Raw genomic sequence first — 230,686 nt, forward strand, 5'->3', positions numbered from 1 at the left:
TGGCATTCACCGGCAGCGAGCGCATCGGCGAAATGCGCGTGGAGGAAGGCGACACCGTCAAGGCCGGGCAGGTGCTGGCTACCCTCGATAGCCGTGCGTTGAAGCTGCAGATCGACCAGGCCAACGCCCAGGTCGCCGTCCAGCAGGCCAACGTCCTGCGCCTGCGCAATGGCAGCCGACCCGAGGACATCGACCGCGCCAGTGCCCAGGCAGCAGCCAGCAAGGCCCAGGTCGACCTCGCCGCCACCCAGTTGCGCCGCTTGCAAACCATCCGCGCCAACAGCAGCGGCGGACGGGCCGTGAGCCAACAGGACCTGGACAATGCCGCCGCGCAACTGAAGGTGCGCCAGGCCCAGTGGGAGGACAGCCAGAAGGCCCTGCGTCTGGCCAGGATTGGCCCCCGGGCCGAAGACATCGCCCAGGCCGAGGCCCAGCTGCAAAGCGCCCGCGCGCAACTGGCACTGCTGCAGCACAACCTCGACGAAACCGAACTGCGTGCACCGCAGGATGCCACCGTCCGCTCGCGCATGCTCGAACCAGGCGACATGGCCTCGCCGCAACGGGCGGTGTATGCCCTGGCCATTACCACGCCAAAGTGGGTACGGGCCTATATCAATGAGTCGCAACTGGGCCACATCCGACCGGGCCTGCCCGCCAGGGTCACGACCGACAGCCACCCGGACGCTCCCGTGCAGGGGCAGGTCGGGTTCATTTCCGACGTTGCCGAATTCACGCCCAAGGCCGTGCAAACCGCCGAGCTACGCACCGCGCTGGTGTACGAGGTGCGCATCATCGTCGACGATAAGGACAACCGCCTGCGCCTGGGAATGCCGGCAACCGTTCGATTTGCCCAGGCGGACCTGGTGAACGACGGGAAGGCCCGGTAATGGAGTTGGTCATCGAGGCCAAGGCTGTTGCCAGGCGGTTCCTGGTCAAGGCATCGGGGCAGGCCGTCCAGGCATTGCACGGCTTGGACCTGACACTGCGCAAAGGCACCCTCACCGCCCTGGTCGGGCCCGATGGCGCCGGTAAAACCACATTCCTGCGCCTGGTCGCGGGGCTGTTGCAAGCCGATAGCGGGGAGTTGAACGTGCTCGGCGTCGACGTCAAGGCGCACCCGCAGAAGGTCCAGGACCTGATCAGCTATATGCCGCAGCGCTTTGGCTTGTATGAAGACCTGAGCGTACAGGAGAACCTCGACCTCTACGCCGACCTCCATGGCGTAGGCGCCAACCTGCGTCGGCAGCGCTTCGAGCGGCTACTGGCGATGACCGACCTGACGCACTTCACTCGCCGGCCAGCAGGCAAGCTGTCTGGTGGCATGAAGCAGAAGCTCGGCCTGGCCTGCACCCTGGTGCGGTCGCCGCAACTGCTGTTGCTGGATGAGCCGACCGTGGGGGTCGACCCGCTGTCACGTCGTGAACTGTGGGAGATCGTCCAGCAACTGGTGCGGGAAGAGAACCTCAGCGTACTGCTCAGCACCTCCTACCTGGACGAAGCCGAGCGCTGCTCGGAAGTGTACATGCTGCACCAGGGTGAACTGCTGGCCCAAGGCATGCCACAGGACATCCGCCGCCACGCCGATGGCCTTTGCTACCTCGCCACACCGCCCGCCGGGCAGCCGGCGCGCACCCTGCAGGCCCGTCTGCTGGGCAACACGCACACCATCATCGATGCGGTGCCGCAATCGGGTGAGGTGCGTTTCATGCGCCAGCCTGATGCCGACCAGCAGACACTCGACACGCTGCTGGGCGGCGCTCCGGTACGCCCGGTGGAGGCCAGGCTGGAAGATGGCTTCATGTTCCTGCTGCGTGCACGCAGCGATGCCGAGCACGTCGACATGGAAACACTCAAGACCAGTGCCCCGAGCGACCCACACAGCAGCGAACCGGCCATCGAAGTGAAGGACCTGGTGCGCACGTTCGGCGACTTCACCGCCGTGGCCAGCACCAGTTTCAGTGTGCGCCGGGGTGAGATCTTCGGCCTGCTGGGGCCCAATGGCGCTGGCAAGACCACCACCTTCCGCATGCTCTGCGGCCTGCTGCCCGCCTCGTCGGGCAGCCTGCAGGTGGCCGGCGTCAATCTGCGCCATGCACGGGCGAAGGCTCGCCGCCGGGTGGGCTATGTGTCGCAGAAATTCTCCCTGTACGGCAACCTCTCGGTCCGCGAGAACCTTGAGTTCTTCGGCGGCGCCTATGGGTTGCCCGGCAAGCAGTTGCAGCGGCGCATGGACGAAGTCGCCCAGCAATTCGACTTGTCCGGACACGAGAGCGACCCCAGCGGCCAACTGCCCGGCGGCTTCAAGCAACGCCTGGCCATGGCCGTGGGCCTGCTCCACGAGCCGGAAATCCTCTTTCTCGACGAGCCCACCAGCGGCGCCGACCCCCTCGCCCGCCGAGGTTTCTGGCAACGCATCACAGCACTGGCGGCTGCCGGCACCACGATCATCATCACCACCCACTTCATGGAAGAGGCGGAGTACTGCGACCGCATCGTCATCCAGGACGCTGGCAAGCTGATCGCCATGGGCACGCCGCAGGAAGTCCGCGAGCAGGCCGCAGGTAAGGGCAGCACGCTGAACATGGAACAGGCCTTCATCGCCATCGTCGAGCAGGAGCGCCAGCAACAGCAGGTGACGCCGGCATGAGCACCGCGACGCTCGGTGCCTTCTGCCGCCGACTGGTGTCACTGACCCGCAAGGAAGTGCGGCAGATGCTGCGTGACAAAAGCAATCTGTTGATCGGCATTGGCTTGCCCATCGTGCTGATTCTCATCTTCGGCTACGGACTGTCGCTGGACGTGCGTCACAGCGTGGTCGCGGTGGTGCAGGATGACCCTGCGCCGCAAGCCCACGACCTGCTGGCCAGCATCAGCCATTCGGCCTACCTGGAACCGCGGCCTGTGAAGTCCTTCGAGCAAGGCAGGCAATGGCTGGCTTCGCGTGAAGTCGATGCCCTGGTGTACCTGCCGGGCGATTTCAGCCGTCGCCTGCAGGCGGGCGACGCCCAGGTACTGGTGCTGGTACAAGGCTCAGACGCGACGCGTGCTTCGGGGGTCAGCAACTACCTGAACCAGGCCCTGGCCTTGTGGGGCCAGAAGCAGAGTTCGCGCAACGGCGGCTTGCAGGCTGGTGGAGTGCAGATCGAGCAACGCATGTGGTTCAATGCCGCCAACACCAGTACCTGGTACCTCGTGCCGGGGTTGATCGTATTGATCATGACGCTGGTGGGGGCTTTTCTCACCGCGCTGGTGATGGCCCGCGAATGGGAGCGCGGCACCCTGGAAGCGTTGTTCGTGACGCCCGTGCGGGCTGCGGAGATTCTCCTGGCCAAGGTCATTCCCTGCTTCGTCGTCGGCCTGATCGGACTGGGGTTGTGCCTGCTGGCAGCGCGTTTTCTATTCGATGTGCCGATGTATGGTTCGCTGTGGGCGCTGGTGATCTGCTCGATGCTGTACCTGCTCGTGGCACTGGGGATCGGCCTGCTGATTTCGGCGGTCACCAAGAACCAGTTCCTGGCCAGCCAGATTTCCCTGCTCGTCAGCTTCCTGCCGGCGATGATGCTTTCAGGCTTCATCTTCGACCTGCGCAACGTACCCACCGCCGTGCAGGTAGTCGGAAACCTGCTGCCCGCCACCTACTTCATGCAAGTGGTGAAGTCGCTGTTCCTGGCCGGCGACTTCTGGCCATTGATCCTGCGCAACAGCTTGATTCTCACCGGTTACGCCGTGGCCTTGCTGGGGCTGGCGCGCCTGGCCACGCGCAAGAGGCTCGATTGACATGGCCACGTTCCTGGAACTGCTGCGTCGCCTGGTCAACCTGTGGCGCAAGGAACTACTGGTGATTTTCAAAGACCCGGCAAACCGCATCGTACTGATCGCACCGGTGCTCATGCAGAGCCTGCTGTTCGGCTATGCCGTGACCTTCGATCTCAACGACGTGCCCTACGCACTGCTCGACCATAGCCACAGCGAGTCGTCCCAGCGCCTGGCCAGCCGCCTGGACGGCAGCGGCATCTTCCACCGCGTGCAGACCCTCAACTCCAGCCGCGACATCGCCGAGGTGATCGATGCGCAAGAGGCATTGCTGGTGGTGCACATCCCACCTGATTTCGAGGCCCGCCTTACCCGAGGAGAAACCGCACCGCTGCAGGTGATACTCGACGGCCGTAACTCGACCACCGCAGGCTCCGCCGCAGCGGGCCTTGCCAGCATCGTGAACGACTTCAACCGAGAACGCGGTCTGGCGCAAGCACCGATCAACGTGGTTACCCGCGCCTGGTACAACCCCAACCTGGAAACCCGTTGGCCGCTCATTCCGGCGTTGATTGCTTCGCTGAGCATGCTGCAGACACTGGTGCTCACCGCCTTGTCGGTGGCGCGCGAACGTGAGCAGGGCACGTTCGACCAATTGCTGGTCACCCCCTACTCGCCGATGGAGATCATGATCGGCAAAGCCATACCGCCCATTCTCATCGGCCTGGTGCAAGCCTCGTTGGTGCTATTGATGGCGCTGTTCTGGTTCCGCATTCCCATGGCCGGCTCCCTGCTCGACCTGTACGGAGGCCTGCTGGTGTTCATGATCTCCAGCGTCGGCCTGGGCATGTCGATTTCGGCCATATCGCTGAACATGCAGCAGGCCATGCTCTATACCTTCGTGCTGATCATGCCGATCATGCTGCTGTCGGGCCTGGCCACGCCGGTGCGCAACATGCCCGACGCCATGCAACTGGCCACCTGGATCAATCCCCTGCGCTTTGCCATCGACCTGATTCAACGCATTTATCTCGAAGGCGTCAGCCTGTTCGACGTGGCACACGACCTGGTCCCCATGCTCGCCGTAGCCGCCGTCACTCTGCCGCTGTCTGCCTGGCTGTTCCGCAATCGACTCGCTTAACCGGAGGCTGCAATGTCGTCGCCGCTCAACGCCTTTTGCCTCACGCCGTTGCTACTGGCCCTGATGGCCTGCAGCGCGGTCGGGCCTGACTACCAAGCGCCGCAGCCGGTTACCCCAAGCGACTGGCACGCGGCCCATAGCGGTGACCCCACGCTCCTGAACACGCGCTCGGCCAACCAGGCCATTGCGACGCAATGGTGGACCCAGTTTGCCGACCCGACGCTGAACTACCTGCAGCGGCGCGCCATTGCCGCCAGTCCGGACCTGACCAACGCCGCCCTGCGCTTTGCACAAGCGCGCATGCAACGGCAGATGGTCGCGGCGCAGCGTGGCGTGAACGTCGACGGCAGGGCCGACATCCAGCGCCAGCGTCAGAGTGAGCGCGGTGCCAGCGCGAAGATGATCGACAGCTTCGCACCGGGCAACAGCGACGAGCTGACCAAGGCCCTGGCGCAACCATTCACCCTTTATGAAGCAGGCTTCGACGCATCCTGGGAGGTCGATTTCTGGGGCCGGGTACGCCGCTCCGTCGAGGCCGCGGACGCCCGTGTCGAGCAGCAGCGCGCTTTGCTTGAGCAGGCACGGCTGGTGGTGGCCAGCGAAGTGGCGCGCGGGTATTTCGAATTGCGTAGGGTGCAACAGTTGATCGGCGTCACCGAGCAAGACCTGCGAGCCACCGAGGAGTCGCTCGAACTGGTGAAAGCCCGCGCCGACGGCGGCCTGGTCGACGATTTCGACCTGGTCCGTCAACGCGCTCAACTCGAACAACTGAGTGCCACCCTGCCCTCACTGCAGGCGGCGCAGACCCAGGCCATCAACCAACTGGGCGTGCTGGTCGGCGCGCAACCGGGCGAACTGCAGGCTCAGTTGCTGCTACCTACAGCCACGCCTCCCACCCTACCCGACCTGAGCCCTGGGCTGCCCTCGGACGTGGCGCGCAAACGCCCGGATATCCGCGCCGCCGAAGCCCAGCTTCACGCGGCAACGGCCAACATAGGGGTGGCGGTCGCCGAGTTGTATCCAAGCATCCGCCTGGGTGCCAGCTTTGGGTATTCCTCGTTCGAAAGCGGCAAGTTTTCTGACTGGGGCAGCCGCCAGTGGGCGGTAGGGCCGAGCTTGAGCGTGCCGATTTTCGACAATGGTCGGCGCCGCGCTCAAGTCACTTTGCGCACGCTCGAACAACAGCAGGCAGCGGTCAACTACCAGCAGACGGTACTCAAGGCCTGGCAGGAGGTGGATGATGCGCTGAGCAGTTATGGCGCCGAACGCCAGCGCAACGACCAGCTCAAGGCACGCCTGGGCAGCGCCGGGCAAGCCTATGACATGGCCAAGGCACGCTATGCCGGTGGACTGACTGACTTTCTGGTAGCGCTCGACGCCCAACGCAACTATCTGCAGGCGCGCCGAGATGTGGTGGACAGTGACAACCAGTTACGCCTGGGCCTTGTGGCGTTGTACAAGGCTCTGGGGGGTGGTGCTCCAGTGGGTGCGCGCGAGGTGCAGCAATGATGGACAAGCGCCGCCTGCGCGGCGCATCGCGAGCAAGGCTCGCTCCTACGTCTGATCTGGGTCCGTAAGGTGTGCAGCCGCCGCGAACCGCTGTAGGAGCGAGCCTTGCTCGCGATGCGCCAGCACCCTGGGCTTATCCAGCCGGCGCCACCAACCGATACCCCACCCCCGCCTCGGTAATGATGAACCTCGGCGCCGTCGGGTCATCGCCCAGTTTCTGCCGCAGGTGCCCCACCACGATCCGCAGGTAGTGGGTATCGTCCACATGGGTCGGCCCCCAGATATCCTTGAGCAACTGCTGCTGGGTGATCACCCGCCCAGGATGCCCGGCCAGTTGCGCCAGCAGCGCATATTCCTTGCGGGTCAGCGCCACCTCGACACCGTCCAGGGTCACCTTGCGAAAGGCAAAGTCGACCGTCAACGGCCCGAAGCTCGCCAATGCCTCCCCGCCACTGGCCTGTGGCGCCTGACGCAGCAGGGCGCGGATGCGTGCCAGGAACTCCTGGATACCGAAGGGCTTGGTCACATAGTCGTTGGCACCACCATCGAGCGCATCCACTTTCTGAACTTCACTGGCGCGCACCGACAACACCATTACCGGCACCGAGCTCCACTCACGCAGCTCACGCAGCACGTGCTGGCCGTCCATGTCTGGCAAACCAAGGTCGAGCACCACCAAGTCCGGCTTGGCCAGGGCGGCCTGCGTCAGGCCCTCGGCACCTGTGGCGGCCTCGATCACCTTGTACCCCTGGGATGCCAGGCTGATGCGCAGAAACTTGCGGATCTGCGGTTCGTCGTCGATGACCAGGAGGGTCGCGTGCTGGCTCATGGGGCTTCGCTTTCGGCTTCAGGTTGATCGGGCAGCGGCAAGCATAATGTGATGCAGGTGCCCTGGCCATCGATGCCTTCGCTGACCAGGATTTGCCCGCCGTGGGCGCCGACCATGCCTTGGCAGATGGCCAACCCAAGCCCCGTGCCCTGCCCGCCCCGATCCCCCCGGGCAGCGGTGTAGAACATGTCGAAGATCTTGTCCCGCTCCGCCACCGGAATGCCAGGCCCCTGGTCGCTTACCGCGAAGTGCAGTTGCTGGTCGTGCACGGACACCTCCAGTTCCAGCCGTCCCTGCGCCGGCGAAAAGCGGGCGGCGTTCTCCAGCACATTGACCAGGGCCTGTTCGATCAATGCCGCATGCACGAACAACAAGGGCAACGCGGCCGGCACCTCGGTGTGCACGCGCAACGGCGCCAGCACGGCGCGCAGGCGGTTCAGCGCACTGCCGACGATGTCCGCCGGTGCCACCCAGTCGCGAGCAAGCTTCAGCCCACCATGGCCCAGGCGGGTCATGTCGAGCAGGTTCTGGATGTAACGGTCCAGGCGTTCGGCCTCGTTGCGCGTGCCTTCGAGCAACTCACGCCGATCAGCGGGCGCAATGGCCTCGCCCAATGCCAGCAGGCTGTCGATGCTGCCGCGCATGGCGGTCAGCGGTGTACGCAGGTCATGGGATACCGATGCCAGCAAGGCACTGCGCAACTGCTCGGTTTCGCCATGCAGGCGCGCCGCTTCCAGTTGCTCGGCCAGCCGCGCCCGGGCCAGGGCCTGGGCCAAAGGTTGCCCCAAGGCCATCAGCAGGCGACGGCGCTGGGCGCTGAGCGGCTCGCCGGAGTGCGGCCGCACGCCAAGCAGCGCCAGCGGCTGCTCATCAACCGCCAACGGCCACCACCACCAGCGCCCATGGGGCAAGGTATCGCTGCCATGGCCGGCAGCCTGGCCGTGTTGCCAGGCCCACTCGGCAGCGGCCCGTTCGTTGTCGGTGAGGGCTTGCGCCTCGCCACTGACCCGATGCAACAGGCCCTCTGCATTGCGCTCGAGCAGGCATACCTGCATGTCCTGCAAACCGTTCAAATGCTGGCCCGCTGCATTGAATACCGCCTGACGGTCGGTAGCCACGGTCAACCGTCGAGAAAGGTCGAGCAACTGGCTGGTCTGCGCCTGAGTCTCGCGCAGGGCCTGCAACTGCTGGCGTTGCCGCGCTGCGAGATTGCCGGTCAGGGCGGCCATCAGCAGGAAGAACACCAGCGTCAGCACGTCTTCCTCGCGCTGGATGGTGAAGGAGAAGTTCGGCGGTATGAACAGAAAGTCGTAGGTCAGGAACGACAACGCCGCACAGGCCAGGGCTGGCCCAAGGCTGCTGCGTACGGCCACCAGCAACACCGCGGCCAGGAACACCAAGGAAATATTGGGCAATGCCAACACGCCGGCCACCGCCCAGGACAGACTTGCCGCCAACGCAGTCGCCAGCACGGCCAGCAGATAATGGCGCCACACCCAAACGCGCTTGACCGACATGCTGGGTGTGGCGGGTTGGGCATCGCGGTCGAGCACGTTGACTTCCAACCCATGGCTTTCACGCAGCAACCGAGCCGCCACCCCGGCGCCGAACAAGCGCCGCCGCAGGCGATCACGCGACTGCCCGACCAGCACCAGACTGGCCCTGCGTTCGGCAGCATGCTGGATCAGCGTGCGCGCCACCTCCCTGGCCCGCAACACCACCACTTCGCCTCCCAGCCGCTCGGCAAGCTGCTGCGCAGCCTGCAGGCGATGACGGGCGGTTTCGTCGAGCAACCGGCCATTGTCCACATGCACCAGGCTCCAGGGCAGGTGTCGGCGCTGGGCCACCCGACAGGCATGGCGCACCAGACGCTCGGCCTGATCGTCACCGTCGACCCCGACCAGCAAACGCCCACGCAAGGCCGGTGCCTCCTGGCCACGCTGGCGGTAGCCGTGGGCCAGGTCGGCATCCACCTGCGCAGCCGCCGTCTGCATGGCCAGTTCGCGCAGGGCCGTGAGGTTGGTCTGGGAGAAGTAGGCATCGATGGCCGCCCGCGCCTGCTCGGGCACATACACCTTGCCCTCACGCAGACGGGCGAGCAGGTCGCGGGGCGGCAGGTCGATCAGCACCAGCTCGAAGGCCTCCTGCAGTACCCAGTCGGGCAAGGTCTCGCGCACCTGCACGCCGGTGATGTCACGCACTTTGTCATTCAGGCTTTCCAGGTGCTGGACGTTGACCGTGGTGTAGACGTCGATCCCGGCGGCCAACAGTTCCTGCACATCCTGCCAGCGCTTGGCGTGGCGGCTGCCAGGCGCATTGGTGTGGGCCAGCTCATCGACCAGGGCCAAGGACGGGGATGCCTTGAGCAGTCCGTCGAGGTCCATTTCCTCCAACGTGACGCCACGGTACTCGCTGCGCAGCAAGGGTTGCTGGAGCATGCCGCCGAGCAAGGCTTCGGTCTCGGCCCGGCCATGGGTCTCGACCACCCCGGCCAGCACCTGCACGCCTTGGCGTTGCTGGGCGTGAGCGGCTTGCAGCATGGCGTAGGTCTTGCCCACCCCAGGCGCGGCACCGAGAAACACCTTGAGCCTGCCGCGCCCTTCACGCGGCAGGTTGGCCAACAGCGCGTCTGCGCGGGCGGAATCACTCATGAGTCATCCTTCATCTGCTGTGCAGAAAACACGGGCCGCAAGATCGGCATGGCACGTGCAGGAACGGGTTCACCCGCGAATACGTCGGTGAGCTCACCGCACCCTTCGCGGGCAAACCCGCCCCCACAGGCCTTTGCTGGTAACCGGCCTTGAGTCAGTGACCAATACTGCCAAGCGCCCGGTTCAGGGCCAGCACATTGACCACAGGGGGGCCGATCAGTGGCTGCAGGGTGGCCTCTTCCACCAAGGCTTGCAAGCGCTCGACTGACATCTGCCGGGCTGCCGCCACGCGCGCGATCTGGTAGGCCACGGCCTCAGGCGGCAGGTGCGGGTCCAGGCCGCTGCCCGAGGTGGTCAGCAACGCCTGGGGTACGCCCCCCTGCCCAGGTTGGTAGAGCGCTGCCGCCTCCCCTTTCACCCGTTCGGCCAATGCCGGATTGCTGGGGGAAAGATTGCTCGCACTGCTGGCCACGGTGGCATAGGCACCGGCCGACGGACGCGAGTGAAACCAGCCATCACCCTGGAAGTCCTGGGCGATCAATGCCGAGCCACGCACCTGGCCATGGTCGTCACGCACCAGGCTGCCGTTGGCCTGCTCGGGAAACGCGACCTGGGCTATGCCGGTTACCGCCAAGGGGTACAACGCGCCGGTGACCAGGGTCATCAACAAGGCCAGGCTCAATGCCGGGCGCAGATAGGTGTTCATGTCGGCCTCCTCAGACCAGGTGCAATGCATTGAGCAACATGTCGATCAGCTTGATCCCGGCAAACGGCACGATGATCCCGCCCAGGCCGTAGATCAGCAGGTTGCGTCGCAGCAACTGGGCCGCGCTCGCTGCCTGCACACGCACACCGCGCAAGGCCAAGGGAATCAGCGCGATGATGATCAGCGCGTTGAAGACGATCGCCGACAGAATCGCGCTCTGCGGGCTGGCCAGGTGCATCAGGTTGAGCACGCCCAGCTGCGGGTAGATGGCGGCGAACAGCGCCGGCAGAATGGCGAAGTACTTGGCCACGTCGTTGGCGATGGAGAAGGTGGTGAGCGCCCCGCGCGTGACCAGCAACTCCTTGCCCACCTGGACCACGTCCAGCAGCTTGGTCGGGTCGCTGTCCAGATCGACCATGTTGGCCGCCTCACGCGCCGCCTGGGTACCATCGTTCATGGCCATGCCCACATCTGCCTGGGCCAGCGCCGGTGCATCATTGGCGCCGTCACCGCACATGGCGACCAGACGCCCGTCGTTCTGTTCCTGGCGAATGCGCGCCAGCTTCTTCTCGGGCGTGGCTTCAGCCAGCACATCGTCTACCCCGGCTTCGGCGGCGATGGCAGCAGCGGTCAGCGGGTTGTCGCCGGTGACCATCACCGTGCGGATACCCAGCTTGCGCAGCTCGGCGAAGCGCTCGCGAATGCCGGGCTTGACCACATCCTTGAGGTGGATCACGCCCAGCAAGCGCTTGTCGACACACACCAGCAGGGGCGTACCGCCGCTCTGAGCGATGCGTTCGACTTCACGGGCCAGTGCCGGCGGCATCTCCAGTCGCTGCATGCCGACGAAGGCCAGCACCGCATCGACCGCGCCCTTGCGGTAGTGACGCTGCTGAAAATCGACACCGGAAAGCCGCGTCTCGGCGCTGAAGGCAATGGGTACCAGCTGCTGGGCGCTTGGTTCAATGAACGCGTGCAATTGACGCAGGTACTCGACGATCGACTTGCCCTCGGCAGTATCATCGGCCAACGATGCCAGCAACGCGCCCTCCCCCAACTCCTTGGCCGTGACCCCCGGCGCACTGTGCAGCGCACTGCAACGACGATTGCCGAAGGTGATGGTGCCGGTCTTGTCGAGCATCAGGGTGTGCACATCACCGGCCGCCTCCACGGCGCGGCCCGAGCGAGCGATGACATTGAGCCGCACCAGGCGGTCCATGCCAGCGATGCCGATGGCCGATAGCAGTCCGCCGATAGTGGTGGGGATCAGTGTCACCAACAACGCTGCGAGGAAGATCAGCGGCAGGCTACCGCCTGCGAAGTGGGCGAACGGCTGCAAGGTCACGACCACGATCAGGAAGATCAGGGTCAGGCCGATCAACAGAATATCCAACGCGATCTCGTTGGGCGTCTTCTGCCGCTTGGCACCTTCAACCAGGGCAATCATGCGGTCCAGGGTCGACTCGCCAGGGTTGCTGGTGATGCGGATCAGCAGCCAGTCGGATACCAGGCGGGTGTTGCCGGTGACGGCCGATCGGTCGCCACCGGACTCTCTGATCACCGGGGCCGACTCGCCAGTAATGGCCGCCTCGTTGACCGCTGCAATGCCCTCGAGCACTTCGCCGTCGCCGGGGATCAATTCACCGGCCACCACCTTGACCACATCGTCCTTGCGCAACTGCGAGGCAGGCACGGTCTCGAAGCCGCCTTGGCGGGTGCGGCGCTGCGCGGTAAGGCCCTGGCTGCCGGCCTTGAGGCTGTCGGCGCGGGCCTTGCCGCGCCCTTCGGCCAGGGCTTCGGCAAAGTTGGCGAACAACACGGTGAACCACAGCCACAGGGCAATCTGCACCGCCACGCTGGTGCTCACGCCACTGCCCGGTGCAAAGCACAGCACAGTGGTGAGCACAGCCGTGAGGGCCACGACCAGCATCACCGGTGAACGCTTGAGTTGACGCGGGTCGAGTTTGACGAAGGCCTGCACCATGGCCGGGCGCCAGAGTGCGGCGAAACGGGTCTGGTCCTTGGCGCTGGAGTGGGCTTTCACTTCGGGAATGGGCATGTTCATGGTTCGCTCCTCAGAAGCCCAGGCTCAGGTGTTCGGCGATCGGCCCAAGGGCCAGGGTTGGCAGGAAGGTCAGGCCGCCCACCAGCAGGATGGTCACCACCAGCAAGGTGGCGAACAGTGGCCCGTGGGTCGGGAAGCTGTTCAGCCCTTGCGGCGCGGTTTTCTTCGCAGCCAAGCTGCCTGCCAGGGCCAGCACCGGCAGGATGTAGCCGAAGCGGCCGATCAGCATGGCCAAGCCGATCATCAGGTTGTGGAACACGGTGTTGGCACCGAAACCGGCGAAGGCCGAGCCGTTGTTGGCGGTGCCGGAGGTGTAGGCATACAGCAGCTGGCTGAAGCCATGGGCGCCTGGGTTGCTCACCGCCCCCGCAGGGCCTGGCAGGCTGGCGGCGATGGCGCCGAGCACCAGCACGCCCACCGGCATCACCAACAAGGTCGCCACCAACAACTGCACCTCACGGGCTTGCAGCTTCTTGCCCAAGTATTCCGGCGTGCGCCCAATCATCAGGCCTGCCAGGAACACAGCGATCAGCACAAACAGCAACATGCCGTAGAGCCCGGCACCGACGCCGCCGAAGATCACCTCACCGACCATCATGTTGGCCATGGCCACCATACCCGTCAGCGGGTTGAGGCTGTCGTGCATGGCGTTGACCGAACCGTTGGACGCAGCGGTGGTGGTCACGCTCCAGAGCACCGAACCGGTGGTGCCGAAGCGGCTTTCCTTGCCCTCCATCGGCGCGCTCGACTGTACCTGAACGCTTTCCAATGCCGGATTGGGTTGGTATTCCGCCCACAAGGCGGTACTGCCACCGATCAGGAACAGGGCAAGCATGCAGGCGATGATGGCGCGGCTCTGGCGCAAGTCCTTCACGTAGTGGCCAAAGGTGAACACCAGGGCAGCCGGGATCAGAATGATCGACGCCACCTCGAACAGGTTGCTCCAGGCCGTGGGGTTCTCGAACGGGTGCGCCGAGTTCACGCCGAAGAAACCACCCCCGTTGGTACCCAGTTGCTTGATGGCGATCTGGCTGGCAGCCGGTCCCAGCGGGATGACCTGGTCAACGCCTTGCAGGGTCACAGCATGGGCATAATCGGCGAAGGTCTGGGGCACGCCCTGCCACACCAGCAGCAGCGCCAGCACCAGACACAACGGCAAGAGCCCGTAGAGGGTGCCCCGGGTCATGTCGACCCAGAAGTTGCCCAGCGTTGCCGTAGAGCGCCTGGCAATGCCACGGCAGAGTGCAACCAATACGGCCAGGCCGGTGGCAGCGCTGACGAAGTTCTGCACGGTCAGGCCAAGCATCTGGCTCAGGTAGCTGACCGAGGCTTCGCCGCTGTAGGCCTGCCAGTTGGTGTTGGTGACGAAGCTTACCGCTGTGTTGAATGCCAGCGACCACTCCTGGCCTGGCAAGTGCTGCGGATTGAGCGGCAGATAGCCCTGCAGCAACAGCACGCAGAACAGCAGCACGAACCCGGCCAGGTTGAAGGCCAACAAAGCCAGGGCGTACTGCTTCCAATTCTGCTCCTGCTCGGTGCACACGCCCGCCAGCCGGTAACAGCCCTGCTCCAATGGGCCGAGTACTGGGCTGAGCCAGGTACGCTGGCCTTCCATCACCTTGTAGTAGAAACGCCCCAGCCAGGGTGCAGGCAGCAGCACGATGGCAAAGAAGGCCAACAGCAACGCGTAGTCGTAACTGTGCATGACCGCTCCCTAGCTGCGATCGGCGCGCAGCAGCGCCGTAAGCAGGTAAATCGCCAACGCCACTGCCAGCAGCAGTGACAACCCTTCGAGCACATTCATCGGTGGTTCTCCCCATCCATGCGGCGTTGGCCGCTTTGGGGAAATTGTCCGAGGGTGCGACGTAAAGGGGCGAGATCGAGGGACAGGTCAGCGCATAAAGAATGCGTAAAGATGCAGCCCGTTGCCGGGCCGCGGGTGATATCAGCGTTGCGGCGTCTGCTGCCCTGCGTTGCGGCTCCAGTCCAGCAACAGGCTGTAGCCCACCGCCAGCAGTGTCGGCCCGATGAACAGGCCGATGAAGCCAAACGCGATCAGGCCACCGAACACACCAAGCAGGACGATCACCAGTGGCAGGTTGCCGCCGCGGCTGATCAGGTAGGGCTTGAGCACGTTGTCAACGCCACTGATGACGAAGGTACCCCAGATACCCAGGAACACGGCCATGCCGTACTCACCTTTCCATACCAGCCAACCGGTGGCCGGTATCCAAGCCAGCGGCGGCCCCATGGGAATGAGGCTGAGCATGAAGGTCACCAGGCCGAGGATGATGGCGCCCGGCACACCGGCGATGAGAAAGCCAATCAATGCCAGCAGGCCTTGGGCCGCGGCGGTGCCGATCACGCCGTTGACCACACGTTGCACGGTGCCGGCCACCAGTTCCAGGTAATACTCGGCACGGTCGCCCATCAAACGCTGCAGCAGGCGCAGGACGAACGCCGCCAATCGCGGGCCGTCGCGGTAGAAGAAGAACACGAACACCAGGCTCAGGGTCAGTTCGAGCACACCACTGCCCAATTGCGCACTGCGTGCCAGTAGCCAGTTACCAACCTGACCCAGGTGGGGTCTGACCGAGGCCAGCAGCATCGCGCCCTGTTGGTCCAGCGACTCCCACCAGCTGACCAGGCGCCCGCCGACCAGCGGGACACCGGCCAGCCAGTCCGGGGCGTCAGGTAAACCATCGACCTGTACATCGCGAATGAACGCCGTGGCGTCGCGAATGTGGTCCGCCAGGTTGAACCCAAGCCAGACCAGCGGCAAGGCCACGACCAGAATCCAGACACCGGTCAGCAAACCTGCCGCGAGGGTCTCGCGATCCCCCAGCACGCGGGTCAGCAGGCGCATCAACGGCCAGCTGGCAAAGGCCAGGATGGCCCCCCACAGCAGTGCCGAAATGAACGGCGCCATTACCCACAGCCCCGCGCCCAACAGCGCCAGCAGAAGAATCTGGATCAACAGACGATCATTGTTGGCCATGGTGGCGCTCGATCAACGAATCAGTTCAAGGTGCAGGCCATCGGTAGGGGCGTCCCCGACTTCCAGTCGGCTGCTGCGCACGCCTGCCTTGATCAGCTCTTGGCGCCAGGCTTCGGCCTCGGCTCCACTGAGGCTGGCACGCAGGGTGCTGTCAAGGTTCAGGCTGCGTCCGAGCAGGGTCACCCAGGTGGCTTGCGGTGCGCCCAGGTCAGGGTAGTCCAGCTTTCCGGTGTCGCGCATTTCGCGCAGCACAGTCGCTGGCGTGGGTAGCAGTTCGCCCAGCGGGCTGCCCGCGACGAACTCTTCGACGTGCAAGTACGCGCGGCGGTTGCCACGGGTGACGCTGTACAACGCCACCAAGGTGTCGGCCTCTTCGGCCGAACGGCGCAACAGGATGAATGCCTGCTGCTCGTCGCCGCCATTGAGCCGGGCATTGCCGAACACATCGTTGGCCCACAGGCTGGCTTCGCCGCAGTCACGGCCCTGGCACCAGAACAAGGGGTAACCGCCGTCACGCTGCAATTGTTCGCGGGCGCTGGTGAACGCCTCACGAGCGGTGCGTTCGACGGGCAGTTCGTAAGTGACCGAGCTAACCTGGCCACGGCTCTCGACCTTGTCATCGACCCGCAGGCGACCGCTGATCTTGCGCAGCGGGCCCAGGGGGTAGACGCGTTCCTGTTCTACGGCGGGGCGTTGGTCGACCACCTTGCCATCTTGCGGCACCGGCAGGCTGCCCGCCCAGGAAGCGGCGCTGACCAGCGCGACGCAGGTGACGAAGGTGACGCGGATGAAAACGGATGCGCTCATCGGCCACCCTTGGGGCAGCGGGTGGCGGAGCGAAGGTCTAGGATGTCTGGCATTTGCATGGTTGTCTCCCTGTTCAACCCGCCAAGCCTCGGCACTTGTCCGGTACAAGTCAAGAAAAGCCAAAGAAGCGATTGAAACAGTCTGCGACAAGGATCGCACCCTGCTCATCGTTCAGGTGCAGATGATGCCCACCTGGCAGCACCACTCGCTCAAAGGGTAGCTGCTCCAGCAACTCGGTGTGGCGCACCAGCATGCCATCGGCGGCCACCACCAGACAGCCCGGGCAACCGACCCGGTGCACGTACGCCATGGCCTGGGCCGGGTTCAGGCGCGCCGGCGATGGTAAGGTCAGTCGGCTGTCGCTGCGCCAGCTGAACCCGCCCGGGACCGGCATCAGTCCGCGCTGGGCCAGCAACTGCGCAGCTTCGTGGCTTACCGCGACCATCCCCTTCATGCGAGCCTGCACGCCGTCTTCGACCGAGGCGTAAACCGACTTGCGCTTGCCATCCAGGCGCAACTGCGCCTGCAACGACATGCCCAACCGCTCAGCCGCATCCTGCTCGGCACCGGTAGGCGGGATCACGCCGTCGATCAACGCCAGGTGGCTGACCCTGTCCGGCAAGGCCCCAGCCAACTGCACCGAGATGATGGCGCCCAGCGAGTGACCAAGCAGGGCGAATCGTTGCCAGCCAAGCTGCTCGGCGACCCGCAACACGTCATGGGCGTAATCGGCCAGGGCATAGCCGGCCCCTGGCGGGCGGTGTTCGGAATAGCCATGGCCGGCCAAGTCGAGCGCGACGATACGCAAGCCCTGTAGACGGGGTGCCAGGCGCGCGAAACTGTTGGCGTTGTCCAGCCAGCCATGCAGTGCGATCACCGGCAACCCGTCCGCTGGCCCGAACAGGTGCGCGGCGAGTTCGATATGGCCCAGGCTCAGGCGCACTTCTTCGACGGGCAGGCTCATGCCTGGCTCCAGCGATCGAACAGGCCCTTGATCAGGCTGGCGGTATCAGTGGGGCGCTCCAGCGGGAACATATGGCCACCCGGTACGCTGTGGTACTCACCCGTGGGCATGCCACGCACGGCAAACGCGTGGTGACGACGAATCACCCGGCTACGGTCGCCACGCACCATCGCCAACGGCACCTGCAAATGCCGGGCAGGTGCCGGGCTGGCATGGGGGATGCTGCGATAGATACTGATCTCGGTGGCCGGGTCGAAGCGCAAGCGCAGCCCCTCCTCTGCGGTTTGCAGACCATGTTCCAGATACGCCTCGAGGCACTCGGGGTCGAAATTGCGGAACAAGGTCTTGCTGGCGAAATATGTCCGCGCGCTGTCACGATCGGCGAAGGCCTCGCGCCGCCCTAAGGTGCGGCCTGCAGGCGTGATGCGATCGATGAAACCGAAACGCTTGGCGGTGCGGATCAACCACTGGTCGGCACGGGTCAACACCGGCGAGTCAAGCATTACCACGCCCCGGTACAACTCTGGGCGGCGCAGCGCGGCATGCAGGTGCAGCACACCGCCCAGGGAGTGACCGACGCCCCACACGGGCTGATCCTGCTGAGCCAGATGGTGCAACAGTTCATCGACCAGGTTCCGCCAATTGTCATCGACCGGAAACCTTGGGTCGTGGGCGTGTTGGGCCAAGTGCGTCACCTGGTAGTCCGGCGCGAGCGCGGCGAACAGCTTGCCGTAGGTGGCCGAGGGAAATCCGTTGGCGTGGGCGAAGAAGATCCGTTGCGACATGGCGCCAGGTCCGAACCGGGGATGGTTGCCCATTGTCGGCATCGTGGCGGCGCTCGGCAATGTCCGGAAAGGTCATCGCGCAGGGCAATCAGGACAGGTCGAAACCGAGCAATGAACGGCGCAGGCAGGCTTGCAGGTAGGCCAGCTGGCTTTCGAGCGCCTCGCGAGCCAGGCGCTGATCCTTGTGGTCGAGCTGTAGCCGGCGTAACGCCAGGCAGCTGGTCTGCACCAGGTGGGATACGCGCTGGCAAGCGTCCTGCAGCCTGCGCAGATCTTCCTCTCCTTGTATCCGGGTGGCGAGGTCCGGGCAGCCACGGCCTTGGAGCCTGCCCATCAGGTGATACAGCTTGGCATCAGCGGCCTCACGCAGCAGGCTGTACTCGGCAAAATCCAGCGCCCCGCTGGCCTGCACTTTATCCAACGTTGGCTGCAAATCGGCACAGCGAACCAGATCCAACCTTCGACCACCCATCCCGCACTCCTGATTCTTCCCTGCCTGTACCGCCTCGATGCAACGCTAGCAACGCCCTGCCAGAGGCGGCAACTGACAAAAATGCCAGTTGCCCGGTTTCAGTCGGGTGAATTAATCGCGCGCACGGTCATCAGGCCTGCCAATGGCCAATCCCCTTCCAACTCTGCAAGGCTGGCGGTACTCATGGGGGCTGGTCGCTGGCCATGCCCGTGCTCGAGCCTTCCAACCAATGTGCCCACCAGCGGCTGGTGGCTGACCAGCAGCACATGCTCAAGGCCCAGTCGCTCGATTTCGCCGATGACCTGTTGCACGTCACTGTCGGGGGTCAACCACGGCACTGTGTGCACCGGCTCGGTGAAACCGAGGGTGTCATGCACCAGTGCCGCGGTCTGCTGGGCGCGCACATAGGGGCTGGCCAGGATGGCTTGCAGTGGCTGGCCCAGCAAGCGCGCCGCGCTGTGCAGCACTTGCTCGCGGCCATGGGGCGTCAGGCGCCGCTCGGCGTCGGTATTGGCCCGCGGTTCGGCCTCGCCGTGGCGCAGAACCCAGAGCTTCACAGTTTGGGCTCCTCGTCGCGCACCGGGTGCGCTGCCGGTGCCACGGCGTGAGGCGCCTCGCCTTCCGGCGCCCGCGGGGCCGGCCAGTCGGCGAATGGCCAGGGCTTCTGGTCGCTGTGGAAACTGCCGAAACGACCGATCTGCGCCAGGTACTGACTGAGGCTGTCGCCGAAGTTCATCAGGCTGGCGCTCGGGGCGCCATACACCAGTCGGTAGATGAGCTGCACCAGCACCAGGCCACCCAGCAGCAGCTCGGCCAGTTGCCAGACCACCAGGAACACCAGCATCCACAGCACCCGCAGGATGATCGACTCGCGCTGCGCGCGCTCGGGGGTATCGTTCATGTATTGCTCCTTGCTCTGTTCAGAACCCACGAAGGCTCAGTTGAAACCGCTTGTGGAAATGAAATCGACGTCGGTCTTGGGCTCGGCGCGCATCAGGTGTTCGATGACCTGGTTCAGCGTGCGGCCTTCGAACAGGATCGCGTGCAGGCCCGCCACCAGCGGCATGTACACCTGCACTTCCTGGGCCTTGGCCTTCAGTACCTTGAGGGTATTGACCCCCTCGGCCACTTCGCCCAGGCGGTTGACCGCCTGTTCCAGGCTCAGGCCCTGCCCCAGCGCATGACCCACCTGATAGTTGCGGCTCTTGGGTGAAGAGCAGGTGACGATCAGGTCGCCGACACCGGCCAGCCCCAGGAAGGTCATCGGATTGGCGCCTTGGCTGACGGCGAAACGAGTCATCTCGGCCAGGGCACGGGTAATCAGCATGCTCTTGGTGTTTTCACCCATGCCCAGGGCAACGGCCATGCCAGCCATGATGGCATAGACGTTCTTGAGGGCACCGCCCAGTTCGACACCGAAGCGGTCGGTGCTGGCGTACACCCGGAAGGTGCGCCCGTGTAACACCGCCTGCACGCGTTGGCACAGGTCTTCATCTTCGCTGGCGACCACAGTGGCGGTCAGCGCATGTTCGGCGATCTCGCGGGCCAGGTTCGGGCCCGACAGCACGCCAATACGTGCCTGGGGGGCGATTTCCTCAAGGATCTGGCTCATCAGCTTGAAGCTCTGCGCCTCGATGCCCTTGGTCAAGCTCACCAGTCCCTTGCCGCGCAGCAACTCGGCATGCGGGGCCAGCACGCTGCGCAGGGCGCTAGACGGCAGGGCCACGAAAATCAGCTCGCAAGCCTGCAGCGTCGCCAGCAGGTCGTTGACCGGCTCGACACCGTCGTGCAGGCGGATACCTTTGAGGTAACGCGGATTCTCGCGATTGATGCGCATGGCCTCGGCCTGCTCGGGGTCGCGCATCCATTGGCGCACTGGCACGTTGTTTTCAGCCAGCAGGTTCGCCACGGCGGTGCCAAAGCTTCCGCCTCCCAGAACTGCAACAGGTTGCTGTTCAGTCATATTCAATCCGTTAATGCCAAAATGTGAGTGGCGACCGGACCATTATACGGTGCGGATGCGACAGGGCCAGTGCATGGCTTGCGTGGCGGGTTGGGTTGGCGATCGCGTGGCGCATCGCGAGCAAGGCTCGCTCCTACGTTTTTCGGGCCATGCCAAAGCGGTCGCGCGCAAATCCCACAGGCATAACTGGCCCGAAAAAAGCGTAGGAGCGAGCCTTGCTCGCGATGCGCCGCGCGATCTCGACACCACCCGAAAACCACCGGCAAGCCTTTCCCTCACCCCCCCACCTCGCAAACTCGCGCCCCACCACTGGCAAAAGGTCCAAGGTCAGTTAACATGCCTGTTTCATCTTTGATACAAGGCCGTATCGTGTTCCCAGGCACGCCCCCTTACCCGCGTCTGTTATTGCTGACCGCCCTGCTCGGTGGCCCGGTCATGGCCGATGACCTGTTCATCGACAACACTGACTTGCCGCAGGTTCTGACCGCCACGCGCCTGAAACAATCCCCGGCGGCGGTGCCGGGCAGCATGACCGTGCTCGACAGCGAACTGATCCGTGCCAGCGGTGCCCGCGATATTCCCGAACTGCTGCGCCTGGTGCCAGGCATGATGATCGGCTACGGCGCCGGCAACCAGCCAACCGTCAACTACCACGGCAGCAACGTCAACGAAGCCCGGCGCATGCAAGTGCTGATCGACGGCCGCTCGGTGTATCGGGCCGGCCTTGCCACGGTGGACTGGAGCGATATCCCGGTGGCCCTGGAGGATATCGAGCGCATCGAGGTGTTCCGCGGCCCGAACACCGTCAGCTATGGCGCCAACGCCTTGATGGCGGTGGTCAACATCCTCACCCGCAACCCCGCCGACAGCCATGGCACACGGGTCAAGCTCACCCGTGGCCAGGATGGCATCAACGATTACTATGCCAGTCATGGATTCGGCTGGGACGGCGGTGATCTGCGCCTGTCGGTGTCGGGACAGCAGGACGACGGTTTCGACAGCGACCAGTTCGGCAACGACTACCGCGACAGCCGCCGTCTGAACCGCGTCAACCTCAGCGCCAGCCACAACCTCGCGCCCGACCAGACCCTGGAGTGGCAACTGGCGGCCAAGGAGGGCAGCAACCAGCGGCCGTACACCTACCAACCGGTGTTCGGCAAGTATGCCGCAGGCACCGACGCAGATGTCAACGCTAAGGATTACGCGGGCTCGGTACGCTGGAACATCGATATCAGCCCAGAGCACAGCTTCTACATCCAAGGGTCGGCTCAACACTTCGATCGCCAGCAAGTCTGGCTGGCGTGCGACGCGCTGATGGCGTTCAGTCCGGCGTTGACCCAGTTGTGGCAACTGAACCCAGACTTCGCCGAGAAGGTGGCACGCAACCTGTCGACCGGAAACCTGCCGACAACCACGGACCCGACGCTCAGCGCCCTGCTGACCCAGGCCCAGACGCAATGGAACAACGGCGGCAAAAGCACGGTCTGCGGCGATGTCGATCAAAGTACCCGCGAAACCCGCTACGACCTGGAGATCCAGGACACCCTGAGCCTGACCGACAACCTGCGCCTGCTCAGCGGTATGAACTACCGCTATGATCGCGCCGACTCGCAGACCTACTTCAACGGCAGCATCGACGACCAGACCTGGCGCGCATTCGGCCAGCTGGAATGGCGTGCGGACGAACACTGGATCATCCAGGGCGGTGCGATGTTCGAGGACTCGCGTCTTTCGGGCAGTTCGCTTACCCCGCGCATGGCGGTGAACTACCTGATCACCCCGCGCCACGGTTTGCGAGCGGTGTACTCCGAAGCGGTCCGCTCGCCCGACATGTTCGAGAACAACGTCAACTGGAGCTATACGGTCAAGAACCTGACGCCCAACGACTTCGGGCTGCAGAACGGCGAATATTTCGTCAAGACCCGAGGCCCTGGCAACCTCGATCAAGAACGCATGCGCTCGCGGGAACTGGGCTACAACGGTTACTTCAGCGACATCGACTTGAGCATGGATGTGAAGTTGTTCTATGACGAGATCACCGGAATGATCAGCGAGCCCCTGAGGAACAACCAGTACATCGCCAGCAACGCCAACAAAGCGCGGTTCAGTGGCAGCGAGGCGCAAGCCGACTGGCGCGTGACCCAACGCGACCGCCTGCGCCTGACCTACGCCTATGTCGACGCCTGGGCCAGCAACCCGTTGGACAGCGCCAACACCGCCCGCAACAGTGGCTCGGCCGGCTGGATGCGCGATTGGGGCGACGGCTGGACCAGCGCTCTTTTCTACTACGGCGACGACGCACTCAACCAGTACCGCTACGAGCGTCTGGACCTGCGTGTGGCCAAGCGCTTGCGTATCCAGGGCAGCAACCTGGAGCTGGCCGCGCTGTGGCAGCAGCGCCTGGACGATGAACCGACCACGACGATCCAGAACCGCTACGACAGCCGTCACCGCCTGAGCGTCAGCGCGGAGCTGGAGTTCTGATGGCCCGCCTGCTGCGCCTGCTGCTGATCTTTCTCTGGCCCATGGGATCGCTGTCCGCTAGCGAAATCCTGTTGGTCGGTGGTGAAGATCAACCCGGCATTCGCAGCTTCGTGGCGGCCCTGGAGAGCCGTCGCAGCCACGACGTGGTGCGTTTCCAGACCACCTCGACCCTACCCCGCCCCGGCCAGCTGAATGCCGACCTGCGCCTGATCCTGCTCGATAGCGCTGCCCTGGACTGGCGGCTCGCCGAGCCCGCCGGCCCCCCGGCACTGGCGATGCGTATCAGCCGGGTGCAGGCGCAGCAGCGCCTGGGCAAATCCCGTCCGGCCTACCTGTGCCTGCTGTGGAGCGACCCGCCCCTGGCACGGCAGCTACGCCTGGCACGCTACCTGCTGCCGCAGGCGCAGCGCATCGGCGTGCTGTATGGCGAGCACAGCCACTTCCTGCTCGAAGAGTTGCGCCATGCCGCCCGCCCGTTGGGCCTGGAGATCGTTGCCCAGGACTGGCCCGATCAACGGGACAGCCGACCACTGCAGAACCTGCTGCTCAACAGCGACGTGCTGCTGGGCCTGGACGACCCCGACCTGTACAACTCGAAGACCGCCAAGAACCTGTTGCTCAGCAGCTACGGCCGACAGATGGCGCTGATCGGGCCGAACGCCGGTTTCGTGCGCGCTGGCGCCCTGGCCAGCAGCTACAGCGACCAGGATGATTGGCTGGCGGTTCTCGACCAGTTACTCGACCAACCGCCCTCGCGCTGGCCGCGCAGTCTTTACCCGGCGCGTTTCGGCGTCAGTGGCAACCAGCAAGTCGCCCGTGCACTGGGCCTGGAACCCATCGATCCGAAGGCCGCTGCCCAGGCCCTGGCCGCAGGAGAACCCAACCCATGAGCAAACGCCTGAGCTGGGATATCCACACCCGCACCCAGATGATCAGCCTGGGTCCTGCACTGCTGCTGACCCTGCTGCTGATCAGTTTCTTCACCTTCGTGCGGATCCAGGACTTGCGCCAGGAGCTCAACCACACCGGGCAGTTGATCGCCAACCAACTGGCCCCGGCGTCCGAGTACGGGGTGATCTCCGGCAACAATGAGGTGCTCGAAGGCCTCATGAGGGCCACCCTGAGCATTCCACACGTGCGTTTTTTGGAGGTGCAGGACAGCCGCAACCATATTCTGGTGTACGTCGAGCAGTCCGATGAAAGCAGCAACCGCGCCCAGCGCGTGGAAGTGTTCCAGGCCCCCATACGGCTGCAGCAGATCCGCCTGGACAGCGACTTCCTGCAACAGGGCAAGGCCCCCACCCCCGCCATCGGCGACGATTACCTGGGACGGGTGATCGTCGGTATGTCCGATGATGCGTTCAGCCAACGCCAGCAGGAAATCGTTATCAAGGCTGGCATTCTTGCCTTGTTCGCCCTGTTGTTCACCTTCCTGCTCGCCCGCCGCCTGGCCACCAGCCTGGCCAAGCCGATCAGCGACATGGGCCATGCGGTGAAGGCGATCCAGCAGGGCGAGTACAATGCCCCGTTACCGGTGGTGGACGACAGCGAGCTCGGCCACCTGGCGCGCCATATCAACAACCTGGCCAGCGCCCTGGAGCAGGCCAGCGCCGAACAGAAGCAGGCCATTGCCCAGTTGATCCAGGCCCGTGAGGAGGCCGAGCAAGCCAACCGCGCCAAGTCCGACTTCCTGGCGATGATGAGCCATGAGTTACGCACGCCGATGAACGGTGTGCTGGGCATGCTGCAGTTGCTCGAAACCACCCAGCTGACGCCCGAGCAGGCCGACTATGCGGCGGTCGCCAGCGAATCCACGGGCCACTTGCTCAAGGTCATCAACGATATCCTCGACTTCTCGCGCATCGAACGCACCACGCTGGAACTTGAGCAGATCGACTTCAACCTCGGCGAATTGATCGCCCACAGCGTGCAGTCGTTCCAGCACAGCGCCCAGCAGCGTGGACTCGACCTGCAACTACAGATGCCGGCCGGCATGGAGCAGCTGGAAGTCAGCGGTGATCCGACTCGAATCCGCCAGATCCTGCTGAACTTGATCGGCAACGCGTTGAAGTTCACCGAACGCGGCCAGGTCCAGGTGCATGCGCGCTGGCAGCCCCTGGACCGGCAGCTGATCTGGTTGACCTGCAGTGTGCGCGATACTGGCATCGGCATCGACAGCGAGCGCCTGGAGACCATGTTCGTGGCCTTCCAGCAAGCGGACAGCTCGATTTCCCGGCGCTATGGCGGCACCGGCCTGGGCCTGTCGATCGCCCGCACCCTGGCCGAACGCATGGGTGGCAAGCTGCGCGGGGAAAGCCGCGAAGGGCTGGGCTCGACCTTCACCCTGGAAATTCCCCTGACCCTGGCCAGCATGGCGCCCCCGGCCCTGCCCGGCAGCGTCGCGCAGGGCAGCCTGGGTACCGAGGGCGGGCGAATCCTGCTGGTAGAGGACAATCCGGTCAATCAAAGCGTCATCGAAGCCATGTTGCGCAGCCTTGGGCTGGAGGTGAGCGTGGCGCTGGATGGCCTCCAGGCCGTGGAGCAGGTCAGCCAGCAGCGCTTCGCCGCGGTACTGATGGACTGCCGGCTGCCGCGGCTGGACGGTTACGAAGCCACCCGGCGCATCCGCCAACTGCCCGATCGCGACAGCCTGCCGATCATCGCCTTGACGGCCAATGCGTTGCAGGGCGACCGCGAGCGCTGCATGGCCGCCGGCATGAACGATTACCTGAGCAAACCCTTCCGCCGCACCGAATTGCAACGGGTATTGCAGCGTTGGTTACCCGGCCGGACAGCCGCGACTGGCGATAAATGCTAAAGTGCGGCAGTCTTAAGGACTGGACAGGACCTTCGTCGGACCTGAAAATAGCCGTTTCAGTGCACACCTGTACTTCTTTTTGCCAGGTGCGCTGTGACTTTCACCACAACGCAATAGTCTACCTGTAGGCTGCCGCCCCGGACTCAACACACTCCGGGCCGGCCGGGAAGATTCATCCCCTGCCGCAGGGGGTTATTGAGGAGCTCGCATGACCAAACAACACGCCTTTACTCGGGAAGACCTGCTGCGCTGCAGTCGCGGTGAGCTGTTCGGCCCAGGTAATGCGCAACTGCCCGCGCCGAACATGCTGATGGTCGATCGCATCACCCACATCAGCGAAGAAGGCGGCAAGTATGGCAAAGGTGAATTGGTCGCCGAGCTGGATATCAATCCGGACCTGTGGTTCTTCGCCTGTCACTTCGAAGGCGACCCGGTAATGCCAGGCTGCCTGGGCCTCGACGCCATGTGGCAGCTGGTCGGTTTCTTCCTCGGCTGGCAGGGCCTGCCAGGCCGTGGTCGCGCCCTGGGTTCGGGCGAAGTGAAGTTCTTTGGCCAGGTATTGCCCGAAGCCAAGAAAGTCACCTACAACATTCACATCAAGCGCGTCCTGAAGGGCAAGCTGAACATGGCCATCGCCGATGGCTCGGTCAGCGTCGACGGTCGCGAGATCTACACCGCCGAAGGCCTGCGGGTCGGCGTGTTCACCTCCACTGACAATTTCTAAGGGTTATTCGCATGCGCCGCGTCGTTATCACTGGTCTGGGCATCGTTTCGTGCCTGGGCAATGACAAAGCTACTGTCACCGAAAACCTGCGCAACAGCCGTCCGGGCATTCGTTACAACCCGGAATACAAGGAAATGGGGCTGCGTAGCCAGGTTTCCGGTTCCATCGACCTCAACCTCGAAGAACTGATCGACCGCAAGGTCTACCGCTTCGTCGGCCACGCCGCTGCCTATGCCTACCTGGCGATGCAGGACGCGATCAAGGACTCCGGCCTGACCGAAGAGCAGATTTCCAACCCGCGTACCGGCCTGGTTGCTGGTTCCGGCGGCGCCTCGACCCTGAACCAGATGGAAGCGCTGGACACCCTGCGCGAGAAAGGCGTCAAGCGTGTCGGCCCTTACCGTGTCACCCGCACCATGGGCAGCACCGTATCGGCGTGCCTGGCCACTCCGTTCAAGATCAAGGGTATCAACTACTCGATCTCCTCGGCCTGCGCCACCTCGGCACACTGCATCGGCACCGCCATGGAGCAGATTCAGTGGGGCAAGCAAGACATCGTCTTCGCCGGTGGCGGTGAAGAAGAGCACTGGAGCCAGTCGTTCCTGTTCGATGCCATGGGCGCCCTGTCGACCAAGCGCAACGAAACCCCGGAACTGGCCTCGCGCGCCTACGACGCCGACCGTGACGGCTTCGTCATCGCTGGCGGCGGCGGCATGGTCGTGGTCGAAGAACTGGAACACGCACTGGCCCGCGGCGCGAAGATCTACGCCGAAATCGTCGGCTACGGTGCCACGTCCGACGGCTACGACATGGTCGCACCGAGCGGCGAAGGTGCCATCCGCTGCATGCAGCAGGCGCTGTCCACCGTCGACACCCCGATCGACTACCTGAACACCCACGGCACCTCGACGCCGGTCGGTGACGTTGCAGAAATCAAGGGCGTGCGTGAAGTGTTCGGTGACAAAGCGCCGAAGATCAGCTCGACCAAGAGCCTGTCGGGCCACTCGCTGGGCGCCGCTGGCGTGCACGAGGCGATCTACTGCCTGCTGATGATGGAAAACAACTTCATCGCCGGCTCCGCCAACATCGACGAGCTGGATCCGGAAGTCGCCGACATGCCGATCCTGCGCAAAACCGAAGAGAACGCCAAGATCGACACGGTCATGAGCAACAGCTTCGGCTTCGGCGGCACCAACGCCACCCTGGTGCTCAAGCGCTGGACTGGCAAGTAAGACGCTGATGCGGTAATTGAAAACGCCCCGACTGGTTCGGGGCGTTTTCATGTGTGGCGTGCAACCCTGTGGGATTGGGCGCACTCGGGATGAGGCCAACCCTTCCGAGGCACTACCGCCTGGGCAACACCGCCAGGAAGTTATCCCGCGCTACCTTGTTCGCCACCTCCTCAGGCAAGGCATCGAGAAATGGCCTGAAGCCGTGCAACTGTTCTCCCAGGCCGCCAAATTTGCCCACCACATCCGAGCCCAGCATGAAGCGCTGTGGATGCTTGACGACCACATCGATCCACGCCTTGCGCGGCACGCCTCGCTCATCCAGCAGGTAGGGCGTAAGCACACTCCAGGAAAGATCCACATACAAATTCGGGTAATCCTCCAGCAGCCGCGTCAACACCGGCAACAGGAAGTCCATCTGCGTCTGATGCCGGTGAATTTCCATGCTGGTGCCGGCGTGGGCCCAAATGAAACGGGTATGTGGATGATTGCGCAATGGCTCTTCGATCTCCGCCAGATACAGCGGGTTGCGTTCGCGCTTCGAGGTGATGTTCGAGTGCAACAGCACCGGCAGGTCGCGCTCGGCCGCCAAGTGGTAGATACGCGTCATGGCCTCGTTGTTGGCGCGAGGCGTATCACCACTGGTGAGCGCGGTCAGGTCGTCATGACGGGTGAACACTTCACCGATCCCCTGCCAAAGCCCTGGGTACAGCTCAAGCATGCGCTCGATGTGGCTGACGGCATTCTTGTCCACTGGGTTGAAGCCAGTGAGAAAAGGATGGAACCTGCGTCGCTGCTCGGCAGGCAGCTTTTCGAGAGCTGCCGCCACATACAGGTCGGTGGCGCTGTACCAATAGGCATCAGCATCGTCGCCTGCATAGTAGCGCGGCCGCTTGGGCTCGTCCTCATGCCACTTCTTGGCCACCGGAATGCCGGAAATCATCGAGTGCTCGATGCCTGCCCTGTCCATGGCCTCGATCAATGCAGGCATGCCCTCGGTCTCCTGGAAGAAATCGACGTAGTGCAGGTGGGCGTCGCTGTAAGCGTAATCACGTGCTTGCGCCGCATGGCCTACCCAGGCAGACAATAGTAAGCAACCCAGCACTCTGACCATCATCGCTGTATTCCTTGTCCCGTTACGAACACGGTAGACCGGCAAGCTTGCCCGGCGGTTCAGCAACGCCTGGCGAACCGCTATGCTTGGGGCATTTCCATCCAGCCTGGAGCCCAACATGAGCAGCCCCCTGGTCATCCGCCCGCGCGCCGAATCGGTCGAGGGCCAGCCGATACTGCGCCCCTTGCCATCGGCACAATGCCGAAGCGTCGGCCCCTTCGTCTTCTTCGACCACATGCTGGAGACCGAGTATGCACCCGGCAGCGGCATGGATATCCGCCAACACCCGCACATCGGCCTGTCTACCCTGACCTACCTGTTCGAGGGTGAAATCCTGCACAAGGACAGCCTCGGCTCCGAACAGCGCGTACAGCCCGGCGATGTGAGCTGGATGACCGCTGGCAGCGGCGTTGCGCATGTCGAACGCACCCCAGCCGAGGCCTTCACCGACGGCTCCCGACTGCATGGCCTGCAGGTTTGGCTCGCATCGCCCCGCGAGCTTGAGCAAGGTCCGGCGAGCTATAGCCATCATCCAGCGGCCAGCCTACCAGTGAGCGATAGCATGGGGGTTCGGATCTGCATGATTGCCGGCCAGGGCTTCTGCCTGGAGTCGCCGGTACCAGTGCTCTCCCCTACCCTCTATGCCCATGTGCACATGCAGCCGGCCACAACCTTGCAGGTACCGAACGAGCATGCGCAGCGGGCGCTTTACCTGCTGGAAGGCGAATTGCTGATGGAGGATACAGAAGTCGAGCCGCGCAGCCTGGTGGTGCTACCGGAAGGTGAAGAGGTCACCCTTTACGCCGAGGGTGATTGCCAGCTCGTTTTGATCGGCGGCGCTGCGCTGGATGGGCCGCGGCGGATGAACTGGAATTTCGTGGCAAGCGATCCGCAGTTGATCGAACAGGCAAGGGCCAAATGGGCTGCAGGTGATTGGCCCACGGTGCCGGGGGAGAGTTCGCGAATTGAACTGCCTCGCTGACAGAGGGCCGCCTGACGGCCGATCCCCCTGCTGGAGCGGGTATACCCGCGAGCACGGGCAAAGCCCGTGCCCTCTACCGCATCGAGTTCTTCGCGAGTAAGCCCGCTCCTACAGGCGATCAGCGCGGGAACACTTCGGTCAGCAGATTGTGCATCGCACGGAAAGCCCGCTCGGAGGTCCGCCGATCGTATTGCATCTTGCCCGGCACATTGGCATTGGGGTCAGTGAACGAATGCACCGCCGCGCCATAGCTGACCAATTGCCAGTCGACCTTCGCTGCGTTCATTTCGTCCTCGAAGGCCGGCAGTTGCTCCTTCGGCACCAGCGGGTCGGAAGCACCATGCAGCACCAGCACCGAACCCTTGATGCGCTTGGCATCTTCCGGATTCGGCGTATCGAGCGTGCCATGGAACGACACCGCCGCCTTCAGGTCAGCCCCTGAGCGGGCCAGCTCAAGGGCACAGCAACCGCCGAAGCAGAAGCCGAAGGTGGCCACCTGGCCAGGCTCCAGCAACGCCTTCGACTGGCCCAGCAGTTGGGCCAGCGCCTCCTGCATACGCTTGCGCAGCTCGGCCCGGTCATTCTTCAGGGGCATCATCGCCGCCCCTGCCTCATCGGCATTGGAAGGACGCACCGACTGCCCATACAGGTCGGCAATCAGCACCACGTAGCCCTTCTCGGCCACCTCCTTGGCGATCCGCTCGGCCCCCTCGCCAATACCCATCCAGTTCGGCGCCATGACCAGGCCAGGCTTGGGCAACGAGCCCGGTTCATACACCAGGCGGCTCTCGTACGCCTTGCCGGACAGGTGATAAACCAACGACTCGACGATTACCTTGCTCATCAAATTCCTCCTTGCACCATTAAAAAAGCCCGCCGAAGCGGGCTTTCCTTTGCATCAACTCAAGCAGACAGTTCGACCAACAGCTTGTTCAGGCGACGAACGTAAGCCGCCGGATCCTTCAAGCTGTCACCGGCTGCAAGCGCGGCCTGGTCGAACAGGATATGCGACAGCTCGGCGAAGCGGTCCTCGCTCTGTTCGTTGTCCAGCTTCTCGATTAGCGGGTGGGTCGGGTTGAACTCGAAGATCGGCTTGGACTCAGGCACCTTCTGCCCGCTTGCCTCAAGGATCTGGCGCATCTGCAGACCCAGGTCCTGCTCACCAATGGCCAGGATGGCCGGCGAGTCGGTCAGGCGGTGGGAAACACGCACCTCGGCCACACTGTCACCCAGCGCACCCTTCAGGCGCTCGACCAGACCTTCTTTTTCCTTGGCGACTTCTTCCTGGGCTTTCTTGTCTTCTTCCGAATCCAGCTTGCCAAGGTCCAGGTCGCCACGGGCGATGTCGATGAAGGCTTTGCCATCGAACTCGCTGAGGTAGCTCATCAGCCATTCATCGATGCGATCGGTCAACAGCAGCACTTCGATGCCTTTCTTGCGGAAGACTTCCAGGTGCGGGCTGTTCTTGACCTGCGCGTAGGACTCGCCGGTGAGGTAGTAGATCTTGTCCTGACCTTCCTTGGCGCGCGCCAGGTAGTCGGCCAGGGCAACGGTCTGTTCGCCGCTGTCGTCCTGGGTGGAGGCAAAGCGCAGCAGGCCGGCGATCTTCTCCTTGTTGGCGAAGTCCTCGGCCGGGCCTTCCTTGAGCACCTGGCCGAAGTTTTTCCAGAAGCTCTTGTACTGCTCGGGCTCGTTCTTGGCCAGCTTCTCCAGCATGTCCAGCGCACGCTTGGTCAGCGCCGACTTCATCGAGTCGATGATCGGGTCCTTCTGCAGGATTTCCCGCGAAACGTTAAGCGACAGGTCGTTGGAGTCGACCACGCCCTTGATGAAGCGCAGGTACAACGGCAGGAACGACTCAGCCTGGTCCATGATGAACACGCGCTGCACGTACAGTTTCAGGCCGCGTGGCGCTTCACGCTGGTACAGGTCGAACGGTGCGCGGGCCGGCACGTACAACAGCGAGTTGTACTCCAGCTTGCCTTCGACCTTGTTGTGGCTCCAGGCCAGCGGATTCTCGAAATCGTGGCCGATGTGCTTGTAGAACTCCTGGTATTCCTCGTCCTTGATCTCGGTACGCGGACGGGTCCACAGGGCGCTGGCGCGGTTGACGGTTTCCCACTCGACAGCTGGCTTCTCCTCGCCTTCGGCGCCAGCCTGCTCCTTAGGCAGTTCGATCGGCAAGGCAATGTGGTCGGAGTACTTCTTGACCAGGTTGCGCAGGCGCCAGCCATCGGCGAACTCTTCCTCACCTTTTTTCAGGTGCAGGACAATGCGCGTACCGCGCTCGGCCTTGTCCACGGTAGCGACTTCGAACGAGCCTTCGCCCTTGGAGGACCAATGCACGCCCTCGGAAGCCGGTTGGCCAGCGCGACGGCTGAACACATCGACCTTGTCGGCGACGATGAATGCGGAGTAGAAGCCCACGCCGAACTGACCGATCAGGTGCGAGTCCTTCTTCTGGTCACCACTAAGGTTCTTCATGAAGTCGGCGGTGCCCGACTTGGCAATGGTCCCCAGATGCGCGATGACATCTTCACGGCTCATGCCGATACCGTTGTCTTCCAGGGTAATGGTGTGAGCGTCCTTGTCGAAGCTCAGGCGAATCTTCAGATCGGCGTCACCTTCGAGCAAATCAGGCGTGGCCAGCGCTTCGAAACGCAGCTTGTCGGCGGCATCGGAGGCGTTGGAGATCAGTTCACGGAGGAAGATCTCCTTGTTCGAGTACAGCGAGTGAATCATGAGGTGCAGCAGCTGCTTTACCTCGGTCTGGAAGCCCAGGGTTTCCTTTTGTGTTTCCACAGTCATGGTCTTCAAAACTCCGATCTGATGGCAGTTGGCGCCTGGCAGCCGAATCGGCCTGCATTAACGGCGGATGTCATGCAGATGGGGGCTGCCCGGATGATTTCAAGGGCTTTTCCGGTTCGATCTTGAAATGCGCACGAGCCGTGGCAATCGGCGACTGGCGATCGCCCTGCCAGGCGGTGATGGCGACATTGGTCACGCGACGGCCCTGGCGCCACAACTGACACTGCGCATAGGTATCGCGAAAATGCCCGGCACGCAGGTAGTCGATGGAGAAATCGATGATCTTGGGAATGCTCGCGCTCTCGCTGTAGATCAGCAGGTAAAGTGCCGCGGACAGCTCCATGAAACCTGCGATCACCCCACCATGAATGGCTGGCAGCAAGGGGTTCCCGATGTTGTCCGGATTGGCTGGCAGGCGAAACAGCAGGTCCTCGCCGTCGCGCTGGCATTCGATGCCGATCAGGCCAGCGTAGGGGATCAGGGCCAGCAATGGCCGGTAGTCACCCACGGCATGGGCCTCGTTCAACCGCTGGCGGACATCCCGTGGAATCATGCGTCTTTCTCCCTGAGGCTGTTACCGAAATGAAGCCCGCCTTTTATGTCCTGCCCAAGGCGCATGAAGGTACCCACCACCTGGCAGATAGGTCGGTCGGGATCATCCTGGTAGGCAGTGCCCCGGGTGAAGATCACGTCACGGGTCACGCGGTAGCACTGGGCATGACCATGGATGTCCTTGCCCGCCGCGGCTGGGTGCATGTAGTCGATTCGCAGGTCCAGGGTCGGACAGACTTCGAAGCGCGGAAGGACGCACAGCGTGGCCATGCCGCACGTGGTATCCATCAGGGTGGTCAGCGCGCCACCGTGTACGGCGCCGGTCTGCGGATTGCCGACGATGGCCTTCGACCAGGGTAATACCAAGGTGATGCCGTCGCTGTCGGCATGCGCAACCCGCATCTGTAAAACCTGGCAATGTTTCAACGCCGAAAGAAATCGCTCGGCCATGGCCATCAAGGTTGTATCGCTCATAGGCGCAGTCCATGATCAATGCCGCAGCGGCATAAAATCGGTAAAAAGTCTATATGGAACAAACTTTTATATATCTGTAACCTTTGCGGAACTTATTCCGCACCGTTGAACTCGAAGGAACAAGTCACTTATTCCACCAAGGAGAAACACCCCCATGCGTAAACCTTTTGCTTTTGCTCTGATGCTGGCTGCTGCCATGGGCCTGGCTGCTTGCGATAAAGCGAGCGAAGACAAAGCCCAGGACGCACAGCAACACGCCGAGCAAGCCCAGGAAAAAATGGGCGAAGCTCAGGATAAGATGAACGAGGCTGCCAAGGAAAACGCCGAAGCCGCCAAAGATCAGGCCGAAGCTGAGCAGAAAGCTGCTGAAGAAGCCGCTCCTGCCACCCCGGCTCCAGAAGCTGCGCCTGCTACCCCGGCCGAACCTGCCAAGCAGTAATCGGTCCCAACAAAAAAACCCGACACTGTCGGGTTTTTTTGTATGTATCTTTTATGGATTAAACGTTTCAGGCGCTGGTAGTGGAACTTTCTTTACCCACTTCTACCGGGGCGCTTTCCGTCGGCGTGAATACCATCACTTCCAATACATCGGAATGAAACTCTCGACGGTACAGAATCAACACAACCCCCACACTCATGACCATGAATAACCACGGGCTGATGAACCAGCTGAGCATGGCCATGCCGAAGTAGTAAGAGCGCAGACCAAAGTTGAACTGGTTGGCCGCCAGCGACAGCACGCGTGCGGCACGCGAAGCAAACGCCTTTCGCTCCAACTCGTTGACCAGGCGCTCACCGATCATCGGTGCCGAGCCGACGAGTACGGCGGCAAAGTTGTACTGGCGCATGCACCAACTGAACGTGAAGAATGCATAGACGAACACCATCGCCAGGCATAACAGTTTGATTTCCGACATGCCTTGCGATGTCTGCTGGACCAACGGCAGGTCGGCCAGCAACGACAGCGCCCGATCCGACGCCCCGAGCACCGTAAGGATGCCGGCCAGGATGATCAGCGTACTGGAGGCGAAGAACGAGGCATTGCGCTCAAGATTGCCGATCACACTGGCGTCCGCGATACGGTTGTCACGCAGCAGCATGCGGCGCATCCAGTCCTCGCGATACAAATGCAGGACACTGGCCAGGCACGCCGTATCACGGCCCTTCCAGATGGCGTAACGGGTATAGCCTCCCCAACACAGGGCAAACCAGCCGATGGCCAGCAGGTTGTAGATGTTGCTTTGAATGAAGTTCATGCAGAGTTCCCGAACGCCAGGTGCACAAAGAATAGAGACGGCATTTCGACGCCTGCAAGCCCGGAAAGGCACACCGTCGGGTCAAAATGTTTTTCTGCCGATGCCACTCGATGCAAACAAAAGCCCCGCATCCTCTCGGACACGGGGCTTCAGGTCTGGGCCTCTGGCAACACCCTATGGCTTGTGGCCGGTGCCGCGATCAGGCTTCAACACATCAGGCCAGCGCCTCGCGCGGCTTGCCCAGCATACGGTCGCAGACCACGGCGCCTGCCAGGGTCAGGACCGAAGGCACCAGCCAGGCCATGCCCTCGTCGCTGAACGGCAGGTGAGCCATGAAGTCCGGCAGTACGTGGGCGATGCTGCTGCCTTTGATTGCATCGACGATACCGAACACCAGCGATACCAGCATGACCGGCGCCAGGATGCGAGTCGGCGAATTCCACAGATCCTTCACGAAGCTCAGGCCTACCACCACGATGCACGGTGGGTAGATCGCGGTCAGCACCGGGATCGAGAACATGATCAGCTTGGTCAGGCCAAGGTTGGAGATCAGCAGCGAGAAGCCCGCCAGGATCACCACCAATGCACGGTACGACAACGGCAGAATCTGGCTGAAGTACTCGGCACACGCACAGGTCAGGCCGACCGCGGTCACCAGGCACGCCAAGGCGATCAACACGGCCAGGAAACCGCTGCCCAGCGAGCCGAAGGTGTGCTGCACATAGGCGTGCAGTACCGCCGCACCGTTGGTGGCGCCCGCCGCGATCTCATGACTGCCCGCACCCAGGCGGAACAGGCTGACGTAGACCAACGCCAGGCCGACACCGGCGATAAGGCCCGCAATGATGGCATAGCGAGTGATCAACTTAGGCGACTCGACACCACGCGAGCGAATGGCGTTGACGATCACGATACCGAACACCAACGCACCGAGGGTATCCATGGTCAGGTAGCCATCGGAGAAGCCTTTGGAGAACGCGGCAGCGGCATAGGCGGGCTGCGCCTCACCGATGGTGCCGGCCGGCAGCGCGAACGCGGCGATGCCCAGCACCGCCAGGGCAATGATCTTCAGCGGGGCGAGGAAGCGGCCGACCGTGTCGAGCAACTTGCCAGGGTACATGGACACGGCCAGTACCACCACGAAGTACACCAGGCTGTAGATGAACAGCGCCATGGGGCTTTCACCGGTCAGCGGCGCCACGCCTACTTCGAACGACACGGTCGCGGTGCGCGGGGTGGCGAACAGCGGGCCGACCGACAGGTAGCACACGGCTGCCAGCAAGCCACCGAAGAACTTGCCGATCGGGCTGCTCAGCGCGTCCATGCCACCACCGACCTTGGCCAGGGCAACCACGGTGATCACCGGCAGGCCAACCGCTGTAACCAGGAAGCCCAGGGCCGCCATCCATACATGCGGACCCGACTGCAGGCCGACGATGGGCGGGAAGATGATATTGCCGGCGCCTACGAAAAGCGCAAACGTCATAAAGCCAAGCGCCAGGATATCCTGGCCTTTTAACACTTTCATTTTAAGGAAGTACCACACTGCTGAAATCGGGATTCGAGAGGGGATTTCCCAATGGGTGAGGGAAATGCTGCCCGGCTTGGTAGGCCAGACCCGTTTAGCGTGTCGTTCCCTTTTGGGGTACGGGCACAGAGTGAGCGCGTAGATTAACCGTTTTACCGGGCAAACGCACTGATACAGTGCTGCTTGTCCGATGTGCGTATGTGTTTGTCGTCTGGATATCTGTCTCAGGCGATAATTTATTGCTGAATCGGGCAAATGTCTGGTGGAAAAACCTGATCGAGGCGATCGAATTTTCCGCACCGAGAAAAGACCTCCCCCTCATAACGACAAAGGCCACCCGAAGGTGGCCTCTGTGCGCGTGGGGGGTAAAGCGTATTACTTCTTCATTTCCCAGCCAGTCAGCTCGGCCAGGGCCTTGCCGATGTCAGCCAGGGAACGCACGGTTTTCACACCTGCGTCCTGCAGGGCGGCGAACTTCTCGTCCGCAGTGCCCTTGCCGCCGGAAATGATGGCGCCAGCGTGACCCATGCGCTTGCCCGCAGGAGCGGTAACACCAGCGATGTAGGAAACGACAGGCTTGGTGACGTTGGCCTTGATGTAGGCAGCAGCCTCTTCTTCAGCCGAACCGCCGATCTCACCGATCATGACGATCGCTTCGGTCTGCGGGTCTTCCTGGAACAGCTTCAGGATGTCGATGAAGTTCGAGCCTGGGATCGGGTCGCCGCCGATACCGACGCAGGTCGACTGGCCGAAGCCGGCGTCGGTGGTCTGCTTGACCGCTTCATAGGTCAGGGTGCCGGAACGGGAAACGATACCAACCTTGCCTGGCAGGTGGATGTGGCCTGGCATGATGCCGATCTTGCACTCGCCCGGGGTGATGACACCTGGGCAGTTAGGGCCGATCAGACGTACGCCCAGCTCGTCGCACTTGACCTTGGCGTCCAGCATGTCGAGGGTAGGGATACCCTCGGTGATGCAGACGATCAGCTTGATGCCGGCGAAGGCAGCTTCCAGGATCGAGTCTTTGCAGAACGGAGCCGGAACGTAGATCACCGAGGCTTCGGCGCCAGTGGCTTCGACAGCGTCCTTGACGGTGTTGAACACCGGCAGGCCCAGGTGGGTAGTGCCACCCTTGCCCGGAGTAACGCCGCCAACCATCTTGGTGCCGTAGGCGATGGCTTGTTCGGAGTGGAAAGTACCCTGCGAGCCAGTGAAGCCCTGGCAGATGACTTTGGTGTCTTTATTGATCAGGACGCTCATTACTTGCCCTCCGCAGCTTTGACAACTTGTTGAGCAGCGTCGGTCAGGCTGGTGGCCGCAATGATGTTCAAACCGCTTTCTGCCAGTACTTTAGCGCCCAGTTCGGCGTTGTTGCCTTCGAGGCGAACGACGACCGGAACCTTAACGCCTACTTCTTTCACTGCACCGATGATGCCTTCGGCAATCATGTCGCAGCGAACGATGCCGCCGAAGATGTTGACCAGAACGGCCGCGACATTGCTGTCCGACAGAATGATCTTGAACGCTTCGGTCACGCGCTCTTTGGTGGCGCCGCCGCCAACGTCCAGGAAGTTGGCTGGCTTGCCACCGTGCAGGTTGACGATGTCCATGGTACCCATGGCCAGACCGGCACCGTTGACCATGCAGCCAATGTTGCCTTCCAGGGCTACGTAGTTCAGTTCGAACTTGGCAGCGTGGGCTTCACGGGCGTCGTCTTGCGACGGGTCGTGGAAGGTCTTCAGCTTAGGCTGACGGTACATGGCGTTGGCATCGATGTTGATCTTGGCATCGAGGCAGTGCAGGTCGCCGTCGGCCTTGATGACCAGCGGGTTCACTTCCAGCAGGGCGAGGTCGTGATCCTTGAACAGCTTGGCCAGACCGACGAAGATCTTGGCGAACTGTTGAACTTGCTTGCCTTCCAGACCCAGCTGGAACGCCAGCTCACGACCCTGGAACGGCTGAGCGCCGACCAGCGGATCGATGGTAGCCTTGAGGATCTTCTCAGGAGTTTCGTGAGCGACTTTCTCGATGTCCACGCCACCTTCGGTGGAGGCCATGAACACGATACGACGGCTCGAGCGATCGACGACAGCGCCCAGGTACAGCTCTTTGGCGATGTCAGTGCAGGATTCGACCAGGATCTTGGAAACTGGTTGACCGTTGGCGTCAGTCTGGTAGGTCACCAGATTCTTGCCCAACCACTGCGCAGCGAACGCCTTGGCGTCTTCCTTGCTGCGAACCAGCTTTACGCCGCCCGCTTTACCGCGACCGCCAGCGTGGACCTGGGCTTTGACGACCCACTCCGAACCGCCGATCTTGTCGCAGGCTTCTGCAGCTTCTTCAGGGGTGTCGACAGCGAAACCCTTGGAAACTGGCAGGCCGTATTCAGCGAACAGCTGCTTACCCTGATACTCGTGAAGATTCATGCTTTTTACCGTCTTCGTTAGGTACTGCGCTTCGGCGCTGCGCCATTGCTGGCGCCGCACCACCTGTGACCGTTAACCCCGGGTTATCCCATGTAGTTCGGTCCGGCGGACGTTCCGCGGTGAGTCATGCACGCAAGACTCACGACGGGCAGCCCGCCGTGGTTTCTTATAATTAACGCTTCTTACGGTTGGCCACGTGAATGGCGCCGCCATTCACTGCCAGCGCTGCTTCATGCAGCGCTTCGGACAGGGTCGGATGGCTGAAGACCATCATGCCCAGATCCTCGGCACTGGTGCCGAATTCCATCGCGATTGCGCCCTGCTGTACCAGTTCGGCAGCCGATGGGCCAATCACGTGCACGCCCAGGACGCGGTCGGTCTTGGCATCGGCGATGACCTTGACGAAACCACCGGTGTCGTTGGCTGCCATTGCACGGCCGCTGGCCGCGAACGGGAAGGTGCCTACGTTAACCTCAACACCCTCGGCCTTCAAGGCTTGTTCGGTCTTGCCGACCCAAGCGATTTCCGGGTGGGTGTAGATGACCGATGGAATCAGGTCGTAATTCATCTGGGCTTTGTGGCCCTTGATGCGCTCGACGACCATGATGCCCTCTTCCGAGGCCTTGTGTGCCAGCATCATGCCGCGCACCACGTCACCGATGGCATAGACGCCAGGAACGCTGGTGGCGCAGTAGTCGTCGACGAAGATGTAGCCACGCTCGTCGATGTTCACACCGCAGTCAGCCGACAGCAGGTCGGTGGTCACAGGACGACGGCCGACCGCGACGATCAGCTTGTCGAAGGTGATCTTCTGCTCGCCGTTGGCGTCGGTGTAGGTCACTTCGACTTCGTTGCCGTTGACTTTCGAGCCGGTGACGCGAGCGCCCAGCTTGATGTCCAGGCCTTGCTTGGTCAGGGTCTTCTGGGCTTCTTTCGAGACGGCGGTGTCGGCAGCCATCAGGAAGGTGTCCAGAGCTTCCAGGACGGTGACTTCAGCGCCCAGACGAGCCCAGACCGAACCCAGTTCCAGACCGATGACACCGGCGCCGATCACGCCCAGGCGCTTAGGCACAGCTTGGAATTCCAGGGCGCCGGTGGAGTCGACGATGACGTTCTGGTCGACCGGAGCCGGCGGAATGTCGATCGGACGCGAGCCAGAGGCCAGGATCACGTTTTCGGCTTCGATGACTTCGGTGGTGCCGTCAGCCTTGGTGACTTCGACTTTCTTGCCAGCCAGCAGCTTGCCGTGGCCCTGGATCGAAGTGACGCCATTGGCCTTGAACAGCGTGGCAACGCCACCGGTCAGGTTCTTGACGATGCCAGCCTTGCGGCCAACCATCGCGGCGACGTCCATCTTCACTTCACCCGTGGAGATACCGTGGACGTTGAAGCTCTCTTTGGCTTCCTTGTATTTCCAGGAGCTGTCCAGCAGCGCCTTGGAAGGAATGCAACCTACGTTCAGGCAGGTGCCGCCCAGGGCCAGCTTGCCCTCGGCGTCGGTGTACTTCTCGATACAGGCAGTCTTCAGACCAAGTTGTGCGGCCTTGATGGCAGCCACATAGCCGCCAGGACCTGCACCAATTACCACTACGTCAAATTTCTGGGTCATAAAAGATTCCTTATCAGCTACAAGCTACAAGCCGCGAACCGCGCGGCCCTGCTTCTCTCGAAGCCGGGGCCGAACGGTAAGCAGCCAGAGGGTTAGATGTCCAGCAGCAGGCGAGACGGATCTTCCAGCAGGTTCTTGATGGTCACCAGGAAGGTGACCGCTTCCTTGCCGTCGATCAGGCGGTGATCGTAGGACAGTGCCAGGTACATCATCGGGCGAATGACCACTTGGCCGTTGATGGCCATCGGACGCTGGATGATGTTGTGCATGCCGAGAATCGCGGCCTGCGGCGGGTTGACGATCGGGGTCGACATCATCGAGCCGAAAGTACCACCGTTGGTGATGGTGAAGGTGCCGCCGGTCATCTCTTCGATGGCCAGCTTGCCGTCACGGGCTTTCTTGCCGAAGGTGGCGATGCCGTTCTCGATTTCAGCCAGGCTCATCGACTCGGCGTTACGCAGGACCGGAACCACCAGACCACGGTCGCTGGAGACGGCAACGCCGACGTCAGCATAGCCGTGGTAGACGATGTCGTTGCCGTCGATCGAGGCGTTGACGGCCGGGAAGCGCTTCAGGGCCTCGGTGGCAGCCTTGACGAAGAAGGACATGAAGCCCAGGCGCACGCCGTTGTGGGTCTTCTCGAACAGGTCCTTGTACTTCGAACGCAGGGCCATGACTTCGGTCATGTCGACTTCGTTGAAGGTGGTCAGCATGGCCATGCTCGACTGGGCTTCGACCAGACGCTCGGCGATCTTGGCACGCAGGCGGGTCATCGGTACACGCTTCTCGGTGCGGTCGCCAGCAGCGACGACGACCGGAGCAGCGGCAGCGGCAGCCGGCTTGGCAGCCGGAGCAGCGGCAGGAGCCGACTTCTTGTTGGCAACTGCGGCAACTACGTCTTCCTTGGTGATGCGACCGCCTTTGCCGGTGCCGGCAACGGTAGCCAGGTCGATGCCGTTCTCTTCAGCCAGCTTGCGTGCGGCAGGTGCGGCGACCGGGTCGTCTTCACCCGCATCGGCTGCAGCGGCGGCAGGGGCAGCGGCGGCGGCCGGAGCAGCAGCCGGAGCGGCGGCGGCAGCGCCACCTTCAACGATCGAACCCAGCACTTCGTCGGACAGGACGGTGTCGCCCTCGCCCTTGACGATGGCACCCAGCACGCCGTCGGCGGTGGCCAGGACTTCCAGGACCACCTTGTCGGTTTCGATGTCGACGATCAGCTCGTCACGCTTGACGGCGTCGCCCGGCTGCTTGTGCCAGGTAGCAACGGTGCCGTCGGCGACCGATTCCGGGAAGGTTGGGGCTTTGATCTCGATAGCCATTATCAGTGTTTCCTTAAATTCGGTTTCGTGTGCGCGATGGCGTTAGACAGTGAAGGCGTCTTGCAGCAGTTTTTCCTGCTGTTCGGCGTGCTTCGATGCGTAACCACAAGCGGGTGCGGCGGAAGCGTCGCGACCTGCGTATTCCAGAACCAGTGCCTTGTTGTGGCGGCCCAGGATACGGCGCATGTGGTGCTGGCTGCTGTACCAGGCGCCCTGGTTCATCGGTTCTTCCTGGCACCAGACCGCATGCTTGAGGTTGGTGTACGGCGCCAGGATTTCCACCAGGTCATCCTCAGGGAACGGATACAGCTGCTCGATACGCACGATGGCGATGTCTTCGCGGCCTTCGGCACGGCGTTTTTCCAGCAGGTCGTAGTAAACCTTGCCACCGCACAGAATCAGGCGCTCGACCTTGGCCGGATCGAGGTTGTCGATTTCCGGGATCACGGTCTGGAACGAGCCTTCGGCCAGGTCTTCCAAGGTCGACACGGCCAGCTTGTGGCGCAGCAGCGACTTCGGTGTCAGCACGATCAGCGGCTTGCGCAGCGGACGAATGACCTGACGACGCAGCAGGTGGTAGATCTGGGCTGGAGTGGTCGGTACGCAAACCTGGATGTTGTGCTCGGCGCACAGCTGCAGGTAACGCTCCAGACGCGCGGAGGAGTGCTCCGGGCCCTGCCCTTCATAGCCGTGTGGCAGCAGCATGGTCAGACCGCACAGACGGCCCCACTTGTGCTCGCCACTGGTGATGAACTGGTCGATCACCACTTGCGCACCGTTGGCGAAGTCACCGAACTGGGCTTCCCAGATCACCAACGCGTTCGGCGTGGTGGTCGAGTAGCCGTATTCGAAGGCCAGAACGGCTTCTTCCGAAAGGAAGGAGTCGTACAGCTCGAACTTCGGCTGGCCTGGGAACAGGTTCTTCAGCGGTACGTAGGTGCTGGCGTCCTTCTGGTTGTGCAGCACTGCATGGCGGTGCGAGAAGGTGCCACGGCCGATGTCCTGGCCGGTCATACGGATTGGGTGACCTTCGAACTGCAGGGTGGCGTACGCCATGGTCTCTGCGTAACCCCAGTTGATCGGCAAGCCACCGGCCTGCATCTTCTGGCGATCTTCGTAGATCTTCGCTACCTGACGCTGAACCACGAAGCCTTCCGGCAGCTCCAGCAACTTGGCCGACAGCTCCTGCAGGGTCTTGAGGTCGAAGCGGGTGTCGTGACGCGCGGTCCAGGCGTGGCCCAGGTACGGACGCCAGTCGACGAACAGCTCGCGGTTCGGCTCCTTGACCAGGCTCTTGACCACGTGCAGACCGTTGTCCAGGGCGTTGCGGTACTCGTCGACCTTGGCCTGAGCGCGCTCGGCGTCGATGCGACCAGCCTGAATCAGGGCATCCGCATACAGCTCACGAGTGGTGCGCTGCTTGCTGATCTGCTGATACATCAGCGGCTGGGTACCGTTCGGCTCGTCGGCCTCGTTGTGGCCGCGACGACGGTAGCAGACCAGGTCGATGACCACGTCACGCTTGAACTGCATGCGGTAGTCGATGGCCAGCTGGGTCACGAACAGCACGGCTTCCGGATCGTCACCGTTCACGTGCAGGATCGGCGCCTGGATCATCTTGGCGACGTCGGTGGCGTACTCGGTGGAACGCGAGTCCAGCGGGTTGCTGATGGTGAAACCGACCTGGTTGTTGATCACGATGTGCACGGTACCGCCGGTCTTGAAACCGCGGGTCTGCGACATCTGGAAGGTTTCCATGACCACGCCCTGACCGGCGAACGCAGCGTCGCCGTGGATCGAGATCGGCAGAACCTTGTCGCCCACGGTGTCGTTACGACGGTCCTGACGGGCGCGCACCGAACCTTCCACCACTGGCGAGACGATTTCCAGGTGGGACGGGTTGAACGCCATGGCCAGGTGAACTTCGCCACCGGGGGTCATCACGTTGGAGGAGAAGCCCTGGTGATACTTCACGTCACCGGAGCCCAGCTCGTTCATCTTCTTGCCTTCGAACTCGTCGAACAACTCGCGCGGGTTCTTGCCGAAGGTGTTCACCAGGACGTTCAGACGGCCACGGTGGGCCATGCCGATCACAACTTCCTTGGTGCCGTAGGAGCCGGAACGCTGGATCATTTCGTCCAGCATCGGGATCAGGCTTTCACCACCTTCGAGGCCGAAACGCTTGGTGCCCGGGTACTTGGTGCCCAGGTACTTCTCAAGGCCTTCACCGGCGGTCACGCGCTCGAGCAGGTGAGCCTGCACGTCGGCGGAGAATTCCGGACGACCGCGGACGCTTTCCAGGCGCTGCTGGAACCAGCTGCGCTGCTCGGAATCGACGATGTGGGTGAACTCGGCGCCAATGGTGCGACAATATGTCTTCTGGAGCGCCTCGAAAATTTCACGTAGGCTCGCTTCCTCTTTGCCGATGAACAGGTCGCCGGCACGGAAGGTCGTATCAAGATCGGCATTGGTCAAGCCGTAGTGATTGATCGACAGGTCTACGGGCGCAGGGCGCTGCCACAACCCCAAGGGGTCGAGCTTGGCAGCCTGATGGCCGCGCATACGATAGGCCTGGATCAGTCGCAGAACTTCAACCTGCTTCTTCTCGTGTTCACTGCTCACGCTCCCGGCGGACACCGGTTGGGCGCGGCGCTGGTTCTTTGCCAGCAGTACGAAATGGTCGCGGATTGTCGAGTGCGATACATCAGTAGCGGTGCTGCCGTCGGCGGGCAACTTCTGGAAGTAAGTGCGCCACTCTTCTGGCACAGCGTTAGGGTCGTGCAGGTAGAGCTCATAAAGCTCTTCCACATATGCAGCGTTACCACCTGAAAGGTGGGCGCTTTCCCACATGCGCTGCATCACGCTTTCTTGCATGCTTGGTCACCCTCGGTTAGGGGACTGATCGGCGAGAGCCACAGCAAACCTGGAAAAGTCCGAACACAGCGACTGAACCACGCCACCTGGATCCTGCTGATTTTCCGGGTACCAGCCCGGAAGCCCCTGCTGGTCTCATATCTTCATAGGTAATGAGCGCGGGCTTTTTGAGCCCTTGCTCGGGTTTTACCTCAGTGCGGGCTCACCACCCGCACCTCGGCTTACTGCAGGTACAACGTTTGGATCAGGTGCCGCTTTGCAGCAGCATGTTACGTACGTGACCGATCGCCTTGGTTGGGTTCAGACCCTTCGGGCAAACGTTTACGCAGTTCATGATCCCGCGGCAGCGGAATACGCTGAACGGGTCATCCAGGGACGCCAGGCGCTCCTGAGTCTTGGTGTCACGGCTGTCAGCCAGGAAGCGATAGGCCTGCAGCAAAGCGGCGGGACCCAGGAACTTGTCCGGGTTCCACCAGAACGAAGGACAGGAGGTCGAGCAGCACGCGCACAGGATGCACTCGTACAGACCGTCCAGCTTGTCACGCTCTTCCGGCGACTGCAGACGCTCGATGGCCGGAGCCGGAGTATCGTTCTGCAGGAACGGTTTCACCTTCTCGTACTGCTTGTAGAAGATGCTCATATCGACGACCAGGTCACGGATAACCGGCAGGCCTGGCAGCGGACGCAGAACCAGCTTGTTACCTTTTACGACAGAGGACAGCGGCGTGATGCACGCCAGGCCGTTCTTGCCGTTGATGTTCATGCCGTCGGAACCGCAAACGCCTTCACGGCAGGAGCGACGATAGGAGAAACCTTCGTCCTGCTCCTTGATCAGTGCCAGTACGTCCAGGACCATCAGATCCTTGCCACCGGTGTCGACCTGGAAGGTCTGCATCTTCGGTGCCGAATCGGTGTCCGGGTTGTAACGATAAACTTCAACTTGCAACATGGCGGCCACCCTTAGTAAGTCCGGACTTTTGGTTCGAAGGCCGGTACGGTCTTCGGCGCGAAGTTGACTGCACGCTTGGCAACGCGCTTCTCACCCGGGTAGTACAGGGTGTGGCACAGCCAGTTCTCGTCGTCACGGTCTTCGAAGTCTTCACGGGCGTGAGCGCCGCGGGACTCTTTACGGGCTTCGGCCGCGATGGCGGTAGCTTCAGCAACTTCCAGCAGGTTCTGCAGCTCCAGCGCTTCGATACGCGCGGTGTTGAAGGCCTGGGACTTGTCATTGATCTTGACGTTGGCGATGCGGTCACGCAGACCGGCCAGCTGCTCGATACCCTTCTGCATGTATTCGCCAGTACGGAACACACCGAAGTAGTTCTGCATGCAGCTCTGCAGCTCGCGCTTGAGGCTGGCGACGTCTTCACCGGTGGTGCGCTCGTTCAGCTTGCTCAGGCGGTTCAGTGCAACATCGACGTCGGTGTCGCTGGCATCGCGGTACTCGACACCTTCGGTCAGCGCCTTCTCCAGGTGCAGACCGGCAGCGCGGCCGAATACCACCAGGTCGAGCAGCGAGTTGCCGCCCAGACGGTTGGCACCGTGAACCGATACGCACGCCACTTCACCTACGGCGAACAGACCTGGGATGATCTGGTCGTTGCCTTCGGCATCCATGGTGATGGCCTGGCCGTGGATGTTGGTGGCGATGCCGCCCATCATGTAGTGGCAGGTCGGGATGACCGGTACCGGCGCGACCACAGGGTCGACGTGGGCGAAGGTCTTGGACAGTTCGCAGATACCTGGCAGGCGGCTGTGCAGCACCTCCTCGCCCAGGTGGTCCAGCTTCAGCAGTACGTGGTCCTTGTTCGGGCCCACGCCATTGCCGGCGATGATTTCCTTGACCATGGAACGGGCGACCACGTCGCGGCCAGCCAGGTCTTTGGCGTTCGGCGCATAACGCTCCATGAAGCGTTCGCCGTGGGCGTTGATCAGGTAACCACCCTCACCGCGGCAACCCTCGGTGACCAGTACACCGGCACCGGCGATGCCGGTCGGGTGGAACTGCCACATTTCGATGTCCTGCACCGGCACGCCAGCACGCAGAGCCATGCCCACGCCGTCACCGGTATTGATCAGGGCATTGGTGGTGGAGGCATAGATACGGCCTGCACCGCCAGTGGCCAGTACGGTGGCCTTGGACTTGATGTACAGGGTTTCGCCGGTTTCGATGCAGATCGCGATCACACCCACGAACGCGCCGTCTTGGTTCTTCACCAGGTCAACGGCGTAGTATTCGTTGAGGAAGGTGGTACCGGCTTTCAGGTTGCCCTGGTACAGGGTGTGCAGCAGCGCGTGACCGGTACGGTCGGAAGCGGCGCAGGTACGGGCAGCCTGGCCACCCTTGCCGAAGTCCTTGGACTGGCCACCGAACGGACGCTGGTAGATACGGCCGGTTTCGGTACGCGAGAACGGCAGACCCATGTGGTCCAGCTCGAAGACCGCAGCCGGGCCTTCCTGACACATGTATTCGATAGCGTCCTGGTCACCGATGTAGTCGGAGCCCTTGACGGTATCGTACATGTGCCAGCGCCAGTCGTCGTTCGGGTCGGCCGAAGCGATCGCGCAGGTGATGCCACCCTGGGCGGAAACGGTGTGCGAACGGGTCGGGAACACCTTGGTGACCACGGCAGTCTTGTGACCGCCTTGCGCCAGCTGCAGCGCTGCGCGCATGCCGGCACCGCCGCCACCGATGATGATGGCGTCGAAGGAAATAGTAGGAATGCTAGCCATGGATCAGATACCCCAGAGAATCTGCACACCCCAGACGAAGTAAGCGAACATCGCAACGCCGCATACCGCCTGGAACAGGAAACGAATCGCAGTCGCCGACTTGCCGAACGACATCGGCGTCAGGTAGTCGGTGGCGATGGTCCACATGCCGACCCAGGCGTGAGCGCCCAGGGCAACGAGAGCCAGCAGACTGAAGATCCGCATCGCGTTGTTGGAGAACAGACCGTGCCACTGGGCATAGTCCATGCCTGGGTGAACAACGATGTACCCGATCAGGAACAGGAAGTAAGCCGCGAGAACGACCGCCGAGACGCGCTGCGCCATCCAGTCATAGAGGCCCGAACGCGACAGGTTCGTGACATTGGTTACCATACCCAAACTCCCACCAGAACGATCACCACCACGGAGATGACAATCACGATTTTCGAGCCCAGCTTGCCGCCTTCCAGCGTCTCACCGATGCCCATGTCCATGATCAGGTGGCGTACGCCTGCCACCAGGTGATACAGCAGGGCGGACAGCAGGGCCCAGGTCACCAGTTTGGCCAGCGGGCTGGTCAGACACGCCTTCACCTCGCCGAAGCCTTCCTCCGAACCCAGCGACTTGCCCAATGCATAAAGCATGATGGCAAGGCCCAGGAACAGGATGACGCCGGAGATACGGTGCAGAATGGACGTGTACGCGGTGATTGGGAGCTTGATGGTCCTTAGGTCTAGGTTTACAGGTCGTTGGCTTTTCACGGCTTTTTTCACACTGAAGAGCCCCTAGCGAATCAGGGCAAAGTTGTTGGTAAGTGTACTGGTCAGGTACCCACCACCCAGGGAACGGCGACCCCCAGCAAATCAGGCTTGCAAGCCCTTGGCGGTCGGGTGCCGAGTATAGACAGTTAGGCTGCTTATGACAACGTGACGGGGTAGCCCAAATAGCGCATTGCCTTTAGCGAGCAAAAGGCGTAAATGGGCGAGAATTTCGAGAAAAATCAGGCCTCAGAGCCGCTTTCAACCAGCCTTTAGGCAAATTGACATTCGAATTTATCCCTCTATAGTGGTGCGGGCCCTGCGTGGGGGGTCTGTCTGATGATTTCAAGCATTAATAGGAGGCCACATGGCTGACAAAAAAGCGCAGTTGGTCATCGAGGGCGCTGCCCCCGTCGAGCTGCCCATTTTAACCGGCACCGTTGGTCCTGATGTAATCGACGTCCGCGGGTTGGGGGCCACTGGTCACTTCACCTTCGACCCTGGTTTCATGGCGACTGCCTCGTGCGAGTCGAAGATCACCTACATCGATGGCGACAAGGGCGTGCTGCTGCACCGCGGCTACCCGATCGAACAGCTCGCCGAGAAATCCGACTACCTGGAAACCTGCTACCTGCTGCTCAACGGCGAATTGCCCAACGCCGAGCAGAAGGCCCAGTTCGTCAGCACCGTCAAGAACCACACCATGGTTCACGAGCAGCTGAAGTCCTTCTTCAACGGCTTCCGTCGCGACGCTCACCCGATGGCAGTGATGTGCGGCGTGGTTGGCGCCCTGTCGGCGTTCTATCACGACTCGCTGGACATCAATAACCCGCAACACCGCGAAATTTCCGCGGTGCGCCTGGTCGCCAAGATGCCGACCCTGGCCGCGATGGTTTACAAGTACTCCATGGGCCAGCCCATGATGTACCCACGCAACGACCTGTCGTACGCAGAAAACTTCCTGCACATGATGTTCAACACCCCGTGCGAGATCAAACCGATCAGCCCGGTGCTGGCCAAGGCAATGGACCGGATCTTCATCCTCCACGCCGACCATGAGCAGAACGCTTCCACTTCCACCGTCCGTCTGGCCGGCTCTTCCGGCGCCAACCCGTTCGCCTGTATCGCCGCCGGCATTGCCGCGCTGTGGGGCCCGGCGCACGGCGGTGCCAACGAAGCCGTACTGACCATGCTCGATGAAATTGGCGATGTTTCGAACATCGACAAGTACATCGCCAAGGCCAAGGACAAGAACGATCCGTTCAAGCTGATGGGCTTCGGTCACCGCGTCTACAAGAACCGCGACCCGCGCGCCACCGTGATGAAGCAGACCTGCGACGAAGTGCTGAGCGAACTCGGCATCAAGAACGACCCGCAGCTGGAACTGGCCATGCGCCTGGAAGAGATCGCCCTGACCGATCCGTACTTCATCGAGCGCTCGCTGTACCCGAACGTCGACTTCTACTCGGGTATCATCCTGAAGGCGATCGGCATTCCGACCAGCATGTTCACCGTGATCTTCGCCCTGGCACGTACCGTTGGCTGGATCTCGCACTGGAAGGAAATGCTCTCCAGCCCGTACAAGATCGGCCGTCCGCGCCAGCTGTACACCGGCCACGAGAAGCGCGACATCGTCGACCTGAAAGACCGCAAGTAAGCCCCCTGGCCGAACGCAAAAAGGCTGCCCTCGGGCAGCCTTTTTCATTGCAGATCCTGCGACCACCTCACAGAGGCGGCACCAAAGCCTCAGTGCTTCTCAGCCCGCTCGCGCAAGTTCTTCAGCGTATTGAACGGCGCCTCCACCACGAACTTGTTGGCCACCATTGCAGGCACACTACCACCCGGCTCAGTGTGCACCTGGTAGGTCACTTCTGTGCTGTCTCCCTTGGGCACCAGCTTCCAGAAGCCCTCGACCTTCGCCACCCGCACGAAGCCCTTCTCCTCGGGCACGTAGGTCGGCTCTCCCACCAGTTTGCGCACCACACTGCCATCAGCCTCCTTGGCGGTGGTCACATGCAGCACCGAATCGCGCGGCGTCACCGGCCAGGGAGTATTGAACTGGGTGTAGGTCCAGATCTCGCCACCTTCCTGCTTGAGCAGCTTCTGCAACTTGCACTCATGCACCCAGGCACAGGCGCCTACCACATCTTCCTGCAGCGCCTGCACCTTCGCCAACGGCGCCTTGATCAGGGTCACGCCACGATAGGCCTTGTACTTGGAGCCTGCCACTTCGCTCAGGGACACCTTGATCCCCTCCTCGTCCTTGGCCACCTGCCAGTCTTCAGCCCAGGCAACCGGCGCCAACAGAACACTCACGCCACACAGCAGTGCAATACGCTTCAATGATCTCATCATGCTTATCCTTGTTGTCGAAGATCCCGCTTGTCACGCCGCCGTCATCTGCTCCAGCCAGCCCAGAATCCTGATCGCTTCGTCACGACTCTGCCCACATACCTCGGGTTCTGCCCGGAAGCCACCGCAAACTGCCGGACGCTCGGGCTTGCCGAACAGGTCGCAGAGATTTTCCGTGGTCAGGTGCAGGCAGCGCTCGCCTGCCGGCTTGCCTTCAGGCATGCGCGGCATCGGCGAACTGATGGATGGCGCGATGCAGCAGGCACCGCAACCCTCACGGCAATTCATGGCTATTCACCGACATCAGGACTCCCTGGAACAAAACGGGACGAACGTCCCTGGATAGTAACCGCTCAAACAGACGTTTGAAATTGCTGGCCGGATGAAATCTGCGATGACCCGGCAGTCAGTTACACGAAGCTACTGACGAAACTCGAAGTCGATCGCCGCCCCTTCTACATCGCGGCGGCTGTCGTTGCGCAACTGAAGCTGCATTTCGTTGTTGATCAGCCGACCATTGAGCTGGAAAGGGCTGTCATCGTCCTGGGGCTTCTCGCTGAACATTGCTGGCAGCAAAGGTTTGCGCCTGACCGGCGCCTTGCCGACATCCGGCTCGAGGTTCTTGACCATGTCGGCAGGCAAACTCAAGTCCAGCTTGGTCTCCGGCAGCGGCTGGCGAACCGCTTTGCTGATCGGTTTGTGAGCCGATCTGGCCTTGGACTTGGCCTGCGCTTCGCGCTTGACGGCAGGCTTGGCCGACTTGTTCGCCACCGGCTTGTGACTGACCTTGCCCTTCACCGCCGGCGCCTGACTTGCCGGCTGTGCAGCCTCGACCCCACCGACAGGCAGAAAAAGCGGCAGAACGCACAACGACAGGGCAAAGCAGCGCAACAGTTTCATGGATTCGACAGGCAGGCCGGAAAGGTGCGTATGCTCTCTGTTCCGCGGGCGCCTGACAAGCCTACAAAAGCGCGCTCGTCGTCTCCCTGCACAATTGCTGGGCCAACAACCCGAGCGTGATCACCGCCCGCTCGGCCTCCTTGTTCCAAGGAATGCCGCAATTGAGCCGGATACAGTGGTTGAACTGCTCGGTATTACTGAAGATAAGGCCTGGCGCGATACTGATGCCCTGCTCCAGCGCTCGCACATGCAACTCCTGGGTATTGACCCGCCCCGGCAAGCTCACCCACAGAATGAAGCCGCCTGTCGGACGGGTCATCTGGGTGCCTTCGGGGAAGTGCTGCTGCACCGCCAGTTGGTAGGCACTGAGGTTCTTGCGATACTCCTGGCGGATATAGCGCAGGTGCCTGTCGTACCCGCCGTTTTCGAGGTAGGCCGCCACACCCATCTGGGTCACGCTGCAGGCCGAGTGCGTGGTGAAGGTTTGCAGGCGCTGGATCTCGTCCTGATAACGCCCCGCCACCATCCAGCCAACCCGCACACCCGGCGACAGCGTCTTGGAGAAACTCGAACAGTAGATGACCCGATCAAGCCTATCGAATGCCTTGAGCGCCTTGGTTCGCCCCTGCTCGAACATGAGTTCGCCATAGATGTCATCTTCGACGATCTGGATGTCGAAATCGGATGCCAGGCGCAGGAGCTGTTTCTGCCGCTCCTCGGGCACCGTTCCGCCCAGGGGATTGCTCAAGCGTGCGGTCAGCACCAAGGCCTTGATCGACCATTGGTTGGCCGCCAGTTGCAGCGCCTCGAGGCTGATGCCAGTCGAGGGGTCGCTGGGAATTTCGATGACCTTCAACCCCAGCAGGTCCGCCAGCTGCAACAGACCATAGTAGGTCGGCGACTCGGCCGCGATCAGGTCGCCAGGCCGCGTCAGTACCCGCAGCGACATCTGCAGCGCATCCACGCAACCATGGGTGACGATGATCTCGCGCGGGTCGACCAGCACACCGGCATCACGCATGCGAATGGCGATCTGCCGACGCAGCGGCTCGAACCCTGGGCTGAACATGTAGCTGAACGCCCGGGGACTGTGGAAGCGGGTGACCTTGGCGATCTGCTGATGCAGGGCCCGAACCGGCAGGTAGTCGACATGGGGCACCGCTGCCCCGAAGGGGAACACGCCATCACGACGCGCCTCGGTCAGCACCTGCTGGATGATACTGGCACGGGTAACCAGCCCCGGACGCTCGACCCGTGCAATGTCTGGGGTCTGCGCCGTCAGTGCGGGGGTCTGGTGGACATAGTAGCCCGACTGCGGCCGGGCACGAATCAGGCCCTGGTCTTCGAGATTGGCATAAGCCTGCAGCACCGTGGCGTGACTGACGTTGAGCTGGGCGCTCATCTTGCGCACGGACGGCACGCGCTCACCCGGTTGATAGACACCGCGACGGATGTCATCGGCCAGTTGCTGGGCGATACGCTGATACAGCAGCAGGTTGGTCATGGCGATATCTCGACGCTCGGACGGGCTCGTTGTTCTTATGCTGCAATCTGGCAGCAGAGCATACCGTAACAGTTGCCAAGTGTACTGGGACAGATTGCAGAATAGCCAACATTACTGCGGCGTGACAGTGCCCCTGATCGCCGGCAAGCCGCCCCCACATGAGGGTCGACGTGCCAGCGATCAGATCAAAGGGTCAACGGGCGGGTGCCAACTTGCCTTTGTCATCGGAGAACACGATCTCGACGCGGCGGTTCTGCGCCCTACCCCGCTCCGACGCGTTAGCCTCGATCGGATACTGGTCGCCGTAGCCCAGCACTTCGAGGCGCTTCTCGTCGATGCCCAGATCGACCAGCATGTCGGCCACCGCCTGGGCACGATCGCGTGACAGCTTGAGATTGTCTTCAGGCGCTCCGGTGCTGTCGGTGTAACCTTCGATGCGCACCACGCGCCGCGGGTTCAGCTGCAGGAACTGGACCAGCTTGAGCACCGTGCGGCTGGCGGAGTTCTTCAGGTCGGCACGGCCGGTATCGAACAGCACGTCACCCAACGTCATCACCAGGCCACGGTCGGCCTGCTCGGACGCCATTGCGGCAATCTGCGCCTCGACCCACTTGCCCTGCTGCTGAACGCTGGCGAGTTTGGCTTCGCGCAGGGCCAACTGAAGGCGCTGACGCTCCAGGTCGAGCTTGGCGATGCGCTCCTGGTTCAGTGCAAGCTTGGTGTGCTCGCGGGCGATTTCGCTATAGCGCTGGCTCAGGTAAGCGTAGTGACGCACATCGGCACCGGTGCCGATGTAGCTGGACAGCCGTTCGGCGCGGGCCAACGATTCACCGGCTCGGATCACGTCACGCGGTGCACTGCGCAGCACGTCGGAGTCATCCTTGACCTTCTGGAATGCCGAACTGGCTTCATCCAGCGCAACCTCGCTGCGATGGCTGGCACAACCTTGCAAGCCAGCAGACAACGCCAGCACCATCAGGACGGACACGGGCTTGAGGCGCATCATGGCTGCACCTCCAACTGCCTGCGCAGGCGCTTGACGCGCGACTGCAAGCGTTCGAGTTGCTCATCGCTTTTCTGGTTCAGCACCCGCGCCTCGGCCAAACGCGCATCCAGCTCGGATTGTTCGGCGCGCATGCGTGCATCGCGATAATCCTCGGTCAGCATGTTGGTCTTGGCGCGAGCCAACTTGTCTTCGGCCATCTTGAACTCTGGCACCTGCTCGGTAGCGCCAACGGCCTTGGCCTGCTCCAGCGCTTGCTCGGACAGACGCATCTGCTCATTGGGCGCCGGATCGTTGGCGCAGCCGGCCAAGCCAAGCATGGCCAGGGCAAGGATCAGTGGTTGGGTTCTCACGCAATCTTCCTACTGTTTGGGGGCATCCAGCGGCGCCTGCATCTGTACCTTCCAGCGCTCGACATTACGCTGTAGCACGGCCTCGGACGCACCGGAGATCGGCAATTCTGTCAGTTTTTTCGCTAATTGCCCACGCAGCCACGCGTCATTGCAGGCCGAGTTGTGAGACACGGCCAGATACAGCCCCGGGCGGTCCACCGGCAGCCCGCGTGCGATCAGGTCATTGCTCATGCCCAGGCTCTGGGCCATGGCCATTCCCGCGTAGCGACCCGCCAGCACATAGTCCACCTGCCCCAGCACCAACTTCTGGAATGCCTGGGTCAGGTTCTGCGCGGGCAGCAGCTTCAGTTGCGCCTTGGCGAAGGCTTCGAAGGCCGGCGTAAGCCGCGCCCGCTCCGACAGACCACCCTGGTACTGGGCAAGGTCGGCCGGGCCGTCAAACACCAGGCTGGCATCATGGCGGGTCCAGACCAGGTACTCATTGAGCTGCAAAGGGGGGTGGATGTAGTCGAGCGCTGTCAGCTGGCCGACCTGCATCGGCGTGTCGAGCAACAGGTCCATCCGGCCACTGCGCACCTCCTCCAGAGCCTGGTCGCGCTTGCCGGCATACAGCACCTCGAGTTTCACGCCGAGTTCGCTGGCCACCTGGCGCAACAGGTCGACGTTGGCACCGATCAGGTGTTCAGGGTCCTTTGGGTCCTGCCAGGAATACGGCGGCGCATCAGGGCTGCCGGTCGCCACCAGGCGCTCGCACTTGCCTGCCGCCATCGCCATCGGCGACAGCATCGCAACCATGCATGCCAGTATCGCGCGCGCTCCGCGAAGCCTCATCCTCTCTCCTTGCCTTGTTCTTGAGGGCCCACTTGCCCGCACCACCGGCACGCACCTCCTGCAGGCGCCGGCCGGCGATAAGCCCGCAACGGGCATGAAAAAGCCCGACCCCCTCAACGAGGGCCGGGCTTCTTTATAAGTGAAGCAGCCGGATCAGACCAGCTTTTCCAGCTCTGGTACCGCTTCGAACAGGTCAGCGACCAGGCCGTAGTCGGCCACCTGGAAGATCGGCGCTTCTTCATCCTTGTTGATCGCAACGATCACCTTGGAGTCTTTCATACCGGCCAGGTGCTGGATGGCACCGGAGATACCGACGGCGATGTACAGCTGCGGCGCGACGATCTTGCCGGTCTGGCCGACCTGCATGTCGTTCGGCACGAAGCCTGCGTCGACCGCGGCGCGCGAAGCACCGACAGCGGCGCCAAGCTTGTCGGCCAGGGCGTACAGGTGCTTGAAGTTGTCACCGTTGCCCATGCCACGGCCGCCGGATACGACGATCTTGGCAGCGGTTAGCTCTGGACGATCGGACTTGGCCAGCTCTTCGCCGACGAAGGCCGAGATACCGGCATTGTGAGCAGCCCCCACCGCCTCAACGGCAGCCGAGCCGCCTTCGGCGGCGACGGCGTCGAAGCCGGTGGTACGCACGGTGATGACTTTTACAGCAGCGCTCGATTGCACGGTGGCAATGGCGTTACCGGCGTAGATCGGACGCTTGAAGGTGTCGGCGGACTCGACCGAGATGATCTCGGAGATCTGGTCGACGTCCAGCAGCGCGGCAACGCGCGGCAGGATGTTCTTGCCGTTGGTGGTGGCTGGGGCCAGCACGTGGCTATAGCCTTTGGCCAGCTCGACGATCAGCGGCGCGACGTTCTCCGGCAGGACGTGGGCGTAGGCTGCGTTGTCAGCAACCAGCACCTTGGCCACGCCAGCGATCTTGGCGGCAGACTCGGCAACGCCACCGACATTCTGGCCAGCGACCAGTACGTGGATATCGCCACCGATCTTGGCGGCTGCGGCGACAGTGTTCAGGGTGGCCGGGGCTACGGCACCGTTTTCGTATTCAGCGACAACCAGGATAGTCATTTAGATTACCTTCGCTTCGTTCTTCAGCTTCTCGACCAGTTCGGCCACCGATTTGACCTTGATACCCGCGCTGCGGGCAGCAGGCGCTTCGACCTTCAGGGTCTTGTTGGTGGAGGCGATGGAGACGCCCAGCGCGTCTGGAGTAACGGTCTCCAGCGGCTTCTTCTTGGCCTTCATGATGTTCGGCAGCGACGCGTAACGTGGCTCGTTCAGGCGCAGGTCGGTGGTGACGATCGCCGGCAGGTTCAACGCGACGGTCTGCAGGCCGCCGTCGATTTCGCGGGTGACGTTCAGCTTGTCGCCAGCCACTTCCACCTTGGAGGCGAAGGTGCCCTGCGCGAAACCGGTCAGCGCGGCCAGCATCTGGCCGGTCTGGTTGTTGTCACTGTCGATGGCCTGTTTGCCGAGAATGACCAGCTGTGGCTGCTCTTTGTCGACAACGGCTTTCAGTGCCTTGGCCACGGCCAAGGAGTTCAGTTCGTCAGCTGCTTCGACCAGGATGGCACGGTCGGCACCCAGGGCCAGGGCGGTACGCAGTTGCTCCTGAGCAGTGCTCGGGCCGACGGAGACGACGACGATCTCGCTCGCAACGCCCTTTTCTTTCAGGCGCACGGCTTCTTCCACGGCGATTTCGCAGAAGGGGTTCATGGACATCTTGACGTTTGCAAGGTCGACGCCGGAGTTGTCCGCTTTGACGCGAACCTTGACGTTGTAGTCGACCACTCGTTTGACAGCTACAAGAACCTTCATGGATTCCTCGTTACTCTCCGGTGAATAGAATGTCGCCTGGGGCTTGCCCGGCGATTGCGCGTGGGTACAAGGGCACCTCTAAAAACGTTCCGGCTCGAGCGAACTTCACAGTGACCAATCAGTCCTGTTCAGACTGTTTCGGCAAAACCCGCGGGTCATTTTCTGTCGTGGCGTGTAGACTCCACTACAAAACGGGTTTCGGCCCGAAAACCTTGCTCTACGCCTGGCCTTTAGGGGTGCACCTGCGCCCGACGGTCAGCCTACGGCGAGCGTAAAACCGCTCGTATCTTGACCGTAACACCCAATCCGGTCAATACGGCAAATCGGCCACCCTCAAGCCGCGTTCCTGTGATTTTACTGGCCTGCGGCAAATTCAAACAAACGTTTGTATTGGACCCGCCAAGTGGTGTAGATATAATGCGCGGCCAAGACAAAACGGTGTAGTTCGTCATTCACGCGGCTACAGGGCTACAGACACCTGAACAGCCTCCCGTGACCACCCCCGCACCCAATAAGACAAAGCAACAGCACGAGCCTTGATGAGTAGGAGAGTACCAGTGGAACGCGAATACATGGAATTCGACGTGGTCATCGTCGGCGCCGGCCCGGCGGGCCTGTCCGCCGCCTGCCGCCTGAAGCAGAAGGCCGCCGAAGCCGGTAGCGAGATCAGCGTCTGCGTGGTCGAGAAAGGCTCCGAAGTCGGCGCCCACATCCTCTCCGGCGCGGTCTTCGAACCCCGCGCCCTGAACGAGCTGTTCCCCGACTGGAAAGCACTCGGCGCGCCACTGAACACCGAAGTGAAGCGTGACGATATCTATGTGCTCAAAGATGCCGGCAGCTCGACCAAGGTCCCTGACCTGTTCGTGCCTAAAACCATGCACAACCAGGGCAACTACATCATCTCCCTGGGCAACCTGTGCCGCTGGCTGGCCCAGCAGGCAGAGAACCTGGGCGTGGAAATCTACCCAGGCTTCGCCGCACAGGAAGCGCTGTTCGACGAAAACGGTGTGGTACGCGGCATCATCACTGGCGACCTGGGCGTCGACCGCGAAGGCAACCCCAAGGACGGCCTGTACACCCCAGGCATGGAACTGCGCGCCAAGTACACCCTGTTCGCCGAAGGTTGCCGCGGCCATATCGGCAAGCAGCTGATCAAGCGCTTCGACCTGGACAGCGAGTCCGACGTGCAGCATTACGGCATCGGCTTGAAGGAAATCTGGGAAATCGACCCCGCCAAGCACGAGCAGGGCCTGGTGGTGCACACCGCCGGCTGGCCGCTGGACGTGATGAGCAAGGACAACACCGGCGGCTCGTTCCTCTATCACCTGGAAAACAACCAGGTGGTGGTCGGCCTGATCGTCGACCTGTCCTACGCCAACCCGTACCTCTCGCCGTTCGATGAGTTCCAGCGCCTGAAGCATCACCCGGTGATGAGCCAATATCTCGAAGGCGGCAAACGCATCAGCTACGGCGCCCGCGCCATCTGCAAAGGCGGCTTCAACTCGCTGCCCAAGATGGTGTTCAACGGTGGCGCGCTGATCGGCTGCGACCTGGGCACCCTGAACTTCGCCAAGATCAAGGGCAGCCACACCGCCATGAAGTCGGGCATGCTCGCTGCTGAGGCAGTTGCCGACGCACTGATCGCCGGCAGTGAAGGCGGTGACCAGCTCAACGGTTATGTCAGCGCCTTCAAAGCCAGCTGGCTCTACGAAGAGCTGTTCGCCAGCCGCAACTTCGGCCCGGCCATGCACAAGTTCGGGCCGATCCTGGGCGCGGCGTTCAACTATGTCGATCAGAACTGGTTCGGCGGCAAGCTGCCGTTCACCCTGCACGACACCAAGCCGGACTACGCCTGCCTCAAGCTCGCCGCCGATTCGCAGAAGATCGACTATCCGAAACCCGACGGCAAGCTCAGCTTCGACAAGCTCAGCTCGGTATTCCTCTCCAGCACCAACCATGAAGAGGAGCAACCTTGCCACCTGAAGCTGACCGATCCGAACGTACCGATCGCCAACAACCTGCCACTGTACGACGAACCGGCGCAGCGCTACTGCCCGGCCGGCGTATACGAAGTGGTCACCCAGGAAGACGGCAACAAGCGCTTCCAGATCAACGCGCAGAACTGCGTGCACTGCAAGACCTGCGACATCAAGGACCCGGCCCAGAACATCACTTGGGTCACGCCTGAAGGCGCTGGCGGGCCGAACTACCCGAACATGTAAGCCCTGCCCCCGAGGCAGGAAAAAGCCCCCTGGCCGCGTGGCCCGGGGGCTTTTTCGTTGTGCCCGGAGGCAATCATTCCGCCTGCTTGCCGCTGTGGAACGCGACCGTCGTCCGCGTGGTATCCAGCCCCAATTGGGCAAGTCGCTCGCGCACATGGGCGAGGCATGCACCGCCATCCGGCACATAGTGCCCCGACGCATCGTTGATCATTCCCAGGATATCGTGGACCGCCACGCCCGCCCCCATGCGGACGATCGTCATTTCACCCGCGCATACCACGGGGGCGCCCATACCCAGCTGGCTGTGAGTGATGTAATGAGCCCGAGGCGCCGCCTTGTCCCAGCGCTTTACGATAATGCTCCCCTGTGGCGTGTACACCCAGGTGTAGGAGTCGTTTGCCGTGTTGGGCTCAAGATAAACAGGACGCTGGCCGACCAGCTCGAACCCCAGCACCCTACCGTCCTGCTCACCGATCAACTGGCAAACTCCTTCGATGTTCGAGACGTCGTAGCTGCGCCAGTACAGCCAGTCGCTCAGCAGGGGTCGCCAAGTGACCGGGTACGTACGCCCGGTAAAATCCAGCGGTGTCTCCTTGCCCTTCAAGCGCCAGTCCAACCAGTTCACGACGCCCTTCCAACTCGCCCCTCTCGCCGGCAGCAGCCAAGGGCTTTCGGCAACCAGTAGCCGGTTGGACAGTTCATCGTTGACCACCAGATCCAGAGATTGCATGCGCCACGCAGGCCCGTACCCTTCGCCGCTCACTTGGTACAGCTCGACACTGTGGAGCTCATCGGCAACCAGCTGACGCCCCGCGAACATGCTCGACAGATCGACATCGACCTGAAGCAATGAGCCACGATCGAAGTTGCGTGCCAGCAATTGCCGGTGCGCGCTGCCGTTGACGGAAAAATACACAGCATCACTGGTCCCGGACCTCAAGTCATTGGAGACCTGCACATGAATGGCCAGCGTGCTGATACGCAACGCGCTGCCCCTGTTACGCCTCGTCTGCCCCGGCATTTGCACCTGCCATAGCCCCTCTGGTGACTCTGCCACGTGTGCCTGAAGCCATACATCGCCATTGCCGGGGTCGGCGCACAAAGCGCGTTTCTCTTCGCCATAGAACAACACGCCTCGGGCGGACAAGTGCCAGCGGTCTCCGTCCTGCGCGGCAGGTTTGCAGCGCACGCCCAGGCCCAGTACCTGTTGGGTGGCAACATGGGTCAGCTCGCCATCCTGATACATCCACTGCATCGCCAGCGGATCGGGCAAGGCGGCAACGCGAACCCCTGACTCGTCCGCCATCAGAAAATCGCGCCCATTGCGCAGACAGAAAGGAATGCCAACCGGCATTCCTTCCAGTGAGGTCTCACGGCCTACTCTGCCATCGAGTCCGTCGAGCAGAAGATGCGAGATCTCGACCTTGCGCGCTTTCTCATCGACCAGCACCCAGGCAACACCGCTTGGCGCCGCTTGAATGTCCATGACATGCCGAAAATGAGGCAACGGATGCACGCCGGTCAGTTGCTCCCCGTCACCGTAGACAACCAGCCAGGCAGCGTCGTGATGCTCGTTGTCGTCGAACACGCAGCCAAGGCTGTTGTTGCCCCAGGTGATTACGGGCGTAACGGCTTGCTCGAAGTCGCCATCAGGCCCCGGGGCATCATGGTGCGTTCCTGAAAAGAGCATGGTCGCCGGAATGGGCGGCAGCTGACGGCGCGTCAGCCATTTCACATGAAATCCGTACATGGCGCCTGTTTCCTGAAATGTGGATGCGGGAGCAATCTACATTCATGTACAGTCGCCTTCTGTGCGCCTTGTAGCCTTGATTTGCGTGAACCGTTGGCACCGGCTGTAGGCTGTTGCAGGCCGACTCAGGGTGTCCTTATCTCTTCGAACAATTCTGGGCGACGATCGAGCAGTTTGAATAGCTCGATGAGTGCAACCGGTGGCCGCATCTTGCCATTTTCCCAACGGGAAAATGCGTGCACCCGCCACCCTAGACCGCGTGTGCAGTCATCGCTGAACACATCAGGAATGACCGTGGATTCTGCCTCGATGCCCCTGCTCCTCTAGGCTCATTTGTCAGCGCACATGACCGGCATAGGCTCGACGGCGAACGCCAAGGGCTCGCGACGCCCGAAATACAACGCGGTGAGCAATCCGACGGTGCCCATGATCAGACAAAAGCCGACACACACCCACGGGCTCCACGGCATCAGCGCGATCAATGCCAGCGGCGTGGTACTGGCCCACAGGGCATAGGCGACGTTATAGGTGAAGGAAATACCCGACACGCGGATCTGCGCCGGGAATAATCCGACCATGATCGACGGCACCACCCCCACCACGCCACAGCAAAGCCCTGCCAGCGCATAGGCGGCCCACACCGCGCCCCATTGCCCCACCAGGCTTGCGTACAGCACGCCGACACCCAATGGCAGCAACAGGCTGTAGACCATCAGCGCACGCCAGCCACCCAACCGGTCGACCAACAGCCCCGCCATCACGCAGCCTATATTGAGAAAGACGATGCCCACGCTGCTCAAGGCGAAGGTATGCCCGGCACTCATGCCGAAACGCTGCTGCATCACGGTCGGGGTGATCACCACCAGCACCACCACCGCCGAGGTCAGCACGCAGGTCAGCAATGCCGCCGGGATCAGCGCACGGCTATGCTCTGCCAGCACCCGTCGCAGCGGGAAGGCCACTGGCTGCTCCTGGCGCTCGCGCAGGGCCAGAAACACCGGGGTTTCACTCAGCCAGCGACGCAGCCACACGCCGATCACACCGAACACGCCACCCAGCAGGAACGGATAACGCCAGGCGTAATCGAGGATTTCCTGCGCGGTGAAGACCTGCGCCAGCAAGGTTGCGGTCAAGGCACCCAGCAGGTAGCCAAAGGTCAGCCCGGCCTGCAGGAAGCCCAGTGCATATCCCCGTCGCCCTGGCGGGGCGTGCTCGGCGACGAAAGTCCAGGCACTGGGCACCTCGCCTCCCACCGCGGCCCCCTGCAGGATGCGCAGCGCCAGCAGAATGAGTGGGGCGGCGTAGCCGATGTCGGCGTAGGTCGGCATCACACCGATCAACAGGCACGGCAGGGCCATCATCAGGATGCTCAGGCTGAACACCCGCTTGCGGCCCAGATGGTCGGCAAAATGCGCCATGAGAATCCCACCCAGCGGGCGGGCCAGGTAACCGGTCACGAAGATCCCGAAGCTTTGCAGCAAGCGCAGCCATTGCGGCATTTCCGGTGGGAAGAACAGCTGGCTCAGGGTCAACGCGAAGAACACGAAGATGATGAAATCGTAGATCTCCAGGGCGCCGCCCAGTGCCGCCAGACCCAGGGTCCGGTGGTCGCTGCGGCTGAACCGGGGCGCAGGAGCGGTGTGGTTGGCAGTCATGGCAGGGGTCCGCAAATCGGCAAAGGGCAAGAGGATAGCAAATGCTTACCCTTGGGTACCCCTTCAGGTTCAATGGGTCCGGCTGAATACGGTCGACGGGAAATGCTGGCGAGCGCGCGGAAACGCCAGATGGCTGGCGACGCTCGAAGGCAGGCCAAGCTTGCCGACCAACACTGGCGCATCGATGATCGCCATGAAAGAACCCAGCGCTTCGTCGTCCGGCACCTGGGGCAGGCTGATGCTGACCGCCTGGCGCTCGGCCGGCGGCACGTCTGGAACCGTCACAGACTGTGAGTGATAGAGCAAGGCGTGCTGAATCTGTGCGTTGACCCGGCAAAAGCGCTCAAGGTCGACCCCGCAGTGACTACCCAACTCGATATTGCCGACCAACAGGTTGAAAGGTTGCAGCGCGCACTGCACCAGGCGCTGCAGCTCTTCGAAGCTTTGCACCGGCGCGATCCGGAAATAGCCCAGGCCATTGAGCAGTCGCTCAAGGTGCAAGCGCTGGCTGGGGTGCTCGTCGGCGATAAGGATGCGCATCGTTTTGTTGGGCATCATCGGACCTGGGCAGTTAGCTAGTTAAGGGAAACTCCCTGACCAAACTGCGCCGACGAGGCAACTGCCGAAACCATGAATTCGGCAGGGTCTTCATTGATAGTTGTCGGGAACTTTCCAGAAATCAAGTTGCCGCGTACAGAATTTTCATTCGTGTTTCACCGGCTTTTCACTATTCCCATTGCCGCATGCGCAAGCGGCAATGCTTCATGGCGTTGACGATATGTTTTTCCACCATGCTTCGGGAAACGCCCAGCCGCTCGGCGATCTGCTGGTGTGAAAGGCCCTCGAGCTTGCGCAACAGGAAGCTGTCGCGGCAAGGCTTGCTCAATTCGTCCAGGGCCCTTTGCATCAGTGCCAGGCGCTGATCGAGCTGCATTTCCTGGGACGGTGCCTGAATGTGCCAGCGCTCGTCGCTGTCCAGCACGTCCAAGGGTTCGGCCTGGCGCACACGCTGACGCCGATGACGGTCTACCACTAGGTTGAGCGCGGTCCGGTACAGGAAGGCGCGCGGATGCTCGATCTGCTGCGCGTCGGTGCGCTCCAGTACCCGCAGGTAGGCATCGTGGGCAACGTCCTCCGCCGCCTGGCGACTGCCAAGGCGTGCGGAAAGGAAACTCACCAGTTCACGATAGTAATGTTCCACAGCGGCACCTGGCGTCGCCCTGCCCTGCCACAGGTGTGCGGGGACGCGGGAATATGTGATATCAGCGTGCAATCTTACAAATTATAATTATTCTCAGCAACACACAGCGGTACCCCCAACCTGGGTAAATCCCGCATGCTGATCTTCGTCTAACTGGGACCTCCCTGCGCGCCTCGACTGGCTGCGTGTGGCCATCACCCCTGGCTGGAAGTCCGCATGAGACGCTTACCCAACACTCGCCGCCGCATCCTCCTCGGTGGCCTGGGCCTGCTTGGCCTGGGCAGCCTGCTGGCCTGGAAGACCTTGCCATTCGACAACCAGCCGGCCAGCACGGTAACCGTCACCCGCGCCGATATCGAAAGCAGCGTCACCGCCCTGGGCACCCTGCAACCTCGTCGCTACGTCGATGTCGGCGCCCAGGCCTCGGGGCAGATCCGTCGCCTGCATGTCGAAGCGGGCGACCAGGTTCACCAGGGCCAGTTGCTGGTCGAGATCGACCCGTCAACCCAGCAGGCCAGGCTCGACGCCGGCCGCTACTCGATCGAGAACCTCAAGGCCCAGTTGGCCGAGCAGCGCGCCCAGTACCGCTTGGCCCAGCAACAGCTCAAACGCCAGCGCGACCTGGCCGCTGCTGGTGCCACCCGCGAGGAAGACGTGCAGGCTGCCGATGCCCAGCTCAAGGTCACCCAGGCCCGCATCGACATGTACCAGGCGCAGATCCTTCAGGCCCAGGCCAGCCTGCGCAGCGACCAGGCCGAACTTGGCTACACGCGCATCTACGCGCCCATGGACGGCACCGTGGTTGCCGTGGACGCCCGCGAGGGCCAGACCCTGAATGCCCAGCAACAGACGCCCCTGATCCTGCGCATCGCCAAGCTGTCGCCGATGACCGTCTGGGCCCAGGTCTCCGAGGCCGATATCGGCAAGGTCAAGCCCGGCATGAGCGCTTACTTCACCACCTTGGCCGGTGGCAAGCGCCGCTGGACCAGCACCGTGCGCCAGATACTGCCGATTCCGCCCAAGCCGCTGGAGCAGTCCAGCCAGGGCGGCGGCAGCCCGACCAGCGCCACCTCCGGCACGACCGGCAGCCAAGTCGTGCAGTACACCGTGCTGCTGGACGTGGACAACCCTGACGGGGCACTGATGGCCGAGATGACCACCCAGGTGTTCTTCGTCGCCGGCCAGGCCAGCCAGGTACTGACCGCACCGCTGGCGGCGCTGGACGACAGCGATGGTGACGGCCTGCGCATGGCCCAGGTACTCACCCGCGACGGCAAGGTCGAGCAGCGCCAAGTGCGCACCGGCCTGAGCGACCGGCTGCGGGTACAGATCCTCGACGGTGTCCGCGAAGGCGAACGCCTGCTCATCGGCGCCCCTGCCGCCAGCGGAGGTTGAATGTTCGCCCCCCTGATCGAGCTTCGCGACATCCGCAAAGTCTACGGCGGCCTCGACACACCCAAGGTCGAAGTCCTGCGCGGTATCAGCCTGCGCGTGCACCCTGGCGAATTTGTCGCCATCGTCGGCGCGTCAGGGTCTGGCAAATCGACCCTGATGAACATCCTCGGCTGCCTCGACCGCCCCAGTTCCGGCTGCTATCGCTTCGCCGGCAAGGACGTGGCCGAGCTGGACACCGACAAGCTGGCCTGGCTGCGACGCGAGGCCTTCGGTTTCGTGTTCCAGGGCTACCACCTGATTCCTTCGGGCTCGGCCCAGGAAAACGTCGAAATGCCAGCCATCTATGCCGGCTTACCGGCCAGCGAGCGCCACGCCCGCGCCGCCGCCCTGCTCGAACGCCTGGGCCTGGCCAGCCGCACGGGCAACCGCCCGCACCAGTTGTCCGGCGGTCAGCAACAGCGCGTTTCCATCGCCCGCGCGCTGATGAACGGCGGCCACATCATCCTCGCCGACGAACCCACTGGAGCCCTCGACAGCCACAGCGGCGCCGAAGTCATGGCCCTGCTCGACGAACTGGCCAGCCAGGGGCATGTGATCATCCTTATCACCCACGACCGCGAGGTGGCGGCACGCGCACACCGGGTGATCGAGATTCGCGACGGCTTGGTGATCAGCGATTCGGCCGACGACCAGCCACCGGTCAATCCGCACCGAGGCCTGCAGGCCGAAGACCTGCGCGAACGCCTGGATCGCGGCGCCACTGAGCGTGGCGCCTGGAAGGGCGAGCTGGTCGAAGCCTTGCAGGCAGCCTGGCGGGTCATGTGGATCAATCGCTTTCGCACTGCCCTGACCCTGCTCGGCATCGTCATCGGCGTCGCCTCGGTGGTGGTCATGCTGGCTGTGGGCGAAGGCAGCAAACGCCAGGTCATGGCACAGATGGCCGCCTTCGGCTCGAACATCCTCTACCTCAACGGTCGCCACGCCACCCTGCGTGAGCCCGCCGGCGTGGTGACCCTGGACGATGTTGCGGCGATTGCCGAACTGCCCCAGGTGACGCGGATCATGCCGGTGATCGGGGACGACGTGATGGTGCGCCACGGCAACAACAACCAGAAATTCTACGTCGGCGGCAACAATATCGAGTTCCCCTACATCCTCAATTGGCCGGTGGTCCAGGGCAGCTTCTTCAGCGACAGCGACGAACGCACTGGCGCCGCCGTCGCGGTGATCGGCCAGAAGGTACGCGACACGCTGCTCGAACCTGGCAGCGACCCGATCGGCCAGTACCTGCTGCTCGGCAACGTACCGTTCCAGATCGTCGGCGTGCTGGCCGGAAAAGGCGCCAGCTCCGGCGACCAGAACAGCGACGAACGCATCGTCGTGCCCTACTCGGCAGCGTCCATTCGCCTGTTCGGTACCCAGGACCCGGAATACGTGATCATCGCCGCCCGAGATTCGGCACGAGTGGCCGAGACCGAAGCAGCCATCGATCACCTGATGCGCCAGCGTCACCAAGGTAAGCAAGACTTCGAGCTGACCAACGACGCCGCACTGATCCAGGCCGAAGCCCGCACCCAGAACAGCCTGTCGCTGATGCTGGGGGCGATCGCCGCGATCTCCCTGCTGGTCGGCGGCATCGGGGTGATGAACATCATGCTGATGACCGTGCGCGAACGCACCCGCGAGATCGGTATTCGCATGGCCACCGGCGCCCGCCAGCGCGACATCCTGCGCCAGTTCCTCAGTGAGGCGGTGATGCTGTCGATGGTCGGCGGCCTGACCGGCATCGCACTGGCCTTGGGCATCGGCGCAGGCCTGATGCTTGCCGGGGTCGCCGTGGCCTTCGCCCTACCCGCCATCCTCGGCGCCTTCGCCTGCGCCGTAGTCACCGGCATCGTGTTCGGCTTCATGCCGGCCCGCAAGGCGGCGCGTCTCGATCCGGTCAAAGCCCTTACCAGCGAATAACCCATGACATTGCCAAGCCGCATCAGCCTGCTGACCCTGAGCCTTTGCCTCGCCGCCTGCAGCACACCGCCACCGCCCGAAAGCGGCATCGCACCACCGGATAACTGGCAAGGAGAGACCGGTGCTGCCGGGCTCACCCTGCCACAGACGAAGTGGTGGAAAGCCTTCGCCAGCCCCGAACTGGACCGTCTGGTTGAACGTGCGCGGCGCAACAGCTACGACCTGGCGGCTGCCACCGCACGTGTACGCCAGGCCCAGGCCCGCGCCGTGATCGCCGGCGCGCCACTGCTGCCGGCGTTGAACTTCGGGTTTGAAGGCAGCCGACAGCACCTGCTGCGGGGCGACGGCAGCGACCAGCTCGATGTCAGCAGCAGCGAACGCACCAGCACCTCGTTTGGCACCACGCTCAGCGCGACCTACGAGATCGACTTCTGGGGCGGCCTGCGCGCCGCACGCGACAGCGGCCTGCATGGCCTGGACGCCAGCCGCTTCGACCGCCAGACTGTGGAACTGACCCTGGTCAGTGCCGTTGCCGATAGCTACCTGCAAGGGCTGGCACTGGATGAGCAACTGCGCATCGCCCGCCTGAACCTGCGCAATGCGCGGGATGTGCTGGGCCTGGTCGAGGTGCGGCAGCGCTCTGGCTCGGCCACGCGCCTTGAGTTGGCGCAACAACGTAGCCTGGTGGCCGCCCAGGAGCGCCAACTGCCGCTGCTTGAGCAACGCCAGCAGGACAACCGCGTCACGCTGGCCACCCTGCTCGGCGACCCCGTGCAACATTTGCCCGGCAGCGACGAGCGCATCGACACGGTGCAGTGGCCGGCAATTGGCAGCGGTATGCCCAGCGACCTGCTGACCCGCCGGCCAGACATCGCAGCCGCCGAAGCGCGCCTGGCGGCCGCCAGCGCCAATGTGCAGGTCGCACGGGCCGCCCTGCTACCAAAGCTGACCCTCGGCGCCGAGTTCGGTTCGGGGGCCCGCACCCTGCCCCAGGTCTTCGACAGCCCGTACTACACGCTGACCTCCGGCCTGGTCGCGCCGATCTTCAACAACGGCCGACTGCGGGCCTCGCGTGAATTGGCCGAGGCAGAGCAAGAGGAGTTGCTCGAGGCCTATCGCAGCAGCATCCTGGCCGGCTTCGCCGACGTCGAGAAAGCGCTCAACGCCATCCATGGCGTCGACCGGCAACGGCAATGGCAGGATGAGCAAGTGCAACAGGCCCGCCTGGCCTTCGACCTCGCCCAGCAACGTTACGGTGCCGGAGCCGAAACGCTGCTGACGGTGTTGGAAACCCAGCGCACGCTGTACGAGGCACAGGATCAGCAGGCGCAGTTGCGCTTGGCGCGATTGCAAGCGAGCGTGGCCCTGTACAAGGCACTGGGTGGCGGCTGGCACGTGAAAACAGCCCAGTGAGTACACACGGGGCTGCTGTGCAGCCCTTTCGCGACGCCTGGCCGCTCCCACGAATAGTTCGATGCCACGAAGGTTGGAGATCAATCCAACCCATGGCGCACTCAGGCCAGCAATCCCTTCAATGAAAGATGCCGCGCATACCACGGCCGTTTCGGCACCTGGCGCATGAACCCGGCCAACTTGCCTTCGTCCTCGCCAAAGATGATGCGCAATGCCAGCTTCATGGTCTCGACATCCATCTCCACCGACCTGCCCGGCCTTACCCCAGGCACTGTACTGCAGCCATGGGTATCCGGCCCCAGCCAGGGGTCAGCCACCTCCACCCAGCGCCCCGGCGCAAACCACGGCACGCCGTTGACCTGCATCCGGCTGACTTCGCCCGGGTGAAAACGCTCATGGGCGGCGAACCAGTCCTCCACGCGATCGTCGATCCAACCATGAAACCGCCAGAACACCGGGTGCACATGGGACGAGAACGGGTCGCCCAAAAAGTCGTTTTCCGCTGCATACCAACGCGGCGCAAAGTCATCCAGCTCGCGGGCCAGCGGCACCGGCGCGCCGTTGGAGGGGTCGCGCGGCACCGACGCCCAGCGCATGTGCAGCCAGTCGTGCAGGCCCAGCTCCATCTCCGAGCCCAATTGCCCCAAGGTCATCCGCGACAAGTAACGCGGGTCGCGATACCGAGACTCCCATACCGCGAAGTTGCCATGGAACGTCTCGGCACGCTTGATGCCGTTGACCCACTCGCTGAACGCATCGTCCCCCGGCGCCAGCCAGGTCGGCGGCACCGAGCAGCCGTCGAGGTTATCGAAGTAACGGGCAAAACCCAAGCGGTCGCGTTCAAGCTCCGGCTGCGGCAACGGAAAGCTCGACCACGACGGCAGCGGCTGCAGCGCACGGGCCGCAGCGAGCATGTGCCGGTGCATGAAGAAAAAGTCCTCGCCCGAGCCGTTGCGGTCCTTGAGTTTGCCGCGCGCATCACGCTCGCGCTCACGAGGGCCAGGTTGCCACCCCAGGCCGCGCAGGGCATTGCGCTTTTCCTCCGAGAGGTTGTGCCACTTGTCACGCGAGGCATGCCACAACTGGTGGAACAGTCGGTGCTCGGGGGAAATCAGCCAGTCCAGCAAGGCCGGCTCAAGGCCAATGGTCTGGCGCGCTTCGGGGAAGCGCTGGCCAATGGCGACGAAGCGGTTGTCCTGCAACGGCAGCGCCAGGGACCGGTCCAGCGCGGCAATCTGCCCACTCAGGGTCTCGCTGCCGGCATTGCCGAACTCGCCCCACACCTGATCCAGGGTGATCGCCATTTCATAACCTCGATGGCTCGCATCCGTTGGCATCAGGCGCCAGTAAAGGCGATTGGAATCGGACTCGGCCAGGTCACCGATCAACTGGTAACGCGGCGCCTTTTCGCTGCGCAGCCGTTGTGCCGTGTCAAGGCAACCGCGCACGCCACGTCCTCGCGCGGCAACGTCGATGAACAGTTCAAGCTGCTGAGCCGGCAGACCCGCAAGCCCGGCATCGGCCCCTTCGAAGCGGATAGCCCAGATACCGCGCAGGCGGTTACCCAGGCGTTGGCCGGCGGTGTCGGCAAGCTCCACGCTGGCCTCCCCCGGGGTGACCGGAAACTCATCCCTGGTCAGCTCGCGGTGCGCATAGTGGACCGCCGGCAGGGCCGCGCCCGCCAGGGCCACACCGGTCATGAAACCTCGTCGAGAAATCGTCATTACCCTACCTGTGTCCGCCATGAAGCAGGCGCTGTCCCAGCAAGGACGTATGCTCCCCGGCGAAATTTAGCCAGGTCGTCGCTGCCCCTCGCTAAATTTCCTCCCGCCACGCTCGTCCCTCCCAGACAGCCCAAGCCCCGGCATTCGCGGACCTGAAACGAGATGGCAATGACACAACCTCGCTGGAAGAAAACCTTGTACATCGGTGTGCCCCTGGCCCTGCTGCTCGGTGCCGGTGGCTACCTGGCCTGGAACCAATGGCTGAACCCCGCCCCGCACTACCCGCGCGAGGTGATCAAGCAGGCCGACGAGCTGCAGGATCGGCTGATCTCCTTCGACAGCCACATCACCCTGCCGCTGGACTTCGGTACCCATGGCCAGGAGGCGGACAAGGATGGCGACGGCCAGTTCGACCTGGCCAAGGCCGCCAAAGGACGATTGTCCGGCGCCGCCTTGACCCTCTTCGGCTGGCCGGAAATCTGGAACGGCCCCGATGCACCGCACCGGCCGACCGCAGGGTTTGTCGAGGAGGCCCGTAATCAGCAGGAGGTGCGCTACAAGATCATCTCCGGCCTGGTGCGCGACTTCCCCAACCAGGTCGGTATCGCCTATACCCCCGACGATTTCCGCCGCCTGCACGGCGAAGGCAAGTTCGCCATCTTCATCAGCATGCTCAACGCCTACCCGTTGGGCAACGACTTGAACCTGCTGGACAAGTGGGCCGCACGGGGTATGCGCATGTTCGGCTTCAGCTACATCGGCAACAACGACTGGGCCGACTCCTCGCGCCCGCTGCCGTTCTTCAACGACTCACCCGACGCCCTGGGTGGTCTCTCACCCATCGGCAAGCAGGCCGTGCAAAGGCTCAATGACCTGGGGGTGATCATCGATGTCTCGCAGATGTCCACCCAGGCCTTGGAACAAGTCAGCGCCCTGAGCCGCGCGCCCATCGTCGCCTCGCACTCTGCGCCACGGGCGATGGTCGATATCCCACGCAACCTCAGCGACCGCGAGATGCAACTGATCAAGAACAGCGGCGGCGTGGTGCAGATCGTCGGCTTCTCCGGCTACCTGCGCCCGCTCACGCAAAAGACCCAGGACAAGCTCAACGCCCTGCGCGCCAAGTTCGACCTGCCACCGCTGCCCAACCTGGCCATGGCCCTGATGCCCGGCGACCCGATCATCGCCGCCTGGCCCGAGCAGCGTTTCGGCAGCTACGCCAGCCAGCTGTACGCCATTCTCGACGAAGAACCCAAGGCCAGCCTCAAGGACCTGGGCGATGCCATCGACTACGCCGTGCGCAAGATCGGTATCGACCACGTCGGCATCGCCTCGGACTTCAACGAAGGGGGTGGCGTGCGAGGTTGGGAGGATGTGAGCCAGGTGCGCAACGTCACCGCCGAACTGATCCAGCGTGGCTATAGCGAAGCCGATATCGCCAAGCTGTGGGGCGGCAATTTCCTGCGTGTCTGGGCCCAGGTTGAAAAGGCCGCCAGCCCTTCTCTTTCCTCTACCCGGTAAGCGCAACCATGAGCGACCGCCGTACTTTTCTCAAACAGGCCAGCCTGCTCGCCGTTGCCCTGCCCTTTGGCGGCGGCCTCGGCCAAGCCCTGGCCAATCCAGCAAAACCATCGACCCAGGGTAACCAATGGACGCAGTTGCGTCAGCTGTTCAACCAGGACCCGGACTACCTGCATCTTTCGAACTTCCTGATCACCTCGCACCCTAAACCGGTGCAGGACGCCATCGATCGCTACCGCGCCAGCGTCGATCGCAACCCAGGCCTGGTCATGGACTGGGACCGCCAGGAACCCTGGCAGCACGAGGCCCGGGTTCGCGCGTGGGCGGGCAAGTACCTGCAGGCACGCCCCGGCCAGATCGCCCTGACCGGCAGCACCACCGAAGGCCTGGCGATTATCTACGGTGGCCTGCACGTGCGCCCGGACCAGGAGATCCTGACCACCGTCCACGAGCATTCCGCCGCCGAGGCGGTGCTTGACTTTCGCACCCAGCGTCAAGGTACCCAAGTGCGCCGAATCCGCCTGTTCAAGGACCCGGCCAAGGTCAGCACCGACGAGATCGTCGGCAACATCGACCGCGCCATTCGCTCCAACACACGGGTGCTGGGCATGACCTGGGTACAGTCGGGTAGCGGCGTGAAGCTACCCCTGGCGGAAATCGGCGCGGTGGTCGACCGGCACAACCGCGACCGCGCCGAGGTCGATCGCATCCTCTATGTGGTCGACGGCGTGCATGGTTTTGGCGTGGAAGACCTGAGCTTCCCGCAGATGAACTGCGACTACTTCATCGCCGGCACCCACAAGTGGATGTTCGGCCCGCGTGGTACCGGCATCGTCTGTGCGCGCAGCGAACAACTCAAGGACATCACGCCGCTGATCCCGACCTTTTCCCAGGACACCGATTTCGCCACCAGCCTCACCCCTGGGGGTTACCACGCCTTCGAGCACCGCTGGGCATTGGACGAGGCGTTCAAGCTGCACTTGCAACTGGGCAAGGCCGAGGTCCAGGGCCGTATTCACCAGCTCAACAGCTACCTCAAGCAGCGCCTTGGCGAACACCGCCAGGTCGAACTGGTCACCCCGATGACTGCGCAACATAGCGCAGGCTTCACCTTTTTCCGAGTCAAGGACCGCGACAGCGACAAGGTCGCCGCCGCCTTGCTGCGGCAGAAGGCGATCGTCGATGCGGTGTACCGCGACGTCGGCCCGGTCATCCGCACCGCACCCGGCCTGCTCAACGACGAAGCGCAGATCGACCGTTTCATGACACTGCTCAGCGCCCAGCTGTGACGCCCGAATTCCCTTCGCACGAGACGACTCATGAACCCTGAACCCCACGTACGCCACCGCCGCACCCTACCGGTCCTCGCGCCGCTGGCACTGCTCGCCCTGCTCACCGCCAGCGCCTGGGCTCAGGCGGGCACGCCCAAGCCCGGTACTGTCTTCAAGGACTGCGAGAAAGACTGCCCGGAGATGGTGGTCCTGCCCACCGGCTCGTTCATGATGGGCACCCCCGATGACGAAGTCGGACGCCAGGCCGATGAAGGCCCGCTGCACAAGGTCACCTTCACCAAGCCCTTCGCTATCAGCCGCTTCCCCATTACCTTCGCCGAGTGGGACGCCTTCATCCAGGCCACCGGCTACATGATGCCCAGCGGTGACGAACGCCCTGGCCGCCTGTGTCAGGCCGGCACCGCCACCCAGGGTGGCCGCCCCACCTATGGCGGCAACTACCCGGTGACCAGCCGCCACCCTGCCGTGTGCATGAACCTCAAGGAAGCCCAGGACTACGTCGCCTGGCTGTCGAACAAGACCGGTAAGCCCTACCGCCTGCCCAGCGAGTCGGTCCGCGAGTACGCCGCCCGTGCTGGCAGCACCGGCCCGTTCCCCTTCCCCTTCGACGAAGGCAAGGAGTACAGCATCGCCAAGCACGCCAATACCTACGGGCCGGCCGACGGCTACAGCTACACCGCGCCGGTCGGTAGCTTCCCGGCCAACGCCTTTGGCGTGTACGACATGCACGGCAACATCTATGAGTGGACCGCCGACTGCAAGCACGACAACTATGTTGGCGCGCCGAGCGATGGCAGCCCATGGCAAGAGAAAGACTGCAGGTTCCAGAGCATTCGCGGCAACGACTATGGCGAGGCCCCGGTGTTCTCTCGCTCCGGTAATCGCAACGACCTCTACCCCAACGAACGCGGCGATTGGATCGGCTTTCGTGTAGTACGCGATCTCTGAACGACAAAGGGGCGCAAGGCGCCCCCCAGAGGCGCGCTAAATTCCCCTGCCCACCAGTCGTCCTACAGGGAGCCCACAGCCATTTTCCAAAGCGGAACCCTGCCCCATGACTCAGCCTCCCCGCGGCGCCCTCAGCGAACTGTTCGCCCTGCTCAGACCCTTCTGGCCCATCGTTGCCCTCTCCATCGTCCTGGGGATGGTCGGTGGCCTTAGCGTCACCGCGCTGCTCGCCAGCATCAACAACGCCCTGCATAGCGGCGGCAACATCACCAGCACCGCCATCGCAGCCTTCGCCGGCCTGTGCCTGCTGGCCCTGACCTGTTCGATCAGCGCCGACATCGGCACCAACTACGTCGGCCAGAACATCATCGCCAAGCTGCGCAAGACGCTGGGCGAGAAAACCCTCGCCGCCCCCATCGAGCAGATCGAGCGCTACCGCAGCCATCGCCTGATCCCTGTGCTGACCCACGATGTCGACACCATCAGCGACTTCGCCTTCGCCTTCGCCCCGCTGGCCATCTCGATGACCGTGACGCTCGGTTGCCTGGGCTACCTGGCCATGCTGTCCTGGCCAATGTTCCTGTTGATGGTGGTGGCCATCGCCATCGGCAGCGCCGCCCAGTTCGTCGCCCAGGCCAGCGGCGGTCGTGGCTTCGCCACCGCCCGTGAAGCCGAGGACACCCTGCAGAAGAACTACAGCGCCATCGCCGAAGGCGCCAAGGAACTGCGCATCCACCGTCCTCGCCGCAACCGCATGTTCAGCCAGGGCGTGCAGGCCACCGCCGACTTCATCTGCAAGACCCAGATCAAAGCCATCAACACCTTCGTGGTAGCCAAGACCTTCGGCTCGATGCTGTTCTTCGTGGTCATCGGCATGGCTTTGGTGCTGCAGTCGCTGTGGCCCAGCGACGATAAGACTGTGATGAGCGGCTTCGTGCTGGTGCTGCTGTACATGAAAGGCCCGCTGGAACACCTGATCGGCACCTTGCCCATCGTCAGCCGCGCCAAGGTCGCCTTCGCCCGCGTCGCCCAGCTGTCCGAGCAGTTCTCCTCGCCCGAGCCGCACCTGCTGCTCGACGCCAAGGCCAGCAAGCCCGAGCCGGTGCACAGCCTGGAACTGTTCAACGTAGGCTACGCCTTCCCGCCGGTCGAAGGCAGCGAGCCGTTCCGCCTGGGTCCGGTCAACCTGCGCATCGAGCAAGGCGACATCGTTTTCATCGTCGGCGAGAACGGCTGCGGCAAGACGACCCTGATCAAACTGCTACTGGGCCTATACGCCCCGCACCAGGGCGAGATCCGCCTCAACGGCAAGGCCATAGACCCGAGCAACCGCGACGAATACCGCCAGCTGTTCACCACCATCTTCGCCGACTACTACCTGTTCGACGACGTGGTCGAAGGCGACCTGCACATCCCCGACGACGCCAACCGCTACCTGCAACGCCTGGAGATCGGCCACAAGGTCAGCGTGCGCGACGGCAGCTTCACCACCACCGACCTGTCGACCGGCCAGCGCAAGCGCCTGGCCCTGATCAATGCCTGGCTAGAAGAGCGCCCGGTACTGGTGTTCGACGAGTGGGCGGCAGACCAGGACCCGACCTTCCGCCGCATTTTTTACACCGAGTTGCTGCCCGACCTGAAACGGCTGGGCAAGACCATCATCGTCATCTCTCACGACGACCGCTACTTCGATGTAGCGGACCAGTTGGTGAGGATGCACAGCGGCAAAGTGAGCTCATCCCCCGTACCGGCCTGAGACGACAAGAAAAAACAGCGACAGGTTCTTTCCGGAATTTGTCGCTGAATGCGTCTTCTTATCAACAACCAAAAAAATCTGCCGTTCACTTACATGAGCATTTGAAATGTCGCCCGTCCACAAACCCTTCAGCCTCGCCAGCCTCGTCATGCGCTGCACCCTGCGCTTCAAGCCTCTGCCTCGCTTCGGCCTGCTCCTTGCACTGCCCATTGCCGCCCAGGTCCAGGCCCAGGAAGCCAGCTTCGACATCCCGGCCCAGTCACTGGCCAGCGCCTTGCAAACATTCGGTCGCCAGGCCGACATGCAGATCCTGTTCAACCCCGATGACGTCAGCGGACTCACCAGCCAGGCGGTGAAACAACGCGCAGAACCGGCCCGCGCCCTGGCCCTGTTGCTGGGCGGCACCGGCATGACCTTCACCCTGCAAGGCAACCCGCAGGTGATCCTGCTGCGCAAGGGCAACAGCGCTGACCTGGAACTGGCACCGACCAACATCAGTGGCGCGTCCCTGGGCGAGACCACCGAGGGCACCCACGCCTACGCTACCGGCCGCTCCAGCACCGCCACCAAGCTGCCGATGTCCCTGCGTGAAACGCCGCAGTCCGTGACCGTCGTCACCCGCCAGCGCATGGACGACCAAAACATGCAGAACCTCGACGACGTGATGAAGAACGCCACTGGCATCACCATCGTCAAGAACGGCGGCGAGCGTTCGATCTACCAGGCTCGCGGGCAGTCGGTGGACAACCTGCAGATCGACGGCGTACCGACCAACATCGGCAACGCCTACTCGATGGATGCCCAATCCAAGCCAAACACCGACATCTACGACCGCGTGGAGATCGTGCGCGGCGCCACTGGCCTGATGGAAGGCGCGGGCAACCCCTCGGCCTCCATCAACCTGATCCGCAAGCGCCCGACTGCCGAGCGTCAGGCCCTGATCGAAACCTCGGTCGGTTCCTGGGACAACTACAAGACCATGGTCGATGTGTCCTCGCCACTGAACGAAGCCGGTACCCTGCGTGGCCGCTCGGTGATCTCGTACAACAATGCCAACAGCTACTTGGACACCGCCCAGAAGGAAAACCAGCTGTTCTACGGCATCCTGGAGGCTGACCTGGACGAGTCGACCGTGGCCACCTTCGGCTTCACCTACCAGAAAGAACGCAACTCCGGTTACGACTGGTCGGGCCTGCCGACCAAGGAGAACGGCGAGTTCTACCCAATCTCCCGCTCCACCTCGCTGACCGGCGACTGGAACCACCTGGACAAGCGCAACACCACCCTGTTCGCCGATGTCCAGCACACCTTCGACAACGGCTGGAAAGGCGTGATCGCCGTCAACCAGATGTGGGCCAAGTCGGACTTCCTGGGCAACTACACCTTCCCTGGCGGTGGCACCGACCTGTATACCCTCAACCCTCGCCTGTTTCGTTACGACGACACCCAGACCAGCATCGACGGCTACTTCACCGGTCCGTTCCAGCTGCTTGGTCGCCAGCATGACCTGATCGTCGGCGGTAACTGGAACAAGGACGACTTCGACTACCATGGTGGACGCGATGCCACCTACCGCTACATCGTCGACATGAACAACCTCGGTGCGTTCGACCCGCCAAAGCCGGAAAACCTCAACGTCAACCAGTGGAAGTACAACCGTACCCAGGAACAGAAAGGTATTTATGTCGCCAGCCGCTTCAGCCTGACCGACACCACGAAGTTCATTCTCGGCAGCCGCCTGAGCTGGTACAGCTTCGACACCTTGACCGACACCAATGGCATCCGCGAAGACAGTGACCATGGCCACTTCTCCAAAAGTGGCGAAGTCACGCCATACGCAGGCCTGATTCAGGAGCTGAACGAAAACTGGTCGGCTTACGCCAGCTATACCGAAATCTTCAAGCCGCAAGACAATCAGGCTGCCGACGGCAGCATGCTCAAGCCGATGACTGGCAGCAACTACGAGATCGGCCTGAAGGGCGAATTCTTCGACAAGCGCCTGCAGACTTCCATCGCAATCTTCCAGGCTGACCAGACCGGCCGTGCCGAACTGGTCGCTGAAACCATTTGCCCCGACGGCTGCTACCGCGCCTCCGACAAGGTCCGCAACAAGGGTATCGAGCTTGAGCTCAACGGCGAGATCCTGCCGGACTGGAACCTGTCCGCGGGCTACACCTACACCCAGTCCAAGTACATCGGCGGCGAGCAGAAGGGCGAAGACTTCAACACCGCCTCGCCACGTCACCTGTTCAAGCTGGCCACCGACTACCGCCTGCCAGGCGCGCTCAACCACCTGCGTGTGGGCGGCAGCTTCTATGCGCAGAGCAAGATGACCCAGACCGAGGTCGGCGAGACCTACAAGATCCAGCAGGACGCCTACCACCTGACCAACTTGCACGCGATCTACGAGATCAACAAGAACCTCGAAGTCCAGTACAACCTGGATAACGTATTCGACAAGAAGTACTACCAGACCCTCGGTAACCCGAACTACTGGAACTTCTACGGCGAACCGCGCAACTTCAACCTGGCACTGCGCGCCAAGTTTTGATCAACGCTTGAACCCTTCGGGGCCGCCCTGCGGCCCATCGCAGGCTTGGCCAGCGATGGGCTGCAAAGCAGCCCTCTTGAACCTTAACCGACATGCATCAACCGCCGCTGCAACGCCTCGGCGATCACCTCCAGCGCCTCCTGCGCTTCGTCCACCAATGCATCCATGCGCATGAAGTCATGGGTCATGCCTTCGTACACCCGCTCCTGCACCTCGACTCCCGCTGCGCGCAGGTGCGCGGCATAGGCGCGGCCTTCATCGAACAGCGGGTCGCATTCGGCGAGCAACAGCAACGCCGGCACGCGCAGCCGCTCAGGTGCTTCCAGTAGCGGCGAGAAGCGTGGGTCGAAGCGGTCGTCGGCGCTGCGCTGGTACTGCTGGTAGAACCACTCCAACGTGTCGGCCTCCAGCAAGTGGCCAGTGGCGTAGCGTTGAACCGAAGCGTGCCAGCGGCTGGCATCGGTGACCGGGTAGATCATCACCTGCAGGCATGGCGCCACCGGCGCGTGATTGGCCACCACCGCCGCCAGGCTGCCTCCGACACTGTCACCGGCGATGGCCAGGCGCTCCCCGTCGATGCCGATACTGGCGCCCTGGTCCAGCAACCAGTGCCAGGCATCCAATGCGTCGTGCACCGCGGTTGGAAAACGCCACTGCGGCGCCAGCCGGTAGGCCACCGACAGCACCACGCACCCGGACAGCGCTGCCAGGGTGCGGCACAGGGCATCGTGGGAGTCCAGGCTGCCGACCACGTAGCCACCACCGTGGAAATACAACACTCCAGGCTGCAGGCGCTCACGGTCGATGCCGTGGGCACTGTACAACCGCGCGTGCAGCGGTGTGCCGTCGCGGGCGGGAATCTGCAACGCCTCGATGTGCTCAAGGTCGTCGCCGCCCGTACTCATCAACAATGACGATTGGTCGAACGCTTCGCGGGCTTGTTCAGGGCTGGCAGCGTGCATCGCCAACGTCTTGCCTTCGGCGCGGCCGGCTTCGACCAGCTGCAGGTAGGCAGCGATATCAGGGTTCAGGGACATGGGAATGCTCCAGGCCGGTCGGCGCAAGGCACGACCGGCGGTTGAGAGGAAAAAGGAAAGGGTCAGCAGAGCGTAACGGGCAAGGTCAGGGTATCCAGGGCATCTTCGAGCGCCGTGAGCAAGGCTGCCTCACGGGGGATCTCGAAATGCCCGCACGGCAGCACGTCACCGGCCAACGGCTGACCGATCTGCTGCGCCAGGGCCTGACGCTCGGCATCGCGACCCGGCACCCACCAGCTGACGGGTTCTACCCCCACTTCGCGGCAGCGCGGCAACCGCACCGACAACTGCTTGAGCTTGCGGGCCACCACGAACACATTGACCAGCTCGTCACTGCCCAACGCCGCATAGGCCGACCGGGCCGCCTCACTGCCGTCGCGCTGGACGACCATCTGCGCCATCAGCCGGCGAATGGTCTCCGGGCTTTCTGGCCCGTCCGCGGCCGGTACCGTGACACCTGGCAGCATCACCCCGGCGAAGGACTGCAAGTCCTCCAGCCAGTCGTCGTGCTCGCCGTGGCGGGCAGACGGCACGAAGCTGTCGAGCAAGCCGACGAAGGCCACCTGCTGGCCCTGCGCTTGAAGCTCGGCCGCCATCAACAACGCCAGGGTCCCACCCAGCGACCAACCGGCCAAGTGATAAGGCCCCTGGGGCTGGGCCTGACGCAGGTAAGTGACGTAGTCCCGCGCCATGCTCTCCAGCGAGTCGTCCTGCCACTGCGCATCGAGCAGCATGCGGTTGCTGATGGCGACCAGCGTGCGTTTGCCATTCAGGCGCCGGGCCAGCGGCTCGTAGTCGAACACAGTGCCGAATCCTGCGTGCACGCAGAACAACGGCGGCACCTGCTCGACAGCACTGTTGAGGGTCAGCAGCGGCGACGCCGAGGCACTGTCGCCTGCCCCCGTCAGCTGGCCGATGGTCGGCTTCTGCACCAGGTCGCGCAGCTTCAGGTTCAACCCCAGCGCTTTCAGGCGCCGCGCCTTGGCGATCACCTGCAAACTCAGGATCGAATCACCGCCCAGGTCATAGAAGTTGTCCGTCAGGCCGACTCGCTCGACTTTCAGCACGGCTTGCCAGATCTCGGCCAGGGCCGTTTGCAGTTCAGTCCGTGGCGCGACGAAGTCATCACCCTGGCGCACGGATTCAGGTGCTGGCAGCGCCTTGCGGTCGACCTTGCCGTTGGGGGTCAGTGGCAAGCGCTCAAGCACCACCCATTGGGCAGGCACCATGTAGTCCGGCAGGCTGCGCTGCAGTTGCGCCCGCAGTGTCTCGCCCAGGCCCGTTGCCTGACCGCTGCCCGCCACCACGTAGGCGACCAGTTGCTTGCCGCTCCCCCCCTCGCGGGCCACCACCACGGCATCGGCCACGGTCGGCGCCTGGCGCAGGCACGCCTCGATCTCGCCCAGCTCGATGCGGAAACCGCGAATCTTCACCTGGTTGTCGATACGGCCCAGGTAGTCGTAGACACCGTCGGCGCGCTGGCGCACCAGGTCGCCGGTGCGATACAGACGGTCGCCGGGGCCACCGAACGGGTCGGCGACGAAACGCTCGGCGCTTTGTCCGGCACGGTCCAGGTAACCACGGGCCAGGCCCTCGCCGCCCAGGTAAAGTTCACCGGCAGCGCCGACCGGCAATGGGTTAAGGTCCTGGTCGAGCACATACCCGACCCGCGCCCCGACGCAGCGCCCGATCGGCGCATAGGCCGCGTCGCACGCCTGGCCTTCGGCCGCCTTCCACAGCAGTGGCGTCACCACCGTTTCGGTCGGGCCATAGCCGTTGATGATGTAGCGCGGCTGCAAAGCGCGGCGCGCCTGGTCGTAACTGGACTGTGGCACGGCGTCGCCACCGAAGCAGTAGACCCGCACCGCCGGCGGGTGACCGGCCTGCTCAGCATGATCTGCCAGCTGTTGCAGGTAGGCCGGTGGGAACGCAGCCACGGTGACCCCGTGGCGTTGCATCGCCTGGTAGGTATGCTCCGGCGTCCACAGCGCGTCGTCGCGCAACAACAGGCTGCCGCCATGGGTCAGGGTAGTCAGCCATCGCTCATGGGCACCGTCGAAGGCAAACGACATGAAGTGCAGCTCGCAGTCCTGCGGGCTCATCTCGTACAGCTCGCCGATGGCCCGGCAATGCATGGCCAGCGGGCCATGGCTGACCGCCACGCCTTTGGGCTTGCCGGTAGAGCCGGAGGTATAGATCACATAGGCCAGGCTATGGGCGTGCAGTTCGACCTGCGGCGCCGTGTGCGGCTGTGCGTCCAGTGCCAGGGTATCGAGGCTCAGCACCTGCAGCGTCGCGGGCACCGGCAAACGCGGCAGCAAAGACGACTCGCTCAGCAGCAAGGCGATGCCCGAGTCGTGGATCAGGTACTCCAGGCGCTCACGCGGATAGCTGGCATCCAGCGGCACATACGCCGCGCCAGCCTTGAGCACCGCCAGCAAGGCGATCACCTGCCCGGCGTTGCGCGGCATCGCCACGCCTACGCGGATCTCGGAGCCAACGCCACGGGCAATCAGCGCATGGGCCAGGGCATTGGCACGGCGGTCGAGCTCGGTGAAGTTCAGTACCTGCTCGCCAACTCGCAACGCCGGCTGCTGTCCCTGGCTCAGGGCCAACTGGGCGATACGCTGGTGCACAGGCACGAAGGCCGGCTCGTCCGACGGCGCTGGCATGCGGGTCGCAGCGAGCTGGTCCGTGCCTTCGGGCAGGCCGATCTCGCCAAGCAAGCGATCGGCGTCGCTGGCCAGCCGTGTCAGCAAGCCCTGCATGTTGGCCCGGATCGACGCCACTGCCGCCTCGCTGAAGTGCTCGCGCATGTACATGTATTCGATCACCAGGCCTTCTTCGAGGGTGACCATCAGGTCCATCGGGAAGTGGGTGACACCCGCGCTTTGCAGGTCGCCGAAACGCAGCGATTCGCCGCTCCCTTCGCGCAGGGTGCGATCCACCGGCTGGTTCTCGAACACGATGATGCTGTCGAACAACGACTGGCCCCCACGGCCCGACCAGCGCTGGATGTCGCTCAGCGGCGTGTATTCGAACTCGCGCATCTCCAGGTTGTAGTCCTGCAACGCGCGCAGCCACTGGCCGACCGACTGGCCTGGCGCAATTTCCTGGATCACCGGCAAGGTGTTGATGAACAGGCCAAGGATACGCTCGCTGTGTGCCAGGCTCGCCGGACGACCGGCCATGGTGGCACCGAAGGCCACGGTGCGCTGCCCGCTGTAGCGGCTGAGCAGCAACAGCCAGGCGCCCTGCACCAGGGTGTTGAGGGTGACCTGCTGGGCCTTGGCGAACGCCTTGAGCCGCTCGGTGGCGGGGGCATCCAGGCGGGTGTACAGCGCATGATGGCCCTGCCCTGCTGGTTGCACCGGGAAGCCGTTGACCAGGTAGGTCGGCTCGTCCAGTCGCGCCAACTGATGGCGCCAGAAGCCTTCGGCAGCGTCGGCGTCCTGGGCGCGCAGCCAGGCGATGTAGTTGCCATAGGCGACCACCGGCTCGAGCGACTTCCCAGCGTAGTGGGCCAGCACCTCGCCCATCAGCTGCGAAGTGCTCCAGCCGTCGATGAGGATGTGGTGATAGGTCCAGATCAACTGATGGCTGTCCTCGCCAGTGCGCACCAGTACCAGGCGCTGCAACGGCGGTGACTCGAGGGCGAAGCCACGCTTGCGCTCGGCCTCGGCCAGCGCCTGGACCCGCGTCTCGATGTCGTATTCGCTGCGCCAGTCGTAGCGGGTCAACGGTACCGGCAGCTCGGCCATCACGAACTGTAGCGGCGCTTCCAGGTCCTGCCACAGGAAGCCCGTGCGCAGCACCGCGTGACGCTGGCTGACGGCGGCCCAGGCGGCGGCGAATCGCTCGGCATCCAGACCCTGCACAGGGATGCTCAATTGATTGACGTACAGGTCAGCTTCTGGGGTGTTCAGGCCTAGGAACAGCATGCCCTTCTGCATCGGCGACAGGCTGTAGAGTGCCTCGACTCGCCCATGCTCGATCGGCAACGCCGCCACTTGCGCCTCGCTCAGGTCATGCAGCACCAACGCCGGGGCTTGCGTGTCCGCCAGCGGGTCACGGCAGTCGCAGCACAGCGCCAGTTTCTCGATGGTCTGCTGCTGGAACAGGTCCTTGGCGCTGAAGGCAAGACCCGCCTGACGCGCGCGGCTGACCAACTGGATGGAGATGATCGAGTCGCCGCCCAGGGCAAAGAAATTGTCGGTGACACCGACGTGCTCCAGCCCCAATACGTCCTGCCAGATCTGCACCAGGCTGGCTTCCAGAGCGTTGCGCGGCGCCACCTGGGCAGCAGCGCCTGCGCTGGAATCCGGGCGCGGCAAAGCCTTGCGGTCGAGCTTGCCATTGGGGCTGAGCGGCATGCGCGCCAGCACCAAGGTCTGGGTCGGCACCATGTAGTCCGGCAGGTCACGCGCCAACGCCTGGCTAAGCGTCTCGTGCAACTCCAGCTGTGCCTGCACATCGTTCAGCAGGTTGGCGTCGCTGGGCACCAGGTAGGTGACCAGACGCTTGCTGCCATTGAGGTCGACGGCGAGTACCACGGCCTCGCGAACCTGCGGTTGCTCCAGCAGTCGCGATTCGATCTCGCCCAGTTCGATGCGCAAACCGCGCATTTTCACCTGGTGATCGCTGCGGCCCAGATACTCGATGACCCCATCAGCGCGCTGACGGCACAGGTCGCCCGTGCGATAAAGGCGTGCACCGGACACGAACGGGCTGGCCACGAAACGCTCGGCGGTCAGGGACGGGCGGCGGTGGTAGCCACGGGCAAGCCCAGTACCGGCCAGGTACAGCTCGCCAGTCACACCAACCGGCACCGGTGCCAGTTCACCGTCGAGCACATAGGTGGCCAGGTTGGCGATGGGCTGGCCGATGGGCACGGTGTCGGCACCTTCGTCGCGGCAGCTCCAGTGAGTGACGTCGATGGCCGCCTCGGTCGGACCATAGAGGTTGTACAACCCCACCTGAGGCAGGCGCTCGAATACCCGCTGCTGGGCATCGACCTGCAACGCTTCGCCACTGCACATGATCTGTCGCAGGCTGGCGCAGCCGGACAACTCAGGATGCTGCATGAAGGCCTGGAGCATGGAGGGGACGAAGTGCAAGGTGGTGACCTGCTGCGCCTCGATCAGTGCTACCAGGCGCGCGGGATCACGATGATCGCCAGGCGCCGCCATTACCAGGCGCGCGCCGGTCATCAGCGGCCAGAAGAATTCCCACACCGACACGTCGAAGCTGAACGGGGTCTTTTGCAACACGCAGTCCTGGGACGTCAGTGGGTAGGCTTGCTGCATCCAGTACAGCCGGTTGCCCAGGCCACGGTGGGGGTTACCGGCGCCTTTTGGCTTGCCGGTGGAGCCGGAGGTGTAGATCACATAGGCAAGGTTCTCAGGGCTTAGCACGACTTGGGGGTCGCCGAGCTCGACGCCTTCGTGCAGCTCGGCACACCCTTCCAGCGTCAGCACGCGCAACGCATCGCCAACCGGCAGGGTGGCGAGCAGATGAGCCTGGGTCAGCAGCAGCTCAATGCCGCTGTCCTCGATCATGTAGGCCAGGCGGTGCTGCGGGTACTCGGGGTCGAGCGGCACGTAGGCGCCGCCGGCCTTGAGGATGGCCAGCAGGGCGATGACCATTTCCAGGCTGCGTTCGGCAGCCACGCCGACCAGCACGTCAGGGCCAACGCCGCTGGCGGTAAGGTCCAAGGCCAGCCGGTTGGCACATTGGTTGAGTGCGTGGTAGCTCAGGCTGTGCGCTCCACTGACCACGGCGATCGCCTCGGGCTGCACCTGGGCTTGACGCTCGAACAGCCGGTGCACGGCGAATTCCTCGGGGTAACGCACCTCAGTGGCGTTCCACTGACGGATGACACGCTCGTGCTCATCGGCGTCCAGCACCTGGAATTCGCCCACGGCCCGCCCGGGGTTGCCAGTCATCTGCGAGAGCAGGCGCGCCATTTGACCAAGCAAGCGCTCGACGCTGGCTTCACCGACACAGGCGCGGTCGTAGTTGATGTTGAGCGACAGGGTGTGGCCCAGGTTCACTGCCAGGGTCAGTGGGTAGTTGGTCTGTTCATGAACGTCCACCTCGCCGAAGACCAGGCTTTGCGGCGCCCCTTCCTGCAAGGCTTGCGCCACCGGGTAGTTCTCGAACACCAACAGGTTGTCGAACAGCGACTGTCCTTCCAGGCCGGCCCAGCGCTGCACGTCGAACAGCGCGGTGTGCTCATGCTCACGCAGGGCCAGGTTGTCGTCCTGCAGCGCCTGCAGCCAGGCGCTCAGGGGCATGTCCGGGCGAATCGGGGCAATCACCGGCAAGGTGTTGATGAACAGGCCGATCTGGTGTTCGACGCCCTTGAGCTCTGCCGGGCGGCCCGCCACGGTGGCCCCGAAGACCACGGTGTCGAGGCCAGTGTAGCGCTGCAACAGCAGCAACCAGGCAGCTTGCACCAGGGTGTTGAGGGTCACCCGCTGCTGGCGGGCAAAGTCGGCCAGTTGCTGGGTGCTCGCCAAGTCCAGCAGGCGGGCGCAGTGACCCTGGCCACTCAGCCCAGGCAACTTGCCCCCGGCCATGGCCGGCACCAGCCGGGTTGGCTCGCCTAGGTGGCGCAGTCGCCCCTCCCAGAACGCCTTGCCACGCTCCGCGTCACGCTGCTGCAGCCAGGCGATGTAATCGCGGAAACGCCCCGGCTGATGCTGCGCGGGCTGGCCGGAATAGTCCTGCAGCACCTCGCCCAGCAATTGCGAGTTGCTCCAGCCGTCCATCAGCACGTGGTGGTTGGTGTAGATCACCTGGTAGCTGTCCTCGCCGGTGCGTACCAGCACCAGGCGCAGCAAAGGTGCCTGGGCGACGTCAAAACCGCGTTCACGCTCGCTGGCCAGCAATGCGGCAAGGCGCGCTGGCTGGTCGGCCTCCTGGCGCCAGTCGTGCTCGGCGAATGGCAGTTGCAGGTGCTTGCGCACCACCTGTACCGGCTGCTCGAACAGCCCACCCCAGACAAAGCCCGTGCGCAGAATGTCGTGACGATCGAGCATCGCCTGCCAGGCCTGGACGAAACGCTGCGGATCGAGCCCGCGCACTTCCAGGCACAGTTGATTGATGTAGTGCCCGTCGCCTTGTTCATAAAGGCTGTGGAACAGCATGCCCTGTTGCATCGGCGACAGCGGGTAGATGTCCTCGATCTGCCCGGCCTCCAGGGCCAGGCTGTCCAGCTGCGCCTGGCTCAGGCGGGCCAACGGGAAGTCCGATGGCGTCACGCCCTGGCTACCGGCCTGGCAGCAGTGCTCGACCACCCGCCGCAAGGCCGCGCCATAGGCATCGGCCAGCGCCTGCATGTCCTGCCGTTCGAAGCGCTCACCGCTGAAACACCAGTTAAGGCTCAACTCACCGTCATAGACACGACCATTGACGGTCAGCCAATTGCCCAGCGGCGCCGATGGACTTTGCTCTTCGCCCGCCGACTCAGGCGCTGGAGTGAACAGTGCGCCCTGCTCGGCATCGAAACTGCCGTCGAACTGGCCGAGGTAGTTGAACGTCACCCGCGGCACCGGCAGCGCCTCGATGGCCTGACGCACCTCAGCGTCGGCAAGGTAACGCAGGACGCCAAAGCCCAGCCCCTTGTCGGGCGCGGCGCGCAGTTGCTCCTTGATGCGTTTGATCGAGCTGCCCATGTCGGCGGCCGGGGTCAAGTGCACCGGGAACACACTGGTGAACCAGCCCACGGTGCGGGTCAGGTCGATATCGTCGGCCAGTCCCTCACGACCATGGCCCTCGAGCTGGATCAACGCCGAGGCGTCCCCGCTCCAGTCGCACAGCACCTGAGCCAGGGCGGTCAGCAGCAAGTCGTTGACCTGGGTCCGGTAGGCCGCCGGGGCACGTTGCAGCAGTTGGCGGGTGAGCGGCTTGTCGAGCACGGTATGCACGCTCACCGCGTGGCGTTTTTCCTGACTGGCCGCCGGGTTGCGGCACGGCAGGCCTTCAGGGGCGCCCTGCAGGCGCTGTTGCCAGCCTTCGAGCTCCTGCAGCAACCGTGGGCTGCGGGCATGCGCTTGAAGCTGGGCGGCCCAGGCCTGGTATGCACTGGTCTTGGCCGGCAGGCGCACCGCCTGGCCTTGGACGAGCTGCTGATAGGCGCTTTGCAAATCCTCGAACAGGATACGCCAGGACACCCCATCGACCACCAGGTGATGCACGGCCAACAGCAGTCGCTGACTGCCATCGGGCAACGTCGCCAGCACTGCTCGCACCAGCTCGCTGCTGGCCAGGTCGAGGCTGGCCTGGGCCTGGTTGGCCACGGCGTCGAGCGCTTCCAGCGACTCCGGGCTGACCTGCCACAGCAGTTGCGGGCGCGGGCCCGTCTCGCCATGGCTGGCACTCCACACCCCGTCCCGCTCGACAAAACGCAGGCGCAGGGCATCATGGTGGTCGAGCAGCGCGTCCAACGCCCGGCCCAACGCTACAGCGTCAAGCGGCTGGCGAGGTTGCAGCAGCACGGCCTGGTTCCAGTGGTGACGTTCGGCCATCGGCTCGGCGAAGAACGCCTGCTGTACCGGCAGTAGCGTGAGCGGGCCGGTCACTGGCCCTTGGTCGACCCGGGCACTGCCGTCATCGACCAGAGCCACCGTCGCCAGGCCTTCCACGGTCTGGTGCAGGAACAGGTCCTTGGGCGTGAAGCGAATGCCGATTTGCCGCGCCCGGCTCACCACCTGGATGGAGATGATCGAGTCGCCGCCCAGCTCGAAGAAGTTGTCGCTCAAGCCGACCCGTTCAAGCTTGAGCACCGACTGCCAGATCTCGGCGATGCGCCGCTCAAGCTCGGAGCGCGGCGCCACATAGCTGTGTTGCAACATGCTGGCGTCCGGCTTGGGCAAGGCCTTGCGGTCGAGCTTGCCGTTGGGCGTGACCGGGAAGTGATCAAGGAACAGTATGTGGGCCGGCACCATGTAGTCGGGCAGCAGCGCCTTGAGCTGGCTGCGCAGGCGCTCGTCCAATCCTTCGCGAGCGGTGCCAGGCTGGACGATCGCATAGCCGACCAACTGCTTGCCGGTATTGCCGTCCTGGGCCGCGACCACGGCGTCGGCAACTTCGGCCAAGCCTTGCAGACGCGCCTCGACTTCACCCAACTCGATGCGGAAACCACGGATCTTGACCTGGTTGTCGATCCGGCCGAGGTAGTCGAACACGCCATCCTGGCGCTGGCAGACCAGGTCGCCAGTACGATACAGGCGCCCGCCCTGCCCATCGAACGGGTCGGGTACGAAGCGCTCGGCGGTCAGCGAAGGCCGGTCCAGGTAACCACGGGCCAGCCCTTCCCCGCCCAGGTACAGTTCGCCCTTGGCACCGGGCGGCAGCAGGTTCAGTTCAAGGTTGAGAATGCAGGTGCGCCGGTGGCCAATGCGCGTACCGATCGGCGCATACGCCGCCGCACACACATCGTCGGCGGCAGCCTTCCAGATCAGCGGCGTGACCACGGTTTCGGTGGGGCCGTAACCATTGATGATGTACCGCGGGCGCAGCACCCGCTTGACCAGTTCGAAACTCGCCTGCGGTACTGCATCGCCACCAAAGCAGTAGACCCGCACCGCCGGCGGGTTGCCTTCGCGCTCGGCATGTTCGGCCAACTGCTGCAGGTACACCGGAGGGAACGCTGCCACGGTCACGCCATGTTGGTGCATCCGCCGGTAGGTCTGTTCAGGGGTCCACAGGCTGTCGTCACGCACCAGCAGGCGCGCGCCGTGGGTCAGGGCGGTCAGCCAGCGCTCCTGGGCACCGTCGAAGGCGAACGACATGAACAGCAGCTCGCAATCGTCGGCACCCATCTCGTAGCGCTCACCGATGGCGCGACAGTGCATGGCCAGTGGGCCGTGGCTGACCGCCACGCCTTTGGGCTGGCCGGTGGAACCGGAGGTGTAGATCACATAGGCGAGGTTGCGCGGGTCGACGTCGACCTCGGGTGCCAGGGATGGCATGGCGCTCAGGTCGAGGCAGTCGAGCAGCAGCACGGCGGCCTGCTCGGGCACCGGCAGTCGCGCTTGCAGGCGGCTATCGGTGAGCAGCAGGCCAATGCCGGCGTCGCCCATCAGATAGGCCAGGCGCTCGCGGGGGTACTGGGTATCCAGTGGCACGTAGGCGGCACCGGCCTTGAACACCGCCAGCAGCGCCACGATCATCTGTTCACTGCGCGGCAAGGCTACCGCCACCCGGGTTTCAGGACCGACGCCCCGGGCGATCAGCGCATGTGCCAGGCGGTTGGCCTGTTGATCGAGCTGGGCGAACGAAAGGGTCCGCCCGCCAAACACCACGGCAGGCGCATCCGGGCTCAGCCGCGCGTGTTCGGCGATGCGCTGGTGCACCAGCGGCGCCTGGACGTCGCTGGGTGGCTGGCCATCCAGCAGGAGGGTGCGCTGTTCGTCGTCGCTGAGCAGCGGCAAGGCTCCCAAGGTTTGACCAGGGTTGGCAGCGATGCCATGCAGCAGGTTGAGCCAATGATCCACCAGGCGCTGGGCGGTCGCCGGGCTGAACAGGTCGGTGGCGTAGATCAGCTTGGCCGACAGCCCCTCGGGACCTTCCACGGTGTCCAGCGTAAGGTCCAGGTGGGCACTGCGAATCTCCCACTCCAGGCCCTCCACGCTCAGGCCCGGTAGCCGGCCCAGTGACTGGCCGGCGCCGTTGCCTGCGCTCTGGTGGTTGTACATCACCTGGAACAGCGGGTTGTAGCTGAGGCTGCGCTCAGGCTGCAGGGCTTCGACCAACTGCTCGAATGGCAACTCCTGGTGCTGCTGGGCCTGCAGGGTGGTGGCGCGTACCTGTGCGAGCAGGTCGAGGAAGCTCATCTCGCCCTGCAGTTCGGCCTTGATGACCTGGGTGTTGACGAAAAAGCCGATCAGGTGCTCGGTTTCCACCCGGTTACGGTTGGCCAACGGCACGCCGATACGGATGTCCTGCTGGCCGCTGTAGCGGTACAACAGGGTATGGAACGAAGCCAGCAGCACCATGAACAGGCTGGCGCCCTGCGCCTGCGCCAGGGCCTTGAGCTGGTCGCTGAGTACACGGCTGAAGGGTACCTGCAAGCGTGCGCCCTGCAGGCTCTGCACTGCCGGGCGCGGGTAGTCGGTCGGCAGCTCCAACACCGGTTGGGTCGTACCAAGCTGGTCGCGCCAGTAGCTCAACTGGCGTTCCTGCTCACCGGCTTCCATCCAGTGACGCTGCCAGATGGCGTAGTCGGCATACTGGATCGGCAGCGCCGGCAAGTCGATGCTGCCACCACTGCTGAGCGCGGCGTACACCCGGACCAGCTCGTCTACCATGATCTGCATCGACCAACCATCGGAGACGATGTGGTGCTGGGTCAGTACCAGCACATGATCGTCAGCGGCCAGGCGCAGCAGCTTGACCCGCAGCAAGGGGCCGGTGCCGAGGTCGAACGGCCGCAGGGTTTCCGCTTGCACCGCGGCGCGAATCTGTTGGTCGCGCTGCGCGGGGTCGGCCGAGCACGCCAGCGGCTCGGCGACGATGTTCGGCGCGCTCGGCTCGGCGATCACCTGTATCGCCTGGCCATCGTGTTCGTGGAACGTGCTGCGCAGCGGCTCGTGACGGGCGATCAGGTGGGCGAAGGCACCTTCGAGCGCTGCAAGGTCCAGGGTGCCATGCAGGCGTAGCGCGCGCGCAATGGCGTAGGCGCTGCTGTGCGGTTCCAGCTGCCAGATGAACCACTGGCGCTGCTGGGCGAACGACAGCGGTACATGCTCGAAGTGGCCACGGGTGCGGGGGATGGGCAGGTTGGCCGGGGAAATGCCCTCCTGAGCCATTTTCTGCAAGTAGATCCGGCGTTTTTCCAGCGGTAGCAGGATGAAGCGCTCGGCGATCTTCAGTGCAGCTGCGTTATTGTCCATCATGCTTCATCCACCTCATCCAGCAAACTTTCCAGTCGATTCAAACGGTCCGCATCCAGCACGCCAGCGGGCGGCTCCAGGTGATCGACGAATTCATTGAGTACCGGGAACTGGAACATCAACTGCGGTGCGGCGCTGATGCCCAGCTCCAGTTGCAGGCGCGACAGCACGCCCATGACCAAAAGCGAATGGCCGCCCAGTTCGAAGAAGTTGTCGCCCAGCCCTACCCGCTCGACCTTGAGCACGTCTTGCCAGATCTGCGCGACCTGTTCCTGCAGCGGGGTCTGTGGCGCCAGGTACGCCACGTGGGCGGCGTCCAGATCCGGGGCTGGCAGGGCCTGGCGGTCGAGCTTGCCGTTGGCGGTCAGCGGCAAGGCCGCAAGGTTGACCACATGGGCCGGGATCATGTGTTCGGGCAGGTACCGACGCAGGTAAGCCTGCACGTGCTCGCGCAGCCCGCCGGCCTCTGCCGACGCCACCACGTAGGCCACCAGTTGCTGGCCCTGCTGGGTGTCGCGGGCGACCACGGCGGCATCGAGCAACTGCGCCATCCCGCGCAGGCAGGCGGCGACTTCAGCGGGTTCGACCCGGTAACCGCGGATCTTCAGCTGATCGTCGGTACGGCCAAGGGTATGGATAGCGCCGTGGTGGACACGCACCCGGTCGCCGGTGCGGTAAAGCCGCTCGCCCTGGCGAGCCTGCGGGTCGGGGACGAAGCGTTCGGCGGTCAGCCCAGGCCGCCCCAGGTAACCGCGGGCCAGGCTTGGCCCGCCTACGTACAACTCGCCATGCACCCCTTCGGCCACTGCATTGAGCTCAGCATCCAGCAGTTGCAGGCGCACGTTGAACAGCGGGCGCCCCAACGGCACGGGCTGCTGGTGCGCAGCGGCCGGCAGTTCCATGGCAAGCACACCGATGGTGGTTTCGCTAGGACCGTAGTGGTTGACCACCCGGCACGCTGGCGCCAGTTGCCGAACCTGGGCAATCAACTCGACACTGCTGGCTTCGCCTCCCAGCACCAGGCAGCGACGCGGCAGCACCGTGCCCGGCTCTGCCACCTTGAGCAACGATTGCAGGTGCGAAGGCACCAGCTTGATCAAGTCGATCGCTTCGCGACTCATGTAGTGCGCCATGCCCTGCGGGTCCATGGCCAGTTGCTCGTCGAGCAGGTGCAGGCTGCGGCCGCTGCACAGGGCCGCGAACAAGGTGGTGTAGCCCAGGTCGGCGGCCAGGGTGGAGGCCAGCGCCATGTGCTCCACCTCCTCCAGTGGCAGCACCGCCAGCGCCGAAACCAGGTAGTCGGCCAGCGCCCTCTGACTGACCAGCACACCTTTGGGGCGACCGGTGGAGCCTGAAGTGAAGATCACGTAGGCAGCCATGTCGGCATCACGCGGCACGGCTCTCGGTGAACTGCCCTGGGGCAACTGGGCTATCTGTTCGAAGGCAAGGCTGCGCAGGGCGGGCAAGGTGGCGTGTTCAGCCAACCATGCGGCAGGGCCCAGCAACAGACACGCCTGGCTGTCCTCAAGCATTTGCCCGGTACGCGCAGGTTGTGCCCGCATGTCCAGCGGCAGGAATGCGGCACCGGCCTTGAATGCCGCCAGCAGGCCGACCACGAAGTGCGCCGAGCGCTCGGCGGCAATCGCCACCACGGTTTCCGGGCCGACACCGTTGGCTTGCAGGTACACGGCCAGGTCGCCGGCGCGCTGGTCGAGTTCGCCGTAGCTCAGGCGCTGCGCGCCCCACACCAGCGCGACCCTGGACGGATTGGCCCGTGCCTGCGCTTCGAACCGCTGCACGACCTGAAGCGCCTGGCTGTCTGTGCGCACCTCGCCCTGGCACAGGGTGGCCAGCGAGCGACGCGACGCCTCGCTGCCCAGCTGCACCGCGCCGACCGGCTGGGCAGCGTCGGCCACCATCGCCTGCAACAGGCGGTGCCAATCGTCCAACAGGCGCTCGGCGGTGTCACTGTCGAACTGGTCGGCAGCATATACCAGGGTGGCGATCACGCCTTCAGGGGTTTCGACAGTTTCAAGGTTGAGGTCGAACTTGGCCTCCTGAACGTCGGCGGCCAAGGGTTCGATGTTCAAGCCATCGACCACCGGGACCTGCGCCTGGGTGGCCTGGGCGCGATGGTTGAACAGCACCTGGAACAACGGGGTATGGCTCAGGCTGCGCTCAGGCTGCAGGGCTTCGACCAGTTGCTCGAACGGCAGGTCCTGGTGGTCCTGGGCCTGCAAGGTGGTCTGGCGTACCTGCTCGATCAGTTGCCCGAGAGGCAGGCGGCCTTCGACATGGGCACGCATGACCAAGGTGTTGATGAACACGCCGAGCAGGCCTTCGGTTTCCTGGCGGTTACGGTTGGCCACCGGCACACCGACGCGGATATCGTCCTGGCCGCTGTAGCGGTGCAGCAGCGCCTGGAACCCGGCGAGCAAGACCATGAACACCGTCGCCTGATGGCGCTGGGCAAGCTGGCGCAGGCCTTCGCACAACGGTGCCTCCAGTCGCAGTTCACGCTGGCCGCCACGCAGGCTCGGCTGCGCCGGGCGAGCACGGTCGCCCGGCAGTTGCAGCACGGGTTGGCGCTCACCCAGTTGTGAACGCCAGTACTGCAACTGCCGCTCGCGCTCGCCACCCTCCATGCGGTGGCGCTGCCATAGGGCGTAGTCGACGTACTGGATCGGCAAGGCGGCAAAGCCTGGATCACGGCCTTGGACCTCGGCGGCGTAGCTGCGCACCAATTCATCGACCATCACCTGCATCGACCAGCCATCGGACACGATGTGGTGCTGGGTCAGCACCAGCAGGTGGTCCTGCGCGCCCAGCGGCAACAGCGCCACGCGCAGCAACGGCCCACTGACCAGGTCGAACGGCTGGCGCACCTGCTCGTCGATGAAGCGGCTGATTTGCACACTATCATCGACCTGGGCGCGGGCATGGACCTGAAGCTGCACGGGCAGCGTGGCATGCACCACCTGATGCACGCCGTCGGCGTCATGGGCGAAGGTGGTCCGCAGCGGCTCGTGGCGGGCGACCAGCGTGTCGAAACTGGCACGCAAGGCCGGGATGTTCAATGTACCGCGCAGACGCAGGGCACGCGGTAAGTGGTAGGCGGCACTGTAAGGCTGCATCTGCCAGAGGAACCACAGACGCTCCTGGGCATACGACAACGGCAACGCGCCTTCGCGCGGTGCACGGGTGATTGCGGGGCCGCCCCTGGTCTGCAAGGCGTCGAGCATGGCGGCCTGGGCTTGCAAGGTGCTGGTTTCGAAGACCTGGCGCAGGCTTGCCTCGCGGCCCAGTTCGTCACGGATGCGCGACACCAGCTGCGTGACCAGCAGCGAGTGCCCGCCAAGATCGAAAAAGTTGTCGTGCAGGCCGACCCGCTCGAGCTTGAGCAAGGTTTGCCAGATCACAGCCAACTGCTGCTCCAGCGCGGTACGCGGCGCCACATAGTCCTGTTGCGATTGGCTGGCGTCCGGTTCAGGCAGCGCCTTGCGGTCCAGTTTACCGTTTGGGGTCAGCGGCATGGCCGCCACGAACATCACTTGCGCCGGCACCATGTACGCCGGCAACTGCGCCTTGAGCTGGCCTTTGAGCTGCTCGCGAACGGTGTTTTGGGTGATGCTGTCGGCGTCGACCAATGCGGTATCGTGCACCACGACATAACCCACCAACTGATCGCCGCCGATACCAGGCTGGGCGAGCACCGCTGCCTCGCGCACCGCCTCGCAGGCCAGCAAGGCCGATTCGATCTCGCCCAGTTCGATGCGAAAACCGCGAATTTTCACTTGGTGGTCGGCACGACCGATGTACTCGTACTCACCGGCAGCACTCACCCGCGCCACGTCCCCAGTACGGTACAACCGCTCGCCCTGGTTGGAGAACGGATTGGGCAGGAAGCGCTCGGCCGTGAGCGAGGCGCGATGCAGATAACCACGGGCCAGGCCCTGGCCACCGATCATCAACTCACCCGCCACACCCGCGGGTACCGGGCTGAAGTCGGCACCGACCACGTACAGCTGGGTGTTACCGATCGGCTGACCGAGCAGCGGCCGTGGGTGCTCGGCGTCCAGCCGGTAGCGGGCCGACCAGATGGTGGTCTCGGTCGGTCCATAGAGGTTCCATACCGGGCCGATGGCTTCGAGCATGCGCGCAGCCAACGCTGGCGACAGGGCTTCCCCCCCACACAGGCACTTGCAGCCCTGAAGCGCCTGAGTGTCGCCATGGTCGAGCAACATGCGCCAGGTCGAGGGCGTGGCCTGCAGGGCCGTCACCGACCAGCGCCGGGCAAGCGCCAATGCAGCGGCCGGGTCCTGGGCGATGTCCTGGCCGGCCAGCACCACCTGGGCGCCACGGGTCAACGGCAGGTACAGCTCCAGGCCAAAGATATCGAACGAGAAGGTCGTCAGTGACAGCATCCGGTCACCCGCCTCCAGGCCAGGTTGCTGCGCCATGCTGGCGACGAAGTTGGCCAAGGCCTGGTGACTGACCACCACGCCCTTGGGGTTGCCGGTAGAGCCGGAGGTATAGATCACGTAGGCCGCCGATTCGGCAGGCGGGAGCAGTGGCGGGTCATCCTGTGCCAGCGTTGCCTCGGGCAGTCGGTCCAGGCACAGCAACTGCGGGCCACGGCCCTCGAAGCGGGGGGCCAGGGCCTGGTGGGTCAGTAATAGGCCCATGCCGCTGGCGTCGATCATGTAGTCCAGGCGCGCCTGCGGGTAGGTCGGGTCCAGTGGAATGTAAGCCCCCCCTGCCTTGAGAATCGCCAGCAGGCCCACCACCAGGTCCAAACCGCGCTCAACCGACAGGCCTACCCTCACCTCGGGCCCCACACCCAGCGCGATCAGGCGGTGGGCCAACTGGTTGGCGCGCCGATTGAGTGCTGCATAGCTCAGCAGGTTATCGTCGAACGCCAGCGCCGGTGCATCCGGGGTACGCACCGCCTGCGCCGCGAACAGTTGGTGTACCGTCAGTGGCGGCACGGCCAGGGCGGTAGCGTTGTTGCCATCGATCAACCGTTGCAGGTCGTGGGCATCGAACAGCGGCAAGGCATCGACCCGCGCCGAGGCGTCGGCCAGCAGTCCGTGCAGCAGGTTCTGCCAATGGCGGCCCAGGCGCTCTACCGTGGTGCGGGTGAACAGGTCGCTGGCAAACACCAGCGAGGCACCTAGGCCCTCAGGCGTTTCGACGGTTTCCAGGGTCAGGTCGAACTGGGCGGTCTGCTGGCGGGCCTCGAAGTTGCTCACCTCAAGGCCAGGCAAGCGGGTGACCGATGCCGGGTCGAGGTCCTCGCCGCGGTGGTTGTGCATGACCTGGAACAGCGGGCTGTGGCTCATGCTGCGTTGCGGCTGCAGCAGTTCGACCAGTTGTTCGAACGGCAGGTCCTGGTATTGCTGGGCCTGCTGGGTCGCTTGGCGCACCTGGGCCAGCAGCTCGGTGAACGGCCGGCTGCCATCGACCTGCGCACGCAGCACCTGGGTATTGACGAAAAAGCCGATCAGGCGCTCGACCTCGGGCCGGTTGCGCCCGGCCACCGGCACCCCGACCCGCACGTCCTGCTGGCCACTATAGCGGTACAGCAGGGCCTGGAAGGCAGCCAGCAGCAAGGTATAAAGGGTGACGCCTTCGCGCCGGGCCAGCGCCTTGAGGCCCTGGGTCAGCGCCATGGACAGCCGGAAATCCACGCGGTCGCCGCGATAGCTTAGGGCCTGGGGCCGTGGGAAGTCGGTGGGCAGCTCCAGCACCGGCTGCTGGCCGCCGAGTTGTCGCTGCCAATAGGCCTGCTGGCGGTCGCGTTCGCCGGCATCCATCCAGCTACGCTGCCACAGGGCGTAGTCGGCGTACTGCACCGGCAGAGGCGCTAGTACCGCCGGAGTACCCGTCACCCGGGCGCGGTACAGCGTGATCAGCTCGTCGATCATGATACGCATCGACCAGCCATCGGAAACGATATGGTGTTGGACCAGCGACAGCACATGCTGCTGGTCATCCACGCGCAGCAATTTCACCCGCAGCAGTGGCCCCTGGCGCAGGTCGAAGGGCTGCTGGCCGTGAGCCTCGACCAGTTCGGCCACACCTGCCGGGTCAACCACCGTCTGCTGCTCGACCAGGATGCGGGCGTGGGCATCGACCAACTGCACGGCCTGCCCGTCGACCTCGGTGAACCGGGTGCGCAGCGATTCGTGACGAGCGACCAGTTCGTCGAAGGCAGCCTGCAAGGCATCACCATCCAGCGCACCTTGCAGACGCAGCACCGACGACATGGTGTAGGCGCTGCCCTGCGGGTCCAACTGCCAGAGAAACCACAGACGTTCCTGCGCATAGGACAAAAGCAGTGGCTGGGAGGCATCACGCTTGAAGATCGGCGCTATGCCGAACAGATTGATCCCTTTCTTCCCAAGCATCACGGCGAGGGCTTTCCTCTCGGTCAAGGACAGCCCTTCCACCGACTCGATCAACTTTTGCACGCGCAACCCCCAAACTAGGAAATCAGACTTTCAAGCTCTTGTGCTGATAGACGTTTGAGGGCCTCCAAGGATTTAGCCAACTCGTCTTCGACGGGCTGGACGTCTGTTTGCAACTGCTTCACCTGCTCGGCGAACTGCTCGAGGCTGTCACTCTGGAACAGGACCTTGAGTGGCACGTCGAGCCCCAGCTGCTGGCGGATCTGCATCAACATCTGGGTCGCCAGCAGCGAATGGCCGCCGAGGTCGAAGAAGTTGTCGTGCAGGCCGATCCGTTCGAGCTTGAGCAGGGTCTGCCAGACCTGCGCCAACTGTTCCTGCAAGGGGGTCTGCGGCGCCACATAGGCCTGTTGGCGCAGGCTGCTGTCGGGTGTCGGCAAGGCCTTGCGGTCGAGCTTGCCGTTGGGGCTCAGCGGCAGGCTGGTCAGCAGCACCAGGTACGTGGGCACCATGTAGTCGGGCAGCAGACTGCGCAGACGCGCCTTGAGCTGCTCGCCCAACTGCAGCGAATCTGGCTGGTGCGCCACCACATAGGCGGCCAGCTGCGTGTCAGCACCGCTGCCGACCGCCAGCACCGCCGCTTCGCGGACTTCGTCCTGCTCCAGCAGGCGTGCTTCGATCTCGCCCAGCTCGATCCGCAAACCACGAATCTTCACCTGGTGGTCGATGCGCCCCCTGTACTCGATCACCCCGTCGGCGCGCTGGCGGGCCAGGTCGCCGGTGCGGTACAGGCGCTGGCCGGTGCCGAACGGGCTGGCGACGAAGCGCTCGGCGGTCAGCCCCGGACGGCGGTGGTAGCCTCGCGCCAGGCCTTCGCCACCCAGGTACAGCTCGCCCACCAGCCCCGCTGGCAGCGGCGACAGATCGTCGGCCAGCACGTAGGCGCTGAGGTTGGCGATCGGCTGGCCGATGGGCACGCTGTCCAGGCCTTCGTCGCGGCAGGTCCAGTGGGTCACGTCGATGGCGGCCTCGGTCGGGCCATACAGGTTGTACAGTGCAGCGTTGGGCAGCTTGGCGAACACCTGCTGCTGGGCATCGACCTGCAATGCCTCGCCACTGCACACGATGCGCGACAGGCTGGTGCAGCGCGACACCCCTTCATCCTGCAGGAACACCTGCAGCATCGACGGCACGAAGTGCAGCGTGGTGATGCCCTGCTGCTCGATCAACCGCACCAGGCGCGCCGGCTCGCGGTGATCGCCCGGCGCGGCAACGACCAGGCGGGCGCCGACCATCAGTGGCCAGAAGAACTCCCACACCGACACATCGAAACTGAACGGGGTTTTCTGCAGCACGGCATCCGTGGCATCCAGGCCATAGGCCTGCTGCATCCAGCACAGGCGGTTGCTCAGGGCCTTGTGACGGTTGCCGGCCCCCTTGGGTTTGCCGGTGGAGCCGGAGGTGTAGATCACGTAGGCCAGGTTTTCTGGCTGCGGCTGTACGCCGGTAGCCTCGGTGGAGCACGCAAGGTAGTCCTGCTCATCCACATTCAGGACACGCATCGAGGTCGGCACCGGCAGTTGAGCGCGCAGGTGCGATTGAGTCAGCAGCAATGCGATACCGCTGTCCTCGACCATATAGGCCAGGCGCTCGCGCGGGTATTCAGGGTCCAGCGGCACATAGGCGCCACCGGCCTTGAGCACCGCCAGCAGGCTCACCACCATCTCGACACTGCGCTCCATGCAAATACCGACGAGCACATCGGGGCCGACGCCATGCTCGATCAGTCGGTGCGCCAACTGGTTGGCCTGCTGGTCCAGCTCGCGGTAGCTCAACTGGCGGTCGCCGAACACCAACGCAACCGCATCCGGGGTGTTCTGCGCCTGAGCTTCGATCAAGTTGTGGACGCAGGTATCCGACGGGTAATCGACGAAGGTGGCGTTGATGCCCTGCACCCACTGCTGCAACTCGCTGGCATCGCACAATGGCAAGGCTTGCACCCGTTCGCAGGGGTTGGCCACGATGCCCTGCAGCAAGTTGTGCCAATGACCTAGCAGGCGCTCGGCGCTGCAGCGGTCGAACAGGTCGGTGGCGTAGGTCAGGCTGGCCACCAGCCCGGTGGGGCTTTCGACGGTATCCAGGCTCAGGTCGAACTGTGCCGAGCGCTCATCGCGAGTCACCTGCCGCACTTTCAGTCCCGGCACTGCCAGGCGCTGGCCAGCGCCCTCCAGTTGATGGTTGAACATCACCTGGAACAGCGGGCTGTGGCTCATGCTGCGCTGCGGCTGCAGCGCCTGGACCAGTTGCTCGAAGGGCAGGTCCTGATGAGCCTGGGCCTGCTGGGCCGCTTCGCGCACCTGCGCCAGCAAGGCTGTAAAAGGCTGCAGACCGTCGATGCGCGCCTTCATCACCTGGGTGTTGACGAAGAAGCCGATGAGTCGCTCGGTCTCCATTCGGTTACGGTTGGCCACCGGCACGCCCACAAGGATTTCAGCCTGCCCGCTGTAGCGGTGCAACAGTAGCTGGAACGACGCCAGCAACAGCATGAACAGACTCACATCCTGGCGCTGCGCCAACGCTTTGAGCCCATCCAGCAATGCCGGCGCAACGTTCAGGTCGAGCACCGCGCCCTGATGGCTGGCCTGGGTCGGACGTGGCCGGTCGCTGGGCAGGGTCAACACTTCAGGCGCCTCGCCCAGGTGGCCCTTCCAATAAGCCAGCTGGCGATCCCCCTCCCCCGACTCCAGCCATTGGCGTTGCCAGGCGGCATAGTCGGGATACTGGATCGGCACATCGTCCAGTGGCGCGGGCTGGCCCTGCAAGCGGCTGGCGTAGCAGGCAAGCCACTGTTCGACCAGCACGTTGACCGACCAGCCATCGGCGATGCTGTGGTGCAAGGCCAGCACCAGCACATGGTCGTCCGACCCGACGCGCAGCAGATTGATCCGGGCCAGCGGCCCCTGCATCAGGTCGAATGGCTGGCCGGTGCAATGTTCGGCATAGGCCTTGATCGCTGACTCGGTGTCTTCGTTCGCGCCCAGTTCATCGACCACCAGCGTCAGGCGCAGTGCCTCGTCGATCACCTGGCAAACCTGTCCCTGGTGCTCGATGAAGCGTGTGCGCAAGCTGCCCTGATGACGCACCAGGTCGTCAAGGCCGGCCTGCAGCGCAGCCCTGTCGAGGGCACCGTGCAAACGCAGCACTGCCGGGATGTTGTAAGCGCTGCTGGTCGGCTCCAGCTGCCACAGGAAGTGCTGGCGCTGCTGGGCGTAGGACAGCGGCTGCGGCCCCTGCTCCAGAGCCGGCACGATCGGCAGGCGGGCTACGTTGACACCGGCCTGGGCCAGCTTGGCAAACAGCTGCCGACGGCGCTCGCCATCGAGGTTGCGCAGGCGCGCCACCAGTTCCTCTGTACGGTCCTGCTTGTGCTCAGGCATTGCTTTCCTCCAGTTCATCGAGCGCGCCGAAGATCAGGTCGAGCTCATCGGCCGCCTGCCCGGCATCACCTTGCAGATGCGTCGCCAGCTGCCCGAGCTGGCGCAGTTCGTAGAATTCCTTGACCGGCAGCTCGACGCCGAATGCACTGCGAATGCGCGACAGCAGCATCACCGCCTGCAGCGAGTGGCCACCAAGGGCGAAGAAGTCGTCATCCAGGCCAACCCGCTCATGGCCCAGCACCTCCTGCCAGATCAACGCCAGTTGCCGTTCGAGTTCAGTCTGCGGAGCACGGAACCGTGCACACGTCGGTGCAGCATCGACCGCAGGCAGGGCCTTGCGGTCGAGCTTGCCGTTGGGGCTCAGCGGCAGGCTGGTCAGCAGCACCAGGTACGTGGGCACCATGTAGTCAGGCAGCAGACTGCGCAGACGCGCCTTGAGCTGCTCGCCCAACTGCGGCGAATCTGGCTGGTGCGCCACCACATAGGCGGCCAGCTGCGTGTCGGCACCGCTGCCGACCGCCAGCACCGCCGCTTCGCGGACTTCGTCCTGCTCCAGCAGGCGTGCTTCGATCTCGCCCAGCTCGATCCGCAAACCACGAATCTTCACCTGGTGGTCGATGCGCCCCCTGTACTCGATCACCCCGTCGGCGCGCTGGCGGGCCAGGTCGCCGGTGCGGTACAGGCGCTGGCCGGTGCCGAACGGGCTGGCGACGAAGCGCTCGGCGGTCAGCCCCGGACGGCGGTGGTAGCCTCGCGCCAGGCCTTCGCCACCCAGGTACAGCTCGCCCACCAGCCCCGCTGGCAGCGGCGACAGATCGTCGGCCAGCACGTAGACGCTGAGGTTGGCGATCGGCTGGCCGATGGGCACGCTGTCCAGGCCTTCGTCGCGGCAGGTCCAGTGGGTCACGTCGATGGCGGCCTCGGTCGGGCCATACAGGTTGTACAGTGCAGCGTTGGGCAGCTTGGCGAACACCTGCTGCTGGGCATCGACCTGCAATGCCTCGCCACTGCACACGATGCGCGACAGGCTGGTGCAGCGCGACACCCCTTCATCCTGCAGGAACACCTGCAGCATCGACGGCACGAAGTGCAGCGTGGTGATGCCCTGCTGCTCGATCAACCGCACCAGGCGCGCCGGCTCGCGGTGATCGCCCGGCGCGGCAACGACCAGGCGGGCGCCGACCATCAGTGGCCAGAAGAACTCCCACACCGACACATCGAAACTGAACGGGGTTTTCTGCAGCACGGCATCCGTGGCATCCAGGCCATAGGCCTGCTGCATCCAGCACAGGCGGTTGCTCAGGGCCTTGTGACGGTTGCCGGCGCCCTTGGGTTTGCCGGTGGAGCCGGAGGTGTAGATCACGTAGGCCAGGTTTTCTGGCTGCGGCTGCACCTGTGGCGCCATCAGCGGGTAGCCCAGGTGCCCCTGCTGGTCGAGGCACAAGGTGGGCAAGCCTGCTGGCAGCGGCAGTTGTGGCAGTAGCTCGGTTTGAGTCAGCAGCAATGCGATACCGCTGTCCTCGAACATATAGGCCAGCCGCTCGCGCGGGTACTCAGGGTCCAGCGGCACATAGGCAGCGCCGGCCTTGAGCACCGCCAGGAGGCCAAGGACCATCTCCACGCTGCGCTGGGCGGCGATGCCCACCAGTACGTCAGGGCCTGCGCCCTGCTCGATCAGTCGGTGCGCCAGCTGGTTAGCCTGCTGGTCCAGCTCGCGATAGCTCAGCTGGCGGTCGCCGAACACCAGCGCAACCGCATCCGGGGTGTTCTGCGCCTGAGCTTCTATCAGGTTGTGGACGCAGGTATCCGACGGGTAATCGACGAAGGTGGCGTTCCACTGTTCGACCACCTGCGCTTGTTCGAGCGGCGCAAGCATGTCCAGCTCGCCCAGTGTGCGCTGCGCATCCTGCGCCAGGGCGACCAGCAACTGGGCCATATGGTCGTTGATACGGCGAATGCGCTGCGCAGTGAAGTGCGCCAGGTCGAAGCTGTAGTGCAGCGCCAGTCGCTCGCCCAAGGTGACCCCCAGGGTCAGCGGATAGCTGGTCAGGTCGCTGTGCCTGGCCGGGCCAAAGCGCAGGCCCTGCGGCGCCCCATGCTCCAGCGCCTCGGAGACCGGGAAGTTCTCGAACACCAGAATGTTGTCGAACAGCGCCTCGCCGCTGTGACCGACCCAACCTTGCACTTCGAACAGCGCGCTGTGCTCATGCTCGCGCATGGCCAGGCTGAGGTCCTGCAGGCCGCGCAACCATTGCGCCACGGTCTGTTGCGCACGCGGGCTGGCGGCCAGCGGCAGGGTGTTGATGAACAGGCCCAACTGGCGCTCCACGCCAGGCAAGTCGGCCGGGCGACCGGCTACGGTCGTGCCGACGGTCACGCAGTCCTGGCCGGTGTACCGCTGCAACAGCAACAGCCAGGCCGCTTGAACCAGGGTGTTGAGGGTGACTTTCTGCTGCCGGGCGAAGGCGTTCAGGCGCTGCGTCGCGACCGTGTCGAAATCATGATGGAACAGTGCGTGGCCGCTGCAGCTAGCCGGCTCGTCGCCTGCCTTGGCCAACAGCGTCGGTGCCTCGAATGCCGCCAGACGTTCTTTCCAGAAGCGTTCGCTGCTCCGCGCATCGCGCTGTTGCAGCCAATGGATGTAGTCGCGGTAACGCCCAACCGGGCGCTCAGACGCCTGGCCGTGGTAACGCTGCATCACCTCGCCCAGCAACTGCGAACTGCTCCAGCCGTCCATAAGGATGTGGTGGTGGGTGAACATCAGGTGATGACTGTGCTCGCCGGTACGCACTAGGGTCAGGCGCAGCAGGCCGGGACACGACAGATCGAAACCTCGGGCGCGGTCCTGCTCGGCCAGCACTTGCAGGGCGGCTGCCAGGTCGTCACGACCCCGCCAGTCGAGGCGGTTGAAATCCAGCGGCAGCTGGCGGTGGATGATCTGCAACTGCTGCCCAGCGCCTTGCCAGGCAAAGGCACTGCGCAGGATGTCATGGCTGTCCATCGCCGCCTGCCAGGCAGCACGAAAACGCTCGACCTCAAGGCCATCGACATCCACGCACAACTGGTTGATGTACTCACCACTGCCCTGCTGCAGCAGGCTATGGAACAGCATGCCCTGCTGCATCGGCGAAAGCGGGTAGATGTCCTCGATCTGGCTGGCGGGCACGGGTAGCGCATCCAGCTGGGCCTGGTCGATGTTCGCCAGCGGGAAGTCGGACGGCGTGAGGCCCATGACCTCGGGCTGACAGCAATGCTCGACCACCGCACGCAACTGCCTATCGAAATCCGCGGCCACGCGGTCGATGGTGGCCGTGTCGAACTGCTCGCCGCTGAAAGTCCAGCGCATTTCCAACTCACCGTCGTAGACCTGGCCCTCCACTTCCAGCCAGTTGCCCAGCGGCGCGTCTTCGCTCAATTCGGCACCCGCGCTCTCACGGGCCGGCAGCAACAGCGCATCAGCGTCGAAGCTGGCGTCGAACTGCCCCAGGTAGTTGAAGGTCACGCGCGGCTGCGGCAAGGTTGCCAGCACATCGCACCCAGGCTGCGCACCCAGGTAGCGCAGTACGCCGAAGCCCAGCCCCTTGGCCGGTACGCCGCGCAGCTGTTCCTTGATGCCCTTGAGGCAGGTGCCCAGGTCCTCGTGGGCGGTCAAACGCAGCGGGAACAGGCTGGTGAACCAGCCAACGGTGCGGCTCAGGTCGACATCGTTGAACAGGTCTTCACGACCATGGCCTTCGAGCTGGATCAGCACGTCGCTCTGGCCAGTCCAACCACGCAGGGTACGGGCCAGGGCGGTCAGCAGCAGGTCGTTGACCTGAGTGCGGTAGGCGGCAGGCGCCTGTTGCAGCAACTGGCGGGTGCCCTCGCGGTCGAGGCGGCTGCGCACGACCTGGCGATGACGGCTTTGCACGCTACCCTGTGGGCGATCGCAGGGCAGGTCGAGCGGGACACCACTCAGTAGGTCGGTCCAATAGCCCAGTGTTTCCTGCATGGCCGGTGCCTGGGCGAGAGCGTGCAGGCGCTCGGCCCAGGTCTGGAGCGAACTGGTCTTGGCCGGCAGTTGCGGCGAGCGGCCCTGGATCAGCTGGGTATAGGCCTGCTGCAAGTCCTCCAGCAGGATGCGCCAGGACACCCCGTCCACCACCAGGTGATGAATCGCCAGCAACAGGCGCTGGCTGCCATCGTTCAAGGTCGCCAACACGGCACGCAGCATTGGCCCCTGGGCAAGGTTCAGACTGGCCTGCGCCTGACTGTTCACTTCACCAAGCTGCTCGACGCTGAGGCCTTCACGGCACCACAACAGGTCATCAGCGCACCCGCTCGGCTCGGCGATCTGCGCCTGCCAGCGCCCGTCCTGCGCCACGAAACGCGAACGCAGGGCATCGTGATGGTTGACGATCGCGCCCAGTGCCTGGCGCAAGGCCCCTGCCTGCAATGCCTGTTTCGGCTGCAGCAGCAACGCCTGGTTCCAGTGATGGCGCGCCGGAATCGCCTGGGCAAAGAAATCGCTCTGGATCGGCAACAAGCCAAGCGGCCCGTGAACTGGCCCCTGGTCGACCACCGCACACGCCTCACCGCGACGAGCGACACTGGCCAGCCCCTGCACGGTCTGGTGCTGGAACAGGTCCTTTGGGGTGAACAGCAACCCGCCCTGGCGCGCTCGGCTGACCACCTGGATCGACATGATCGAATCGCCGCCCAGCTCGAAGAAGTTGTCGGTGATGCCCACCTGCTCACGCTTGAGCACATCCTGCCAGATGCCCGCAATTTGCTGTTCCAGCGCGGTGCGCGGTGCAACATGGTCATGCTGCAGCTGGCGGGTGTCAGGGCGTGGCAGGGCCTTGCGGTCGAGCTTGCCATTGGGGCTAAGGGGCAACTGGGCGAGCAACAGCACCTGTGTCGGCACCATGTAGTCGGGCAGCTGCTCTTGCAAACCAATGCGGATGGTTTCACGCAGCGCAGCTTGGGGGGCTGGGCCTGCATCGACCAACCCGCGGTCGGTCGGCACCACGTAGCCGACCAGTTGCAGGCCGTTGGCCCCCGGCAGCGCCAGCACCAAGGCATCGGCGACTTCTGCGCGCTCCAGCAGCCGGGCTTCGATCTCGCCCAGCTCGATGCGGAAACCTCGGATCTTCACTTGGTGATCGATCCGGCCGGCGTACTCGATCACCCCTTCGGCGTTGAACCGAGCCAAATCGCCGGTGCGGTACAGGCGCGCACCGCACCCACCGTAGGGGTCGGGAATGAAACGCTCGGCGCTCAGGCCTGGGCGCTGGAAGTAACCCCGCGCCAGCAGTTCGCCACCGATCACCAGTTCGCCGACTACACCCACCGGTGCCGGCAGACCGTTGTCGTCGAGCACCAGGATGTTGCGCCCGGGCAGCACGGTGCCGATCGGCAAGGTCAGCGGAATCGGCCGCTGGCCGCTTACATAGTCGTCGCAATCCAGGGTGGTGGCGGTAACCGTCGCTTCGGTCGGGCCATAGGTATTGAGCAGACGCACATGGCCCAGTCCGGCCTGACGCCAGGCCAACAACCCTTCCGGCGGCATTGCCTCACCGCCGCCATGTACCTGGCGCAGCACGCCGTAATCACGCGGGCCGACCGCGGCGAACTCCTTGGCCAGCATGTGCCAGTAGGCTGTGGTCAGGTCCATCACGCTGATGCGCTGCTCGATCAGCTGGCGGTAGAGGGTTTCGCTGTCCCAGATTTCGCTGCCGCGGATCACGACCGAGGCGCCGCAGATCAGGGCCGGGTAAAGCTGCTCGACGAAGCCGTCGAAGTTGAAGGTCGCGAACTGCAGCACCCGGTCAGCGGCGCTGAGGTTGAAAAAACCCAGCGACACGTGGGCGTGGCGCACCAAGGCACGGTGGCTGATACCGACGCCCTTGGGCCGGCCGGTGGAGCCAGAGGTGAACATGACGTAGGCGAGGTTGTCGGCCAGGGCCAGGTTGGGCAGGTCGCTGTCGTCGTCGTGAGCCCAGGCTTGGTCGTGGTCCAGGCACAGAGTCTGCACGCCCTGTGGCAGCGGCAAGCGCTGCAACAGGCTGTCCTGGGTCAGTATCAGGCGGCTGCCGCTGTCCTCGATCATGCATTGCAGGCGGTCGGCCGGGTATTGCGGGTCGAGCGGCACATAGCCGCCTCCAGCCTTGAGTACCGCCAGCAAGCCGACCACCATGTCCAGGCCTCGCTCGAGGGCGATGCCCACCAGTACCTCGCGACCCACACCGCGCTCGACCAGGGTTCGGGCCAGTCGATTGACCTGGGCGTTGAGCTCGCCGTAGGTCAGTCGCCGGCCCTCGAAGATCAAAGCGACCGCGTCTGGCGCGCGCGCCGCCTGGGCCTGGAACAGCTCATGCACTGTCAGCTCGTTCGGGTATCGGGCCTCGTTGCGCCCCCAACCTTCAACCACCTGGCGGTGTTCCTGCTCGTCCAGCAGGGCGATCTCCCCGATACGTTGGCCCGGGTTGCCGACCATCGCCTGCAACACCCGCAGCCAGTGCCGTGCAAAGCGCTCGATGGTGGCTGCCTGGAACAGGTCGCAGGCATAGGTGAAGGCCGCATTGAGCCGCCCCCCCTGCTCGTAGGTGTCCAGGCTCAGGTCGAACTGGGTGGTGCGGCTTTCCCATTCGATGACGCTCAGTTCCAGGCCCTGACCGACGTTCAGGCGAGTGACGTCGGCCACTTCCGGCTGGTGGTTGTACATCACCTGGAACAGGGGGTTGTAGCTCAGGCTGCGTTCGAGCTTGAGGGCATCGACCAGGCATTCGAACGGCAGGTCCTGGTGGTCCTGGGCGCCCATCGAGGCGGCTTTGATTTGGGCCAGCAGCTCGGCCACCGTGGTCATGCCATCCAGCCGGGTGCGCAGCACCTGGGTGTTGACGAAGAAACCGATCAGACCCTCGACTTCGTTGCGATTGCGGTTGGCAATGGGTACGCCGATGCGCAAGTCGCCCTGGCCGCTGTAGCGGTGCAGGACAATGTTGAAAGCCCCCAACAGCAGCATGAACAGGGTCACCCCCTGCTGCCGCGCCAGCGCGCGCGCCTGCTCGACCCACTGCGCATCGAGGGTCAGTTCATGGCGACGGCCCTGGTAGGTCGGCTGCACTGGGCGCGGGTGGTCGGTGGGCAGTTCCAGCACCGGGTGTTCGTCGCCCAACTGCGCCTTCCAGTAATCCAACTGGCGTTGCTGTTCGCCTGCCTCCAGCCAGCGACGTTGCCACAGGGCGTAGTCACTGTACTGGACCTGCAGCGCCGCCAGTTGCGGCTGGATGCCTTGGTCGTGTGCGTCGTAGAAACGGCAGAATTCATCGATCAGCACGCTCATCGACCAGCCATCGGAGACGATATGGTGCAGGGTCAGCAGCAGCACGTGCTCCTGCTCGTCAAGACGCAACAGGCGCACCCGCAGCAGCGGGCCCTGGGCCAGGTCGAACGGCTGCAGCGCCTGGGCTTCGGCCTCGGCCGCGACTTCGGCTTCGCGCTGCTCGGGCGACCATTGGCCGAGGTCGCGCCAGGCAATGCTCAACGCCTGCTCGCACGGGACCTGGCACAGGCTGTCGTCCGGCATCTGGCGGAACACCGTACGCAGGGTTTCGTGACGCTCGACCAGGCTGGCGAAGGCCTGCTCGAGGGCCTGACGGTTGAGCACGCCCTTCAGGCGTACCGCAGCCGGCAGGTTATAGGCGCCGCTGTGTGGGTCCAGGTGCCAGAGAAACCACATCCGCTGCTGGGCAAAGGACAGGGCTTGGCGGTCTTCGGCAGGCACATCACAGGGAATCGGGAACTGGGAGAAGTCCACCCCTTCCTTGCGCAACGCCGCCAGAAATACCTGGCGTTTTTCCACGGGCAGACCGATGAACCGGCGAGCGAGTTTCAGGGCGTCTTCAGCATTCATTTCTTGGCATCCGGAGCGTGGGTCGAATGACCCGATGACAGGTCGTCCCTATAGAACGAACCCAGACCGGAAAAATTAGCGCCGGCCTCTCGGTGGGCCGCGTAACGGTTAAATTGCCGGGCGCACGACTCGTCCACTCGGTGAACCCGATGCCAAAGGACCGACCATGGCCACCCCCTCCTCCCTCGCCAGCGCCATGCAGCGCGGCCTGCGCAAACTGGCTGGCGGGCTGGGGCAGAAACCCAGCCCCTACCGGCTGTTCGACCTGCAACTGGTGCACAAGATCGAGCTGAGCCCTTCACTGTGCCGCCTGGTGTTCACCGGGCCCGATGTGGCCAGCATGAACTGCGCCGGGCCCGACCAGCGGGTCAAGCTGTTCTTCCCCGCGGCGGACGGCAGCCTGCCGGCCCTGCCCCATGACAGTCACTGGAACGAGGCGCGCAAACAGCTCCCGGAGGCCTCCCGCCCGCCGATGCGCACCTACACCATTCGAGCCTTGCGCCGGGCCCAGGCGCAGGTGGACATCGACTTCGTCATGCACGGCGTCAACGGCCCCGCCTCAGCCTGGGCGACCCGCGCCCGCAGCGGTGACTGCTTGCAGATGCTGGCGCCCAACCTGGCCTACCCCAAGGACCCCGGCGGTTACGAGTGGAACCCACCTGCCGGCGTCGGCCGCGTGCTGCTGGCGGGCGACGAGACCGCCCTGCCGGCCATCGCGTGCATCCTCGAAGACCTGGCCGCAACCCAGCAGCCAGCGAAGGTGCAGGCATTCATAGAAGTACCTTTGCAAGCGGACTGCCTGGACCTCCAATGCCCCCGCGATACCCATCTTCACTGGCTGCCGCGCGACGCACTGGGCAGCGAGCCCGGGGCCGCCCTGCGTCATGCCGTCGAGCACCTGGCCGACCTCCCGCAGGTAAAGACACTGGGCACGGCCTGTCATCTGGAAGCGATCGACATCGAGCAACGCCGGCCCTGGGAGCTGGCCCAGGCACGACACGGTGATTTCTATGCGTGGGTAGCCGGGGAGTCCGCCACGGTGATGCAGGTCCGTCGGCACCTGATCAACGACCGACACATGGATCGCGCCTGCCTGACGCTGATGGGCTACTGGCGTCGGGGGCGTTCGTTCGAGTGATGGTTTCGGGTGCCGTATACCCTGTATCGCGCCTGTAGTCGCCGGCTTACCGGCGAAGGGGCTGCCATGCAGCCCCAAGGCACTATCAGAGCGCCGCAGCCAAAGCCTCGGCGAATCGCTGGGCGACCTCGTCGATCTGTTCGGCGCTGATGATCAGCGGCGGCAGGAAGCGCACTACCGCTCCATGACGCCCACCCAACTCCAGAATCAGCCCACGCTTGAGGCATTCGCGCTGCACCTTCGGCGCCAGTTCGCGGTGGGCCGGCGGGTGGCCCAGCGCATCGGCCCGGCCATGCGGGTCGACCAGTTCCACCCCCAGCATCAGACCGCGGCCACGAATATCGCCCAATTGCGGGCAGTCCCGCTGCAGACGCAGCAGATGGCCTCGCAGGCGCTGTCCCATGGCGTCAGCATGTTCGGCCAGACGGTGCTCGCTCAGGTAGTTGATCACCGCCGAGCCCGCTGCCATGGCCATCTGGTTGCCACGGAAAGTACCGGCATGGGCGCCTGGCTTCCAGGTGTCCAGCCAGTTGCGGTACACCACCACCGCCAGCGGCAGGCTGCCGCCGATGGCTTTGGACAGGGTCACCACATCCGGAACGATGCCGGCGTGTTCGAAGGCGAACATTCGCCCGGTACGGGCGAAACCACTCTGGATTTCATCGACGATCAGCGCCACGCCGGCCTGCTCGGTGATGCGGCGTACACCCTTGAGCCATTCGATATCGGCCGGAATCACCCCGCCCTCGCCTTGCACCACTTCCAGAATGACTGCGGCAGGCAACGGCACACCGCTTTCCGGGTCGAGCAGCAGGTTTTCCAGGTAATGCAGGTTGGCTTTCACCCCTGCCTCGCCGCCCAGGCCGAAGGGGCAGCGGTAATCGTAGGGGTACGGCATGAACTGCACGCCATTCCCCAGCAGCGCGCCCAAGGGCTGTTTCGGGCCGTGGCTGCCCATCAGGCTCAGCGCACCCTGGCTCATGCCATGGTAGGCACCGTGAAACGCCAGCACCGTACTGCGTCCGGTGGCCGTACGTACCAGTTTCAGGGCCGCTTCCACCGCATCGGTGCCGGTCGGGCCGCAGAACTGCACTTTCGCTTCACGGCGCAGCGCCTCTGGCAGCACGCCGAACAGGTCCTGGACGAAGCGGTCCTTGACCGGGGTGGTGAGGTCCAGGGTGTGCAGCGGCAGTTCGTCAGCCAGCACGCGCTGGATCGCTTCGATCACCACCGGGTGATTGTGACCCAGGGCCAAGGTGCCGGCTCCGGCCAGGCAGTCGATGAACTGGCGGCCTTCAATGTCCTCGACGTGAATGCCACGGGCGCGCTTGAGCGCCAGCGGCAGGCGTCGTGGATAGCTGCGGGCATTGGATTCCTGCTGTTGCTGGCGCTGCAGCAAAGGGGAATCGGCGAACTCATACAGGGGTTGCGGCGCGCTGGTCGGTAGGACCTGGGCAAGGCTGGAAGCGGTCGACATCGGTAAATCCTCGCAAGCAAGCGAATGTACCCCGTCACGCCCCTGTAACCGGATGTGTGTCGGGTAGTAGTCGCTTGGGAAACGCTTTGGCGCGAGGAGGATTTAGCGTTTGATGTGCGAAATTGTGCAGGGTTCGACGGTCTCATCGCCGGCAAGCCGGCGATGAGGCCAAGGAAGATCAGCTACCCGAGCGTGCTGGCACCTGCAGCAGCACCCGCAGCCCATCGCTGCGACTGTCGAACCTGAGGCTGCCGGCACAACGCTGAACGATCGCCTGCACGATGGCCAGCCCCAACCCGCAGCCGCCGCTCTTGCCAGTGCGCCAGAAACGCTCGGTCAGGTGCTCCAGGTCCTGCTCGGCAATGCCCGGCCCGTGGTCGCGGACCACGAAACCCACCTGTCCATCGGCCATGTGGACATCCAGCTCCACCGCCGCCTCACCGCCATGGCGCAGGGCGTTGTCCAGCAGGTTGCGCAGCGCCGCCACGGCCAGCGGCGCGGGCATGCCCAGGTAGATCTGCGCGGCTTCATCGGGCAGGCGCAAGACGATGCGCCGATTGTCCCCTCCCCCAGCATCCTGCACCGCTTGGCGGGCCACTTGCTCGGCGCTGCACTGCACGCCATCCTCGAACGACAGGCTGCCTTCCACCCGGGCCAGCATCAGCAGTTGCTCCAGCGTGCGGTGCATGCGGTCGGTGCCCTGCTCGGCGTGCTCCAGCGCTTGCTCGCGAACCGCGCCATCGGTCATCCGCGCCACCTGCAGGTGGGTCTTGATGGCGGTCAGCGGGCTGCGCAGTTCATGGGCGGCATCATCGGTCAGGCGCCGCTCGCGCTCGATGGTCTGGGCGATACGCAGGAACAGCTGGTTCTGCGTCTCCAGCAAAGGTTGCAATTCGCTGGGCAAGCCCGCCACCTGAAGCGGCTCGACACTGTCGGCGCGACGCCTGCGCAAGGCATCGCGCATGCGGTTGAGCGGCTCCAGGCCCTTGCCCAAACCGATCCACAGCAAGCCCAGGCTGCCGAGCAATGCCATCAATACCGGCGCTGATGCCGCCAGCAGAATCGACTGGTTCAGCGCTTCACGCTCCTGATGGCGATCGGCGGTGGTGATACGTATGTCGCCGTGGTTATAGGTGAAGGTACGCCACGAAGCTCCGTCGATGGTCTGATCGCGAAAACCACTGCGCTGGTCATCCATGGCGCCGTCGTGCTTGTGGTTGCTGGCGAGAATCTCCCCTCGCAGCGAACTGACCTGGCAGGCCATGCCGTCCGGCACGCTGAACTGATCGGCCGAAAAATGTGCATCTTCGCCCTTGGCGGTCAGAGGCTGCGGCAACTGGTCGACCAGGCCGGCGACCATCCGCGCAGACGCGACCAGGCGCTGGTCGAGGGAGAACATCATCTGCTGGCGCAGGTCTCGCAGCATCCAGGCGGCAGCCAAGGCCCAGATGATAATGAAAGCGCTGCCCAGGATCAGGCTCAGGCGCACGCGCAGGCTCATGGCGCAACCTCTTCAGGCGCCTGGGCCGGCCCCAGACGGTAACCCAAGCCACGCACGGTTTCGACGATGCCATTGCCGAGCTTGCGACGCAGGTGATGGATATGCACGTTCAATGCGTTGCTTTCGACCTCGTCGCTAAAACCGTACACGCAATCCTTGAGCTGCTCGCTGGACAACACCCGACCGGGGTTCTGCAGCAGCGCCTGGAGCAAGGCCTGCTCGCGCCGCGACAGATCCACCGATTTGCCGGCCAGGGTCGCTTCGCAGCTGCTGGGGTCATACTGCAGCGGACCATGCTCGATGACATTCACTGCGCGCCCGGCCACCCGTCGCAGCAGGGTATGCAAACGCGCAGCCAGCTCACGCAGGTCGAAGGGTTTGAGCAGGTAGTCGTCGGCACCGGCCTGCAGGCCGTCGACCCGGTCGGTGACCGCATCGCGCGCGGTGAGCACCAGCACGGGCAGGTTCTCGCCCTGCTGGCGCAGGCGACGCAGCAACTTCAGGCCGTCTTCGTCAGGCAGGCCTAGGTCCAGAATCATGACGTCGAACTGCGCGGCCTGGAGCATGGCACGGGCGCCAGCTGCGTTGGCCACTCGGTCCACGGTCAGGCCCTGGGCGGTGAGGCCGGCGCAGATGCCGCTGGCGATCAGATCGTCGTCCTCGCAGAGCAGAACGTGCATGGTGGGGCTCCCAGGATGGTGTAACAGGCATTGCACTATGGCGCGATTAAGAGGGGATTATGGACCTTGGGTTTTCCGGCGGCGATAGCGGGTTGTCGCGCCGGCTGGGGCTACGTTAACCCTTAGTTAATAAACCCAGGCCAGCATGGCTGCATCCCAAGCATTGCCAAGGCGAAGACATGCGCGTTCTCCTGCTCTTCCTGACATTTCTCCTGGCTGGCCCGCTGCAGGCCAACCCGTTTGACGTCAAACCCGACTTTCTGCCGGTCGACCAGGCCTTCGTCCTGACCCAGGACCGCCAGGCCGATGGCCAGATGCGCCTGTTCTTCCAGATCAAGCAGGGCTACTACCTTTACCAGAAGCGCCTGAAGTTCGACGGCCTGGCGGCCGACCAACACCCACAATTGCCCCCTGCCCTGAACCACCACGACGCGTTTTTCGGTGACAGCGCGGTGTATCGCGACCAACTGGAGCTGCTGATCCCGGCCAGCGCCAAGGGTGAGCTGCGCCTGGGTTGGCAAGGCTGCGCCGATGCCGGCTTGTGCTACCCGCCACAAACCACGGCCATAGACCTTGGCGGCAGCGCCACGGCCGTGGCCGATCAGGCCAGCGACCAGGCATTGGCCAGCAACCTGCAGCAAGCTGGCCTGGCCTGGAGCCTGCTGGCCTTCTTCGGCCTTGGCCTGTTGCTGGCCTTCACCCCGTGCTCGTTGCCGATGCTGCCGATTCTGGCTGGGTTGGTACTCGGCAACGGTGCAAGCGTCCGCCGTGGCTGGGTACTGGCGGGGGTATACGTGCTGAGCATGGCGCTGGTGTACGCGGCGCTTGGCGTTGTCGCCGCGCTGCTGGGTGCCAGCCTGCAAGCCTGGCTGCAACAACCCTGGTTGCTGGGTAGCCTGGCGGGGCTGTTCGTGATCCTTGCCCTGCCCATGTTCGGCGCATTCGAACTGCAACTGCCTGCCGCGCTGCGCGACCGCCTGGACCGTGCCGGGCAAGGCACCCGTGGCGGCAACCTGTACGGCGCCGCGCTGCTGGGCGCGCTTTCCGGGTTGCTGCTGGGCCCCTGCATGACAGCTCCACTGGCCGGCGCGCTGCTGTACATCGCCCAGAGCGGCGATGTCATCGAAGGCGGTCTGGTGCTGTTCACCCTGGGTTTGGGCATGGGTGTGCCACTGTTGCTGCTGGTGACGCTGGGCAACCGTTACCTGCCGCGCCCCGGCGCCTGGATGAACCGCGTCAAAGGCGTGTTCGGCTTCGTGTTCCTGGCCATGGCGCTGTACACCGTGCGCAGCTTGCTGGCTGAAACGCTGGTGCTGGCGCTGAGCGGTGCCTGGCTGATCGCGCTGGCCTGGGCCGCCTGGCCAGCCTTGCAGCGCCTGCCTGCACTGCGCGCGGTACCCTTGCTTGGCGCGCTATGGGGCGGCCTGCTACTGGTCGGTGCCGCCGCCGGTGGTGACGACCCATGGCAACCGCTGCGACCCTTTACCGTAGGCACCGCCGTGAGCGCGACACCGCACAACGCGGATACCTTCACCACCGTAAGCCGCCCCGAGGACCTGCAACGCGAACTGGATGCCGCCAAGGCGCGTGGCCAGTGGGTAATGCTCGACTACTATGCCGACTGGTGCGTGTCGTGCAAGGTCATGGAGAAACAGGTATTTGCCCGTGGCGATGTGCGGGCCAGCCTGGCCGGAGTGCACCTGTTGCGCCTGGACGTGACCGCCGACTCACCGGCCAGCCGCGAACTGCTGCAACGCTACCAGGTACCCGGCCCGCCCAGCATCATCTGGATCGGTCCGGAAGGCCAGGAACGTCGCGCCCGGCGTATTACCGGTGAAGTGGACGCGCCGGCATTCGTGCAACACTGGACCCAGACCAGGAGCCAAGGTTGATGCTGACCATCACCCTCGGGCCGTTGACCATGGCCCTCAACCATCTGCTGATGCTTGCCGCCCTGGCCGTTGCCTGTCTGATCGGCTGGTGGGTCGCCCGGCGTGGTGGCCAAAGCCCCGAGTCGGCGCTGTTCAACCTGTTCCTGATCGGCCTGCTGTGCGCACGCCTGGGCTTCGTCCTGGCCTATTGGCCGATGTACCGCGATGACTGGGTGCAGATCATCGACATCCGCGACGGCGGCTTCCTGTTCTGGTCCGGTTTGTTCGGTATCGTCCTGGCCGCCCTGTGGCAGGGCTGGCGCCAGCCTGGTCTACGTCGCCCGCTGGGTTGGGCATTGTTCAGCGGCGCGCTGTTCTGGGGCATGGCCAGCTTGGGCAGCCACCTGTACAGCAAGGGCACGGAGTTGCCGGATCTGAGCCTGAGCAATGCCGGCGGGCAAGCCGTGGCGTTGCACAGCTACCGAGGCAAGCCGCTGGTGATCAACATCTGGGCCACTTGGTGCCCGCCATGCCGCCGGGAAATGCCGGTGCTGCAGCAGGCCCAGGGCGACTATCCGCATGTGACCTTCCTGTTCGTCAACCAGGGCGAGACGCCGGAAAACGTCAGCACCTTCCTCGCCACCACCGGCCTGAGCCTGACCCACGTGCTCTTTGACGGCACCGGCCTGCTGGCCCAGCGGGTCGGCTCCATGGCCCTGCCCACCACGTTGTTCTATGACGCCGATGGCCGGTTGATCGGCAGCCACCTGGGCGAGTTGTCGCGCGCCAGCCTGCGCCATGCCCTGGAACCTTTCGAACGGGCCAGCGCGCCCGCCCCTGCCGCACAAGGAAAATGACATGCGATCGACTGCACTGCTGCCCCTGAGCCTGGCCCTCCTGGCCGCCCCGATCCTGCAGGCAGAAGAGCTGCCCAAGGCGATCCAACAGATCCAGGCCAAGGGCGCCGAGATCAAGGGCAGCTTCGACGCCCCCAACGGCCTGCGCGGCTACGCCGCCGAATACCAGAACAACGGCTTGGCCCTGTACCTCACCCCTGATGGCAAGCACGTGCTGGTCGGCAGCCTGTTCGACGAACAGGGCAAGGACCTCAGCGCCGAGCCTTTGCAGAAGCTGGTCTATGCGCCGATGAGCAAGGAAATTTGGGTGAAGATGGAGAAAACCGCCTGGATCGCCGATGGCAAGGACAATGCGCCGCGCAAGGTGTACCTGTTCAGCGACCCCAACTGCCCGTACTGCAACATGTTTTGGGAGCAGGCGCGGCCCTGGGTCGAGTCGGGCAAGGTGCAGTTGCGCCATATCATGGTCGGCATCATCCGCGAGGACAGCCCGGGCAAGTCAGCTGCATTGTTGGCCGCCAAGGACCCGGCCAAGGCGCTGGCCGAGCACGAGAGGGCCGGCAAGGGCAGTACGCTCCAGCCGTTGGAGAACGTGCCTGAGAAGGTACAGAAGCAGTTGGAGGCGCATCTCGCCTTGATGGAGGAAATGGGGTTGCAGGCTACGCCGGCGATTTTCTATCAGGACGAGCAAGGGAATCTGCAGAGCCAGCAAGGGGCGCCGCGGCCGGAGATGTTAGGGAAGATTCTGGGTAAGCGGTAAATGCGTAGAGGGGGGGCTGTGCGGCGCTTGCCCTGGGTTTGGTGGTGTTGCGCAAATCGAGCGCCGCCCGCGCGGCGCATCGCGAGCAAGGCTCGCTCCTACGCTAGTTTCGGGCCAATAACGCCTGCCACAGGCGCGCGCGACCGCCGTGATATCGAAGGATGCACGCATGAACATACGCCAATGAAAAGGGGCGCCAAGCGCCCCCCACCTTAAAGCCCCTCCAGCTCCGCCATCAGATCACTCAGCCGGTCGACCTTGTCGTCATCAAGCGCACTGTCGCGCAGCCCTTGCACATACTCAGCCAACGCCTCCACCGTGCTGCACTCGAACATCGCCCGCAGTGGCACGTTCAATTGCAACTGCTTCTGCACCCGCGAAGCGATCTGCGTGGCCAGCAGCGAATGCCCGCCCAGCTCGAAGAAGTTGTCGCACACCCCTACCCGTTCGGCCTTGAGCACATCGGCCCAGATGCCGGCCAGTGTCTCTTCCAGCGGATTGCGCGGTGCAACATAGGCCTGGCTGTGCTGGCCGCCGATATCGATAGCCGGTAGGGCCTTGCGGTCAAGCTTGCCGTTGGCGTTGTGCGGCAAGCTGTCGAACCAGCCCCAGTGCAGCGGCACCATGTATTCCGGCAGTTCGCTGCGCAGGCGCTGCTTGACCTGCTCAAGCAACGCAGCGTCGGCGACGACGCCTTGATGGGCGACCAGGTAGCCGACCAGGTGCTTGCCGTTGACGCCGTCCTGGACACCGACAGCGGCATCGCGAAGCTCGGCCTGCTCGTGCAGACGCGCCTCGATCTCGCCTAGCTCGATGCGGAAACCGCGGATCTTCACTTGGTGGTCGATACGCCCGACATACTCGAACACGCCATCCGGCCGCTGGCGCGCCAGGTCGCCGGTGCGGTACAGGCGCTCACCCGGCGCGCCATAGGGATGCGGGACGAAGGCCTGCGCTGTGCGCACCGGGTCGCTCACATAACCACGACCGACGCCGGTACCGGCAACACACAGCTCACCCACCGCGCCCAGTGGCGCCAGTGTCAGGTCTTCTCCAAACAGGTACAGACGGTTGTTGTCAGTCGGCGTTCCGATGGGCAGGTAGCTACCGCGGGCGGAGTCAGCATCGACGCGGAAGAACGCCACATCGTCCGAACACTCCGCCGGGCCGTAGGCGTTAACCAGGCCAATGGCCGGGTAACGCTGCAGCCACTGCGCCGCCAGCTCCGGTGGCATGGCTTCGCCAGTGGGCAGCATCCAATGCAACCCATCCAGGGTCTGGTGGTCGTTGGCCAACATGCCCTGAATCAACGAAGGCACGCTTTCCAGCACAGTGATACCGGTGGTTTGAACGTGGGCCAGCAAGCCTTGCGGGTCATGGGCAATGGCATTCGGCACGATCTCGACCCTGGCCCCGAACAGCGGCGCGGCCAGGAACTGCCAGACCGAAATGTCGAAGCTCTGCGAGGCAGTCTGGGCGATCACGTCCTGCTCGCTCAGTGCCAGGTACGGCACCTTGCTCAGCTGGTTGTTGAGCATGCCGCGCTGCTCGACCATCACGCCTTTGGGCAAACCGGTGGAACCGGAGGTGTAGATCACATAGGCCAGGTTGTCCGGCCCGCTGTGAATGCCGGGGTTATGACTGGCGACACGGCTGGCTTGCACCTCTTCCCAGACCAACAGCTTCGGCCGCATCACGCCGCCCAGCTCATCGAGCAACTGGCGCGCCTGCTCGGCACAGGCCGCGCTGCACACCAGCACCGGGGTGCGGCTGAGTTCAACGATGCGCTGCAGCCGCGTCGTCGGCAGGCCCGGATCCAGCGGCAGGTAGCCTGCTCCGGCCTTGAAACTGCCGACGATCATGCCCAGCAGCGGCAAGCCGCGCTCGGCCAACAGGGCCACTGGCTGGTCGATGGCCACGCCGACGGCGACCAATGCATGGCCCAGCCGGTTGGCCGCCAGGTTCAGGCCGGCGTAGTCGTACGACGCCTCCAGGCAGCGGGCGACGGTTCGCTCAGGGCTGGCGGCGACCTGAGCCTCGAACAGCTCGACATAGCTCTGATCAAGGGCGTAGGCACGCTCGGTGCGGTTGCAGTCTTCAAGCAGGAAGCGCTGCTCTTCGACCCCCAGCAACGGCAGCTCGCTGACATCGCCTTCGAAGCCCTCGACCAAGGCCAGCAGCAGACGCTTGAACTCAGCCAGCAGGCGTTCGACGGTCGGATAGTCGAAGTAGCGCTGGTCGAACGACAGGTGCAGGCCCAGGTCATCGCCTGGATAGCACACGGCGGTCAGCGGGAAGTTGGTGTGGGTGCGGCCCGAGTCGGAGCTGGCATTCAGGTGCTGGGCGTGGTCAAGCACGGCGGTTTCCACCGGGGCGTTCTCGAACACGAACAGGCTGTCGAACAGCGGCTGACCCTTGGGCAGTTCGCTGCATTCCTGAATCGCCACCAACGGCAGGTACTCGTACTCGCGCAGCTCCATGTTGCGCTCAAGCAGCCCTTGCAGCCACTGGCGCACGCTGCGGCGCTGGCCCGCGTCGGGCAGCTGTACGCGCAGGGCGATACTGTTGATGAACAGGCCAACGGTGCGCTGCATTTGCGGCATGCTCACCGGGCGTCCGGCCACGGTCACGCCAAAGGCGACGTCGCGGTCGCCGCTGTAGCGCGCCAGCACCAGGGCCCAGGCCGCCTGGGCGAAGGTGTTGACGGTAAGCTGATGGGCTTGGGCCAGCTCACGCAGGCGCACACCTTCGCCGACCTCAAGGCGGGTGTAGCAATCGCCGACCACCATGCCGTCGCCGGCACGATCATGGCGCAGCGGGCGATCGCTCGGGATGGCGGTGGCGCGCTCGAAGCCGGCCAGGTTGGCCCGCCACCAGGCACGGGCTTCGTCCAGGTCCTGGCGCTGCAGCCAGCCGATGTAGTCGCGGTAGCGCGGCGGTACCGGTAATTGGGCCTGGCGACCTTCGCCGAGGGCCTGGTAGAGCTCGAAGAAGTCGTTCATCAGCAGCGAACGGCACCAGGCGTCGATGAGGATGTGGTGGTTGCTCATCATGAACCAGTAGCGCTCGTCGGCAACCCGCACCAGACGCAGGTGGAACGGCGCCTCGCGCAGCAGCGCGAAACCGGCCTCGCGCTCCTGCTTGTGCAGGGCGTGCAAACGCGCCTCCTGGGTGGCGTCGTCCAGGCCACGCCAGTCTTGGTAATCCACCGGCGTTCTGGCGGGTTTGTGGATGATCTGCAGCATCGCCTCGCCAGCGTTCCAGCTGAACGATGCGCGCAAGGCTTCGTGGCGCGCCACCACGGCCTGCCAGGCCTGGGTGAAGCGTTCAGGGTCCAGCGCGCTGTTGATGCGGTAGCGGTCTTGCATGTAGTAGATGCCGGTGCCGGGTTCCAGCAGCGTGTGCAACAGCAGGCCTTCCTGCATCGGCGTCAGCGGGTAGACGTCTTCGATCTCGTCGGCGGGTACCGGCAAGGCGTCGATCTGCTCCTGGGTCAGGCGAGCCAGGGGGAAATCTGATGGGGTGAAGCTGCCGTTGCCATCGGCCAGGCAATGCTCGACCAGTGCGAGCAACTCTTGGCGATAGGCCTCGGCCAGACGGGCGATGGTCGAGTCGTCGTAGCGCTCGGCGCTGTAGGTCCAGCGCAGTTGCAAGGCGCCGCCATAGACCTGGCCGTCGACGCTGAGCCAGTTCGGCAGCGGCGCATCGAGGTCATGGGCCAGGCCCGCTGGCGCATCCAGCGGCTGGAATAGCGCGGCGGCATCGAACTGCTGGTCGAACTGCCCGAGGTAGTTGAAGGTGATGCGTGCCTGCGCCAGGGCCGCCATGCGCTCGCGCCCGACGTCATCGGCAAGGTAGCGCAGCACGCCGTAACCCAGACCTTTGTGCGGTACCTGGCGCAGTTGTTCCTTGATGTGCTTGATGGACGTGGCGCGGGCGCTTTCGTCGTCGCCTACCGCTGGCTTCAGGCACAGCGGATAGGCGTTGGTGAACCAGCCGACGCTGCGAGTCAGGTCCATGTCCTCGAACAGCCCGTCACGGCCATGACCTTCGAGCTGCACCAGTACGGTTTCGTCCTCGCTCCAGCGGCACAGGACACGGGCCAGCGCGGTCAACAGCAGGTCATTGACCTGGGTGTGGTAAGCCGCCGGGGCCTGCTGAAGCAACCGACGGGTCTGCTCCACGTCCAGGCCGATGGCCAGCGTGCGCGCATGCCGGTTCAGGTTACCGCCCTGAGGGTGATCGCATGGCAACTCGTGGCGCACATTGCCGAGTTGCCTCTGCCACCAATCCAGCTCGTCTCTTAGCGAGTCACTGCCGGCGTAGCTGGCCAAGCGTGCTGCCCAGTCGCCCATGGCATGGGTCTTGGCAGCGAGCGTCTGGCCACGGTAGAGCGCTTGCAGGTCTTCGAGCAAGACACGCCAGGACACACCGTCGACCACCAGGTGGTGGATCGCCAGCAACAGGCGCTGTGCGCCCTGCCCATCGCTCACCAGCAAGGCGCGCAGCAGTGGGCCTTGGTGCAGGTCGAGGCTGCGCTGCACGTCGGTGTACAGCGCCTGGCAGTCGTCGAAGTCGCTGACCGTGGCGGTCCACAGCAACTGCTGGCTGGCCGACGCCGCATACTCGGCTTGCCAACGGCCATTGGCCTGGACGAAGCGCAGGCGCAGGCTGTCGTGGTGTTCCACCAGGCCGGCCAGGGCGCGCTCCAGCACCGTGCTGTCCAGTGCTTGGCGAGCTTGCAGCAGCACAGCCTGGTTCCAGTGTTGTGGCTGGGTGACCTGGCTGTCGAAGAACCAGTGCTGGATCGGCGTCAGGCCACTACGCCCCTGCCGCAAGCCCTGCTCGATGTCGCTTGGCGCTGCGCTGCGGCTGACCACGGCGGCGAGGGTCTGGATGGTCTGGTGCTGGAACAGGTCGCGCGGGGTGAACTGCAGGCCCAGCTGACGGGCACGGCTGACCACCTGGATCGACAGGATCGAGTCGCCGCCCAGTTCGAAGAAGTTGTCCTGCACGCCCACGCGGGCAGCATTGAGCACCTCACACCAGAGCTGCACCAACTGTGCCTCGACTTCGTTGCTCGGGGCCAGGTAATGCTGTTGGGCTTGCTGGAGATCCGGCAGCGGCAGTGCGCGGCGATCGAGCTTGCCGTTGCCCGTCAGTGGCAGGCTGTCGAGCAGCACCAGGTGCGCCGGTACCATGTAGTCCGGCAGGTGCTGGCGGGCATCGGCCTTGATCGCTTCGCGCAGCGAGGCCTGGGCCTCGGCGCTCGCCGTGGCCTGCCTGCACACCAGGTAGCCCACCAGTTGCTTGCCACCGGGCAGGTCGATTGCCAGGACCACCGCGTCGTCGACATCGGCATGCTCCTGCAGGCGGCTCTCGATCTCGCCAAGCTCGATCCGGAAACCGCGGATCTTCACTTGCTGGTCGGCACGCCCGATGTACTCCACACACCCGTCGGCACGCAGGCGCACCAGGTCGCCGGTGCGGTACAGGCGACCGCCATCATGGCTGAATGGGTCGGCGACGAAGCGTTCGGCAGTGAGCCCGGGGCGGTCGTGGTAACCCTGGGCCAAACCCGCACCACCGATGTACAGCTCGCCGATGCCGCCCTGGGGCAGGAGCGCCAGGTCCTCGTCGAGAATGTACGCGCTACGTGCGCCGATCACCCGGCCGATCGGCACGCTGCCGGCATCGGCGGGCAGGGTCTGCGGCGCCAGGCAGGCCAGCGGCATCACCACCGTTTCGGTCGGCCCGTAGGCGTTGAAGAACTGTTGCGGCGCGAAGGCCTGGCGAATGCGTTGCAGGTGCTCGCCGGTCAGCGCCTCGCCGCCGGTGATGACCAGGCGCACCGGCAGTTGCTCGCCCCGCCCCGCCAGGTACTGGGCCAGCTGGCTACCATAGCTCGGGGTGAAGCCCAGCACGCTCACCTGTTGTTCGCGCACCAGTTGGCAAATGTCCTCGGCGCCCCACTGCCCCTGTGCGCGCAGCACCACGCGGGCACCGCACAGCAGCGGCACCAGCAGGCGCTCGCTGGCTGCGTCGAAGTTGATCGAATAGAAGTGCAGCTCGCAGTCGTCGCTACGCATGCCGAAGGCGGCGATCACCGCCTGGCAGTGCATGGCGATTTCACCGTGGCTGACCACCACGCCCTTGGGCTTGCCGGTAGAGCCGGAGGTGTAGATCAGGTACGCCTGGTGCTGTGGCAGGTTGAGGTTGTCCAGCGGCGCATCGCTGTAGGCGGACAGGCTGACGGCATCATCTTCGAGGCTCCAGCGGGCCACGCCATCGGGCAGCTCGCCGAGCGCCTCCAGCAGCGTGCGCTGGCTCAGCAACAGGCCGATGCGGCTGTCCTCGATCATGTAGTGCAAACGGTCGAGCGGGTATTCGGGGTCCAGCGGCACATAGGCACCGCCGGCCTTGAGAATGGCCAACAGGCCGACGACCATCTCCAACGAGCGCTCGAGGGCCAGGCCCACCCGTACCTGCGGGCCGACACCGCGCTCGCGCAGGGCCCGGGCCAGGCGGTTGGCCCGTTGGTCCAGCTCGGCGTAGCTCAGGTGCTGGCCGGCGAAGGTCAGTGCCAGGGCTTGCGGGGTACTGGCGGCCTGGATGGCGAACAGGCCGTGAAGGGTCTGGTTGAGTCCGTGGTCCGGCTCGCCCTGCAAATGGCCCACCAGCACCTGCTGCTCGGTGTGGCTCAGCATCGGCAACTCGCACAGACGTCGTTGAGGATCGTCGAGCAGGCCGACCAGCAACTGCTGCCAGTGCTCGGCCATGCGCGCGATGCGCGGTTCGTCGAACAGGTCGCGGCTGTAGGTCAGGCAGCAGCCGAGGCGGCCGTCCAGGTCGGTGACCTCCAGATAAAGGTCGAACTTGGTGGCACTGGCGTCGTTGACCAGGTAGTCCACCTGCATGCCCGCCAGTTCGCGGCGCTGCTGAAAGGCCCAGCGCTGGACGTTGCACATGACTTGGAACAGCGGGTTGTAGGCACTGCTGCGCGGCGGCTGCAGGGCTTCGACCAGTTGGTCGAACGGCAGGTCCTGGTGCGACTGGGCCTCGATGGCGACCTGGCGCACCTGATCGAGCAGCGCGGTGCCGGTCATCTGTCCGTCCATCTCGCAGCGCAGCACCTGGGTGTTCAAGAAGGCGCCGATTAGCCCCTCGCTCTCGGGACGAATACGGTTGGCCACCGGCGCGCCGATGCGCAGGTCGCGCTGGCCACTGTAGCGGTGCAGCAATGCGGCCAGCGTGGCGGTGATGGTCATGAACAACGTCAGGCCACGTTGGCTGTTGAAGGCATGCACGCGCGCCACCAGCGCCGGGTCGAGGTCGAAGCGATACAGCTCCCCCCGGTGGCTCTGCACGGCCGGGCGCGGGCGGTCGGACGGCAGGGCCAGCACCGGGTGTTCATCGCCCAGGCGGGCTTTCCAGTAGGCCAGCTGACGGGTGCCCTCACCGCTCTCCAGCCACTGGCGTTGCCACACGCTGTAGTCGAGGTACTGCACCGGCAGCGGCGCCAATGGCGATTCGCGCGCGTCGACAAAGGCCTCGTACAGCTCGCCCAGCTCGCGGGCGAAGATGTCCATGGCCCAGCCTTCGGTGACGATGTGGTGCAAGGTCAGGACGAAGAAGTGCTCGTGCACCTCAGTCTTGGCCAGGCACGCACGCAGCAGCGGGCCGCGCTCCAGGTCGAACGGCTGGTGCGCCTGGGCATCGGCCAGTTGCTGCAAACGATGCTGGCGGGAATCGGCAGGCAAGGTGCTGAAGTCTTGCCAATCGAGCTGCAGGCCGCTGTGCTCGGCAACGCACTGGTACGGCACGCCGTCGATGCTCGGGAAGGTGGTACGCAGGGTTTCATGGCGCACGATCAGCGCCTGCAAGGCACGCTCGAAGGCCTCCACATCCAGAGTGCCACGCAGCCGGGCCATACCACCGACGTTATAGGCCGGGCTGTCCGGCTCCATGTGCCAGAGGAACCACATGCGCTGCTGAGAGTAAGACAGCGGCACGGCCTGACGGCGGTCGACACGTGCGATCTCGCCTTGCAGGTTGCGCTCGCCAGCCTCGCGGATGCGAGCGATCTCGGCGCAGAAAGCGCCCAGCTCGCTGGCTTCGAACAAGGCTTTGAGCGGCAGCTCGACATCGCAGGCCTGGCGGGTGCGGGAGACGATCTGGGTAGCCAGCAGCGAGTGGCCGCCAAGGTCGAAGAAGTCGTCCTGCAGGCCGATACGTGGCAGGTTGAGCACCGCGCGCCAGATCGCCGCCACCTCCTGCTGCAACGCAGTTCGTGGCTCGATATGTTCGCGCTGCTGCCAGACCGGCGCTGGCAAGGCCTTGCGATCGACCTTGCCGCTGGGGCCCAGCGGCAGGTGCGCCAGCGCAATCAACTGCGCAGGGACCATGTAGGCCGGCAACCGCTCTGCCAGGGCCGCCACCAGCGCTTCAGGCTGGGCGGTGCCACTGTAGTAGCCGACCAGTCGTGCACTGATCCCATCCTTGTGGATGAGCACCAGGGCCTGGTCGACACCGGACTGGCTCAGCAGGCAGGCCTGGACCTCTTCGGGCTCGACGCGGAACCCGCGCACTTTCACCTGCTGATCGAGGCGACCCAGGTACTCCAGCGCCTGGACCTGCATCTGCCAGCGGGCACGGTCGCCACTGCGGTACAAGCGTTCGCCGTTACCATCGGCCTGGGGCACGAAGCGTTCGGCGGTCAGGCCCGGACGGCCCAGATAGCCCCGCGCCAGACCCGCACCGCCCAGGTACAGTTCGCCCGGCACACCCGGGGCGGTCAGTTCCATCTCGTCATCCAGCACCCGGCAGATCACATTCCCCAGCGGGCGGCCGATGGGTGAACGCTCACCATCCTCTGCCTGGCAATGCCAGTGGGTAACGTTGATCGCAGTTTCGGTCGGGCCATAACGGTTGTGCAACTGCACCTGCGGTAGCACTTGCAGCACACGGTCACGCAGGTTCGCCGACAGCGCCTCGCCACCGGAGAACACTCGCCGCAGGCTGGTGCAGCCGGCAGTCAGCGGCTCTTGCACGAACACTTGCAGCAACGGCGGGACGAAGTGCAGCGTGGTCACGCCATGCTGCTGCACCAGCGCCGCGATGCGGTGCGGGTCGCGATGCTCGCCGGGGCCGGCCAGCACCAGGCGGCAGCCGGTGACCAGCGGCCAGAAGCACTCCCACACCGACACATCGAAACTGATCGGCGCCTTTTGCATCAGCACGTCGCTGTCGTTCAGGCCGTAGGTGGCCTGCATCCATTGCAGGCGTTCGGCAAGGGCCGCGTGGGTATTGCCGACGCCCTTGGGTTGTCCGGTTGAGCCGGAGGTGTAGATCACGTAGGCCAGGTTATCCCCATCCAGATGCAGGCCAGGCGCCTGGCTTGGCCAACTGTCCAGGTGCAGTTGGTCGAGTGCGATGGCGCTGACGCCGTCCACCTGCGGCAGCCTGTCGAGCAGGCCACTGTGACTGAGCAGCAGGCCGGCCTTGCAGTCTTCGAGCATGTAGGCCAGACGCTCGGCCGGGTAATCGACATCCAGCGGCACATAGGCGCCACCGGCCTTGAGAATGGCCAACAGGCCGATCAGCAGTTGCGGTGAACGCTCGATGGCAATGGCAACGCAGGTGTCCGGGCCGACGCCTTTGTCGCGCAGGTAGTGGGCCAGCCGGTTGGCCTGCTGGTGCAGTTCGGCGTAATCGAGGCTACCGCCCTCCCACACCAGCGCCGTGCGCTGCGGGGTCAGCCGGGCCTGCTCGTTCAGTTGCCCTAACAGCAGGCTCTTAGGGGCTGGCATCGGGGCCTGGCCCCAACCCAGCAGTTGCTCGCGGCCCTGCTCATCCAGCAAACGGACCTCGCCCAAGGCCATCCGCGGTTGGGCGCAGACTTGCTCCAACAACGCCAGCAGGTGCTGGGCCAGGCGCTCGATGGTGCTGGCTTCGAACCGTTCGGCAGCGTAGTCGAACGCCAGGCTCAGGCGGCCCTGATGGTCTTCCTCGCTGTGCAGTTGCAGGTCGAACTTGGCTTCGCGGCTATGCCACGGCAGCTCTTCGGCCAGAAGGCCGGGCAGGCGGCGCAGGGCAGACAGGTCGCGTTGCTGGTGGTTGAACATGACTTGGAACAGGCCTTGCTCGCGCGCTTCGGGCAAGGCTTCGAGCAGTTGTTCGAACGGCAGGTCCTGGTTGGCCTGGGCTTCAAGGGTCGCTTGGCGCACCTGCGCCAGCAACTGCTGGAACGGCAGACGGCCATGGAGCTTGGCGCGCAGCACCTGGGTGTTGATGAAGAAGCCGACCACGCCCTGGGTTTCCAGGCGCGGACGGTTGGCATTGGGCACGCCGACGCAGAGGTCGTTCTGGCCGCTGTAGCGGTGCAACAGGCCTTGCCATGCCGCCAGCAGGACCATGAACAGACTCGCCTGCTGCTCTCGGGCCAGGCCTTTGATGGCGTCGCCCAACTTGGCCGACACCTTGAGGTTGAGGCGCGCGGCGCGCCGGTCGCGCAGGGCGGAGCGCGGATGGTCGGTGCACAGGTCGAGCACCGGCAGTTCATCGCCCAGACGGGCCTTCCAGTACGCCAACTGGCGCTGCGCCTGGCCATCGGCCAGCCACTGCCGCTGCCAGTTGCCGTAGTCGGCATAGCCTAGCGACAGGGGAGCGAGGTTGGCTTGCAGGCCCTGGCAATGTGCGGCATACAACTTGGCGAACTCATCGAGCAGGATGTTCAGCGACCAGCCATCGGCAATGATGTGGTGCAGGGTCACCCACAGCTGATGGTCCTCGTCATCCAGGCGCACCAGGGTCACCCGCAACAGCGGGTCGCCGGTCAGGTCGAACGGATGCTGGGCCTCCTCCTCACGCAGCCTCGCCACGTCATCGGCGCTCAGCCCTTGGAGGTCCACGCGCTTTAGAGTGAACGGTCGCTCGGGCAGGATCCGCTGCAACGCCTGGCCGCCTTCTTCGCTGAACAGCGTACGCAGCGATTCATGGCGGGCCACCAGGGCCTGGAACGCAGCTTCCAGTGCAGCGACGTCCAGCTCGCCGCGCAAGTGCAGGCCGGCGGGAATGTTGTAGGCCGCCGACTGCGGCGCCAGCTGCCACAGCAACCACAGGCGGTTCTGCGCCAGCGACTGTGGCAGCGCCTGGCCACGGCTCAGGCTGCTGATAACCGTCGCCTTGGCACTGCCCTGGGCAAGGATGGCCGCCACGGCAGCACGGTAGTCCGCCAGGATGGGCGCTTCGAACAGCGTGCGCAGCCCCAGGTCGATGCCCAACTCGTCGGCCAGGCGTGCAGTCACCTGGGTAGCAGCGATGGAGTTGCCGCCCAGCAGCAGGAAGTGATCGTCCGCGGCCACCGCTTCGACCTTGAGCACCTCGCGCCAGGCTGTCGCGATGCGCGCCTGCAGAGCGTCGCCAACGGCCGTGGCGATGGCCGGCTCGGCAGGTGCCGGGTAACGCGCATAGCAGTCCAGGCTACCGTCGCTCATGCGCAGACGGCAGGCCGAGCGTTGCAGCTTGCCGCTTGAGGTCTTGGGCAGCGCGCCGGGATTGAGCAGCAACACCACGGCGGGGGCCTGACGGCAGGCATCAGCGATCACCTGGCGCAGGGCCTTGATCAGTTCCTGAGGCTCGACGGCCTTCTGCACGCTGCGGCTGACCTCTACCGCAACGCCAATGCCCTCCTCGCCCTGATCGTCGACGGCGAACACCGCTACGCGACCTTTGCGTAGCACCGCCACTTCACGCTCGAGGGTTCTTTCCAGATCTTGCGGGTACAGATTCTGCCCACGGACGATGAGCATGTCCTTCAGGCGACCGGTGACGAACACCTCGCCATCGCGCATGAACCCCAGGTCGCCGGTGCGCAGCCAGGTCTGGCCGTCCGCCTCGACGAAGGTCCGGGCAGTGGCCTCAGGGTTGCGCCAGTAGCCCAGGGCGATGCTCGGGCCACCCGCCCAGATCTCGCCCACCTGGTTGTCACTCAGCACCTCGAGCCGTTGTGGCTCGACGATACGCACAGCGTGTCCAGGCTGCGGATAACCACAGCTCATCAGCACACTGCCCTCGCCCGGCTCGGCGCGGTTGGCGGCAAACGCTTCGGCGTCCAGTTCCAACGCAGCGATACCCTGGCCACGACGGCTGCCGCTGACGAACAGCGTGGCCTCGGCCAGGCCGTAACTGGCAAAGAAGCTGCTCGGTTGGAAACCGCAGGACTGGAACTTGTCGGCGAAGGTGGCGAGGCTGTCCTGGCGGATGGGCTCGGAGCCGGAATACGCCACGCGCCACCGGCTGAGGTCGAGCCCGGCCAGGGCCGCCTCGCTGACCCGCTCGCTGCACAGTCGGTAGGCGAAGTCAGGGCCGCCACTGATGGTGCCGCCGTACGCGCTGATCGCCTGCAACCAACGCAGCGGCCTGGCGAGGAAGTAGCCTGGCGACATCAACACACACGGCACACCGCTGAAGATCGGCTGCAATAGGCCGCCGATCAGGCCCATGTCGTGGTAAAGCGGCAGCCAGCTGACGATCACATCGTCCGGGTTCAGGTCGATGCCGAAACCATGGCGAATGAGTTGCTCATTGGCCACCAGGTTGCCGTGACTGACCTGGACCCCTTTGGGCAGGGCGGTGGAGCCGGAGGTGTACTGCAGGAAGGCGATGTCATCGCACGCCAGCGCAGGTTCGCGCCAGGACGCCGCCAGCGCAGGGTCCAGGCTGTCCACCGCCAACAGTGCCGGAGCATTGTCCGCGCTCAAGGCTTCCAGGCCCTGCAGGCTGTCGTGCAGCGCAGTGACGGTCAGCAGCAGGCGCGGCTCGGCGTCGTCGATGATCGACAGCAGGCGCTCTTGATGATGGCGGCGCGATGACTCCGGCGGGTAGGCCGGAACGGCGATGACGCCGGCATACAGGCAACCGAAGAACGCCGCAACGTAATCCGGGCCGCTTGGGAACAGCAGCACGGCGCGGTCCCCTCGTGCGGTTCGCGCCTGCAGGGCGGCGGCTATGGTGCGAGCGCGCGCGTCCAGGTCCCGGTAGCTAAGCACGGCCTGCTCGCTGGGGTCATCGGCCAGAAAGCGCAAGGCGATGCGGTCCGGTGTCTGCGCGGCGCGTTGCGCCAGGGCCTGGACCAGCGTGAGCGGGAGTTCGAAGGCGTCCGTCATGGGGGGTTCCTGCCAGTGTCTGGGTAAGTCGGGCCAGCTGCCCACGCGGTGGTCGGCGGGCAGCGCTCGGCGGCCGGATGTACACAGGTGAACGGATTGGTGGGGGAAGAAATTAGCGTCGGGAGGGATGGAAATGGTGCGCGGGCAGAGCACCGCCCACGGCGCGTCGTGAGCACGCTCGCGCCCACGGCGGCTTCGTAGCGGATATTCCCGAAGGTTATATTTACTAATTACGTTTCGTATTTGACATTAATTATCATTACGAATAGCTTGTCGCACGTCGTAGGAAGCTACCCCACATGGGGTGCGACCTCTCCCATCTGAGACAAGGTGATTTCCATGGCGGAACAACTATCCACAAGTAAGTGCGATTCACCATTACTCCAGGCATTCGTCGACAATCGCAGCATTCTGGTGAAGATCGCCGCCCGCATCACGGGTTGTCGCTCACGCGCTGAAGATGTCGTACAGGACGCTTTCTTCCGTCTGAGCGCTGCTCCGCAGATCACCTCGTCATTCAAGGCCCAGCTCAGCTACCTGTTTCAGATCGTGCGTAACCTGGCCATCGACCACTACCGCAAGCAGGCGATGGAACTGAAGTACTCCGGGAGTGAAGAGGAAGGCCTGAATGTGGTCCTCCAGAACGCCTCGCCGGAAGCTACGCACATCAACCTCGCCACCCTGGAGCACATTGCCGATGCGCTCAACGAACTGCCGCAGCGCACTCGCTACGCCTTTGAGATGTACCGCCTGCACGGCGTGCCACAGAAGGACATCGCCAAGGAACTGGGCGTGTCGCCAACGCTGGTGAATTTCATGATTCGCGACGCCCTGGTACATTGCCGCAAGACGGCCAGCCGACAGGCCTGAGTTTTTCAGGCCGTTTTCCGCCCCCCCGGGGAGCGGCCTCTTCGCGATAAAAGGCCGCTCCCACCCGACGCTCCCACCCGGGCTGCGCAGTTCTTGTTGAGATACCGTCAAACCAGCTTGCAATGATCGAAGAAGCGCTCGCGCCCCAGGATCATCAGCGCCGCACGCTTGTGCGGGAAGTCGAACTCTTTCTCGCAGTGGAAGCACTGGTCGTGCATGTAGCCGATCATCTTGCCATTGTCGGCGCGTGGTTCGGCCACCACCCGCTGGGTACGCGGGTCGTCCAGGAACAGGTAATGCACCAGGGCCGATAACCAGCTCGCGACCTTGTGCGGCCCTCGGTGCGTCTCCTCGCCCACCAGCATATGCACGCCTCGATCGTAATCGTCCGCAGGGTAGAACGGAGCGATGCGGTCCTCTTTCGCCCAGTAGGCTTCGAAGTAGGCAAAAGGCTGGTCATCGAAACAGCCGATCAGCGTCAGGGTATGAGGGTCGGCGTCGAGCTTGGTCAGGTATTCGCGATGCTGCTCCAGGGAGCCGCCCTCCTGCCAGAACCGCTCGACGCGCGGATTGTTCTGCCAGCGGTTGAAACGCTCCAGGTCCTGGTCGATTTCCAGGGTGCGCAACGATACCCAGCTGCCCAGGCGGGCATCGAAACGGCGATACACCTCACCACGGGGTTTCGGTGCACGGCGGGGGTGACGCTTGCCATGGCTGATCTGCATCTGCTGCGGATAGGGCTCGCTGGCGACCTGGCCCAGCCAGGGCTGGGGCAATTGCCAGAACAGGGTGCGTTCGCACAGGTAGTGCCCCGGCTGGTCGGCACTCAGCAATAGGCCGCTGGTCAATGCCTGCGGCACAGGCTCGGGCAGACGCCAGGCCAGGCGCTGGCGCGCGGGGTCGCGCGACAGCAACCAATAGCACGCGGCCCACAAGGCTTGGTACGGACGCTCCGGGCAAAGGCGTTCAAGGTGAACGTGCAGGGTTTCAGCCGGCTCCAGGCGCACCCGGATCAACGGGCGACCTTCAAGGGTCAGGCTCAGCCAGCAGTCTCCCTCATCGGCGCTCAGGCTGCGCCAGCGTGGCAGGGACAAGGGCTGCGAAGCGGCATCGAACGGCATGGTCATGGCTCACAGGTAGAGAATAGAAAGGCTCACACCTGAAAACGTGACCACGCTGCAGGAATTTAGTCGCCGGGGGTTTCCACGGTAATGCGGTATGGCTGGAAGATCCGCGACAGTTCGCCGGTCTCTCGCAGGTCACGCAGCAACCCGGCGAACGCCTTGTCGCTGATGGGGGCATCGGGGCGGAGCAACGCGTAGTGGTGGTAGACCTGGTCGACCCGCTCCGAGGCCATCAACTGCGCCAGGCTTTCCGGGTTGCGCACCATGAAATCGCTCAGGTAGGAACGGGTCACCAGGGCGATGTCGGAGCGGCCGGCCTGAACCATCAACAGGTTGCTGTCATGGGAATAGGTCAGCGTCGCGTTGTAGGTCTTGCGTAGGTAGTTCGGGTCGGGGTTGAAAGCGGCGAATGCGTAGTGGTAGCCATTGAACAGCGCCAGCCGCTTCCCCCTCAGGTCATCGAAGTAGCGCTGATCACGGTTGTCGAGCTTCTTGGCGACGAATACCTCGGCATCCTCGAGGCCCATGTCCACGGTCTGATGCGGAATGCTTTGCCAGCCCCATTGCGGGTTCTCGAAAATCGCCATGTCGGTGCGACCTTGCTGGAAGTCGCCGAAGCGCCGCTGAATGGAGGTCGGCACCAGCACGAAGCGGTAGTCCTGCTGCAGCCGGTTGAGCGCTTCCACCAGTTGTGGCAGCAAGCCGGTGTCCGCGCCCTGCTCGGGGCGGACCGTATAAGGAGGGAAATGCGCGGCGCCGATCTTCACTTCGATGGCCCCGGCAACGCAGGCAGGCGTGACCAGCCACAGCGCGGCGAGTACCAACAGGGAAGACAACACTTTTAGGCCGGGCGCTGGAGTCAAGACGGACACTCATCACGGTTCGTACCTGGATGCGCCTAAACTAGGCGTTTTCCCAGCGGCGCACAACCGCTGGTTATGCCAAAGTGACGGCATTTTGCCAGGGGATGCCGTGGGGGCAGACATTGGCTACGCTGCTTTGGCATGAATGGCAAGGGAGCCTGGTATGGGCCACTGGTTGGTGATCGACCTGGAAGCCACCACCGATGACGGTGGCTGGCCGGTCACAGAGATGGAAGTCATTGAAATCGGCGCCAGCCTGGTGACCCGCGAAGGCCGCGAGGTCGACCATTTCCAGCGCTTCGTGAAGCCCAGACGGCGCCCGCAGCTGACGCCGTTCTGCCGAGAGCTTACGCACATCAGCCAGGCCAGCGTGGACAGCGCCGCCGGTTTCGCCGAAGTGTGGGTCGCTTTCGAACGCTGGCTGGGGCACCATCGGGGCCAGCTGCAGGCCTGGGTCAGCTGGGGCGACTACGATCGCCAGCAATTATTGCAGGAATGGCAACAGCACAAGGTCGACAGCCTGCTGCGAGACCTGCCGCACATCAACCTCAAGCAACGCTTCGCCAAGGCTCGCCACCTGCAGCGGCCGACCGGGCTCAACGGTGCCTTGCAACTGGCCGGGCTGCAATTTTGCGGTCAACAGCACCGGGCCCTGGAAGATGCGCGCAATACGGCGCGCCTGCTGCCCCTGACACTGCCGGCCCACGGCACCTGAAAGCAGATGACGGCGCCAGTGGCCTTGGGCATACTGGCCAGCCCTTTTTCATCCCCCCTCATTTCAGGAGTCGCCCTATGTTCAAGGTCAATGAGTACTTCGATGGCACCGTCAAGTCGATCGCCTTCGAAGGCACTGAAGGTCCGGCCACGGTTGGCGTCATGGCACCGGGCGAATACGAGTTCGGCACCGCCAAGCGCGAGATCATGCATGTCGTTTCCGGCGCCCTGACCGTCAAGCTGCCAGGCAGCGACAACTGGGAAACCTTCAACGCTGGCGACAAGTTCAACGTGCAGGCCGACAGCAAGTTCCAGTTGAAAGTGGCGGTGGACACTGCCTACCTGTGTGAGTACCGCGACTAAGCGTTAGTCCGCACTGGCCTCATCGCCGGCAAGCCGACTCCTACAGGGATCGCGCCGACTTCGGAAAAACTGTAGGAGCCGGCTTGCCGGCGATGAAACCAAGACTATCCCTTCAGAAACCCCGCCACCCGCTCAGCCGCCGCCTGCAAATGCTGCTCATGGCTGAACCCGGAAGCCTTAAGCGGCTTCAAGTCATGATCCGCCGCCACCAGCCAGCTCACGTCGATCGAAGGCGACAGCGCATACCCCTGCACCGCTTCACGATTACCCAGCGCATCCCGCTCGCCCTGCACGATCAGCGTTGGCGTACGCAACCCAGCCAAGTGCTCGACCCTGGGCTTTTCCGGCTTGCCCACGGCATAGAACGGATACCCCAGGCATACCAGCGCATCGACCCCCAGTTCGTCGGCCAACAGACTGGCCATGCGCCCGCCCATCGACTTGCCGCCAATGGCTAACCTGCCCGCGACCAAAGGTCGCACCTGCTGGTACACCTCGCGCCAGCATTGCAGTAATACCTTCTGAGGATTGGGCGGTCGTTTGCCGCCACTCACCCTGCGCTCGGCCATGTAGGGAAACTCGAAGCGGATCACGCCTACCCCAAGCGCCGCCAGCCTTTGCGCGATGTCCTCCATGAACGTGCTGTCCATTGGCGCGCCCGCGCCATGGGCCAGGATCAGGCCGCCCGCGGGGCCTTCACCCAGCCCTGGGCGCGGAGGATTGCAGCGCAAGCCTGGGACATTTCCGATATTCGCCCATTGATCCCCGTCAATACCGGCACTTTGCCCATTACTCATGCTTGCCTCGCTGTATAGCCTGCCAATAACCGTGGATGGGAACCCATACATGAACACAACCAGCAGTACCGCCTATAACTACAAGGTGGTCCGCCAATTCGCCATCATGACGGTGGTGTGGGGAATCGTCGGGATGGGGCTCGGCGTCTTCATCGCCGCCCAGCTCGCCTGGCCTTCCCTCAACTTCGACCTCCCCTGGACCAGCTTCGGCCGCCTGCGACCCCTGCATACCAATGCGGTGATCTTCGCCTTCGGCGGCTGCGCGCTGTTCGCCACCTCCTATTATTCGGTGCAACGCACCTGCCAGACCACCCTCTTCGCTCCGGGCCTGGCTGCGTTCACCTTCTGGGGCTGGCAACTGGTGATCCTGCTCGCGGCCATCACCCTGCCGCTGGGCTACACCAGTTCCAAGGAGTACGCCGAACTGGAATGGCCGATCGACATCTTGATCACCATCGTCTGGGTCTGCTACGCCATCGTGTTCTTCGGCACGCTGATCAAGCGCACCACCAAGCACATCTACGTGGGCAACTGGTTCTTCGGGGCGTTCATCCTCACCGTGGCGATGCTGCACATCGTCAACAACCTGGAACTGCCGGTGAGCCTGACCAAGTCGTACTCGGTGTACGCCGGTGCCACCGATGCGATGGTGCAGTGGTGGTACGGCCACAACGCGGTGGGCTTCTTCCTGACTGCAGGCTTCCTGGGGATGATGTACTACTACGTGCCCAAGCAGGCCGAACGCCCGGTGTATTCCTATCGCCTGTCGATCGTGCACTTCTGGGCGCTGATCACCCTGTACATTTGGGCCGGTCCGCACCACCTGCACTACACCGCTCTGCCCGACTGGGCACAGTCGCTGGGCATGGTGATGTCGCTGATCCTGCTGGCACCAAGCTGGGGCGGCATGATCAACGGCATGATGACCCTGTCCGGTGCCTGGCACAAATTGCGCAGCGACCCGATCCTGCGTTTCCTGGTGGTATCCCTGGCGTTCTACGGCATGTCCACCTTCGAAGGCCCGATGATGGCCATCAAGACGGTCAATGCCCTGTCCCACTACACCGACTGGACCATCGGCCACGTCCATGCCGGCGCCCTCGGCTGGGTCGCGATGATCTCCATCGGCGCGCTCTACCACACCATTCCCAAAGTGTTCGGCAAGCAGCAGATGCACAGCATCGGCCTGATCAACGCGCACTTCTGGCTGGCGACCATCGGCACCGTGCTGTACATCGCCTCGATGTGGGTCAACGGCATCGCTCAGGGCCTGATGTGGCGCGCGGTGAACAGCGACGGCACGCTCACCTACTCGTTCGTCGAGACCCTGGTTGCCAGCCACCCAGGCTTCATCGTTCGCTTCGTCGGTGGCGCGATCTTCCTCAGTGGCATGTTCCTGATGGCCTGGAACACCTGGCGCACCGTGCGCGCGCCGGCTGCTGAAGCCACCCCTGCCAACGCCCAGCTGGCCTGAGGAGTCCTGCCTGATGAAACATGAAGTCATCGAGAAAAACGTTGGCCTGCTGGCCTTGTTGATGGTGTTCGCCGTCAGCATCGGCGGCCTGACCCAGATCGTCCCGCTGTTCTTCCAGGACGTTACCAACAAACCGGTCGAAGGCATGAAGCCCTATACCGCGCTGCAGCTGGAAGGCCGCGACATCTACATCCGCGAAGGTTGCGTCGGTTGCCACTCGCAGATGATCCGCCCGTTCCGCGCCGAGACCGAGCGCTATGGCCACTACTCGGTCGCGGGTGAGAGCGTCTGGGACCATCCGTTCCTGTGGGGCTCCAAGCGCACCGGCCCGGACCTGGCCCGCGTCGGCGGTCGCTACTCGGACGACTGGCACCGTGCGCACCTCTACAACCCACGCAACGTGGTACCTGAATCGAAAATGCCGTCGTACCCATGGCTGGTCGCCCAGCAGGTCGACAACAGCCATACCGACACCAAGATGCGCACCCTGCGCACCCTCGGCGTGCCGTACACCGACGAAGACATCGCCGGTGCCCGTGACGCAGTGAAGGGCAAGACTGAGATGGATGCCCTGGTCGCCTACCTGCAGGTGCTGGGCACCGCCATCAAGAACAAGAGGTAAGTGCGATGGAACTGGACATCGGCATGATCCGCGGCTTGGGCACCCTGGTGGTGATGATCGCCTTCATCGGCCTCTCGCTCTGGGTATTCAACCGCCGCCGCGACCGTGATTTCGCCGAAGCGCGCCTTCTGCCCTTCGTCGACGACCGCCTGCCCCCGGCCGGGCAGGAACCTGCCATGAGGAATGAACGGCAATGACCACCTTCTGGAGTACCTACATCAGCGTACTGACCCTTGGCAGCCTGGTCGGTCTGGCCTGGCTGCTGCTGGCCACCCGCAAGGGTCAGAGCAACAACACTACCGACCAGACCATGGGCCACAGCTTCGATGGCATCGAGGAGTACGACAACCCACTGCCCAAGTGGTGGTTCTATCTGTTCGTCGGCACCCTGGCCTTTGGCGTGGGGTACCTGATCCTGTATCCGGGCCTGGGTAACTGGAAAGGCATCCTGCCCGGTTACGAGAACGGCTGGACCGGCGCCAACGAATGGCAGAAGGAAATGGAAAAGGCGGACGCCAAGTTCGGTCCGATCTTCGCCAAGTTCGCCGCGATGCCGTTGGAAGAAGTGGCCAAGGACCCGCAGGCCCTGAAGATGGGCGGTCGTCTGTTCGCCTCCAACTGCTCGGTTTGCCATGGCTCGGATGCCAAGGGCGCGTATGGCTTCCCCAACCTGACCGACAAGGACTGGCGTTGGGGCGGCGAGCCGGAGACCATCAAGGCCTCGATCATGAACGGCCGTCACGGCGTGATGCCGGCCTGGGCCGAGGTGATCGGCGAGCAAGGCGTGGCCGATGTGGCGGCCTACGTGCTGACCAACCTCGACGGCCGCAGCCTGCCCGAGGGTATCAAGGCCGACGCAGCCAAGGGCAAGGAGATCTTCGCCGCCAACTGCGTGGCCTGCCACGGGCCTGAGGGCAACGGTACTCCCGCCATGGGCGCGCCGAACCTGAATCATCCGCAGGCATTCATCTACGGGTCGAGTTTTGCCCAGTTGCAGCAGACCATTCGCTATGGTCGCCAGGGCCAGATGCCGGCGCAGGCCGAGATCCAGGGCAACGACAAGGTGCATCTGCTGGCGGCTTATGTGTACAGCCTGTCGCAGGGCAACGGTACCGAAACGGTGAGTGCCAAGTAATTACCTTGCGGGAAATCTCGCGCCAGTGAGATCGAGTGCCGCCCGCGCGGCGCATCGCGAGCAAGCCTAGCACCCACGTCTGCGACATCGAGCCAAGCGCCATAGCGTCCCGCGCAACCCTCGCGGGAATAATTGGCCTGAAACAAACGTAGGAGCGAGCCTTGCTCGCGATGCGCCGCGCGGGCGGCGCTCGATCTACGCCTCTCAGCAAAAACCAAGCCCCCTCTCTCCTTCCCCTTCCCCTTCCCCTTCCCCTTCCCACGCCCCAAGCCGCAGCCCCTCCCTTGCACCCCCTCCGATCAGAACTAAGCTTGTTGCCTCAGTAGCCCTCGCTGCCAATCCAGCGAGACAGACGCGACGCACAGCCTGACGCCGCCAGCAGAAAAAGCTTGACCGTTCGATCAGAAAAAAGCGAAAAACGGTACACATTACAAATATTTATTTGTGTACAATCGACCAAGCCCCAACACCGCGGGACATCGGTGGACGGGTGTGGACACGGGTCGGCGCAAGGATCCTTGCGTTGCCATAACCCAGGTGGTTATCGATACTGGCGCCGATTTTTTCAACCAACAAGAACACCAAAACCGTGGAACCTTAGCAATGAGCACAGCAATCAGTCCGACTGCTTATAACTATAAGGTCGTCCGCCAGTTCGCCATCATGACGGTGGTCTGGGGGATCCTTGGCATGGGGCTTGGGGTGTACATCGCCTCGCAGCTGGTATGGCCACAGCTGAACCTCGACCTGCCCTGGACGAGCTTCGGCCGCCTGCGCCCCCTGCACACCAACCTGGTGATTTTCGCCTTCGGCGGCTGTGCACTGTTCGCCACCAGCTACTACGTGGTGCAGCGAACCTGCCAGACGCGGTTGATCTCCGACAGCATGGCCGCCTTCACCTTCTGGGGCTGGCAGGCAGTGATCATCGGGGCACTGGTGACCTTGCCGATGGGCTACACCACCACCAAGGAATACGCCGAGCTGGAATGGCCGATCGCGATTCTGCTGGCCATCGTCTGGGTCACCTACGCCTTGGTGTTCTTCGGCACCATCGTCAAGCGCAAGACCAAGCACATCTACGTCGGTAACTGGTTCTACGGTGCCTTCATCGTGGTCACCGCGATGTTGCACATCGTCAACCACATGTCCCTGCCGGTAAGCCTGTTCAAGTCGTACTCGGCCTACTCCGGCGCCACCGATGCGATGATCCAGTGGTGGTACGGCCACAACGCGGTGGGCTTCTTCCTCACCACCGGCTTCCTGGGGATGATGTACTACTTCGTGCCCAAGCAGGCCGAGCGGCCGATCTACTCGTATCGCCTGTCGATCGTCCACTTCTGGGCGCTGATCACCCTGTACATCTGGGCCGGCCCGCACCACCTGCACTACACCGCCCTGCCGGACTGGGCCCAGTCGCTGGGCATGGTGATGTCGATCATCCTGCTGGCACCGAGCTGGGGCGGCATGATCAACGGCATGATGACCCTCTCCGGCGCCTGGCACAAATTGCGCACCGACCCGATCCTGCGTTTCCTGGTGGTATCGCTGGCGTTCTATGGCATGTCCACCTTCGAAGGCCCGATGATGGCCATCAAGACCGTGAACTCGCTGTCGCACTACACCGACTGGACCATCGGCCACGTCCATGCCGGCGCCCTTGGCTGGGTAGCGATGATCTCTATCGGCGCGGTCTACCACATGATCCCCAAACTGTATGGCCGCGAGCAGATGCACAGCGTCGGCCTGATCAACGCGCACTTCTGGCTGGCCACCATCGGCACCGTACTGTACATCGCCTCGATGTGGGTCAACGGCATCACCCAGGGCCTGATGTGGCGGGCGATCAACGACGACGGCACGCTGACCTACTCGTTCGTCGAAGCCCTGCAAGCCAGTCACCCGGGCTACATCGTCCGTGCCCTGGGCGGTGCGTTCTTCGCCTCCGGCATGCTGCTGATGGCCTACAACGTGTTCCGCACCGTACGCGCCGCCAACCCGGCGCAGGCTGAAGAAGCCGCCAAGATCGTCGTCGTGGGAGCGCACTGATGAAGCATGAAGCAGTCGAGAAGAACATAGGCCTGCTGGCCTTCTTCATGGTCATCGCCGTGAGTGTCGGTGGCCTGACCCAGATCGTCCCGCTGTTCTTCCAGGACGTCACCAACAAACCCGTTGAGGGCATGAAGCCGCGCACCGCGCTGGAACTCGAAGGCCGTGACATCTACATCCGCGAAGGTTGCGTCGGTTGCCACTCGCAGATGATCCGCCCGTTCCGCGCCGAAACCGAACGCTATGGCCACTACTCGGTCGCAGGCGAGAGCGTCTGGGACCACCCGTTCCTGTGGGGCTCCAAGCGCACCGGGCCGGACCTGGCCCGTGTCGGCGGTCGCTACTCGGATGATTGGCACCGCGCGCACCTCTACAACCCACGCAACGTAGTGCCTGAGTCGAAGATGCCCTCTTACCCGTGGCTGGTGGAGAACAAACTCGACGGCAAAGACACCGCGAAGAAGATGGAAGTACTGCGCACCCTCGGCGTGCCGTACACCGATGCCGACATCGCCGGCGCCCGCGACGCGGTCAAGGGCAAGACCGAGATGGACGCGATCGTCGCGTACCTGCAAGGCCTTGGCACCATCATCAAGAGCAAACGGTGACGCTGATGGATATCGGGATGATTCGCGGCCTGGGCACCGTCGTGGTGATGGTGGCCTTCGTGGGCCTGGCGCTGTGGGTATTCAGCCCACGGCGCAAGCGGGAGTTCGACGAGGCGACCCTGTTGCCCTTCGCGGATGATCCAGAGGCCACCCGGCACGTCGAACAAGCGCAAGAGAAAGCTTCTGGGAGCAAACAACAATGACAACCTTCTGGAGTCTGTACGTCACCGTCCTGACCCTGGGCACCATCTTCTCGCTGACCTGGCTGTTGCTGTCGACCCGCAAGGGCCAGCGCGAAGAGGTCACCGACGAGATCGTCGGACACGCCTTCGATGGCATCGAGGAATACGACAACCCACTGCCCAAGTGGTGGTTCTGGCTGTTCGTCGGCACCATCATCTTCGCCCTCGGTTACCTGGTGCTCTACCCGGGGCTGGGCAATTGGAAGGGCGTGTTGCCAGGCTATTCATACCTGGATAACGACAAGAAGACCGAGTTCGCCAATGGCCAGGCAGGCTGGACCGGCGTGCACGAATGGGAAAAGGAAATGGCCAAGGCCGATGCCCGCTTCGGGCCGATCTTCGCCAAGTTCGCCGCGATGCCCATCGAGGAAGTGGCCAAGGACCCGCAAGCGTTGAAAATGGGCGCGCGACTGTTCGCCTCCAACTGCTCGGTGTGTCACGGCTCCGACGCCAAGGGCGCCTACGGCTTCCCCAACCTCACCGACAGCGACTGGCGCTGGGGCGGCGAGCCCGAGACCATCAAGACCACCATCATGGGCGGCCGCCACGGCGTAATGCCGGCCTGGGCCGAGGTGATCGGTGAGCAGGGCGTGGCCGACGTGGCCGCATTCGTGGTCAGCAAACTCGATGGCCGTGCGTTGCCTGAAGGTGTCAAAGCCGATGCAGAGAACGGCCAGAAGATCTTCGCCGCCAACTGCGTGGCCTGCCACGGGCCTGAAGGCAAGGGTACACCGGCCATGGGCGCGCCTAACCTGACCCACCCTCAGGCGTTCATCTACGGTTCGAGCTTCGCCCAGCTGCAACAAACCATTCGCTATGGTCGCCAGGGACAGATGCCGGCCCAGGAGCAGTTGCAGGGCAATGACAAGGTGCACTTGCTGGCGGCTTATGTGTACAGCCTGTCGCACCAAGCGGAACCGGCCAAGGCTGAATAAGCAATAAGCAGGGCTGGCCTCTTCGCGGGTGAAACCGCTCCCACAGGGATCGTGCACACCCGCGAAGAGGCCGCCGCAGGTACCGCATTTCTAGCAAGCTGATGATCTGGATCAATTGACACCCGCCATAACACGATTCATACCACGAACCCAACGCGACTAAGTGTCGCAGCGCGACCCCGGCGCGCCATCAGCGGCGTATCATGGGGCGCAGAGCGCTAGCAGAATGCGCGAGACCGCGGCCGGCAAGCACTGGCCGAGGCATTTCTCCACTGCCGTGGGACTTGATGATGAGCAAGCAAATTCCGGTACATGACGTCACCCCGCCTGCCAGCAAAGGGAAGGATTCCGTCGACCTCTACGCCTCCCGAGAGAAAATCTACACCCGCGCCTTCACCGGTGTGTTCCGCAGGCTGCGCATGGTTGGCGGCGCGGTACTGTTCCTGCTGTACTTTGGCACCGTGTGGTTGAACTGGGGCGGGCACCAGGCCGTGTGGTGGAACCTGCCGGAGCGCAAGTTCTACATCTTCGGCGCTACCATCTGGCCGCAGGATTTCATCCTGCTGTCGGGGATCCTCATCGTCGCTGCCTTCGGCCTGTTCTTCATCACTGTGTTCGCCGGCCGGGTGTGGTGCGGCTACACCTGCCCGCAAAGCGTGTGGACCTGGATCTTCATGTGGTGCGAAAAAGTCACGGAGGGTGACCGCAACCAGCGCATGAAGCTCGACAGGGCGCCGATGAGCGGCAACAAATTCCTGCGCAAGTTCGCCAAACACAGCCTGTGGCTGCTGATCGGTTTCGTCACCGGCATGACCTTCGTCGGCTATTTCTCGCCGATCCGCGAACTGGCCGTTGAATTCTTCACAGGCCAAGCCGATGGCTGGGCCTACTTCTGGGTCGGCTTCTTCACCCTGGCCACCTACGGCAACGCCGGCTGGCTGCGTGAGCAAGTCTGTGTGTACATGTGCCCCTATGCGCGCTTCCAGAGCGTGATGTTCGACAAGGACACCCTGATCGTTTCCTACGACCCGCGACGCGGCGAAACCCGCGGCCCGCGCAAGAAGGATATCGACTACAAGGCCCAGGGTCTGGGCGACTGCATCGACTGCACCATGTGCGTCCAGGTCTGCCCTACCGGTATCGACATCCGTGACGGCCTGCAGATCGAGTGCATCGGCTGCGCCGCCTGCATCGACGCCTGCGACGGCATCATGGACAAGATGAACTACCCCAGGGGCCTGATCAGCTACACCACCGAGCACAACCTCTCGGGTCAGAAGACCCACATGCTGCGCCCACGGTTGATCGGCTACGCCGTGGTGCTGCTGATCATGATCGGCGCCCTGGCCACGGCGTTCGCCACCCGTTCGCTGGTCGGATTCGACGTCAGCAAGGACCGGGTGCTGTACCGCGAGAACGCCCAGGGCCGGATCGAGAACGTGTACAGCCTCAAGGTGATGAACAAGGACCAGCGCGACCATGTGTATGTGCTCGATGCCGCTGGCCTGCCGGACCTGAGGCTCGAAGGCCAGCGCGAAATACGTGTGGCCGCAGGCGATATCGTCAGCCTGCCGGTGCAGCTGTCGGTCGCGCCCGAGAAACTGCCATCGACCACCAACGAAATCACTTTCATCCTCAAGAGCGCCGACGACAGCGCCAGCGAGGTTGAAGCCAAGAGCCGCTTCATCGGCCCCCAGATCCGCTGAGAGAGAACCACAAAAATGCCTGCCGCCACCGCCGCCAGCCCTTGGTACAAGCACCTCTGGCCCTGGATCATCATCGGCATCCTCACCACCTCGGTGTGCCTGAGCCTGACCATGGTCAGTATCGCCGTGCGCAACCCGGACAACCTGGTCAACGACAACTACTACGAGGCAGGTAAAGGCATCAATCGCTCCTTGGACCGCGAACTGCTGGCCCAGACCCTCAACCTCAAGGCCAGTGTGCACCTGGATGAGTTGACCGGCGAAGTCGAGGTGCGCCTGACCGGCAACAGTGACCCGCAGCAGTTGGAACTGAACCTGATTTCACCCACCCAACCGGACAAGGACCGCAAGGTGCTGCTGAGCCGTGCCGAGGTCGGGCGCTATATTGGCCAGTTGGATGACAAGGTCGATGGACGGCGTTTCGTCGAATTGCTGGGCAGCCAGGACGAGCATGTATGGCGCTTGTTCGAAGAAGAGAAGGTGGAGCATGGCCTGACCTTGCAGCTGGGCGACGAGGCCCTGCAAGGGGCCGAGCACCAGTAATGACCCGGCACACGACCGGGGGCGCTCTGAGCGTTGCGCGCGATCATTCGTGGGAGCGGCCCTGTGTCGCGAAAGGGCCGCGAAGCAGCCCCAACCCTGTCAAGACATAAGACTGCCCCAAGATGACCCACCCCACCCCTTGCTACCACTGCGCCATGCCCGTCCCCGCCGGCAGTCGATTCACTGCCGTGGTCCTTGGGCAATCGCGGCAGTTCTGCTGCCCCGGTTGCCAGGCGGTAGCCGAGTCCATCGTTGCGGGGGGCCTGGAGCATTACTACCAACACCGCAGCGACAGCAGTTCCAACCCCGAAGCGCTGCCAAAGCAGTTGCAGGATGAGCTGGCGCTATACGATCGTAACGACGTGCAACAGACCTTCGTTCGCCATGCTGGGGAACTGGCCGAGGCCACCTTGCTGGTCGAGGGCATCAGCTGCGCCGCCTGTGGCTGGCTGATCGAAAAACACCTGGGCAGTCTGCCTGGAGTCGCCGAGGCGCGGCTGAACCTGTCCAACCACCGCCTGCTGCTGAGCTGGGATGACCACCAGCTACCGTTGTCGCGCCTGCTGGCCGAGTTGCGCCTGATCGGCTACGCCGCCCACCCCTATCAGCCCGACCAGGCCGCCGAACGCCTGGCCCAGGAAAACCGCAGCGCCCTGCGCCGCCTGGGTGTGGCCGGGCTGCTATGGTTCCAGGCGATGATGGCGACCATGGCCACCTGGCCGGAATTCAACATCGACCTGTCACCCGAACTGCACACCATCCTGCGCTGGGTGGCGCTGTTTCTGACCATTCCCATCGTGTTCTACAGCTGCGCGCCGCTCTTCAAAGGGGCCGCGCGAGACCTGCGCACCCGTCACCTGACCATGGATGTTTCGGTCTCGCTGGCAATCGCCCTGGCCTTCGGCGCTGGGATCTGGACCGCCATCACCGGCAGCGGCGAGCTGTACTTCGATACCGTCGGCATGTTCGCCCTGTTCCTGCTCACTGGCCGCTACCTCGAACGGCGCGCCCGCGAGCGTACCGCCGCGGCGACTGCCCAGCTGGTGAACCTGCTGCCGGCGTCATGCCTGCGACTGGATGCCAGTGGCAAGACCGAGCGCATTCTGCTCGCAGAGCTGCAATGCGGCGACACCGTGCAGGTCCTTCCCGGCGCGGTGATTCCCGCCGACGGGCGCATCGTCGAAGGCCGCTCCAGTGTCGATGAATCGCTGCTCACTGGCGAATACCTGCCTCAACCCCGTAAGCCGGGCGAGCGGGTGACCGGCGGCACCCTGAACGTCGAGAGCACCCTGAACGTGCAGGTCGAGGCCCTGGGGCATGACTCCCGGCTGTCGGCCATCGTCCGCCTGCTGGAGCGGGCGCAGACGGAAAAACCGCGCCTGGCGGAAATCGCCGACCGCGCCTCGCAAGGCTTCCTGTTGTTCAGCCTGGTAGCGGCGGTGGCCATCGGACTGTGGTGGTGGCACCTGGACCCAAGCCGGGCGTTCTGGATTGTCCTGGCCATGCTGGTGGCGACCTGCCCTTGCGCACTGTCCCTGGCCACCCCCACCGCCCTGACCGCCGCTACCGGTACCCTGCACAAACTTGGCCTGCTGGTGACCCGTGGCCATGTGCTGGAGGGCCTGAACCAGATCGACACGGTGATCTTCGACAAGACCGGCACCCTCACCGAAGGCCGCCTGGCGCTGCGCAGCATCCGCCCGCTGGGCTCACTGCCCGCCGACCGCTGCCTGGCCCTGGCGGCCGCCCTCGAAAACCGCTCCGAACACCCCATCGCCCGCGCTTTCGGCCGCACCGCCCGGTCGGCCGACGACGTGCAGACCGTGCCTGGGCTTGGCCTGGAAGGACGGGTGGACGGTCAGCGACTGCGGATCGGCCAGGCCACCTTCGTCTGCGCCCTGAGCGGCGCCGAGATCCCCGGCGTCCCAGAGCCCCGCGGCCAATGGCTGCTGCTGGGGGATCGCCAAGGCCCGCTGGCCTGGTTTGGCCTGGACGACCGCCTGCGCGAGGACGCCGCTGACCTGCTGGCCGCCTGCAAGGCTCGCGGCTGGCGCACCCTGCTGCTGTCCGGCGACAGCTCACCGATGGTCGCCGAAGTGGCCGCGCAACTGGGCATCGACCAGGCCATCGGTGGTCTGCGTCCGGACGACAAGCTGGACCGCCTCAAGGCACTGCAGTCAGCAGGCTGCAAGGTGCTGATGCTGGGTGACGGGGTCAACGATGTGCCGGTGCTGGCTGCCGCCGACATCAGCATCGCCATGGGCAGCGCCACGGACCTTGCGAAAACCAGCGCTGATGCCGTGCTGTTGTCCAACCGCCTGCAGGCCTTGGTGCAGGCCTTCGACCTGGCTCGCCGCACTCGCCGCAACATCATCGAGAACCTGCTCTGGGCAACGCTGTATAATGGCCTCATGTTGCCGTTCGCCGCGCTCGGCTGGATCACTCCGGTATGGGCCGCCATCGGCATGTCGGTCAGCTCGCTGATCGTGGTCCTCAATGCCCTGCGCCTGACCCGGCCGCCAGGCAGGCCGGCCGCCAGCAGCCACCCGCAACCCGCCACGGCCTGACCAGGAGCCCACCATGCCAGCCCTCTATGTCATGATCCCGGCCGCCCTGCTGCTCGTTGGCGTGGCGGTGTACATCTTTTTCTGGGCGGTGGACAGCGGCCAGTACGACGACCTCGAAAGCCCGGCCCACAGCATTCTTTTCGACGACCAGGACCCCCGTCACCAGGCTGCCGTGAAGGGCGACGAGGCGCATATCGACGACAAGGAACCACCTTCCCGTGCCTGAACTGCTTCCCCTGCTGGGCTCGGCACTGGTGCTGGGACTGCTCGGCGGCGGCCACTGCCTGGGCATGTGTGGCGGCCTGATGGGCGCCCTGACTCTGGCGATTCCGCCAGAACAGCGCGGTCGTCGCCTGCGTTTGCTAATGGCCTACAACATGGGCCGGATTCTCAGTTATGGCTGTGCCGGCCTGCTGCTGGGCCTGGCCGGCTGGGCCGTGGCCAGCAGCCCTGCCGCCCTGGCGTTGCGGGTGATAGCAGCGCTGCTGCTCATAACGATGGGGTTGTATCTGGCCGGCTGGTGGAGTGGACTGACCCGTATCGAAGCGCTGGGGCGTGGCCTGTGGCGGCATATCCAGCCAGTCGCCTCACGCCTGATGCCCGTCTCCAGCGTACCCCGCGCCCTGCTGCTGGGGGCACTGTGGGGCTGGTTGCCGTGCGGTCTGGTGTACAGCACCTTGCTGTGGTCGGCCAGCCAAGGCAATGCCGGTTACAGCGCAGCCTTGATGCTGGCATTCGGAGTCGGCACCTGGCCGGTGCTGCTGGCCACGGGTTTGGCGGCAGAACGTGTGAACGGGCTGTTGCGACGACGCAGTGTGCGTGTGGCCGGCGGTGTACTGGTGATCGTGTTTGGCCTGTGGACCTTGCCCGGGCCACATCAGCATTGGCTGATGGGACATTGATCGTCAGCAGCCCCAGCGGGAACGCGCTGACACTGTAGGAACGAGCTCGCGGGCAAGTAGGCCGCACGACGCGCCCCCATGGCCCTTGATACAAATCAACACAGTTTCCTACAGACGCCCCTAGACTCCGGACACTGCTGCTCTTTCCGGGGACTGCCCACATGCTCGACGACCTACGTTGGGATTCCGACCTGATCCGCCGCTACGACCTGGCCGGACCACGCTACACCTCCTACCCGACCGCCGTGCAACTGCACAGCGAAGTGGGTTCGTTCGACTTGCTGCACGCCCTGCGCGAAAGCCGCCGAGCCGTGCGCCCGCTGTCGCTCTATGTGCATGTGCCGTTCTGCGCCAACATCTGCTACTACTGCGCCTGCAACAAAGTCATCACCAAGGACCGCGGCCGTGCCGCGCCTTACCTGCAGCGCCTGGAGCAGGAGATCCAACTGATCGCCTGCCACCTGGACCCTAAACAACGTGTTGAACAGCTGCACTTCGGCGGCGGCACGCCGACCTTCCTCAGCCATGTGGAATTGCGCCAGCTTATGGCCACCTTGCGCCAGCACTTCCACCTGCTGGACGACGACTCGGGCGACTACGGCATCGAGATCGACCCACGCGAGGCCGACTGGTCCACCATGGGCTTGCTCCGCGAGCTGGGCTTCAACCGTGTCAGCCTGGGCGTCCAGGACCTCGACCCGGCCGTGCAACGGGCCGTCAACCGTCTGCAGAGCCTGGAGCAGACCCGCACCTTGATCGAAGCGGCGCGCACCCTGCAGTTCCGCTCAGTGAACCTGGACCTGATCTATGGCCTGCCCAAGCAGACCCCCGAAGGCTTCGCCCGCACGGTCGAGGAAGTGATCCGCCTGCAGCCCGATCGCCTGTCGGTGTTCAACTACGCCCACCTGCCCGAGCGCTTCATGCCGCAACGGCGCATCGACAGCAACGACCTGCCCAGCCCCGCCGCCAAGCTCGAAATGCTCCACGCCACCATCGACCAGCTCACCGCCGCCGGGTACCGCTACATCGGCATGGACCACTTCGCCCTGCCCGACGACGAACTGGCCATCGCCCAGGAAGAAGGCACCCTGCAGCGCAACTTCCAGGGTTACACCACCCATGGACACTGCGACCTGATCGGCCTGGGAGTTTCGGCCATCAGCCAGATCGGCGACCTGTACTGCCAGAACAGCAGCGACCTCAACACCTATCAGGACGCCCTTTCCAATGCACAGCTGGCCACCCAGCGCGGCCTGCTGTGCAACCAGGACGACCGCGTGCGCCGCGCAGTGATCCAGCAGCTGATCTGCCACTTCGAACTTGACTTCGCGCCCATCGAACAGGCCTACACCATCGATTTTCGTGGGTACTTCAATGACCTTTGGCCACAGCTGCTGACCTTGCAGCGGGACGGCCTGATCCGCCTGGACGACAAAGGGATCCGTATCCTGCCGGCAGGCCGCCTGCTGGCGCGCTCGGTGTGCATGGTGTTCGACGCCTATCTGCCCCTGCACAACCACCAACGCTTTTCACGGGTCATCTGAACAGACGAGTCGCATTACCACATGGACAACCTACCTTGCCAGGGACACTATGGGCAGACCGCGAGCCAAGGCATACCCCGCTTAGGCTGCACCAGTTCGCACCACAACTGCGCACACTGGCCTACAACCTATGCCGTGAGTTACCCTTACGGCTTATGTGTGTTTCCCACAAGGATCGATTCAAATGTCCGAGCCAGTCAAACTGCGCCCCCACAACCAGGCCCATTGCAAGGATTGCAGCCTGGCCCCTCTGTGCCTGCCTCTTTCGCTCAATCTGGAAGACATGGATGCACTGGATGAAATCGTCAAGCGTGGGCGGCCGCTGAAGAAAGGCGAATTCCTGTTCCGACAGGGGGACAATTTCGGTTCGGTCTATGCAGTACGCTCCGGCGCCCTCAAGACGTTCAGCCTGAGCGACAGTGGCGAAGAGCAGATCACCGGCTTCCACCTGCCCAGCGAGCTGGTCGGCTTGTCGGGCATGGACACCGAGGCGTACCCGGTGTCGGCCCAGGCCCAGGAAACCACCTCGGTCTGCGAAATCCCGTTCGAGCGCCTCGACGAGCTTTCGGTGCAGCTTCCACAGCTCCGCCGCCAGCTGATGCGGGTGATGAGCCGCGAAATCCGCGACGATCAGCAGATGATGCTGCTGCTCTCGAAGAAAACCGCCGATGAGCGCATCGCCACCTTCCTGGTCAACCTGTCCGCCCGCTTCCGCGCCCGTGGCTACTCGGCCAACCAGTTCCGCCTGAGCATGTCGCGCAATGAAATCGGCAACTACCTGGGCCTTGCCGTGGAAACCGTGTCGCGGGTGTTCACCCGCTTCCAGCAGAACGGCCTGATTCGCGCCGAGGGCAAGGAAGTGCACATCCTCGACCCGATCCAGCTTTGCGCGCTGGCCGGTGGTGCAATGGAGGCCTGAGGTCGCAGCTAACGAGGTATACTTGCGCATTCGTTTTCCCAGGATACCTGCAACAATGCACAGCGATGCCTTCGACCTCAAAGCCCTGATCCGCCCGGTAGTGGACTTCCCCAAGCCGGGCGTGATCTTCCGCGACATTACCCCCTTGTTCCAGTCGCCGCGCGGGCTGCGCTATGTCGCCGACCAGTTCATCGAGCGTTATGTCGAGACCGAGTTCAGCCATATCGGCGCGATGGATGCACGCGGCTTTTTGATCGGCTCGATCATCGCCCACCAGTTGAACAAACCCCTGATCCTGTTCCGCAAGCAGGGCAAGCTGCCGGCCGACGTACTGTCAGAGGGTTACCAGACCGAGTACGGCGAAGCCTTCCTTGAAGTGCACGCCGACAGCCTGTGCGAGGGTGATTCGGTGTTGATCTTCGATGACCTGATCGCGACCGGCGGCACGCTGCTGGCAGCGGCGAACCTGGTACGTCGCACTGGCGCGCAGGTGTTCGAGGCGGCGGCGATCATCGACCTGCCGGAGCTTGAAGGCTCGCGCAAGCTGCAGGCGGCTGGGGTGCCGACCTTCTGCCTGACCGAGTTCTCGCTGAGCGAATACTGAGTCGGGGCACCACGACAAGCCGGCTCCCACACTGTCCGGATCACCGCCGTACCTGTAGGAGCCTGCTTACCCGCGAACACGGGCAAGCCCGTGTCAGATCACAACGAAATCGGCTTGCGCCCGGCGAAGGCATGGGCCAGCGTCCCGCCATCCACCAGCTCCAGTTCGCCACCCAGCGGCACGCCATGGGCAATGCGCGAGGCCACCAGGCCCTTCTCGGCTAGCAACTGCGCGATGTAATGGGCCGTCGCCTCCCCTTCCACCGTAGGGTTGGTCGCCAGGATCACCTCGGTAAACGTCCCCTGCTCTTCGATGCGCGCCATCAACTGCGGCACGCCGATCGCCTCTGGCCCCAGGCCATCCAGTGGAGACAAATGCCCCTTGAGCACGAAGTACCGGCCGCGGTAGCCGGTCTGCTCGACCGCATACACATCCATCGGCCCTTCCACCACGCACAGCTGGGTATCGTCGCGACGTGGGTCGGCACATTGCGGACACAGTGCCTGCTCGGTGAGCGTACGGCACTGCTGGCAATGACCCACACCTTCCATGGCCTGGCTCAGAGCTTGCGCCAGGCGGGTACCACCGCTGCGGTCGCGCTCAAGCAGTTGCAGGGCCATGCGCTGGGCAGTTTTCTGGCCGACACCCGGCAGAATGCGCAAGGCGTCGATCAGTTGGCGGATCAGGGGGCTGAAGCTCATGTGTGCAGGCCTGTGAATTCAAGAAACAGAACGAACAAGGGAGCAACGACCCAGCGGCCGTTGCTCCCCAATTTGACGCAAGAGCCCGATCAGAACGGCATCTTGAAGCCCGGCGGCAACTGCATGCCGGCCGTCATGCTGCCCATTTTTTCCTGGCTGTTCTGCTCGACCTTGCGTACGGCGTCATTGAGCGCGGCCGCGATCAGGTCTTCGAGCACTTCCTTGTCGTCTGCGTCGGTCGACATCAGGCTCTGGTCGATGCTGACGCGCTTGACGTCGTGACGACCGGTCATCACCACGCTCACCAAGCCGCCACCGGACTGGCCGGTGACTTCGGCGTTGGCCAGCTCTTCCTGCATCTTCTGCATTTTTTCCTGCATCTGCTGGGCCTGCTTCATCAGGCCGGCCATGCCACCTTTCATCATGGGGGTATACCTCGATTGGGTCGTGTGATGCAGCCCGACGGGTGGCCGGGCGCATGGTTATCCGTTACTGGCCCTGGCTGACCAGGGCGTCTACAGGCTCAATAGTATCGTGCCGGACCGTGGCACCGAACAGTTTGATCATCTGCTGGATCAAGGGGTCCTGCTCGATCGACACCACCGCCTCATGCTGGCGCTCGGCGCGCTTGCGCGATGCGGCTTGGGCGGGCGTCTCCTGCTCGGGGCGCACCAACTCGATCCTAAGGTTCAGGGTACGCCCCAGGTGCTGGTTGAGCGCTTCGTTCAAGCGGCGCTGCTGAGTGCTGTTGAACAGCGCGCCCTGCCCGGGATCCAGGTGCAACAGCCAGTCATCACCGTCTGCCGCGATCAGCGTACAGTTTGCCGCGATGTTGCCTGTCATACCGGAGACAGGCAACTGTGGGAATAATTCCAGCCATTGCAAGGCCAGACCGGTGGCTGGCTGGGCAGCAGGCAACGGCTCTGGGGCTGCGACAGGCTGGTCTTCCTGAACGTGTTCGGCCAATTCGTCGAGGTAGCTGAAGCCCATCGGCTCGCTGTCGCCAGCATAGTAGTCGTCGTCCATCGGCGGCTCATCATCACGGTCCATGCCTGCTGGAGCATAGGCATTCGGATCGAACGGTGGCGCCTCGAAGGCTGGCGGTGCGCTTGGTGGCTCGGGCTTCACAGGCACAGGCGCCGGAACAGGCTCGATGGCCTTCGGAGCTGGCTGGGCCGCGGGCTCCTCCCACGGCAGGTCGACAACCTCTTCTACAGGTGCAGGCTCCGAATGAGCCACTTCTGGCTCAGCTTCCGGCGCCGGCTCCGCGACCACCTGCTCGACCGCAGGCGCTGGCGGCGCCTCGACAACGGGCGACGCAACAGCAACCGCCGCCGCTGCCACCGGTTTCGCAGAATCAGCTGTGGCCTGGCTGATCCCCACCGGCTTTAGTACCGGTTTCGGCGCATCGTCGGTATCGGCCGGACGGAACGCCAGCATGCGCAACAGCACCATCTCGAAGCCGCCCCGAGGGTCCGGCGCCAACGGCAGGTCACGACGGCCGATCAGGCCCATCTGGTAATAGAACTGCACGTCCTCGGCGGGCAACGCCGCCGCCAGGGCCAGCACTCGCTCACGATCGCCCTGGCCATTGTCCACCGCCTCTGGCAAAGCCTGGGCGATGGCCACCCGGTGCAACACATTGAGCATTTCAGCCAGTACTCCACTCCAGTCCGGCCCTTGCTCGGCCAGGTTGCGCACCGCTTCGAGCAGGGCACGGGCATCGCCTTCCAGCAACGCCTGGAGCACGCCATAGACCTGGCCATGGTCAAGGCTGCCGAGCATGGCACGCACGTCAGCGGCCAGCACCTTACCCTCACCGAAGGCGATGGCTTGGTCGGTAAGGCTCATGGCGTCGCGCATCGAGCCATCGGCGGCACGTCCGAGCAACCACAGCGCATCCGGCTCGAACGGCACGTTCTCGGCCGTGAGCACGTGACTCAGGTGCTCGACCACCCGCTCGGGGCTCATGTTCTTCAGCGAGAACTGCAAGCACCGCGACAAGATGGTGGCCGGCAGCTTCTGCGGGTCGGTGGTGGCCAGGATGAACTTGACGTAGGGCGGCGGCTCTTCCAGCGTCTTGAGCAAGGCGTTGAACGAGTGAGTGGACAGCATGTGCACTTCGTCGATCAGGTAGACCTTGAAGCGTCCGCGGCTTGGCGCGTACTGCACGTTATCGAGCAGTTCGCGGGTGTCTTCCACCTTGGTTCGGCTGGCGGCGTCGATCTCGATCAGGTCGACGAAACGGCCCTCGTCGATCTCACGGCACACCGAACAGGTGCCACAAGGCGTGGACGTGATGCCGGTTTCGCAGTTCAGGCATTTGGCTATGATGCGCGCAATGGTAGTCTTGCCGACCCCGCGGGTGCCGGTGAACAGGTAGGCGTGATGCAGGCGCTGATTGTCCAGCGCGTTGATCAAGGCCTTGAGCACATGGGTCTGGCCGACCATTTCGCGGAACGAGCGCGGACGCCATTTACGTGCAAGAACCTGATAACTCATCGAAAAACCATCGTAGCCTGATCGAGCGAAGGATCGCTAATCCTAGCGGAGCGGGGGCAAAATTGCACCCTGCGCGGTTCGTCTAAGCTAAGGAACTGGCGCAGGAAGTTCCGGGAGGAAAGCCCTTGCGAAGACTGCTGGCCCTGTTGTTGTTCTGGACCACCCACAGCCTGGCCGAGCAGCCAGTGCTGCGCTTCTCCGTCGTCGAGAGCTGGAGCATGCCGCTGATTCGTACCGAAAAGGGTCGGCCGGTGGAGGGCATGCTGTACGACCTGATGCAGGCCCTGGCCCGCGAAGCCGGTGTCCGCCCTGAATACCACCTGATGGCCCGCCTACGCCTGCAGCAGGCGATGAACGACGGCGATATCGACGTGCGCTGTTACGTCAGCACCCTGTGGTTCAATGACCGCCCTGGAGATTTCGTCTGGAGCATTCCTCTGTTCACCCAGCGCGATGTGCTGGTCGGCCGCCCCGGCGAGCGCAGCCCTGCCAGTGTGGAGCAGTTGCCACCGCAAGCCATCGGCACGGTGTTGGGGTACACCTATGCCTCGCTCGAGCCCCTGTTCAAGCAGCAGCGCCTGCACCGTGAAGACAGCCGTAACCAGGTGCTGGTGCTGCAGAAGCTCGAGGCGGGTCGCTATCGGCATGCGGTGAGCAACCTGATGTCACTGCAGTGGTTCAACCAACGCTTGCCGGCCGAGCAGCACCTGAAGGCAGTGGCCGTGCTGGAAGAGCAGTCCCTAGGCTGCATGGTGCGCAATGATCCGGCGATACCGACCCAGGGGTTGCTCCGGGCGCTGGTGAGGATGAAGCAATCGGGAGAGATCGAGCGGATCACCCGGCGGTATGGGGCCGTGGAATATCCGGGAGACGCCTCGGCGGCTCTACCTTGATGCGGTGGGCACTGGGCTCGCCTTGATTGGGGCACGGCTGCGCCATACCCCCTCTACCAAGAAGAGATCAGCCACCGGGATGCCAGAGGGGTTGCTCTGGGCTCAGCGAGACGGCGCAGCCATGTGTTGCTGATGCTGCATCATCTGCTCCATCATCATCTGCTGCATGCCCATGTACCTGTCCATCATGTATTGATGCTGCTTCATCTGCTCGGGCGTCATCTGCGAGTAATGGCTGCCCATTTGCCCCCAGCCCATCTTGTGGCCGCCGCCCATCATAGGCCCGCCCATCTTGCCGCCTGCACAGCATCCCATCATGCCCGCACCCCACATCCCGGACATCATCTGCATGCTCTGCTGCATCATTGCCTGGTGCTCCTGCATCAGCTTCTGCCGCTGAGCAGGGTCGGTGGTTTTCTGGATAAGGCTCATCTGCTCCTGCATCTTCTTCAGATTTTCCTGGGCCTTGGCCATCTGTTGATCGAACTTCTCGACACTCATGGACTGCTCGGCCGGCTTGGCGACGCCAGCGTCCTGCTGGGCATAGGTCAGCGCCGGGAAAAGCACTGCTGCAAAAGCGATAACGGCGAATTTGGAGGCTTTCATGGTTCAGCTCCTTGCGCGCAAGGTCAGGGTAGGGAGTGGAGCGCCACTGTCCAATCTAATCCTGGCCGCACACCCGAAACTGATCTAAATCAACCACGCAACCTATCGCGACGCACAGGCGATAGCAGCCGCTCAGCGACCACCACTGGGGCGTACCAATACGTTGTTCGACTCTGGGGATGCTGGAGCGAGAAATCCTTGAGAATTCAAGGACTTGCGTAATGGAGGCGGCCCCACCAGCCACACCCCGGCACTCGATGTCACCGCTACGGCTGCTCCCTTCCGGGCCTGACCATGTGGCATGCAAGCATGCTCGGTAATCAATGCGGGCCTTATGGTGCAAGGGTTTCCGGCTGATGAGGTGATTCGTCACTTACCCGTGCAGACACCCTGCACGGTCGCTCAAAGCTTGGGGTGTGACCAGAATTGTTCCACTCAATTGGTCCACTTTACTGGTCCACTCTGGTGTTCATTCATGGCATACATTGTCCGCCGTCAGTCCATCTACTACCTCAACCTTCGACTACCAAAGCACCTATTTCCCAGCCGTCATACGCTTCGCATATCCCTGCGAGTGCGAGAGCGGCAGGCAGCCTTGTACCTTGCCAGCTCCTTAGCTCAGCAAGTGCTTTGCCACTTAACTGAACATCCTCTGACAGCCCCTGAGACGCTGCGTGCACTGTGTACTCAGTGGCGAGACTCTACCCCTAAGCCAATCATAACGGCTGCACCACGAAGAACTACAGCGGCCACAGCGAAGCCACAAAGCGAAGGTCCTACCCTCGCCACCCTGTCCAAACTCTATATAGAAGAAGGCAAACGCGGCGGCACATGGCGACAGGGCAGCACCGAGGAAGTCGAGCGAGCTCTCGCTGACCTTTTCGAGCTGTTAGGCGATATGCCCGCCAAAGCCTTCGATGCACAACAAGCACGCCTGCTAAAGGAACGGCTCAGCCTATGCCCGCAATACTTCGGCTTACGACCTGAGTTCAAGGGCAAGACGCTAAAGCAGGTGATTGAGTCAGGTAGCACCTACAAGACCATTACTGCTGTCACAGTGAACAATCGGCTACGCAAGCTCACAGCGTTTCTGAACTGGTGCAAAGCGAACGGGTACGTGGCAGACAACCCACTGACGGGCATGAAAGTCATGACAGGATCAGCGAAGGAAGCTCGGCTGTCATTTGAACGACACGACCTAGATGCCCTGCTGAACCGTGAGTCACTGCGAAAGGAAGCCCGCAAGCACCCTTGGCGTTACTGGCTGCCGCTCCTTGGGCGAACCACTGGGGCACGATTGGAAGAGCTGTGCCAACTGCGTGTCGATGACTTCATTGAGCAACAGGGCGTCCAGTGCATCCGCATCGACGACAGCCGTGAAGGCCAGAACCTTAAGAATGCCAGCAGCCGCCGAGTACTTCCCCTGCACCCTTCACTGATTGAGCTGGGATTGTTGCAGTACGCTGAATCGGTGAGGACAGATGGAGCTGATCGCCTATTCCCCGAGCTTGAAGCAGTACGCGGTAAACGAGGTCACGCGGCATCAAAATGGTTTGGCCGCTATAAGGCGAAACTGGGTATCACCGACCCACGCAAAACCTTCCACAGCTTTCGTCACACCTTCATCGATGACCTGCGTGACGCCGGTGTGCAAGACTCTTTGATCAAGCGCATGGTGGGACACGAAGACAGCTCCGTAACCTTCGGCATCTACGGTAGCAGGACGCCAATCAAGGCGATGGTCGAGGCCATGAAGCACATCAAATAACCTCGAATAACCCAGCAAAAACTCTGGTTAAACCCTGCCACCTAATTGCCGTTCACCTACCGTCTTTCATGCCCACACCAGTGTTTACGGGGCTTAGGGAGCGTTCAAACTAAGCAAAGTGCGTTTCCCGCAGAGCAAAACGGTTTTTTTTTGCAGACACGACCGCCAGAGAAGTCAATACCTAGAGATTGCTTTTTTTCGGGACTCGTGTAGAATCAAGGGCCTGCTTCCGAGAGCAGACATACAGATTAGAAGCCTCCACCGCGACCACCAAATTGGTGCCTTGCAAGGGGGCTTTTTAACGCCTGTAATTTACCAAACCAAACCGGCACAACCCGAGAGGAATGCCTATCGAGAATGAACTAGAGGAGATTATGAATGCAGTATCCATCCGTTTTGAACTTGCCTGCCAGCTCGGCCAATGACGAGCACGCTCAAGCGCCAGCCCCCATCCCACAAGGACCGACCACCACTGCGTCCACGCCAGAGGAATGGGCGGTACAGCTGCGTCGTGAGGGAAAATCTTACGCTGCAATCAAGGCAGTCACTGGGCTTCCTGAGCGTAAGGTAAAACTGCTTGTTAGAGATGTACCGAAGGAAATCTCCACCCCGTTTAGCAAGTCAGTGAGTCGTGTATACGAACTCGCAACTCGTGCACAAGGAGTCAAGGACCATGAGCTCCGGGGCATTCTGCACGAAGAATACGGCTGCAAGTGGAACACTGTGGAAGGGCGCTATGAGAGCTCATTCGACGACAGCGTAATCAAGCGTGTGAGGAACAAGGTTCGTGATCGCTCAGGCACAGACGGCACCCAGCCTGTTTTCGTTATGGATTGGGTCGATGACCAAGCACCTACTGCAAGTCGTCTGTTCCTTGAACAGGTAGCATTGAGCCTGATGGCTCGTGTCGATGAAGCCGTCAACGAATTCATGGAGCTCCACGCTGTTTGTGCCTCAGATGACAGTGAAGGTGCTGACTTGGCTCAACGAAAGCAAGTGTATGCTGCTAGGCAGCACATCCTGAAGCTTGTCAGCGGACTTGGTACAGAGCCAACGGCAAAGCTCTTTGAACGCACAACCAAGGTCACAAATGCACTTCAGGGTACTCCAGACCATGAAGCACCATCGGTGCGGAATACTGAGGATAGGCGCCAGATGCCAGAGCCGACTGATGCTGATCACTTCCTTGATTTCGCTGAGTCACAGGGATGGCTGGCAGCGGCCAACTGACTCCTGCCACATGCATGTCCGAACAGCGCCCACCATATGTATAGGGTCGGACATCGGACAGCACGCAACATGACCGACAGGTCTAAACCAAATGCGTTTGACTCAGGGGTAAAATCCCTTACCCCTATTGCGCAAGCAATGAGTTGCACACCGGGACAACAAACAACAAAGCTGTCCCAAATGAAAACAGCTATCATTGTTAGCTGACGCTAACGGCCAAGCGTACTAGTCCAACCAACCAATAACATGGTTGGACAACAAGAATTCGAGCAGCTACTAGAGCTACGCTCTGATCGTGCAAAACTCAATCCTGCGGATCGGATATTGTGCACAGGAACAGCGTCAGCTGTGGATAGTACGGATTTTTAGGTTTTTGGGGGGTGTTGGTTGTTTCACCCCCTCTACACCGCTAGGTATCCACGATCCTGACCTACGGTCATATACAGTGCAATCAGCTGAAAGCTTGCCGCTTTCGGTGCAAACGCCCAGCGGAGCTGATCAAGGAATTTGCTTTGACGCTTCGCTGAAGGTGCGCAGCATCTACCGTAGGTAGAAGTACAAGAACACTACCACCAACACAACGAAAATCACCCTTCCTTGAAGCACATCAGCATTCAGCTTGTCTGTCTTGATCTGCTGGTGCGTGGCAGCATCGCTCAAGCCCTGAGACTTGTAGTGCATGATCTGGTCGATTTCCCTATCGATCTTCTTGTTCTGACCCTCGTTGCTTCGCATTGTGATGCCCCACACGATCAACCAAAGCCCTCCTGTCAGAACGGTCAGGATCAAGTGCAGGATGTGGTTTGTCTTCTTCTTGCGACTGGTCAATACGAACAGTTTTTCGTTCACGGTCATCTCCAGATTCTGATAGCCAAGATCAAGGCCAAGGTGAAATTTATCCCAAATTCAGATATCTGAAAACCGGATATAGGTTGGATGGCTACGCTCACCTAGCTATCGACCATGACCAAAACGATCTATCGACCTGAACACACCGCCCTCTTGAACTTGCTCAGGAAGCACAGAAAAGCAGCTGGCTTGACCCAAGTGGATTGCTCAAAGGCTCTGAATCGCCCTCAGTCCTTTATGAGTGATGTGGAGAACGGGACACGTAGGCTAGACATTGTGCAGCTCCGAGACTTATGTAAGGTGCTGGGAATCAGCCTCCTAGAGCTGGTGCAAGAGCTTGAGAAGGCGATCACGACAAGCCAGTAAGCCAAACCAACCCACACAAGAACACATACATGGACGACCGCACATCAATCACCGCTGACACACTGGAACAGCTGCACCTCAACCAGATCGCCATTCGTGCTGGCCTTGAGGAACTGTCCCTCGGGATCAAACAACGAGGCTCAACCAACGTGCACGACAACATGCTGAGTATCCTGCACACCCTCGATACCAACGCCGAAGCCATCGCCTCAGGGATCGAATCCCTAAGATCGTAGATGGCGCGTCAGGTACGCCAATGTGCTCTTTTGGGTAGAGGCTGGCGAACACAAACACCTGAATACAGAAACCCTCAAGAGTCCGTATTCATTGTGATTGATTTAGATTATGAATACACACATACTGACAACCTCTAGAAGCAAATGAATACAGAGGGTGCAAAATGGACGTTGGCTATATCCGTGTGAGTTCGGTTGACCAAAACACCGACCGCCAGTTGGATGGCGTTCTCGTGCAGAAGACGTTTGAAGAGAAAGTGAGCGGTGCCACCCTGGACCGCCCCCGGCTTCAAGCGGCCATGGATTTCTGCCGTGAGGGCGACACTCTGCACGTGCACAGCATTGACCGCCTTGCACGCTCAATGGCAAACCTTATAGAAATCGTCTCCACCCTCAACGCCAAAGGCGTAGGCGTTCGGTTTCACAAGGAGAACATGCTTTTCACTGGTGAAAGCAACCCGATGCAAACCCTGATGTTCAACATGCTGGGTGCATTCGCCCAGTTTGAGCGTGAGGTGATCAAGGAGCGCCAGCGGGAAGGCATCGCCAAGGCTAAGGCCAAGGGCGTCTACAAAGGCCGTCCAAAGCAGGTGGATGACACCGCTATCCGCTCACTGCTCGCTTCTGGTGTGTCATTCCGTAAGGCTGCTGAGCAACTGAATGTATCCCTGTCCACTGTGCAGCGTGCCAGCAAGCAGCTGCCTGTCTAGCCGTACCGGCATGCCAGATTTCTTTCTGGCGTGTCACACTTATTTAGAATTCACTCAGCTTTCCATTTGCCCTCTGGCGAATGGGCTAAGCCCATCAGCTGGTTCTCTGGCTATACGCGCCAGCGCTTACCCTTTGCCATACGTTATTTTTGCCACCAGAAACTGAAAGCACATCGAATGTGCAACCTGTTTCGGCAAAAAATTTGGAATTTCGACAGAATCACCTCTCCCAAAAATCACACATTGAGTGTTACGATTCACCTTAATTTTCACAGCAAACATTCAACACTGGAGTTGCACAAATGGCTAGGTACACCGACGAGCAGAAGGCGGCTATCATTGCTGAGTACAAGGCTTCGGGCGACGGTATCACCGTATTCTGCAAGAAGCGTGACCACAAACCTGCCTACCAAATCCTGAAAGCGTGGTTGGACGAAGCTGGTGACTCTAGTAGCAAGACCACCAGTCGCACGGGTGCTAGCCTCCTTGCTGAGTTCGAAGCACAAGAGCGTGACGACCGCAATCAACGCTTGCTGAAATTCCTAGAAAATGCAGTGAAGGATTTGGAAGGCCAGCTAGCAGCCGCACAAGGCGAGCTTCGTAACCACAAGGTGAAGATGGGTTTGATTGAGCCTTCGGTGGATGATTGAAGCGCGTTAGGTTTGACTCCCTGCCACCGGGTGCACGATTTAGCTTGGATTTCCAGTGGTGGGAGAAGTTAAGCCACAAGACAGCCCGCCACACCACAAACGGCCTTGAGATTGACTTGCAGTGCTACCAAAGTGTTCTGGTAAGGGGCGAGGAAACACAGCCTGTACAGTCTGACAAGAAGAAACGAAACCCTTGGCCCAGCTTTTGGCTGGTTATCGGAACGATTTTAGAGTCCTTTAAGTGGGGCTAATTCAGCTGTCGATAGGAAAGTGGATATGTGCAAGATGCACTATAAAAGAGTTGGTCAGTGGCGTGAGCCGGGGGTAAGGGCATGAGTTGGTATGTGGCTGTATCTTTGTGCACCCTTCTGACAGGTGATGTGCAGGAGCAGTGCGATGGCCCTTTCATTGTGAACCTTCCTAGGCCAACCAAAGAGCAATGCAGCGAGCTAAAGGACGATTACCGCACTCTTGTTAGCGACCTCGTGCACAAGGATGCAGCAAAGGAGGGCAAGAGGGTGCTACGAGTTACCACTAATGCTGAGTGCTTCGATCAGCCGATGGTAGATAAATTTCTCAAGCAATACGGGAACAGTCACCTCATCTGACCACGAGCCCAGCCTAGCCCGCTGGGCTTTTTCATTCCCGTTAAAAAAACCACCCATTATCTGGTGTGATTCTCACAGAATCAGCAGCACGATAACCCACGTCTTCCGTGGCCTCCAGCCACATAAGTGACCATGGTTATCTCAGTGTGCGACTGCCACTCACTCATAGCCGTCAATGTCCGTTGACTCAACCACCTCATCGCCATCATCCGGCTCCCACCACTCATCAAACACTTCTTCGGCAATTTTGGATACAAGCAATTCCTTACCCCCCCACCACGGCAAGCATGTACATATCCTCACGCCGATCAACACCCGCGTAGCGATACACCGTCTCTGACTCAGTTGTGCAAAGCCTGCCATCGGTATGAATGGTGATGGTGTACCCGACACTGCTGGCAGAAGGCAAGACGGTACGTGCTGCGGCCTCCGAACTGGGTATCAACCCATCAACCGTCCGGCGAGCTAAGAAGGCAGCAATCTACGAGCAGGCATTCTCAAACACCCCCGCCTAGGAGGGTCACCCTCTCAGGCAGCTACAGATGGACACCAAGTTATTCTAGAAAAGCTCAGCGTTCTGCTTGGGCAGGTCGCACAGCGTTAAGCAGCGCTCCCTCAAAACTGGCGTTTCCAGCGCCTATCCCGGCTTCCGAACGACCCTCGCCTTGACTTACAATTTCCAGCCAGAAATCAAGAACCTGCCCGAAGTGCTTACCTCTCGCGGCGCGGGCGATGGAATCGCGTGAACTATCTCTTTCAAGCTGGGGTGATTGAAAACTTCCTCTCGGGCCGCAACCCCATCAACCTCAATGCCTAATGACTAGCCGACCGAGTTGAGTCAAGCAGCCGTAGCTTCTGATCCAGCCTCTCCAACGTGTCGAGCCCCCTTTTTAGCTGGCACTCCCATACGATCAACACACTCCAGCCTGCGGCTTCAAGTGCGTCAATGTTCGCCAAATCTCTCGCCACGTTCTTCTTGAACTTCTCGCTCCAGAAATCAAGTCGTGTGCTAGGAGTCGTTGCGAAGGCACACCCCGAATGACGATGCCAAAAGCAACCATGGACAAAAATGCACACTTTCAGGCGAGGGAGTACCAGATCAGGCTTGCCCGGTAGATCTTTCCGGTGGAGCCGGTAGCGATAACCCCGCCTATGCAGGAATCGCCTAACGATCATTTCCGGCTCAGTGTCCTTGCCGCGAATCGCAGCCATCATTCTGGAGCGAGTAGCTGTGTCCACTCTATCCATGTCGGTACCCAATTGAAATTCTGCAGTTCAACAGCGCCTTGGAGCTCACCAAATGATCAGATTTTGGTCGCTTGCCGAGAGGGATGTCTACCTCCAGCATGAGCGAGTCTCGACCAGTTGCGCCCCATACCATACACTGTATTGATATACAGCAAACTTTAACGCACGATACCGACCTATGCCATCAAGCTCCCGCATAAAGGGCTTCACATTTGACGAAATAGGGATACTATAGTGATACCTCGTCACAGATTTGACCCAGAAGATCGCCAATGAATTTCCTTGATACTGAGCTACCTACCCACTCGGACGACACCACCTCTGTCGCAGACCGATCAGATGACGATGCAGGCAGCGATCTGGCACTCCTGCACCAATTGCTCGAAATTTATGACCAAGGGTACCTTGCCGAGGTACTTAACGAGGCCAGCCCCGGCCATTGGTGTCGAGAAACAATCAACCGCTGGTACAAAGGCAAGGCATCGCCAAAGCTATCCTATGTTGATCACAAGCGGTTGAGTGCCCTTCTGCCCAGTAAAGTCGAAGGCAAGCGTACGTTCTCTTTCATCGACCTGTTTGCAGGTATCGGCGGCATACGCAAGGGGTTTGAAGCAATCGGGGGCGAGTGCCTCTTCACCTCCGAGTGGAACAAGTACGCGGTCCGCACATACAAGGCCAACCACTACTGTGACCCCGCTCGACATCGCTTTAATCTGGACATAAGGTCAGTCACCCTCTCCGACAAACCTGAAATCAGCGAGGAAGAGGCATACCGCAACATAGATCGTGAAATTCCCGATCATGACGTGCTACTTGCCGGCTTTCCTTGCCAACCATTCTCTTTGGCTGGCGTGTCTAAAAAGAACTCTTTAGGCCGCAAGCACGGGTTTGAATGCGAAACCCAAGGGACATTGTTTTTTGACGTCGCCCGAATCATTGCGGCCAAACGTCCTGCCGCGTTTTTGCTAGAGAACGTGAAGAACCTCAAAAGTCACGACAAAGGTAATACCTTCCGCATAATCTGCGAAACGCTGGATGAACTCGGCTATGAGGTTGCTGACATCAATGCACCAAAGGGCTTTGACCCTAAGGTCATAGATGCCATGAAGTTTCTGCCACAACACCGCGAACGTATCGTATTAGTGGGTTTTAGAAGAGACCTCAATGTCCATCAAGGCTTCACACTGAAGGACATCGTCAAGTATCAACCTACGCAACGCCCGTCATTTGGCGACCTTCTTGATAAAGACGTAGACAGTAAGTACATCCTCACACCCAAGCTCTGGGAGTACCTGTACAAGTATGCTCAGAAGCACAAGGAAAAAGGTAATGGGTTCGGTTTCGGGCTGACTGGCCCGAATAGCGTAGCCCGCACGCTATCGGCTCGATATCACAAGGACGGCTCTGAGATTCTAGTTGACCGAGGCTTCTCAGAGAAATTGGATTTCCATAGCGAAATCAACCAGATGAACCGCCCCCGCCGGTTGACACCTCAGGAATGTGCTCGTCTTATGGGATTCGACAAGCCGGGTGAAAGCTCATTTGTCATTCCTGTTTCAGATACACAGGCGTACCGCCAGTTTGGCAACTCGGTTGCCGTTCCAGTCTTTGAAGCAGTAGCTCGAATGATGAAAGACCGCATTCTCGCTGCCAAGAGAAAGAACGAGGAGATCGAAAGACCACAACTGGAAATGCCCCTCGTCGACTGATATTGCGTCAAGGTAACTACTTCGCAGTAAACCATTGAGGCTCAAGGAGCAGCTTTCATAAGCTGCTCCTTAAGTAACTTCTTCGGCCCCACCTTAGATATTCCGGCCTAACCCTCTTGTCTCCTCGATGAATCCATTCAGGGACAAAAGCTTGTCACGCACCTCTGGCGGATACTTCTTGTGCAACGGCTCAGGCACGACCAATGTAACTTTCTCAGTAGTCATTTCAGTGAACTGCTGAGGCGACACCCCCTCCTGAAGGGTGAACAGATGGATATTCTCAATCCGATTGGCCTCATTGAGAATCTGGCGCCAGCGATCCTTACAGGTCGTCTTGACCGCTAGCATTCGCAGTTTTTCCTCAGGGAACCCCTGATCATGATAGGCAGTACAAGAAGGAAAGATAAAGTCGGGTCGCTTGTTACCTTCCGTCTTACACTGGGTGCTGAACGCCTCAAGGCCAAACTGCTGGAACAGATGCTCAAGATGGATCTCCAGCGACTTTCCCGACCTCGACTTACGGCGGTTACTGACAGAGTTTGCCACCTGCATGAACTCGTCTACGGAGTCGAACCCCTTTCTCACCTGATGCAGAATGTGGAGTTCCTCGATCTGCCGGAATAGCTTGTACTCGCTGTCTCGCCGCTCGATGATGAGATCATCGGGCGTTGTCTTTAAAAACCGGAAGACCTCCGGAAGGTAGGCGATAATCTCTTCGCCACTGGGGAAGACGTCTACCCAGCCTAGCGGAACTCTTACACTACTAGGCTCTGCATCCGGCCTATAAGCGAAGCCTGCGAATAACCTGTCGCCTCTACCCAAAAGCCACTTACCGGGGATCACTTCGCCAATCTGATTCTCGACAAGCTCCTCCTCCTCCAAGCCCTTGCAGATCCAGACGTCCAGAAACTCAGCATCCTTTCCAACATTCGGCACGTAGAACGCAAAGAAGGCCAGCGCCCCGGTACTTTCAGGGTCTAGAATGGGGCTGTCCTTGACATCAGTGTTCCATCTCGTGAGGCGATGCTCGTTACGAGACCCTCCGAAAAGGCGATTGTTGTAGTAAATACCCCTAAGGGTCTGCTCCGGAAGCCCGTGCGAGGCAATCTGCGCTTTGAGACTGCATTCAGGGTTTTGGAGTGTCGTGGCCGAGATCGAAGGCAATGTCGCGCCTACCGCAGCCTTGGGCAGGTAGATGCCAACTTGATGCCCCCCGTCAGGCCGGTGTCATTGGCTGACAGGCGCTTAGCGTAGATCCACCACTCAACACTGTTCTTGTTTTCAATCCATTGAGAAAAGCTTGTCATGTGAAGGATTACTGACCAATTAATTTGAAATCGAAAAGGAATACGCAGATTAGGCTCACCAAATTGCTGCAAGCCGTTTGCGGTTCAAATGATTTTCTCATAACCCGAAGGCTCTAAGCGAGGGACAATGAGCAGCATCCGCACAGCCCAGTGCGTCAATTGAGAGGCGCAATGCCACATCAATAATGAGCCAAAGCATTTTAACCTCACTGGGCAACGGAGCGGATCACAGCTCGTCATGTGGCACGTGACAAAGAATCAATTGGAGGCCACGGCAAAAACGCCCAAAAGCCTACGCACGCTCACGCTCCTCTTGGAGGCTTTATGGGGAATTCTGCCGTGCACCCAGTGCAACGGAACTTGCCTCGGGCGGTCCGATTGTCTTGGAGCGGGTGGATTTCTTTCTTGTTAAAGCAGCTTGGGCAGGCGAAATGGGGCGTTTCGTCATTCGAAATGTAGACAACTGCACCGCCCGCTGTTTGCGTAAGTTTGTAAGCGGCTGCTCGTTTTTGCCACGAGTCTGCGGCATCCAGCTTCTTCTTCAGATCGTCTCGCTCTAGCTGGAGCCTGTGTAGGTCTTCCCTCAGATTGAACATCCCATCTTGCACGTCCCCCAGTTTTTCAAGGACTTCACCGATCTTCGCTTTAGCCTCAGCATCCACCCTCCCATCAAACGCCGCCTTGGCGAGTTGTTTGGTTAGGTTGATCCCCTGCACCACACCGTTGAGTGCTGCAATGTCCATGCTACTGCCCTGTAGAGAATTGGAGCCCTAACATTAGAGCAACCTAGCGGACGCGACTAGTTTTGAGACATGAGTGACAGCAGCCTAGCTCGGGGAATTACAGTCCATTAGAATGCTCAGCACAGCGCACCACTTAGGTGTACTACGGCACTGGTCCACTTCGAGATTTTTGAGCGAGAAATCCTTGAGAATTCAAGGACTTGCGTAATGGAGGCGGCCCCACCAGCCACACCCCGGCACTCGATGTCACCGCTACGGCTGCTCCCTTCCGGGCCTGACCGGGTTAACGGTTAATCAATGCGGGGGGACCGATGGGGCCACCACTACGCGGCTCGCCATGTGACGAGCCGCGCCATTGTACCGGTCTGGGGCGAACTTACAACCTCTGCGGCGAGAAAAAGTCATCATTTCTCAATGACTTGTCCTGACGCGCCTGACTCGTCGCCGCTAAGCCGGCCGCTACACGGGCCGCGACGCCCCAGGATGACGGCAGGCCCCTAGATAGCAATACCCTGATCGGCCAAGAACGCAACAAATGCATCCTCATCCAGCACCCTCACCCCCAGCTCACTGGCCTTGGCCAGCTTGGAACCGGCACCGGGACCGGCAACCACGCAATGGGTCTTGCCGGACACCGAGCCGGCTACCTTGGCGCCCAGGCTTTCGAGTTTTTCCTTGGCGATGTCGCGACTCATGCGCTCCAGGGTCCCGGTCAGCACCCAGGTCTGACCGGCCAGCGGCAGCCCTTCGGCAACTTTTTTCTCATTGCTCCAGTGCATGCCGAACTCCAGCAACTGAGCCTCGAGAGCCCGTGCAAGCTTCTGGTTGGCCTCGTCGCGGAAGAATTCGCGCACTGCATCGGCCTGCTTGGTGTTCAAGACCTGGCGCAAGTCGATGCCGTCGGCTTCGATGATCTTGTCCAGGCTGTCGAGCTTGGCCACCAGCTTTTCCGCCCCCGTCGGGCCGACCGAGGCGATGTCGAGCTTGGCGATCATGCCGGCCAAGGTGGTGCTGGCCGCGAACTCCGCTGCCACCTCGCCCTCGTCCTGCAACTGCATGCCGCTGGCGAACAGTTGCTCGATGACCTTGCGGTTGTGGTCGTCTTCAAAGAAGTTATGAATCTCATAGGCCACTTCGAGCCCGATGTCCGGCAGGTAGGTCAGCACCTGCGGCAGCGCCTTCTGAACCCGCGCCAGGCTACCCAGCGAGCGAGCCAGGACCTTGGCGGTCTCCTCGCCCACATCCGGAATGCCCAAGGCATAGATGAAGCGTGCAAGGCTCGGGCGCTTGCTGGCCTCGATGGCGTCCAGCAGCTTCTTGCTGGAGACCTCAGCGAAACCTTCCAGACCAACGATCTGCTCGAACGCCAGCTTGTACAGGTCCGCCGGCGAGCCGATCAGCCCCTCATCCACCAACTGCTCGACGCTCTTTTCACCCAGGCCGTCGATGTCCATGGCGCGACGGGACACGTAGTGAATGATCGCTTGCTTGAGCTGGGCACCGCAGGCCAGGCGACCGACACAGCGATACACCGCGCCCTCGCTGGTGGTTTCCTTGCCCTTGCTGCGCTTGACCAACTGGGTGCGCTCGACCTGCGAGCCGCACACCGGGCATTCGCTAGGCACCTCCACCGGACGGGCATCTTCGGGACGACGCTCGAGCACCACCTGCATCACCTGCGGGATAACGTCACCGGCGCGGCGAATGATCACCGTGTCACCGATACGCAGCCCCAAGCGCGCAATTTCATCCATGTTGTGCAGGGTGGCGTTTGACACGGTCACGCCGGCGACCTTGACCGGCTTCAGGCGTGCCACGGGAGTGACCGCTCCGGTACGACCGACCTGGAACTCGACATCCAGCACTTCGGTCAGCTCTTCCATGGCGGGGAACTTGTGGGCCACGGCCCAGCGCGGCTCTCGGGCGCGGAAGCCCAGCTCGCGCTGCGCGGCCAGACTGTTGACCTTGAACACCACGCCGTCGATTTCGTAGGCCAGGCTGCTACGCCGCTCACCGATGTCGTGGTAATAGGCCAGGCACTCTTCGATGCCCGCCGCGTGCTTGAGTTCGCGGCTGATCGGCAGGCCCCATTGCTTGAGTTGTTCGAGGATACCAATGTGGCTTTCGCCGATGCTCTCGGAGACCTGCCCCACGCCATAGCTGCAGAATTCCAGCGGGCGACTGGCAGTGATCTTCGGGTCCAACTGACGCAGGCTGCCGGCCGCCGCGTTGCGTGGGTTGGCGAAGGTCTTGCCGCCAGCAGCGGCCTGGACAGCGTTGAGCCGGTCGAACCCGGCCTTGCTCATGTACACCTCACCGCGCACTTCAAGCACGGCAGGCCACCCCTGGCCCTGGAGCTTGAGCGGGATATTCCGCACGGTGCGCACGTTGGCGCTGATGTCCTCGCCGGTGGTGCCATCACCTCGGGTCGCGCCTTGCACCAACTGGCCATCACGGTACAACAGGCTGACCGCAAGGCCATCGAGCTTGGGCTCGCAACTGAAATCGACCGCACCGGACTGATCGAGCCCTTCGGCCACGCGCCGGCCGAACTCGCGCAGGTCGGCCTCGTCGAAGGCGTTGCCGAGGCTGAGCATCGGCACTTCGTGACGGACCTGGCTGAATGCCGCCAAGGCATGACCACCGACACGCTGGGTCGGCGAGTCGGGCGTCACCAGGTGCGGGTATTCGGCCTCCAGCGCCTTGAGTTCGTTGAACAGGCGGTCGTACTCGGCATCTGGGATGCTTGGCTCGTCGAGCACGTAATAGCGGTAGTTGTGCTGATCGAGCTCGGCTCGCAGTTCGAGAATTCGGGTTTCGGCAGTCATTTTTGGCTCTCTTGCAAAGCAAAAAAGCAGCCAACAGGCTGCTCTTTCGTTTGGATCCTTCTGTCAGCGCTTCTGAGTCAACGCACGGCGCTCGAACTCGACGATACGCTGGCGGTAGTGCTCGATGGTCTGGGCGGTCAGCACGCTGCGCTGGTCGTCCTTGAGCTCGCCATTGAGCTCATGGGCCAGCTTGCGTGCCGCGGCCACCATCACATCGAAGGCCTGCTTTGGATGGCGCGGGCCTGGCAGACCGAGGAAGAAACTCACGGCCCGGGTGCTGAAGTGGTCGATGTCGTCCAGGTCGAAGACGCCTGGCTTGACCGCGTTGGCCATCGAGAACAGCACTTCGCCGTGACCGGCCATGCTTTCGTGACGGTGGAAAATATCCATTTCACCGAAGCGCAGGCCGCTCTCGAGAATGTTCTGCAGCAGCGCCGGCCCCTTGAAACCACCTTCGTCACGGGAGATGACACTGATCACCAGCACCTCTTCGACAGGTGGCAGCTCTTTGGCCGCGTTGCCGCTGGCAGCAAAACCGCTGTTGCGATTGTTGTCGGCGGCCAGACCTTCATCGGCATCGTCGAACAGGTCGGGCTCGCGCTGCTCGGCAACCAGGTTCAGGTCACCCTGTTGGGCTTGCGCGGTACGCTTGCCGCGCTTGTTGGCCTTGGCAGGCTTGGGTTCGCGCTCACGCTCACGCTCGGGCGCACTGACCGAAGGCAGGTCGCTCTCGTCCAGCTCCGGCTCCTTGTGGGTGTCCAGTACCCGCGATGGGCCAAGCACCTCGGCACTGCCTTCGTCGTCCGGCAGGTTGGAGTAGCTGCGATCCAGACGGAACTTCAACTTGCCTTTACCGCCGCGCATGCGGCGCCAGCCGTCGAAAAGAATACCGGCGATGACAATGATGCCGATGACGATCAGCCACTCGCGCAGACCGATTTCCATGTAATCCCGTGCCTCTATAAAAATATGCTTGAAAACAAAGGGTTCAAAGCCCTTTAACACGTGGCGCCAACTCTATGTTCTGACAGGCGTTTTACCCACGCAAAAAACGAGTGACATTAAGCTAGCACGACCAAAGACAACTTTACACCGTCTGTCGCACATGACGGGGGCATTTGCCCACACATTCTGCCCTATCTTCGCTCATCAGGCGTCGACCATGGCCAGAGCCTCCTCCACATCAACTGCAACAAGACGTGAGCACCCAGGCTCATGCATGGTCACCCCCATCAATTGATCGGCCATCTCCATGGCAATCTTGTTGTGGGTGATGTAGATAAATTGCACGCTTTCACTCATGTCCTTGACCAAACGGGCGTAGCGCCCGACGTTGGCATCGTCCAGCGGTGCATCGACTTCGTCGAGCATGCAGAACGGTGCGGGGTTCAACTTGAAGATGGCAAACACCAGCGCCAATGCGGTCAGTGCCTTTTCGCCGCCGGACAGCAAATGGATGGTGCTGTTCTTCTTGCCCGGCGGACGCGCCATGATCGTCACCCCTGTATCGAGTAAATCTTCGCCCGTCAGTTCCAGATACGCGCTGCCGCCACCGAAAACTTTTGGGAAAAGCGCCTGTAATCCGGCATTTATCTGATCAAAGGTATCCTTGAAGCGGTTGCGGGTTTCCTTGTCGATCTTGCGAATGACGTTCTCCAGGGTCTCCAGAGCTTCGACCAGGTCGGCGTCCTGAGCATCCAGATAGCGCTTGCGCTCGGACTGCTGCTCGTATTCTTCGATCGCCGCCAGGTTGATCGCGCCCAGGCGCTGGATGCGCGCCTCCAACTGCTCAAGCTCCTGCTCGGTGCCCTGCTCGCTGGCCTCAGGTTCCAACGTGGCGAGCACGCCCTGCAAATCATAGCCATCGGCCAGAAGTTGCTCCTGCAGCGTCTTGCGGCGCACGTCCAGGCCCTGGCACTCCAGGCGCAACTGCTCCAACTGGCCACGCAGCAACTGTGCCTGCTGTTCGGCCTGGGTACGGCGCTTCTCGGCCTCTCGCAGTTCGCGGTCGGCCTCATCCATGTGCAGACGCGCCTGGCGCATTTCCTCGTCGACGCTCATGCGCCGCTCCAGCAACTCCTCCAGCTTCAGACGCAGTTCTTCGAGCGGCGCTTCGCCTTCCTCCAGATTGAGGCTCAATTGCTCCTGGCGCTCGCCAAGGCGCGCAGCCTGCTGCTCCAGACGCTCCAGAGCCTGGCGAGTGGAGTCGTGCTGGGCGCGCAACGAACCCAGGCGCACGGCGAGTTGGTGGGCATGGTCCTTGTGCTGACGGGCCTCCTGTCGCACACGGTCGAGACCCTCGCGCAAGGTATCGCGCCGGGCCATCAGCGCTTCGCGCTGCTCGGCGTCCTGTGCCATGAGGTCCAGCGCCTCTTGCAGCAACAGGCGCGCTTCGCCCAATTGCTCATGCTCCACGGCGCGTTGCTCCTGCAACTCGACCAGCTCTTCGTGCAAGCGGCCGCGGCGCAGTTCCAACTGCTCGGCACGCGCACGGGCGGCCGACAGGCGCGAGTTGAGCTCGCCGTGCTGTAGGGTTTGCTCCTGGGTGCGGCGGCGCAGTTGCTCTCGCTGCTCTTCGTGGTCCAGTTGCTGCTCGCGCAGGGCCTGCAACCGTTGTTCGAGCACCTCGAGCGCCGCCTCCTGCTCAGCCTGGTCGAAGCCCAGGCGCTCGATTTCCTGGCCACGGGCCAGCACACCACCCTGGGCGTCTCCACCACGGCTGATGCGCAGGAAGTGCCGGCCCACCCAGTAGCCGTCGCGGCTCACCAAGCTCTGACCTTCGCCCAGGGAGGCGCGCAGGGCCAAGGCTTGCGCGAAGTCCTCCACCGGCCTGACCTGGGCCAGCCACGGGGCCAGGTCGGTACGACCTTCGACCTTGTCCAGCAGGCTGCCGGCCGGGCGCGCACCCTCCTCGTCGGCCAGCAGCAAACGCAGCTCGCCCTGCTCGAGGTGCGTGAAATCAAGCCCGGCGAAGTCATTGACCAACACCGCTTGCAAGTCAGCTCCGAGCACCGTCTCCACGGCCAGCTCCCAACCCGGCTCGACACGCAAGCCCTCGGCCAGCCGGGGCTGGTGCGCCAGGCCTTGTTCGCTCAACCACTGCGCAATGCCTGCGCCTGGTTCGAGGGCGGCCTGCTGCAATGCCTCGAGCGAGGCCAGGCGTCCGCCCAGCCGCTGCAGATCGCCCTGCGCCTGCTGCTGCGCTTGGGTCGCCTGCTGCAACTGCTCACGCACGCCCTCAAGGCTGTCGACCAGTTGCTCTTCCGCCAACTGCAGCGCTTCAAGCTGTACTTCACTGCCTGCCAACTGCTCGCTCAAGGCCCGCATGTCGGCATCCTGCGGGTCGGCGCCCAGCTGCTCGCCTTCCTCGGTCAGTTTGCGCTGGCGTTCGCTCAGGCGCTCCAGGCTGGCTTCAAGCTGCTGCAGACGCGACTGCTGGACCTCGGCCTGGCGCCGAGGTTCGGCAGAGCGGGTATTGAAGCTGTCCCACTGCTCTTGCCAGCCGTGCATGCCTTGCTCGGCTTCTTCCAGGATGGCGGCAGCCTCCTCGGCCGCGGCCAGGGTCAGCTCCTGCTCGGGCAGCAGCCTGTCCAGCTCTTCGCCCAGCGTGGCCAGCAGGGTGCGATCGTGGCCCAGGTGCGACTCGGTCTCCAGTCGCGTGCGCTCGGCCTCCTTGAGGTCGTCCTGCAACTGACGAAGGCGTTGCTGGCCGTGCTGAATGCTCTGCTCGACCCGGGCGATATCGCCGGCCACCGAGTAGAAACGTCCTTGGACCTGGTTGAAGCGTTCGGACAGCTCGTGATGACCGTCGCGCAGACGCTCGATGGCGGCGTCGGCATTGCGTTGCTCGGCCACCAACGCCTCATGGGCGACGTCCTGATCGCCAATCACCCCTTCACGCTGGCGCACGCGGGCATCTAGGTCGCGCCAGCGCAAAGCCGACAAACGCGCCTTGAACTGGCGCTCCTGGGCTTTGTACTCGCGGTATTTCTCGGCGGCCTGGGCCTGGCGATGCAGGCGCTCCAAGTGGCGCTCCAGTTCTTCGCGCAGGTCGGTCAGGCGCGCCAGGTTTTCCTGGGTGCGGCGAATGCGGTTCTCGGTCTCGCGGCGGCGCTCCTTGTATTTGGATATGCCAGCGGCTTCCTCGATGAAATTGCGCAGCTCCTCGGGCTTGGCCTCGATCAGCTTGGAGATCATGCCCTGTTCGATGATCGAATAGCTGCGCGGGCCCAGGCCGGTGCCGAGAAAAATATCGGTGATATCACGCCGACGGCACTTGGCACCGTTCAGGTAATAGGTGTTCTGCCCATCGCGGGTCACCTTGCGACGGATGGAAATCTCCGCATAGGCGGCGTATTCGCCCACCAGGGTATTGTCACTGTTGTCGAACACCAGTTCGATGCTGGCCTGGCTGACAGGCTTGCGGCTGGTGGAGCCGTTGAAGATGACATCGGTCATCGACTCGCCACGCAGGTTCTTCGCCGAACTTTCGCCCATCACCCAACGCACCGCGTCGATGATGTTGGACTTGCCACAGCCGTTGGGGCCGACCACGGCCGCCATGTTGCTGGGGAAGTTGACCGTGGTCGGGTCGACGAACGACTTGAACCCGGCCAGGCGAATGCACTTTAGGCGCATCGGTCAGACTCGGGCCAACGCAGCCAGCACCAGTTCGCAACTACGCTGGCCGTAGGCGGTAAGCACTTCGCGAATGCGCGGCAGGTCTCGGGCGACCACGGCGTCGAGCAAGCGGGCGAACAGCTCCAGGTAGTCGTTCATGTTGGCCTGGCGCTGATCCAGTGACAGGTAGTAGGCACGGCTCATGGCCGGCTGCAGGTTCTCGACGGTTTCCTGGAGGAACGGGTTGTCGGCAAACGGGTAGGCCGCGCGCATCACGGCAAAACTTTCGGCGACGAAGGTCTTGATGTCCTTGTTGGCGCACGCTTGCTGCAGGCGCTGCTGAATGCCCAAGAATGGCAACAGGTCGCTCTCGACGCGCCACTTCTGCGCAACCGCGTTGCCCAGCAGGATGTAGAACTCGCTCATCAAGGTGCACAGGCTGCGCACGCTGCGTTCGTCCAGTTCGGTCACATGGGCACCACGACGCGGCAAGATCGCGACCAGATGCCGACGTTCGAGGATCAACAGGGCCTCACGCACCGAGCCACGGCTGACATTGAGCGCCTGGGTGACCTTCTGCTCCTGGATACGTTCTCCCGGCGCGAGTTCGCCACGGATGATCCGCTCGGCCAGGTAGTCGGCAATCTGCTCTGAGAGGCTGTCCGGCGCCTTGAACGTCATGGTTTTCCTTCAGAATCATTGAACTGGAGACAAGGGCGGGATTGTAGCGCACTTGCAGCCCAATCGAGCAGGGGGACTACAGCCTTTGTTGGCATCGCCCAATGCCCTCGATGACGGCCCGATCTATGCTTAGGAAAAGGACGGGTTCGGTGGAATCGGCGTAGGCATGAATAATTTCCTGACCTTTGAGTCAGAAAAATATTGACCTTCAGGTCAGCCCTGCTTAGAGTCCGCCCGAACAACAATAAAACCATTGCGAGGCCTTCCCCGTGATCCAGTTTCTCGTCAATCAGGAGCTGCGTAGTGAGCACGCCCTGGACCCGAACATGACGGTGCTGCAATACCTGCGCGAGCACCTGGGCAAACCCGGCACCAAGGAGGGCTGCGCCAGTGGCGACTGCGGCGCCTGCACCGTGGTAGTCGGCGAACTGACCCAGGACGCTGCCGGCAACGACACCTTGCGCTACCGCAGCCTCAACTCGTGCCTGACGTTCGTTTCGTCGCTGCACGGCAAACAGCTCATCAGCGTCGAAGGCCTCAAGCACCAGGGCAAGCTGCACAGCGTGCAACAGGCCATGGCCGACTGCCACGGTTCGCAGTGCGGCTTCTGCACCCCTGGTTTTGTCATGTCGCTGTTCGCCCTGCAAAAGAACAGCGAAGGCCACGACCTGCACCAGGCGCAGGAAGCACTGGCTGGCAACCTGTGCCGTTGCACCGGTTACCGCCCGATTCTCGACGCGGCCCAGCAGAGCTGCGCCCAGCCCTGCCGGGACCAGTTCGATGCCCAGCAGGCCCAGACCATCAGCCGCCTCAAAGCCATTGCCCCGACCCAGACCGGCGAGCTCAACAGTGGCGACAAGCGCTGCCTGGTGCCGCTGACCGTGGCCGATCTGGCCGACTTGTACAGTTCCCACCCCGAGGCACGCCTGCTGGCCGGTGGTACCGACCTGGCGCTGGAAGTCACCCAGTTCCACAAGACCTTGCCGGTGATGATCTACGTCGGCCACGTCGCCGAACTCAAGCGCATCGAGAAAACCGCCAGCCACTTGGAAATCGGCGCCGCCACCCCGCTCACCGACTGCTACGGCGCGCTCAACGAGGAATACCCTGACTTCGGCGCCCTGCTCCACCGCTTCGCCTCGCTGCAGATCCGCAACCAGGGCACCCTGGGCGGGAACATTGGCAACGCCTCGCCGATTGGCGACTCGCCACCCTTGCTGATCGCCCTGGACGCGCAGATCGTGTTGCGTCAAGGCCAGCGCCAGCGCACTCTGGCACTGGAAGACTATTTCATCGACTACCGCATCACCGCACGCCAGGACAGCGAGTTCATCGAAAAGATCATCGTGCCCCGCGCCAGCGCTGACTGGGCGTTCCGCGCCTACAAAGTGTCCAAGCGCCTGGACGACGACATCTCCGCCGTGTGCGGGGCGTTCAACCTGAGCATCGAAAATGGCGTGGTCAGCGGTGTGCGCATTGCCTTCGGCGGGATGGCCGCCATTCCCAAGCGTGCCCGGGCCTGCGAAGCCGCACTGCGCGGCAAGCCTTGGAACCAGGCCAGCATCGAACGCGCCTGCCAGGCGCTGGCCGAGGACTTCACCCCGCTCAGCGACTTCCGTGCCAGCAAGGAGTACCGCCTGCTGACCGCGCAGAACCTGCTGCGCAAGTACTTCATCGAACAGCAATCGCCATACATCGAGACCCGGGTGACCGCTTATGTCTAACCATCACGCAGCCAAGAGCCAGGCCGAGATGGCCGAACTGTTCCGCCAGGACCTGACCACCGGTGTTGGCCGCAGCATCAAGCACGACAGTGCCGACAAGCATGTGTCCGGCGAGGCGGTGTACATCGACGATCGCCTGGAGTTCCCCAACCAGCTGCACGTGTATGCCCGCACGTCCGACCGCGCCCACGCACGCATCCTGCGCATCGACACCACGCCCTGCTATGCCTTCGAAGGTGTGCGCATCGCCATTACCCACGAAGACATTCCCGGCCTGAAGGATATCGGCCCGGTGGTTGCCGGTGACCCGCTGCTGGCCATCGACAAGGTCGAGTTCTTCGGCCAACCGGTACTCGCCGTGGCCGCCCGCGACCTCGACACCGCGCGCCGTGCGGCCATGGCCGCCATCATCGAGTACGAAGACCTGGAACCAGTGCTGGATGTGGTCGAAGCGTTTCGTAAGAAGCACTTCGTGCTCGACAGCCACACCCACCAGCGTGGCGATTCGGCCGCAGCCCTGGCCAGCGCTGCGCACCGCCTGCAAGGCACCCTGCACATCGGCGGCCAGGAGCACTTTTACCTGGAAACTCAGATCTCTTCGGTAATGCCTACCGAAGATGGCGGCATGATCGTCTACTGCTCGACCCAGAACCCCACCGAGGTGCAGAAGCTGGTCGCCGAAGTGCTGGACGTGCCGATGAACAAGATCGTGCTCGACATGCGCCGCATGGGCGGCGGTTTCGGAGGCAAGGAAACCCAGGCGGCCAGCCCGGCGTGCCTGTGCGCGGTGATCGCCCGCCTGACCGGCCAGCCGACCAAGATGCGCCTGCCGCGCGTCGAAGACATGACCATGACCGGCAAACGTCACCCGTTCTACGTCGAGTACGACGTGGGCTTCGACGATGACGGCCGCCTGCATGGCATCACCTTCGACCTGGCTGGCAACTGCGGCTACTCCCCGGACCTGTCCGGTTCGATCGTCGACCGCGCCATGTTCCACTCCGACAACGCCTATTACCTGGGCGATGCCACCGTGCACGGCCACCGTTGCAAGACCAACACCGCCTCCAACACCGCCTACCGTGGCTTTGGCGGTCCGCAGGGCATGGTCGCCATCGAGCAGGTGATGGACCACATCGCCCGCCACCTGGGTCGCGACCCGCTGGAGGTACGCAAAGCCAACTACTACGGCAAGACCGAGCGCAACGTCACCCATTACTACCAGACGGTCGAGCACAACATGCTCGAAGAGATGACCGCCGAACTGGAAGCCAGCAGCGACTATGCCGAGCGTCGCGAGTCGATCCGCCGCTTCAACGCCAACAGCCCGATCCTGAAGAAGGGCCTGGCGCTGACTCCGGTCAAGTTCGGTATTTCGTTCACCGCCACCTTCCTCAACCAGGCCGGTGCGCTGATCCACATCTATACCGACGGTAGCATCCACCTGAACCACGGCGGCACCGAAATGGGCCAGGGTCTGAACACCAAGGTCGCCCAGGTGGTCGCCCAGGTGTTCCAGGTCGACTTCAGCCGTATCCAGATCACCGCCACCAATACCGACAAGGTGCCCAACACCTCGCCGACCGCCGCCTCCAGCGGCGCCGACCTCAATGGCAAAGCGGCGCAGAATGCCGCCGAAATCCTCAAGAAGCGCCTCACCGAATTCGCCGCACGCCACTATCAGGTGACCGAGGAAGACGTCGAGTTCCGCAACGGCCATGTACGGGTGCGCGACCAGATCGTCAGTTTCGAGCAACTGGTTCAGCTGGCGTACTTCGCCCAGGTTTCGCTGTCGAGCACCGGTTTCTACCGTACGCCGAAGATCTACTACGACCGCAGCCAGGCGCGTGGCCGGCCGTTCTACTACTTCGCCTTCGGCGCGGCATGCGTGGAGGTGATCGTCGATACCCTGACCGGCGAATACAAGATGCTGCGCGCCGACATCCTGCATGACGTCGGTGACTCGCTGAACCCGGCCATCGACATCGGCCAGGTGGAGGGCGGCTTCATCCAGGGCATGGGCTGGCTCACCACCGAGGAACTGGTGTGGAACGCCAAGGGCAAGCTGATGACCAACGGCCCGGCCAGCTACAAGATACCGGCAGTGGCCGACATGCCGCTGGACCTGCGCGTGAAGCTGGTGGAGAACCGCAAGAACCCGGAAGACACCGTGTTCCACTCCAAGGCCGTGGGCGAGCCACCGTTCATGCTCGGCATCGCTGCCTGGTGCGCGATCAAGGATGCCGTAGCCAGCATCGCCGACTACCGCGAGCAGCCGAACATCGACGCGCCAGCGACGCCGGAGCGGGTGTTGTGGGGCTGTGAGCAGATGCGCAGGGCGGTGGCCACGCAACCGGCCGAACCGCAACTGGAAACAGAGACTCAGTAACACCGCCCCCAAAGCGGGCCGAGCTACCTGAAGAGGAATTGGATCATGCACCAATGGATCAACGCCCTCGCCGACCATCAATCCCGTGGCGAAGCCTGCGTGCTGGTGACCATCATCGAAGAGCGCGGCTCCACGCCACGCAACGCAGGCTCGAAGATGGTGGTCAGCGCCGACGGCCTGTTCGACACCATCGGTGGCGGCCACCTGGAATACAAGGCCCTGCACATCGCCCGGCAGATGCTCGAAGCGCAACGCACGACCCCGCATCTGGAGCGCTTCAGCCTGGGCGCCAGCCTCGGCCAGTGCTGCGGCGGCGTCACTGTACTGCTGTTCGAACCCATGGCCGCGGTGCAGGCGCAGATTGCTGTGTTCGGCGCGGGCCATGTCGGCCGCGCTCTGGTACCCTTGCTCGCCGCGTTGCCCTGCCGAGTACGCTGGATCGACTCACGCGAGCAGGAGTTTCCCGAGGTCATCCCTAACGGTGTGACCAAGGTCGTCAGCGAGGAACCGGTCGACGAGGTGGCAGAGCTGCCAGCAGGCTGCTACTGCATCGTCATGACCCACAACCACCAGCTCGACCTGGAACTGACCGCCGCCATTCTGAAGCGCAACGATTTCACCTGGTTTGGTCTGATCGGCTCGAAGACCAAGCGCACCAAGTTCGAGCACCGTCTGCGCGAGCGCGGCTATGACGACGCCGTCATGGCACGCATGCGCTGCCCGATGGGCCTGGCCGAGGTCAAAGGCAAGCTGCCGATCGAGATCGCCGTGTCCATAGCCGGGGAAATCATTGCCACTTACAACGCCTGCTTCGGCCAGCACGACGCTGCCGCCAATGCCGGCCCCATTGCCCAGTTGCTGCCGCCTTCACGGCGCAGCCAAGCCCTTTGACGAGCGTTTTATGACTGCTACCCGTAAAGCCTACCGCGCCGCCATCCTGCACAGCATCGCCGACCCGGCCGAAGTTGGCCTGGACGCCTCCCACGAATACTACGAGGATGGCCTGCTGGTAATCGATGATGGCCGCATCAGCGCCGTTGGCCATGCCAGCGAGCTGCTGCCGACCCTGGACGCCGACATCGAGGTGGTGCACTACCAGGATGCCCTGATTACCCCAGGCTTCATCGACACCCATATCCACTTCCCGCAGACTGGCATGATCGGTTCCTACGGCGAACAGCTGCTGGACTGGCTAAATACCTACACCTTCCCCTGCGAGAAGCAGTTTGCCGACAAGGCCCATGCCGACCAGGTGGCGAAGATTTTCCTCAAGGAGCTGCTGCGCAATGGCACCACCACCGCCCTGGTGTTCGGCAGCGTGCACCCGGAATCGGTCAACGCGCTGTTCGAAGAAGCTGAGCGTCTGGACCTGCGCCTGATCGCCGGCAAGGTGATGATGGACCGCAATGCGCCTGACTACCTGACCGACACCGCCGAGTCGAGCTACAGCGAAATCAAGGCATTGATCGAACGCTGGCATGGCAAGGGCCGCCTGCACTACGCGGTCACCCCGCGTTTCGCCCCTACCAGCACCCCGGAACAACTGACCATGGCGGGGCAACTGCTCAAGGAACACCCCGGCGTGTACATGCACACGCACCTGTCGGAGAACCTCAAGGAAATCGACTGGGTCAAGTCGCTGTTCCCTGAGCAGAAGGGTTACCTGGACGTCTACGACCACTTCGAACTGCTGGGCGAGCGCTCGGTGTTCGCCCACGGCGTGCACCTGTGTGACGACGAGTGCCAGCGTCTGGCAGAAACCGGCTCGGCGATCGCCTTCTGCCCAACCTCCAACCTGTTCCTGGGCAGCGGCCTGTTCAACCTGCCCCAGGCCGAGCGTTTCAAGGTCAACGTTGGCCTGGGCACCGATGTCGGCGCCGGCACCAGCTTCTCGCTGCTCACTACCCTGAACGAGGCCTACAAGGTGATGCAACTGCAGGGCGCTCGCTTGCACCCCTACAAGTCGCTGTACCTGGCGACCCTCGGCGGTGCCCGTGCCTTGCGCCTGGACGACCGCATCGGCAGCCTGCGCCCAGGCAACGATGCCGACTTCGTGGTGCTCGACTACAAGGCCACGCCGCTGCTGGACTACCGTATCCAACAGTCCAACAGCATCGAAGAGACCCTGTTCGTCCTCACCACCCTGGGCGACGACCGCACCGTGCGGGAAACCTACGCGGCCGGTCGTTGCGTGCACCAGCGCTGAGGCGCGATCAGAAATCGGCCAGGCGCGTCACCGCGACCTGGCCACTGTAAGGCCCTGCCCCTACGCGCAAGGTCACCAGCAAGCGAACCAGACGTCCTTGCTCGACCGCCTGCTGCAGAGCCTGGCGCGCTTGCGCGCCGATCTGCGTGTGCCACTGCGCCAGCCAAGCCTGGGACAGCACTGATCCTCCCAGGTCCGGGGCCACATCGATAACCGCCTCTTCGCTGACGGCCACCAGCACGAGGTAGACCCTGCCTGTCGACGACTGCCCATACTGGACGACATTGCCGATACGCTGCTGGTGGCTCAATCCATAACGCCTGAGCATATCGTCGACCACGTTGATGGCGTGCTGGCGCATGCGTCTGCCACTGACAGTGCCGAGCAATTGCTGGCTGTGGGCATCCACGGCTCGCAGGTAGTACACCGGAGGCCTGGCTGCCGGAGCATCCAGCGCCAGCGTCAACCGCCACCCCCTCTGCCCCTCCAGCTGCAAGGGCCGCTGCGGCGCGAGCAACAACAGCGGGTCGGCGAGATCACCCAGGGCGCGGGTATCTCCCAACCAGCCATTGAGCACCTGCTCAAGGTGCAACAACCGCGCATGCTCGCTGCCCTGGAACCCTTCGAATACCGTACGGGCGACGTTCTGCGCACTCTGTTGGGCCAAACCTGGACGCGCACGGCTAACCTGGTAATCCAACGGCAGGGTGAACAGCGCCCGCCGCACCGACCACCCCTGCTGGTTACGCACCACCAACCAGGGCTGTTCGCCGTAGCGCTGACGCACACAGCGTTGCAGGTCATCGAAACGCAACGGTGCAGGTAGCTGCTGCGTCCGGGTAAGCACAATGGCGCTGTTGCTTTCCACCGGAAAGATCGGCACCCAGCGCCCTTCGATAGCGACCCCTTGGACCAACGCTTCGCCTTCGGCTCCATAAAGCCCTGAGCCTGGCACTCGCTCGATGTCCGCCATCGTGAGCTCACGCGAGCTGTGTCGCCAGCTCCGTCCTTGCGGGACCGTGGGATTCTCGCGCAGCTGGAAATGGATACGCTGCCAGACCAATTCGGTGGTGTGCGGCCCCTCGAAGTGCACGCCGCCCAGCACTGGCCGCAGCAATCGTTGCTGGCGGGCCGTGCGCAGCGCGGCAGCGACCGGCAGTGTCAAGCGGGAGATCAGTTCGTCCAGCCAGACTTCACCGAACAGCACCATGCCGTTGCGCCCCATCAGCGATACCCGCCCCAGCGCCAGATGCTGCAGCAGCACATACACCTCCCGATGCCCGGGCCTCACGAAGATGAACAGGCAACGCCCTTGGTGGCCACCCTCCTGGAGAATCCGGTAACCTCGGTCGACGATGGCCCGCCTGATGCCTGCCTGGAATGGCTGCAAGGTCGGCTGCCCCACAGCGCTGCGCAGCGCATCGGCTTCGGGACGCGCGAGCATCCAGCGCCACTCGTACGTCTGGGTGCCGAGGACGTCTCGGTTGACCGCCACTTGCAGATTGTCGACGATGCGCTCGTCGATTATCCGCAGCGGCTCGGAGGTCGCATCATCCAGCCAGTGATCCAGATCCTCCAGCGTGATCGAACTCCATCCATGGCGGCGCCGGGCATTCCTGAACAACGTCTCGCCCATTACCTGCCGGGCGTTGGCATTCATCAAGGGATAACGCCGGGCAAGCCGTGCACCGAAGGTTTCGGCAAAACCACCCAACACTTCAGGCGCCTCGGCGGCGTGCTGCCCCAGTCGGACCCGCACCGGTCCGAACCCTTGTGCGATCCCGTCATCGAGATCGACCAGCCGTTCAGGCTGCCAGCCCGGCTGGACGATGAAACGCACCCGACTGGAGGCCGCCCCTTCAAGTATTGGGTAATAGTTACCCTCGACACGCACACCGAGCGCCGAGGTATCCGACTGCCCCCCGAAATGTACACTGACTTCGCCCCCGGACCTTGCGATCACACGGTCTTCGCCATGAAGCGCCCAACGCCACTGCTGCCAGGGCTGGGAAGGCCTGGTGACCGGCACACCCGCCGAGCTGCCTGGGCCAATGAGGTAGGTACGCGACCAGGCTGGCGCGACACCATCGGCCAGGTAGGACAATACGAACTCCACCCGCTGCTCTTCACTTCGAAAGGCGTAGTTGGCGAGGATGCGCCGTCCCCGCGCCAAGGCGGTCTGCGGGCTTGCCCCGGCGAACGGCTGGTGCCGGCTGCGCGGCCCCGCATATTTCAGCAGCCCTTCCGATTCGGTCAGTTTGCCGCCGCCACCGCGCAGGCCGACCTCGGCATGCACGACCCAACGCCCACCCTCCCTGCGCACTGGCGCCTCGTAGCGCCGCATGGTGGTGGCACGCAAGCGTAGCGTGTGCTCCCCGGCTCGCCGGTAGACGGCATAGAGGCGACCGTCCTGCTGGATGTACTGCTGGCCGGCATGCAGCCAAAGCCCCTCGTCGCCCCCCTGCAAGCGAGTCGCGCCGCGCAGTCGTGGTTGTACCTCATAGCCGGCCAGCGGGCGGCTGGCGCTGAGTTGCCGCAGGCGCAGGCGCACGGCCCGGCGCAGGCTCCACAGCCCACCGGCGACAGGAACGGCGGTTAGCAGGATGTCGGCCACGGCACCCGCCACGCTCAGCGCAGCCCAACCCAATGAGTCGGCATCCCGTGCCCGCCAGGCGCTACCGATGGCCTGGACACTGTGCTGGATATCCTGCAATGCGACGACCACGTTCACACCCGGCACTATCGCCAGGCCAGCCCTGAGATAACCGATGTGGCGCTCATGCGCCTGCTGGTCACGGCTGATCCTGATACCCAGCTGATTGCGCCCTTGCTGGCGCGCCAGACTCATCAGGCGGTTACGCCGGTCCGTCAGCTGCAGGCCGATGAGCGTCTGGTCGATTGCCGCTGGGGCATTCAAGAAGCCGTCATAGCCCTTGCTGGCCGCCTGGCGGAAATAGCTCAGGAGCCGGTCAGGGTCGTCGGTGCAGCGCTGCGCAACATAGTCGGCTACATCCGTGCGGGTGCGGATGGCCAGCCGCAGATGAGCCAACGCCTGTTCAAGGCTATCGCGCTCGATCAAATTGATGTCTTCTGGCGCACCGGGCAAAACCAGCACGGTTAGGCCTGAATCGGTCCTGACCAGCGCACCGGCGCCGCGGATTTCGCTACCCAGGGCCTGGTTGCTGTTGATGGTCAACCAGTGAACTCGCATCCTTGCTTGCGCCAGTGCCGCAGTTGAAGTCACCTGCGCCGCGGTGTCCAGCATGTCCACGGCAGGTTGGCTGAGCGCCTGACGCCAGTGTTGTACGCGGGCCAACAGTTGCAGTTCGAGTCTGTAAGGTCGACGCAAGCGCTGGATATCCGCCTCCTGCGACGGGTCGAATGTCACAGCCAGAGTAGTCTCGAATTGCCTCAGCGGGTCGAGCGAGACCAAGGTGTCGGACAGATACTTCGCCGAGATGCCCGCTACCCGCCACTGGGCCATCTGCAGGCGTCTAGTCTCGGCGTCGTCCTGGCCATCGAAGCCTTCGCAAGCCAGTTGCGCGACCGTCACATCCTCCCATTCGTCGCTTGCCACCCATGTCATCGACGCCTGCGCCGCGTGTAATGGAGCGCCGGAAAAGCCGAACTCGCCGCCAGGGAAGGGCTCGATGACTGTACCTTCGCCCAACCAGTGAAAGCCGACCGACACCGGCCGATGCAGCAGCACGGTGTCAGGGGTCAGCGTAATGCGCAGGTCTTGCTGGATTCGATCGCAGAGCAACTGACCGGCGAATGTGACAAATGGCGGTAATTGTTCTTCAAGCCAATCTTCCAGCGCCCAGGCTGCCTGTTGGTACTCCCTCAGCCAGGCGGCAAAGAGCTCGCGCTCATCTTCGCTTCGCGCCAGCAGCCACTGTGGCAGGTGTTGGGCCAACGTATCGGCTGCCCACAGTTGCTCGAGCACCGCCACCGCCGCCTGCCGACAACTGTCGACCGGCATCGACAGCGCCGTGCGGGCAAGCTCCCGACGCCGCTCGGCCTCCTGATCGGGCGTCAGTTGTGCCAGCGGGCCATTGGCTGGCGGAGCGTCCCCCAACTGCCCCGACCAGTGATCCAGCAGGTCCTGTACAAGACCGGTGAGGCCTTGCGGAGCGGGCACGAACTGCAATTGAGCCTCATCCTCGGGAACCAGCGAGGATACTGGCAGGCGTGCGTTGGCCAGGGTGAAGGCCAGGCGCTCGCGCAGTTGTACCTGGGCCTCCAGGCAAATCAGCCCTCCGCCTTCGCCATGAACCCAGACCAGCAGGGGGGCATCGAGCAAGCCAGAGGCCCATGCACTGGCTTGGACCATCGCCCACACCCCAGGCAGTGGCTGTTCACCCACCTGCACCGAAAGCCACTGCACGGGGTGCTGATCATCGGGCGAGAACAATTGGTCGCGAGCCTGATGTGTGATTTGCCCCTCAAGCACCTGCAGGCTTGCCTCGGCATCCATGGCCGCGAGGATTGCTGCTTGCAATGGCCCCGACTCGCGCCACGGCCCTTCCCCCGTCAGCGCCTGACGCGCCTGCTCGGTCGCTTTATGCCGGGTGCTTTGCAGGCTTATCCAAGGCGCCAGTGCCTGTCGCGCTGGCGCCGTCGCGCCGAAACAGTCCAACAGCCGCTGAAGGTGCTGTGCCCGGTAACGGTCACGCAGACGCTCGGGGTAGCTGTCCGGCAAACTGCCTAATGGCAACAGGTCGGCATAAACCTGCGCTTGGGCCTCCAGGGCTTCCTCCAGCACGCTGAACCACTGCGGTTCGGCGGACTCGATGTGCCCTGCCTGCAAATCGAGCCCAGCGGGCAAACGTTGCCGCCATTGCGTATCGCCAGCCGACCTGGCCCGCCGTGCAACCGATGCCTGGTTGAGCCAGTCCACGGGATCGGGCGCATCGGCAAGCAGTGCATGCAGTTGCACCCTGGCCTGCTCCAGGACCGGGTCGGGGGCGCTTGTCGATTCAACGCTGTCGAGGGGTACGGCATCGAACAATTCGGCCGGTAAAGTCATGTAGGTAGCTCCTTATGAAGAGCCACCAGTCTGCGCAGGGGGACCGTCGAAAAGCGGTACATTCATATTCACAGCCCATCGGCGCCCCTGCGCCCCCAGCCTGTAAACCGGCTTTATGGCTCGCGGGCCAAGCCACGGTACAGCGCACCACCGATCGCAGCGCCAATCAACGGTGCCAGCCAGAATAGCCACAACTGCTGCAAGGCCCAGCCGCCGACGAACAATGCCGGGCCGGTACTGCGTGCGGGATTGACCGAGGTGTTGGTCACCGGGATCGAGATCAGGTGAATGAGGGTCAGGGCCAGGCCGATGGCGATAGGGGCGAAACCTGCCGGTGCGCGTGCGTCGGTGGCGCCCATGATGACCACCAGGAACATCGCCGTCATCACCACTTCGCTGACAAAGCCGGCCGCCAGCGAATAGCCGCCGGGCGAGTGATCGGCATAACCGTTCGAAGCCAGACCAGATGCCAGTTCGAAACCGGCCTTGCCGCTGGCGATGAAGTAAATCACCGCCGCCGCCAGGATCGCGCCGATCACCTGGGCGATCACATAAGGCAGCAGTTCCTTGGCCGGAAAGCGCCCACCCACCACAAGCCCGAACGACACGGCAGGGTTGAGGTGGCAGCCGGAGATATGGCCGATGGCGAACGCCATGGTGAGCACGGTGAGGCCGAAGGCGAAAGCGACACCAAGCACGCCAATGCCGATGGGGGAACTGGCTGCGAGTACTGCACTGCCACAGCCGCCAAGCACTAACCAGAAGGTGCCGACCAGTTCGGCGCCCATACGTGTACCCAGGGAGATGCTCATGATTCCTTTCCTCAAGTAGTTGAACGCAATGAATGCGCAAGCCCAACTGCTTGATGAAGGTTTGCCCACAAGAATTTAGCAGACCTTGGGTTAATGGCCAGTCAAGGCCACGGGACCGCTGCGCGACACGAGGCCGCGCCCTCTCGGACGGCGCGGCGCTGGAGAAAACTCAGGAGACCGGCGCGGGAAGGATCAGCCCTTGACGGAGGCCTTGGGCTTTTTCAGGAGGTGCGAAAACACGGCATGCAAGTCGTCCGAGGCACTCTCCTCGTCCAGGTTGAGCTTGCTGTCGATGTGGTCCATGTGGTGCATCATCAGGCTCACTGCCTGCTCGGCATCGCGCGCCTCGATGGCGTCGATCAACTGCATGTGCTCGTCGTACGAGCAATGCGAACGGTTGCCGCTTTCGTACTGGGCGATGATCAGCGAGGTCTGGGACACCAGGCTGCGCTGGAAGCTCACCAGCGGGGCATTGCCAGCCGCTTCGGCCAGCTTGAGGTGGAACTCGCCGGAAAGACGGATACCCGCACCCCGGTCGCCGCGCGAGAAGCTGTCCCGCTCTTCACGCACCATCTGGCGCAGCTCGTTGAGTTGCTCGGCGGTAGCGTGCTGCACGGCCAGTTCGGTGATAGCGCGCTCGACCATACGCCGCGAGAAGAACACCTGACGCGCCTCTTCCACCGTCGGGCTGGCCACCACCGCGCCGCGATTGGGTCGCAGCAGCACCACACTTTCATGGGCCAGGCGCGACAACGCGCGGCGAATGATGGTACGGCTGACACCGAAGATCTCGCCCAGCGCTTCCTCGCTCAACTTGGTGCCCGGTGCCAGACGCTGCTCGAGGATCGCCTCGAAGATGTGCGCATAGACGATGTCGTCCTGGGTACCACTGCGGCCAGCCTTGCCAGCGCGTGCAGGTTTCTTCAGAGGTTGCAGCTGTTCGTTCATGGGCTCTCGAGGCACGAAGGAAAGTATGGCGCCATTGTACACAGGCTGAGCCGTTTCTGCAGGTGGCCTTTTCGCTATATAGCCATCGAGCGACAGTTTGTGCACACAAAAGATAAAACATTATTTGCATTCTTTGTACACAAAAGGATAATCCAGCGAGCAACTTCTTGACCCATAAGTCAACAAACGGTCGGACGTCTGCCTTCCCTCTTGGAGCCGCCAAGCGCTTTTGCGCAGGACGAAGGCTCCACAACAACAAGAAAGACTTGAGGAGTACTCGCTGTGGAAAGCCGCAAATCCGAAGCCCCTACGCTGGATCTCGCGCCGCCGCTCGAAACGAGCTGGCTGGAGCGGATTTTCAAACTCAAGCAACACGGCAGCACTGTCCGAACCGAGCTGATCGCCGGGGTGACCACCTTCATCACCATGGCGTACATCATTTTCGTCAACCCCAACATCATGGCCGACGCAGGTATCGACCATGGCGCGGCCTTCGTCGCCACCTGCATCGCCGCCGCCCTCGGCTGCCTGCTGATGGGCCTTTACGCCAACTGGCCGGTGGGCCTGGCACCGGGCATGGGGCTTAACGCCTTCTTTACCTACACCGTGGTCGGGACCATGGGCTACAACTGGGAAACAGCGCTCGGGGCCGTGTTCGTCTCGGGCGTGCTGTTCATGTTCCTGACCTTGTCGAAGGTTCGCGAATGGTTGCTCAACAGCATCCCAGTGAGCCTGCGACATGCCATGGGTGCCGGGGTCGGACTGTTTCTCGGACTGATCGGCCTCAAGACCGCAGGGATCATCGTCGACAGCCCGGCCACACTGATCAAGCTCGGCTCGCTGCATGAGCCTGGTCCGCTGCTGGCAGCGGTGTGCTTCCTGATGATCGCCATCCTCAGCTACAAGCGGGTGTTCGGCGCCATCCTGATCAGCATCATCGGCGTCACCGTCGCTGGCTGGGGCTTGGGTCTGGTGAAGTTCGGTGGCGTGATGTCGATGCCACCGAGCCTGGCACCCACCTGGATGGCCATGGATGTGGCGGGCGTGTTCAACGTCAGCATGATCAGCGTGGTACTGGCGTTCCTCTTCGTGCACATGTTCGACACCGCCGGCACCCTGATGGGCGTAGCCCAGCGGGCCAACCTGGTGGCAGCGGATGGGCGTATCGAAAACCTGTCGAAGGCCCTGAAGGCCGACAGTGCCTCCAGTGTGTTCGGAGCGGTGGTCGGCGTGCCACCTGTGACCAGCTACGTGGAGAGTGCCGCGGGTGTCGCGGCGGGTGGCCGTACTGGCTTGACTGCAGTGGTCGTCGGCGTCCTGTTCATCGCCGCGATGTTCTTCGCGCCACTGGCCGGGATGATCCCTGCCTATGCCACTGCTGGTGCACTGATCTATGTAGCGATGCTGATGATGGGCAGCATGGCGCACATTCACTGGGATGAAGCCACCGACAGCATTCCAGCGATCGTTACCGTGATCATGATGCCGCTGACCTTCTCGGTCGCCGATGGTATTGCCCTGGGCTTCATCAGCTATGTGGCATTGAAGGCAGGCACTGGCAAGTACAAGGAAATCTCTGCCAGCCTTTGGGTACTGTGCGCGATTTTCATTGCCAAGTTCGTGTTTCTTTAATTAGTGAATGGCTTGGCTTTAGCTTTTTAGCGATTGCGAGATCGAGCGCCGCCCGCGCGGCGCATCGCGAGCAAAGCTCGCTCCTACGTCTGTTTCAGGTCGGTCTTCCTGTTTGAGGCGCACGCCCGCTTTGTTGCATGGCTCGCGATGCGCCGCGCAGGCGGCGCTCGATTTCAAGCCCACCCCAAATCCGCGCCCTACACCACACGCCACCCTCCTCTTTTTTCACCGTGGCCGAAGGGTATGCCCCAGGTTCCGGTAGCTTGGCTTGAGCTTTCTAGCAATTGCAAGATCGAGCGCCGCCCGCGCGGCGCATCGCGAGCAAAGCTCGCTCCTACGTCTGTTTCAGGTCGGTTTTCCTGCTTGAGGCGCACGCCCGCTTTGCTGCATGGCTCGCGATGCGCCGCGCAGGCGGCGCTCGATTTCAAGCCCACCCCAAATCCGCGCCCTACACCACACGCCACCCTCCTCTTTTTTCACCGTGGCCGAAGGGTATGCCCCAGGTTCCGGTAGCTTGGCTTGAGCTTTCTAGCAATTGCAAGATCGAGCGCCGCCCGCGCGGCGCATCGCGAGCAAAGCTCGCTCCTACGCCTGTTTCAGGTCGGTTTTCCTGCTTGAGGCGCACGCCCGCTTTGCTGCATGGCTCGGTAGGAGCGAGCCTTGCTCGCGATGCGCCGCGCAGGCGGCGCTCGATTTCAAGCCCACCCACATCCGCACCCGACACCACACGCCACCCTCTTTTTCTGCAGACGAAAAAAAGCCCGCCAGTGTGAGAGCGGGCCAAGGACCTACGAAGATTCTTCTAGCGACCCACTAGCTTCCACGATAGGTCGAATAGCTATACGGCGAGATCAACAGCGGCACGTGGTAATGCTCCTGCTTCTCGTCGATGCCAAAGCGCAGCACAACAACATCCAGAAACGCCGGCTCCGGCAACTGCACGCCGCGAGCACGGTAATAAGCGCCCGCACTGAACTGCAACTGATAGACACCGGTACGGTAATCGTCGCCTTGCAGCAACGGTGCGTCGACCCGCCCATCGCTGTTGGTCAGCGCAGTGTTCACCAGCTCCAGTTGCTGGCCTTCTACGCGATAGAGCTCGACCTTGATCGAGCTGCCTGGGCAGCCGTGCGCGGCATCCAGTACGTGTGTGGTCAAACGTCCCATTGCTTGTCGCCTCTTGTGCAGATCGTGGGCAGAAAATACTCGGCATGGCACCAAAATGGACCTCGCCGTATGCGGGAATGCAGTCATTAAGACATTTTCACGAAAGATTGTACACAATTTTCTAAACCCTTCCTTCGCCCTCCTCCCTGCGCCCCGACAAACCGGCCACCAGTCGCAAATACAGGCCCAGCGCAGACGTCAACGTCATTAACTGACCAAGTGGGCAGGTTTCTTGCAAAGACTTAACCGGCAAGGCTCATGCGACAAATGGGAAGAAATGCGGAAAAACAGGCTTACAAAAGATTTCAGAAGTTGTATACAATCAGCCCATCCGGTGGTGCGACATCCCGACGCGGCCCGCCCACCCCCGCACAAACGCACAAGAAGGAAGACTGCAGTGAGCGCTGACTACCCTCGCGACCTGATCGGTTACGGCAACAACCCACCTCACCCGCAATGGCCGGGCAACGCCCGTATCGCGCTGTCTTTCGTGCTCAACTACGAAGAAGGCGGCGAGCGCAACATCCTGCACGGTGACAAAGAGTCCGAAGCCTTCCTCTCCGAAATGGTTGCCGCCCAGCCACTGCAGGGTGTGCGCAACATGAGCATGGAGTCGCTGTACGAGTATGGTAGCCGCGCCGGTGTCTGGCGCCTGCTCAAGCTGTTCAAGGACAGCGGCGTACCCCTGACCATCTTCGCCGTGGCCATGGCCGCCCAGCGCCACCCGGACGTCATCCGCGCCATGGTCGAGGCCGGCCACGAGATCTGCAGCCACGGTTACCGCTGGATCGACTACCAGTACATGGACGAGGCCCAGGAGCGCGAGCACATGCTCGAAGCCATCCGCATCCTCACCGAGCTGACCGGCGAGCGCCCGCTGGGCTGGTACACCGGCCGCACCGGCCCAAACACCCGTCGCCTGGTGATGGAGGAAGGTGGCTTCCTCTACGACAGCGACACCTATGACGACGACCTGCCCTACTGGGAGCCAAACAACCCCACCGGCAAACCGCACTTGGTGATCCCCTACACCCTGGACACCAACGACATGCGCTTCACCCAGGTGCAGGGCTTCAACTGCGGCGAGCAGTTCTTCCAGTACCTCAAGGATGCCTTCGACGTGCTGTATGCCGAAGGCGCCGAAGCGCCGAAGATGCTCTCCATCGGCCTGCACTGCCGCCTGGTCGGTCGCCCGGCGCGCCTGGCTGCGCTCAAGCGCTTCGTCGACTACGCCAAGAGCCATGAGCAGGTCTGGTTCGCCCGTCGCGTGGATATCGCCCGCCACTGGCACGCCACCCACCCGTACAAGAAAGAGAACGCCTGATGACTGCCTTCAAGACCCTCAAGCCCTCCACCCTGGACCGTGACGCCTTCGTCGAGGCCTTCGCCGACATCTACGAGCACTCGCCGTGGGTTGCCGAAAAGGCCTACGACCTCGGCCAGCTGGGTGAGCTGGACGAGATCGAAGCCCTGCACCAGCGCATGAGCGATATCCTGCTCAGCGCAAGCCACGCAGAGCAACTGGCCCTGATCAACGCTCACCCGGACCTAGCCGGCAAGGCCGCCATCCAGGGCGAGCTGACCGAATCGAGCACCAACGAGCAAGCCGGTGCCGGCATTCACCAGTGCACCGCCGAGGAGTTCGCCCGGTTCACCGAACTGAACGATGCCTACAAAGCCAAGTTCCAGTTCCCGTTCATCATGGCGGTTAAAGGCAGCAACCGGCACCAGATCCTGGCCTCGTTCGAAAAACGCATTCACAACGATGCCGAAGCAGAGTTCAAGGAAGCCCTGGCACAGATCAACCTGATTGCCCTGTTCCGCCTGCTGCAGCTTTAAGGACCGAGCGCAGCCGTGGCCCGAGTGCGTGACGCGTCCGTACCCAGGGCCTGGCCTGCAAGCCGGTCCACCTATTCAAGAACAACGAACATAGAAGAGATAACCGCATGCGCACCCTGATGATCGAGCCCCTGACCAAAGAAGCCTTCGCCCCCTTCGGTGACGTGATCGAAACCGACGGCAGCGACCACTTCATGATCAACAACGGCTCGACCATGCGCTTTCACAAGCTCGCCACGGTCGAGACCGCAGAGCCTGAAGACAAAGCGATCATCAGCATCTTCCGCGCCGACGCGCTGGACATGCCGCTGACCGTGCGCATGCTGGAACGCCATCCGCTGGGCAGCCAGGCTTTCATCCCGCTGCTCGGCAACCCCTTTCTGATCGTGGTCGCGCCCGTTGGCGATGCACCTGTATCAGGCTTGGTCCGAGCCTTCCGCAGTAATGGCAGGCAGGGCGTTAATTACCATCGCGGCGTCTGGCACCACCCGGTGCTGACGATCGAAAAGCGGGATGACTTCCTGGTGGTTGATCGCAGTGGTTCCGGCAACAACTGCGACGAGCATTACTTCACCGAGGAACAGATGCTGATCCTCAATCCCCACCAATAAGAAAAGGTCGGTCATCGTTCGGTGACCGGCAGAGGTACATACTGTGGAAGCACACCTTCACGAATGGCTGAACCTGAGCATTCGCTGGGTTCACATGATCACCGGTATCGCCTGGATCGGTGCATCGTTCTACTTCGTCTGGCTTGAAAACAACCTGAACCGGAGCAATCCGCGCGAGGGGCTGTCGGGTGACCTATGGGCCATCCACGGCGGTGGTATCTACCACCTTGAGAAGTACAAGCTGGCACCGCCGAAAATGCCCGAGAACCTGCACTGGTTCAAATGGGAAGCCTACTTCACCTGGATGTCCGGTATCGCCTTGCTGTGCGTGGTGTTCTACTGGAACCCGGCCCTGTACCTGCTGGCCCCTGGCAGCACCCTGAGCGGTGCCGAGGGCGTGGCCATCGGTATCGGTTCGCTGATCGCCAGCTGGTTCATCTACGACTTCCTGTGCGACTCGCCCCTGGGTAAAAAGCCTGCGCTGCTCGGTGCCGTGCTGTTCGTGCTGATCATCGCCGCCTGCTTCGGCTTCAGCCAGGTATTCAGCGGCCGTGGGGCGTACCTGCATACCGGCGCGATCATCGGCACCATCATGGTCGGCAACGTGTTCCGGATCATCATGCCGGCCCAGCGTCAGCTGGTGGCCGCGATCGAAAACAACACCACCCCTGACCCGGTTCTGCCGGCCAAGGGCCTGCTGCGTTCGCGCCACAACAACTACTTCACCCTGCCGGTGCTGTTCATCATGATCAGCAACCACTTCCCGAGCACCTATGGCAGCCAATACAACTGGCTGATCCTGGCTGGGATCGCAGTGGCCGCGGTACTGATCCGTCACTATTTCAACACCCGCCATGACAGCAATAAGTACGCCTGGACCCTGCCTGTCGGTGCCCTGGCAATGATCTGCCTGGCCTACGTCACCGGTCCCAAGCCGATGGCTGTAGCGCCTGAGCAAGCCGCGGCGAAGATCGAGTACCAGCCTCTGCCGGAAACCGCTGTCGGCGGGAAAACCGCAGCCGAGAAGCGTGCCGAGGAGGCCGCCAAGGCCGCCGAAGCGCCTGCGGCGGCTGCGCAAGCCCCGGCCCAGGCCACCGCCCAGGCCGTGACCGATGGATTCGAAAAGATCCATACCGTCATCCAGGAACGCTGCACCGTGTGCCACTCGTCCAAGCCGACCAGCCCACTGTTCAGCGCCGCCCCTGCCGGCGTGATGTTCGACACCCCACAGCAGATCCAGGCCCAAGCCGCGCGCATCCAGGCTCAAGCGGTCGCCAGCCAGATCATGCCACTGGGCAACATCACCCAGATGACCGTGGAAGAGCGCAAGCTCGTCGGTGACTGGATCGCCAAGGGCGCGCCGGTCAACTGATCCAACGGGCACACCCCACGCCTCCTGGGGAGCGGGCTCGCCCGCGAAGAGGCCGGTAAACCCGGCCTCGGTTTCAAGGCAATACGCAAGCATCGAGCGCTCGGGCCTCATGCGGGAACCCCAGGTCTTCTTCTGAAGACCTGCCGCCTGCAGCCCGGCGCTTGGATCCGAGAATAAAAACAAAACTCGAGGTGCTGCATGTCCGAGTCACGCAAGGCGTACATTCCCGTTGCGCCGCCGCGACAGCCTCTGCCCCTGTTCCAATTGATTCTGGTAGGCCTGCAACACGTTCTGCTGATGTATGGAGGCGCGATTGCCGTGCCTTTGATCATCGGCCAGGCTGCCGGGCTGTCTCGCGAAGAAGTCGCCTTCCTGATCAACGCCGACCTGCTGGTTGCCGGCGTCGCCACGATCATCCAGTCGTTCGGGATCGGCCCAGTGGGCATCCGCATGCCGGTGATGATGGGCGCAAGCTTCGCAGCCGTCGGCAGCATGGTGGCCATGGCCGGCATGCCCGGCGTCGGCCTGCAGGGGATCTTCGGGGCGACCATCGCCGCCGGGTTCTTCGGCATGCTGATCGCGCCGTTCATGTCCAAGGTCGTGCGCTTCTTCCCGCCCTTGGTCACCGGTACGGTGATCACTTCCATCGGCCTCTCGCTGTTCCCGGTCGCGGTCAACTGGGCCGGCGGTGGGCACGAAGCGCAAACCTTCGGCTCGCCGATCTACCTGCTGGTGGCCGGCCTGGTGCTGGCAGTGATCTTGCTGATCAACCGCTTCATGCGCGGGTTCTGGGTGAACGTTTCCGTGCTGGTGGGCATGGGCCTGGGCTACATCCTGGCCGGCTCGATCGGTATGGTAGACCTGTCCGGCCTGTCCGAAGCTCCGTGGTTGCAAGTCGTTACCCCGCTGCACTTCGGCATGCCGACCTTCAGCCTGGCGCCGATCCTGTCCATGTGCCTGGTGGTGGTGATCATCTTCGTCGAGTCCACCGGCATGTTCCTGGCCCTGGGCAAGGTCACCGACCGCGAAGTCACCCCCGGCATGCTGCGTCGCGGCCTGTTGTGCGATGCCGGCGCGTCGTTCGTGGCAGGCTTCTTCAACACCTTCACCCATTCATCCTTCGCCCAGAACATCGGCCTGGTGCAGATGACTGGCGTACGCTGCCGCTACGTCACCGTGGTGGCAGGCGCGCTGCTGATTCTGCTGAGCCTGCTGCCCAAGGCGGCCTTCCTGATCGCTTCGATCCCGCCCGCGGTGCTGGGCGGCGCGTCCATTGCCATGTTCGGCATGGTCACCGCCACCGGGATCAAGATTCTCCAGGAAGCGGACATCGGCGACCGTCGCAACCAGTTGCTGGTTGCGGTCAGCGTCGGCTTCGGGCTGATCCCCGTGGTGCGCCCGGAGTTCTTCGCCCAGATGCCACAGTGGATGGAACCCATCACCCACAGTGGTATCGCCATGGCCACGGTCAGTGCCCTGGTGTTGAACGTTCTGTTCAACATCCTCGGTGGCGCCGAACGCGCGGTGCACAACGACGCTTGTCACCAGCATTGAGCCAGACGGGGCGGCGCATGGCCGCCCTGCATTCACATAAGCAGTAAACGCAACACCGTCGGCCCGCCGGAATGGGCCGCCCGGGGCGCCTGCGCGCCAAAAAAACCGCCAACAAAAACAATAAGTCCGGGAATCACAACATGAAGCGCATCACCACGTCCCTGTTGCTGGGCAGCAGCCTGCTGGCCACCCTCCCCTCGCATGCAGGCGAATGGCTGCAATGGCACGGCGAAAGCCTGACCTACCTGTACGGCAAGGACTTCAAGGTCAACCCTGATATCCAGCAGACCATCACGTTCGAGCACGCCAACAAATGGAAGTACGGCGACACCTTCATGTTCGTCGACAAAATCTTCTACAACGGCAAGGCCGACCCCGGCAAAGGCGTCACCACCTACTACGGCGAGTTCAGCCCACGCCTGTCATTCGGCAAGATCTTTGACAAGAAGCTGGCCTTCGGCCCGATCAAGGACGTACTGCTGGCCATGACCTACGAGCGCGGCGAAGGCGACAACGAGGCCTACCTGATCGGCCCCGGTTTCGACCTGAACGTCCCCGGCTTCAACTATTTCACCCTGAATTTCTACGTGCGCAACACCGAAGGCAGCCGCCCGGGCGACAACGTCTGGCAGATTACCCCCGGCTGGTCCTACACCCTCCCCGTGGGCAGGTCCGACATTCTGATCGACGGCTACATGGACTGGGTCACCGACAACGACCAGACCCGCCGGGGCACCTACCACGCCAACCTGCACTTCAACCCGCAGGTGAAGTACGACCTGGGCAAAGCGCTGAACCTGGGCGCCAAGCAGCTGTACGTGGGTTTTGAGTACAGCTACTGGAAGGACAAGTACGGCATCGACAGCCGCGGTAATCTGGACAGCAACCAGAGTGTCGCCAGTGCGCTGATCAAAGTGCACTTCTAGAAAACTGACCAAACGCACAAGTTTGTACCACCCCGCTCCAGGACGGAGCACTTGAGGCGCGGCGCGCAAGCCAGTAATCTGCGCGCCCCCTCGATCAGGGCAGAACGGATTCTGCCTGCGTTTACTGACCGCTCAGTCAATGAATACGGGCGGTTGGCCAACGTGTTGCCAGCCTGAAAGACCCTTTTCATCCGTTCAGAACGAAGTCGAGCAGGAAGGTTTTGCCAACCCGGAAAAGTTGGCCCAACCCTTGCCAAACAGCTGTGGCCTATCGAAAAAAGCTGACTCAAAAGACAAAAAAGCGCCAACAACGAGCGCTGACAACAGATCAATCAAGGGAGCGACACTTTCAATGCGTACCATCAACAGCCTGATCCTCGCCGGCGGCCTGCTGGCCTGTGGCACCACCTTCGGCGGCGACCTGCTGCAATGGCAGAACAACAGCCTGACCTACCTGTGGGGCAAGAACTTCAAGGTCAACCCCGAGACCCAGCAAACCTTCACCTTCGAGCATGCCGATGCGTGGAAGTACGGCGACAACTTCTTCTTCATCGACAAGATCTTCTACCAGGGCAAGAAGGACGCCAGCAACGGCCCCAACACCTACTACGGCGAGTTCAGCCCACGCCTGTCGTTCGGCAAGATCTTCGACCAGAAGCTGGCGTTCGGCCCGGTCAAGGACGTGCTGCTGGCCATGACCTACGAGTTTGGCGAGGGTGACACAGAGTCGTACCTGATCGGCCCTGGCTTCGACCTGGCCATCCCGGGCTTCGACTACTTCCAGCTGAACTTCTACAACCGCACCACCGACGGCAGCCGCGCCGGCGACAACGTGTGGCAGATTACTCCGGTGTGGTCGTACACCATCCCGGTCGGCGATTCCGACGTGCTGATCGACGGCTTCATGGACTGGGTGGTGGACAACGACGAGAACCGTCGCGGCACCTACCAGGCCAACCTGCACTTCAACCCGCAGATCAAGTACGACCTGGGCAAGGCATTGCACCTGGGTGAGAAGCAGTTGTACGTGGGTGTGGAGTACGACTACTGGAAGAACAAGTACGGCATCAAGGACAGCGATGCGTTTACCACGGACCAGAACACCATGAGTTTCCTGGTGAAAGTGCACTTCTGATGCGCTGAAACGTGACAGCGCGTTGCATTAACAACGCGCTGTCATGTGCAATAGGCTGCGCAGCATGTAAGTAATTTCCTACAACTTATTCAGATCAATCCTATTCGCATTTAAAGTTGCCTTGAAAGTCAGAGCAAGCAGGCAAGGCAACAACCCACCAAACAGCAACAGCCCCGCTTCTACCTGCCAGTGTTCAATCACTCGAAAGATGTCCAGCACCAGCATGATGCTGCTGATTGTCAATGCCAGGCCGAACATGGCACAGCACTTGTACAACGCCTCGACGCCCGCCCCGCGCAGCAGCAGCCACAGGCCCAACGCCCCCCAGGCCATGACCGTACCCAGGTAGAGCGCCAGGTGGTACACATCGTAAGTTAATACTTTACCAAACATGGTTTCTCCCTCCTGAGCTGTAGGAAAAAGCAAAGTACTGACTATAGGCCCAGGCTTTCCACTTTAACACCGCAAATTTTTGACAAAATTTTTGCACTTTGCTCTTTAGCATGCTTGGATTCTTGCATTCAAAAAAGAAAACAGGCCTACTTAATGCGCACGTCCCTCGCCGCCCCGTGGCGGTATCTTCTGTTAGTTTGCTCACTGTGGTTCGGCATCTTCCTGCTGACCCGCCTGGTATTACTGGTCACCCATCTGGATGAAGTACATGGCGACTACGTCTCATTGTTCTTCAGTGGTGCCCTGTACGACCTGAGCTTCCTCACCTACGCTGCCCTGCCGCTGGGGCTGTACCTGGCCGTGTGCCCGGCAGGCTTATGGCGCACGCGCTTGCATCGCCGGCTGATGGGCGGCGTACTGGTCGTCAGCCTGTTCGTGATGCTGTTCGTCGCGGTGGCCGAGTGGCTGTTCTGGGACGAGTTCGGGGTACGCTTCAACTTTATCGCGGTCGATTACCTGGTGTATTCCAAGGAAGTGCTGGACAACATCCGCGAATCGTACCCGCTGCCCACCCTGCTGGGCAGCATCGCTGTGGTCGCCGTGTTGCTTGCAGTGGTCTTGCGCAAGCCCCTCGGCCAGGCGCTCGCAGCCCCCGGTGCCAATCTGCGCCAACGCCTGGGCGGCATTGCGCTGTTGGCTGTGCTGGGGGGGCTCAGCGGTTTGCTGGTCGACCAGCAATTCCCCCGCGGCCAGGGTGGTAACGCCTACCAACGCGAACTGGCCAGCAACGGCCCGTACCAGTTCTTTGCCGCGTTCCGTAACAACGAACTGGACTACAGCCAGTTCTACGCCACCCTCGATGCCAGTGAAGCCGGCGCGCAGATGCACCAGGAGCTGGCTGAGCCCAATGCCCGGTTCCAGGCCAGCGAGCCCGAGGATATCCGCCGCCATATCAACGCCAGCGGCGAGCCACGCACGCCCAACATCATCCTGGTCACCATCGAGAGCTTCAGCGCCAAGTACATGGGCAGCAACGGCGACCCGCGCAACCTCACGCCCAACCTGGACGCCCTGCGCCGCGAAAGCCTGTACTTCAACAATTTTTACGCCACCGGCACCCGCACCGACCGTGGCCTGGAGGCCATCACCCTGTCGATTCCGCCAACACCGGGCCGCTCCATCGTCAAACGCATCGGCCGCGAAAGCGGTTACGGCAGCCTGGGCCAGCAACTGGCTGCTGTCGGCTATGACCCCGTGTTTGTCTATGGCGGGCGTGGCTACTTCGACAACATGAACGCCTTCTTCAGCGGCAACGGCTACCGTATCGTCGACCAGAGCAGCGTGGATGAAAGCGAAATCAGCTTCAAGAATGCCTGGGGCATGGCCGATGAAGACCTGTACCGACAGGCCCTCAAACTGGCCGATGCCGACCATGCCAAGCAGCAGCCGTTCTTGCTGCAACTGATGACCACCTCCAACCACCGCCCTTACACCTACCCGGACGGGCGTATCGACATCCCGTCGGGTGAAGGCCGTGAAGGCGCGGTGAAGTACACCGACCATGCCATCGCGCAGTTCCTGCGCGAAGCCAAGGGCAAGCCATGGTTCGACAACACCCTGTTCGTCTTCGTGGCCGACCACACCGCCGGTAGCGCCGGCGTGGAAGACCTGCCGGTGAACAATTACCAGATCCCGCTGTGGATCTACGCCCCCAAGCTGATCGCCCCGCGCGAAGACGCGCAACTGGCCAGCCAGATCGACCTTGCACCGACCTTGCTCGGCCTGCTGAATCTCAGCTACACCTCGACCTTCTTCGGCCGCGACCTGCTGCGTGAAGACGCCCTGCCGCCGCGGGTACTGATCGGCAACTATCAGCACCTGGGCCTGTTCGACGGTAAGGACCTGGCGATCCTCAGCCCGCGCGGCGGCATGCGTGTGCATAAGGATGCATTGGGCAACAGCCGGGAAATGAGCGTGGGTAGCGATAACCCGCTGGTACGTCGGGCGATTGCCTACTACCAGAGTGCGGCCAACGATTTCAGCAAAGGCCTACTCGCCTGGAAGCCGGCAGCCGGCGATGAGGAAAAAGGCGTGGCCGTCAGCCCTTGACGGCGCGCCAAATCTTAGAGACCACGCTGACCACCGCCAGCACCACGGCACCGGCCACCACCCCGGCCACACCGTTGAGCAGCGCCCCGGTCAGCGCCCCACCGCGCCCCTCGCTGAACGCCTCGATGGCGTGATGCAGGGGCTCGATGCCATGCACCAGAATGCCACCGCCCACCAGAAACATCGCCGCCGTGCCAATCACCGACAGGCTCTTCATCATGTACGGCGCCGCCCGCAAAATGCCGTTACCCACCGTCTGGGCAAGCCGCGAAGCCTTCTGGGTCATCCACAGCCCCAGGTCATCGAGCTTGACGATACCGCCCACCAGCCCGTACACGCCGATGGTCATGACGATGGCAATGCCCGACAGCACGATGATCTGCTGGGTCAGCGGCGCATCGGCGACGGTACCCAAGGTGATGGCGATGATTTCGGCCGACAGAATGAAATCGGTGCGCACCGCGCCCTTGATCTTGTCCTTCTCGTACGCCACCAAGTCGACGTTGGTATCGGCCACCGCCTCCTTGAGCGCATCGTGCCCGGCGGCGTCCTCCTCCTTGCTGTGCAGGAACTTGTGCGCCAGCTTCTCGAAACCCTCGAAGCACAAGTAGGCGCCGCCGACCATCAACAGCGGCGTAACCGCCCATGGAATGAACGCACTGATCAGCAGCGCCGCAGGGACCAGGATCAGCTTGTTGACCAACGACCCCTTAGCCACCGCCCACACCACAGGGATCTCTCGCTCGGCACGTACGCCAGTGACCTGTTGGGCATTGAGCGCCAGGTCGTCACCCAGCACGCCCGCAGTCTTCTTCGCCGCGACCTTGGTCATGACCGAGACGTCATCGAGCACCGTGGCGATGTCGTCGATCAGCACCAGTAGACTGCTTCCTGCCATGATTGCCGGTTCCGAATAAGTTGAATGGGCCAGATTCTAGCCGAAAGTCGCTGCCTTGAGCGCCCATTGGGGCCGGTGCTACCATGCCCGATCCCTCTTAGAGGTGGCCAGACACGAGGAAGAGCCCCGACAATGAGCACCATTCGCGAGCGCAACAAGGAACTGATCCTGCGCGCGGCCAGCGAGGAATTCGCCGACAAGGGCTTCGCCGCCACCAAGACCAGCGATATCGCGGCCAAGGCCGGCCTGCCCAAGCCGAACGTGTATTACTACTTCAAGTCCAAGGACAACCTCTACCGCGAGGTCCTGGAAAGCATCATCGCCCCGATCATGCAGGCGTCGACGCCGTTCAATGCCGATGGCGACCCCAGAGAAGTGCTGAGTTCCTACATTCGCTCGAAGATCCGCATCTCCCGCGACCTGCCGCACGCTTCGAAAGTGTTCGCCAGCGAGATCATGCATGGTGCACCGCACCTGTCGCCGAGTCAGGTAGAGCAATTGAACGAGCAGGCACGCCACAACATCGAGTGCATCCAGCGCTGGATCGACCGTGGGCAGATCGCCCATGTGGATGCGCACCACCTGATGTTCAGCATCTGGGCCGCGACCCAGACCTATGCCGACTTCGACTGGCAGATCTCGGCGGTGACCGGCAAGGCCAAGCTGGCCGACAGCGATTATGACGCGGCGGCGGAGACTATCATCCGGATGGTACTCAAAGGCTGTGAGCCTGAGGTGGCCTGAACCACCTGCCGCCATTCGCGGACAAGCCCGCTCCTGAAGTCTCTGTGGGAGCAGGCTTGTCCGCGAATAGGTCAGAGCCGGCAATCGAGATTCAGGCAGCTACCCCGGCATCCGCCTTCAACCCGATCTCTTCGATCGCACTGATCGCGCACTGCTCGTCGATATCCGACGTATCTCCACTGATCCCTACCGCCCCCAGCACTTTCCCGTCCTGATCACGAATCAGCACGCCACCTGGAGCCGGCACCACCGGCCGCTCACCCAACCCATTCAATGCCGCGAAGAACGCTGGGCGCTGCTGCGCATCCAACGCCAGCAAACGCGAGCCCTTGCCCAGCGCAATCGCGCCCCATGCCTTGCCCATGGCTACCTCCGGGCGAATCAGGCTCGCCCCATCTTCGCGCTGCAACGCCAGCAGGTGCCCGCCGGCGTCCAGCACCGCCACCGTCAGCGGCGCGGAATTGATCTTGCGGCCCGCAGCCAGCGCGGCGTTCACCAGGCTGACAGCGGCTTTGAGGTTCAAAGCGTTCATGGAAAGGTCCTCTTCTTGTTGTGAGAAGCCCTGAGGGCAGTTGAAAACCGATAGGACAAATAGAACACAACCGCGAATATTTTTGTATACAATAATTTGAAACGATCGTATGCGATCACGCAAACAGCCGTTTTCACGGGCGCTCGAACGAAAGCGAACTGCCCCGATGAAAATCCATTGACCTGAGCCGCCAGGCGTGAATACACTCTGGCACAAAGCAAGTTGTATACAATTACAAAATCAATGAGGCACAAACCATGAGCAAAATGAGAGCAATCGATGCAGCCGTTCTGGTCATGCGCCGTGAAGGTGTAGATACCGCGTTCGGCATCCCGGGGGCAGCCATCAACCCGCTGTACTCGGCCCTGAAGAAAGTCGGTGGCATCGATCACGTCCTCGCTCGTCACGTCGAAGGCGCCTCCCACATGGCCGAGGGCTACACCCGCGCCAATCCGGGCAACATCGGCGTGTGCATCGGTACGTCCGGCCCTGCCGGCACCGACATGGTCACCGGCCTGTACAGCGCCTCGGCTGACTCCATCCCGATCCTCTGCATCACCGGCCAGGCGCCGCGTGCCCGCCTGCATAAGGAAGACTTCCAGGCCGTCGACATCACCAACATCGTCAAGCCGGTCACCAAGTGGGCCACCACCGTTCTGGAACCCGGCCAGGTGCCTTACGCCTTCCAGAAGGCCTTCTATGAAATGCGCACCGGCCGCCCAGGCCCAGTGCTGATCGACCTGCCGTTCGACGTGCAGATGGCCGAAATCGAATTCGACATCGACGCCTACGAGCCGCTGCCAGTCCACAAGCCGTCCGCTACCCGCGTACAGGCTGAAAAGGCCCTGGCCCTGCTCAACGACGCCGAGCGCCCGCTGCTGGTGGCCGGTGGCGGCATCATCAACGCCGATGCCAGCGACAAGCTGGTCGAGTTCGCCGAGCTGACCGGCGTGCCGGTGATCCCGACCCTGATGGGCTGGGGCACCATCCCGGACGACCACGCACAGATGGTCGGCATGGTCGGCCTGCAGACCTCGCACCGCTACGGCAACGCCACCCTGCTCAAATCCGATCTGGTGTTCGGTATCGGTAACCGTTGGGCCAACCGCCACACCGGTTCCGTCGACGTCTACACCGAAGGCCGCAAGTTCATCCACGTCGACATCGAGCCAACCCAGATCGGCCGCGTGTTCACCCCGGACCTGGGGATCGTTTCCGATGCCGGCAAGGCGCTGGACGTGTTCCTGGAAGTCGCCCGCGAGTGGAAAGCCGCTGGCAAGCTCAAATGCCGCAAAGCCTGGCTGGAAGACTGCCAGGAGCGCAAGGCCACCCTGCAGCGCAAGACCCACTTCGACAACGTGCCGGTCAAGCCGCAGCGCGTCTACGAAGAAATGAACCAGGTCTTCGGCAAAGACACCTGCTACGTCAGCACCATCGGCCTGTCGCAGATCGCTGGCGCGCAGTTCCTGCACGTCTACAAGCCACGCCACTGGATCAACTGCGGCCAGGCCGGCCCGCTGGGCTGGACCATCCCTGCCGCCCTCGGTGTGGTCAAGGCCGATCCAAAGCGCAAAGTGGTTGCGCTGTCGGGTGACTACGACTTCCAGTTCATGATCGAAGAACTGGCCGTGGGCGCGCAGTTCAACCTGCCATACGTCCACGTGCTGGTGAACAACGCCTACCTGGGTCTGATCCGCCAGGCTCAGCGTGGCTTCGACATGGATTACTGTGTACAACTGGCGTTCGAGAACATCAACGCCACCGACGCCGCCACCTACGGTGTCGATCACGTCGCCGTGGTCGAAGGCCTGGGCTGCAAGGCCATTCGCGTGTTCGAGCCGGGTGAGATCGCCCCTGCCCTACTCAAGGCGCAGAAGATGGCCGAAGAGTTCCGCGTGCCGGTGGTGGTCGAAGTGATTCTCGAGCGTGTGACCAACATTTCCATGGGCACCGAGATCAACGCGGTCAACGAGTTCGAAGACCTCGCCCTGGTCGGCAACGACGCACCGACCGCCATCTCGCTGCTGGACTGATCGCCTGACGCCCCCAGGCTTGAACTGGGGGCCTTCATCGCAAGGAGACCACTCATGCCTCGCTTCGCTGCCAACCTGTCCATGCTGTTCACCGAACAGGACTTCCTGGCCCGCTTCAAGGCTGCCGCCGACGCTGGCTTCAGCGGCGTCGAATACCTCTTCCCGTACGACTTCAGCGCTGCCGAAATCAAGCAGCAGCTCGATGCCCACGGCCTGACCCAGGTGCTGTTCAACCTCCCAGCGGGCGACTGGTCGAAGGGCGAGCGCGGTATCACCTGCCACCCTGATCGGGTCGAAGAATTCCGTGCAGGTGTCGACAAGGCCATCGAGTACGCCAAGGTGCTGGGCAACACCCAGGTCAACGCCTTGGCCGGCATTCGCCCGCAAGGTCCGGACTGCGCCACTGTGCGCAAGACCTTCGTCGAGAACCTGCGCTACGCCGCCGACAAGCTCAAGGCCGCCGGTATTCGCCTGGTCATGGAAATGATCAACACCCGCGACATTCCAGGCTTCTACCTGAACACCACCCAGCAAGCCCTGGAAATCCAGGCCGAGGTGGGTAGCGACAACCTGTTCCTGCAATACGACATCTACCACATGCAGATCATGGAAGGTGACCTGGCTCGCACCCTGGAAGCCAACCTGAAATTGATCAACCACATCCAGCTGGCCGACAACCCGGGCCGCAACGAACCCGGTACCGGCGAGATCAACTACCGCTTCCTGTTCGAGCACCTGGACCGCATCGGCTACCAGGGCTGGGTGGGCGCGGAGTACAAGCCGCTGACCACCACCGAAGCTGGCCTGGGCTGGCTGAAAACGCACAACGCGATCTGAATCCTTTGCTCCCACCGGGAATGCGAACAAATATAAAAGAGGTAATTTCTCATGGCTAAAATCGGTTTCCTCGGCACCGGCATCATGGGCAAACCCATGGCCCAGAACCTGCAAAAAGCAGGTCACAGCATCTTCGTTTCCACCCACCACGACGCCGCCCCTGCCGACCTGATCGCCGCTGGCGCAGTGGCCCTGGCCAACCCGAAGGAAGTGGCCCAGGAAGCCGAGTTCATCATCGTCATGGTGCCGGACACCCCACAGGTCGAAAGCGTGCTGTTCGATGAGAACGGCGTTGTCGAGGGCGTAGGTCCGAACAAGGTAGTGATCGACATGAGCTCGATCTCGCCCACCGCGACCAAAGTCTTCGCCGAGAAGATCAAGGCCACCGGCGCTGCCTACCTGGACGCGCCGGTATCCGGCGGTGAAGTCGGCGCCAAGGCCGCGACCCTGAGCATCATGGTCGGTGGCTGCCCGAAAGCCTTCGAGCGCGCCCTGCCGCTGTTCGAAGCCATGGGCAAGAACATCACCCGCGTCGGCGGTAACGGCGACGGCCAGACCGCCAAGGTCGCCAACCAGATCATCGTCGCCCTGAATATCCAGGCCGTTGCCGAAGCCCTGCTGTTCGCTGCCAAGAACGGCGCGGACCCTGCCAAGGTCCGTGAAGCTCTGATGGGCGGCTTCGCTTCGTCGAAGATCCTTGAAGTGCACGCCGAGCGCATGATCAAAGGCACCTTCGACCCAGGCTTCCGCATCAACCTGCACCAGAAGGACCTGAACCTGGCCCTGCAAGGCGCCAAGGAACTGGGCATCAACCTGCCCAACACCTCCAATGCCCAGCAAGTATTCAGCACCTGCGTGGCGCTGGGCGGCGGCAACTGGGACCACTCCGCGCTGATCAAGGGCCTGGAGCACATGGCCAACTTCTCGATCCGCGACCTCTAGGAGCGAGCGTAGCTCGCGATGAAGCACACGCTGCCTGACCTGCGACCACAGGCCAGGCAGTGACCCGAGCAACACCCGCCCCTGGTTCGGCCTGCACGGAGGCAGTTCCAGGGGCGTTTTCGATTCTGCAGAACAAAAACAATTGGGAGCCTGCCATGTCGGTCGATCCGCAAAAACTTCTCCGCGAGCTGTTCGACACAGCCATCGCCGCCGCCCACCCGCGCCAAGTCCTCGAACCCTACTTGCCCACCGACCGTAGCGGTCGGGTCATCGTCATCGGCGCCGGCAAGGCCGCAGCCGCCATGGCCGAAGTGGTCGAAAAGAGCTGGCAGGGCGAAGTCTCCGGGCTGGTCGTGACTCGCTACGGCCACGGCGCCAACTGCCAGAAGATCGAGGTGGTCGAAGCCGCCCACCCGGTCCCCGATGCCGCCGGCCTCGCCGTGGCCAAGCGCGTGCTCGATCTGGTCAGCGACCTGACCGAAGACGACCGCGTCATCTTCCTGCTATCCGGCGGCGGCTCCGCCCTGTTGGCCTTGCCGGCCGAGGGACTGACCCTGGCCGACAAGCAACAGATCAACAAGGCACTGCTCAAGTCCGGCGCTACCATCGGTGAGATGAATTGCGTGCGCAAGCATCTGTCGGCGATCAAGGGCGGTCGCTTGGCCAAGGCCTGCTGGCCGGCCACCGTGTACACCTATGCCATCTCGGACGTGCCGGGCGACCTGGCCACGGTCATCGCTTCCGGCCCCACCGTGGCGGACCCGAGCACTTCGGCCGATGCCTTGGCCATCCTCAAGCGCTACAACATCGAAGCCCCCAAGGCCGTCATCGACTGGCTCAACAACCCGGCCTCGGAAACGGTCAAGGCCGATGACCCGGCCCTGGCACGCAGCCACTTCCAACTGATCGCCAGACCCCAGCAGTCACTGGAGGCCGCAGCGGTCAAAGCTCGCCAGGCAGGCTTCAGCCCGCTGATCCTCGGCGACCTGGAAGGCGAATCGCGCGAAGTGGCCAAGGTGCATGCCGGTATCGCCCGACAGATCGTCCAGCATGGCCAACCGCTCAAGGCGCCCTGCGTGATTCTCTCCGGCGGCGAGACCACCGTGACCGTACGCGGTAACGGCCGTGGCGGGCGCAATGCCGAGTTCCTGCTGAGCCTCACCGAAAGCCTCAAAGGCCTGCCGGGCGTGTACGCCCTGGCCGGCGACACCGACGGCATCGATGGCTCGGAAGAAAACGCCGGCGCCATCATGACCCCGAGCAGCTACGCCCGCGCCGAGGCGCTGGGCCTGTCGGCCAGTGACGAGCTGGACAACAACAACGGCTATGGCTACTTCGCCGCGCTGGATGCGCTGATCGTCACCGAGCCGACCCGCACCAACGTCAACGACTTCCGCGCCATCCTGATTCTCGAGACTGCCCAATCATGACGCCTGATAAAAAAGTTAAGATCCTCGCCACCCTCGGCCCTGCGATCAAAGGCATCGACGACATCCGCCAGCTGGTCGAAGCCGGGGTGAACATCTTTCGACTCAACTTCAGCCACGGCGAGCATGCCGACCACGCCCTGCGCTATCAGTGGATTCGTGAGGTCGAGCAGCAGCTGAACTATCCGCTGGGCATCCTCATGGACCTGCAAGGGCCTAAGCTTCGTGTCGGCCGCTTTGCCGAAGGCAAGGTCCAACTGCAACGCGGCCAGGCGCTGCGCCTGGACCTGGACAAGGCCCCGGGCGACAGCCGTCGGGTCAACCTGCCGCACCCAGAGATCATCGCAGCCCTTGAACCGGGCATGGACCTGCTGCTGGACGATGGCAAGCTGCGCCTACGCGTGACCGCCAAGCACAGCGATGCCATCGACACCGAAGTCCTGGCCGGTGGCGAGCTGTCCGACCGCAAGGGTGTCAACGTGCCGCAAGCGGTGCTCGACCTCTCGCCACTCACCGAAAAGGACCGCCGCGACCTGGCCTTCGGCCTGGAGCTGGGTGTGGACTGGGTGGCCCTGTCGTTCGTGCAGCGCCCTGAGGACATCGTCGAAGCGCGCCAGCTGATCGGCGATCGCGCCTACCTGATGGCCAAGATCGAAAAGCCATCGGCAGTCGAACAGCTGCAAGCCATCGCAGAGCTTGCGGATGCGATCATGGTGGCCCGTGGCGACCTGGGTGTGGAAGTGCCGGCCGAAAGCGTGCCGCAGATCCAGAAGCGCATCATCGGCACCTGCCGCCAGCTGGGCAAACCGGTGGTGGTGGCCACGCAGATGCTCGAATCCATGCGCTTCTCGCCCGCGCCGACCCGTGCCGAAGTCACCGACGTGGCCAACGCCGTGGCGGAAGGTGCCGATGCGGTGATGCTGTCGGCCGAGACCGCCTCGGGGGACTACCCGCTGGAAGCCGTGCAGATGATGAGCAAAATCATCCGCCAGGTGGAGAACGGCCCGGACTACCAGGCCCAGCTCGACGTTGGCCGGCCGAAGGCCGAGGCCACCGTGTCGGACGCCATCAGCTGCGCCATCCGCCGTATCAGCGGCATCCTGCCGGTAGCGGTGCTGGTCAACTACAGCGAGTCGGGCGCCTCGACCCTGCGCGCGGCACGCGAGCGGCCACGGGCACCGATCCTAAACCTGACACCGAACCTGAACACCGCGCGGCGCCTGAGCGTAGCCTGGGGCGTACACTCGGTGGTCAACGACCGCCTGCGCCAAGTGGATGAGATCTGCTCGACCGCACTGGAGATTGCCCAGGCGCAAGGCATGGCCAGCCGTGGCGACACGTTGCTGATCACTGCCGGCGTGCCTTTCGGCAAGCCCGGGTCGACTAACACGCTGCGGATCGAGACCTTGATCTGACAGCCCATCGCCGGCACGCCGGCTCCTACAGGATTTTCGCGATACCCCTGTAGGAGCTGGCGAAGCCTGCGATGGAGGGCAAAGCCCTCCCCATACACAAATACAACAGACATGCGGAAAACCGAGGCCCAAAAGAGGCCCACCGCCCTCCCATCAACCTCACTGACTGCCCCGATGTACACCAAAAATTTCGTCAACCCGTGCCCTGACTGGGCCACGGCGTTACTCAACGGCTTCAGCCAGGTGCTGCTGCTGCGCAACCCCCTGTGCGGCCTGTGCTGCCTGCTGGCCATACTGCTGACCGCCCCGAACCTGGTCGGTGGTGCCCTGCTCGGCGCCCTGGCCGGGCTGCTCACCGCGCAAGCCCGCGGCTACGACCGTGCCGACCGCCAGGCCGGGCTGTACTGCTACAACGGCGTGTTGATCGGCATCCTGATCACCGCCGTGCTGCCCTGGTCAGCCATCCTGCCGCCACTGATCATCGCCGCCGGCGGCCTGTCCAGCATCATCACCCACCAGTGGCGCAAGCGCGGCGGCAAGCTGCTGGTCGCCTACACTGCACCCTTCGTGCTGCTGGGCTGGGCCACACTGCTGATCGCCAGCCCCTCGCCCAGCGGCTTCGTCGAGGCCGACCCGCTGTACGCGTTGGCGCGCGGTGTGGGCCAGATCTTCCTGCTCGACCAGCCGCTGGCTGGCTTGCTGATCATCGTCGGCATGTTCATCGCCAACCCTTATGCCGCAATGTGGGCGGTGCTCGGCTCGGCCATCGGCGGCGGCGTTGCACTGCTCGCCGACCAAGCGCAAGCCGCGTGGCTGGGCCTGTACGGTTTCAACGCCGCGCTGGCGGCACTGGCCTTCAGCAGGCAAGGTGAAAAGCCGTGGGTAACGCTGCTGGCCATCGCCCTGGCCCTGCTGCTGCAACCGCTGTTCAAGCTGCTACCGGTGCCCGGCCTGACCGCGCCGTTTGTGGTGGCCTGCTGGCTAATGCATGTGGCTGAATACCGAGATCACAGAAAGCAGAAAAACACCGCACATCAACTGCCGAACTGACTGTCTTCTGGCAGTCCAGACACTCGTTCTGACGGCTGCCGGATATGAGCTGGATTGAGCGCCAGATCAACTTTTCTTGGCGGAAGCGGTGGAGGCCTTCGCGACGGAGGCGGCGGAAGTCTTGGAGGCGGTGGAGGCTCAGGCTTGTTACGACGCAGGTACTGTTCCAACGCGTTGACCTTGAGCACAAGGGCCTTATTACTCTCAATCAGCCCACTGTTTTCACTTTGTAGGGCTCGATTAAGAGTTTGAGATTGCATCCATCGCTCATGGGTGGCACCCAAGCCAAGAATTCGAGCTGCTGTTAATTGCCCAGTTGGCGACTTCTTAATCAAGTAACCTGCCTCACCAAGACCAAGGTGATAGGAGGTCTTAGATGGGTTGCTTTTAAAATATGTCTTAACCAGAGATCTGAACGCCTGCGGTATGTTCAGGCGAATAAACTCACCCTTGAGCCCAGTGCCAGCCCGACCTGACGGGTCAGAGCGATTAATCGGATCGCCCTCGCAGTAGCAATAGGCATTTAGCCCGCCCTCTCCAAACGGGCTCAACGCATCCTCGCTGCAAAAGCGCATAAGCGTAGGGATATAAAAGCGATACCCATTGCCCAATGCATAGCCGTGCAATACCCGGTCTCTCAGCTCGCCATTGAACCCCAGCGAAGCACCAGACATTGCCCACAAATGCCCTAAGCGGTATACGAAGCTGTCTGTATCGCCATTGCTGTCATAGCCGTTCGCTCAGCTTTATTTTCGAGATTCCCAATCTTGCTCTGACCTGAACTCTCCAGGTAACTAGCAGTTTTACCAGTTCACTCGTTGCACCCTTCACCAAAGACCCTCTAGGCTTACTGCTTCGCCCTCGGAATTTAAGCCATGTTCACCCCGCAATCCCTGCGCGAACGCCTCTACATCATGGTCTTCCAGACCGACACCGTAGCCGGCCGGCGCTTCGACAAGATCCTCCTGCTGATCATCCTGGCCAGCCTGGTCACCGTCATCCTTGACAGCATCGACGAGGTGCATCAGGGCTACGCCGGCCTGCTGGCCGGCATCGAGTGGGGCTTTACCGCGATCTTCCTGGCCGAGTACCTCACCCGCCTGTACTGCTCGCCCAAACCCTTGCGCTATGCCTTCAGCTTCTATGGCCTGGTCGACCTACTGGCGATCGTGCCGGGGATCATCGCGCTGTACTACAGCGATGCCCAATACCTGCTGATCATTCGGGTGATCCGGATGCTGCGGATCTTCCGGGTGCTCAAGCTTAGCCCCTACCTCAAGCAGGCCCATTACCTGATCGAGGCGTTGCGGGGCAGCAAGCAGAAGATCATCGTGTTCCTGGTCAGCGTGTCGACCCTGGTCACGGTGTTCGGCACCTTGATGTACGTGATCGAAGGACCCGAGCATGGCTTTACCAGCATTCCCAAAGGCATTTACTGGGCCATCGTTACCCTGACCACGGTGGGCTTTGGCGACATCGTGCCGAAGACGCCGCTGGGGCAAGTGGTGTCGTCCCTGGTGATGATCATTGGTTACTCGATCATCGCCGTGCCAACCGGGATCTTTACCGCCGAACTGGCCAATGCCATGCGCGGGGAGCAACTGCAGCACGATTGCCCGACCTGCAGCAAGAAGAGCCATGAGCATGGCGCGGCGTTCTGTTCCCGGTGTGGGAATGTGCTGTTTCCCAAACAATGAGGTTGCCTGGACCGACACTTTCGCGGGTAAACCCGCTCCCACAGGATCACCACAGGCCCAAACTGCGCGCGGCCCCTGTAGGAGCGGGTTTACCCACGAAGAGGCCGGCACTGGCAAAAGCATAACCAAAGTCGTTTTTGTTCTTTAACCCCTACAAACCCACCCGTTATAGTCGCTGGCAATCTGCCCCGATAATCTTCAAGAACAAGGAAGCAACGTGAAAAGACTCTTCACCGCCTCGCTGCTCGCCGCAGGCCTGGCCTTGGGCAACCTCGCCCAGGCCGCCCCCACCCTGCTCAACGTGTCCTACGACGTGATGCGCGACTTCTACAAGGACTACAACCCGGCCTTCCAGAAGCACTGGGAAGCCGAGCACAAAGAGAAGGTCAACGTGCAGATGTCCTTCGGCGGTTCCAGCAAGCAGGCACGTGCGGTGATCGATGGCCTGCCGGCCGATGTCATCACCATGAACATGGCCACCGACATCAACGCCCTGGCCGACAACGGCAAGCTGGTGCCGGACAACTGGGTGACCCGCCTGCCGAACAACAGCGCGCCGTTCACTTCGGCTACCGTGTTCATCGTGCGCAAGGGCAACCCCAAGGCACTGAAAGACTGGCCCGACCTGCTCAAGGACGGCGTGCAGGTGATCGTGCCCAACCCCAAGACCTCGGGTAACGGCCGCTACACCTACCTCTCGGCCTGGGGCTACGTGCTCAAGCAGGGGGGTGACGAAACCAAGGCCCGCGATTTCGTCGGCAAGCTGTTCAAGCAGGCACCGGTGCTCGACACCGGTGGCCGCGCCGCGACTACCACCTTCATGACCAACCAGATCGGCGATGTGCTGGTGACTTTCGAGAATGAGGCGGAGATGATCGCCCGCGAATTTGGCCGCGACCAGTTCGAAGTGGTTTACCCAAGTGTGTCGGCCGAAGCCGAACCACCAGTCAGCGTGGTGGACAAGGTAGTGGCCAAGAAAGGCACCCAAGCCGTGGCCGAGGAGTACCTGAAGTACCTGTGGTCGCCAGCGGCCCAGGAAATCGCCGCGCAGAACTACCTGCGCCCGCGTGACGCCACGGTACTGGCCAAGTACACCGACCGCTTCCCGAAAGTCGACTTCCTCTCGGTGGAGAAGACCTTCGGTGACTGGCGCACAGTCCAGAAGACCCACTTCAACGATGGTGGCGTGTTCGACCAGATCTACACTGGCCAATAACCGATTGCAGGCCCTGACACCGTCATCCCTGACGGAACACCAGTGCCTTCAGCCCACCCGCCGGGTCCGCATCCGGAAACTCCGGCGGGTTGTCCAGCCGCTCCACGAACTGCAGCCTCGGCGCCTGTTCGGCCATCCCTTGAATGAGAAACTCCGGCCCAATGCCCGGGTCGTTGACACAGGCGAGCACAGTGCCGCCCTCGCTCAACATCTCAGGCAAACGCCGCAGGATCTTCGCGTAATCCTGGGTCAGCACGAAACTCCCACGCTGGAAGGTAGGCGGATCGATGATGATCAGGTCATACGGCCCGTACTTGCGCACCTTGCCCCACGACTTGAACAACTCATGCCCCAGGTATGCCACCCGTGAAGCATCGTGGCCATTGAGCCGGTGGTTGTCGCGGCCGCGGGACAAAGCGGACTTGGCCATGTCCAGATTCACCACCTGCTGGGCCCCGCCGGCAATGGCCGCCACGGAGAAACCACAGGTATAGGCAAACAGATTCAGCACCCGCTTGCCGGCGGCCTGTTCGCGCACCCAGCGCCGGCCGTAGCGCATGTCCAGAAACAGTCCGTTGTTCTGCCGCACACCGAGGTCGAGCAGGTAGGTCAAACCGTCCTCGATCACTTCGCGCTGTTGGCAAGGTTCGCCCACCAGCCACTGGCCAGGGCTGTCCGGCAGATAACGGTGCTGAATGAGAATGGCCTGGCCTGTCCACTGTGGGCGTTCGGCAAGCGCTTGCAGCATGGCTTGCAGTTCCGCGAGCTGACCTTCAGGCGGCTCGCGGAACAGTGCAACCGAGAGCACGCCTTGCAACCAGTCGACCGTGATCTGCTCCAGGCCCGGCCAGCACCGACCACGGCCATGGAACAGGCGACGGGTTTCCTGGGGGGCTGGGTCAAGGGCGCTGAGCAGATGCTGTTCGAGGGTGTGGATCGGCGAAGTCATGGCGGGTCGCAAGCGAATAAAAGGAGCCATTCTACCGCTGCCGACCGCTTCGCGGGTAAACCCGCTGCCACAGGACCGCTACGTACCCGCGAAACGGTCGGCAACGCACCTCATTCTTTTACCGCGACCTGCGCCGAACGGAACCACCACCCCTGCTGCATCCCCGCCGCCGCCAGCAGAATCAACGCCACACCCAACCATTGCAACGGCGCCAGCCGGTGCCCGAAGGCCACCCAGTCAACCAGGATCGCTGCAATCGGGTAGATGAACGACAACGCCCCAGTCAATGCCGTGGGCAGACGCTGGATCGCGCTGTACAGCAGCACGTACATCAGCCCGGTGTGAACGATGCCCAAGGTCACCAGGCTACCCAACGCCGAAGGCTCGCCAGGCAACCCACCCATCCCCACCCAGGGCGCCAGCAGCAGTACCCCAGTGGCCACCTGGATCAACGCAATCAGGTGGGGCGGCGTGCCGCTCAGGCGTTTGATGATCAACGCAGCAATGGCATAGAGCAACGCTGCGCCCAAAGCCAGGGCAATCCCGAGCAGGTACTGATCACCGCTGGCCTGCCCCGCACCGTGGGCACTGACGATAGCCAACATGCCCAGGAACGCCACACTGAGCCAAGTCACCTTGGGCAAGGTGATTTTCTCACCTAGGAACAGTGCCGCCAGCCCCACCAGCATGAAGGGCTGCACGTTGTACACCGCTGTGCCGATGGCGATGGAAGCTCGCGAATAGGACGCGAACAGCAACACCCAGTTGCCAACGATGGACACCCCACTGGCAATCGCCAACACAACGGCAGTACGGCTGATGACTCCCGGCCTGAGAAAACCGAACGCCGCGCAAATCACCAGTAACGTGCCGGTGCCGAACACACAGCGCCAGAACACCACCTCCAGCACCGGTTGCCCGGACACCAGCACGAACCAGCCAATGGTTCCCGAAATCAGCATGGCGGCGACCATTTCCAATGAGCCGCGGCGTAGTGAACTGTCCATCTCACACCTCCGGTTGACGATGGCGACAGTATGCAGAGGGCGAACGATGACCTTCCAGCGGTTATCCAAGGCAAATCTATGAGAACGCCTTTACTATCAAGGCAAGATCTCAAGAAAACCTTACGAGGCAAAAATGACCGACGCCATCGACCAATGCTTGATCAACGCCTTGATGGAGGACTCCCGCCGCTCGCTCAAGGCGCTGGCGCAGCTCAGCGGCCTGTCGGCCCCCAGCGTCAGCGAACGCCTGCGCCGCCTCGAAGAGCGCGGTGTGTTGCGTGGCTACACCGTGGACGTCGACCCGCGCTGCTTCGGTTACCAGTTACAGGCCATCGTACGCATCCGCCCGTTGCCGGGGCAGCTGCAAGAGGTGGAGCGCCAGATCATCGCCATTCCAGAGTTCACCGAGTGCGACAAGGTCACCGGTGAAGACTGCTTCATCGCCCGGCTGCATGTGCGCTCGATGGAGCAGCTCGACACTGTGCTCGACCGTATCAATGTGCTGGCTGAGACCAACACCGCGATCATCAAGAAAAGTCCGGTGAAACGGCGGCTGCCACCCATGGAATGAGCATCCTCATCGCCCGCCAGCCGGCCCTCGGCGGACGACGGCGAACCTGCAGGAGCCGGCTGCCGGCGAAAAGGCCACCGCAAAACCTGACTATTTTTTGTACACAATAATGTAACCATAGGTGCCATTTTTGTGTGCACTTTATTAAGTAACGCCCCAATACGTTACACAACACCAACCCCTGAATTTGACCACTCGATCAACTAACTAGTGCTGAAAAAAATTAAAACTGTTCAACTGGTCAACTTATAAATCTTTATTTTCATCAAGTTACGGCTCAGTTTCGTTACTTCTATTAAGCATCATTCCTGGCGTTGACTTTTGCCTGGCACGGAACTCGCTTTTGTGTGCTTGTGCTTTGTATACAAACGATGCAAAACATAAATACACAATAACCCGCGACGCCGGTCCAAACCCGTCTGTCGCGCCCAGAACCCAGTGATGCCAACGCTGCACCGACGAGATGGCGAGCCCGTGCGCATGCCCGCTCATCGCAGTCCACGCGCATCAGGAGCCTGCCGGAATGAGTACCAGCCTCGACCTTGCCCCTGAACTATCCGTTGCCAGCGCCAACCCTCCCTCCCCTGTTGCCGGTGGTGCGCCGGCAATCGAACTCAGCCCACGCCTGCACAATCGCGACTTGGCTCCGACGCGAGCCGAGGGTCGGCGCTGGGGCGGGTACAGTATCTTCGCGTTGTGGACAAATGATGTGCACAACATCGCCAATTATTCCTTTGCCATGGGTTTGTTCGCCCTGGGCCTGGGTGGCTGGCAAATCCTCCTGTCGCTGGCGATCGGTGCGGCGCTGGTGTACTTCTTCATGAACCTGTCCGGCTACATGGGACAGAAAACCGGCGTGCCTTTCCCGGTCATCAGCCGTATCGCCTTCGGCATCCATGGCGCGCAGATTCCGGCACTGATCCGCGCGGTCATTGCCATCGCCTGGTTCGGCATCCAGACCTATCTCGCATCGGTGGTCCTGCGTGTGCTGCTGACGGCCGTCTGGCCGCACTTGGCGGCCTACGACCACGACAGCATCCTGGGGCTGTCGAGCCTGGGCTGGGTATGCTTCGTGGCGATCTGGCTGGTGCAACTGGTGATCCTCGCCTACGGCATGGAGATGGTTCGCCGCTATGAGGCTTTCGCCGGCCCGGTGATCCTGCTGACGGTCGCGGCCCTGGCCGTGTTCATGTACTTCAAGGCCGACGCTCGCATCGCCTGGTCGGTGGCCGAACCGCTGTCCGGCTACGAGATGTGGCGCAACATTTTCGCTGGCGGTGCGCTGTGGCTGGCGATCTATGGCACCCTGGTGCTGAACTTCTGCGACTTCGCTCGCTCTTCGCCGTGCCGCAAGACCATCCGCGTGGGCAACTTCTGGGGCCTGCCGGTGAACATCCTGGTGTTCGCCGCCATCACCGTGGTGCTGTGTGGCGCGCAGTTCCAGATCAATGGCCAGATCATCGACAGCCCGACCCAGATCGTCGCCAGTATCCCCAACACTCCGTTCCTGGTACTGGGCTGCCTGGCCTTCCTGATCGTCACCGTGGCGGTGAACATCATGGCCAACTTCGTCGCCCCGGCGTTCGTGCTCAGCAACCTGGCCCCACGCCACCTGAACTTCCGCCGCGCCGGGCTGATCAGCGCCACGCTGGCGGTGCTGATCCTGCCGTGGAACCTGTACAACAGCCCGCTGGTGATCGTGTACTTCCTGTCTGGCCTCGGCGCCCTGCTCGGCCCACTGTACGGCGTGATCATGGCCGACTACTGGCTGCTGCGCAAAGGCCGCATCAACGTGCCGGAGCTCTACAGCGAGAACCCGACCGGCGCCTACCACTACAGCAAGGGCATCAATCTACGCGCCGTTGCCGCCTTCACCCCGTCCGCACTGCTGGCCATCGTCCTGGCCCTGGTGCCCAACTTCCATGGCATCGCGCCCTTCTCCTGGCTGATCGGCGCCGGCATCGCGGCCGCGCTCTATCTGCTGATCGCGCCGCGCAACGGCCAATACCACGATGTCAGCGGTGAGTGCATCGCCGTCGACCACAGCAGCCATTGATCAAGGAGGATCGTCCATGCGTATTCTGATCGCCAACGTCAACACCACCGAAGCCATCACCGAGGCCATCGCCGAACAGGCTCGCAGCGTGGCCGCGCCCGGCACCGAGATCGTCGGCCTGACCCCCTGGTTCGGCGCCGAATCGGTGGAAGGCAACTTCGAGAGCTACCTGGCCGCCATTGCGGTCATGGACCGCGTGCTGGCCTATGAAGGCCCCTACGATGCGGTGATCCAGGCTGGCTACGGCGAGCATGGCCGCGAAGGCCTGCAAGAGCTGCTGAACGTGCCGGTGGTGGACATCACCGATGCCGCCGCCAGCACCGCGATGTACCTGGGCCATGCGTATTCGGTGGTCACCACCCTGGACCGCACCGTGCCGCTGATCGAGGACCGCTTGAAGCTTTCCGGGCTGTACGACCGCTGTGCGTCGGTGCGCGCCAGTGGCCTGGCAGTGCTTGAGCTGGAGGCCGACCCGCAGCGTGCAGTGGAGGCTATCGTCGAGCAGGCCGAACGCGCCGTGCGCGAGGACAAGGCCGAGGTGATCTGCCTGGGTTGCGGCGGCATGGCCGGGCTCGACGAGCAGATCCGCCAGCGCACCGGCGTGCCGGTGGTCGATGGTGTGAGCGCGGCGTTGACCATCGCCGAATCGCTGGTGCGGATGGGGTTGAGCACGTCCAAGGTGCGGACCTACGCGACGCCGCGGGTGAAGAAGGTGGTGGGTTGGCCGATGCGGCTCGGGCGCTGACAGATCGGCTGTCGGTACTGGCCCTATCGCCGGCAAGCCGGCGCCTACTGGCATCTCATTGGCGCCGGCTTGCCGGCGATAGGGCCGGTAACTTCAAACCAACATCCGCGCCAGCCGCTCCCCGCTACCGCAGGCCAAGGTAAAGCCCAAGGCCCCATGCCCGAGGTTCAACCAGAGGTTGCGATAAACCGTTGCACCGATGATCGGCACCCCGGTCGGTGTCGCAGGACGCATCCCCGCCCACTCCACCGCTTGGCCATAATCGGCCGCCCCAGGCAACGTGCTGCGGGCCATCCGAAGCATGCTCTGAAACCTGCGCGCATCCACGGACTCGTCGAACCCAACGATATCCACCATCGCCGCGACGCGCAGTTGCTCATCCAACCGTGCATACACGATCTTGCGCTCATAGTCGGTGATGCTCACCTGTGGCGCTCGATGGCTCGGCGCAATCGGCGCGGTCAGGCTGTAGCCCTTCAGTGGATAGATCGGCAGTTTCAACCCTGGCAAAGCCAGCCCTGGGCTGCGATACCCCGCGCATAAAACCAGGTGCTCCACGTCCAACTGCTCATGACCGAGTTGCAACCCGATCACCTTATCATTGCGCCTGATCAAGCGGCTAACCGGCTTGCCCAGTAGAAAACGGCACAACCCCGAGGCACGTAGACGCTCGGCCAGTCGTTGGCAAAAACGATGACAATCGGCGACCTCCTCATCTGGCGTATACACCCCCCCGATGAAAGGTGTTTCGAGCAGTGACGGCTCGAGCGCCCGCAGTTCTGTGGCCCCCAGCACCTGCTGGCGTGTTGGGTCCAGCAGATGATCACGCCCAAGGGTAAAAGCGCGCTCGCTACGAAAAGCGACCAGCTTGCCATTGCGCCGCCAGGCAAAATTCGCCAGTCCGTCTTCCTCACGCCAGCGCTGCAGCGCGGCCTGGCTGTGCAGGGCCAAATCCAGCAGCACGTGGGCATTGCGCCGGTTCACCGAACGCCGACAGGCCAGCATGAACGCGGCCAGCCAGCGCCATTGCGCCGAGTCCAGTCGCAAGCGCAGGCGCAAGGGCGAGTCTCCTTGAAGCAACCAACCCAGTGCCTGCCAGGGCACCCCCGCATCGGCCAGCGGCGCGACATAGCGATAGGACAGCTGCCCGCCATTGGCAAAACTCGTGGCACTGGCCAGGCTGTCACGTGCTTCGATCAGGTCGACCGACAAGCCCTCGCGCACCAACGCATAGGCCGTCGCCAGGCCAATCACCCCACCGCCGATTATCGTTACTCGTTGGCTCATGCCGCTTCCTTGCCAGACATCCGAATCCAATTGCGCGATTGCCTAGGTATCAATCATCCCGCGTCAGCACTTCCAGCAACTCGATCTCGAACGTCAGGTCCGAGTTCGGCGGAATCGCGCCAACGCTACGCTCGCCGTAGCCCAGATGGGCCGGCACTTGCAACTTGCGTTTGCCGCCAACGCGCATGCCCATCAGGCCTTGATCCCAGCCCTTGATCACGCGGCCGGTGCCGATGACGCACTGAAACGGCTTGCCACGCGACCACGATGAGTCGAACTCGCTGCCGTCGGCCAGCCAGCCGGTATATTGGGTGGTGATCAATGCGCCCTTGACCACGGCTTTGCCGTCGCCTTGTTCAAGGTCGATGATCTGCAGTTCGCTGCTCATGGCATGCTCCAACGGTAAAAATCAAAGCCGCCCTTTTCTCAGGAATGCAGTGGTTTGGCAAGCTCGCGAGTATTGCACGGTACGGGTCAGCCGAGCTGTTCGAAGGCCTGCTCGCCGGTCAGCTCCTTGGTCTGATTGGCGAAACAGTACCAGGCTGGTTTCTGTTCGACGAAAATCTGCAGGTCGAAATCCCAGGTCTCATCGCCATCGAGCAAACCGACCGGCACCGCATAAAAGTCGTTTGCCTTGAGTCGGTAGTACAGGTGCGTGCCGCACTGGCCACAGAAACCGCGCTGTGCCCACTCAGAAGAGTCGTAGACGCTAGGAGCGCGTCCTTCGAATGTCGGTGGCTGGCTGCAGTGAACCACCAGCAGCGGACCTCCGGTCCACTTGCGGCACATGCTGCAGTGGCAGGCGCTGATATGGGTGTTATCGACCGTGACGCTGAGGCGGGTGGCACCACAGAGGCACGTGCCTTGTTTTTCGAGGGCCATGGGTGCAGTCCTTTGGACGGAGGCTGGGCAGGTGAGTATAGATGCCTGTACCGGCTTCATTGCCGGCGAGCCGGATCAAATGAGGTTGCCCGCTTCGTCATGGAACCATTGCAGCTTGCTGTCGGCATTGATGGCCTGGATCAGCTTGCCGTTGCCGTCGTAGGCAAAGGTTTCTTCCTGGCGCTGGTCGCCCTGGCGGGCCGTGCGCGAGGCCAGACGCCCGACGGCATCGAAGGTGATGTCGATCCGGCGTTGACCGACCTGGGTGCTGGCCAGTCGACCGCTGTCCGGGTCGTACTGGTAGCGGGTGACCAAACCATCGAAGCCCTTTTCTTCCAGCAGGCGGCCGACCGGGTCGTACAGGAACGTGGCCTTGCTGTCGTTCTCGTTCTCCAGCCCGATCAGGCGGCCCAGCTTGTCCCAGCGGTAGCGCAAGGTGTGCTCGTTGGCGTCGACCCGTTCGACCAGTTTGCCGGCCGCGTCGTAGGACCAGGTGGTGCAGCGGTCCTGCGCGTCGGCGTGGGTCAACAGGCGGCCTTCGGCATCGCGTTCGAAACGCTCTTCGGTGTCGTAGTGGACTGGAAAAGAATACGGCGCAGTTGTTCAGTCTGTTTGAGTTGGCCAATCTGGTACTGGCCAGTAGCATCTCTCAAATAGCACTCACTGTGAATTGAGGCGTTTGGATGTTTCGCGCTAGAAACCCCGACTCCATCAGGACTTAATCCTTCGACCTGTACAAATAGCCGGCCAGACACCATATTGAGACATCTAAGCGATTCCGAGCTTATGCTTAGCCTGGTCGACGACACCCCTAAGAAGATCAGCGTCGGAATCGGACATTTTTAGACTTTTTATACCAACCATCAGATCAACTGAACGACTTAATCCCTCAAGCATAAATCCAACCATCCCAACATCATCTGCATCTTTGAAATCATAAAACGGGAGCTGCACACGCACTTCAATAACGCTTCGCTGCTTATGATATTTTCTGACTTCAGGATAGCTATCTACAATATCATCCGGCATCATTATTGAGATATAGCTCCATGTACCCGCCCCACACTCAAGAGTAACGTCTCCGAGTAGATCAGACATGACAGCCGCCACCTTCCTCCGGGCGACCTGCGCACCCGGACCAACCAAAATATCCTGCTCACTTGAAGAATGAAATTTCATATAAGCCTTCTAATAATCACTATTATTGAGTGGCGATCTCTTCCCACCGCGCGCCGACTTATATGCAATAATCTTCTGATTTTGCCAGGCGTGCATTTCCCTTTTTGTTCCACCCGCCTATCGCTGCATGTAAACGTTGTTTTCAGATAGATATTTCTGAGTATACCGCCGCTCTCCGCGTATCGTTTCACCATACTTCATTACTTCATCAGTATCCGCATCTCTCAATGTGTAACCGATAGCAGGCTTAGGGTCTGTATGAAAAGTCTTGAGACGAAGGTCAGGCAAGGCGAAAACAGCCGAGGAAGCGGAGTTTACGGGTTGCAAATGAGCATTCGGAGGCGGTTTTCAACGCAGCATCACCGAGTATCAAGGCTTTTCGTACAGAGCCTAGTCAATGGTCATGCCGAGCACATAACAGCTACGTTAGGCGGAGAGATTTAAGTCAACCGGGCAACTAATCGGATCTTGAGAAACCAACTACCATCCCTCGGTTCGCGGCAGCGATAACGTTTGTAATGCAGCCAAGGAGCTAAGCTCCTCGACCGCAAATTGAAATCAGCACCCTACAAATGATGAGCTATTTTTTTGCCCATTTCTTAAACAACCCATCAACCTCTTTGGCCAAACCTAAAACTTTTTGCTCCGCAACCTCGTTCCCAATTCTCATATCCTCTGGAATCTCACTCATTCGACAACTGTCATTCGGACCAAAATACCCAGCCAGATGAGCGTTAACTCTGAACACAATATGATGCATTCGCCAGCATGTGGCGGCCTCGTAAGGGCTACAACTTGCGTACCCATGCTCACTTACTGGCTTAGGGTGTCGCACCCCACCAACCCTAAAGTCAGAATGATACTCCAGCGTTATATCTCTACAATTCGAAACCAATCTATCATAGGCTTCATCCCTAAACAAAATTCGCCATCTAGGTATCTCAGAAAATCGCATGGAGCATAAAATTGGCCTAAAAAGACGCTCTGTCATATCCACTTGCCCCAAAGTTTTCGGCGGCTCACGATAAAATTTTTTAAAAACCTCTATTAAAGCCCCTGCATTATGCTCAACATGTTCGATAAACCTAGCTAATACAAACCCAACCTCACCTGCTGGGGTGATCGCTGGAATGTAGAAAATATCGCCGGCTTGGACATCATTCCTTAAAAGCTTCATCATCTTACACCTTAAAGCTCACAAGTATTTTTTGATTTGATTCTTTCATATTCGGCGACATGCGATCTACCACGCTCGTCTTGCCTAGACTTATCAATCGGTTCAATGATATTCCCTGGGAACCCGGTTTTTGTATCATAAACCTCTCGATAGTACTGCTCCTGCCCCTTCGACTGTGTATAAGTAAGGCCTTCTGAGACTGGTTTCAACGCTGCATTACCTAACCGGCCTGACTGAGCATGCTGAGCCTCTCGCTTAAGCGGATCTTGTTTAGTATGTCCAATATATTAAGGCATCTCGTCATCTGGTTTATAAAGCCCATAAACGATATAGCCAGGTTCATTAAGCGGCGTTGGAGTGAGGCCTCGTGTGTCGACCCAAAATATTGGGTTCGGCGTGTACGCGAAGAGGTTTAGCCCTCCGGTATAACGAATAGGATCCTGACTAACAAACCGCCCAACCCTCGGATCATAGTACCGATACCGGTTGTAATGCAGCCCGGTCTCATGATCGTGGTACTGCCCCTGGAAGCGAATCGGGTTACTCATCCCAACCTGCTTGGCCCACTCCGAACGCTCCTCGCGCACGTCACCCCACGCCTTGTACTGCCCCGCCCACGCCACCTCTGCGTGGTGGTCGGTCAGCTCCATCGGCGTGCCGAGGTGATCGCACTGGTACCAGGCAATCGCATCGATCGGCTGCGGCTTCACTTCGTGTTGCCACAGCGGGTCCTGGTCGATGTCGTATTCGCGTCCACGCCAGTCCGGCTGCCGTAACAGGCGAATCGGTGCCTTGCGCAGCGCCTGCGCAACGGGCACGAAGCTGTCCGGTTCGTACAGGTAGTGCACGGTCCGCCCAGTCTCGCCTTCGTCCTGCGGTGGCGAGCTTTCCCAGGCGAGGTTGTCGCCATCCCAGCCGTACAGCGTGTAACCGCAACCCAGTTCGCGCTGGCGCTTGGCGCGTTGCATCTGGTTCCAGCCGCTGCCCGCACGGGGATCGTCGTAGTGATGCGCGGTCGAGTGTTTGTGCAGGCGACGGCCCAGCGCGTCGTAGCTGTACGCGACGCTGAGCTTGCCATCGTCGAAGCACCTGGCACCAACTCTGACTGTAAGCCCCCGAAATAGTTAAATAATGAGTCTGAGCAGCGCAGTTTTTCCTCTTGGTGGCTTAACTAGCGCTGTGTTCCAATTACCAAACGCCGTCTCATTTTAAAAGTCATTAAAAACGAACGAGAGGCGTATCCACATGGAAGATTTTGCTCAAAGCGCTATATATGTCATTCACATCCTCTGAAACCCCAGAAGTATTCACCTCAATTGCCTTTATAGGCTTAACCCAATCACAAGAGCCGACAAAGTTAAAAATTATTCTATCTGAAAAAATCTCTACTCTGTCCACCCCCCCATAACCTGCAACGCCAGGGTTTCCAATTTCAACATAGTAAGTATCCAGCCCTAACTCCTGATCCTGCTCATCCACCTCATCAGATCTTTGGAGGATAATAAAGTCCACTGGATCCTCAGAATCATCTGCAAGGCCGACCGTTAACACATCATACTCATGATCCGCATGAAAGGTATTTGCTGAAAACTTTTTGTCCATAGTCACCCTCGTTACCGCCCTTCACCGGCGATCCATGTTTTAGTTTCACCGTTTTCTGACCAGGTATACTTGACTATTGCTCCTGACGTTGCTGAAGCCTTGTTCATTTTACCTTTGCACGAAGGACATGGAGGGTACTGCCCATCAATCACCATAACATCCCCCTGCTGCAGTGGTATCTGTTTTACTGCTCTAGCCTCCGTATGTGTGGCCAGAGAACTTCTTGGAAATCCTAAGGCTCTTTCTTCCTCAGTCATGTTTCCACTGTAAAGAACACATGAGACAATGTTGTGTTGACCTTCAGCATCATGCACATTTACCACTGCAGTGTGAACGCCTTTGCCACTGCCGAATTTGTTGAGCCCCAGTGGATCAATCCACTCCACAGGGTTCGGCGCATAGGTATACAGGTTTAAACCGCCGCCGTAGCTGATCGGATCCTGGTTCACGAACCGCCCAGCCCTCGGATCATAGTACCGATACCGGTTGTAATGCAGCCCGGTCTCATGATCGTGGTACTACCCCTGGAAGCGAATCGGGTTGCTCATCCCAACCTGCTTGGCCCACTCCGAGCGCACCTCGCGCACGTCACCCCACGCCTTGTACTGCCCCGCCCACGCCACCTCTCCGTGGTGGTCGGTCAGCTCCATCGGCGTACCGAGGTAATCGCACTGGTACCAGGCAATCGCATCGATCGGCTGCGGTTTCACTTCGTGCTGCCACAGCGGGTCCTGGTCGATGTCGTATTCGCGTCCACGCCAGTCCGGCTGCCGTAACAAGCGAATCGGTGCCTTGCGCAGCGCCTGCGCAACGGGCACGAAGCTGTCCGGTTCGTACAGGTAGTGCACGGTCCGCCCAGTCTCGCCTTCGTCCTGCGGTGGCGAGCTTTCCCAGGCGAGGTTGTCGCCATCCCAGCCGTACAGGGTGTAACCGCAACCCAGTTCGCGCTGGCGCTTGGCGCGTTGCATCTGGTTCCAGCCGCTGCCCGCACGGGGATCGTCGTAGTGATGCGCGGTCGAGTGTTTGTGCAGGCGACGGCCCAGCGCGTCGTAGCTGTATGCCACGCTGAGCTTGCCATCGTCGAAGCGGACCAGACGGTCGAACAGGTCCCAGGTCAGGCGGGCCTTGTCGCCGTTGTGCAGGCGGTGGATGAGGTTGCCGCGTTCGTCGTACTGGTAATGCGTGCCGGCGTACTCGCGCAGCAGGTTGTCCATCAGCTTGTTGCGACGCGGGTCGCTTTCCAGCGGGCGGTTGAGTTCCTGGGTCTTCTGGTCCAGCAGGTTGCCGGCTGGGTCGAAGGCGAAGGTCTCGACACCCAGGCGACTGGTGGCTTGCAGCAGGCGGCCTTCGGCATCGCGTTCGAAACGCTCTTCGGTGTCGTAATGGACTGGAAAAGAATACGGCGCAGTTGTTCAGTCTGTTTGGGTTGGCCAATCTGGTACTGGCCAAGCGGTATTTGCAACGGACGGCGGGATAAGTCCGTCTAAAAGGCGGGGCTGGCCCGCTAACTCAGCAAAATCAGGGTAGAAATCGGCCCAAGAAACACAGAGTAAGGCCAGTAGGTTGGAAAAACCGGCTTGAAAAATGGGGACGGTAAGAAATGGCTAATTGTTCAGCGTCTCCGTATCGAAATGATGACGGCAATGATAGCCAAGCACCATGAAAGCCCATCCTTAACTCAATAGTCGGGTGTTGCACTCAGCCTCTGAAACCGCCTACCAAAAAGCACAGAAAGGCGAGCTAAAAACCTATTATTCAAAGTTCAAGCCCGCCCTCTGAACCCTCTATGACTTTCTAATTTCGGCCAAGGCTTTCTCCAGCGCACTGATATTCCCAGGATCATTAAATCTACCTTTTGATTTAGCCCATCGACTTACAGCGCTTTTAGGCCCTTCAACAAGTTTATTGCCTTCCTCAGTAATCTCGCTTTTCATGATCACACGCTTCACAACCCGCCCTTCCTCATCAGTAACTCGGCATTTCAGAAGACCATTACGCTCCATAAAAATGAAGAGATTCTCCGTCGATAGCTCAATATTTTTCTGCCAGTCCGGAGCACTCCTATAGGCCGAAATCAACACATCGATATCCCAAACTGGATAGTCACTTGTCATTACAACCTCCTTTCTACTTGAGACAACCCTGCAACCGGCACCAGCTTCCCAGTAGTTCTATCTCTAATAAATGTCCCACCACTCGTGAGAATTCGACTTTCTTTCATTTGCTGATCATATTTATCAGCAGTCAAACTTGTTACCTCATAAGTCGTTGCCTGCCTATTCTCAATAACAGCCGTGCCCACCCTACGCCGCTCACCGCTTTCAGGATCCCTGACAGATTTCCCGCTTGCATCCCGCAGATAACACTCACTCTGAATAGTCGCATTTGGATGCTGAGTTTTAATTTCCGCATTGAATTCCTGATGGCGGCGATCCCCATCAATCGCATTCTTGATCCGCTTCAGTCCCCACGGATCGATCCAATCAATAGGGTTCGAAACATACTCATAGAGGTTGAAACCACCAACGTAGCTAATCGGATCCTGGCTCACAAACCGCCCGACCCTCGGATCATAGTACCGATACCGGTTGTAATGCAGCCCGGTCTCATGATCGTGGTACGGCCCCCTGGAAGCGAATCGGGTTGCTCATCCCAACCTGCTTGGCCCACTCCGAACGCTCCTCGCGCACTTCCCCCCAACGCCTTGTACTGCCCCGCCCACGCCACCTCTCCGTGGTGGTCAGTCAGCTCCATCGGCGTACCGAGGTGATCGCACTGGTACCAGGCAATCGCATCGATCGGCTGCGGTTTCACTTCGTGCTGCCACAGCGGGTCCTGGTCGATGTCGTATTCGCGTCCACGCCAGTCCGGCTGCCGTAACAAGCGAATCGGTGCCTTGCGCAGCGCCTGCGCAACGGGCACGAAGCTGTCCGGTTCGTACAGGTAGTGCACGGTCCGCCCAGTCTCGCCTTCGTCCTGCGGTGGCGAGCTTTCCCAGGCGAGGTTGTCGCCATCCCAGCCGTACAGCGTGTAACCGCAACCCAGTTCGCGCTGGCGCTTGGCGCGTTGCATCTGGTTCCAGCCGCTGCCCGCACGGGGATCGTCGTAGTGATGCGCGGTCGAGTGTTTGTGCAGGCGACGGCCCAGCGCGTCGTAGCTGTATGCCACGCTGAGCTTGCCATCGTCGAAGCGGACCAGACGGTCGAACAGGTCCCAGGTCAGGCGGGCCTCGTCGCCGTTGTGCAGGCGGTGGATGAGGTTGCCGCGTTCGTCGTACTGGTAATGCGTGCCGGCGTACTCGCGCAGCAGGTTGTCCATCAGCTTGTTGCGACGCGGGTCGCTTTCCAGCGGGCGGTTGAGTTCCTCGGTCTTCTGGTCCAGCAGGTTGCCGGCCGGGTCGAAGGCGAAGGTCTCGACACCCAGGCGACTGGTGGCTTGCAGCAGGCGGCCCACCGGGTCGTACTGATAGGCCAGGTGACCACGGCGGGTGTCGTGGATGTCGGTCAGCTGGCCGACGGCATCGTATTGATACTGGCGCTTGAGCAACGTGGACTTGCCGTCGTGGCTACCCAGCCATTGCGCCTGCAGGCGACCCGCCGGGTCCCACGCCTGGGTCTGCATCAGCTGGTTGCCCTGGTGCCGGACCACCTCACGGTGCAGAGCATCGCGCTCGTAGGCCAGCAGCTCATGCTGGTCAAGGGTCATGCCCAGCACGTGACCGCTGCCGTAGGTGAGCGTGCTGACTTTGTAGCCACGACGTGCGCAGGTTCGGTTCCGTCCTCGTACAAAGTGTACACGCCATTACAGACCTATTTTTACAATGGGTGACCGAAAGGAGCGTAAGAACTAAAACCTATCCATCACCCATCAGACTTCACACCAAAGCTTTACAAAAACCAAAAATCAAAACTTTAATTAAACTTAAAACAAACCGCACCTAAACAAGTAGGCACAGCCCGCCAAACATATAAAAATCGCGCATACTATTGACGTACCTTGCCGTACTCATAATCCAACCAGCCTTCTTCGCTCTTTACCTCCAAATACTTGACAACCTCATCAAAATCAACCTCCCGAGGAACGTTTACTGAGAAAAATTTTTTACTCATTCCTTCCCAAGAACAGCCCATATTGGAAATCTCGGCCATGATCAAACCTGGCACACTTTCATCGCCATCAAAAAATATAATCCTAATTGTACTATTACCCTCATCAGCCACCACAGCAACGAAAACGGCCTCACCATCACTTCCCTTTGAGGTACTCACCTCGTCCTCAAAACACACCTCCTTTGAGTAGAACGGTATATTCTTTATTCTATAAAGATTTCCGTCTTTTTTTTCAGCCCATACACTTTCAACCCCAACCCGGGGGTAGCCATCAACAACATTCAAGCTAATAAAAACCTTTTCCATTAGCACCACCTATATTTCACAAGAATCACTTTTCTCTAGATTACAGACCCTACACAGAACCTGTCCATTCTCTGGAGTTCCCGAACCGCCCTTTGCCTTAGGAATCACGTGATCAACATGTGCCTCATTGTCAGGAGGTCTCACACCCCGCTCATGCCTGACTGCACTGAACGCCTGCACGCTGCAGCTCTCGCAAGTCAAGTGACCATAACGGTCAATATTTTCTTGTTTACTCTCTTCCCAGCCTTTGTAAAATCTTTACCAGGCCTACTACCTGGTCCACTTATTCGAGCAAGACCCAACGGATCAAGCCACTCCGTCGGATTATCCGCATAGCTATATAGATTTATCCCTCCCATATAGCTTATTGGATCTTGACTTAGGAACCGCCCAACCCTCGGATCATAGTACCGATACCGGTTGTAATGCAGCCCCGTCTCATGATCGTGGTACTGCCCCTGGAAGCGAATCGGGTTGCTCATCCCAACCTGCTTGGCCCACTCCGAGCGCACCTCGCGCACGTCACCCCACGCCTTGTACTGCCCCGCCCACGCCACCTCTCCGTGGTGGTCGGTCAGCTCCATCGGCGTACCGAGGTGATCGCACTGGTACCAGGCAATCGAATCGATCGGCTGCGGCTTCACTTCGTGTTGCCACAGCGGGTCCTGGTCGATGTCGTATTCGCGTCCACGCCAGTCCGGCTGCCGTAACAGGCGAATCGGTGCCTTGCGCAGCG

At 62.5% G+C, this 230,686-nt stretch carries 164 protein-coding genes, 1 other RNA gene and 9 pseudogenes (2 of these 174 running past the window's edge); 79 read left to right on the forward strand and 95 right to left on the reverse strand.

Going from position 1 to position 230,686, the window contains the following annotated elements; translation table 11 throughout:
* The 5 genes in view from VXM67_RS17995 to VXM67_RS18015 are tightly spaced (at most 12 nt apart) and all read left to right on the forward strand, a layout consistent with a single transcriptional unit that may run on beyond the window.
* Window positions 1-887, forward strand: partial view of an efflux RND transporter periplasmic adaptor subunit gene (locus VXM67_RS17995; protein WP_023381319.1) — the 3' portion only. Its footprint begins 136 nt before the window's first position; only the last 887 of its 1,023 coding nucleotides appear in the window; the start codon falls outside the window, past its left edge; its stop codon occupies window positions 885-887.
* Complete coding sequence (locus tag VXM67_RS18000) at window positions 887-2,647, forward strand: ATP-binding cassette domain-containing protein (protein WP_023381320.1); 1,761 nt, start codon at window positions 887-889, stop codon at window positions 2,645-2,647. The genes VXM67_RS17995 and VXM67_RS18000 overlap by 1 nt, the downstream gene beginning before the upstream one ends.
* Window positions 2,644-3,777: an ABC transporter permease gene (locus tag VXM67_RS18005; protein WP_104883463.1), complete on the forward strand. Its 1,134-nt coding sequence runs from the start codon at window positions 2,644-2,646 to the stop codon at window positions 3,775-3,777. Before VXM67_RS18000 ends, VXM67_RS18005 begins: the two co-directional genes overlap by 4 nt.
* 1 nt (window position 3,778) lies before the next feature.
* On the forward strand, window positions 3,779-4,894 hold the full coding sequence (locus tag VXM67_RS18010; protein ID WP_023381322.1) for an ABC transporter permease: 1,116 nt from the start codon (window positions 3,779-3,781) through the stop codon (window positions 4,892-4,894).
* A gap of 12 nt (window positions 4,895-4,906) precedes the next feature.
* The gene (locus tag VXM67_RS18015) at window positions 4,907-6,403 is read left to right on the forward strand and encodes an efflux transporter outer membrane subunit (protein WP_367237254.1); all 1,497 of its coding nucleotides are present in this window, start codon (window positions 4,907-4,909) and stop codon (window positions 6,401-6,403) included.
* Window positions 6,404-6,536: 133 nt separating this feature from the next.
* Here the strand turns inward: VXM67_RS18015 and VXM67_RS18020 are convergent, their stop codons facing one another.
* The 14 genes from VXM67_RS18020 to VXM67_RS18085 form a co-directional block, all read right to left on the reverse strand.
* The gene (locus VXM67_RS18020) at window positions 6,537-7,232 is read right to left on the reverse strand and encodes a response regulator (RefSeq protein ID WP_023381324.1); all 696 of its coding nucleotides are present in this window, start codon (window positions 7,230-7,232) and stop codon (window positions 6,537-6,539) included.
* Complete coding sequence (locus VXM67_RS18025) at window positions 7,229-9,883, reverse strand: DUF4118 domain-containing protein (RefSeq protein WP_367237255.1); 2,655 nt, start codon at window positions 9,881-9,883, stop codon at window positions 7,229-7,231. Before VXM67_RS18025 ends, VXM67_RS18020 begins: the two co-directional genes overlap by 4 nt.
* Window positions 9,884-10,037: 154 nt before the next feature.
* Window positions 10,038-10,589, reverse strand: coding sequence for a potassium-transporting ATPase subunit KdpC (gene kdpC / locus VXM67_RS18030; RefSeq protein ID WP_023381326.1), 552 nt, complete (start codon window positions 10,587-10,589; stop codon window positions 10,038-10,040).
* A gap of 10 nt (window positions 10,590-10,599) precedes the next feature.
* Window positions 10,600-12,654 carry a potassium-transporting ATPase subunit KdpB gene (gene kdpB, locus VXM67_RS18035; RefSeq protein WP_367237256.1) on the reverse strand — a complete coding sequence of 685 codons (2,055 nt, stop codon included), beginning with the start codon at window positions 12,652-12,654 and terminating at the stop codon, window positions 10,600-10,602.
* A 10-nt stretch (window positions 12,655-12,664) separates the two neighbouring features.
* Window positions 12,665-14,359 (reverse strand): potassium-transporting ATPase subunit KdpA, encoded by a 1,695-nt coding sequence (gene kdpA, locus VXM67_RS18040; RefSeq protein WP_023381328.1) that lies wholly within the window; start codon window positions 14,357-14,359, stop codon window positions 12,665-12,667.
* 9 nt (window positions 14,360-14,368) lie between these two features.
* Complete coding sequence (kdpF, locus tag VXM67_RS18045) at window positions 14,369-14,458, reverse strand: K(+)-transporting ATPase subunit F (RefSeq protein WP_041925515.1); 90 nt, start codon at window positions 14,456-14,458, stop codon at window positions 14,369-14,371.
* A gap of 141 nt (window positions 14,459-14,599) precedes the next feature.
* Complete coding sequence (locus VXM67_RS18050) at window positions 14,600-15,652, reverse strand: AI-2E family transporter (RefSeq protein ID WP_023381329.1); 1,053 nt, start codon at window positions 15,650-15,652, stop codon at window positions 14,600-14,602.
* Between the two features lie 12 nt (window positions 15,653-15,664).
* On the reverse strand, window positions 15,665-16,459 hold the full coding sequence (locus tag VXM67_RS18055; protein WP_023381330.1) for a DUF4892 domain-containing protein: 795 nt from the start codon (window positions 16,457-16,459) through the stop codon (window positions 15,665-15,667).
* Window positions 16,460-16,568: 109 nt separating this feature from the next.
* Complete coding sequence (locus VXM67_RS18060; RefSeq protein ID WP_023381331.1) at window positions 16,569-17,423, reverse strand: alpha/beta hydrolase; 855 nt, start codon at window positions 17,421-17,423, stop codon at window positions 16,569-16,571.
* Window positions 17,420-18,208 carry an alpha/beta hydrolase gene (locus VXM67_RS18065; protein ID WP_023381332.1) on the reverse strand — a complete coding sequence of 263 codons (789 nt, stop codon included), beginning with the start codon at window positions 18,206-18,208 and terminating at the stop codon, window positions 17,420-17,422. Before VXM67_RS18065 ends, VXM67_RS18060 begins: the two co-directional genes overlap by 4 nt.
* 88 nt (window positions 18,209-18,296) lie before the next feature.
* Window positions 18,297-18,680, reverse strand: a complete 384-nt coding sequence (locus VXM67_RS18070) for a hypothetical protein (RefSeq protein ID WP_023381333.1) — start codon at window positions 18,678-18,680, stop codon at window positions 18,297-18,299.
* A 98-nt stretch (window positions 18,681-18,778) separates the two neighbouring features.
* Window positions 18,779-19,237, reverse strand: a complete 459-nt coding sequence (sixA, locus tag VXM67_RS18075) for a phosphohistidine phosphatase SixA (RefSeq protein WP_023381334.1) — start codon at window positions 19,235-19,237, stop codon at window positions 18,779-18,781.
* Entirely contained in the window at window positions 19,234-19,581 is a 348-nt protein-coding gene (locus tag VXM67_RS18080; RefSeq protein WP_023381335.1) for a DUF4389 domain-containing protein, read from the reverse strand. The genes sixA and VXM67_RS18080 overlap by 4 nt, the downstream gene beginning before the upstream one ends.
* 36 nt (window positions 19,582-19,617) lie before the next feature.
* Window positions 19,618-20,643 carry an NAD(P)H-dependent glycerol-3-phosphate dehydrogenase gene (locus VXM67_RS18085; protein WP_023381336.1) on the reverse strand — a complete coding sequence of 342 codons (1,026 nt, stop codon included), beginning with the start codon at window positions 20,641-20,643 and terminating at the stop codon, window positions 19,618-19,620.
* 336 nt (window positions 20,644-20,979) lie between these two features.
* On the opposite strand from VXM67_RS18085, the gene VXM67_RS18090 reads away from it, so the two are divergent.
* From VXM67_RS18090 to fabB, 5 genes are all read left to right on the forward strand, one after another.
* Complete coding sequence (locus VXM67_RS18090) at window positions 20,980-23,127, forward strand: TonB-dependent receptor plug domain-containing protein (RefSeq protein WP_367237257.1); 2,148 nt, start codon at window positions 20,980-20,982, stop codon at window positions 23,125-23,127.
* Window positions 23,127-24,017: an ABC transporter substrate-binding protein gene (locus VXM67_RS18095; RefSeq protein ID WP_023381338.1), complete on the forward strand. Its 891-nt coding sequence runs from the start codon at window positions 23,127-23,129 to the stop codon at window positions 24,015-24,017. Before VXM67_RS18090 ends, VXM67_RS18095 begins: the two co-directional genes overlap by 1 nt.
* Window positions 24,014-25,945 (forward strand): ATP-binding protein, encoded by a 1,932-nt coding sequence (locus tag VXM67_RS18100; protein ID WP_023381339.1) that lies wholly within the window; start codon window positions 24,014-24,016, stop codon window positions 25,943-25,945. The genes VXM67_RS18095 and VXM67_RS18100 overlap by 4 nt, the downstream gene beginning before the upstream one ends.
* Window positions 25,946-26,153: 208 nt before the next feature.
* Window positions 26,154-26,669, forward strand: coding sequence for a 3-hydroxyacyl-[acyl-carrier-protein] dehydratase FabA (gene fabA / locus VXM67_RS18105; RefSeq protein ID WP_003251509.1), 516 nt, complete (start codon window positions 26,154-26,156; stop codon window positions 26,667-26,669).
* Window positions 26,670-26,680: 11 nt separating this feature from the next.
* Window positions 26,681-27,901, forward strand: coding sequence for a beta-ketoacyl-ACP synthase I (fabB, locus tag VXM67_RS18110; protein ID WP_023381340.1), 1,221 nt, complete (start codon window positions 26,681-26,683; stop codon window positions 27,899-27,901).
* 112 nt (window positions 27,902-28,013) lie between these two features.
* Here fabB and VXM67_RS18115 read toward each other — a convergent pair whose 3' ends face one another.
* Window positions 28,014-29,015: an amidohydrolase family protein gene (locus VXM67_RS18115; RefSeq protein ID WP_023381341.1), complete on the reverse strand. Its 1,002-nt coding sequence runs from the start codon at window positions 29,013-29,015 to the stop codon at window positions 28,014-28,016.
* Window positions 29,016-29,130: 115 nt separating this feature from the next.
* Between VXM67_RS18115 and VXM67_RS18120 the strand changes: the two genes are divergently transcribed.
* Complete coding sequence (locus tag VXM67_RS18120; RefSeq protein WP_027908199.1) at window positions 29,131-29,994, forward strand: pirin family protein; 864 nt, start codon at window positions 29,131-29,133, stop codon at window positions 29,992-29,994.
* Window positions 29,995-30,112: 118 nt separating this feature from the next.
* Here VXM67_RS18120 and VXM67_RS18125 read toward each other — a convergent pair whose 3' ends face one another.
* The 4 genes from VXM67_RS18125 to VXM67_RS18140 all read right to left on the reverse strand — a co-directional run bounded on the left by VXM67_RS18125 (window position 30,113) and on the right by VXM67_RS18140 (window position 33,828).
* Window positions 30,113-30,838, reverse strand: a complete 726-nt coding sequence (locus tag VXM67_RS18125) for a dienelactone hydrolase family protein (RefSeq protein ID WP_023381343.1) — start codon at window positions 30,836-30,838, stop codon at window positions 30,113-30,115.
* A gap of 59 nt (window positions 30,839-30,897) precedes the next feature.
* A complete protein-coding gene (gene htpG, locus VXM67_RS18130) occupies window positions 30,898-32,802 on the reverse strand; it encodes a molecular chaperone HtpG (RefSeq protein ID WP_023381344.1) in 1,905 nt (634 codons plus the stop codon).
* A gap of 70 nt (window positions 32,803-32,872) precedes the next feature.
* Window positions 32,873-33,355, reverse strand: coding sequence for a PaaI family thioesterase (locus tag VXM67_RS18135; protein ID WP_023381345.1), 483 nt, complete (start codon window positions 33,353-33,355; stop codon window positions 32,873-32,875).
* Complete coding sequence (locus VXM67_RS18140) at window positions 33,352-33,828, reverse strand: PaaI family thioesterase (protein WP_023381346.1); 477 nt, start codon at window positions 33,826-33,828, stop codon at window positions 33,352-33,354. The genes VXM67_RS18135 and VXM67_RS18140 overlap by 4 nt, the downstream gene beginning before the upstream one ends.
* Window positions 33,829-33,982: 154 nt before the next feature.
* Between VXM67_RS18140 and VXM67_RS18145 the strand changes: the two genes are divergently transcribed.
* The gene (locus VXM67_RS18145; protein WP_023381347.1) at window positions 33,983-34,267 is read left to right on the forward strand and encodes a hypothetical protein; all 285 of its coding nucleotides are present in this window, start codon (window positions 33,983-33,985) and stop codon (window positions 34,265-34,267) included.
* A 67-nt stretch (window positions 34,268-34,334) separates the two neighbouring features.
* On the opposite strand, the gene VXM67_RS18150 is transcribed toward VXM67_RS18145, so the two are convergent.
* The 11 genes from VXM67_RS18150 to sdhC all read right to left on the reverse strand — a co-directional run bounded on the left by VXM67_RS18150 (window position 34,335) and on the right by sdhC (window position 48,325).
* Complete coding sequence (locus VXM67_RS18150) at window positions 34,335-35,084, reverse strand: DUF599 family protein (RefSeq protein ID WP_023381348.1); 750 nt, start codon at window positions 35,082-35,084, stop codon at window positions 34,335-34,337.
* 214 nt (window positions 35,085-35,298) lie between these two features.
* Complete coding sequence (gene brnQ / locus VXM67_RS18155) at window positions 35,299-36,612, reverse strand: branched-chain amino acid transport system II carrier protein (RefSeq protein WP_023381349.1); 1,314 nt, start codon at window positions 36,610-36,612, stop codon at window positions 35,299-35,301.
* 375 nt (window positions 36,613-36,987) lie between these two features.
* Window positions 36,988-37,872: a succinate--CoA ligase subunit alpha gene (gene sucD / locus VXM67_RS18160; RefSeq protein ID WP_023381350.1), complete on the reverse strand. Its 885-nt coding sequence runs from the start codon at window positions 37,870-37,872 to the stop codon at window positions 36,988-36,990.
* Window positions 37,872-39,038 (reverse strand): ADP-forming succinate--CoA ligase subunit beta, encoded by a 1,167-nt coding sequence (sucC, locus tag VXM67_RS18165; RefSeq protein ID WP_023381351.1) that lies wholly within the window; start codon window positions 39,036-39,038, stop codon window positions 37,872-37,874. The genes sucD and sucC overlap by 1 nt, the downstream gene beginning before the upstream one ends.
* Window positions 39,039-39,210: 172 nt before the next feature.
* A complete protein-coding gene (gene lpdA, locus VXM67_RS18170) occupies window positions 39,211-40,647 on the reverse strand; it encodes a dihydrolipoyl dehydrogenase (protein WP_023381352.1) in 1,437 nt (478 codons plus the stop codon).
* A 92-nt stretch (window positions 40,648-40,739) separates the two neighbouring features.
* A complete protein-coding gene (gene odhB / locus VXM67_RS18175) occupies window positions 40,740-41,966 on the reverse strand; it encodes a 2-oxoglutarate dehydrogenase complex dihydrolipoyllysine-residue succinyltransferase (RefSeq protein ID WP_027908202.1) in 1,227 nt (408 codons plus the stop codon).
* Window positions 41,967-42,008: 42 nt separating this feature from the next.
* Window positions 42,009-44,840, reverse strand: coding sequence for a 2-oxoglutarate dehydrogenase E1 component (locus VXM67_RS18180; RefSeq protein WP_023381354.1), 2,832 nt, complete (start codon window positions 44,838-44,840; stop codon window positions 42,009-42,011).
* 244 nt (window positions 44,841-45,084) lie between these two features.
* Entirely contained in the window at window positions 45,085-45,789 is a 705-nt protein-coding gene (locus VXM67_RS18185; RefSeq protein ID WP_023381355.1) for a succinate dehydrogenase iron-sulfur subunit, read from the reverse strand.
* An 11-nt stretch (window positions 45,790-45,800) separates the two neighbouring features.
* Window positions 45,801-47,573: a succinate dehydrogenase flavoprotein subunit gene (gene sdhA, locus VXM67_RS18190; RefSeq protein ID WP_023381356.1), complete on the reverse strand. Its 1,773-nt coding sequence runs from the start codon at window positions 47,571-47,573 to the stop codon at window positions 45,801-45,803.
* Window positions 47,574-47,576: 3 nt separating this feature from the next.
* Window positions 47,577-47,945, reverse strand: a complete 369-nt coding sequence (sdhD, locus tag VXM67_RS18195; protein WP_023381357.1) for a succinate dehydrogenase, hydrophobic membrane anchor protein — start codon at window positions 47,943-47,945, stop codon at window positions 47,577-47,579.
* Window positions 47,939-48,325 carry a succinate dehydrogenase, cytochrome b556 subunit gene (gene sdhC, locus VXM67_RS18200; RefSeq protein WP_077068487.1) on the reverse strand — a complete coding sequence of 129 codons (387 nt, stop codon included), beginning with the start codon at window positions 48,323-48,325 and terminating at the stop codon, window positions 47,939-47,941. Before sdhC ends, sdhD begins: the two co-directional genes overlap by 7 nt.
* Before the next feature lie 352 nt (window positions 48,326-48,677).
* On the opposite strand from sdhC, the gene gltA reads away from it, so the two are divergent.
* The gene (gene gltA, locus VXM67_RS18205) at window positions 48,678-49,967 is read left to right on the forward strand and encodes a citrate synthase (protein WP_023381359.1); all 1,290 of its coding nucleotides are present in this window, start codon (window positions 48,678-48,680) and stop codon (window positions 49,965-49,967) included.
* Window positions 49,968-50,056: 89 nt separating this feature from the next.
* Here the strand turns inward: gltA and VXM67_RS18210 are convergent, their stop codons facing one another.
* The 9 genes from VXM67_RS18210 to VXM67_RS18250 form a co-directional block, all read right to left on the reverse strand.
* Complete coding sequence (locus tag VXM67_RS18210) at window positions 50,057-50,662, reverse strand: START domain-containing protein (RefSeq protein WP_023381360.1); 606 nt, start codon at window positions 50,660-50,662, stop codon at window positions 50,057-50,059.
* Window positions 50,663-50,695: 33 nt separating this feature from the next.
* Complete coding sequence (locus VXM67_RS18215) at window positions 50,696-50,950, reverse strand: YkgJ family cysteine cluster protein (protein WP_023381361.1); 255 nt, start codon at window positions 50,948-50,950, stop codon at window positions 50,696-50,698.
* A 132-nt stretch (window positions 50,951-51,082) separates the two neighbouring features.
* Window positions 51,083-51,562, reverse strand: a complete 480-nt coding sequence (locus VXM67_RS18220; RefSeq protein WP_023381362.1) for a hypothetical protein — start codon at window positions 51,560-51,562, stop codon at window positions 51,083-51,085.
* Between the two features lie 61 nt (window positions 51,563-51,623).
* Window positions 51,624-53,066 (reverse strand): PLP-dependent aminotransferase family protein, encoded by a 1,443-nt coding sequence (locus VXM67_RS18225; RefSeq protein ID WP_023381363.1) that lies wholly within the window; start codon window positions 53,064-53,066, stop codon window positions 51,624-51,626.
* Between the two features lie 193 nt (window positions 53,067-53,259).
* On the reverse strand, window positions 53,260-54,072 hold the full coding sequence (locus VXM67_RS18230) for an OmpA family protein (protein WP_023381364.1): 813 nt from the start codon (window positions 54,070-54,072) through the stop codon (window positions 53,260-53,262).
* A complete protein-coding gene (locus VXM67_RS18235; protein ID WP_367237258.1) occupies window positions 54,069-54,422 on the reverse strand; it encodes a DUF4398 domain-containing protein in 354 nt (117 codons plus the stop codon). Before VXM67_RS18235 ends, VXM67_RS18230 begins: the two co-directional genes overlap by 4 nt.
* A gap of 9 nt (window positions 54,423-54,431) precedes the next feature.
* Complete coding sequence (locus VXM67_RS18240; protein WP_027908203.1) at window positions 54,432-55,253, reverse strand: ABC transporter substrate-binding protein; 822 nt, start codon at window positions 55,251-55,253, stop codon at window positions 54,432-54,434.
* A gap of 153 nt (window positions 55,254-55,406) precedes the next feature.
* Complete coding sequence (locus VXM67_RS18245; RefSeq protein WP_023381367.1) at window positions 55,407-56,336, reverse strand: FAD-binding protein; 930 nt, start codon at window positions 56,334-56,336, stop codon at window positions 55,407-55,409.
* A complete protein-coding gene (locus VXM67_RS18250; protein ID WP_023381368.1) occupies window positions 56,337-57,086 on the reverse strand; it encodes an electron transfer flavoprotein subunit beta/FixA family protein in 750 nt (249 codons plus the stop codon).
* A gap of 539 nt (window positions 57,087-57,625) precedes the next feature.
* Between VXM67_RS18250 and VXM67_RS18255 the strand changes: the two genes are divergently transcribed.
* Complete coding sequence (locus VXM67_RS18255) at window positions 57,626-59,308, forward strand: electron transfer flavoprotein-ubiquinone oxidoreductase (RefSeq protein ID WP_081669754.1); 1,683 nt, start codon at window positions 57,626-57,628, stop codon at window positions 59,306-59,308.
* A 73-nt stretch (window positions 59,309-59,381) separates the two neighbouring features.
* Here VXM67_RS18255 and VXM67_RS18260 read toward each other — a convergent pair whose 3' ends face one another.
* The 5 genes and pseudogenes from VXM67_RS18260 to VXM67_RS18280 form a co-directional block, all read right to left on the reverse strand.
* Window positions 59,382-61,043 (reverse strand): hypothetical protein, encoded by a 1,662-nt coding sequence (locus tag VXM67_RS18260; RefSeq protein ID WP_367237259.1) that lies wholly within the window; start codon window positions 61,041-61,043, stop codon window positions 59,382-59,384.
* A gap of 140 nt (window positions 61,044-61,183) precedes the next feature.
* Window positions 61,184-61,300, reverse strand: a pseudogene (locus VXM67_RS18265) (type II toxin-antitoxin system MqsA family antitoxin); the annotation flags it as partial.
* A gap of 87 nt (window positions 61,301-61,387) precedes the next feature.
* Window positions 61,388-62,713 carry an MFS transporter gene (locus VXM67_RS18270; RefSeq protein WP_023381371.1) on the reverse strand — a complete coding sequence of 442 codons (1,326 nt, stop codon included), beginning with the start codon at window positions 62,711-62,713 and terminating at the stop codon, window positions 61,388-61,390.
* A 69-nt stretch (window positions 62,714-62,782) separates the two neighbouring features.
* The gene (locus tag VXM67_RS18275) at window positions 62,783-63,268 is read right to left on the reverse strand and encodes a response regulator (protein WP_023381372.1); all 486 of its coding nucleotides are present in this window, start codon (window positions 63,266-63,268) and stop codon (window positions 62,783-62,785) included.
* A gap of 172 nt (window positions 63,269-63,440) precedes the next feature.
* Entirely contained in the window at window positions 63,441-63,914 is a 474-nt protein-coding gene (locus VXM67_RS18280; RefSeq protein ID WP_023381373.1) for a sigma-70 family RNA polymerase sigma factor, read from the reverse strand.
* A 216-nt stretch (window positions 63,915-64,130) separates the two neighbouring features.
* Here VXM67_RS18280 and VXM67_RS18285 point away from each other — a divergent pair, with 216 nt between their 5' ends.
* Genes VXM67_RS18285 through VXM67_RS18295 form a run of 3 tightly spaced genes read left to right on the forward strand, consistent with a single transcriptional unit; the run spans window position 64,131 to window position 68,687 of the window.
* Window positions 64,131-65,309 carry an efflux RND transporter periplasmic adaptor subunit gene (locus tag VXM67_RS18285; RefSeq protein ID WP_023381374.1) on the forward strand — a complete coding sequence of 393 codons (1,179 nt, stop codon included), beginning with the start codon at window positions 64,131-64,133 and terminating at the stop codon, window positions 65,307-65,309.
* Window positions 65,310-67,274 (forward strand): MacB family efflux pump subunit, encoded by a 1,965-nt coding sequence (locus VXM67_RS18290; RefSeq protein ID WP_367237260.1) that lies wholly within the window; start codon window positions 65,310-65,312, stop codon window positions 67,272-67,274.
* A 3-nt stretch (window positions 67,275-67,277) separates the two neighbouring features.
* Complete coding sequence (locus VXM67_RS18295) at window positions 67,278-68,687, forward strand: efflux transporter outer membrane subunit (RefSeq protein WP_027908207.1); 1,410 nt, start codon at window positions 67,278-67,280, stop codon at window positions 68,685-68,687.
* 101 nt (window positions 68,688-68,788) lie between these two features.
* Here VXM67_RS18295 and VXM67_RS18300 read toward each other — a convergent pair whose 3' ends face one another.
* Window positions 68,789-70,411 (reverse strand): twin-arginine translocation signal domain-containing protein, encoded by a 1,623-nt coding sequence (locus tag VXM67_RS18300; RefSeq protein ID WP_027908208.1) that lies wholly within the window; start codon window positions 70,409-70,411, stop codon window positions 68,789-68,791.
* A 168-nt stretch (window positions 70,412-70,579) separates the two neighbouring features.
* On the opposite strand from VXM67_RS18300, the gene pvdM reads away from it, so the two are divergent.
* From pvdM to VXM67_RS18325, 5 genes are all read left to right on the forward strand, one after another.
* The gene (gene pvdM, locus VXM67_RS18305) at window positions 70,580-71,932 is read left to right on the forward strand and encodes a pyoverdine-tailoring dipeptidase-like protein PvdM (protein ID WP_023381378.1); all 1,353 of its coding nucleotides are present in this window, start codon (window positions 70,580-70,582) and stop codon (window positions 71,930-71,932) included.
* A gap of 8 nt (window positions 71,933-71,940) precedes the next feature.
* Window positions 71,941-73,221, forward strand: a complete 1,281-nt coding sequence (locus VXM67_RS18310) for an aminotransferase class V-fold PLP-dependent enzyme (protein WP_367237261.1) — start codon at window positions 71,941-71,943, stop codon at window positions 73,219-73,221.
* Window positions 73,222-73,251: 30 nt separating this feature from the next.
* Window positions 73,252-74,172, forward strand: a complete 921-nt coding sequence (locus VXM67_RS18315) for a formylglycine-generating enzyme family protein (protein WP_023381380.1) — start codon at window positions 73,252-73,254, stop codon at window positions 74,170-74,172.
* 106 nt (window positions 74,173-74,278) lie between these two features.
* Window positions 74,279-75,928: a cyclic peptide export ABC transporter gene (locus VXM67_RS18320; RefSeq protein ID WP_023381381.1), complete on the forward strand. Its 1,650-nt coding sequence runs from the start codon at window positions 74,279-74,281 to the stop codon at window positions 75,926-75,928.
* 106 nt (window positions 75,929-76,034) lie between these two features.
* Complete coding sequence (locus tag VXM67_RS18325; RefSeq protein WP_023381382.1) at window positions 76,035-78,479, forward strand: TonB-dependent siderophore receptor; 2,445 nt, start codon at window positions 76,035-76,037, stop codon at window positions 78,477-78,479.
* An 83-nt stretch (window positions 78,480-78,562) separates the two neighbouring features.
* Here the strand turns inward: VXM67_RS18325 and VXM67_RS18330 are convergent, their stop codons facing one another.
* The 5 genes and pseudogenes from VXM67_RS18330 to VXM67_RS18350 form a co-directional block, all read right to left on the reverse strand.
* Window positions 78,563-79,516, reverse strand: coding sequence for an alpha/beta hydrolase (locus VXM67_RS18330; protein ID WP_023381383.1), 954 nt, complete (start codon window positions 79,514-79,516; stop codon window positions 78,563-78,565).
* A 62-nt stretch (window positions 79,517-79,578) separates the two neighbouring features.
* Window positions 79,579-91,419, reverse strand: a complete 11,841-nt coding sequence (locus VXM67_RS18335; RefSeq protein WP_367237262.1) for an amino acid adenylation domain-containing protein — start codon at window positions 91,417-91,419, stop codon at window positions 79,579-79,581.
* Window positions 91,416-97,889 (reverse strand): amino acid adenylation domain-containing protein, encoded by a 6,474-nt coding sequence (locus tag VXM67_RS18340; protein ID WP_367237263.1) that lies wholly within the window; start codon window positions 97,887-97,889, stop codon window positions 91,416-91,418. Before VXM67_RS18340 ends, VXM67_RS18335 begins: the two co-directional genes overlap by 4 nt.
* 137 nt (window positions 97,890-98,026) lie before the next feature.
* Window positions 98,027-101,107: pseudogene (locus tag VXM67_RS18345) on the reverse strand (amino acid adenylation domain-containing protein); the annotation flags it as partial.
* Between the two features lie 148 nt (window positions 101,108-101,255).
* Entirely contained in the window at window positions 101,256-109,160 is a 7,905-nt protein-coding gene (locus VXM67_RS18350; RefSeq protein ID WP_367237264.1) for an amino acid adenylation domain-containing protein, read from the reverse strand.
* Between the two features lie 166 nt (window positions 109,161-109,326).
* On the opposite strand from VXM67_RS18350, the gene VXM67_RS18355 reads away from it, so the two are divergent.
* Window positions 109,327-110,298, forward strand: coding sequence for a siderophore-interacting protein (locus VXM67_RS18355; RefSeq protein ID WP_367237265.1), 972 nt, complete (start codon window positions 109,327-109,329; stop codon window positions 110,296-110,298).
* An 85-nt stretch (window positions 110,299-110,383) separates the two neighbouring features.
* Here VXM67_RS18355 and VXM67_RS18360 read toward each other — a convergent pair whose 3' ends face one another.
* From VXM67_RS18360 to VXM67_RS18370, 3 genes are all read right to left on the reverse strand, one after another.
* A complete protein-coding gene (locus tag VXM67_RS18360) occupies window positions 110,384-111,775 on the reverse strand; it encodes an aspartate aminotransferase family protein (protein ID WP_023381389.1) in 1,392 nt (463 codons plus the stop codon).
* A 178-nt stretch (window positions 111,776-111,953) separates the two neighbouring features.
* On the reverse strand, window positions 111,954-113,276 hold the full coding sequence (locus tag VXM67_RS18365; RefSeq protein ID WP_367237266.1) for an ATP-binding protein: 1,323 nt from the start codon (window positions 113,274-113,276) through the stop codon (window positions 111,954-111,956).
* Window positions 113,273-113,956, reverse strand: a complete 684-nt coding sequence (locus tag VXM67_RS18370) for a response regulator transcription factor (protein ID WP_023381391.1) — start codon at window positions 113,954-113,956, stop codon at window positions 113,273-113,275. The genes VXM67_RS18365 and VXM67_RS18370 overlap by 4 nt, the downstream gene beginning before the upstream one ends.
* Window positions 113,957-114,135: 179 nt before the next feature.
* Between VXM67_RS18370 and dsbD the strand changes: the two genes are divergently transcribed.
* The 3 genes from dsbD to dsbG are packed head-to-tail and all read left to right on the forward strand — an operon-like array spanning window position 114,136 to window position 117,444.
* Window positions 114,136-115,848, forward strand: coding sequence for a protein-disulfide reductase DsbD (gene dsbD / locus VXM67_RS18375; protein WP_023381392.1), 1,713 nt, complete (start codon window positions 114,136-114,138; stop codon window positions 115,846-115,848).
* Complete coding sequence (locus VXM67_RS18380) at window positions 115,848-116,684, forward strand: TlpA disulfide reductase family protein (RefSeq protein WP_023381393.1); 837 nt, start codon at window positions 115,848-115,850, stop codon at window positions 116,682-116,684. The genes dsbD and VXM67_RS18380 overlap by 1 nt, the downstream gene beginning before the upstream one ends.
* A 1-nt stretch (window position 116,685) precedes the next feature.
* Complete coding sequence (gene dsbG / locus VXM67_RS18385) at window positions 116,686-117,444, forward strand: thiol:disulfide interchange protein DsbG (RefSeq protein WP_023381394.1); 759 nt, start codon at window positions 116,686-116,688, stop codon at window positions 117,442-117,444.
* A 212-nt stretch (window positions 117,445-117,656) separates the two neighbouring features.
* Here dsbG and VXM67_RS18390 read toward each other — a convergent pair whose 3' ends face one another.
* The gene (locus tag VXM67_RS18390; RefSeq protein ID WP_367237267.1) at window positions 117,657-130,610 is read right to left on the reverse strand and encodes a non-ribosomal peptide synthetase; all 12,954 of its coding nucleotides are present in this window, start codon (window positions 130,608-130,610) and stop codon (window positions 117,657-117,659) included.
* Between the two features lie 339 nt (window positions 130,611-130,949).
* On the opposite strand from VXM67_RS18390, the gene VXM67_RS18395 reads away from it, so the two are divergent.
* Entirely contained in the window at window positions 130,950-131,480 is a 531-nt protein-coding gene (locus VXM67_RS18395) for an RNA polymerase factor sigma-70 (protein ID WP_023381396.1), read from the forward strand.
* A gap of 107 nt (window positions 131,481-131,587) precedes the next feature.
* Here VXM67_RS18395 and VXM67_RS18400 read toward each other — a convergent pair whose 3' ends face one another.
* Together VXM67_RS18400 and VXM67_RS18405 are read right to left on the reverse strand one after the other, a co-directional pair.
* Window positions 131,588-132,601: a GNAT family N-acetyltransferase gene (locus VXM67_RS18400; RefSeq protein ID WP_023381397.1), complete on the reverse strand. Its 1,014-nt coding sequence runs from the start codon at window positions 132,599-132,601 to the stop codon at window positions 131,588-131,590.
* Between the two features lie 65 nt (window positions 132,602-132,666).
* A complete protein-coding gene (locus tag VXM67_RS18405) occupies window positions 132,667-133,467 on the reverse strand; it encodes an ABC transporter substrate-binding protein (RefSeq protein ID WP_023381398.1) in 801 nt (266 codons plus the stop codon).
* A 163-nt stretch (window positions 133,468-133,630) separates the two neighbouring features.
* On the opposite strand from VXM67_RS18405, the gene VXM67_RS18410 reads away from it, so the two are divergent.
* Window positions 133,631-134,182, forward strand: a complete 552-nt coding sequence (locus VXM67_RS18410) for an exonuclease domain-containing protein (protein ID WP_023381399.1) — start codon at window positions 133,631-133,633, stop codon at window positions 134,180-134,182.
* Window positions 134,183-134,259: 77 nt separating this feature from the next.
* Window positions 134,260-134,544, forward strand: coding sequence for a pyrimidine/purine nucleoside phosphorylase (locus VXM67_RS18415; RefSeq protein ID WP_023381400.1), 285 nt, complete (start codon window positions 134,260-134,262; stop codon window positions 134,542-134,544).
* Window positions 134,545-134,648: 104 nt separating this feature from the next.
* Here VXM67_RS18415 and VXM67_RS18420 read toward each other — a convergent pair whose 3' ends face one another.
* On the reverse strand, window positions 134,649-135,341 hold the full coding sequence (locus tag VXM67_RS18420; RefSeq protein ID WP_023381401.1) for an alpha/beta family hydrolase: 693 nt from the start codon (window positions 135,339-135,341) through the stop codon (window positions 134,649-134,651).
* A 49-nt stretch (window positions 135,342-135,390) separates the two neighbouring features.
* Here VXM67_RS18420 and ccoN (VXM67_RS18425) point away from each other — a divergent pair, with 49 nt between their 5' ends.
* From ccoN (VXM67_RS18425) to VXM67_RS18500, 16 genes are all read left to right on the forward strand, one after another.
* Complete coding sequence (ccoN, locus tag VXM67_RS18425; protein ID WP_023381402.1) at window positions 135,391-136,815, forward strand: cytochrome-c oxidase, cbb3-type subunit I; 1,425 nt, start codon at window positions 135,391-135,393, stop codon at window positions 136,813-136,815.
* Window positions 136,816-136,828: 13 nt separating this feature from the next.
* Window positions 136,829-137,437 (forward strand): cytochrome-c oxidase, cbb3-type subunit II, encoded by a 609-nt coding sequence (ccoO, locus tag VXM67_RS18430; RefSeq protein WP_023381403.1) that lies wholly within the window; start codon window positions 136,829-136,831, stop codon window positions 137,435-137,437.
* A gap of 5 nt (window positions 137,438-137,442) precedes the next feature.
* Window positions 137,443-137,634 (forward strand): cbb3-type cytochrome c oxidase subunit 3, encoded by a 192-nt coding sequence (locus VXM67_RS18435; RefSeq protein ID WP_023381404.1) that lies wholly within the window; start codon window positions 137,443-137,445, stop codon window positions 137,632-137,634.
* Window positions 137,631-138,572 carry a cytochrome-c oxidase, cbb3-type subunit III gene (ccoP, locus tag VXM67_RS18440; protein WP_023381405.1) on the forward strand — a complete coding sequence of 314 codons (942 nt, stop codon included), beginning with the start codon at window positions 137,631-137,633 and terminating at the stop codon, window positions 138,570-138,572. Before VXM67_RS18435 ends, ccoP (VXM67_RS18440) begins: the two co-directional genes overlap by 4 nt.
* Before the next feature lie 603 nt (window positions 138,573-139,175).
* Complete coding sequence (gene ccoN, locus VXM67_RS18445; RefSeq protein ID WP_023381406.1) at window positions 139,176-140,618, forward strand: cytochrome-c oxidase, cbb3-type subunit I; 1,443 nt, start codon at window positions 139,176-139,178, stop codon at window positions 140,616-140,618.
* Window positions 140,618-141,226 carry a cytochrome-c oxidase, cbb3-type subunit II gene (gene ccoO / locus VXM67_RS18450; RefSeq protein WP_023381407.1) on the forward strand — a complete coding sequence of 203 codons (609 nt, stop codon included), beginning with the start codon at window positions 140,618-140,620 and terminating at the stop codon, window positions 141,224-141,226. Before ccoN (VXM67_RS18445) ends, ccoO (VXM67_RS18450) begins: the two co-directional genes overlap by 1 nt.
* Window positions 141,227-141,231: 5 nt before the next feature.
* Window positions 141,232-141,429 (forward strand): CcoQ/FixQ family Cbb3-type cytochrome c oxidase assembly chaperone, encoded by a 198-nt coding sequence (locus VXM67_RS18455; RefSeq protein WP_023381408.1) that lies wholly within the window; start codon window positions 141,232-141,234, stop codon window positions 141,427-141,429.
* Window positions 141,426-142,403, forward strand: coding sequence for a cytochrome-c oxidase, cbb3-type subunit III (ccoP, locus tag VXM67_RS18460; RefSeq protein WP_023381409.1), 978 nt, complete (start codon window positions 141,426-141,428; stop codon window positions 142,401-142,403). Before VXM67_RS18455 ends, ccoP (VXM67_RS18460) begins: the two co-directional genes overlap by 4 nt.
* Before the next feature lie 290 nt (window positions 142,404-142,693).
* Entirely contained in the window at window positions 142,694-144,109 is a 1,416-nt protein-coding gene (gene ccoG / locus VXM67_RS18465) for a cytochrome c oxidase accessory protein CcoG (protein WP_367237268.1), read from the forward strand.
* Between the two features lie 15 nt (window positions 144,110-144,124).
* On the forward strand, window positions 144,125-144,652 hold the full coding sequence (locus VXM67_RS18470) for a FixH family protein (RefSeq protein WP_023381411.1): 528 nt from the start codon (window positions 144,125-144,127) through the stop codon (window positions 144,650-144,652).
* Between the two features lie 122 nt (window positions 144,653-144,774).
* Window positions 144,775-147,219: a heavy metal translocating P-type ATPase gene (locus VXM67_RS18475; RefSeq protein ID WP_023381412.1), complete on the forward strand. Its 2,445-nt coding sequence runs from the start codon at window positions 144,775-144,777 to the stop codon at window positions 147,217-147,219.
* A 13-nt stretch (window positions 147,220-147,232) separates the two neighbouring features.
* On the forward strand, window positions 147,233-147,445 hold the full coding sequence (gene ccoS / locus VXM67_RS18480) for a cbb3-type cytochrome oxidase assembly protein CcoS (RefSeq protein ID WP_023381413.1): 213 nt from the start codon (window positions 147,233-147,235) through the stop codon (window positions 147,443-147,445).
* Window positions 147,438-148,121, forward strand: a complete 684-nt coding sequence (locus VXM67_RS18485; RefSeq protein ID WP_023381414.1) for a sulfite exporter TauE/SafE family protein — start codon at window positions 147,438-147,440, stop codon at window positions 148,119-148,121. Before ccoS ends, VXM67_RS18485 begins: the two co-directional genes overlap by 8 nt.
* 161 nt (window positions 148,122-148,282) lie before the next feature.
* Complete coding sequence (gene hemN / locus VXM67_RS18490; RefSeq protein WP_367237269.1) at window positions 148,283-149,665, forward strand: oxygen-independent coproporphyrinogen III oxidase; 1,383 nt, start codon at window positions 148,283-148,285, stop codon at window positions 149,663-149,665.
* A 184-nt stretch (window positions 149,666-149,849) separates the two neighbouring features.
* A complete protein-coding gene (gene fnrA / locus VXM67_RS18495; RefSeq protein ID WP_015271145.1) occupies window positions 149,850-150,584 on the forward strand; it encodes a Crp/Fnr family transcriptional regulator FnrA in 735 nt (244 codons plus the stop codon).
* Between the two features lie 55 nt (window positions 150,585-150,639).
* Window positions 150,640-151,188, forward strand: a complete 549-nt coding sequence (locus tag VXM67_RS18500; RefSeq protein WP_027907553.1) for an adenine phosphoribosyltransferase — start codon at window positions 150,640-150,642, stop codon at window positions 151,186-151,188.
* A 98-nt stretch (window positions 151,189-151,286) separates the two neighbouring features.
* On the opposite strand, the gene recR is transcribed toward VXM67_RS18500, so the two are convergent.
* The 3 genes from recR to dnaX form a co-directional block, all read right to left on the reverse strand.
* Entirely contained in the window at window positions 151,287-151,889 is a 603-nt protein-coding gene (gene recR / locus VXM67_RS18505; RefSeq protein ID WP_023381417.1) for a recombination mediator RecR, read from the reverse strand.
* Window positions 151,890-151,978: 89 nt separating this feature from the next.
* Entirely contained in the window at window positions 151,979-152,314 is a 336-nt protein-coding gene (locus tag VXM67_RS18510) for a YbaB/EbfC family nucleoid-associated protein (RefSeq protein ID WP_023381418.1), read from the reverse strand.
* Between the two features lie 64 nt (window positions 152,315-152,378).
* Complete coding sequence (dnaX, locus tag VXM67_RS18515; protein WP_027907554.1) at window positions 152,379-154,391, reverse strand: DNA polymerase III subunit gamma/tau; 2,013 nt, start codon at window positions 154,389-154,391, stop codon at window positions 152,379-152,381.
* A gap of 125 nt (window positions 154,392-154,516) precedes the next feature.
* Between dnaX and VXM67_RS18520 the strand changes: the two genes are divergently transcribed.
* Window positions 154,517-155,284, forward strand: coding sequence for an ABC transporter substrate-binding protein (locus tag VXM67_RS18520; protein ID WP_023381420.1), 768 nt, complete (start codon window positions 154,517-154,519; stop codon window positions 155,282-155,284).
* 102 nt (window positions 155,285-155,386) lie between these two features.
* On the opposite strand, the gene VXM67_RS18525 is transcribed toward VXM67_RS18520, so the two are convergent.
* On the reverse strand, window positions 155,387-155,890 hold the full coding sequence (locus tag VXM67_RS18525; RefSeq protein ID WP_023381421.1) for a hypothetical protein: 504 nt from the start codon (window positions 155,888-155,890) through the stop codon (window positions 155,387-155,389).
* 475 nt (window positions 155,891-156,365) lie between these two features.
* On the opposite strand from VXM67_RS18525, the gene VXM67_RS18530 reads away from it, so the two are divergent.
* Both VXM67_RS18530 and VXM67_RS18535 read left to right on the forward strand, forming a co-directional pair.
* Window positions 156,366-157,658: a tyrosine-type recombinase/integrase gene (locus VXM67_RS18530; RefSeq protein WP_367237270.1), complete on the forward strand. Its 1,293-nt coding sequence runs from the start codon at window positions 156,366-156,368 to the stop codon at window positions 157,656-157,658.
* Window positions 157,659-158,036: 378 nt separating this feature from the next.
* On the forward strand, window positions 158,037-158,888 hold the full coding sequence (locus VXM67_RS18535) for a hypothetical protein (protein ID WP_367237271.1): 852 nt from the start codon (window positions 158,037-158,039) through the stop codon (window positions 158,886-158,888).
* Between the two features lie 540 nt (window positions 158,889-159,428).
* Here the strand turns inward: VXM67_RS18535 and VXM67_RS18540 are convergent.
* Window positions 159,429-159,737, reverse strand: coding sequence for a hypothetical protein (locus tag VXM67_RS18540; RefSeq protein ID WP_340566377.1), 309 nt, complete (start codon window positions 159,735-159,737; stop codon window positions 159,429-159,431).
* A gap of 114 nt (window positions 159,738-159,851) precedes the next feature.
* Between VXM67_RS18540 and VXM67_RS18545 the strand changes: the two genes are divergently transcribed.
* From VXM67_RS18545 to VXM67_RS18565, 5 genes are all read left to right on the forward strand, one after another.
* Window positions 159,852-160,103, forward strand: coding sequence for a helix-turn-helix domain-containing protein (locus tag VXM67_RS18545; RefSeq protein WP_367237272.1), 252 nt, complete (start codon window positions 159,852-159,854; stop codon window positions 160,101-160,103).
* 29 nt (window positions 160,104-160,132) lie between these two features.
* A complete protein-coding gene (locus tag VXM67_RS18550) occupies window positions 160,133-160,339 on the forward strand; it encodes a hypothetical protein (RefSeq protein WP_367237273.1) in 207 nt (68 codons plus the stop codon).
* A gap of 164 nt (window positions 160,340-160,503) precedes the next feature.
* Window positions 160,504-161,049 carry a recombinase family protein gene (locus VXM67_RS18555; RefSeq protein ID WP_367237274.1) on the forward strand — a complete coding sequence of 182 codons (546 nt, stop codon included), beginning with the start codon at window positions 160,504-160,506 and terminating at the stop codon, window positions 161,047-161,049.
* 302 nt (window positions 161,050-161,351) lie between these two features.
* Window positions 161,352-161,699 (forward strand): hypothetical protein, encoded by a 348-nt coding sequence (locus VXM67_RS18560; protein ID WP_367237275.1) that lies wholly within the window; start codon window positions 161,352-161,354, stop codon window positions 161,697-161,699.
* A 985-nt stretch (window positions 161,700-162,684) separates the two neighbouring features.
* Window positions 162,685-162,822, forward strand: coding sequence for a helix-turn-helix domain-containing protein (locus VXM67_RS18565; RefSeq protein ID WP_367237276.1), 138 nt, complete (start codon window positions 162,685-162,687; stop codon window positions 162,820-162,822).
* A gap of 298 nt (window positions 162,823-163,120) precedes the next feature.
* Here the strand turns inward: VXM67_RS18565 and VXM67_RS18570 are convergent, their stop codons facing one another.
* Window positions 163,121-163,555, reverse strand: coding sequence for a very short patch repair endonuclease (locus VXM67_RS18570; RefSeq protein WP_367237277.1), 435 nt, complete (start codon window positions 163,553-163,555; stop codon window positions 163,121-163,123).
* A gap of 272 nt (window positions 163,556-163,827) precedes the next feature.
* On the opposite strand from VXM67_RS18570, the gene dcm reads away from it, so the two are divergent.
* Entirely contained in the window at window positions 163,828-165,264 is a 1,437-nt protein-coding gene (gene dcm / locus VXM67_RS18575) for a DNA (cytosine-5-)-methyltransferase (RefSeq protein WP_367237278.1), read from the forward strand.
* Window positions 165,265-165,357: 93 nt separating this feature from the next.
* Here the strand turns inward: dcm and VXM67_RS18580 are convergent, their stop codons facing one another.
* The 8 genes and pseudogenes from VXM67_RS18580 to VXM67_RS18615 all read right to left on the reverse strand — a co-directional run bounded on the left by VXM67_RS18580 (window position 165,358) and on the right by VXM67_RS18615 (window position 175,443).
* A complete protein-coding gene (locus tag VXM67_RS18580) occupies window positions 165,358-166,107 on the reverse strand; it encodes a type II restriction endonuclease (protein ID WP_367237716.1) in 750 nt (249 codons plus the stop codon).
* Window positions 166,093-166,470 (reverse strand): annotated as a pseudogene (locus tag VXM67_RS18585) (EcoRII N-terminal effector-binding domain-containing protein); the annotation flags it as partial. The pseudogene VXM67_RS18585 and the gene VXM67_RS18580, both read right to left, overlap by 15 nt.
* A gap of 403 nt (window positions 166,471-166,873) precedes the next feature.
* On the reverse strand, window positions 166,874-167,314 hold the full coding sequence (locus VXM67_RS18590) for a hypothetical protein (RefSeq protein WP_367237279.1): 441 nt from the start codon (window positions 167,312-167,314) through the stop codon (window positions 166,874-166,876).
* A 217-nt stretch (window positions 167,315-167,531) separates the two neighbouring features.
* Window positions 167,532-167,628: signal recognition particle sRNA small type (gene ffs, locus VXM67_RS18595), an RNA gene on the reverse strand.
* A 183-nt stretch (window positions 167,629-167,811) separates the two neighbouring features.
* Window positions 167,812-170,142 (reverse strand): NAD-dependent DNA ligase LigA, encoded by a 2,331-nt coding sequence (ligA, locus tag VXM67_RS18600; protein WP_023381434.1) that lies wholly within the window; start codon window positions 170,140-170,142, stop codon window positions 167,812-167,814.
* Between the two features lie 63 nt (window positions 170,143-170,205).
* On the reverse strand, window positions 170,206-171,087 hold the full coding sequence (zipA, locus tag VXM67_RS18605; RefSeq protein ID WP_104881441.1) for a cell division protein ZipA: 882 nt from the start codon (window positions 171,085-171,087) through the stop codon (window positions 170,206-170,208).
* A gap of 204 nt (window positions 171,088-171,291) precedes the next feature.
* On the reverse strand, window positions 171,292-174,780 hold the full coding sequence (smc, locus tag VXM67_RS18610; protein WP_367237280.1) for a chromosome segregation protein SMC: 3,489 nt from the start codon (window positions 174,778-174,780) through the stop codon (window positions 171,292-171,294).
* A 3-nt stretch (window positions 174,781-174,783) separates the two neighbouring features.
* Window positions 174,784-175,443, reverse strand: coding sequence for a GntR family transcriptional regulator (locus VXM67_RS18615; RefSeq protein WP_023381437.1), 660 nt, complete (start codon window positions 175,441-175,443; stop codon window positions 174,784-174,786).
* Window positions 175,444-175,712: 269 nt separating this feature from the next.
* Between VXM67_RS18615 and xdhA the strand changes: the two genes are divergently transcribed.
* Genes xdhA through guaD form a run of 4 tightly spaced genes read left to right on the forward strand, consistent with a single transcriptional unit; the run spans window position 175,713 to window position 181,762 of the window.
* Entirely contained in the window at window positions 175,713-177,167 is a 1,455-nt protein-coding gene (gene xdhA, locus VXM67_RS18620; RefSeq protein WP_023381438.1) for a xanthine dehydrogenase small subunit, read from the forward strand.
* Window positions 177,160-179,556 (forward strand): xanthine dehydrogenase molybdopterin binding subunit, encoded by a 2,397-nt coding sequence (xdhB, locus tag VXM67_RS18625; RefSeq protein WP_023381439.1) that lies wholly within the window; start codon window positions 177,160-177,162, stop codon window positions 179,554-179,556. The genes xdhA and xdhB overlap by 8 nt, the downstream gene beginning before the upstream one ends.
* A gap of 45 nt (window positions 179,557-179,601) precedes the next feature.
* On the forward strand, window positions 179,602-180,447 hold the full coding sequence (gene xdhC / locus VXM67_RS18630) for a xanthine dehydrogenase accessory protein XdhC (RefSeq protein WP_023381440.1): 846 nt from the start codon (window positions 179,602-179,604) through the stop codon (window positions 180,445-180,447).
* Window positions 180,448-180,457: 10 nt separating this feature from the next.
* Entirely contained in the window at window positions 180,458-181,762 is a 1,305-nt protein-coding gene (guaD, locus tag VXM67_RS18635) for a guanine deaminase (RefSeq protein WP_367237281.1), read from the forward strand.
* 7 nt (window positions 181,763-181,769) lie between these two features.
* Here the strand turns inward: guaD and VXM67_RS18640 are convergent, their stop codons facing one another.
* The 3 genes from VXM67_RS18640 to VXM67_RS18650 form a co-directional block, all read right to left on the reverse strand.
* The gene (locus VXM67_RS18640) at window positions 181,770-186,791 is read right to left on the reverse strand and encodes a DUF6543 domain-containing protein (RefSeq protein ID WP_186598970.1); all 5,022 of its coding nucleotides are present in this window, start codon (window positions 186,789-186,791) and stop codon (window positions 181,770-181,772) included.
* 113 nt (window positions 186,792-186,904) lie between these two features.
* The gene (gene aqpZ, locus VXM67_RS18645; protein ID WP_023381443.1) at window positions 186,905-187,603 is read right to left on the reverse strand and encodes an aquaporin Z; all 699 of its coding nucleotides are present in this window, start codon (window positions 187,601-187,603) and stop codon (window positions 186,905-186,907) included.
* 192 nt (window positions 187,604-187,795) lie between these two features.
* A complete protein-coding gene (locus VXM67_RS18650; protein WP_023381444.1) occupies window positions 187,796-188,551 on the reverse strand; it encodes a GntR family transcriptional regulator in 756 nt (251 codons plus the stop codon).
* Window positions 188,552-188,863: 312 nt separating this feature from the next.
* Here VXM67_RS18650 and VXM67_RS18655 point away from each other — a divergent pair, with 312 nt between their 5' ends.
* Window positions 188,864-190,183: an NCS2 family permease gene (locus tag VXM67_RS18655; RefSeq protein ID WP_238546561.1), complete on the forward strand. Its 1,320-nt coding sequence runs from the start codon at window positions 188,864-188,866 to the stop codon at window positions 190,181-190,183.
* A gap of 813 nt (window positions 190,184-190,996) precedes the next feature.
* Here VXM67_RS18655 and uraH read toward each other — a convergent pair.
* Entirely contained in the window at window positions 190,997-191,350 is a 354-nt protein-coding gene (uraH, locus tag VXM67_RS18660; protein WP_023381446.1) for a hydroxyisourate hydrolase, read from the reverse strand.
* Between the two features lie 397 nt (window positions 191,351-191,747).
* Between uraH and puuE the strand changes: the two genes are divergently transcribed.
* From puuE to VXM67_RS18695, 7 genes are all read left to right on the forward strand, one after another.
* On the forward strand, window positions 191,748-192,674 hold the full coding sequence (puuE, locus tag VXM67_RS18665) for an allantoinase PuuE (RefSeq protein ID WP_023381447.1): 927 nt from the start codon (window positions 191,748-191,750) through the stop codon (window positions 192,672-192,674).
* Window positions 192,674-193,189, forward strand: a complete 516-nt coding sequence (uraD, locus tag VXM67_RS18670; RefSeq protein WP_023381448.1) for a 2-oxo-4-hydroxy-4-carboxy-5-ureidoimidazoline decarboxylase — start codon at window positions 192,674-192,676, stop codon at window positions 193,187-193,189. Before puuE ends, uraD begins: the two co-directional genes overlap by 1 nt.
* A 107-nt stretch (window positions 193,190-193,296) precedes the next feature.
* Window positions 193,297-193,800: an ureidoglycolate lyase gene (locus VXM67_RS18675; protein ID WP_012315446.1), complete on the forward strand. Its 504-nt coding sequence runs from the start codon at window positions 193,297-193,299 to the stop codon at window positions 193,798-193,800.
* A gap of 43 nt (window positions 193,801-193,843) precedes the next feature.
* Window positions 193,844-195,172, forward strand: a complete 1,329-nt coding sequence (locus tag VXM67_RS18680) for a urate hydroxylase PuuD (protein WP_027907559.1) — start codon at window positions 193,844-193,846, stop codon at window positions 195,170-195,172.
* Between the two features lie 198 nt (window positions 195,173-195,370).
* Complete coding sequence (locus VXM67_RS18685) at window positions 195,371-196,726, forward strand: nucleobase:cation symporter-2 family protein (RefSeq protein WP_023381450.1); 1,356 nt, start codon at window positions 195,371-195,373, stop codon at window positions 196,724-196,726.
* Between the two features lie 140 nt (window positions 196,727-196,866).
* A complete protein-coding gene (locus VXM67_RS18690; protein ID WP_027907560.1) occupies window positions 196,867-197,652 on the forward strand; it encodes an outer membrane protein OmpK in 786 nt (261 codons plus the stop codon).
* A gap of 352 nt (window positions 197,653-198,004) precedes the next feature.
* Window positions 198,005-198,787, forward strand: coding sequence for an outer membrane protein OmpK (locus VXM67_RS18695; protein WP_023381452.1), 783 nt, complete (start codon window positions 198,005-198,007; stop codon window positions 198,785-198,787).
* Between the two features lie 78 nt (window positions 198,788-198,865).
* Here VXM67_RS18695 and VXM67_RS18700 read toward each other — a convergent pair whose 3' ends face one another.
* Window positions 198,866-199,180, reverse strand: coding sequence for a hypothetical protein (locus VXM67_RS18700; protein ID WP_023381453.1), 315 nt, complete (start codon window positions 199,178-199,180; stop codon window positions 198,866-198,868).
* A gap of 153 nt (window positions 199,181-199,333) precedes the next feature.
* Here VXM67_RS18700 and VXM67_RS18705 point away from each other — a divergent pair, with 153 nt between their 5' ends.
* On the forward strand, window positions 199,334-201,289 hold the full coding sequence (locus VXM67_RS18705; protein WP_027907561.1) for an LTA synthase family protein: 1,956 nt from the start codon (window positions 199,334-199,336) through the stop codon (window positions 201,287-201,289).
* Here VXM67_RS18705 and VXM67_RS18710 read toward each other — a convergent pair.
* Window positions 201,279-202,187: a DUF808 domain-containing protein gene (locus VXM67_RS18710; protein WP_023381455.1), complete on the reverse strand. Its 909-nt coding sequence runs from the start codon at window positions 202,185-202,187 to the stop codon at window positions 201,279-201,281. The genes VXM67_RS18705 and VXM67_RS18710 overlap by 11 nt on opposite strands.
* Window positions 202,188-202,319: 132 nt before the next feature.
* On the opposite strand from VXM67_RS18710, the gene VXM67_RS18715 reads away from it, so the two are divergent.
* Window positions 202,320-202,931 (forward strand): TetR/AcrR family transcriptional regulator, encoded by a 612-nt coding sequence (locus VXM67_RS18715; RefSeq protein ID WP_023381456.1) that lies wholly within the window; start codon window positions 202,320-202,322, stop codon window positions 202,929-202,931.
* Window positions 202,932-203,022: 91 nt separating this feature from the next.
* Here the strand turns inward: VXM67_RS18715 and VXM67_RS18720 are convergent, their stop codons facing one another.
* A complete protein-coding gene (locus VXM67_RS18720; RefSeq protein WP_023381457.1) occupies window positions 203,023-203,463 on the reverse strand; it encodes a heme-binding protein in 441 nt (146 codons plus the stop codon).
* A 257-nt stretch (window positions 203,464-203,720) separates the two neighbouring features.
* Here VXM67_RS18720 and gcl point away from each other — a divergent pair, with 257 nt between their 5' ends.
* From gcl to VXM67_RS18750, 6 genes are all read left to right on the forward strand, one after another.
* Entirely contained in the window at window positions 203,721-205,496 is a 1,776-nt protein-coding gene (gene gcl, locus VXM67_RS18725) for a glyoxylate carboligase (RefSeq protein WP_023381458.1), read from the forward strand.
* Between the two features lie 54 nt (window positions 205,497-205,550).
* On the forward strand, window positions 205,551-206,333 hold the full coding sequence (gene hyi / locus VXM67_RS18730; RefSeq protein WP_104881432.1) for a hydroxypyruvate isomerase: 783 nt from the start codon (window positions 205,551-205,553) through the stop codon (window positions 206,331-206,333).
* A 51-nt stretch (window positions 206,334-206,384) separates the two neighbouring features.
* The gene (locus VXM67_RS18735) at window positions 206,385-207,275 is read left to right on the forward strand and encodes a 2-hydroxy-3-oxopropionate reductase (RefSeq protein WP_023381460.1); all 891 of its coding nucleotides are present in this window, start codon (window positions 206,385-206,387) and stop codon (window positions 207,273-207,275) included.
* Window positions 207,276-207,430: 155 nt separating this feature from the next.
* The gene (locus VXM67_RS18740) at window positions 207,431-208,705 is read left to right on the forward strand and encodes a glycerate kinase (RefSeq protein ID WP_023381461.1); all 1,275 of its coding nucleotides are present in this window, start codon (window positions 207,431-207,433) and stop codon (window positions 208,703-208,705) included.
* Entirely contained in the window at window positions 208,702-210,117 is a 1,416-nt protein-coding gene (pyk, locus tag VXM67_RS18745) for a pyruvate kinase (RefSeq protein ID WP_023381462.1), read from the forward strand. The genes VXM67_RS18740 and pyk overlap by 4 nt, the downstream gene beginning before the upstream one ends.
* A 174-nt stretch (window positions 210,118-210,291) precedes the next feature.
* A complete protein-coding gene (locus VXM67_RS18750) occupies window positions 210,292-211,167 on the forward strand; it encodes an urea transporter (protein ID WP_023381463.1) in 876 nt (291 codons plus the stop codon).
* 470 nt (window positions 211,168-211,637) lie between these two features.
* Here VXM67_RS18750 and VXM67_RS18755 read toward each other — a convergent pair.
* Window positions 211,638-211,823 (reverse strand): annotated as a pseudogene (locus VXM67_RS18755) (RHS repeat-associated core domain-containing protein); the annotation flags it as partial.
* 219 nt (window positions 211,824-212,042) lie between these two features.
* Between VXM67_RS18755 and VXM67_RS18760 the strand changes: the two are divergent.
* Together VXM67_RS18760 and VXM67_RS18765 are read left to right on the forward strand one after the other, a co-directional pair.
* Entirely contained in the window at window positions 212,043-212,864 is an 822-nt protein-coding gene (locus VXM67_RS18760; protein ID WP_023381465.1) for an ion transporter, read from the forward strand.
* A gap of 217 nt (window positions 212,865-213,081) precedes the next feature.
* Window positions 213,082-214,080, forward strand: coding sequence for a sulfate ABC transporter substrate-binding protein (locus VXM67_RS18765; protein ID WP_023381466.1), 999 nt, complete (start codon window positions 213,082-213,084; stop codon window positions 214,078-214,080).
* A gap of 22 nt (window positions 214,081-214,102) precedes the next feature.
* Here VXM67_RS18765 and VXM67_RS18770 read toward each other — a convergent pair whose 3' ends face one another.
* Complete coding sequence (locus tag VXM67_RS18770) at window positions 214,103-215,029, reverse strand: class I SAM-dependent methyltransferase (RefSeq protein ID WP_104881429.1); 927 nt, start codon at window positions 215,027-215,029, stop codon at window positions 214,103-214,105.
* 110 nt (window positions 215,030-215,139) lie between these two features.
* On the reverse strand, window positions 215,140-216,036 hold the full coding sequence (locus VXM67_RS18775) for a DMT family transporter (RefSeq protein WP_023381468.1): 897 nt from the start codon (window positions 216,034-216,036) through the stop codon (window positions 215,140-215,142).
* A gap of 133 nt (window positions 216,037-216,169) precedes the next feature.
* Between VXM67_RS18775 and VXM67_RS18780 the strand changes: the two genes are divergently transcribed.
* The 3 genes from VXM67_RS18780 to VXM67_RS18790 all read left to right on the forward strand — a co-directional run bounded on the left by VXM67_RS18780 (window position 216,170) and on the right by VXM67_RS18790 (window position 219,408).
* The gene (locus tag VXM67_RS18780) at window positions 216,170-216,607 is read left to right on the forward strand and encodes an Lrp/AsnC family transcriptional regulator (RefSeq protein ID WP_023381469.1); all 438 of its coding nucleotides are present in this window, start codon (window positions 216,170-216,172) and stop codon (window positions 216,605-216,607) included.
* Between the two features lie 523 nt (window positions 216,608-217,130).
* Window positions 217,131-218,663 carry an NCS1 family nucleobase:cation symporter-1 gene (locus tag VXM67_RS18785; RefSeq protein ID WP_023381470.1) on the forward strand — a complete coding sequence of 511 codons (1,533 nt, stop codon included), beginning with the start codon at window positions 217,131-217,133 and terminating at the stop codon, window positions 218,661-218,663.
* A 16-nt stretch (window positions 218,664-218,679) separates the two neighbouring features.
* On the forward strand, window positions 218,680-219,408 hold the full coding sequence (locus VXM67_RS18790) for an aspartate/glutamate racemase family protein (RefSeq protein WP_023381471.1): 729 nt from the start codon (window positions 218,680-218,682) through the stop codon (window positions 219,406-219,408).
* Window positions 219,409-219,501: 93 nt separating this feature from the next.
* Here the strand turns inward: VXM67_RS18790 and VXM67_RS18795 are convergent, their stop codons facing one another.
* From VXM67_RS18795 to VXM67_RS18860, 14 genes and pseudogenes are all read right to left on the reverse strand, one after another.
* Window positions 219,502-220,695 carry a D-amino acid dehydrogenase gene (locus VXM67_RS18795; protein WP_027907564.1) on the reverse strand — a complete coding sequence of 398 codons (1,194 nt, stop codon included), beginning with the start codon at window positions 220,693-220,695 and terminating at the stop codon, window positions 219,502-219,504.
* 49 nt (window positions 220,696-220,744) lie between these two features.
* Window positions 220,745-221,083 (reverse strand): FKBP-type peptidyl-prolyl cis-trans isomerase, encoded by a 339-nt coding sequence (locus VXM67_RS18800; protein WP_023381473.1) that lies wholly within the window; start codon window positions 221,081-221,083, stop codon window positions 220,745-220,747.
* Window positions 221,084-221,169: 86 nt separating this feature from the next.
* Window positions 221,170-221,577: a GFA family protein gene (locus VXM67_RS18805; RefSeq protein WP_023381474.1), complete on the reverse strand. Its 408-nt coding sequence runs from the start codon at window positions 221,575-221,577 to the stop codon at window positions 221,170-221,172.
* An 81-nt stretch (window positions 221,578-221,658) separates the two neighbouring features.
* Window positions 221,659-222,153, reverse strand: a pseudogene (locus VXM67_RS18810) (RHS repeat protein); the annotation flags it as partial.
* A 192-nt stretch (window positions 222,154-222,345) separates the two neighbouring features.
* On the reverse strand, window positions 222,346-222,756 hold the full coding sequence (locus tag VXM67_RS18815; RefSeq protein ID WP_023381476.1) for a hypothetical protein: 411 nt from the start codon (window positions 222,754-222,756) through the stop codon (window positions 222,346-222,348).
* A gap of 580 nt (window positions 222,757-223,336) precedes the next feature.
* Window positions 223,337-223,936, reverse strand: a complete 600-nt coding sequence (locus VXM67_RS18820; RefSeq protein WP_148299923.1) for a hypothetical protein — start codon at window positions 223,934-223,936, stop codon at window positions 223,337-223,339.
* Window positions 223,937-223,944: 8 nt separating this feature from the next.
* Window positions 223,945-225,018, reverse strand: a pseudogene (locus VXM67_RS18825) (RHS repeat-associated core domain-containing protein); the annotation flags it as partial.
* Between the two features lie 133 nt (window positions 225,019-225,151).
* Window positions 225,152-225,535, reverse strand: coding sequence for an Imm10 family immunity protein (locus VXM67_RS18830; RefSeq protein ID WP_367237282.1), 384 nt, complete (start codon window positions 225,533-225,535; stop codon window positions 225,152-225,154).
* A gap of 11 nt (window positions 225,536-225,546) precedes the next feature.
* A pseudogene (locus tag VXM67_RS18835) lies at window positions 225,547-226,881 on the reverse strand (RHS repeat-associated core domain-containing protein); the annotation flags it as partial.
* Between the two features lie 438 nt (window positions 226,882-227,319).
* Window positions 227,320-227,649 (reverse strand): hypothetical protein, encoded by a 330-nt coding sequence (locus tag VXM67_RS18840; protein WP_023381481.1) that lies wholly within the window; start codon window positions 227,647-227,649, stop codon window positions 227,320-227,322.
* A 341-nt stretch (window positions 227,650-227,990) separates the two neighbouring features.
* Window positions 227,991-229,288, reverse strand: a pseudogene (locus VXM67_RS18845) (RHS repeat-associated core domain-containing protein); the annotation flags it as partial.
* A 230-nt stretch (window positions 229,289-229,518) separates the two neighbouring features.
* Window positions 229,519-229,950, reverse strand: a complete 432-nt coding sequence (locus VXM67_RS18850) for a DUF4265 domain-containing protein (protein WP_367237283.1) — start codon at window positions 229,948-229,950, stop codon at window positions 229,519-229,521.
* 9 nt (window positions 229,951-229,959) lie between these two features.
* Window positions 229,960-230,130, reverse strand: a complete 171-nt coding sequence (locus VXM67_RS18855; RefSeq protein ID WP_274519659.1) for an HNH endonuclease — start codon at window positions 230,128-230,130, stop codon at window positions 229,960-229,962.
* Between the two features lie 110 nt (window positions 230,131-230,240).
* Window positions 230,241-230,686, reverse strand: a pseudogene (locus VXM67_RS18860) (RHS repeat-associated core domain-containing protein) (its annotated part continues 862 nt past the right edge of the window); the annotation flags it as partial.

This window comes from Pseudomonas sp. Rh2, assembly GCF_040762985.1.
Classification (GTDB): Bacteria; Pseudomonadota; Gammaproteobacteria; order Pseudomonadales; family Pseudomonadaceae; genus Aquipseudomonas; species Aquipseudomonas taiwanensis.

What these genes read in the sequence shown, in the direction of transcription:
- VXM67_RS18000 (WP_023381320.1), top strand. Translation starts at nt 887, where the DNA reads ATGGAGTTGGTCATCGAGGCCAAGGCTGTTGCCAGGCGGTTCCTGGTC.
- VXM67_RS18005 (WP_104883463.1), top strand. Translation starts at nt 2,644, where the DNA reads ATGAGCACCGCGACGCTCGGTGCCTTCTGCCGCCGACTGGTGTCACTG.
- VXM67_RS18010 (WP_023381322.1), top strand. Translation starts at nt 3,779, where the DNA reads ATGGCCACGTTCCTGGAACTGCTGCGTCGCCTGGTCAACCTGTGGCGC.
- VXM67_RS18015 (WP_367237254.1), top strand. Translation starts at nt 4,907, where the DNA reads ATGTCGTCGCCGCTCAACGCCTTTTGCCTCACGCCGTTGCTACTGGCC.
- VXM67_RS18020 (WP_023381324.1), bottom strand. Translation starts at nt 7,232, where the DNA reads ATGAGCCAGCACGCGACCCTCCTGGTCATCGACGACGAACCGCAGATC.
- VXM67_RS18025 (WP_367237255.1), bottom strand. Translation starts at nt 9,883, where the DNA reads ATGAGTGATTCCGCCCGCGCAGACGCGCTGTTGGCCAACCTGCCGCGT.
- kdpC (WP_023381326.1), bottom strand. Translation starts at nt 10,589, where the DNA reads ATGAACACCTATCTGCGCCCGGCATTGAGCCTGGCCTTGTTGATGACC.
- kdpB (WP_367237256.1), bottom strand. Translation starts at nt 12,654, where the DNA reads ATGAACATGCCCATTCCCGAAGTGAAAGCCCACTCCAGCGCCAAGGAC.
- kdpA (WP_023381328.1), bottom strand. Translation starts at nt 14,359, where the DNA reads ATGCACAGTTACGACTACGCGTTGCTGTTGGCCTTCTTTGCCATCGTG.
- kdpF (WP_041925515.1), bottom strand. Translation starts at nt 14,458, where the DNA reads ATGAATGTGCTCGAAGGGTTGTCACTGCTGCTGGCAGTGGCGTTGGCG.
- VXM67_RS18050 (WP_023381329.1), bottom strand. Translation starts at nt 15,652, where the DNA reads ATGGCCAACAATGATCGTCTGTTGATCCAGATTCTTCTGCTGGCGCTG.
- VXM67_RS18055 (WP_023381330.1), bottom strand. Translation starts at nt 16,459, where the DNA reads ATGAGCGCATCCGTTTTCATCCGCGTCACCTTCGTCACCTGCGTCGCG.
- VXM67_RS18060 (WP_023381331.1), bottom strand. Translation starts at nt 17,423, where the DNA reads ATGAGCCTGCCCGTCGAAGAAGTGCGCCTGAGCCTGGGCCATATCGAA.
- VXM67_RS18065 (WP_023381332.1), bottom strand. Translation starts at nt 18,208, where the DNA reads ATGTCGCAACGGATCTTCTTCGCCCACGCCAACGGATTTCCCTCGGCC.
- VXM67_RS18070 (WP_023381333.1), bottom strand. Translation starts at nt 18,680, where the DNA reads ATGGGTGGTCGAAGGTTGGATCTGGTTCGCTGTGCCGATTTGCAGCCA.
- VXM67_RS18080 (WP_023381335.1), bottom strand. Translation starts at nt 19,581, where the DNA reads ATGAACGATACCCCCGAGCGCGCGCAGCGCGAGTCGATCATCCTGCGG.
- VXM67_RS18085 (WP_023381336.1), bottom strand. Translation starts at nt 20,643, where the DNA reads ATGACTGAACAGCAACCTGTTGCAGTTCTGGGAGGCGGAAGCTTTGGC.
- VXM67_RS18090 (WP_367237257.1), top strand. Translation starts at nt 20,980, where the DNA reads ATGCCTGTTTCATCTTTGATACAAGGCCGTATCGTGTTCCCAGGCACG.
- VXM67_RS18095 (WP_023381338.1), top strand. Translation starts at nt 23,127, where the DNA reads ATGGCCCGCCTGCTGCGCCTGCTGCTGATCTTTCTCTGGCCCATGGGA.
- VXM67_RS18100 (WP_023381339.1), top strand. Translation starts at nt 24,014, where the DNA reads ATGAGCAAACGCCTGAGCTGGGATATCCACACCCGCACCCAGATGATC.
- fabA (WP_003251509.1), top strand. Translation starts at nt 26,154, where the DNA reads ATGACCAAACAACACGCCTTTACTCGGGAAGACCTGCTGCGCTGCAGT.
- fabB (WP_023381340.1), top strand. Translation starts at nt 26,681, where the DNA reads ATGCGCCGCGTCGTTATCACTGGTCTGGGCATCGTTTCGTGCCTGGGC.
- VXM67_RS18115 (WP_023381341.1), bottom strand. Translation starts at nt 29,015, where the DNA reads ATGATGGTCAGAGTGCTGGGTTGCTTACTATTGTCTGCCTGGGTAGGC.
- VXM67_RS18120 (WP_027908199.1), top strand. Translation starts at nt 29,131, where the DNA reads ATGAGCAGCCCCCTGGTCATCCGCCCGCGCGCCGAATCGGTCGAGGGC.
- VXM67_RS18125 (WP_023381343.1), bottom strand. Translation starts at nt 30,838, where the DNA reads ATGAGCAAGGTAATCGTCGAGTCGTTGGTTTATCACCTGTCCGGCAAG.
- htpG (WP_023381344.1), bottom strand. Translation starts at nt 32,802, where the DNA reads ATGACTGTGGAAACACAAAAGGAAACCCTGGGCTTCCAGACCGAGGTA.
- VXM67_RS18135 (WP_023381345.1), bottom strand. Translation starts at nt 33,355, where the DNA reads ATGATTCCACGGGATGTCCGCCAGCGGTTGAACGAGGCCCATGCCGTG.
- VXM67_RS18140 (WP_023381346.1), bottom strand. Translation starts at nt 33,828, where the DNA reads ATGAGCGATACAACCTTGATGGCCATGGCCGAGCGATTTCTTTCGGCG.
- VXM67_RS18145 (WP_023381347.1), top strand. Translation starts at nt 33,983, where the DNA reads ATGCGTAAACCTTTTGCTTTTGCTCTGATGCTGGCTGCTGCCATGGGC.
- VXM67_RS18150 (WP_023381348.1), bottom strand. Translation starts at nt 35,084, where the DNA reads ATGAACTTCATTCAAAGCAACATCTACAACCTGCTGGCCATCGGCTGG.
- brnQ (WP_023381349.1), bottom strand. Translation starts at nt 36,612, where the DNA reads ATGAAAGTGTTAAAAGGCCAGGATATCCTGGCGCTTGGCTTTATGACG.
- sucD (WP_023381350.1), bottom strand. Translation starts at nt 37,872, where the DNA reads ATGAGCGTCCTGATCAATAAAGACACCAAAGTCATCTGCCAGGGCTTC.
- sucC (WP_023381351.1), bottom strand. Translation starts at nt 39,038, where the DNA reads ATGAATCTTCACGAGTATCAGGGTAAGCAGCTGTTCGCTGAATACGGC.
- lpdA (WP_023381352.1), bottom strand. Translation starts at nt 40,647, where the DNA reads ATGACCCAGAAATTTGACGTAGTGGTAATTGGTGCAGGTCCTGGCGGC.
- odhB (WP_027908202.1), bottom strand. Translation starts at nt 41,966, where the DNA reads ATGGCTATCGAGATCAAAGCCCCAACCTTCCCGGAATCGGTCGCCGAC.
- VXM67_RS18180 (WP_023381354.1), bottom strand. Translation starts at nt 44,840, where the DNA reads ATGCAAGAAAGCGTGATGCAGCGCATGTGGGAAAGCGCCCACCTTTCA.
- VXM67_RS18185 (WP_023381355.1), bottom strand. Translation starts at nt 45,789, where the DNA reads ATGTTGCAAGTTGAAGTTTATCGTTACAACCCGGACACCGATTCGGCA.
- sdhA (WP_023381356.1), bottom strand. Translation starts at nt 47,573, where the DNA reads ATGGCTAGCATTCCTACTATTTCCTTCGACGCCATCATCATCGGTGGC.
- sdhD (WP_023381357.1), bottom strand. Translation starts at nt 47,945, where the DNA reads ATGGTAACCAATGTCACGAACCTGTCGCGTTCGGGCCTCTATGACTGG.
- gltA (WP_023381359.1), top strand. Translation starts at nt 48,678, where the DNA reads ATGGCTGACAAAAAAGCGCAGTTGGTCATCGAGGGCGCTGCCCCCGTC.
- VXM67_RS18210 (WP_023381360.1), bottom strand. Translation starts at nt 50,662, where the DNA reads ATGAGATCATTGAAGCGTATTGCACTGCTGTGTGGCGTGAGTGTTCTG.
- VXM67_RS18215 (WP_023381361.1), bottom strand. Translation starts at nt 50,950, where the DNA reads ATGAATTGCCGTGAGGGTTGCGGTGCCTGCTGCATCGCGCCATCCATC.
- VXM67_RS18220 (WP_023381362.1), bottom strand. Translation starts at nt 51,562, where the DNA reads ATGAAACTGTTGCGCTGCTTTGCCCTGTCGTTGTGCGTTCTGCCGCTT.
- VXM67_RS18225 (WP_023381363.1), bottom strand. Translation starts at nt 53,066, where the DNA reads ATGACCAACCTGCTGCTGTATCAGCGTATCGCCCAGCAACTGGCCGAT.
- VXM67_RS18230 (WP_023381364.1), bottom strand. Translation starts at nt 54,072, where the DNA reads ATGATGCGCCTCAAGCCCGTGTCCGTCCTGATGGTGCTGGCGTTGTCT.
- VXM67_RS18240 (WP_027908203.1), bottom strand. Translation starts at nt 55,253, where the DNA reads ATGAGGCTTCGCGGAGCGCGCGCGATACTGGCATGCATGGTTGCGATG.
- VXM67_RS18245 (WP_023381367.1), bottom strand. Translation starts at nt 56,336, where the DNA reads ATGACTATCCTGGTTGTCGCTGAATACGAAAACGGTGCCGTAGCCCCG.
- VXM67_RS18250 (WP_023381368.1), bottom strand. Translation starts at nt 57,086, where the DNA reads ATGAAGGTTCTTGTAGCTGTCAAACGAGTGGTCGACTACAACGTCAAG.
- VXM67_RS18255 (WP_081669754.1), top strand. Translation starts at nt 57,626, where the DNA reads ATGAGTAGGAGAGTACCAGTGGAACGCGAATACATGGAATTCGACGTG.
- VXM67_RS18270 (WP_023381371.1), bottom strand. Translation starts at nt 62,713, where the DNA reads ATGACTGCCAACCACACCGCTCCTGCGCCCCGGTTCAGCCGCAGCGAC.
- VXM67_RS18275 (WP_023381372.1), bottom strand. Translation starts at nt 63,268, where the DNA reads ATGCCCAACAAAACGATGCGCATCCTTATCGCCGACGAGCACCCCAGC.
- VXM67_RS18285 (WP_023381374.1), top strand. Translation starts at nt 64,131, where the DNA reads ATGAGACGCTTACCCAACACTCGCCGCCGCATCCTCCTCGGTGGCCTG.
- VXM67_RS18290 (WP_367237260.1), top strand. Translation starts at nt 65,310, where the DNA reads ATGTTCGCCCCCCTGATCGAGCTTCGCGACATCCGCAAAGTCTACGGC.
- VXM67_RS18295 (WP_027908207.1), top strand. Translation starts at nt 67,278, where the DNA reads ATGACATTGCCAAGCCGCATCAGCCTGCTGACCCTGAGCCTTTGCCTC.
- VXM67_RS18300 (WP_027908208.1), bottom strand. Translation starts at nt 70,411, where the DNA reads ATGACGATTTCTCGACGAGGTTTCATGACCGGTGTGGCCCTGGCGGGC.
- pvdM (WP_023381378.1), top strand. Translation starts at nt 70,580, where the DNA reads ATGACACAACCTCGCTGGAAGAAAACCTTGTACATCGGTGTGCCCCTG.
- VXM67_RS18310 (WP_367237261.1), top strand. Translation starts at nt 71,941, where the DNA reads ATGAGCGACCGCCGTACTTTTCTCAAACAGGCCAGCCTGCTCGCCGTT.
- VXM67_RS18315 (WP_023381380.1), top strand. Translation starts at nt 73,252, where the DNA reads ATGAACCCTGAACCCCACGTACGCCACCGCCGCACCCTACCGGTCCTC.
- VXM67_RS18320 (WP_023381381.1), top strand. Translation starts at nt 74,279, where the DNA reads ATGACTCAGCCTCCCCGCGGCGCCCTCAGCGAACTGTTCGCCCTGCTC.
- VXM67_RS18325 (WP_023381382.1), top strand. Translation starts at nt 76,035, where the DNA reads ATGTCGCCCGTCCACAAACCCTTCAGCCTCGCCAGCCTCGTCATGCGC.
- VXM67_RS18330 (WP_023381383.1), bottom strand. Translation starts at nt 79,516, where the DNA reads ATGTCCCTGAACCCTGATATCGCTGCCTACCTGCAGCTGGTCGAAGCC.
- VXM67_RS18335 (WP_367237262.1), bottom strand. Translation starts at nt 91,419, where the DNA reads ATGATGGACAATAACGCAGCTGCACTGAAGATCGCCGAGCGCTTCATC.
- VXM67_RS18350 (WP_367237264.1), bottom strand. Translation starts at nt 109,160, where the DNA reads ATGAATGCTGAAGACGCCCTGAAACTCGCTCGCCGGTTCATCGGTCTG.
- VXM67_RS18355 (WP_367237265.1), top strand. Translation starts at nt 109,327, where the DNA reads ATGGCCACCCCCTCCTCCCTCGCCAGCGCCATGCAGCGCGGCCTGCGC.
- VXM67_RS18360 (WP_023381389.1), bottom strand. Translation starts at nt 111,775, where the DNA reads ATGTCGACCGCTTCCAGCCTTGCCCAGGTCCTACCGACCAGCGCGCCG.
- VXM67_RS18365 (WP_367237266.1), bottom strand. Translation starts at nt 113,276, where the DNA reads ATGAGCCTGCGCGTGCGCCTGAGCCTGATCCTGGGCAGCGCTTTCATT.
- VXM67_RS18370 (WP_023381391.1), bottom strand. Translation starts at nt 113,956, where the DNA reads ATGCACGTTCTGCTCTGCGAGGACGACGATCTGATCGCCAGCGGCATC.
- dsbD (WP_023381392.1), top strand. Translation starts at nt 114,136, where the DNA reads ATGCGCGTTCTCCTGCTCTTCCTGACATTTCTCCTGGCTGGCCCGCTG.
- VXM67_RS18380 (WP_023381393.1), top strand. Translation starts at nt 115,848, where the DNA reads ATGCTGACCATCACCCTCGGGCCGTTGACCATGGCCCTCAACCATCTG.
- dsbG (WP_023381394.1), top strand. Translation starts at nt 116,686, where the DNA reads ATGCGATCGACTGCACTGCTGCCCCTGAGCCTGGCCCTCCTGGCCGCC.
- VXM67_RS18390 (WP_367237267.1), bottom strand. Translation starts at nt 130,610, where the DNA reads ATGACGGACGCCTTCGAACTCCCGCTCACGCTGGTCCAGGCCCTGGCG.
- VXM67_RS18395 (WP_023381396.1), top strand. Translation starts at nt 130,950, where the DNA reads ATGGCGGAACAACTATCCACAAGTAAGTGCGATTCACCATTACTCCAG.
- VXM67_RS18400 (WP_023381397.1), bottom strand. Translation starts at nt 132,601, where the DNA reads ATGCCGTTCGATGCCGCTTCGCAGCCCTTGTCCCTGCCACGCTGGCGC.
- VXM67_RS18410 (WP_023381399.1), top strand. Translation starts at nt 133,631, where the DNA reads ATGGGCCACTGGTTGGTGATCGACCTGGAAGCCACCACCGATGACGGT.
- VXM67_RS18415 (WP_023381400.1), top strand. Translation starts at nt 134,260, where the DNA reads ATGTTCAAGGTCAATGAGTACTTCGATGGCACCGTCAAGTCGATCGCC.
- VXM67_RS18420 (WP_023381401.1), bottom strand. Translation starts at nt 135,341, where the DNA reads ATGAGTAATGGGCAAAGTGCCGGTATTGACGGGGATCAATGGGCGAAT.
- ccoN (WP_023381402.1), top strand. Translation starts at nt 135,391, where the DNA reads ATGAACACAACCAGCAGTACCGCCTATAACTACAAGGTGGTCCGCCAA.
- ccoO (WP_023381403.1), top strand. Translation starts at nt 136,829, where the DNA reads ATGAAACATGAAGTCATCGAGAAAAACGTTGGCCTGCTGGCCTTGTTG.
- VXM67_RS18435 (WP_023381404.1), top strand. Translation starts at nt 137,443, where the DNA reads ATGGAACTGGACATCGGCATGATCCGCGGCTTGGGCACCCTGGTGGTG.
- ccoP (WP_023381405.1), top strand. Translation starts at nt 137,631, where the DNA reads ATGACCACCTTCTGGAGTACCTACATCAGCGTACTGACCCTTGGCAGC.
- ccoN (WP_023381406.1), top strand. Translation starts at nt 139,176, where the DNA reads ATGAGCACAGCAATCAGTCCGACTGCTTATAACTATAAGGTCGTCCGC.
- ccoO (WP_023381407.1), top strand. Translation starts at nt 140,618, where the DNA reads ATGAAGCATGAAGCAGTCGAGAAGAACATAGGCCTGCTGGCCTTCTTC.
- VXM67_RS18455 (WP_023381408.1), top strand. Translation starts at nt 141,232, where the DNA reads ATGGATATCGGGATGATTCGCGGCCTGGGCACCGTCGTGGTGATGGTG.
- ccoP (WP_023381409.1), top strand. Translation starts at nt 141,426, where the DNA reads ATGACAACCTTCTGGAGTCTGTACGTCACCGTCCTGACCCTGGGCACC.
- ccoG (WP_367237268.1), top strand. Translation starts at nt 142,694, where the DNA reads ATGAGCAAGCAAATTCCGGTACATGACGTCACCCCGCCTGCCAGCAAA.
- VXM67_RS18470 (WP_023381411.1), top strand. Translation starts at nt 144,125, where the DNA reads ATGCCTGCCGCCACCGCCGCCAGCCCTTGGTACAAGCACCTCTGGCCC.
- VXM67_RS18475 (WP_023381412.1), top strand. Translation starts at nt 144,775, where the DNA reads ATGACCCACCCCACCCCTTGCTACCACTGCGCCATGCCCGTCCCCGCC.
- ccoS (WP_023381413.1), top strand. Translation starts at nt 147,233, where the DNA reads ATGCCAGCCCTCTATGTCATGATCCCGGCCGCCCTGCTGCTCGTTGGC.
- hemN (WP_367237269.1), top strand. Translation starts at nt 148,283, where the DNA reads ATGCTCGACGACCTACGTTGGGATTCCGACCTGATCCGCCGCTACGAC.
- fnrA (WP_015271145.1), top strand. Translation starts at nt 149,850, where the DNA reads ATGTCCGAGCCAGTCAAACTGCGCCCCCACAACCAGGCCCATTGCAAG.
- VXM67_RS18500 (WP_027907553.1), top strand. Translation starts at nt 150,640, where the DNA reads ATGCACAGCGATGCCTTCGACCTCAAAGCCCTGATCCGCCCGGTAGTG.
- recR (WP_023381417.1), bottom strand. Translation starts at nt 151,889, where the DNA reads ATGAGCTTCAGCCCCCTGATCCGCCAACTGATCGACGCCTTGCGCATT.
- VXM67_RS18510 (WP_023381418.1), bottom strand. Translation starts at nt 152,314, where the DNA reads ATGATGAAAGGTGGCATGGCCGGCCTGATGAAGCAGGCCCAGCAGATG.
- dnaX (WP_027907554.1), bottom strand. Translation starts at nt 154,391, where the DNA reads ATGAGTTATCAGGTTCTTGCACGTAAATGGCGTCCGCGCTCGTTCCGC.
- VXM67_RS18525 (WP_023381421.1), bottom strand. Translation starts at nt 155,890, where the DNA reads ATGAAAGCCTCCAAATTCGCCGTTATCGCTTTTGCAGCAGTGCTTTTC.
- VXM67_RS18530 (WP_367237270.1), top strand. Translation starts at nt 156,366, where the DNA reads ATGGCATACATTGTCCGCCGTCAGTCCATCTACTACCTCAACCTTCGA.
- VXM67_RS18535 (WP_367237271.1), top strand. Translation starts at nt 158,037, where the DNA reads ATGCAGTATCCATCCGTTTTGAACTTGCCTGCCAGCTCGGCCAATGAC.
- VXM67_RS18545 (WP_367237272.1), top strand. Translation starts at nt 159,852, where the DNA reads ATGACCAAAACGATCTATCGACCTGAACACACCGCCCTCTTGAACTTG.
- VXM67_RS18550 (WP_367237273.1), top strand. Translation starts at nt 160,133, where the DNA reads ATGGACGACCGCACATCAATCACCGCTGACACACTGGAACAGCTGCAC.
- VXM67_RS18555 (WP_367237274.1), top strand. Translation starts at nt 160,504, where the DNA reads ATGGACGTTGGCTATATCCGTGTGAGTTCGGTTGACCAAAACACCGAC.
- VXM67_RS18560 (WP_367237275.1), top strand. Translation starts at nt 161,352, where the DNA reads ATGGCTAGGTACACCGACGAGCAGAAGGCGGCTATCATTGCTGAGTAC.
- VXM67_RS18565 (WP_367237276.1), top strand. Translation starts at nt 162,685, where the DNA reads ATGGTGTACCCGACACTGCTGGCAGAAGGCAAGACGGTACGTGCTGCG.
- VXM67_RS18570 (WP_367237277.1), bottom strand. Translation starts at nt 163,555, where the DNA reads ATGGATAGAGTGGACACAGCTACTCGCTCCAGAATGATGGCTGCGATT.
- dcm (WP_367237278.1), top strand. Translation starts at nt 163,828, where the DNA reads ATGAATTTCCTTGATACTGAGCTACCTACCCACTCGGACGACACCACC.
- VXM67_RS18590 (WP_367237279.1), bottom strand. Translation starts at nt 167,314, where the DNA reads ATGGACATTGCAGCACTCAACGGTGTGGTGCAGGGGATCAACCTAACC.
- ligA (WP_023381434.1), bottom strand. Translation starts at nt 170,142, where the DNA reads ATGACTGCCGAAACCCGAATTCTCGAACTGCGAGCCGAGCTCGATCAG.
- zipA (WP_104881441.1), bottom strand. Translation starts at nt 171,087, where the DNA reads ATGGAAATCGGTCTGCGCGAGTGGCTGATCGTCATCGGCATCATTGTC.
- smc (WP_367237280.1), bottom strand. Translation starts at nt 174,780, where the DNA reads ATGCGCCTAAAGTGCATTCGCCTGGCCGGGTTCAAGTCGTTCGTCGAC.
- VXM67_RS18615 (WP_023381437.1), bottom strand. Translation starts at nt 175,443, where the DNA reads ATGACGTTCAAGGCGCCGGACAGCCTCTCAGAGCAGATTGCCGACTAC.
- xdhB (WP_023381439.1), top strand. Translation starts at nt 177,160, where the DNA reads ATGTCTAACCATCACGCAGCCAAGAGCCAGGCCGAGATGGCCGAACTG.
- xdhC (WP_023381440.1), top strand. Translation starts at nt 179,602, where the DNA reads ATGCACCAATGGATCAACGCCCTCGCCGACCATCAATCCCGTGGCGAA.
- guaD (WP_367237281.1), top strand. Translation starts at nt 180,458, where the DNA reads ATGACTGCTACCCGTAAAGCCTACCGCGCCGCCATCCTGCACAGCATC.
- VXM67_RS18640 (WP_186598970.1), bottom strand. Translation starts at nt 186,791, where the DNA reads ATGACTTTACCGGCCGAATTGTTCGATGCCGTACCCCTCGACAGCGTT.
- aqpZ (WP_023381443.1), bottom strand. Translation starts at nt 187,603, where the DNA reads ATGAGCATCTCCCTGGGTACACGTATGGGCGCCGAACTGGTCGGCACC.
- VXM67_RS18650 (WP_023381444.1), bottom strand. Translation starts at nt 188,551, where the DNA reads ATGAACGAACAGCTGCAACCTCTGAAGAAACCTGCACGCGCTGGCAAG.
- uraH (WP_023381446.1), bottom strand. Translation starts at nt 191,350, where the DNA reads ATGGGACGTTTGACCACACACGTACTGGATGCCGCGCACGGCTGCCCA.
- uraD (WP_023381448.1), top strand. Translation starts at nt 192,674, where the DNA reads ATGACTGCCTTCAAGACCCTCAAGCCCTCCACCCTGGACCGTGACGCC.
- VXM67_RS18675 (WP_012315446.1), top strand. Translation starts at nt 193,297, where the DNA reads ATGCGCACCCTGATGATCGAGCCCCTGACCAAAGAAGCCTTCGCCCCC.
- VXM67_RS18685 (WP_023381450.1), top strand. Translation starts at nt 195,371, where the DNA reads ATGTCCGAGTCACGCAAGGCGTACATTCCCGTTGCGCCGCCGCGACAG.
- VXM67_RS18690 (WP_027907560.1), top strand. Translation starts at nt 196,867, where the DNA reads ATGAAGCGCATCACCACGTCCCTGTTGCTGGGCAGCAGCCTGCTGGCC.
- VXM67_RS18695 (WP_023381452.1), top strand. Translation starts at nt 198,005, where the DNA reads ATGCGTACCATCAACAGCCTGATCCTCGCCGGCGGCCTGCTGGCCTGT.
- VXM67_RS18700 (WP_023381453.1), bottom strand. Translation starts at nt 199,180, where the DNA reads ATGTTTGGTAAAGTATTAACTTACGATGTGTACCACCTGGCGCTCTAC.
- VXM67_RS18705 (WP_027907561.1), top strand. Translation starts at nt 199,334, where the DNA reads ATGCGCACGTCCCTCGCCGCCCCGTGGCGGTATCTTCTGTTAGTTTGC.
- VXM67_RS18710 (WP_023381455.1), bottom strand. Translation starts at nt 202,187, where the DNA reads ATGGCAGGAAGCAGTCTACTGGTGCTGATCGACGACATCGCCACGGTG.
- VXM67_RS18715 (WP_023381456.1), top strand. Translation starts at nt 202,320, where the DNA reads ATGAGCACCATTCGCGAGCGCAACAAGGAACTGATCCTGCGCGCGGCC.
- VXM67_RS18720 (WP_023381457.1), bottom strand. Translation starts at nt 203,463, where the DNA reads ATGAACGCTTTGAACCTCAAAGCCGCTGTCAGCCTGGTGAACGCCGCG.
- gcl (WP_023381458.1), top strand. Translation starts at nt 203,721, where the DNA reads ATGAGCAAAATGAGAGCAATCGATGCAGCCGTTCTGGTCATGCGCCGT.
- hyi (WP_104881432.1), top strand. Translation starts at nt 205,551, where the DNA reads ATGCCTCGCTTCGCTGCCAACCTGTCCATGCTGTTCACCGAACAGGAC.
- VXM67_RS18735 (WP_023381460.1), top strand. Translation starts at nt 206,385, where the DNA reads ATGGCTAAAATCGGTTTCCTCGGCACCGGCATCATGGGCAAACCCATG.
- VXM67_RS18740 (WP_023381461.1), top strand. Translation starts at nt 207,431, where the DNA reads ATGTCGGTCGATCCGCAAAAACTTCTCCGCGAGCTGTTCGACACAGCC.
- pyk (WP_023381462.1), top strand. Translation starts at nt 208,702, where the DNA reads ATGACGCCTGATAAAAAAGTTAAGATCCTCGCCACCCTCGGCCCTGCG.
- VXM67_RS18750 (WP_023381463.1), top strand. Translation starts at nt 210,292, where the DNA reads ATGTACACCAAAAATTTCGTCAACCCGTGCCCTGACTGGGCCACGGCG.
- VXM67_RS18760 (WP_023381465.1), top strand. Translation starts at nt 212,043, where the DNA reads ATGTTCACCCCGCAATCCCTGCGCGAACGCCTCTACATCATGGTCTTC.
- VXM67_RS18770 (WP_104881429.1), bottom strand. Translation starts at nt 215,029, where the DNA reads ATGACTTCGCCGATCCACACCCTCGAACAGCATCTGCTCAGCGCCCTT.
- VXM67_RS18775 (WP_023381468.1), bottom strand. Translation starts at nt 216,036, where the DNA reads ATGGACAGTTCACTACGCCGCGGCTCATTGGAAATGGTCGCCGCCATG.
- VXM67_RS18780 (WP_023381469.1), top strand. Translation starts at nt 216,170, where the DNA reads ATGACCGACGCCATCGACCAATGCTTGATCAACGCCTTGATGGAGGAC.
- VXM67_RS18785 (WP_023381470.1), top strand. Translation starts at nt 217,131, where the DNA reads ATGAGTACCAGCCTCGACCTTGCCCCTGAACTATCCGTTGCCAGCGCC.
- VXM67_RS18790 (WP_023381471.1), top strand. Translation starts at nt 218,680, where the DNA reads ATGCGTATTCTGATCGCCAACGTCAACACCACCGAAGCCATCACCGAG.
- VXM67_RS18795 (WP_027907564.1), bottom strand. Translation starts at nt 220,695, where the DNA reads ATGAGCCAACGAGTAACGATAATCGGCGGTGGGGTGATTGGCCTGGCG.
- VXM67_RS18800 (WP_023381473.1), bottom strand. Translation starts at nt 221,083, where the DNA reads ATGAGCAGCGAACTGCAGATCATCGACCTTGAACAAGGCGACGGCAAA.
- VXM67_RS18805 (WP_023381474.1), bottom strand. Translation starts at nt 221,577, where the DNA reads ATGGCCCTCGAAAAACAAGGCACGTGCCTCTGTGGTGCCACCCGCCTC.
- VXM67_RS18815 (WP_023381476.1), bottom strand. Translation starts at nt 222,756, where the DNA reads ATGAAATTTCATTCTTCAAGTGAGCAGGATATTTTGGTTGGTCCGGGT.
- VXM67_RS18820 (WP_148299923.1), bottom strand. Translation starts at nt 223,936, where the DNA reads ATGATGAAGCTTTTAAGGAATGATGTCCAAGCCGGCGATATTTTCTAC.
- VXM67_RS18830 (WP_367237282.1), bottom strand. Translation starts at nt 225,535, where the DNA reads ATGGACAAAAAGTTTTCAGCAAATACCTTTCATGCGGATCATGAGTAT.
- VXM67_RS18840 (WP_023381481.1), bottom strand. Translation starts at nt 227,649, where the DNA reads ATGACAAGTGACTATCCAGTTTGGGATATCGATGTGTTGATTTCGGCC.
- VXM67_RS18850 (WP_367237283.1), bottom strand. Translation starts at nt 229,950, where the DNA reads ATGGAAAAGGTTTTTATTAGCTTGAATGTTGTTGATGGCTACCCCCGG.